The following is a 230,686-nucleotide window of genomic DNA, read 5'->3' on the forward strand; positions in this document are numbered from 1 at the left end:
GCGATTGACAAAGGCGGCATCCCGGCAAATGGCCCCAATCGTCCAGTTGGGATAGTTCACCAAAATTTGATCAACCAGCTCTTGCAGTTCCTTCAGCGGCAGATAGTTGAAGGTGAAGATGGGAATGCGGGCAGCTTGCCCCGATTCAAAAAAGGTTTCCAGAATCCGCGAAGCTACATCAATGCTGTTGCCGACGGCTGGACGCAGGTGCATGTAAACCCCCGGCGCGGCGTTGATCTCGATGATGCCGAAGTTGCCCTCTTTCCAGGAGCGTGAAATGTCGGACGTAAGCACATCAATGCCGAGACAGACGAGGCGAAAATGCTGAGCAATATCCTGGGCAAGCACAATATTGTCGGGGTGAACCTGCTCGGTTGCGTCGATGCTGACCCCGCCAGACGATAGGTTCGCCACCTTTCGCAAGTAGATGACTTCATCTGGATCGAGGATACTGTCGAGGTCAAGCCGCTGCTCCAACAGGTAGCGTTCCAGCGACTCGTCCACGATGATCTTGCCCAAGGGCGAGGTGGGCGTGTCGAGCCGCTCTGGTTTGCGGTTTTCCAGCGCAATTAGCTCGGCAATGGTGGAGCGCCCGTCGCCTGTGACCGAGGCGGGGCGGCGCTGGGTGGCGGCGACAAACTTGCCATCCACGCACAGCAGCCGATGATCCAGCCCGGAGATGCTCTGTTCAACGATGACCGCAATGGATTGGCCGTCCTCATGGGCCTCCACCGCTCGGTCAAAGGCAAACTCCAGTTCGCTGTCGTCCTGCACGTCGGCTGTCACCCCAATGCCCTTGTGCCCGACCACAGGCTTGACCGCGACCGGGTAACCGATCGACTGCACTGCCTTCAGCGCTTCCTTCAGCGTGGAAACGATTGCCCCCTGGGGCACTGGAAATCCCAGCGTGCTGAGAAAGGCCTTGCAGTCGTCTTTGCGGGTCGTAAAGTCAGAATCCACATGGCTATCGCAATCGAAAGTCGTAGCGACCCCGCGCACCAGCTTTTTGCCGTAGCCATACTGCATTAGCCCCTCATCGGGCAGATAAAAGGCGGGAATGCCCTGGTTATGAGCCGCCCGCAGCAGGGCGTAGATCGTAGGGCCGCCGTAGACCGATCGGCGAAAGCGGGTTTGCAGCAGCGCAATCTGGTCTTCAAGCTGAAAGGGCTGTCCATTGGAAATTGCCTCGAACCAGTCCCAAACTGCGTAGACCGTGCCATAGCTGGTGGACTCGTGGATCGACTCGACCGCGATCGTCGTCGGCTCGGTGGGCTGGAGGCTCCACAGTTCACAGTGCAAATCCATGTCCAGTTTGCCGACCTCGACCACGGTTTGCACAAACAGATCGGCGTAGGACTTGTACTCGGTGAGCGCCATTTTGGGATACCGCTGGGCGATCGCCTCTACATAGTCATCCAGCGGCAGTGGGTCGCGATATCCCGTCAGCGCCAGCCGAAACACCAATGCCCCTCGCCCCAGGTAGGGATTTGGCCCAATGTAATGCTTAAAGCCAAACACATCAAAAATGTCGGTTTTCCGAGCATTGACCGGACTCGACTGTCCACTCGATTCTTCAATCACCATAATTCTTCAGCCAACCTCGTCTTCAGCCGAGCTGCCAGAACCTTGCAGGGGCGAGGTCAATATACCCTGTTCTGAAACATTCAGCGGTTATATTTGTAATGCTTTTGGGCGGATTTTTTGAGGCAAGCCCAAGTGCAACGGAGAGTAACCTCAGATTTCGCAGATCAGCATCTAAAATTACGACCGCTTAGCAATTGGGGGCATCTAGCGCTACAAAGGTGAAAATTTAAGACAAAACCTTCGGAATATACGGAGTTCATGTCACTCTAAAGGTATGCTTCTTGAGATAAAAATTTACCAATCTCAGTATGTTTCTCGGTCTACCCGGTGCGATTAAAGATGCGGTGAAATATGGGGCCAACCCAGAGACATGGGCGAAATTCTACGACTAGCGTGGGTAGCATAAGTAGGTGCATATCGAGCGTTCCTCGACAAGCACGGCGAGGTTCAGAATGTTACCTCTCTATTCTCTGTGCATCGCAACTCGACCTCTCAACCGCAAAAACTACTGGTAACAGCAAATGATGAACATCAAACGTATTCTTACCTGGGCTGGGCTGACCGCTGGTACTGCTCTGGCGCTGTTTGCCTCACCCGCTGGAGCAGCCGGAATTTCTTTCGCGCCTTTCAGCTTCAGCACCAGTTTCACCGGAACCCCCCCTCGTGGCAACATCATGCTGAATTCGGTGACCACCACTGACAGCCTGACCGCCGCCTTGGGATCGACCTATAGCTCTTTCAGCCTGGTATCGCGTGCCAATATTATCCACAACGATCTGTGGACAGGTGGAAACACGGGCGCTGCTAGCTCTGACATGGGGGATGAAGCCAGCATTGGTACCGTCCTAGAAGCTGCAACCAACGAAAGTATCGTTACAAGCCTGGGCAACCTCAACCTGAACAGCATTATCGACACTGAAGACCGGGGTAGCTTTATCATCGATTTGTTCTTTGATCAGGCGACCGATCGCTTCTTTTTCTGGGAGCGCGGCATGAACAGCAAGATGCTGGTGCAGGCACTGGATGCTGCAGGCAATCTGCTGGCTGAGTATTTGCTGGACAGCAGCACCTCTAACCCCGCAGGCTTTCAGATTGACACGGTTGAGATTGGGGGCCCTCAGCAGGTGGGCGCTCAGGGCCTCTGGCTGAACGGTGCTTCGACCAATCGCCTGCGCGTGATTGCTAACGGTGCGGCGTTCAACGGGCCCGACTTCAAGGTGGTTGCTGCTGCGGTGCCTGAGCCTGCCACGATTGCGGGTACGGTGCTGGCTGCCAGCGCTGCGATCGCCGCTCGTCGCAAGCGCAAGGCTCAGGCCGAAGCCTAGGGGTTCGGTCATCTTCTCTCAGGGCGTTGCACTCTTGTGACCTCTGGGAATACCTAATCTTCAACTAGGGACTGGCTAGTTAGTCCATCACTCAAAGGCGCTCTTCCTGATTTCAGGAGAGCGTTTTTTTGATCTAGGGACCATGCGGACGCTGCGGCGATCGAGGATGAGCATGAAAACTGCTCGACTCTAAACCCAAATCCTTCACCTCAATCAGGTGGCTCCCAACAGCAGCGCCATCAGGGCTTTCTGAGCGTGGAGTCGGTTTTCTGCCTGATCCCACACGCGAGACTGGGGACCTTCCATCACTGCGTCGGTAATTTCCTCCCCCCGGTGGGCGGGCAGACAGTGCAACACGATTGCTGACCCATCTGCCTTACTCAGTAGCGCTTCATTGACCTGATAGGGCTGGAAAATGGGGACGCGGCTTTCGGCCAGGTCTTCTTGCCCCATGCTGGCCCACACATCGGTATAAACAACATGGGCCCCCTGAACCGCCTGAACGGGGTCGAGGGTGACTAGAACTTCGGTGCGATCGCCCGCAATGGCCGCCGCCCGCGCCACGATATCTGGATGGGGCCGATAATCGGCGGGACTGGCCACGCGCACGTTCATGCCCACCAGTGCTGCTCCTAGCATCAGCGAGTGGGCCATGTTGTTGCCGTCGCCGACATAGGCCAGCGTCACCCCTTCCAGCACTCCAAATTCTTCTTGCACCGTCTGCAAATCCGCCAACACCTGGCAGGGATGCTCCCAGTCTGTGAGCGCGTTGATGACCGGAATCTGGGCGTAGTGGGCAAAGGTTTCCAATTCCTTTTGGTCGAAGGTGCGAATGGCCACGATGTCGAGGTAGCGATCTAGCACGCGGGCCGTATCAATAACGGGTTCGCCCCGGCTGACCTGAGTGACGCTGGCGTTGAGATCCAGCACTTGCCCACCAAGCTGAAAAATGCCGACCGAGAAGCTGACCCGCGTTCGCGTCGAGGCTTTTTGAAACAGCAGCCCCAGCGTTTTTTCGCAGCGGGGTCTGGCACGACCGGCCTTCATGTCTGCTGCAAGCTCTAGAATGGCGTTCACTTCGGCAGTGTTCAAATCTGCCATGCTCAGTAAATCTCGCCCCTTTAACGTAACCATGCGCCCAACCCCGATGCCTGAGTGAAAATAAAACCCTACCAGATTTCGGCGGCGGCGTTTAGTTGCCCTCTGACAATCCGGCCGGGTCATCTCTGCGTACAATGATGGGGAAGATTTGGACGACGCTGGACGCATCTCATGACACAACGCCCCTACAGACGCTCTCGGATGGTTAAGCTGGCGATCGCCAGCTTTGGTGCCCTGCTGTTTGCTGCGGCGTGCGATCGCGCTCCAGAAGCGGGCATTGGCGAAGTGACTGAATCCCCAGTGGCTTCTCCGGCTGCCCCCGCAGACGCTCCAGCCGCTGGCGACGCTCCGGCTGCTGCAACCAGCCCAGCGCCTGCTACTGCAACGGCGATCGCCCCTGGTTCGGTTCGCTGCAACACGCCCAACCACCTCGCAGAAGTAGCACAGCAAAATGGGCAGAGCGTTTTGCAAATCGTGAAAAAGCCGAGCGAAGTCATCGCCACCAGCCAACCCGGCGGCCTGGCGACCTTGGCCAACCCTGACGGCAGCACCACCTACGGCATTGTCAGCGGCTCCACTTTCTATGTGCGCGTGTTTCCCAACGGCACCTGCTTTATTCAGGTTCTCGATACCAACGGCGCAGTCTCTCTGGAAGAGAACGGCGTTAGCTAGGCGCTGGGGGTCAGAAGCCAGGGATCAGGGGTCAGGAACTGAACCTTGGGGCGCGTCATCAATTAGGCTCAGAAACCTAAGCTCAGAAACCTTAAGGGATCAGCAGTATCGCGCCCGCCCAAGCAAACTAGGCTAGGGGCCGCACCTCTTAAGCAGCCTGATGTTGAGCAGACGATTGATGACAGCCCCTAGATTTTTGCTTGGGTTCTGACCCCTGACACCCCTGAAACCCGACCCCTGAAACTTGACTCCCCAACCCCCTCACCCCTTATGAAAGCATTTGTCACTGGCGCAACGGGCTTTACTGGATCGCACCTCGTCAAGGCGCTGACGCAGCGGGGCGATACGGTCGTGGCGCTGGTGCGAAAGAGCAGCGATCTGTCTCGGCTGGCAGGCTGCGAGGTGGAGTATGTCTACGGCGACGTGGGCGATCGCGCTGCTTTGGCAACGGGAATGCAAGGCGCAGACGTGGTGTTTCACACGGCAGCCTATGTGGAACTGGGCATCGTAGACGCGGCGCGGATGGAGCGCGTGAACGTGGAAGGCACGCGGGCAGTGCTGGACACAGCGCGATCGCTGAACGTGCCCAAGATGGTCTATTGCAGCACCATCGGCATCTACGGCGACACCCAGGGGCGCGTGATCGACGAAACCTTTCAGCGCACCCAAAAAGACTTTTCCTCGGCCTACGATCGCACGAAGTATCTGGCGCAGCAGTTGGTGGATCAGGCAGCGAGTGAAGGCTTTCACGTCGTTAGCGTGATGCCGTCGGGCATTTTTGGGCCCGATGATCCACACTTTGGGCCCGTGGTAAAAACATTCCTCAAAGGCAAGCTGAAGGTGTGGGCGGGGGGCGATCGCATCACGGGCATCGTCCATGTGGATGATCTGGTGGCGGCGATGCTGCTGGCGGCAGAAAAAGCGCCACGCGGCGAACACTACATCATTTCCACAGGCGAAATGACCACCCGCGAAATGTTCGCCCTGCTCAGCGAGACGGCTGGCTTGCCCGCCCCTGCCGAAATTCCGCCGCCCGTGGTGCGCGTCGTCGGCACCTTGCTCGACCCCATCGGTCGCCTGCTCAACTGGCAACCCCCGATTAGCCGCGAACGGGTTCACTACCTCTACGACCGCTGCGTCCGGGTAGACGGCTCCAAAGCCCGCCGCGACCTCGGCTGGAACCCGCGCCCCATCGAAGCGGTCATCCGAGAACTAGCAACCCCCTAACCCCCAACCCTAGCCCCTGACCTCTGATCCCCAACCCCTGACCCCATGCAACTGATCGACTGGCTGATTGTCCTGCTCTACCTCGTTGCCTCACTGGGGCTGGGACTGTACCTGACGCGCAAGGGATCAGGCAGTTTGGTGGATTTCTTTGTGTCGGGGCGATCGCTCCCCTGGTGGCTGGCGGGCACCAGCATGGCGGCGACGACGTTTTCCATCGACACGCCGCTGTATGTGGCGGGCGTGGTGGGCACTCGCGGCATCGTCGGCAACTGGGAATGGTGGAGCTTTGGCGTTTCCCACCTGATTATGATTTACGTGTTTGCGCGGCTGTGGCGGCGATCGGAAATCGTGACCGATGCCCAACTCACGGAGATGCGCTACGGCGGTCGTCCGGCGGCTCTGCTACGGGGCATCAAAGCGTTTCTTTTTGCCGTGCCCATCAACTGCATCGGCATCGGCTACGCCATGCTGGCGATGGTAAAAGTCGTAGACGCACTACAACTCTGGCAAAGCCTGGGCATCACGCCAGGCGACGGAGCCAAGCTCTGGAGCGTGACGGGCGTAAGCCTGCTGGTGCTGCTGTATGCGGGGTTTTCAGGTCTCTGGGGCGTAGTAGCAACAGACTTTTTCCAGTTCATCCTGGCGCTGATCGGCGCATTTATCGTGGCGGCCTATGCGATTGGCGAAATGGGCGGCATGGCTCCGCTGTTGGAACAGGCCCAGCAGGTCACTGATATTGACGTGCTGGCGTTTTTGCCGTTCGGCTTTGTAGACGGTGGCTTTCGCTGGAGCGATGCCGCCGGGATTAGCCTGACGACGTTTGCCGCCTACGCAGCCGTTCAGTGGTGGTCGTTTCGGCGCAGCGACGGCGGCGGCGAGTTTATCCAACGGCTGGCTGCCTCAAAAGATGAAGCCGAGGCCGAAAAAGCCGCCTGGTTTTTCAACATCCTGCATTATGTGGTGCGAACATGGCCGTGGGTGGTGGTGGCGCTGGCGGCGATCGCCCTCTATCCCGCGCTGGAAGACCGGGAGCTGGGCTATCCCCGGCTGATGCTCGACTTTTTGCCGCCTGTGCTGCTGGGGCTGGTGGTAGCCTCGCTGCTGGCAGCATTTATGAGTACCGTCTCTACCCTGATCAACTGGGGCGCGTCGTATCTCACCAACGACCTGTATCTGCGGTTCATCAAGCCCACAGCATCCCAGACGGAACTGGTGCTGGTGGGGCGGTTAGCATCCGTGCTGGTGACGGTGCTGGGGGCGGGTGCAGCGTTTTTTGCCGAAGATGTGACGACCGTTTTTCGCTGGTCATTGCAATTGGGACGGGGCCGGGGGCTGGTGCTGATGCTGCGCTGGTTCTGGTGGCGGATTAACGCGGCAGCGGAGCTGTCGGCTATGCTGACGGGCTTTGTGATTGGGCTGCTGACCAGCGTCGTGCCCGTACTGCGGATCGAGGATTTTGGGCTGCGGCTGATGGTGACTTCGGCAATTTCAGTGCTGGTGTGGGTCAGCGTTATGTATCTCACACCGCCCGAATCAGACGAAACGCTGGATGCCTTTTATGCCAAGATTCGCCCTGGCGGCCCGGGCTGGGCCCGGCAGCGATCGCGCACCGGGCTGGCCCCCGCTCAAGATTTGCGAAAAGACCTGCTGCGGACGCTGTCGGCCAGTTTTCTGCTGTTTGGCGGGATGTTTGCCATCGGCGGCTTTTTGCTGCTGAAATCAATCACGGGTTGGGTATCGCTGATGGTTGCTGTGCTAGGCTGGGCAGGCTTAAGAAAGCTGAGGGGCGATCGCCCGTCGCTCGACGCTTCCCGCATAGCTCCATAGCTCTATAGACGTTCACAATCCTAGGGAGTGTCATCAATTAGATAAGCTGTAATCAGCAGTGATTCAGCTATCTGACGATTATGACAACCCGACGCTACGCCCTGCGCGATGACCAATGGGAACGGCTCCAAGATTTGCTCCCTGGACGAGCGGGGCGGTAGGAGTCACAGCAAAGGATAATCGTCTGTTTGTCGAGGCAGTGCTATATCGATATCGAGCCGGCATTCTCCTGGCGAGACTTGCCAGAAGCGGTTTGGTCATTTTCGCAAGGTTCACACCCGCTTTCGGCGCTGGGCAAAGACGGGCGTATGGCAACGGGTGTTTCAGGTGCTGTCTGAAGATGCAGACAACGAATACGCCATGATCGACACCACGATTGTGCGTGCTCATCAGCATAGTGCTGGGGCAAAGGGGGGGATGCCAATGCCCAAGCCATTGGTCGTAGTAAAGGGGATTGAGCACCAAGATTCATGCGACTGTCGATGCACTGGGCAATCCGACAGGCTTTCACCTCACACCCGGGCAGACCTGTGACCTTGATGGGGCTGATGTGCTGCTAGAGAATATTCAAGCTGATACAGTCCTGGCTGAACAAAGGATATGACGCAGACCAACGGGTGATTGAGCGACTCCAACAACAGGGCAAGACGGCTGTGATTCCGCCCAAGCGAAACCGCAAGACACCGCGTGATTACGACAAGGAGCTATACAAAGCGCGGCATCTGATTGAGAACTTCTTTGCCAAACTCAAGCAGTATCGAGCGATTGCGACACGCTATGACAAGTTAGCCGAGACGTTTCTGAGTGCAATTTACATGGCGGCTGCCCTTATTTGGCTTAATTGATGACACGCCCTAGAAATCAGATCTCTCCACTGTTGTTGTAGTTGCCAAACGCCATGTTCAGACTGACCCGTCGATTCATCCAGTTTTGTCTGCTTGCAATCGTCACCTTCGGGCTGCTGGTCGCTTGCAATCCCCAGCAGTCTGCCACCGATTCGACCACGCCTGCTGCCTCTGCCCCCTCTGGCAAACCGCTGGTCGTGGGTTCCTCGCCCTGGCCAGGCTTTGCGGGGCACTATGCCGCCGTTGCCAAAGACTTTTTCAAAGAAGAAGGCATCACCGTCAACGACACCTATTTTCAGATAGCCACCGATGTCAACACGGCGCTACTGGCCGATCGCCTCGATCTCGCCTGGACGGGCGGCCCCGATGCCGTTGTCATGGCGGCCCAAGACCCGTCGCTCAAGATCATCATGATCTCGGACTATTCCGACGGGGCAGACGGCATCCTGGCCCGCGGCGTAAGCAGCCCCGCCGACCTGAAGGGCAAGACCGTCGCCTGGGAAACCCTGCCCCTGCAAGCGCTGCTGCTGCGGAAATATCTGGAGCAGGGCGGCTTGACCGAGAAGGACATTCAGCTTCAGGTGATTCCCGCTGCCGAAGCTGCCGCCGCCTTTGCTGCAAACAAAATCGACGTAGCGGTGACCTACGAACCCTGGCTGACCACCGCTGCCAAGGAAGGCAACGGTCAGGTGATTTTTTCTTCAAAGGGAACCAACATTATTCCCGTCGCGCTGGTGGCAAAAGAGTCGGTGATTCAGGAGCGCAAGGCCGACATTCAAGCCTTTATGCGGGCCATCGACAGAGGCGTGAAGCTGGTGCGCGAGAATCCCGATGAAGCCAACGCCATTGTCGCTGCCAAGCTGGGCGTAAAACCGGAGGAAGTGCCCGAACAGCTTGCTACAGTCCGCATGTTCGACGTAGCCGAAAATAAGGAAATTATCTTCAATCCCGGTCACCCGCTCAATGTAATGGACAGCCTCGCCTTCGCTGCCAAAACCAGCCAGGAAATCGGGCTGATCTCTGCTCCGCTGGATGCGTCAAAACTGTACGACGATTCGCTGATTAAAAACCTGTAGTAGTGCCTTTTAGTAAGGAGCAGAGAAAAATTTGAGCCTGCCCTGTTCTGCGAGCTTCTCTCTGACACGGCGATTATAGTTGTGGATGAACGTCCAGATCGCACCAATATCGCACCAATGTGGTTCTCTAGCTTCTTGGAAAAGGACAACGTCTTCCTCACCAACCGAGAAATCCGCTGCCTCAGGGTGATGTTCAGGTGTTCGATGTAGCTCGTCAATCCACTCTCTTTGCCAACAGCCCCATGCCGTTTGCTTGGGATAACGGTGACATAGGCCTCCCAGTCATCGGTGTAGACTTTGGCACACTGTCGATAGACCGCTAGGATGGATTGCCAGAGGGCGATCGCCGATTCCCGAGAGCGCTCACCGATGTGGCAGCCGATGATTTCTCGGGTATCGGCATCAATCGCCACCCAGACCCCCTGCTTGTTGCCTTTGTGGTCGACAAAAGACCAGAGTCGGAATTTTCTCCAACAGCAGTAGATTGACGAAAGCCCGAGTATTCTTGTCTTTCGGCTTCCACTGGGGATCTTCTACGAATTGACGGTTGCAGTCTCGACACTTGTAGTTTTGCTTGCCACGCCGGGTGGTGCCGTTCTTGGAGATGTCGTGAGACCCACAGGTTGGACAGCTCCTCTCGATGGTCATGGAGCCTACTCCCCCAAAATCTGCGAATCCGACAGCGTTACCTTTTTCTTTATCCTTTACGATAATCTACTGCCCCTCACTAATCCTCAAAGACCGCACCCTTTGATCCTTTACGATAATCTACTGCCCCTCACTAATCCTCAAAGACCGCACCCTTTTGAATGAGCTGTCGCCGCGTTTCCTTTGGAATGCCCTGGTTTTGACGGAAGCGGGCTTTTTCGACCTCTACACCGTCCAGGTTCGCATCGTTGAAGTTGACGTAATACAGATTAGACCCGCAAAGATTAGCGCTGTAGAGGTTTGCGCCCCGCAGGTCAGCACTCATCAAGTTAGCGCGGCGCAGATTAATCCCCAGCAGCATCGCCTCTCCCAGCTTTGCACGGCAGAGAGCGGCTCCTGTCAGATTGGCGTAGCGCATGTCCGAGGCAAACAGGTTTGCATCTGACAAATCTGCACCAATCAGGTTTGCCCGCATCACCGTAGCGCTGGTCAGGTTTGCGCCGGATAGCGTTGCACTGGTGAGGCTAGCATCATTGAGCTTTGCACTGATCAGCACCGCGTTATTGAGCATGGCGCTGGTCAGGTTTGCGCCGCAGAGATCAGCGCTACTGAAGTTCGCGCCCCGCAAATCCGCACCAATGAGGACGACCCCTTTGAGATCCGCCCCCATAAACATTTTTCCGCTCAGCCCCAGCTTGGGTTGAGCGGAACCTAAAACATTTCCTGTGTAGCCTAGCCCGGCAGCCTTAAGAAGTTCAGCGGGATCGTCAGTCTCAGCGTTCTGAACCCGGTTGATTGCCTGTAGAAGCCCTTGAAGCGAGTCTTGTAGCTCTCGACTTTCTAGACCTCTATCACCCCGTGCAAATTCTTGTAAAAATCTCTTAAGGGCTTGATCGTCGTCACTCACGTCTCAACCCGTTTGCTGAAGGTATACCCTTGGGTTTGCTTCCCATAGTTTGATGAGGGTTTCAATCACTGCCCGCTTGCTGGGGCTGACCTCTTTGGCTAAAAGCTCTTGCAGGGCCGCTGCAGAACTACACTCTTGAAGCTGCGTTTCGGTCTTGGAAGAAACATCAGAACCAGAAACAACGTACAGATGCCTGGGCAGGGTGCCCTCGAAACGATCAGCGTGCAGCATAACAGCTTACCGGAGATGGGGTGGGATTCTAGAGAAGGGAATGACTGGGTAGAGGAACTCGGTCAATCGAACTGCTCAATCGAATATAACTTCAAACTAAACCCAAAACTTCAGTTAACACATCATCCAACGGGCATCATTCGACAGCAGGATTGCCTCAAGAGATACCAAAGAGATAACGCTAAACTGCATCAAGGCCCTGAGTATAACTACAGAACTCTCTAAGAGAAACTAACCTGACCTCTCAAAGGTACAAGCTTCTGACGCTACAGATACTCTAGCACCAAAGTTATAGGTATACTCCCTACACTATAACAGCAAACTCTTGCCAATGCCTAATAATTTGTTGTCAATAGATTTCTGTTGACCCGCTGAGCGCCTGATGGGCTAATCCCTTACGCAGCACGGGGTTGGCGCTTCATTACCAGCGCAACGAGCAACGCCGCTGTGCCGCAGGTTAGCCCCAGAAATAGCCAAAGTCCGAGGTTTCGCCCTTTGTAATAGGCAACCGCAGTTGCAGCCAGCCCAATGACGCAATGCAGCGCCAGGAGGAGGTAAAGGGTCTGATCGGCAGGCATGAGGGGGGCGATCGCCGTAATATCGGGCGTTTCCAAGGTCGTGTCCATTGAGAAGGGATGGAGGGGTTGGGGGGCAGGGGTCGGGAATGGCAACTCGGTGAGGATTGTAGCATTCTAGGTTGAGCTACCCTGGTATCGGGGCGTGACCTTTGCGCTGGAGCGTGATCAGCGTGACGGGGTTGAGCGGGGCAAAGCGGGTGAGGGCGGCGACGGGCACCGTGCGGGCAAGGTTGACCTGGAGGGCTTGCTGTTGCCAGGTGGACGAGTTTGCCTGGAGCCAGGTTTGGGCGATCGCCAGATGGTCGAGAGTGGCGATCGCCAGCACGATGCGCCCCGATGGCTTTAGCACGGCCGCGCAGTAATCCAGAATTTCGCCCAACTGCCCGCCGCTTCCGCCAATGAAGACGCGATCGGGCGCGGGCAGCGCAGACAGCGCATCGGGCGCTCTGCCCTGCATGGGCTTGAGGTTTTTGATCTGAAAGCGCTCGGCGTTTTGCTGGATCAGGGAGAATCCGGCGGCGGTTTTCTCTAGGGCATATACGGTGGACGTGGGACAGAGGCGGGCTGCTTCGATGGAAACCGACCCCGTGCCCGCGCCGATATCCCACACCACTTGCCCCGGTTGCAGCGCCAGTTCTGCCAGCGCCAGCACGCGGACATCGCGCTTGGTCATCAGGCCGGGGCGATCGCCAAAGCTGAGAAACGCCGAATCGGGAATCCCCAAAATCGGCAGCGTCGCCAGATCGGGCACGTCTGTCTCTGCATCGCGCAGCAGGATCACCACATTCAGCGGCGCAAACTGAGTGTCTTCTTGCGCCGCCAAATCCGCTGGTGAAAACTGCTGGACTCGCTCCTCTGCGCCGCCCAAATTTTCGCAGACCCAGAGGTGATACTGACCCGGCAAATCCAGATCGCAAACCAGACGGGCGATCGCCGGGGGCGTGTTGTGTCCGTCGGTGAGGGCGGCGATTTTGGCTGCGCCCTGCTGCAAGGCTTGAATCAGCGTGTCGGGCGATCGCCCGTGGGCGCTGACCAGCCGCGCATCCTGCCAGGGCACTTTGACCCGGCTGAAGGCAAGCTGGATGGCGCTGAGGTGGGGATGAAAGGTAAGCCAGTCGGCAGGAAACTCGGACAATAGCAGTCGCCCCAGCCCAAAAAACAGCGGGTCGCCCGACGTGAGAACGGCGATCGCAGGCTGTGGGCGGTCTGAATCTACCGCAGCGCTGACGTAGGCGTGAATTTGCCGCAGGGTGTCGTGAAAATCTGCCAGGGGAATTTTTGGGGCGGCGTGGTGGGGGAAATAGGCCAGATGGCGATCGCTCCCCACCAGCAGCGTGGCGCAGTTCACCGCCTGCTGTGCTGCCGCCGTTAACCCTGCTGCACCGTCCAGCCCAATGCCAATGACGTGAATTGAAACCATCGCAGGCTGCACCCGGCGCACTAGCGCATATTCTGCTTTTTCTCTTTTTTGGGATCGCGCTTAGCCGCAGCGGCGATCTCGGCATCCAGGATGGTTTTTCCGGTAGCGGCAAGATAGACATCATCCAGGCTGGGGCGCGACTGCGACACGCCGAAGATGGGTAGCCCGTTGTCCTTTAGCACCTGCTGAATCGTTAGCAGCGCGTCGCTCTGGGTGTCTACGACCAAGTTCAGCGAGTTGCCCTGGGCTTCGTTGACAATTACTTCTTGCACAAAGGGGAGTGTTTTCAGCAAATTTGTAGCTCGCTGGGCTTCGTCTGCGGGGGTAAACTCGCGCAGGCGCAACGTGATGCGATCGCCCCCCAAGCCATCCTTCAGTTCCGAGGGCGTACCCGATGCAATCACCTTGCCCTGGTCGATAATGGCGACCCGATCCGCCAGCGCGTCTACTTCTTCCAGGTAATGGCTGGTCAGCAAGACCGTCGTGCCGCCCTCCCGCAGCTTCCGCAAAAAGTCCCAAACCGCCGTGCGGCTCTCGATATCCAGCCCCACGGTCGGCTCGTCTAGCACCAGCACGTCTGGCTGGTGCAGCAGCCCCGCCGCTAGGTCTAGGCGCTTGCGGATGCCGCCGGAGTAGGTGCCCGTTTTCAGGTCGGCGTAGTCGGTCAGTCCCAACAGCGTAATGACCTGATTGATGCGATCGCCAATGGTTGCCTTCGGCAGGTGATACAGCGCCGCCTGCAACTCCAGCAGTTCCCGACCCGTCAGCACTTTGTCTAGCGCCACTTCTTGCGCCACATAGCCGAGCCGCTGCCGCGCCAGTCGGGGATTCTCCAGCACGGAGTCGCCCGAAACCTCAATGCGCCCCGCATCCGGCGTAGACAGCGTGCAGAGGCAGCGAATCGTCGTGGTTTTGCCCGCGCCGTTTGGCCCCAGCAGCCCAAAGATTTCCCCTGACTCAATTTGGAGCGATACGTCCTTGACCGCTTCTACGCTGCCGTAGCGCTTCTGTAGGTTTTCGATTAGAACTGCGGGAGCCATGCCAGTTTTAGTGAGCAAGTCACTTGAGTTGACGACACTTCATATTCTACAGAGTGCCGACTAGGGAAGGGGAGGCGATGGGCGATCGCCCGCTGTTTGTCCTCTAACCCTTTCATCCCACAAACCATTCGTCCGCACCCATGCGCCCGCGCAGCAAACTCCGTACAATGTAGTGTTGAGATAGAATGCTGAGATTTTCAATGTGAGCCGGGAGCGCCAGTATGCCAGCAGCCGTGGGAGTGATTCAGACCGTCGGGTTTCCAGGGGTTTTGGCGGCGGCGGATGCGATGGTGAAGGCGGGCCGGGTGACGCTGGTATATTATGGACTGGCGGAGCGGGCAGAGTTTCTGGTGGCGATTCGCGGCAGCACGTCGGAGGTGAAACCGGCGATCGAGGCTGGGGTCGAGGCCGTGAGCCATGTCTATGGCGCAGAACTGGTGGACTACTACATCATCCCCAACCCGCCCGAAAACCTGGAAGCCGTGCTACCGATTAAGTACACTACCAAAGTGCAACAGTTCATGTGATGGGGTTATGGGCTGGATGTAGGGGCGATCGCCCGTCGGCTTGCCTACCTGCCAGTTCTCACCTCCCTTACAAAAACGCAATCATACTGGTAACAAGGGCTTATCAATCGCGCTAGTGAGCGGCTATTTCCGTGCATTAAGCGTTTTTGTAGATATGACTCGAAGCGTGGGGAAAGCCATCGACTTTTTTCGATAGGGCATCCCTTGACCGTACAATGTGGGTTGGATTGAGTTCGATTTTTACCCGCGATTTTGAGTATCGGGCGAGCGATCGCCTCTGGAGAGAATCATGCCGGTTGCAGTTGGCGCACTAGAAACGAAAGGTTTTCCTGCCGTGTTGGCAGCAGCAGATGCGATGGTGAAAGCGGGTCGCGTGACCCTGGTAGGCTACATTCGCGCCGGAAGCGCCCGCTTCACGATCATGATTCGCGGCGACGTGTCGGAAGTGAAGCAAGCGATGGACGCGGGCATCGAGGCCGCGCAAAACACCCCCGGCGGCACGCTGGAAACCTGGGTGATTATCCCTCGCCCCCACGAAAACGTGGAAGTGGTACTGCCCATCGCCTTTACGCCCGAAGTCGAGCAGTTCCAAGATTCGGCTGGCATTCCTCGGCTACCCGCCCGTGGCAACGGCGCAGGTCAGTAAATCCGCGTTATGCCCCTACCCGACCACGTTACGGTTTCTGTGCCCGCTACAACTACGAACATCGGGCCAGGTTTTGACTGCTTGGGCGCGGCGCTGTCGCTGAGAAACCACTTCACCTTTACGCGACTGGAAAGCAGCATCGAGCCTGTCCAAATTTTGGTTAGCGGGCTGGAGGCAGAGCGCGTCAAAACCAACGAAACCAACCTGGCCTATCAGGCCTTTTCCAAGCTGTTTCATTATCTAAAGCAGCCGCCTCCGCTGATTCGGCTGGATATTCGCCTGGGTGTGCCGCTGGCGCGGGGTTTGGGCAGTTCTGCGACGGCAATTGTGGGCGGTCTAGTGGGGGCGAATGTGCTGGCCGGGTCGCCCTTGAGCGAAGCAGAACTGGTGGCGATCGCCGTGGAGATGGAAGGACATCCCGACAACGTGGTGCCCGCCATGCTGGGCGGCTGTCGGCTGGCGGCAACAGATCTGAACGGAGAATGGGCGATCGCCCCAGTTACCTGGCATTCTGACATTGTGCCCGTTGTCGCCATTCCCGATTTTGAACTCTCCACTGCCGAGGCCCGCCGCGTCCTGCCTACGGAATACAGCCGTGCCGATGCGGTGTTTAACATGGGGCATCTGGGGCTGCTGCTGCGCGGACTGGAAACCGCCAACCCCGAATGGCTCCGGGCCGCGCTGCAAGACCGTATTCACCAACCCTATCGGCGATCGCTCATCCCTGGCTATGAGCAGGTCGAAGCGGCGGCCAGTTCTGCTGGAGCCTATGGATTGGTGATCAGCGGCGCAGGCCCAACCTTGCTGGCTCTGGCTCATCCCGACGTTGCGCCAATCGTCACCGAGGCAATGAAATCCGCCTGGGAAGATCAGGGCTTCTCGGTTCACGCTCAGGCGCTCCACCTCGACCCCACGGGCGTTTCCCTTCATCACTAAACCCAGTGCTTAGGAAAGCCCTGCCGCGCCAAACGTAGCGTTGAATTGCCGACACCACACCGCAGTCGAATTAAAGTCGTCTAGATTCACCCCATCAGGAATCAAGTAGCGCTGCGTTCCTTGGGTTTGTTGCAGTTCTGCCAGCACCACATAATCGCCCTCGCGAATTGCATACGCAGGCGGTGTGGTGGAGCCAATCACATCTGCGCTGCGATGCAAAATCACGGTCAGATCCGGGCCGCTGTCGGTGCGGAAGTCGCTGCCAAATTCGAGAAACCGCTGCCCATTTTCCATCACGATGCGGGCTGTACCTTGCGTCGGATGTTCGCCGCTGACAAAGGTTCCAGACTTCAAAACGCTTGGATTCGCCGCCACGGTAGTTGGGGATTCTGCCAGAGAGGCCCCGGGCGAAGGGGCAACTGCCTCCGGGGTCGCAGCCGCAGTCGGTTCAGCAGGCGACGGTTCTACCGAAACTTGCGAGGCACAGCCAATGACAGCCAGCGCAACCAGCCCCAAAGAAGCTCGGTACAGGTTCATCCACGTTCCTCCTAGAATTGCTCAGCAAACCTCTCTTAACGAGGTTTCGCTTCTATACTGACAGGCAATTCCGGTTGAAATCTGATAACCAGATGAGAATTACCAAAGTAAAGCGAACCAGCAGCCATACTTTGCGCGAGGAAACATCGAAAATTCTTACAACTGCACCGGGCGATCGGCTCGAAACTTTTGGTTCTTTATGTAGTCCAAAGTTCTATGTTTTGGACGCGGCGGCGTATTTGGATGCGGCGGCGTAACAGAGCAAGAAGTCAAAAAATTACGGCAAAAAAAAGAGACCATAACGGTCTCGTTTACCTCAGTGGAGTCTTTAACTCGGAAACCAAAAGTCTGATGTGCTGGCGGGCAATGGGGTTAAAACCAAGTCAATAGCCTCACTGCCATAGCGATTTCCATAGCCAAAATCAAGAAGCTAGCCCAGAAGGGCGATCGCCTCTAGGCTAGCCCAGTATTTGAGCCAGGCTTACCCGTTGCCAGCTCAACCTTCACAATCTTGCCGCCCATTTTTTGAATGCGCTGCTGCTCCCGAAACCAGCTATCGTAGGGAACCAGCTTGGTGAAATAGGTATTTTGCAGTTCGCGCTGGGTGCGAATTCGGGTCTGGCTGGGAACGCAAGCCGTAATCTTGAACATCCGCATGGGGTTACATCTCCTAACCGGAAAGAAGCAACGAAGTAATTTAGTCGCGCTAATCTTAGAGCGCCCGTCCTGCGTGAGTAGAACGTTATCGAGAAAAACGTTGATTGATATCAATCAAAAAATTCTTAAATGCTGGGAGCCTAGTGTCAACTTCAAACCCTCGCAGCCGCTTTCTTCAAAAGAGCCTTCGATCGCCTGAAACCAACACCAGAACTCCCAGCCAAAAGTTACCAAGTTCAAAAGCGTAAACCGTGAAGCTCGAACCCTTTCAATTCAGACTTCCCGTTTCCACTTTCATCCTTTGGGACTAGCTCAAGCCAGAGCAGATGTAGTCGAAGTACACGCCCATTTCCTTGCCAGCGTCAGCGCCCACCAGGCTGGCGGTCACTTCTTTCATGGCTTGGATTGCTTGCACCGTCGCAGCCACAGGCACACCCAGCGAATTGTAGGTTTCCTTCAGACCGTTGAGCACGCGCTCATCCAGGATGGAAGGATCGCCCGCCAGCATGGCATAGGTAGCATAGCGGAGGTAGTAGTCGAGGTCGCGGATGCAAGCTGCATAGCGACGGGTGGTGTACATGTTTCCGCCGGGACGGGTAATGTCCGAGTACAGCAGAGACTTGGCGACCGCTTCCTTCACGATGGCAGCAGCATTGGCGCTGATGGGTGGTGCGGCACGAACGCGCAGTTCACCCGTGGAGAAGTAGCCTTTCAGCTTTTCCAAAGCAGCAGTATCCAGGTATTTGCCCTGAACGTCAGAAGAATTGATAACAGAAGTAATTGCGTCTTGCATGGTCTCGCTTCCTTAAAAAGTGAATCTTGATGCATTCAGGCAACAGTTGAGGGAAGACCCCTACTGCATTGCGCCGATAACGTAGTCGAAGTAAGCGCCAGCTTCAGCCGCATCTTCGCCAGACATCATGGACGTTGCCACGTTCTTCATTGCGCGAACGCCTTCTGCCACTGCTTCGATAGGGGTGCCCAGAGACTTGTACATCTCACGCACGCCCACGATGCCGATTTCTTCGATGGGGGTAACGTCGCCTGCAACCACGCCGTAGGTCACCAAACGCAGGTAGTAGTCGAGGTCACGCAGGCAGGTAGCCGTCATTTCTTCACCGTAGGCATTGCCACCCGGAGAAACAACGTCGGGACGCTTTTGGAACAGTTGGTCACCCGCTTGCTTCACAATCCGCTCGCGAGAGTCGGTCAGCACTTGGGCAATCCGCAGACGCTTTTCACCAGAGGTGACAAAGCCTTTGATCCGGTCTAGTTCACCCGGGCTGAGATAGCGAGCCTCAGCATCGGCATTCACGATTGACTTCGTGACAATACTCATTGATGGATTCCTCCGAAAAGCAAAATGTAACCAGATGTGTCTAAACTGGCGTTCATGTCTGAACGACTGAGCCGCTAGCCAGGTAACCTCCAGAGCGTTTCACAGGAGAACCCATGAGAGAAACTCTGAGAAGGCTCGCTAAACAAACTCAACTGAACTCATCAAATTCATACAGTTGAGCCTTTTGCGGACTGGCATAGTAACTTTCCATACTCTACCCCTAGTGCTACCCCTCCACACGAGTGTGACCAGAAGTATATAAGGGTTGAGGCTCAGCTACCTTCCGCAAACATTTTGCGGCATCAGGTTGTCATTCTTAGTTTTGTCGCAACATTTTGTAATCTTCTTCCTCAGGATTGACAGAAGTGCTGCCATTCTGCTGTTTAGGTCTTGCGTCATCGTTTGGTTAAATAGGCAACAGATCACGCCCAATTTTTGGTAGTCTAGTTCTTTATTGGGTTGAGAAAAGTAGCTTGCATTCTAGGTCGTGAGTGAATTCTTGCTTGCGTGACTTGGGATTGTAGTGCCTACCAATTTCAGCCTTGATGTTGGGTCAAGCAGAGGGTGAATAGTGGACATCCAAATTGGTAAGGGTAAATCTGCCCGCAGAGCCTACGGTATCGATGAAATTGCGCTGGTTCCAGGTTCGCGCACGCTCGACCCATCTCTGGCCGATACCCGCTGGACGATTGGCGGCATTGAGCGAGAAATTCCGATTATTGCCAGCGCAATGGACGGCGTGGTGGATGTGCGGATGGCGGTGGCGCTTAGCGAACTGGGCGCATTGGGCGTACTGAACCTGGAGGGTGTACAGACGCGCTACGACGATCCAAACGCCGTCTTAGATCGAATTGCATCGGTGGAAAAGCACGAGTTTGTGCCGCTGATGCAGGAGCTGTATGCCGAGCCAATAAAACCGGAGCTAATTGAGCGACGGATTCAGGAAATTAAGCAGCAGGGTGGGATTGCGGCGGTAAGTGCAACTCCGGCGGGTGCGTCCAAGTTTGGGCAGACGGTGGCCAGGGCGGGCGCAGACCTGTTTTTTGTACAGGCAACGGTGGTGTCTACGGCGCATTTGTCGCCGGAGTCGGTCACGCCGCTGGATCTATCTGATTTTTGTCAGGAAATGCCGATTCCGGTGATTTTGGGGAACTGCGTGACCTATGACGTGGCGCTGAACCTGATGAAGGCGGGCGCGTCGGGCGTGCTGGTCGGGATTGGGCCTGGCGCGGCTTGCACCTCTCGCGGTGTGCTGGGGGTGGGTGTGCCTCAGGCAACGGCGATCGCCGACTGTGCGGCTGCTCGCGACGATTATCATCATGAAACCGGAAACTATGTGCCAATCATTGCCGATGGCGGACTGATTACAGGCGGTGACATCTGCAAATGCATTGCCTGCGGGGCCGATGGCGTGATGATTGGTTCGCCCTTTGCTCGTGCTGCCGAAGCGCCCGGACGCGGCTATCACTGGGGCATGGCAACGCCTAGTCCGGTGCTGCCTCGTGGCACTCGGATTCGCGTGGGGACGACGGGGACGCTGCGGGAGATCTTGCGCGGGCCGGCCAAGCTGGATGACGGCACGCATAATTTCTTGGGTGCGCTGCAAACCAGTATGGGCACGCTGGGTGCAAAAGATATTCGGGAGATGCAGCAGGTCGAGGTAATCATTGCGCCGTCGCTGCTCACAGAGGGCAAGGTCTATCAGAAGGCTCAACAGCTAGGTATGGGTAAATAAGCCGGGATGGGTAGATAAACCTATTCGTCAAGTAACAATCTGATAAATTTTTCGCCTGGATGGGGCGATCGCCCCATAACCTCAAGTCTAGTCCTTTACAATAAGTGTAGCGGAGACGCATGTTTCCGTTCACTCCTCACACCACACTCCGCCTGAGCATCCGTGTTCAGGCGGTTCTTATTGCGGGTTTTTCCCTATTTTGAGAGGACTTTGGGCGATTTTTAAGACTATTTGAACTTGTTGAACTTGCACTGAGGGCGATCGCCCTCTTTCAGAAACGTTCAGAGATATTACTTTCAGAGACATTACTGAGAGCAACCTGTTCCATACTCCATCAAAACTTAAAATCTCTGCCTGAGTCAAATTAAATCAAGCAGAGATTTTTGCAGGATGGCAGGGTTTTAGTTCCCAATCTCAGGATTGTTACCTTCTACATCATGCCCATACCGCCCATACCGCCCATGCCGCCCATGTCGCCGCCGGGAGCAGGAGCCGCAGGTTCAGGCTTTTCAACCACCAGTGCTTCCGTCGTCAGCACCATCGCCGCTACCGAGGCCGCGTCCTGCAAGCCAGAGCGCACGACCTTGGCTGGGTCAAGAATACCCGCCGCGATCAGATCTTCGTAGGTATCGGTGAGCGCGTTGTAACCCTTGCCAAACTCCATCGCCCGCACTCGCTCCACCACGACCGAGCCTTCTACCCCAGCATTGTCGGCAATCTGGCGCAGCGGGGCTTCCAGCGCTTTCATAATGATGTTGGCTCCGATTTGCTCCTCTGCCGAGAGCGTGTTTTTGAGATCCACCAGCTTTTTGCTCAGGTGCAGCAGCGTGGAACCGCCACCGGGCACAATGCCTTCCGCCAGCGCGGCTTTCGTCGCGTTCAGCGCGTCTTCGATCCGCAGCTTTTTGTCCTTCAGTTCCGTTTCGGTGGCTGCGCCGACCTTAATTACGGCCACACCGCCCGTCAGCTTGGCCAGGCGCTCTTGCAGTTTCTCGGAGTCGTATTCTGAATCCGTTTCGCTCAGCTCCTTGCGGATTTGAGCGATGCGCTTGTCCAGAGCCACCTTATCGGGGGCTTCGGCGACCAGGGTAGTGGTGTCTTTCGTAATGGTGATCTTGCGGGCGTTGCCTAGCATTTCCAGCGTGGCGGTGTCCAGGCTGAGGCCAATTTCCTCGGCGATCATCTGGCCACCCGTCAGCACGGCGATGTCTTGCAGCACAGCTTTGCGGCGATCGCCAAAGCTCGGAGCCTTGACGGCAACCACATTCAGCACGCCGCGCAGACGGTTCACCACCAGCGTTGCCAGAGCTTCGCCTTCGATGTCTTCGGCAATGATTAGCAGCGGCTGTCCGGCCCGGGCAATCTTTTCTAGAATGGGCACCAGGTCAGCAATCGAGCCGATTTTCTGCGTGGTGATCAAAATGGCGACGTTCTCCATCTCGCAAATCATCCGCTCTGCGTCGGTGACAAAGTAGGGCGAGATGTAGCCGCGATCGAACTGCATCCCTTCCACAACTTCCAGTTCTGTGGTCAGAGACTTAGATTCCTCCACGGTGATCACGCCATCGCGTCCGACTTTTTCAACGGCTTCGGCAATAATCGCGCCAACCTCTTCATCGCTGCCTGCGGACACGGTGGCCACCTGGGCGATCGCATTTCCCTCAATCGGCTTGGCGACTGCTTCAATCTCGTCTACCAGCTTGGCCACGGCTTTTTCAATCCCGCGACGCAGGCTGATGGGATTTGTCCCAGCGGCGACGTTCTTCAGCCCTTCATGAATAATCGCCTGAGCCAGCACCGTTGCGGTGGTGGTGCCATCACCCGCCAGGTCTTTCGTCTTGGAGGCAACTTCGCGGATCAACTGCGCTCCGGTATTTTCTAGCGGATCTTCTAGCTCGATCTCTTTTGCAATCGTGATGCCGTCGTTGACAATCTGCGGCGCACCAAACTTTTTCTCTAGCAGCACGTTGCGTCCTTTAGGGCCGAGCGTCACGCGCACCGCATTGGCGATCGCATTCACGCCGCGCTCTAGCGCCTGGCGGGACTCTTCCTCAAACACAATGATCTTAGACATACCTTTGTTTTCGTTAAGCGCTCCTTCCAGAATTTAGCACTCTAATGGAGGAGATTGCTAAATCTCGGCGGCGATCGCCCCTTGTAATCCTTCTCTGGCCAGACGGTAACCGACAACCCGCTTTGCTATGCTAGATAGCTTGCCGTTTGCATTCATGCACCTTCGGATTGATTGGGAGGAGATTGCCTGTGAACCGTCGCGCCATCCGCCCTACTGCCCTCACCCCCAGACTGCTGACCCTAGTGCTGGTGGCGCTGATGCTGGGGCTTCTCTTCCGCGTCATCAACATTGACAAAAAGGTGTATTGGCACGACGAAGTGTATACCTCAATGGAAATGACCGCCCAGCGGCGCTCGGAGGTCGTCGAGCAGCTCTTCACCGGGCGCATCGTCAGCCGCGATGAGCTGCAAGCTTTTCAGCGGTTTCGCCCAGAGCGCAGCTTGGGGCAACTATTAACTTCCCTGGGACAGGAAGACCCCCAGCACCCGCCCTTGTATTACATCCTTGGGCGGTTTTGGGTGCAGTTATTTGGCGATTCGGTGCTAGCGCTGCGGGGTCTGGCGGTTGTCTTTGGGCTGCTGATGCTGGTCTGCGCCTACTGGCTATGCATTGAGCTATTTCAGGCTCCGGCGATCGCCCTGATGACGGTCGGACTGCTGGCCATCTCGCCCTACCATGTCCTCTATGCCCAAGAATCGCGAGAATACAGCCTTTGGGCGGCGCTAATCCTGACCTCCAGTGCGCTGCTGCTGCGGGCGCTGCGGTTGGGCACCTGGCCCCACTGGGCGCTCTATGCGCTGAGCCTCACCGCCGGACTCTACACGTTTTTGTTCACAGGTTTGGTGGGCATTGCCCACGGCGTATACGTGCTGCTGAATGGGGGCATCTCGCGCAAGTGGGAAAAATGGCGCATGACTCGTGCTGGCATTGCCTATTTAGGATGGTCGTTTGTGGCGATCGCCGCCTTTGCGCCCTGGCTGTATTTCCTAGTGAAATATCGTGACGTTTTAAGCAACACCACGGGATGGGCAAGAGAGTCGCTGCCGCTGTGGGTGATGGTGAAAGCATCGGCGCTCAACTTCAGCCGCATCTTTATGGACTTTGACTGGAACCCGGACACCTTTTCGCTCTGGTGGCTCAGTATTCCGCTGCTGGTTTTGGAAATATTTGCGCTGATATTTATCCAGCGAAATGCGCCGCGCCATGTTTGGATCTTTGTGTGGACACTGGCTCTGATTCCTGTGTTCATTTTGGCGCTGCCGGATCTGATTTTGGGTGGACAGCGATCGATTGTCGGACGATATCTTGTGCCCAGTTTTCTGGGGCTGCACCTCGCAGTGGGCTATCTTCTAACAATGAAAATCGAGTCTTTTGGGGCAAAAAATCGCAAATTCTGGCAGACGATTGCCCTTTCCCTGTTCTTCCTTGGCTTTCTGTCAAATGTCGTCAGTTCCCAGGCAGAAACCTGGTGGAACAAGGGCATTAGTTATCATATTCCGGCGATCGCCCGCACGCTGAACGAAGCCAATCAACCAATTGTGATTAGCGATGATTTTGGGATCAATATCGGCAACCTGATCGCCCTCAGCTACCGCACCAATGATGACGTTCGATTTTATCTGTTTCCCCATCAAGGAATCGTCAACATTTCCCCCAACCAGCTTCCGAATAGCCCCGACATTTTTGTGTTTTCCCTGCCAGAAGAAGATCGAAATCAAATTCAAGTATCCCTCGGCAAACCCTTAGAAGAAGTCGGGTGGTATCTCTGGAAGATGTCATCTTCTAATTGACATAAACTTCAACAGAAGCTATCTAATAGAAGTCAATTGATATCTGATGGTAATTAATTTTAATTATTAATGGAGATATTAATAGAAATTAAAGGCAAAATTAGCAAGGGCAAAATTAGACAAAGCCCATATTGATAAAAAACGCCCGACCCTTGATCAGCAGAGCTTTCAAACACTCAGCAATTCAGGATCAGGCGTTAATCAAGTGCTGGCTAGTCGTAGCTCAAATTCGCGCTATGAAATCATCTTCATCCTTCGGAATAGCAGCGTCTACCCAGCAGCATTGTCCAACATTATCCAACATTGACAAATGAATGAGCACAGAAGCTGTTGGCATCAACCCCATTAACCACTGCCAAAATTTCTTCATCCAGCGCAATCAGGGTTGCAGATCCGCTTTGGGCGATGAACAAGTCTGAGAAGCTCAGCCCTCCGGCTAGCCCGATCTTGTCGCGCCCAATATGGAAGTCCAAAATTGTGTCAGTGCCCTGGCCCGCCGCCAACACAAAGGTGTTGATGCCGCTGCCGCCAGAGAAGTTATCGCCGATGAGCGTGTCGTTGCCGAGTCCGCCCCACAGCAGGTCGTCGCCATCGTCGCCAATCAGCAGGTCATCGCCCGCTTCGCCATAGAGCATATCATTGCCCGCCTTACCAAGGAGGCGATCGTTCCCAGCGCCGCCGTAGAGGATGTCGTCCCCGCCTGGCTCACCATTTTGGGCATCACTGACGTTGCGATCGCCCCGCATCAGGTCGTCTCCTGCCCCACCGTACAGGATATCGTTGCCCAGACCCCCTGCTACAGTGTCGTCGCCGCCAAAGGCCACAATCACATCGCGCCCATCGCCGCCGACCAGCTCATCCGCATTGTTGGTGCCGTCTTGATAGTCGGGTAAAGAATCCATGCCAAACAGCGTTTTGTACATGATCTGGTAAATCTCGGTGTTGTCCACCGTCGAATTCAGCAGATCAGCATTCATACCGTAGGTTTTCGCTACCACACTGCCCGAAAAGTCAGTCAAGCCTGCCCAAGCGGTCACAAAGTTCCCCATCTCACCGTCCAGGCTGGGCTTAGCCTTGAACGTAGTCAGTGGGGTCACGCGTCCTTCGCTGCCATCCACTGGGTTCTGGAAGGTGCGGCTGTCGGTGGGGTTGGTGGGCAGGGTCAGGGCTGTATTAATGGTGTCGGGTAGGGCCGGCGCAAAGGGAGTCGGCTGCCACACCTGAATACCACCCGCTTCGCTGTCGGCGGCCGTAATCAGCAGCGTGTTGGGGTCTGTATTGCGGATAAACTCCATCGCTACGCCGAGGGCGGCATCAGCTCGCAGGGTTGCATCCAGCACGCCCCGCGAGTTGTTGTTGTTGCCAAGGTTGTCGGTGCCCTCTTCCTCGGCCACCACCATAAATCCGTTGGGGTTTGCTGCCAAAATGGGCAATGCTGCCGCCAGCATTTCGGCAATTGTGGGTGGATCGGTCGGCGTGCCGTCGGGCAAAAACTGGCCGTAGTTATCCAGCCCAAGGGATTTATTGAGTTCTTCGGGGCGATCGTTGTAGGTATCCTCGGCAGCGAAAATGCCCAAAACCTTGCTAGGGAGTGTCATCAATTAGATAAGCTGTAATCAGCAGTGATTCAGCTATCTGACGATTATGACAACCCGACGCTACGCCCTGCGCGATGACCAATGGGAACGGCTCCAAGATTTGCTCCCTGGACGAGCGGGGGCGGTAGGAGTCACAGCAAAGGATAATCGTCTGTTTGTCGAGGCAGTGCTATATCGATATCGAGCCGGCATTCCCTGGCGAGACTTGCCAGAGCGGTTTGGTCATTTTCGCAAGGTTCACACCCGCTTTCGGCGCTGGGCAAAGACGGGCGTATGGCAACGGGTGTTTCAGGTGCTGTCTGAAGATGCAGACAACGAATACGCCATGATCGACACCACGATTGTGCGTGCTCATCAGCATAGTGCTGGGGCAAAGGGGGGGATGCCAATGCCCAAGCCATTGGTCGTAGTAAAGGGGGATTGAGCACCAAGATTCATGCGACTGTCGATGCACTGGGCAATCCGACAGGCTTTCACCTCACACCCGGGCAGGTCTGTGACCTTGATGGGGCTGATGTGCTGCTAGAGAATATTCAAGCTGATACAGTCCTGGCTGACAAAGGATATGACGCAGACCAACGGGTGATTGAGCGACTCCAACAACAGGGCAAGACGGCTGTGATTCCGCCCAAGCGAAACCGCAAGACACCGCGTGATTACGACAAGGAGCTATACAAAGCGCGGCATCTGATTGAGAACTTCTTTGCCAAACTCAAGCAGTATCGAGCGATTGCGACACGCTATGACAAGTTAGCCGAGACGTTTCTGAGTGCAATTTACATGGCGGCTGCCCTTATTTGGCTTAATTGATGACACGCCCTAGTGCCTGCGGGCAGGTTTTGCAACTCGGCTTTGGTATAAATCACCGTATAGCCCGCTGCCTTGGCCTCTTCGATGAGGTTGCGGCCATCGGTGCGAATGCCTGCTTCCCCAAAGCGGCCCACAGTGCCTGCTGGCAAATAGTGGATTTCGCCGCCACCCAGGATGATGTCTACGCCCGACTCTAGCACCTGTGCCGTAATGGTGGTTACGTCTCCCCGGTTTTGCACTTCTGCCAGGAATGCACCTGTCCCTGGCTCGGCAATAAAGCCAGAGTTGATGACAGCGGTGGACTTCCCTGCGGCGATCGCCTCTTCCAGAATCGTTACACCGCGCTTGCCCGACCGCGACACCACTGGCTCCCCAAACTCATCCAGGCCAAAAGAACCCGCCTGCGCCTTCACCCCAGTGGCATGGGTGACTGCGCCCGCATTGGATGTGCCCACAATCTGATCCCTCATGTGCCCCAGGTAGACCCCAGAGTTTGACATCAGGTCATAGTTCAGCCGACCATCTGGCCCCTGAGACACAAAGCGAGCAAATCCATACATCGACGGACTCGTGCCATCAGGATGGAAGAAAATAACGTTGCCCGTCTCTTTGGTGGGGGCAGGGGCTGGAATCGCCTGCGGCACTGGGCGATCGGGCAAATCTTCGCCAAACAGCGTCTCATACATGACCCGATAGATGTCGGTATTGTCGATCGTTGCTGGCAGCTTATCGGCGTTTAGCCCATGCGCCTTGGTGACAATCGCCCCTGCAAAGTCGGGCGTACCTGCCCAAGCTGCACCAAAGGTGTAGGAGTTGCCGCTGGCAGACGGTTTAGCCACAAATGCCGCCGTCCCCACGCCCCGCTGACCGTCGCCCGGATTCTGGAAGTCGGGGAAGTCGGGCAAGTTCAGCCCCGTCGGGTTGGTGCGGAAGTTGCCCACCGTTGCCCCTGTGTCGTCAATCTGCAAACCGCCTGCATCGCTGTCCGCAGCCGTAATAATCAGCGTATTGGGGTATTTTGCATAAAACTCCTTAGCCACCCCGATTGCTTCATCAGTGCGGATCAGGGCCTCTAGGGTACCTGCGGCGTTGTTGATATTGCCAAAGTTATCGGTTCCTTCCTCTTCTAGAACCGTAAACGACCCATTGGCAAACTTCGGGTTGCGCTCCAAAATCGTCTGGGCAGCCTTGAGCATCTCGCCTACGGTGGGAGCCGTTGGCACATAGGCCGGCGTATTGGTTGCGATCAGATTTTCCTCAACACCGCGCAGGTTTGCCTGGGGCGTGGGAATGTTGTCGTTGAAGGTATCTTCGTTGGCAAAAATTCCCAGTACCTTAAGGACGCTAGGATCTGCGGCAGCGGCTTTGAGCTGCTCCTCGGTATAAACGACGGTATAGCCTAAGCTTTCGGCCAATTCGATCAGGTTGATGCTGGGGCGGATGTTAGAGGCCGTCGAGATAGCATCAAGCTGGGCGGCGGACTGGGCATAGACCGCACCCGCAGGGGGTTCAGTGCCCGCAGGCAAATAATTGACCAAACCGCCACCCAAAATTACATCAATCCCCGACTCCACAACCTGCCGGGTAATCTCTGCAAACTGTCCTCTAGGAAACGCCGCAAACCCTTGCGCTCCGTCAGGAACATCCCCTTGCCCCACCTTGGCGGCAAAGGCTCCTGAACCGGGTTCTGCAATCACGCCAGAGTTAATCAGTGCAGTGGCTTTGTTGGCGGCCACTGCCTCCTGCATGATGGTCTGATTTTTGCCAGACAGGGCAGTGAGGTCGATTTCAACAGGGCGGCCGGTGGCTTCGTCAATTACGGGATTGCCGTTTTCGTCGCGCACCAGTTCAAACCCGAAAGATTCGGCATAGACTTTTACCCCTGTGGCGTGGGTCACTGCGCCGCCATTGGAGGTACCCGTGAGCTGGTCTTCCATGTGGCCCAGGTAAATACGGGCCTCGGAGAGGTTGTCCCAGTTGAGGCGGCTGTCGGGGCCGCCTGTGACCAGGCGAGCCATCGTGAAGTGTGCCGGACTCGTGCCATCTGGGTGGATGAAGATAACGTGGTTGCTTGCCATGATTAGCTTAAGAGAGCGGTAGATTGCATGAACAAAACGGACATATCGAAAACTTGGTTGCAGCCTTGTTGCAGTCCTGTTGCAGCCTTTTGTCGAAGCTTCCGGTTCTGCTTTTGCTTTCAGCCTCATGGAAGCCAAATTATTGCAGTCGAAAGTGGCCAGGCTTTTGATAAAAACCTAGTCAAACTATGCGCTCAATTTCTATGGGCTCAGCTTTGATGAGATCAAGCGACCTCCCATTAGAGGGCGATCGCCCCTCACTCAGACAAACCCTCACTCAGACAAAACGTATCAGCCTAGTCAAAAAAGCCCAGGCAAAAGGTATCCAAAAACTCCCGGCTTTCCAGATTCAGCAGAATGCTGAGTATAGTGTTGCAAACGCAAAACCTGACCCAAGAGTAAGCCAGAAGCATTGTGCGTCAAAGGATCTGCAAGAATAAAGGCTTTGCTAGAAATCTCTGACAAGATCAAAGACTCCAGCAAAGATGAAGCAAGATTGCTGAAAACCTGAGAACTAAGGGAGCAGAAAGTATAAATACCTTGCAACTGTTTCGGCAGCAGCCTGGTGCAACAAGTTGACTACAACAAACTGTCACCAACTATCACCAACCACAGAATCCCATCGCAAGGTAAAGGTAGGATTTCAGGAACTTTAAGATTGGTTTTACGGAAGATTAAGCAAACATAACTCGTTGAAAAATTTCAGATAAAATACCGACACCTAAAATACTTGCAGACTTCAAGTAACCGATGAAACAGAGTTGAAAAAGGCACTGAAGGAAAGAGTCAAAGCAGCAAGTCAGTAAAGCGCAAATGGAGCGTTTCTAATGCTCAATATCTAATGCTCACTAATGCTCAACTAATGCTCACTAATGCTCAACTAATGCTCAACTAATGCTCAACAGTGTAAATAGGTTGACCGTTCATAGTGGTGACTTCAGTCGCCCTATCCACCGTTCGTAGTGGTGACTTCGGTATGGTGACTTCAGTCGCTCTATCCACGGCTAGCCCCTTGGAGGCAGACTAAAGGAGCATACTAAAGTCTGCACTACAAAATAGGGGCAGAACTGCCGCCTCAGAGTATTAGAAATATCTTGACTACGGTTATTTCCTAAAGCCATCGGGAGACGCGAGTAGCTGCAAAACTCTAATCTTGCGAGGAGAGTTCTTTAAATTACATCAGCTTTGCTTATAGCAAAAGTTAAAAAGCCTAATTAATTTTTGTTTGCATTTATGAGGAGTAATTACTCTGATTAGTGCTAACCAACGTAAACAAATGTCTCGTCTTGTTTATCAATTTGTATCGCTTGGGGCGTGAAACCTCCATTTGGCAAGCGTTTTCTGGTAAAACGATGGATGTAACGCTTTTTAAGCAGCAACAGTTAAGCGCTCCCAGCGCTGCGAAGCAGTCTAGTGGTGCTGCTGATTCTGTCGTTCTGGATCAAAGCTTTGGAGCCTAGTGCTATGTCACAGCTAGAACTTGGGTTGGTAGTCAGCGCTTTAGCGCTGAAGCGCTGACTACGAGCCGAGGCATCACCCTGAGACTAAACCGTGACACTGCACTAGCTTTTTCTGCGCTTCTAGCTGCGCTTCTAGTACTGCTGTTGCCCTGTTGCCAACATTCAAAGCTGATTGCAAAACCTGTTTGAGAGGAGCCGACCTGCATGTTCACTCACGTCAAGCCCACAGTCAGACACATCGTTCCCGACAACCTCAACGGGCGTGCGCTGATCAAGGTGGTCTATGTCGTGCTAGAGCCGCAATATCAAAGCGCCCTGTCTGCGGCGGTGCGTTCGATTAATGAGAGCAATCCCGACGTGGCAATCGAGATTAGCGGCTACTTGCTAGAAGAGTTACGTAGCACTGAGAACTACGAAGCCCTGCAAAAAGACGTTTCAGAAGCGAATATCTTTATCGGCTCGCTGATCTTCATCGAAGAGCTAGCGGAGAAAGTGGTGGCGGCGGTGCAGCCTGTGCGCGATCGCCTCGATGCTGCGATTGTGTTTCCCTCCATGCCCCAGGTGATGCGGCTGAACAAGCTGGGCAGCTTCTCGATGGCGCAACTGGGGCAGTCCAAAAGCGTCATTGGCGAATTCATGAAAAAGCGTCGCCAGAAGCAGGGCGCAGGCTTTGAAGACGCGATGCTGAAGTTGCTCAACACCCTGCCCAAGGTGCTGAAGTATCTGCCGATGGACAAGGCGCAGGATGCCCGGAACTTTATGCTCAGCTTCCAGTATTGGCTGGGCGGCTCGTCCGAAAACCTGGAAAACTTTCTGCTGATGCTGATCGACCGCTATTGTGACGTGCAGGCGCTAAAGTCTGCCACGCTGCAATATCGCGATCCGGTCACCTATCCCGATATGGGCATCTGGCACCCGCTCGCGCCCCAGATGTTTGAGGATTTGAAAGAATACCTCAACTGGCATAGCTCTCGACGAGACATTGGCGCAGATATGAAAGATCCCCTCGCGCCGACGGTGGGGCTGGTGCTGCAACGGACGCACCTAGTGACAGGCGATGACGCGCACTATGTGGCAATGGTGCAGGAACTTGAAAGCATGGGCGCACGAGTGATTTCCGTGTTCGCAGGCGGACTGGATTTCTCGAAGCCGGTCGATAGCTACTTCTACGACCCGCTGACGAAGCAGCCGATGGTGGACGTGGTGGTATCGCTGACGGGCTTTGCGCTGGTGGGCGGCCCGGCGCGGCAGGATCATCCCAAGGCGATCGAGTCGCTGAAGCGGCTGAATCGTCCCTATATGGTGGCGCTGCCGCTGGTGTTCCAAACGACCGAAGAATGGCAGGATAGCGACTTGGGTCTGCACCCGATTCAGGTGGCGCTGCAAATTGCGATTCCTGAACTGGATGGCGCGATCGAGCCGATTATTGTGTCGGGTCGCGATGGCGCAACGGGCAAGGCGATCGCCCTGCAAGACCGGGTAGAGGCGATCGCCCAGCGGGCTATGAAGTGGGCAAATCTCCGCCGCAAGCCCCGTCTGCAAAAGCGGGTCGCCATCACCGTCTTCAGTTTCCCGCCGGATAAGGGCAATGTGGGTACGGCAGCTTATCTGGATGTATTCGGCTCCATTTACGAAGTGATGAAGGCGCTGAAGACCAATGGCTATGAGGTCGAAGACCTGCCAGAGTCGGCCGAAGCGCTGATGCAGGCAGTGATTCACGATGCCCAGGCGCAGTATGCCAGCCCCGAACTGAACATTGCCTACCGCATGTCGGTTCAGGAATACGAGCAGCTCACGCCCTATTCCACCCGCCTAGAAGCAAGCTGGGGCCCGCCGCCCGGCCACCTAAACACCGACGGTCAAAACCTGCTGGTGTTTGGCAAGTCCTTTGGCAATGTGTTTATCGGCGTGCAGCCCACCTTTGGCTATGAGGGCGACCCCATGCGGCTGCTGTTCTCGCGTTCCGCCAGCCCGCACCACGGCTTTGCCGCCTACTACACCTACCTAGAAAAAATCTGGAAGGCGGACGCGGTGCTGCACTTTGGCACCCACGGATCGCTGGAATTTATGCCAGGTAAGCAGATGGGCATGTCTAGCGAGTGCTATCCCGATAGCCTGATTGGCACGATTCCCAACCTCTACTACTACGCGGCGAATAATCCGTCGGAGGCAACAATCGCCAAGCGGCGCGGCTATGCTGAAACCATCAGCTACCTGACTCCGCCAGCGGAAAATGCGGGGCTATATAAAGGACTGAAGGAACTCAGCGAACTGATCGCGTCTTACCAAACCTTAAAGGATTCGGGACGCGGCGCATCCATCGTCAACGCAGTGGTGGAAAAGTGCCGCCAAGTCAATTTAGATAAGGACATCGTGTTGCCAGATGGCGACGCGGGCGACCTGTCGGCAGAAGACCGCGACACGCTGATTGGCAAGGTCTACATCAAACTGATGGAGATTGAGTCGCGCCTGCTGCCCTGCGGTCTGCACGTCATCGGCAAGCCCCCGACGGCGGAGGAGGCGATCGCCACCCTAGTCAACATTGCCGGACTCGATCGCCCCGAAGACGGCATCAAGAGCCTCCAGCGGATCATTGCCGAAAGCATCGGCCGCGACATGGATGAGGTCTACAAAGGGAGCGATCGCGGTGTCCTCACCGACGTGCAGTTGCTCTACGACATCACCCAGGCAGTTCGCAAAGCCGTCGCCGCAATGGTGCAAGAGCAGATCGACGCAGACGGGCGCGTGTCGCTGGTCACCAAGCTCAACTTCTTCAACCTGGGTAAAAAAGAACCGTGGATCGAAGCGCTGGCAGAAGCGGGCTATCCCAAGGTCAACGCCGAGGATATCAAGCCGCTGTTTGAATATCTGGAGTTCTGCCTGAAACAGATTGTGGCAGACAACGAACTGGGCGCCCTGCTGCAAGCGCTGGAAGGTGAGTATGTCTTGCCTGGCCCCGGCGGCGACCCGATTCGCAATCCCGATGTGCTGCCCACGGGCAAGAACATTCACGCCCTCGATCCACAGTCAATTCCCACGCTGGCAGCAGTGCAGTCGGCCCAGATCGTGGTCGATCGCCTGCTGGCTCGCCAAAAGGCAGATACCGGAGCCTATCCCGAAACCATTGCCTTTGTCCTCTGGGGCACGGACAACATCAAAACCTACGGCGAATCCCTGGCGCAAGTCATGCTACTGGTGGGGGTGCGCCCGGTTCCCGATGCGCTGGGCCGCGTCAATAAGCTAGAGCTAATCCCGCTGGAAGAACTGGGTCGCCCCCGCATTGATGTGGTGGTGAACTGCTCTGGCGTGTTCCGCGATTTGTTCATTAACCAGATGAATCTGCTGGATCGCGCGATTAAAATGGCGGCCGAAGCGGATGAACCCATCGAGATGAACTACGTTCGCAAACATGCGATCGAGCAGGCGAAGGAGTTGGGTGTAGAGTTGCGTCAGGCTGCAACTCGCGTGTTCTCCAACGCATCCGGTTCCTATTCCTCCAACGTGAACCTCGCAGTGGAAAATAGCACCTGGGAAAGCGAGGCCGAGCTTCAGGATATGTACCTGTCGCGCAAGGGCTTCTCGTTCAATTCCGACAATCCGGGCGTAATGGACGATTCGCGTCAGATTTTTGAAACCGCGCTGAAGACGGTGGATGTCACATTCCAAAATCTGGATTCCTCGGAAATCTCGCTGACGGACGTGTCCCACTACTTCGACTCTGACCCGACGAAGGTGGTGTCTCGCCTGCGGAAAGACGGCAAGCAGCCCGCCGCCTATATTGCCGACACGACTACGGCCAACGCTCAGGTGCGAACCCTGTCGGAAACCGTCCGGCTGGATGCCCGCACCAAGCTGCTGAATCCTAAGTGGTATGAGGGAATGCTGTCCCACGGCTATGAGGGCGTGAGGGAACTGTCGAAGCGACTGGTGAACACGATGGGCTGGTCGGCAACGGCGGGCGCGGTGGATAACTGGGTCTACGAAGACGTGAACACCACGTTTATCGAAGACGAGGAAATGCAGAAGCGCCTGCTAAATCTGAACCCCAACTCCTTCCGCAAGATTGTCAGCACGCTGCTGGAGGTCAACGGTCGCGGCTATTGGGAAACGAGTGAGGAAAACCTGGAGCGCCTGCGCCAGCTTTACCAGGAAGTAGAAGACCGCATCGAAGGGATTGAGTAGTCCGTTCTCCGGCGCTACGCCTGCGGTGTGACATAAAATCCCCCCTGCTTCTGGCACAATGCCAACGAGAGGCAGGGGGGTTCCTTAAGAGGTGCGAAAGAGGTGCGATCGCCCGGTTTAAGTCAGATCAACCAAGCGCGATCGCCCTTAGTCCTGGTTAACGCTATCGCCTAACGACGGCGACCGGGTCGGCGGCCACCCTCATCATTGCTGCCACCGCGAGGACGCGAGTTGCCAGGGTCGCAGCCTTCTGGCCCATTGCCAATGCCCTGATTGCAATTACTGCGGCGGCCTCGATGATCATCGTCATCGTCATCATCGTCCCAGTCATAACCCCAATCATCGTCATCCCAGTCATCATCGTCTTCGCAGGCAGCACTACAGTAGCTATAGTTGCCATCGGAACCAATCAGGACGATAGAGCCACTCGACGTGCCGATGCGCTCATATTCCCGAATCAGTTGGGCTACTTCGTATACGGTTGTAGTGCTGACGTTGATAACACTAAAGCTGCTGCCTGGATAAGATAAGAAAGCAGGAGCTAGCGCCGAGCGAAATACGGAAATCGTGCGGCTGACCAGGGAGAAATCGCCCGTCTGGAAGGAGTTGGTATAGGTGCAGGTTATGGGCGGATTGGGCAGATCGCGCACCGCGAACAGGCGCGTGTCGATTCCTTGAGTGCTGGGCAAGAAGGTGACGCGGCTATCCTCATAGCGGCTGCTGCTGATGCGTGTAAAGTAGTCATACACCGTTGCGCCCTGGTCGATAGACCCGTTGCGATCGCTGTCTAGCCCATAGACCGTCCGGACAATCTGCACGTCCGACCGCTGGCTTGGCAGCACCAAGCTTACGGCTGTAAAGTCTGACAACAGTTCAAACTCGCTGTAGCCAATGAACTGGTTTTGCGGCGTGTAGAGGCGCACCACAACGCGATCGCCCCGTCGCAGCCCGCGCACAAACTGCGCCCGCTGGTTCATGCGATAGCGGAAATCTCCCAGCAGTCGCTCCTCTCGATAACCCCGCCGCGTTCTCGACTTCACCGACAGCCGCGCAATCACCTCTGGATACGTGACCTGAGATTGCAAAATCGCCAGACTGAAGCTGCCATGCTCATGATGGCGGCCGTGGCGAGGTTCTGGCCGGGGGCGCGGGCCTCTGGCTTCTCGTGGATCTGGGCGGCGGCTCGGCGGCGTGGGGCGGGGGCGGCCCGGGCCGCGGTCGTTAACGGTTTCGGTAATCACCGTCTCGCGGACAATCACGACCTGACCATTTTCTACCTGTGTAACGGTCGTTTGGGGCAGTGAGGCGTAGGTCTGCGTCGATTCCCAGGAAACTTGCTGGTTGCGACGACCCTGCACGTCGTAGCTGACTCGCGCAATGGAGCGGAATTCCAGCGTGTTCAGGTTGACCGATCGCCCAATCTGAGTCTGCAAATCGCTCCAGCGGATAAATTCTGGCGGCAGCGTGAGCCGACCGCTGGGGCTGGAAATCAGTCGTGCGCCTCGCGTGGTGTAGACTTGCTGCCAGCGGCCGTTGACTCGCGCAAAGATTTGATACACCACGTTGGCATAGGTGGTCACGGGCTTGTCCAATACGTCTAGCTGCAAGACAAGCCCTGCCAGATCCTGGCGACTGTCCAGCACGCGAGCAACGGTGAGTGCCGCATCCCATCCCTGCTGGCGCTGGCTCACGCGCACTGGCGCATCGGAACGGGTTTGAGCTTGCAGCAAGGGGGCGTGCCCGCTTACCATCAGCGTGGCCGACAGTAGGGCGATCGCCAGCCTGCGGGCAGATCCGCGCGTCAGCGCCAGCGCAGGTAGCGAGAGATGAGGCTTGACTGGTTTCGTCATTGTGAAATTCCTTGAGAATTTAGTAAGGTGAACGAACGAAATCGGCCCGGCGATCGCCATCTTGCAATCGATAAACCGACTGGCAAGACAACGGGCGATCGCGAGCGTTAGCAGACTCCCTGTTGAGCGCGGCCATGCTCGACCAGCCTGTTGGCTCAAGGCTGGGAGGCAACCAAACACGCTGCTAAAATCCTCAACGGCTGAAATAGCGGATGCACCAGCAGGCAGCAACCCAGGACAGCACAGAGTCAGGCTTCCCAAAAATCGCTGGAACCACTCATGTCTGCCACCGGGTGCATACGGCCGTCGCCGCTATTTGTTTGCCATGACCACAAACTTTTTTCAAATGTTCCTGACGGATATATGAAGACTGCGTAAACCTCTAGGGGCAAATCTCAAACTTTGGCAAAGCAGTGCTTTTGGGGCTATCGTTTTCTGAGAGTTTTTTTGGAAATCTGCCCATACTAGGGACGGAGTGTTGTCCAGATTGACCCGCCCACATCACCCCGTCACGCCCCGTACAGAAGGCTTGAGAGCGAGTGCCGCCGTGTTGCCGCCAGTCATTGATGAAGGAAATTTTTTTCCGTTCAAGTTTTGGTTTAAGAACAGCATTCAAGACGGGATGTACTATCGCAGCGAGTTGTACTACCGTCTGCAAACGGTCGATGCTCAGCAGCGATCGCGCCTTTATCATTTTGCCTGCCGTCTTGCCCAGCGCGAGGCGGTGGTTGTGACGGCAAGCCAGCGGTCGTGCAGCCTGTGGATCAATCTCCGCAGCAGCCTAGCCCGCGATGATCGGGCGATCGCCCAACTGCTCGATGAATTGGCAGAAGCCTTGGTGCGCACAAACTACATACCACCATCGTTTAATGGGCAATCGCCCTTCGAGCTAGAGTAAGCAATCCCAACTCTGGGGATACCCCAGCTGACTGACAGGACTCGAATCGCTCACCGCTCCAAAGTTGCAAAGAAGCAAAGCTGCAAAGAAGCAGGCTATGCCCCAACCCCGTCCCCTAGAGCAGGAGAGGTTTCGCAGAAAGCTTTCTCTTAGCAAAATATCAGCCCTGCTTCAGCCATTCATGCCAAAATACAAAAAGATTGAGAATTGTTAAGTTTGCTGAGTTTTCTTAGCCCTCTCAACTTTCTTGGCCCTCTCAACGTAAGTCTTCTCAACGTAAGTCTTCTCAACGTAAGTCTATGGCGTTCCTGCATGTGCCTCCCGCATGGCGGCTTTCCGAAAATGCTGTGACCTCCGAAGCGGTATTTCTAAACCGGAGACGGTTTCTAAAAACGATGATTGGCGGCGGCATTGCAATGGCCACGCTGCCGCTGGCAGGTTGTCAAACGGCTCAAGCGCCCATCGCTGAGGAATTGACGGGCACAAAGGTGCTAAGGGCGATCGCCAATCCCACCTTTCAAGATGCTGGCCGTCCCCTCACGGGTGAAGTGCTAGCCGCCACCTACAACAACTTTTACGAGTTCGGCAGCTCCAAAAACATCTGGCAAGCCGCCCAAGCACTGCCCACCGACAACTGGACGTTAGAGGTCACTGGACTCGTCAACAACCCCAAAACTTATGACCAAGACGACCTGCTCACCCGCTTTCCCCTGGAAGAACGAATCTACCGCTTCCGCTGCGTCGAAGCCTGGGCGATGGTCGTGCCGTGGCTTGGTTTTCCCATGAACGCCCTGCTGCAAGACGTAGACCCCAAATCTTCGGCAAAATTCGTCCGCTTCACGTCCTACTTTGACCCCGCTATTACCAAAGGGCCCAGCTTCCCGCCTGCCCGCTTCCTGCCCTTCCCCTACACCGAGGGCCTGCGGATCGAGGAAATGGCCAACGACCTCGCCTTCTTTGCCGTCGGCATCTACGGACACACGCTACCCAAGCAACACGGCGCACCGATCCGCATGGTCGTCCCGTGGAAATATGGCTTCAAGGGCGCAAAATCCCTCGTCAAAATCGAGTTTCTGGACACACAGCCCGCGACTTACTGGAACACCCTCAGCCCCAATGAATACAAGTTTGAGGCAAATGTAGAGCCAGACGTGCCCCATCCCCGCTGGTCGCAGGCCAAAGAGCGGCTGATCGGGCCTGGCAATCAGTATTCCTGGGAAGAAGTGCCGACGCTACCCTACAACGGCTACGGCGAGTTTGTGGCTAGCCTTTACACCTGAGCCGAGCCGCATGAGCCGAGCCGCAGGATCAGGATTGCATAAGCAGAGGTGGCTAGAGGCTGGCTTATCAAACACTGGCAGGGCGGAGCGATCGCAGTTCAGTCTCTAGGCTGGCAATCCGGGCTTCGAGCTGCTGGTTGGTTTCCAACAATTTCTGCGACTGGCTGCTGAGGAACGGATCGCTCTCCCACCAGTTGATGCCAATTTCCTTTGCTTTGTCCACTGAGGAAATCAGCAGGCGAATGCGAATGCTAAGCAGTTCCGTAGAACCTACGGAAACTGAAATGTCACCTGCAATCACGATTCCTTTATCCAGCACGCGCTCCAGCACATCTGCCAGCGTCGAACCTTGGGTGACGGTGGGAACAGTACGGGTTGGTTGAGCAGTTGAATACGGCATAGTGGGGGTAAGGGTTAAAGGGGCAAGAGCCGTTGAGGGCGGGGTTTCGGGTTTCAGGAATCTGGCTTGTTTGTTCTCAGGTTGGTTCGTGTCAGTGTTGCAAAGCCCTACTCGCAAAGCCCTATACTTGAAACCTCATCTCTAGAGTTAAGTGAATTAAGCATTGAATTAAGCATTCAGCAAATTAAGCGCGTTCTCCCTCGCAGACGCGATAAGTATTGGCTCGACCAGATCCGCCTCGATTAGTGACCAACCCCTTGTCTCGCAGAGCGTTGAGGGCGTTGATCGTCTGGAATCGCGTGATGCCGAGGGCAGTTTCGATTTCTGAGGGGCGCACATCGGGATGGCGCTGAAGATACTCGAAGATCTCGCGTTCGTAGGGGACAGCAGAGGATTCAGACTCCGCTGCGGGTTCGGCTGCGGGTTTGGCTGCGGGTTTGGCTGCGGGGTCGTCTGCGGGTGCGGCTGCCGCAGCGTCAGTGGGAGAGAGGGGGAGGGGGTTGAGCGGCAGGCGGACTTGGGTTTCGGACTGGGGGGCGATCGCCGTTTGCGAGTCTGGCTCTACTTCGGTAACGCGGAGATCCACAGAAGAGCGGGCGGCATCTGTATTCAGCCGAATCATCTCATTGAAGGTGTCCCACAAAATTTGGGTGGCTTCGGAGAGCGATCGCCCCCCTGCGCGAGACAGCAGCACGTCTTGGCAAATATCGCGGAATTCCGCGTTTTCCGGTGTGGCGATGATCTCATGCTCCTGGCAGATCTTCGCCAGGATTAGGCAAGACCGCAGTCCCGACGAGGTTTCTGCACCCGTCTTGGTGCGAAACATCCGCACCAGTTGCACAATAATGCTGGCGCTCTCGCGGTCGATGCCCGTTTTTTGCACTGCGATTTCCTGCTGCGTCAGCTCATCCGGTTCCGGCATGTTAATCGTCACCAGGCGATCGAGCAGTGCGTCTTGCGTTGCATGAACGCCGCAATACTCCTCTGGGTTTGAGGTGAAAATAGCGCGAAACTGGGGATGCACACGGATATACTCCGTGCGGCTGTGGCTGGGCGGCAGCACCAGCAGCTTTTCCTCCAGCGCCGACAGCAGTACGTTGTTCACCTCTGGGCGCGATCGGTTGAACTCGTCATAGACCAGCGTGAACCCTTCGCGGCAGGCCAGCGTCAGGCGGGCATCCACCCAGTTCTGCCGCAGTTCGTCTTCTACCTTCACTACGCTGTGGATGAAGTTGTCTACAACTTTTTTGCGGGTATAGCCCGCCTGATTGCCGATCAGGTCAGAGGTCTTGAACTCATCATCGCCAAACAGCAGCATGATCGGCCGCGCAATCATGTCTGCCAAGTGTAGCGCCAGGGTCGTCTTGCCCGTGCCCGCCGGGCCGCGCAGATGGACAGAAAAGCCCGATTGTAAATAGCGCAGGGCGCGAGTGGCAATCCGTTCGACAGCAGGCGTGCTGACAAATCGGCGGGGGCTGGCGCGAAGAACGGTAGTCACGGGTGGTTATCCTCTTTCTGTGAAATGGGTTATGAAATGGGCTTGCTTAGGGGTTGAGGTTAGGAATCAGACTTGCTCTTGAGCGAGGTAGAGGCGATCGCGCTGCACGATCAGCCCTTTCTTGATCAGCGATCGCAGCGTATCGACAGCCTGGAATCGGTTCATGCCGAGGGCAGATTCAATGTCCGTCAGCTTGGCCCCGTTGGACGACTTCACATAGTCATAGGTGGCCTGTTCCAGAGAAACTGCATCTTTAGCGGCGGGCTGGCTACCGTTGCGGGTGGGCGCAGCGGGCGCAACCGTTACCCCTGGCACGGGCGCTGGCACGGGCACGGCAGGCTGACTGTCAAGCGCGACGGCGGCGACGGCTACGGGGGCTGCCGAGGGCTTGAAACCACGGGCGGGCGGTCTACTCGCGGGTGGTTTAGCTGACTTGGCAGGCGACAATCTGAGGCGGGCCACCGTGCGCGGGCGGGCGGCAGATGCGTTTGCAGTCGGGGACGGCGCGGGCGTTTCCGCAGCAGGCGTTACCGAGGGAATCGCTTTGGCAGCGGGCTTTGCTGAGGTGGCCGATGCGGCTGGGGCTGGGGGAGTTGCGGCGGCGGATTTGCCCCAGACTTGCTGCTGCAACTGGGCCCGAAACTGGCGAAGCTCAGCCCGAAATACGCCCAACCGCTGCATCAGGTCTGCGGATTCGGATCGACGCTTGGCGCGGCTTTCGTTCAGCAAAGCTTGCACGTTCTGGGCCCGCTCCTGACGCGCCTGCGCCAGATCACCCAAATATTGCTGCACATCCGCTTGCAGGGTTTCGACAAATTCGGTCAATGTTGCTACCCGCTCAGCGTGCATTGACTGCAAGTCTGCCCGCGCTTCGGCCCGCAGCATGGCCACATCTGTCGCCAGTGCGCCCAGGTCTTGCTGATGGCTGGCCCGCAGCGCAGCAACCGATTCGCGGAGTTCGTGATGAAACTGGTCTAGCTCTTGGAAAATCTGTTGCGACAAGAGCGATCGCTCTGCGGCGGTAATGTCGAGAAATTGAGCGGTTTGCGTCTGCAACTGTTGTCGAAACGCAGCCAACTGCGCCATTTGCTCCGCAGCCTGAAGCTGGCGCTGCTGAGCGAGGTCGGCGAGCTGGGCCTGAGTCACCTGCTGAAGCTGGTTACAAAACTCAGCGCGATCGCGACGAAGCTGGGCGGAAACAGCCTGACGCATCTGGCGAAAGGTTTCCAGTAAAATTTCAACCGCTTGCTGTCGCTGCTGCCTCTCGGCCTCCCATTGGTCTTTCAGAGCAACCACAAGATAACCTCCGAATGATGCGGAAAGAGAAGCGGGGAGCCACAAGACTCCCCCAAAGAACTCCTGCTAGGTGGTGGTGCAAGCCTGCGAAGACCTGACTGCCACAGGAGTTGGAATGGACGCACCCAGCCAGGATAAAGCTCAGCCTCTAGGCAGCGGGGACAGCGGCTTGGGTGGTCAGACCCACGGCTTCGGCGTACTTCAGGTAGGTTTCGACGGAGGCGATCACCACGCGGGCTTCGACGGCCAGCAGCTCGATACCCACCAAAGACACGCGAACCCAAGCATCAACCACGATCCCTTTGTCCAGGATGCGATCGACCACTTCAGCCAAGCTAGAGGAAGAATTCACTTTTTCAACTGCCATGATTAGTCACCTACAGATACTTGAGTGGATGAGAATTGAATCTGCCTGTTTTCCCCAAATGCGGGACAGAGGCATCGGTTTCTTCGTACAGCATAGAGAGTGAAAATTGAAACGCTCCCAGCAAAATTGCGGAAAGTGCTTAAAATTTTCAGTCCGCGTTTGTGATGCGGCAAAGTTCTGCTCCAGCCCAATCGAAGTGACTCCGGAAGACCCTTCATCAGACAGAATTTCCAACCCAGCGCAGGAGCTGAATAGCTTGCAGCCTTGCACTAGGTCAAGATGTTTCTATCGTTCCCAGCCAATGTTCATGACTAACAAGCGATCGCAAAATATCAGGAAAGGGCGATCGCCAAAGTGACTCAATTTCCTTCAGAAGCTCGATTCCAACACTTCTGTGGACTGCTCGTCAAATATGAAGCTTTGCTTTAAAGGTTCCTCTCTGGACTGAAATATCGATTCTTTTCAATGGTTGGCTTAGTCAGGATTAACGCCCTAAATGCAGCATTGGAATGATCCTGAAAAAGAGCTTAAATAAGCAAAAATACAATCGCTTTTCATTGAGAAATACAATACTTGGATATTCTTTTTCGGCTGGCTATTTCTGTCTAAAAGACTCTGAAATGATTCCGTGTGATTACGGAATCAAGGGTTTATAAAACGTCATTTTCACCAGACTTAATAACAAAAACTGTGATTGAAATTCGATCAGCCGCATGACCAGATTGAGCCAGTTCCAGATTCTTGCATCTTTTTAGGCTGGCCACGCCCCCATCTTAGGAGACAGGTTGCTGACAAACGATGTAATTCCGCTAGGGGCAAGCCTTTATGGGTATCGCCCACCTGCAATCTGCAAGGGGATCGGTTAGGCTGGAATAGGGGCATCTCATGCGTTATTACCGTTTGTTTTGATCTACTTCCATCAAGTCCTGGAAGAAACCATGAGCAACTCTGCCCAGGACGGCTTTTCCAGACGGCTTTTACAAATGCGTTGCCCCTAAGCATTGAAGTCTATGGCGGATTTCTCCTCATCTGTCTCCCCTTCTGATAGTCTGCTGGCCCGCCTTATTCAACCTGACCTGACGCGCCATGTCGAATCTCTGTCGGACGACCAGTTTACCCAACTGCTCCAGCAGCTAACGCAAGAGTTTCAGCACTATCTGCGGGCGATCGCCCTGATTAACAACGATGCCCTCGAAACGCTGCTGGAGCAAGTCCTAGAAGCGATCACCTTGAAGGTGGGGCAGGTGTTGCAGGCGGAGCGCACCACAATTTTTCTGGTGGACGTGGAGAAGGCGCAACTCTGGTCCAAGGTCGCCCAGGGCGACTGTTTCCAGGCGAACTCAGAGGGCGATCGCACGATCGAAATCCGCCTGCCGCTCAATGAAGGCATTGCGGGCTATGTTGCCACGACAGGCAAAAGCCTAAATATTTCTGATGCTTACCAGCATCCGCTGTTTAACCCCAGCATCGATCGGCAGACGGGCTACCGCACACGCAATATCTTGTGTATGCCGATTTTCGACACGCAGGATCAGGTGGTGGCGATCGCCCAACTGCTGAATAAGCGCGGGGTTCAGCCCTTCGACCCACAGGACGAAGCCCATTTTCGCAACTTTGCTCACTCCATTGGGGTGATTTTGGAAAGCTGCAATTCGTTTTACATGGCAGCACGAAACCAGCGCGGCGCGGCGGCTCTACTCAATGCCACCACGCTGCTAGCCAAGAGCTTGGATCTAGAAAAAACCCTCCAGGCGGTAATGGACGAAGCCCGCAAGCTGATGCAGGCCGACCGCAGCACGCTGTTTTTGCTGGATCGCGATCGCCAAGATCTCTGGTCCAAAGTGCCCACCGCCGACCGCAAACAACTGCTCGAAATTCGCATTCCCATGAACCGGGGCATCGTCGGCTTTGTTGCCAGCACCGGGCAGGTCGTTAATGTTGAGAACGCCTACGAAGACCCCCGCTTTGACCCCACCACCGATCGCCAGACGGGCTACAAAACCCGCACCATCCTCTCCATGCCCGTGTTCAACTCGGAGGGCAAGCTGATCGGTGTCACGCAGCTCATCAATAAATATCAGGGCAGCTTTACCCGTTCCGACGAAGAGTTTATGCAGGCATTCAATATTCAGGCGGGCATCGCGCTGGAAAACGCCCAACTGTTTGAGCGGGTGCTGCTGGAAAAGCAATACCAAAAAGACATCCTGCAAAGCCTGTCCGACGCGGTGATTTCCACGGACTTGCAGGGCAATGTTGTGACCATTAACGACGCGGCACTGGCGCTGTTGGGATGCCCAATTGGCGATGCCAGTGCTGAGGCAGATCTATGGCGCGAGCATCTGCTGCATCGCCCCGTGTGGGAGGTAATTCCCATCGACAATCTGCGATTGCGCCTGCAAGACAGCCTGAAATGTGGCGCTCGCCACTATGTTCCCGAACAAAGCCTAGAGGTGGGGCTATTGGAACTCCCTGAGGATGCGCCGCTTGACCCGACGGTTTCTCCCGCTCTCTCGCTGCCGCCGGGCCTTACCCATGCCCTGGTGGTGGGCGATCGCCAAATCCCAGACCAATATCTGCTGTGGAACAATCCCGCCACGCCGCTCACACCCACGGCCGCAGGACTTGGCGTGGTGCCCTCGATCCGCCCCATCGAACATAGCGTCAACCTGACGGTGAACCCGCTCACCAATCCCGACGGCAAAGTGCTGGGTGGATTGGTGGTGCTAGAAGACATTAGCCAGGAAAAGCGGATGAAGGCCACTATGTATCGCTATATGACACCGCGCGTGGCGGAACGAGTCATGGCGCTGGGCGACGATGCGCTGATGGTGGGCGAACGCAAGGACGTGACGATTCTGTTTTCCGATATTCGCGGCTACACCTCGCTGACGGAAAAGATGGAGGCGGCGGACGTGGTGACGCTGCTCAACGACTATTTTGAGACGATGGTGGAGGCGGTATTTACCTTTGAGGGCACGTTGGACAAGTTCATCGGTGACGCGCTGATGGCTGTGTTTGGTGCGCCCCTGCCCCTGCCCAATCATCCCTGGATGGCGGTGCAATCGGCGCTCGACATGCGACGGCGGCTGAAGGAATTTAACGAACACCGCCGTCTGGCAAACCAGCCCATCATCCGCATTGGCATCGGCATTAGCTCTGGCGAAGTGGTTTCCGGCAACATCGGCTCCCAAAAGCGGATGGACTATACCGTGATTGGCGATGGCGTGGACATTAGCGCCCGACTGGAAGGCGTGACCAAAGAATACGGCTGCGACATTATCCTCAGCGAGTATACCTACAAGCTCTGCCGCGATCAGGTGTGGGTGCGGGAACTCGACCGTATTCGCGTCAAGGGCAAGACGATCCCAATCAATATCTACGAGCTAATTGGCGATCGCACGCAACCCCTCCCGCCAGAGACCGCCGCGTTTCTAGAACACTACGCCGCCGGCCGCGTTGCCTACAACCATTTGCGGTTTTACGAGGCATTGCAGCACTTTGAACAGGCACAGGAGATAAAACCGGGCGATCGCGCGGTTCAGGTTCACCTAGAAAGGGCCCGCGAGTTTCTGCTCACCCCACCCGCCGATAGCTGGGATGGCGTTCACACCATGACCACAAAGTGAGGGGTGAAGTATCCAAAGAGCAGAAAAAATCTAAAAGGCAGAAAAAATAAAAGCGCCGCATAACTCCATTGGTTACACAGCGCTTTCGTGACTCAAAACATCAGGAACAGTCAGGGTGCAACTTCACAAAACCGCAAGCTGCTTCTAATATTGGCTCCTATTGGCTCCTATTGGCTCCTATTGGCTCCTATTGGCTCCTATTGGCTCCTATTGGCTCCTATTGGCTCCCATTAGCTCCTGTTCTCTGAACTCCGACCCTAGCAATCGTAGTAGAGCGAGAACTCGTAGGGGTGCGGACGCAGACGCATCGGGTTCACTTCGTTATCCAGCTTGTACTGAATCCAGGTATTGATCAGGTCTTCCGTAAAGACACCGCCCGTGGTCAGAAACTCATGATCCTTCTCCAGGCATTCCAGCGCATCTTCTAGAGAACCGGGGGTTGAAGGAATCTTCGCCAGTTCTTCCGGGCTGAGGTCATAGATGTCCACATCCAGCGGTTCGCCAGGGTCGATCTGGTTCTTGATGCCGTCGATGCCCGCACAGAGCATGGCTGCAAAGGCGAGGTAGGGGTTAGACGTTGCGTCGGGGCAGCGGAACTCCAGACGCTTTGCCTTAGGATTGGAACCCGACAGCGGAATCCGCACCGAGGCAGAGCGGTTGCCCTGTGAATAAGCCAGGTTTACCGGAGCCTCAAAACCAGGCACCAGACGCTTGTAGGAGTTCGTCGTCGGGTTGGTGAAGGCCAACAGCGCCGGGGCATGCTTTAGAATTCCGCCGATATACCACAGCGCCATCTGGCTCAGCCCTGCATAGCCGTCGCCTGCAAACAAGGGCTGTCCGTCCTTCCAGATAGACTGGTGAGTGTGCATCCCGGAGCCATTGTCGTTAAACACAGGCTTGGGCATAAAGGTAACGGTCTTGCCATACTTCCGGGCAACGTTCTTGATGACGTACTTGTAAATCATCAGGTTGTCGGCAGACTGAACCAGCGTGTCAAAGCGAATGCCCAACTCGCACTGGCCGCCTGTGGCCACCTCGTGGTGATGCTTTTCGATGGGTACGCCGCACTTGGCCATGGTTAGCAGCATTTCGCTCCGCATGTCCTGCGAAGTGTCGGTCGGCGCAACGGGGAAGTAGCCTTCTTTATAGCGGGGCTTGTAGCCCAGGTTGCCGCCCTCTTCTTTGCGGCCAGAGTTCCAGCGACCTTCGATCGAGTCTACGTAGTAGTAGCCTTCGTGCTGGTTTTGGTCGAAGCGCACATCGTCGAAGATGAAGAACTCGGCCTCTGGGCCAAAGAAGGCAGTGTCGCCAATGCCTGTGGCAGTGAGATAGTCGATCGCCTTTTGAGCGATGACGCGGGGGCAGCGAGAGTAAGGTTCACCCGTGCGGGGTTCTTTGATGCTGCAAATGACGCTCAGCGTCGGTTCTGCCATGAAGGGGTCGATCCAAGCGGTGTTGGGATCGAGCACCATGCTCATGTCCGACTCGTTGATCGCCTTCCAACCCCGGATGCTGGAACCGTCGAAGGCGACCCCATCGGTAAAGCTGCTTTCGTCGATCTGGTTCTCGTATACAGTCAAGTGCTGCCAGATGCCGGGCAGGTCGATAAACTTAAGGTCAATCAGCTTAATGCCTTGGTCTTTGATTCGGCTTAAGACTTCTTGGGGGGTCGTCATGAACTACTCCTTCAGTGATTTGAGCCATCTCGACTCGGATGTTGTTTAGCAGTGAGACTGGTGTGCGATCGCCAAGTGCCTGACACCTACTTGCCTGGGCATAAGGGAGAGGCATCCCCTAGCGGCCCGGTTCTCCAGCCCGTTCTAGCTAGAAGTGCCGCCTAGACTACACTCAACACTCAGAGCAGCGTCATACAAAATGCAGTCTTCAATAAATGGAGTTGTACAAATGGAGTTGTACATCTCCGATGCTCATCAACAACAGAAGTTGATCAGTCGTCAGAGGTGTTAGAGTCCAGGCCTTAATTACACCTGAATCATCCTAAGGAGAGGCGTAGGCGGTTTTTGTATAATGGGCAACAAAAGCGGGCTTAACCCTGGAAATCAGCTTTGTACGATTTGGAACAGATTGGAACGGATTTGAACAGCTTGCCACTGCGATAAAGTCCTGAATAGGAGTCTTCTTAGACCCGAAGCTTGAGACAGCGGATACTCCGAAGGGTGATACAAAATAGTGATACAAAACTTAATCATAAACCCAGACTATCCAGAGCAGTGGGGCGAAATAGGGCCCAATCTTGCGTGATAGACTTTAACATAGGCAATTTAATAAGCACGTTTTGAAACGCCATAGCCAAAGCGCGTTTCAGCCTGAGCAGGGGCATCTTGAGTGCTGTTTTAGCGCTCGTTTCAGGCTCCTAAGTCATGACTGTGTTGCAGCTTTGGCCTATTTCAAAGCGTTGCATTCTGTGTTGGCAAAAACCTGGATTTTGGTCGTGTTGGGAGATTTTGTTTCATGCGGGACGCTGTCACAAGCCTGATTGAAAACTACGATCTGAAAGGCCGCTACCTCGATCGCGATGCGCTAGACACGCTGAAGTCCTACTTCAGCACTGGGGTTTCCCGAGTGCAAGCGGCGGCTGTGATTAATTCAAATGCTGCGGGTATCGTCAGGCAGGCTGGGTCGCGCTTGTTTGAAGAGGTGCCTGAACTGATTCGCCCCGGCGGCAACGCCTACACCACGCGGCGCTATGCGGCTTGCTTGCGCGATATGGACTATTACCTGCGTTACGCCAGCTATGCGCTGGTGGCCGGCAATACGAACGTGCTAGATGAGCGGGTGCTGGAAGGTCTGCGGGAAACCTACAACTCGCTGGGTGTGCCCATTGGGCCGACGGTGCGTGGAATTCAACTCCTGAAAGAGATCGTGGCGGCCCAGGTTGCTGAGGCCGGCATCACCAACACAGGCTTTCTAGATCAGCCCTTTGACTACATGATTCGCGAACTCAGCGACAAGAGCCTTTAGCCTCTGGGGGTTTGTTTTTGGGATGTTGTTTGTAGTTTGTAGGGCTTTTTGTAGGGCTTCGTCTGTGGGCAGGTTTGTAGATTCTGTTTGCGGCGAGATTGATAAGCTATCGACCATTGCGATTGACCATTATTGACCATTAACGATCTCTAGGCGGAGTGAGGCAATGCTTCGTTCCGCCTTCCTGCTTTTTTGCCGCTTTTTATGGCGGGCGATCGCCCCTACCGCCTACTGTTCGCAAAAAGCTAGTTCACAGAACAGGCAACGGGTTCACGATGGTCAATCCATCCGGGCATCGGGTTCCAACACCCACAGGCTGTAGCCCCTGGCGTTTTTGGTAATAATCGTTTCGCTGCCCCGATAGTTGAGCTTTTTCACAATTTGAACCGCCTGCTGCACGTCTTCAAGAGTCTTGAACAGACTGTAAAACAACCCATCCACGCAAATGGCCATGAGCCGCTTGTCTAAATCGGGGACGCGAATGTTGCAGAATTTTTTTACTTAGGGGTGTTCCAGGTGTCTCCGTTGCAACTTCCTCTGAAGAACCGCCGGGTAAAGAATTTAGGGGCGAGTGCTGGGGCGAATTTGCGGGGAGGCGATTGGCAGCATTAGCGGATCTGAGTGAGGTGGCAGGAGGCGCAATCTGGGCATTGGGTTCCAGCGTCCACACGGCAAATCCTTTGGGGACTCGCGTGATGACGGGGCGGTGTCCTCGCTGTATGAGTTTGGCGCAAATCGACTGGGCGCGGGCTTCAGACTTTTCGACGCGAAAGAAGCTGTAGTATTCTCCAGCGAGGGCGATCGCCGCTGTGCGTTCGTTCGAGTCGGGTAGAACAATGTGGCAGGAACGATAATCAGTCCGAAGTTCCAGGATTTTAACTGTCGGCAACCTGGAGGAGGACACGTTGGGCAAGCCAGATGGGGACGTTGGATTAAGAGATTGCATAGCGGTAAAGGAGGGCAGCACCAGTCGGTACTACAATTCTTGGTTTATCGGCAGAGTTCTGCCATCCGGCAAAGTACGGGAGTAGGAAGGTTGCAGGGGCTGCTAAAAAGCTAATTTTTCGGGTAGGTCGCGCCCGAAAAACAGCCTTTGAAACCTACTCGTTCATGTTGCGGTAGGTTGCCACCGCCGAGGGCGAGATGCGGTTGAGATAGCGGAAAATCCAGTATTTGAAGATAGTGTCGAGGATCACGGGAAAGGTCGCGATGAAGAGGAATATAAAGTCGCGGCTTTCAGGAATGCCAAAATGCCGGGAAACGCCCTCTAGCAAAACTTCCCACCCGTGAGGCGAGTGGAATCCCACAAAGATATCCGTCAGCAGGATGATAATGAATGCTTTGGCGCTGTCGCTCAGCCCGTAGACGATTTCATCCATAAAGGATTTCAGTACCTCGATTTCGCGGCGGCTACTTAGCAAGATTGCGCCAAAGACCAACGCCGAAAAGATGTCTGCAAAGACGTTTTTGACGGCGTTGTTGCTCTTGGCCATAGCCTCAAGCTGTAGCTCCCTGGCTTTTTCCTGGAGGCGGGCGTTGATCTCGGGTTCTGATAGGGACGGTGCAACACCAACCAGATTAGAAAACCGCAGCCGTTCTTCAAACCGCCGCAGTTCGTCAAAGGCTTCGTCTTCGATATCTACGTTGAGAAATGCGCCGGTAGTTTCGGGCGTGCGGTAGTGATCGACAATGGGGCTGATCAGAAAGTTTTTCGTTACCTGCTGGGTCAGCAGCGGCAGGATGATTAGCAACAGCACCAGCCGCACCGAGATAAATGTGCGCCGTTTGGAGATGTAGAAATCCTCCATCACCTCTTGCTCGGCGTTGGGGTCTAGCTCGCGCTTGATGCGGTCGGCCGTGCGGAGGATCGAGCGGGGCAGCACTCCCGTTTTGTCGGCAATGGATTCGAGATCGGCTGGGCGCTTGGGCGATCGCCCTGCCCCTCGATCAAAGGGCTGCATTCCGTTGCGCCCCGGCTCGACTTCTGGGCGGGCGGCAAGCGCAGATACGGGCACAATGCCATCGGCGTAGCGGGCCAGCATACTGTCTACGAAGGCCAGCTTTTTAGGAATCAGCGATGCGCGATCGAGGATGTTGATTTCGGAAGATCCTGGCGCTTGTTCGTCAATGCGGACTTCGGTGGGCGGGCGATCGCCCTGCAAAATGGAGCTACTGGTGCGAAACTCGGCCAGCCGCAGTTTGGCAATGTTGAGATATTTCCGCAGCTCGGTCTGAAAATAGGCACGGGCGCTGCTGCTGTAGTTGCCCTGCTGAAACGAGATGCGATCGCCCCCAAAGTACGTGTCCTCTAGCGCCTTGATGCGGAGGGCAGCCTCGTAAGCATCATCCAGGGCACGCTCTGGGGTGCCCATCAGCCATCGCCGACTAAAGCGAAGATACGCCTGGACACCAGAAATAATCGGGTTTGTCATTGCCTATGCACACAGATTAGGGTGTGTTTTAAAAGTTTAAAAGTGTCTAGAAGGTTGTTTTTTCGAGCGCGACACGCCCAAAAAACAACTTTTAAAACAAAACCTAGCCTCCGCAGCGCATATGAGGGGGGGCTGCGAAGCAGGATGTAATGTGTTGTGTCGAACGAGCCAGCCGCCTCTCTAACTCAGCGACAGCCTGAAGACGAACTGTAACCAGAAGTCTGTAGTATCGTACCAAATTCCACTTTTTTCAACGGGGGGCTTTTCCATGCAGCCGTCGATCTGGATTGTGGGCACGTCACGCAGCGGCAAGACGGGGCGGCTGGTGCAGCGCTTTGGCGAATGGGTGAGTGCGCTTGAAGCCATCTCAGAAACTCCGGCGCTGGCCTTTGCGGCGATCGGCGACAATCGGCTGGATCTGTCGGATCGGCTGGTCGCCCAGCAGGCGCAATATCCCGTGGAAACCGCCACGCCGGCCGGATTTTTCCTCAGCGAGGTGGTGCTGTTTTATCCGCTGCTAGTCGAGCGGGGCGTGGTGGGCACTCAGTTTCCCCTGCGGCTGCGGCCCGAAACCGAGCAAGCCCTTGCCACGCGCCTCTGGCAGCCCCGATTAGACGAGGGAACGCTGACGCTACCCGGTGTATCAGACTATTTCCTCGTGCGGCGAATGCTGGATCTGCTGCAACTGGCGGCGCTGGCAGAGGTTCCCCCAGAAGACATTGCGCCGCTGCTCCAGCAAGGGCTGGCTCCGCCCGAAACGCAGCCCAATTTGTGGCTACACATTGGCGAGGCGATCGCCCAGTGGCGTGACTGGTGCCTGGAGCGGGGGCTGCTGACCTACGGCATCGCGGCGGATCTATACAGCCGCTATCTGCTGCCGGATGGAACCTACCAAGCCCGATTGCGCGATCGCTTCAGTGCGCTATTAGCAGACGACGTAGATGAATATCCGGCGATCGCCCACACGCTGTTTGCTCACTTGCTCGATGCAGGGCTGCCCGGATTTTTCACCTACAATCCCCAAGGGGCGGTGCGCTGGGGGCTGGGAGCCGATCCGTCCCGGCTGGGAACGCTGGCGGAACGCTGCCAGGTGGAAACGCTCGACCCGCCTGGAGAAACCCTGGGCACCGACTGGGCCGATGCGCTGGCGGGCTGGGTGCGGGAACCCGTGCTGTTGCCAGAACTGCCGGAGGCAATGCAGTCGATTCAGACTGTCTCGCGGGCGCAACTGCTGCGAGAAACGGCAGAGCAAGTGGCTCAGGCGATTCACAGCGGGCAGGTGCGTCCCGATGAGGTGGCGATCATTGGGCCGGGGCTGGATGCGATCGCCCGCTACACCCTGCGCGAAATCCTCACCCGCCGGGGCATTGCCGTAGAAGCGCTGAACGACCAGCAGCCCCTCGCCGCCTCGCCCATGATTCGCGCCCTGCTGAGCTTGCTGGCGCTGGTTTATCCGGGGCTGGGACGGCTAATCAACCGAGAGGCGATCGCCGAACTCCTGATTGTTCTCAGCCAGACCCCCGTCCAAAATCCCCCCTCCCCCATCCAAAATCTTGCCGTCCCTGAGCCTTCCCCCATGATCGATCCCGTCCGGGCTGGGCTGATTGTCGATCACTGCTTTGTGCCCGACCCCAATCGTCCGCATCTGCTGCCTGCGACGGCTTTCCCTCGGTGGGATCGGCTGGGCTATCGCGCCTCTCAGGCTTACGAGTCGATTCGCCTGTGGATCGAGACGCAGCAAGCCCAACAGCAGCAGCGGCTAATTCCCAGCCCTGCCACGCTGCTCGACCGCGCCATTCAGCAGTTTCTCTATGGTGGCAGCACGTTGCCCTACGATCGGCTGGCGGCACTGCGAGAGCTGATGGAAACGGCACAGCACTTTTGGGAGGTGGAGTCTCGCCTGCGGCAAATGGATGCGCTACGAAACGCCGCACCGCCATCGGAAAGCGTGCAGGACTTTATCGAGCTATTGCGCGGCGGCACGATTACTGCCGATCCCTATCCCGTGCGTCCGCTCATCACCCGCCCCGCCGTGACGCTGGCTACCATCTTTCAATACCGGGCTAATCGCTGCGCCCACCGCTGGCAGTTTTGGCTAGATGCGGGTTCTCCCCTATGGCTGATAGGGGGCGGTGGACTGTTTGCCGCGCCGCTGTTTCTCAGCAATTGGTCGGGGCAGCGGTGGACGGCGGCCGACGCGCTAGAGGCAGACCAAAATCGCCTGGAACGCCAGCTCCGCGACCTGCTCTATCGGGCCGATGAGCGCGTCTTTCTCTGCCACAGCGACCTGTCTACGAGCGGGCAAGAGCAAAGTGGGCCGCTGCTCACGCTAGTGAATGCGGCGCGGGCGATCGCCCCTCAAGTTGCCTCCCAAGAAGAGGCGATCGCCGCCGAACGATAGTGCAACCGCCAATGCAAACTAACTGCCAATGCAAACCGCGCTAGAGGACTGATCCAGCCAATCAATCTACGCCTTCAGCCGCAAAATGCTGGTCGTCATCGCCAGACTTTCTTCATACAGCACGTCGCGGCCCCAGCGCTGAAGCTGCTGGCTCACTAGAAACTCCGCCTTCTGGTCGTTGATCGCCGTCACCTGCTCCGTCCGACAGTTTTGAGCGCTGCCGCCAGCCTCCATTCGCATACAGCCCGTCGTTTCCGAGCAGAGAATCGTGCAGCAGTTGGCGTTGGCGTTGCTCGAACTCAGGCGAAGCCCAATCAGGTCGCCAATGATCTCACCTGCATCGGCAATCGGCACCCCTGCAAGTTCCGCATGGATATCCTGATCCTCCGATCCCTTAAACATCACTGTCGTAATGTCATAGTCGCCGGGTGTTTCGGTAATAGACACAGGTTTCCAGCCCAGACGGCTAGCAAACCAGCCCAGATACATATATGCCTGGGCCGGATTACCCTTTTCATAATCAATCGTGATCTTGTCTACTTCCACCAGGGCAATGCGTCGCTCCGGCGGATCAAACGCTGCCGCAGCTAGCTCCTGCCACACCGACAACCGATGCCAGTTAAGGTCAGCAATGTAGGTATCTGACTCGATCAATTCCTGCATTTTCAGGAATTCCGTCGCTGGATCAGTGAAATAGGAAGAATCAAGAATCAGACAGTTGCAAGTTTCAGCCAGTTTTTGAAATAGCTCATGCTCTGGGTTGGGCGTTGCCTTCCACCACACGAACTTGGGCAAGTTGGGAATCATCAGCGTTGCCACCAGATCGCCCACGCGGTTGAGCGCCTCCTTGGTGCCCTTCATTGTGATGTATTCCCCACAGATCGACGCTGCATTACCGCCCTTTTGAATCGGGCAATAGGCCGACACCTGCGCCGTCACGCCCGTATCTTCGCCCAGTGTGGGAGCCAGGGTGATCACACGGCAGGGATTTTGAACGGCGATCGCATCGCTAATCGTCGAACCGCGATCGTCTCGGTTTTGAAACACTCGCTTCTCTGGCGGCAGCTTAGCCACCTCTTCCCGCAGTCGCGCCAGCGTCTCCGGATCAAAGCGCCCCGTCATTCGCAGCCCCAGCGCCTTTTGCGCCGCCAGCACTGCCTGCTTTGTGCGCGGGCCAAAAAAGCTATCGATCTCGTCAGTATAGAACCCCAGAATCGCCAGCAGTTGTTGAAACTCTTCTGGCGCATACACCACGATGCTGAAGGTTGCCGCACGAGTCGGTGCAGGCATTCCCTTTGAGCCACTCTGCATCCGCCAAATCTGACTCAACTCCGCCTCAATCTCGCTGAGGGAAATATCCTTCGGTTGCTGTAAGGTAACAAGCGGTGTAGTAGTCATGAGTAATGTCGTGGGAAATTATGGGAAAAACTAAGAGGGAAAAATTAAGATTCACGCCAATTCGAGTCTCAATCCTGATCTTCGAGTTCGTATGCGACACCCAAGCCTTTTCTACAGCCTCCGCCAGCGTCGCCCGTCCCGGTTGAGCAACAGTTCTGCCTCGATCGGGCCCCAAGTGCCTGCTTCATAAAGCGGAATTGCGTCAGGGTCGGCCGGTGCATCCCAGACCCGCAGCAGCGGCGTGAGAATGCGCCAGGAGGCTTCTACCTCGTCGCCCCGGGTAAACAGGGTTTGATCGCCCAACATACAGTCAACCAAAAGTCGGCTGTAAGCGTCGGTGTTGGCGCTACCAAAGGCCGTGTCGTAACGAAAATCCATGTCTACCGAGCGGGTTCGCAGCGACGTTCCTGGTGTCTTCACCTCAAACTTTAGCGAAATGCCTTCATCTGGCTGAATCCGCATTGCCAGCACGTTGGGATTGGCCTGGCGCGAGGCAGACTGGAACATCAGGTACGGCACCTCCTTGAACTGGATGGCGATTTCCGATACCTTTTTGGGCATCCGCTTACCGGTTCGGAGATAGAATGGCACCCCCTTCCAGCGCCAGTTATCGATGTTGAGCTTGATAGCGGCGTAGGTCGGGGTTGTCGAAGTCGGGCTGGCCCCTTCTTCTTCACGATAGCCAGGAATTGCCTTTCCGTCTTGCCAGCCTGCGGAGTATTGTCCCCGAATCGCACCCTTGCCGATTTCAATCTCTTCAGCCAAGTGAGTCGCTTGCAGCACCTTCACTTTTTCGTTGCGGATGTTGTCAGCATCGAGCGAGTTGGGCGGCTCCATCGCCGTTAGACAAAAGAGCTGCATGAGATGGTTCTGCACCATATCCCGCAAAGCTCCAGACGTTTCGTAGTAGCCTGCTCGTCCCTCCAGCCCGACGCGCTCTGCCACCGTGATTTGCACATGGTCTACGTATTGACGGTTCCACAGCGGCTCAAAGATGGCATTAGCAAAGCGAAACACCATCAGGTTTTGGACTGTTTCTTTGCCGAGGTAGTGGTCAATGCGGTAGACCTGATTTTCGCTGCACACATGCTGCACGACCTGATTGAGCGCCTGAGCAGAGATCAGGTCTTTGCCAAAGGGTTTTTCAATCACTAGGCGATGCTTTTCGGGATCGGGCAGCATTCCGGCTGCGCCCAGTTGCTCGATCGCTCCGGAGAAGAAGCGGGGTGCCACTGCCAGGTAGAACACCCGGTTGCCGCGAGTGCCGCGGGTATCATCCAGGTTTGCCAGGAAGTTCTTCAAGCCCTGATAGCTCACTGGATCGTCCATGTCGGCGGGAAAATAGTACAGCCCGCGAGCAAAGTCGTCCCAGACTTCTTGTTTGCCTAGCCCGCCGCCAAACTCTTCGACCCCAATCCGCATCTGCTCTCGGAAATAGTCGTTGCTCCAATCCCGTCGGGCTACGCCAACGATGGTGAGTTCGGGCGGCAGACGACGCTCCAGTTTCATTTGGTAAATGGCGGGGATCAGCTTGCGCTGGGTGAGGTCACCGCTGGCACCAAAGATGACTAGGATCTGGGGTTCGGGAATGCGGTCTTGCTGAAGACCAACGCGGAGGGGGTTTTCTAGAAGCGTGACCATAGACAAGGTTGGGGGTGCGTAGAGTGTGCGTAGATTGGGTTGGATGGGAGGTTGAGGACGGGTGGAAGAAGCTTTGAGGGGCGATCGCCCAGAGTTCACGTCCAGAGTTCATGCCCAGAGTTCATGCTTAGAAGTTTTGTCTGGATGCCACCTAGCAGAACGCTCTATCCTTGACTTTTGATCCTGACGGGTGTTGCTGAATCTGCCCTGCGCCCTGGATAAGATTTCGCAAATTCCATCAGCAGGCCCTCAGCAGGCTCTAGTGTGCAAACCTGGCAAAAGCGTAAAAGCCATTCCTTATCACACCACTTTCTTCCGGTTCAACTTGGTTTTCTGTTTGACAACCCAGAAAACCTTAATGCGGGCTTTAGGAATGGACGATCGCCACCCACTAAGACCGTACAGAAATGACAGGATTTTGCTGTTCGCGCTGACGCTCGCGGATGAAGGACTCCACCAGCGCCACATCTTCTGTGCTGCCGATGATCAGCGGCGTGCGGGTATGAACCTGATTGGGCACCACGTCCAGAATGTCTTGAGTGCCGTTGCTGGCGCGGCCGCCGGCCTGCTCAATCAGAAATGCTAGCGGGGCAGATTCGTAGAGCAATCGCAGCTTGCCTTCGGGCTTTTTCACCGTGCCAGGATAGAGGAACACCCCCCCCTGAAACAGAATGCGGTGAAAGTCGCCCACTAGCGCCCCACCGTAGCGGGCGGTGTAGCCTTCGTGGCGATGCACATAGCGAATGTAGTCGCGGATGGATTCATCCCATTGCCAGAAGTTGCCTTCATTGACGCTGTAGATGGGGCCATGCTCCGGCACACGAATATTTTCGTTTGACAGGACGAACTCGCCCAGGGTCGGGTCGAGCGTAAAGGCGTGAACGCCTGTGCCGATGGAGTAAATTAGCATGGTGCTGGGGCCGTACAGCACATAGCCTGCGGCAATTTGCCCGCGTCCATTTTGCAGCAGGTCTTGCCCGGTTTCGTCTAGGTCTGGGTTGCTCTGTCGCCGGATTGCGAAAATCGACCCGACGTTGATATTCACATCCAGATTGGAGGAGCCATCGATTGGGTCGTAGAGCAGCGTGTAGCGACCGATGGGGCAGTTTTCGGGGATGTGGTAGGGCTTCTCCATTTCCTCAGACGCAAGGCGGCAGACCAGCCCGCTCTGCTCGAATACGGAGATAAACACCTGATTGGCGTATACGTCCATTTTTTTGACGGCCTCGCCCTGCACGTTGGTTTGCCCGGTAAAGCCGAGGGCATCGTCCATCAGTCCAGCTCGCGTGAGGCGACGGGCGATCAGCTTGGCGGCCAGGGCGATGCGGCTCATCAAGGCGCTGAGGTCTTGGGCTTCGGGCGAAAAGTCTTGAAACTGCTTGAGGACGTGCCGCGATAGGGTCATGCAGTCGCGGTCGAGGGCCAGCTTGTGGCTTAAATCCAGCATGGGATCGCCTTCAGACATGGGATTCTCCTGCAAAACGCTCCCGGTGATGTGGCGATCGCCCATGTCTTCGCCAACTCAACAGGGCGATCGCCTCCGGATTTCACCCTCTATCTTAGGGAGGTCTGTTCGGAACTGACTCGAACTTTAGACGAACTATAGAAAGCCGCGATGGAAAACTGCAACGAAAAAGGCAGATACGCCGTACCTGCCTTTTCATCGAGTTTTACCAGCGCACGCCGCGCCTACTTGTTGGGCTGGGGGGTCATCCGCAGGTAGGGGCGAATTTCGTTTACGCCTTTGGGGAACTTCTGCTTTGCCTCTTCAGTAGGGATCGAGGGCACGACCACTACGTCATCGCCGTCCTTCCAGTCGGCGGGCGTAGCCACACCGTAGTTGTCGGTCAGTTGCAGCGAGTCGATCACGCGCAAAATTTCGTCAAAGTTGCGGCCGGTGCTGGGGGGATAGGTCAACGACAACCGCAGCTTCTTGGCAGGGTCGATAATGAATACCGTCCGCACCGTCAGCATGGCGTTGGCGTTGGGGTGGATCATGTCATACAGATCAGACACGACGTGATCGGGGTCAGCCAGGATGGGATAGTTTAGCTTGGTGTTCTGGGTTTCTTCGATGTCGCCTACCCAGCCTGCGTGGGAATCGACATCATCAACGCTGAGGGCGATGACCTTCACGTTGCGCTTGTCAAATTCGGGCTTGAGTTGTGCCACGCGGCCCAGTTCAGTGGTGCAAACCGGAGTAAAGTCCTTGGGGTGAGAAAACAGAACTACCCAGCTATCGCCCGCCCATTCGTAGAAGTTGATATCGCCTTCGGTGGACTTTTGGGTAAAGTTGGGAACGGTGTCACCAAGTCGGAGTGCCATAGAAAGAATTCCTGTAGTAAGAGTAACAGTTTGAGGGTAATTTACATCATCTCACAAAGCACAGTATTCCGAGCGGGATTAGCTGCTTTCACTATTTTATCTTGGGAATTTCAGCAGGAATCTTAAAAAGGAATTAGGAATCGGAGGAACGCGGGAGAGGCGATCGCCCCTACGTCCCCAAACCAATGCCGATAGATACCGAATAGAGACCAATAGATTCTGACCAATAGATCTCTGAATAGAGACCAATAGACTTCTGCTACAGATAAAGCTTTGCCTCCTGGGCTACAGCACTATTGTCATCATTCACCATGCTCTCCAGCACCGTGCGGGCTTCCGGAGTTTGAAAATGACCCAACGCCTGCACCACGCGATGGCGAATTTGCCAGTCTGGGTGCGTCGCGTAGGCCGTCAGCAGGGGAATGGCGCGGGGATCGCCCAATTCACCCAGTGAACCGATTGCCGCTGTCCGCACCAGTTCATTAGTAGAGCCGAGCGCCTCTTGCAGCAGGTCAAAGCTCGACGGATCGCCCAGTTCGCCCAGCGCGGCGATAATGCTGAACTGCACCAACCATTCCGTGCTTTTGTGATAGAGCGCCTTCAGGTCTTCATAGGCCGCCGTCAGCTTTAGCGCCCCAATCGAGTCGGCTGCGGCCGCCTGCACGTCGGATTCAGGGTCTCGCAGGCTGGCTCGCAATAAATCCAGCGCCAAGTCGGGGTTTTGGCTGCCCAGGCTGGCAAGCTGGCTGACGGCGGCATAGCGCACCCGCACGCTGGCATCCGTGGCGGCAATCTGGATGAGATCGAAAGCAATCGCCGGATCAAGCTGGCGCATTTGGTTTACTGCCCGGAGGCGATCGCCAAAATCCCCAGACTCCAGCAGGGCTTTCACAGATTCAGGAGTAATCGTCATCTTCTTAAACTTGGGATTCCTAAAAGACTGGAATTGATTCAGCCGAACGCTATTCCACCGCCAAATGCCGCACGATATCGCCGCGTGTCAAAATGCCAATCACCTTGCCGCTGTCGTCGAGGACGGGCAGGCGCGTCGTGTCTCGGTCGTGCATTAACTTGGCGGCGCTTTGCAGCGTTTGGCTCGGTTTTGTGGTGACGATTTCCTTTTTGCCCGTCATGACTTCGCCAACGGTCTGTCCTAGAGCCTTGTGCAGCTCTCGCTCATGCTTGCCGGGGTTTTCCAGATAAATTACGCTGTCCAAAATCATGATGTAGGGCGGCGGCGTGGGCCCTGTTTCGCGCCACATCAGGTCGGCCTCTGAGAGAACCCCCACCAGCTTGCCATCGGCATCGACCACAGGCAGCCCGCTAATCCGCCGCTCGGCAATCAGCTTGATGGCCTCATTTAGCGGCGTTTCGGGATGCACCACAATCGGGTCGGGAGTCATCACATCGGCAACGGTTACAGTCATATCGGCAAATTAAAAGAATGGTTTGAGGAATGGCTGAAAGCAGGCTCTAGGCTCATTGTAGAGAATGGTGTGATCCAACCCAGAGGCGATTTACAGGTTGTTACATCGGTTTGGGGGCGATGTGCGAAACAGCCGGAGGTCGAGTGACTTCCGGCTGTCAGTAGACGCAAAGCTGTAGAGGCAATCGAGCAGAATCGCTAGATGCCCGCGCCGTTCAGGAATTCTTCAATCACGCGATCGCTCAACCGACACTTTGCCCCCGACTCGGCTGCTGATGCTTCCTGTCGCTCGGCCACTGCATCAAACGACGGAACAACGGCAGCAACTAGCGAACGCTGCTCTGCTGTGGAGCCACTCAGATGCGGCGTTTGCGCCCGCTCCCGTTTCAGGCTTTCCATCTGCTGCTCTAGTCCTTCGATGCGGTCGAGCAGCGCCCGAATCACCTCAGCTTCCGAGTCGGGCAGGCGGTTGTGTTCCAGTGGATCGACCCGTTCGCCACCGCGATACACCACTCGTCCAGGCACACCAACCACCGTGCAATCGGCGGGCACGTCGCGCAGCACCACAGACCCCGCCCCAATTCGCACGTTATCGCCAATGTTCAGGTTGCCCAACACCTTTGCGCCCGCGCCGACAACCACGTTTTCGCCCAGCGTCGGGTGGCGCTTGCCGCTTTCTTTGCCCGTGCCGCCCAGGGTCACGCCCTGGTAAATTAGCGCGTAGTTGCCCACGATCGCCGTTTCGCCAATGACCACCCCCATGCCGTGGTCGATAAACACGCCGCTGCCAATCTGTGCGCCGGGGTGAATCTCGATGCCCGTCAAAAAGCGAGCCAGGTGAGAAATCAAACGCGGCAGGAAAGGAAGCCGCATCTGATATAAACGATGGGCAAAGCGGTGCATCAACAGGGCTTGTAGACCGGGATAGCAAAAGAGAACTTCTAACCAGTTTCGAGCGGCTGGATCTCGCTCAAAGATGACGCGAAAGTCGGCGATGAGTGTCTCTAGCACTAGAAATTAACTCCGATCTTTTCGGAAAGTTCATCCCTTATCTTAACGTTCTGGGGTAAGGCTTTGATAAGCCCCAGACGGGGGATTCTTGGGAAGGATTTTGAGCCGATAAAAGGGGGGCGATCGCCCGTCCAGGGTCTTGCTTAGCTGCTTCGCAATGCCTGCTGCTGAAGCTTGAGCAATTCGCCAATGCCCGTTTCGGCAATATCCAAAAGCTGGTTAAGCTGAGTCCGGCTAAAGCTGCCCTCTTCGGCCGTGCCCTGTAGCTCGATCAGCGCCAATTCTTCCGTCATCACAACATTGAAATCAATCTCCGCCGCCACATCTTCGGGATAGTCCAGATCCAGAAAAGCTTCGCCATGCAGCAGCCCCACAGACACCGCCGCGATCTGATGCCGCAGGGGTGAGGCCTCCAGTTCACCCGTGGACAGGAGATGGGCGATCGCATCACATAGGGCCACATATCCTCCGGTAATCGCCGTGGTGCGGGTTCCCGCATCCGCTTGCAGCACGTCTGCATCCACCGTCAGCGTCCGTTCTCCCAGCGCCTTCATGTCTAGGGCTGCCCGCAGACTGCGCCCGATCAGCCGCTGAATCTCCTGCGTCCGCCCCGACAGCTTCATAAACTCTCGCGCCTGTCGCTGGGGCGTGGCGCTGGGCAGCATTCGATATTCCGCCGTCAGCCAGCCCTGGCCGCTGCCTTCCAAAAACTTCGGCACACCTGGCTGCACCGTTACCGTACACAACACCTGGGTTTCGCCACAGTGCGTCAGCACCGACCCCGCTGCAAATCGGGTGAATCGCCGCTCAAATTGAACCGGACGCAGCTCATCCGCCTGCCGCCCGCTGGGCCGTGTCCACGCCATAAAACCATTCGCCTCTAAGAACCTTCATCAGAATATCAGCCTGGTTTGTCCGGGTCAGGTTAGACAGGGTCAGTGGTTTGAGAGTCCCAACAGGTAGGACGGGAAGCCACACCGTTGAGCCGAATAACCACCTCACAACGTAGCGCATGATGGAAAGGCTTGAATTTCGGGCAATCTAACGATGGTTTGCCAATTTCAGTTTTAGGATTGCTTAATGATTGGTAGACTACTGCTGAACGAGTCCTGTAACGAGTCCCGTACTAACAAGTGTCCTGAAGGATTTTCAAATCGTCCATGCGTCCTGGTTAGGATGGAGATCGGCGGCGCAATGTCCGCTCAACAGGTTTCCCAAACCGCTAGTTTAGTCCAGAGCATTTAGACAAATTCATACCTACTCATAATCCTTTCGACCTGATTTAACAGACAGATTTAAATTTGCTTAGATTTGACTGATTTAGACCTCTGCATCACGGCGGAAGCCGTCAAAGGGTGAACCTATGCCGCAGCAGTCCTGGTATGACGATGAATTCGATGAGCTAGAGCCGATTCACGCCATCGTGTCTGACTTGTCAGATGCAGACGATCCGCAGTCGCAGTTTTATCGCGGGCTAGCAGGGCGCAGGGGCAAGGCCGCCCTGGCGATGACGATTGTGTGGAGTAGCACGATCGCCCTCCATCTCGTTTCCTGGGGGGCGTGGGTGGTGTATGGTCTAACGGCGCTGATGGGGGTTCACATTTTGCGGTTGATGGCAGCGCGTCCCCGTCCCCTGCCCCACCCGCTGACCAGCGAGAATCCGGCGGATCTGCCTTTTGTATCGCTGATGGTAGCGGCCAAAAACGAGGAGGGCGTAATTGGGCCCTTAGTGCGGGCGCTCTGTGGAATCGACTATCCGGCCAGTCGCTACGAACTCTGGGTGGTGGACGACCACAGCACCGATCGCACACCCCAAGTGCTGGACAAGTTGAAAAGTGAGTATCCCCAACTGAAAGTGCTGCGGCGCGGAGCCGAGGCCAGCGGTGGCAAGTCGGGCGCATTGAACCAGGTTTGTGCGCTGGCAAAGGGTGAAATCTTTGGCGTGTTTGATGCCGACGCGGAAGTGCCTGCGGACTTGCTGCGGCGGGTGCTGCCCTTGTTTCAGTCGGCGCGGGTGGGAGCAGTGCAGGTGCGAAAGGCGATCGCCCAGGCCACCAACCATCCCGATTCGGGGAATTTCTGGATTCAGGGCCAGGTTGCTGAAATGGCGCTAGATGCGTATTACCAGCAGCAGCGGATTGCCGTGGGCGGCCTTGGCGAACTGCGCGGCAATGGTCAGTTTGTGCGGCGGGCGGCGCTAGAGCGCTGTGGCGCGTGGAACGAAGAAACCATTACCGACGACCTGGACTTGACCATTCGCCTGCACCTAGACGGATGGGACATTGACTTTTTGCCAATGCCTGCGGTGCAAGAGCAAGGCGTAACGCGCCTGGGCGGGCTGTGGCATCAGCGCAACCGCTGGGCGGAGGGCGGCTATCAGCGCTATCTCGACTATTGGCGCTGGATTGTCCGCAACCGCATGGGCACTCGCAAAACGATGGATCTGCTGACGTTCTTCATGTTTCAGTACGTTATGCCGACGGCAGCGCTGCCAGATTTGCTGATGGCGATCGCCCGCAGTCGTCTTCCCATCTTTGGCCCGCTCACCGGATTCACGCTGGTCATGTCGATGGTGGGCATGATGATCGGTCTGCGTCGCTTCCAGACCCGCACCGAGGCCAAAGCAGAACTGGAAGACGTGCGCCGCGGCCGCGCCTACCCCGGTTTCTCACTCCTGCTGCAAACCCTGCGCGGCGCGATTTACATGCTCCACTGGCTGGCGATCGTGGCCAGCACCACCCTCCGTATGTCTATTCGTCCCAAGCGCCTGAAGTGGGTAAAAACGGTGCATCATGCCAGCGACGAGCTTTGGTTGGAAGAAGGATAACGAGGCGTTTCAGGCAGCAAGTCCGTGTTTTAGCGCCACTGCCCCATCCCCCATATTCGCAGCCAAAACGCTAGTATCTTTACAGAACGTTACGACTGTCCAGCGGCTTTTCTACCAGCGGCTTTTCTATGAAATGCATCATCAATCGTCGGGCTGAGTTTTCGGCTAGCCATCGCTATTGGCTACCGGAGCTAAGCGAAGACGAGAATCGACAACAGTTTGGGCTGTGCGCCCAGGCCCCAGGACACGGGCACAACTACGTGCTGTACGTAGCAATGGAGGGCGAGCTAGATGACTATGGCATGGTGCTAAACCTGTCGGATGTGAAGCAGGTGATTAAGCGAGAAGTGACGAGCCAGCTTAACTTTGCCTATCTCAACGACGTATGGGACGAGTTTCAGCAGACCTTGCCCACGACAGAAAATATCGCACGGGTCATCTGGCATCGCCTCGCGCCCCACTTGCCCATCCTCAACATCCAGCTTTTTGAACATCCCGAACTCTGGGCCCGACTACACAGGAAAACGACATGGAAGCCTACCTCACGATCAGCACCCACTTCAGCGCGGCACACCGGCTAGCACTGCCGCACCTCACGCTAGAGCAGAACTCAGAAATCTACGGCAAGTGCGCCCGGATTCACGGTCACGGCCACAACTATCACCTAGAGGTAACGATCAGGGGCGAGATCGACCCGCGCACGGGCATGATCGCCGATTTGGTTGCCTTTCAGAACGCGGTCGATGAACATGTTGTGGAACCGTTTGATCACACATTTTTGAATCACGACATTCCCTATTTTGCCAAGGTGGTGCCTACGGCGGAGAATATCGCGGTTCACATCCGCGACCTGCTGGAAGACCCGATTCGGGCAATCGGCGCAAAGCTGCACAAAGTCAAGCTAATCGAAAGCCCGAATAATTCAGCCGAGGTCTACGGGCTGCCTGTGCCGGAGAGTAGCGCGTCGCAGGCAAAAGAGCCAGCGCTGGCAAAGGCGTAGCCTTCCTTTGGCGCTATTTCCTAGTCTGCTGCGCCGCTGCCAATGGCGGGCTGGGTCAGCACAGGCTGCGGGCGGGTTTCGGCTTCGACCGTGTTGCCAGGAGGATTCGTTGCGACCCAGAGGAGGGCACTCGTGAGGATGCCGCTGACGCTGATCAGGGCGATCGCCAGATAGTTCACGCGCGATCGCAGTCGGGCAATCTCCTGACGATAGTCCTCCATCACCGCCAGCGCCGCCGTGCGGGGCATCATGTCAGACTCTTGCAGCGAAATGGAAGAGGCTGTGGGCACGGGTGCAATGGACGCAACGACCGTAGACTGCTCGACCGGGCGGGTAACCGAAGGCGCAGCAGTTGCCAGGTGCAGCCTGCCATTTTGAGGGAGCGACTGGGCAGGTTGGGCGATCGCCGTCTTGCCATTCGTCTGGTTCGTCTGCAACTCTTTTGGCTGCAACTCCAGCGCCACGGGGCTGTAGGTCGCTTCGTCAGGCGAGATGGGCTGAAGCAGCGGCGCAGACCCTTCCGATAGCAGAGCCGTTTGATCGGGAGCCACCGCTGCGGGCTGTACCAGTTCGGCATTGGCTGCGGTTGCAGTCTCTTCCAGTTGTTCTGCCTGAACCGCCTTGGCAGCAGGTTCGGGTTCAAACTGGACTTTGCTGTGGAGCCATTTGGTCAAAAGCTGGGGGACATTTTTGTGAAACCAGCGGATGGCGATCGCCGTAAAGAGCGGCTTCGACAATCGTGCCGTGCCTTTACCCAAGCGATTCAGCGGGCGAAAGGTCAGCTTCTGGTTGATTAGATTCACTGCGCCCACGTCATACAGACAGCCCAAAACCAGCTTGACGGTCGCCTCTTCCCGATGAAACAACTGCTCCAGCAGAAACAGCACGTCATACATCCGCTGCTTTTCGCGCTGAATTTCTTCGGGCGACTTGGGCACCTCAGCCAATTTTGCGGAAGCGTTAGAGTTTGTCATCAGAAGGGTCTGTTGGGCGATCGCTCATGATTCCAAAATTTTGGGCAGACTTGCGAACCAGCCTGTCTAGCACAATATAGCCCTACGGTCTTGCTCATGCGCCAGCGCTACTCACCAGTATGCCTAATTTCAGTATGCTTGGGGGACTCTGATTTTTCCTCGACCTGACGATACAGCTAGGGGTTGACCACCCTCTCACAAAAGGTAGAGAGGCAGCAAATGAGAATTGCCCGTTGGTCAGCGGTTCGCCCAAACACTTAGCGGGCACGGGCGATGACTGTGCGATGGCGCGGCGTGTTGCAGGTGATAGTGGGTAGCTCAAAACCTGCTTCGACCAGGGCTTGCTCCAAATCGAGCGAAAAGTATTGATCTAAATATGGCTCCGTGCTTTTGAGCAAGGTCAGAATGTAGGGCGGCATCTTGGCATAAATCTCTGAGCGGGGATTCATGTCCATCAGGGCGAACGTGCCGCCGGGCCGCAGTACGCGCCGCGCCTCCTGCAAAATCTGCACTGCTGCCGACTGGGGCAGTTCATGAAAAATCAAAAACGCAGACACCAGATCGAAGGAGGCATCAGGCAGACCCGTCTCTTCGGCTGCGGCGTGCAGCCAACGGGGCGCAGGCGCGTCGGGTGTTGGCCCCATGACTTGCAGGGTGTGCAGGCTGTTGGGCTGGCGGCCCGTGCGAGCGCGGTGACGGGCGATCGCCAAAAAGTAGGGCGACAAGTCCACGCCCGTCAGCGCTGCCTGAGGATAGAGCGATTGCAGCGCAAAGGTGCTCATGCCCACGCTGCATCCCAAATCGAGAATATCTTGGGGATTTTCGGGGCCTTGCTCCTTTAAGATGTCCAAAAAGCTCTGACGCAACCGCGTATCGCCCTCTGCGCCGCCATCGGGCCAGATGCGGGCATGAACCGCGTGGGCGGCGACTTCCACCTCCATTGCAGGCTCCCAGCCCAGGTTGCCCTCTTCATAGGCGTGAAAGGAACAGCAATAGTAGTCGGGATAAACCAGGTCGGGATTTTGCACCGCCGCCAAGTCTTCTTCCCAGGCGGGCGAAAAGGCCGCGTCTTCGCCCCGCGCCCGCAGCGCTTGCACCTCTTGCCGCCAGTACACGCCGATCGCCTCTGCCCGCTTGATCATCATGTTGCGGGCATTGTGCTTGGCCAACAGCGCCAGGGGCTTGATGGACAAGATCACATTGACTAGCCGTGAAGTCAGCGGCAGCGGGGCAGATTGTGAAGAAAGAGCAGCAGTCATGGACTAAACCTGTGATGTGACCAACGAGATTATTAAGCTGGATTGCTAAACCGTGGATACTAAGCCCCAGATCAACACTGGCTAACACCATCCCAAGTAAAATTTTAGTCTCAAATGCACTGCAAATACAGAATGGCTCCGCACCGCAAATTGGCGCTTCACGGGCGATCGCCCCAATGCCAAAACCATGCTTTAGCGAACTATCCCAGAGGGCAAGTTTCCATTAAACTCTTATCAGGATTTGCATGGTAGCACTCGACACCAACGGCAACACCACATCAGCAGGGACATCTGCCCACTATGCCCTCTTCTGTCTCAGTCTGCATTCCCACCTATCGCCGCCCCGATCTGGTGCAAGAAGCGGTGAGGTCGGTGCTAGAGCAAGCGTACCCCAACCTGGAAGTGTGGGTGAGTGATGATTCTCCTGATGACCTGACTGAAAAAGCCCTGGCAACCTGGATTGCTGGCCAGCAGATTCGCTATGTCCACAACAAGCCCGCTCTCTACCAGGCTGGAAACGTCAACCAGCTCTTTCACCTGGCAGAGGGCGACCTATTGATTTTGCTCCATGACGATGATCTGCTTGTGCCGGGGGCGATCGCCAGCCTCGCCGCCTGCTTCGATGCCGATCCGTCTATCAGCGCGGCTTTTGGTAAACAGTATTGGATGGATCACAAGGGTCGTGTAGACCTTGCAGCCTCCGTTGCCCTAAACGCGAAATACCGACGAGTCGCGGCGCGGGCGGGGCGACAATCTTGCCCGATGGAGTCGGCGCTGGTGGCGCAGTTTCCCAACGACGGATTTATGGTGAAAACGGCGATCGCCCGTCAGGTCGGCTATCGCGATCGGGCCGAGGTGGGCAGCGCTTGCGACCTCGACTTTGGGCTGCGGCTGGCGGCTGTATCCGAAGCTTTCTATTTTCTAGATGAATATACAGCCAGCTACCGCGCCACAGACGCATCCATCACCGCCACCCAAAACTATACGCACCTCACCTACGACCTGCTGCGGCGAGTGAAGTTGCCGATCGACCTAGAGCCAGTCCGCCTGGTGCAGTTGCAAAAATACGCCACCCCAGCGGTCAACTGCTGGCTCTCCCTGGGCGATCGCCTCTCTGCTTTTCAGGTCTATTGCTCGGCGGGCTACGGCTGGCGAAACCGCCTCTCGCTCAAGGGGCTAGCACAGGGAGCGCTACTGCTCTGCCCGCCAGCCCTAAGCCAGCGACTCGTGGCACGTCTACGGGGACTACGAGACTTGCTTACCCACAGCCAGCCCTCTCCCTCTCTAGCCCGGAAGAGCTAGAGCATCAGTGAGATGCCTGAATCAACCATCCATCTGGACTGCTGCCATTCGCAGCGTCAATCTTTAACCAGAATCTTCAAGTCCTCAATCATCAGCGCCAGCAAATTCACGCTGTCGATCTCTGTCGCCACCCAGGCGTTTGCACCCGGTTTGACCTTGTGGCGATTGTCCAGCAGCGTCTTGCCCCGCGTCCATTGGCCCAGAATCTCAATTTCCACCTGCCCCCGGCGAAAGCGCAGCGTTTCAGGATAGAACAAATACGCCAGCGTCGAGGCATCGTGTACCAAAAAGCCCTGCTGCCCTTCGGTTTCGCGAAACGCCAGCGCCGTGCCCACCATGAATTTGCACAAGCCCACCACAAATTTAGAAATCGGGCTGGTTGGCGCGACCTCCATCACCTGCTCTGCCATCGCTGGCGTAAACACTACATGGCGCGTCACGTCCAGCGGCAGCACGATCAGATTGTCGCAGGTCCCAAAGACCAACTGCGCCGCCTCTGGGTCGTAGGCAATGTTGAATTCGGCTTCCGGCGTGATGTTACCTGGTGCCACAAACGCGCCGCCCATGATCACAATTTCCTTCGCCAGCTTCAGCACACCGGGCGACTTTTTTTCGGCGGCAGCTAGATTGGTGAGCGGGCCAATGGCGATGATCGTGATTTCTCCTGGAGCCTGCTTCAGCTTTTCGATTAGCACCTCGTCCGAATAGCGGGCGGATTCGTAGCTCTGGGCGGGTTCCGGCAGCGTATGCGACAGGTTGCCCATGCCGTCTGCGCCGTGGATATCGCCCGCATCTTCGGCATCACCCTCCGAGCCGCCAATCACGCCCCGCGCCACCTCGATCGACTCATAGCCGCACAGCGCCAGCAGCTTTGCCGCCGCCGCAAAGGTCAGCCGTGCGTGGACGTTGCCATCCACTGCGGTCACGGCTACAAGTTCTGCGAGTCCCTGTTTAACCAAGCTCAGCAGCCAGAGAAATGCGAGGCTGTCGTCGCCGCCGGGGTCGGTGTCTAGAATCAGCTTGGGGGTGGAGGTTGCCATAGGGGTTCAGAAGGGTTCCAAAACTTATGTGAGACCGTATGCCCGTGGGATAGTTTCGACTGCGTTGCATCGATGCAACGCCAAGTTTGACTCCAAACCTATCAGAATTGCTCTGAGAGTTTTGTTGATCCACGGAAGTTTTTTAGGTTTTGGATTTTGGGTTTTGGATTTTGGATTTCGGCTGTTGACGAGTGTTGACGATAGTCATGGGAAAGTTTGAACTATTCATCTCCAATCCCTGGGTTAAGTTTTGCGATCGCCCATAGTCATTCAGCAAAACCCTGGCATAACGTGTGGACAGCCTGGATTCAAGCCTGGATTCAAGCCTGGATTCAGCAGTTCACCCAGCATTCACCCAGCATTTGAGGCAATTGCCCTATGCCCTGCCCCTCTGTGGTTTTGCCTTGCGATGACGGCGATCGCCATTTAACCAGGGCGATCGCCCCGGTGCGTCAGCTAGCCGCCCCCGATTTTGAAGGGCTGGTGCGAGATGACCGATCGACGGGCAGTTCGCTGGAGCGCGACGAGGGTTGTGCTGCACAGGCTCGACAGGGGCGTAGGACGACGGTCTACGGCGGCGCGGCGGCAGCTAGAACCGCAGCGGCAACGCTGGCCACGCTCTTGCTGCTGGGGTCAGGTTTCAACCAGTCCGCGCTGGCCCAATCGGCCTCCCAGACCGTGCAGCCTGGCCGCAACACCCGCGTCACGCGCCAGGGCAATCGGCTGGATATCTCCGGCGGGCGGCGATCGCGCGACGGTCGCAACCTGTTTCACACCTTCCGCCAGTTTGGGCTGAGCCAGGGCGAAATTGCCAATTTTCTATCCACGCGGGAGGTTCGCAACATCCTCGCCCGCGTCAATGGCGGCAGTGCCTCACTGATCGACGGCATTCTGCGCGTATCGGGCAGCAATGCCAATCTGTACTTGATGAATCCGGCAGGCGTGATTTTTGGGCGCAATGCACGGCTGGATCTAGCAGGTTCCTTTACCGCCACCACTGCCAGCGGCATTGGCTTTGCCAACGGCTGGTTTAGCGCTGTGGGCGATGCAGACTATGACACGCTAATCGGCAATCCGCAAAATTTTGCCTTTGCGATCGCCCAGCCAGGAGCCGTTGTGAATGCGGGCGATTTAGCCGTTGCGCCAGGCAACCACCTGACCCTGCTGGGCGGCACCGTGGCTAATACTGGCACCCTTTCTGCGCCAGAGGGAACCGTCACGCTGGCCAGCGTGCCCGGCCAAAACCGCGTGCGGATCAGCCAGACGGGCAGCCTGCTCAGCCTAGAGATTCAGCCCAGCGCCTTTCGCAATGGTCCCAACCCGCTGCCGTTCACCCCTGCCAGCCTGCCCGCGCTGCTGACGGGCGGCAACGTGACCCACGCCACTGGGCTAACGGTCAACCCCGACGGCTCGGTATCCCTGACGGGTTCGGGGCTGCCGCTGCCTGCCGATCCGGGCACCACGATCGCCAGCGGGCGGCTGGATGCCAGTTCCCCCAGCGGCACCGGCGGCGCAGTAAATGTGCTGGGCGATCGCCTCGCAGTCGTCAATGCCGAAATCAATACCAGCGGCGCGACGGGCGGCGGGCCGATCCAGGTGGGCGGCGGCTATCAGGGACGCGGTTCTGTGCCCAACGCCCGCCGCACCTACGTCAGCGCCGACTCCAGTCTGAATGCCAGTGCGATCGCTACAGGCCACGGCGGCCCAGTCGTCATCTGGTCAGACGAGGCCACCGCCTTTTCGGGAACCGTAAGCAGCAGAGGCGGCAGCCAAGGCGGTAATGGCGGTCTGGTGGAAATTTCGGGTAAGCTCAGCCTGGGATTTGACGGAACGGTGGATGCCAATGCGCCCAATGGCCAGGCGGGGACGCTGCTGCTCGATCCGTTCAACATCACCATCAGCGACTTGCCCAACTCTCCGGGTGTGGGCGCGGCGCTGCCCGACATTTTTGCCGACGAGTTTCCGAACCAAAATATCAACGTTTCAGTCGATTCGCTGCTCGATTTTGGCGGCGATATTATCCTGCAAGCTGCTAATAACATCACCGTCATCGACGGGCTGGATTTGTTCCTTAGCGATACGGGGGGCGATGGCACGATTCAGTTCGTTGCCGATGCAGATAACAACGGCGCAGGCAGCTTTAGCATGGGCACAAACAATACCCTGACAACGGGGGGACGCAATTTACTGATTTCTGGTGCATCGATTCGAGCCGGGAATCTCGACACAGGCGGATTTCTCTTTGAGACTACGGGCCAAATCAGCCTGCGGGCACCAGGCGACATTACCGCAGCACGGCTGAGTACGCAGAACTCGCTTGGCTTTGGCGCGGGCCCGGTAAACGTCATCAGCGAGCTAGGCAATGTCTCCGTCGAGTCAATCGATACTCGCAGCATCCCAGGGCCCGAAATTCCGTCTGCTGAGGGCGCGGGTGGCAATGTCACGCTGAGGGGCGATCGCATCCAGGTGACGGGCATTATTGCCGATGCGAACCTCCCGGCACCAACCAGCATTGCCACCCAGGGTAGCAACCCCCTCAATAATGGCACCATTACCATTACCCACGCAGGCGGCCCCGATAATTTCGATTTTGTCGTGGGTGCAGCGGGAACCCCCAACGGCACTCGTGGCAGCCTCTCGACTGGGATCAGCAGCATCAGCAACGACCAGTTCCCGGTCGAGTTCAACGGCAGCATCAACACAGCCACTCCTGGAATCACGATTAGTTCTGTCAACAGTGCCCCGACGCTCGACATTCTCAATTTCGACCAGGGATCGGGACAGCAGGGGCAAACGATTCGGATTTTGGTTAACAATCTAGGATTGTCAGCGAATGATGCTGACAGAGATACAATCGGTTTTCAAATTGCGGCGATCGCCCCCGGAGTCAGCATCACCCGCGACGGATCGCCCGTCGGGGTGGGAACCGTGATCAGCCCCAGCGACAGTCTAGACGTGACGCTGCCCAACACAGGCAATGACCTGACTTTTCTGCTAGACGTGTTTAGCGTCGTTGCAACCGACCCCAATGGCCAGGGCGGTGTCCTCAGTCGCTCCCCCGCTCGCCCGGTGCAGGTTAGTGTCCAACCCAGGTCGAATAATGGCGGTGGTAACGGCGGCGGCAATGGTGGCGGTAATGGCGGCAATGGCGGTGGTAACGGCGGCGGTACGGTACGTCCGCCTCAGCGCAACAGCACTGACAATGAATTCAACGAGGGCGAGGACGACTTTGGGGACGACTTTGAGGATATTGGTGTAATTGGTGACCCCTGGTTTCCCTCCATTGAACCCGATATCTACTACTTTGAAGATGAATTTAGCAGTGAGTTCATTGAGTTCTTGGGGCTAGAGGCAACGCGGCCGTTGTCGCTGGCAGATGGACGGGCGATCGCCTACGCCATTGAACAAGTCACCGGAGTCCGCCCTGGTTTCGTCTATATCAGCTTTGTGCCGCCCCAGTCGGGCCTACTGCGCGAAAGCGTGCCGCCTCAAGACACCGATCAGCTTGAGCTAGTGGTCGTCACGTCGCAAAACACCCTGATTCGCAAGCGCGTCGAAGGCGCAACTCGGGCCCAGGTGATGGCGATCGCCCAGGAATTTCGCAACGAAGTCACCAATCCCGCAAATGTGCTGAACACCCGCTACCTGCGGTCGTCCCAGCAGTTATATCAATGGTTTGTCGCGCCCATCAAAGCCGAGCTAGACGAGCGCGAAGTCGAAAACCTGGTATTCTTGCCGCCCGCCGGGCTGAGAGCCTTGCCCTACGCCGCACTCCACGACGGTAAGCAGTTCCTAGTAGAGCAATACAGCGTCGGCCTCATGCCCAGCCTCAGCCTTACCGATACGCGCTACGTCGATATTCGCAATACTCAAATGCTGGCAATGGGCGTGTCCAAAAGCACACAGGGTCAATCCCCCCTGCCATCGGTGCCCATCGAGCTAAACGCGCTGGTGCTAAAGCTCTGGCGCGGGCAGATTTTTCTAGACGAGCGCAGCACCCTGGCGAACCTCCGCGCCGCCCGTCAGCAGCAGCCCTTCGGCATCATTCACCTCGCTACCCACGCCGACTTTGTGGCGGGCAACATCGGCGCGTCCTACATCCAGTTCTGGGATGAGCGGCTGGGGCTGGATCAGGTGAAACAACTCGGCTGGAACGACCCACCTGTGGAAATGCTGGTGCTGAGTGCCTGCCGCACCGCGTTGGGCAATGAACAAGCCGAACTGGGCTTTGCCGGACTGGCCGTGCAAACGGGCGTGAAAACCGTCGTCGCCAGCCTGTGGTACGTCAGCGATGCTGCCACCACTGCCCTGATGACCCGCTTTTATGAAAACCTGGCCACCTCTCCGATCAAAGCCGAGGCACTGCGTCAGGCTCAAGTCGCGATGGCGCGGGGCGAAGTGGGCATCGACGAAGCGGGTCGCCTGCGCGGGTTGGGCAGAGTCGGCGACCTAATCTTACCTGCTAGCAGCAGTAGCGAACTGCGCGGGGCAAGCCCTGTCTCATCCTACTATTGGGCTGCCTTTACGATGATTGGCAACCCTTGGTAGACGCAGGAGTAAAAGCAGGATTTGCAGCAGCATGATTGCGCTAGTTTTGCTTCAGGCTGCGCGGCAAAGTTGGCGTCGGTTTACTATTACGGCGAATCACTGTAAATTGCTGCAACGGGGCTAGCTCGATACCGCGCTCATAGCACTTGCCCTGAATATTTCGCCGTAGCTCGGACTCGATCATCTCGTCATCGCGGAAGTTATTCGTAAACACATTGATTTCGTAAATCACACCCTGATCTGCAAACTCAATGTTCCGCACAAACGGCTCTGGTTCGGGCAATACGTCCTTCGTTTCTTTGGCCGCCTCAACCAAAATTTCGTAGGCTATTTGCCAGGGCACGTCATATCGGAAACCAACTTCTACAAACACCATTGGCGGCTCGTCTTCTTCGTCTCTCATTGACCCGCCCTGACGAAAATTAGTCACCGTCGTACCCAGCACTTCTGCATTGGGAATGCTGGCGTAATAGTTTTTGTCAGTGAGAAATTCGAGTCACCAATAGCCCTTTTTCAACTACTGTCCCCCGCCACATCACCAATTTCCACTTCGTCACCGAGCTTAAACGCGCGAGTATAGGTCAACAAGATGCCCGCGATGATGTTAGCAATGGCGGAACTAGAACCCAGCGAAATCAGAATCCCCAAGAAGATTGAAATGCCCTGAAAGGCATCGCTGCCCGCTCCTGGCAAGTAGGGAAATGCAATGACTGCGAACAGCGCTAGGATGAGAATCTGGGCAATGCGCTCGGTGGGAACCGCCCAATCTCGATCGAAGCCTGGAATGCTGAGATCTCCCTTGTCTATTTCAGAGAAGACAAACCTGGAGAATCGCATTAAATAGATGGCTGCGTATCCTAAGATGACCAGGAAAATCAGCTTGGGTAGGTATCCCAGAAAGCCAAAAAATAGCTGGCTAAAAACCGAAAAAATAGACGAGAAGATGCCGATTGAAACGGATTGGGTTGCCGGAAAAAACGAAAGAACTGTGTTGATAAAAATTGAGATCAGCGTCAGCAGCGCCACGATTCTGAGCAGCCCAGAAAACCGAATTAGATAGTTGGTTGCTTGCTGTGCTGACAGAAGCTCACGGCTACCCAAGCGCAGGGTGCGAATGCGAAATCGGTCGGAAGATTCTATTTTTTGATCAATCCCCTTGAATAGACGATTAATCAGAGAGAACAGCAGCGCAAAAATGAGCGTGGCGATCGCCGCTTTGCCGAGTCCTGCCAGCAGCTTTTGGGGCGATCGCGTATTGCGATACTCAATCACACCGTCTTTAATTTCTTCGAGATGTCGTCGGGCCAGGGCTTCTCGCGGTATCTCGGCAACATTTGCATCTGCCTGGGTAACCGCCAGCAGCAGCTCTTCCCCTGCCAGAATTTGAGTCACCCCATTGTTGGGCAGGTCATTTAGCCGAAAGTCTTCTAGCGGAATCTGGGAGTTTGTTGCCGCCGCCCGGATTGCTCTGGAGGCTTCGGTGGCTCGTTCGGCGCGGGATTTTGTGCCAATTGAGGCTTCCACGTTAAACAGAGGTTTGCCACCTAGGGTGACGGCTGCACCCTGAGTCGTTCTAGCTGCATCCTGCGGCTCAGGCTGCGGCTCGTCCGCAGGTTCCTCTGCTCTCGGCTCTGATCGGGGCGCAAAGATTTCTAGACCATCAATCTCTAGCGCGTGGCTCGGTGCATCAATCAGATGAACAGGTGCAACCTGGCTACCAGTCAGCAAACCACTAGCCAACAAACTGGGGACAGCAACCCAAAGCAGCGTTAGAAACACAATGCCCAAGGCTTGCAGCCCAGATCTAATCCAGGGAGATCGGGCGTGCGATCGCCCATTCCATGAACCTATTTTCCTAGAAGCTTTCCAGGGTTTCTTCCTTAAAGTCAATTTTTGAAACAAACTCAAATTTCGCATCTGAATCGCATTTTGATGAAACAACCAGGCTGTAAATTCAAAAAAGTATTCTAAAAAGCCAGGGATAAAAACAACTTCAATACGGACTAGAACAATACAGACTAAAACTTTGACAAAATATCCTCTTTAGCCGCATCTTATGCAAGATAATTCTATGCAACATCTGCAACATCAAGTTAACCTTCAGAACCTTCCAAATCGCCCTGAAGTGTTACCTGGATTACATCAATCGCTCACAGATTGCGCGTTTAGGGATGCCCTGAGTCACGTCTGGGTTCAGTTTTTGTAGTGTATCAAGTTATTATGCCGCGCGATCGCCTTCTGCCAATTTTACTAACCGCGCTGACCAGTCTTTTGTTTGCAGGCAGCTTCATTGCTGGAAAATTTACAACGGTCGAACTCAGCCCCATTTTGACTACCTTACTGCGTTACCTGATTGCCCTAGTCTTTCTCTCCAGCCTTTTGATTCACCACAAACAATTATCACTGCTTGTGCAAACAAAGGATGTTTTTCTACTCGTATAGCTGGGCTTATTCGGCGTGGTCGGCTATCACTTTTTCTTCTTTCTCAGCCTGCGATATACGGCGATCGCCAACACTGCCATCATCCACGCCTTCAATCCCATAATCACGGGCATCGCGGCGGCGCTGTTTATTCGAGAAAGGCTGACGTTGCAAAACTACTTTGGCGAGGCGATATTGCTCCGCAACGCTGGCGCGATCGCCCTAGTGGGTGTGCTGGCGCTGCGGCTCAAAGGCAACCTCGGCAACTTGGTCGGGCTGCAAATCAACCGGGGCAATAGGCCGGGGCAATAGGCTCTCGCCCTGAAATTTCGATCAGGCGGCTGACTGGCGAAACTGCCCCGTGCCCCGCAGCGCATCCAGAAACACAAACACGGCGGGCGGATGCAGCACGTTTGCCAAGACCGCAGCGCCGATCACCCGCTCTAGCGGCACCGGGAGCGATCGCACCTGTACGCCATCTGGAATCGGCAGCGCCGCCAAGCGGGGCAAAATCGCCGCCCCCAAGCCCTGCGCCACCATGCTGACAATGGTGGAGTCTTCTTTGACCTCATAGGCCACCCGCAGCGTCTGACCCCAGCGCTCCCAGTGATCGCGCACGGCGGAGGTACATTCGGCGTAGTTGTAGAGAATAAACGACATGCGCGACAGCGCCTCCCAAGTGAGTGGATCTGGCACAGGTCGGCAACCCGGCGGCAGCAGCACCACAAACTCATCCCGCCCGATTTCCCAGGTGTCAAACTCTTCAGCGCGAGGCAGGGGCACTAGCCCGATATCCACAGCGCCCTCTCGGAGGGCTTGCTCCACCGCCAGCGGGTCGTCTTCCGTCAGCGTTACCTCGATCTGGGGAAAGCGCTGGCAAAACTGGGCGATTCGCGGTGGCAGCAGGTGGGTTGCCGCACTGCGGAAGGAAGCCAGTCGCACCCGCCCGCCCTGCAACCCCCGCGCCAAGTTCACTTCATAGTCAATCCGTTCTCGCGCCTGCAAAATCTGCTGCGCCTGCACCAGCACCCGCTCGCCCAGTTGTGTCGGGTGCGCTCCAAACCGGCCGCGAGTGAGCAGCGATACGCCCAATTCCTCCTCCAGCGCGGCGATCGCCCGACTCACAGAAGATTGCGACACATCCAGACGAAGCGCTGCGGTCGAAAAGCTGCCCAGTTCGGCCACTGCTACAAACACGCGCAACTGGTCAATGTTCATAAAAACTGCCCACTGAGCTACCCCTAATCTGACACACGGCGAAACGGTATAGCACGGAAAATCTGACACATCTATCCACTTTTTACATAGATGCAACCCGCCTTAAGTTTTGTATCTGGCAAAAGCCCCGCGCTAGGGTAGCCAAAAAGCAGCATTGCACAGCCATACACCTTTCCCGCCAATCCACCATGTTTGATCTGATTTCCTACCGCAAATTCCGCGACACACCCAGCGTTCGGTTTTTCGACATCACCATTGCCAATTCCAACGCCCGCGACCTCGTGTTTCATGAGGGCCCCGCCGTCAGTCCCAACAACAGCGACGACGGACACTGGCAGTTTTATATGCACCCCAACCAGGAAGACAACCTGCTGGCGCTGTCGGGGGGTCGCACGTTCTATCTGGTGAACTTTTCCTGGGATTACCCATTCCATATCGTGCGGCTAGAGGCCAACGGCGAGATTTTGCGGATTCCGCCGGGGACGTTTCACCGCTCCGTGTCCGATCCCAACGGTTCCCTGGTGCTAAACCAGGCCGTGCGAACCGCCGCCGCGACAGTGGAAAGCGAGTTTCGCGTGTATAACAGTGGCGACATTCCCCGGCTGCTGCGCGTCACGTCGCAGTCTGCGCCACCCCCCAAAATGCACGGCTTTGACCGGGTACAACTGCGGGTTGCCTAGTCTGAAGAACACAATCTCTTCTGAACCACCAGGTTTGGGCGGCACGGTTCGAGAGTTGTGACTAAGGGCGATCGCGGCTGATGTGCTGCCCGTGGATATTGACCATGTAGGGCACGATGTAGGTGAACAAAACTGCAGCCCAGCGATCGCCACTCATCCTCCGGTTTACAATCGCTGCGCCGTGGTTGATGATCAGCAAAATGGAGCCGACCGTGAGCGCGACTTTAATCGCCGTCGGCGCAAGCTGTGGGTCGAGCAGGCTCCGCCCGTAGGCTTTGAGCGATCGCACTAGCGAAGGAGAGGCAGGTTTCACAAATCAGGTGCGTCGGCATTGACGCTTAAAACACGTTGACTTTGATTGAACCAGCCTCAGGTCATCAGTTCGCTATGCACCGATACCAAATGCTCAGCCAGTTTGCTGAGGCGCGATTCCAGGTCATTTTTGCGGGTCACGAGTTGGCGCACCTTCTGGCAGCGGGCGATCGCCAGACTCACCTGGGGCACGCGCTCCGGCGGGCACTCCCGCGACCACACCTTACCGTCTGCATCCAGCCCGCAGAGCCGATAGCCTGCTCGCGGCGACTTGTGAATCATGCCATCGGGTGCAGCGTCGCAAATCGCTTCCACATAGCCCATCAGCGCGTCGATTTCTGCATGGCGGATGAACTCGGCCTCTGGCGGCGGCGGGGTCGTGGGCTGCGACTCTAGCCAGCCGTCGATAATCGGCCCTTCCATGTGCAATTCTTGAATTTCAAGCTGGAGCCGCTGGAGTTCTCGCTGCCAGCTTAGCAGCGTACCCTCAATCTCCCGCAAAATGCCCAGCGCCAGAGCAGGATCCGTGGCATGGCGCGGCGCGGCCAGGGGCGCAAAAGGAAAGCCCGGCAGGTCAGGCGTAGCAGGCGCGGCGGGTGATGAACTGGTTTGAGCGAGGGTCGGGGAAATGGGCGCAGACCCGCTTGAGGAGGCGTTTGGGGACACAGCGGGCGCAAGTCCCCTGGGAAAGGCGGGGGAGAAATGGTGTGAGAAACCGTCGGCGCAACAGCTTGGGGGCTGGGGGCTACGGCGGAGCGATATGGCTCCGCAACGCTAGCGTGCCCCCCCTGTGATGCAGGCGGGAGTTTGCCGCCAAACGGCAGTTCTAGCAGCACGGGCGCGGCGGGCTGGGTTGCAGGTTGCGCCACCGATTGCACGACAGACTGCGCCACCGATTGCGTTTCTGGGGAAACCGTGGACTGTGCCCCTGGCCGATCCGCTCGTGGTTCTGCCTCTGGCAGCGTGTCGAGATGATTCAGCGTGGCTTCGATCCGTTGCAGTCCTTTCATGATGGGCGGGGGGAAAGCGGCTGTCGCCATTCTATCGAGGAATTTTGGCAACGGAATATGCTAAAAAGATTCTTCGCAACGTTTGCGCCCTTTTTCTCGCGTTTTTCCCGTCCTCTTACCGCAGAGAATATGCCCATTACGCTGATCACGGGCCCTTCTCGCTCCGGCAAGAGCGAATGGGCAGAGCATTTAGCGCGATCGCGCTCCGGTTCCGTGATCTATGTTGCCACTGCCCAACGCCGCGCCGACGATGCCGAGTGGCAGGCCCGCATCGATCAGCATCAGCAGCGTCGCCCCGCCGACTGGACATGCCTTGAGGAACCCGTAAACCTCGCTGCCCTGCTGGCGACTGCCGCTGCTGGCGAGTGCTGGCTGGTGGATGCCCTGGGAACCTGGCTGGCAAATGTGCTAGAGCAAGACGAAGACACCTGGCAGAGTACGGTTGCCACGCTGCTGGCTGTGCTGCGATCTAGCCCTGCGGATCTGATCTTGGTGGCGGAAGAGACGGGCTGGGGCGTGGTGCCGGCCTATCCGCTGGGGCGTATCTTCCGCGATCGCCTCGGTTCCCTAACCCGCCGTATCGGGGCGATCGCCCAGTCGGTCTATCTGGTAACCGGCGGCTACGCGCTGGATCTGACGCAGCTTGGGGTGCGGCTGCCGGAGCCTGACGGGGCGACCGAGTGATCGTGAGCCAGAGTATCAGCAGGAGCATCCCAAAAACCTTAAGAAACGCTTCGGTTTTACGCACCCTGTCGCCTGATGGATGCCGATAGGATGGACATATACAGCATTTTCTTGCGGGGTGAGGCACATGCTGCCCTCACGAGGCAAGGGCCTATTGACCATCCGTGTGCCTCACTAGCTTCAAAAACGCTGTAGAAACAATGCAATTAAGGCAATTTGAGTCGCAGGCTACTTCATCCAGTCGGGGCGATCGCAGTTTCAAGGACTTTGCCCCAGGAGGGCGGTATGGCTTCTCTCGATCAGGTTAGAGATTACTTGGGTTCCTGGTTTCAGCTTGGCAAGCGGGTGATTCTGCCGGGCAACGCAGAGCCGCTGCTGCCCAAAACCGTGTTGCAGGGCGATCGCTACAGCTACGACTTTGCCCTCGCTTGGAACATCCTCATGCAGCACGACCTGTCGCAGTGCTACCTGGAAGGCACGACGCAGAGCATTGCCGACCTGCTCTCGCCCGCCTGGGTGATTGAGTCCTGCGCCCGCTGCAATATGCCCGTGCCGATGCTGGATCTGGGACAGCGCAAGGAGCTTTCCTGCCCCTGCTCCGATCTAGAACTGTGGCCCAATATGGATCTGCCCGCGCCGCGATCGCCCGTCAGCAGCCAGGAACAGCTTGAGCAAATTCGCGATCGCCTGCGGCAAAACACCCCAAAATCCCGCCATTAGCGTTTCTTTGCTCTCGATCGATTGAGAGATGCAGGAAAAATCCGATAGGGTTGCCCGAAACCAATGTCTTCCCCTGCGGCTCCTCCCCCTGCCACTTATTTTCCGTTTGCCGATGGACGCTGGCAGATGCGGCTGGGGTTGCAATATTGCTCCGCAACGCTGGCGCGAACGCTCTCTCTCGACCACTGGATAGAAATCGACGACCAGTACGAACGCTATTTGCAACAGAAGCGCGAACTGCTGAGTGAACGCCATGCAGAGGTCTTTGCAGCACTCCCCGGCAGCGAAGCAGCCCAGCAAGAAGTCTTGAATTTACTGGCTGATCATTTGCCCCGGCGATTTCCCCAAGGGTTTACCCGGATGGGCGATCGCCTAATTAATCATCTCACAGGCGAAACCTGGACGGTAGGTGAGTGGAGCGATTGCCTGCTGGATCTGGCGGGGCGCTGGGTACAGGAAGATCTCCTGGTGCTGCTGCCGTCGGCGGAGGGAACCTATCGTCTGGTGGCAGGATCGCTCTGCTTTCCGCTCTACTGGCGCTTGGCCGATAAGCTGGGGCAACCGCTGGGGCAGATTCATGCGCCCGTTCCTGGCTATGACAAGACGCTGGAGCGGCCGATGGATAACTTCTTTGCGCGGCTCCAGCCCGATCATCCCGGCTATCGGTTTAACTGGAGCATCGTTGATACGCCGGAGCTATTTCTGGGGGTTCAGCGGAGCCATCCAGTTCCGACCGACATTACACCGGCCAACGCGGGCGATCGCCTGTGGATTCGGGTGGAGCGACAGACGGTGCGGCGCTTGCCCCAGAGCGGCGGCGTGCTGTTCACGGTACGCACCTATACCTATCCACTGGCGAGGTTGCAGCAATATCCAGAAGCGGCGGCGGGGCTGGTCAGGGCGATCGCCCAGATTCCGCCCGATATGCAGCGCTACAAGAGCCTCGCGCCGATCCGTCCAGCCATCGAGGGCTATCTACAGGGCAATCGTTGGGGATGGCAGATTCGTCCAGCGCAAGCAGCAGATATCGAGGCCTTGTTTGATATCCGCACCAGCGTTGTGGAAAACCACCAGTCCCGTGAGGAAATTGCCGCGTTGGGCATTACGCCAGCCTCTGTCGCGCACATGCTAGACACCGACTGCTGCGCTTGGGTTGCCGAAACGAATGCTGAGGTGAATCCAGGCAGCCTAGACTTGCCCGCGCACGGTTTAGTCGGATTTGCCATTGCCAATGCCACTGAGAAAACCATCTTTGGGCTGTTTGTGCTGCCAGCCTATGAAGGGCGGGGCATTGGGCGATCGCTCTTGCAGGCAGCCGAAGCCTGGCTCTGGTTGGCAGGATGCAAGGAAATCTGGCTGGTGACGGGCAACGACCCAACCCTGCGGGCCTACGGATTTTACCTGCACCTGGGCTGGACGGCGGTGGGGGTTGAAACGGCGGGCGAGTTTCAGGGCGAAATGCGATTTATCAAGCGTTCTCCTGCTCAGGCTGCGCTACCGGAGCGAGATCTCTCGTCGGAAGCGCTTTCGTCATAAAGGCGCTGTTGGGATCATCGGCATAGTCGGCAAACGGGCCGCATGGCTCGAACCCGTAGCGGGCATAGAGCGATCGCGCCGCAGCAAATTCCGCCAGTGCCCCCGTTTCCAAATACAGACGGCCATAGCCCCGCCGCTCTGCTTCCGCGAGAATATGCTCCAGCAGTTTTGAGGCAACGCCCTTACGACGATATGCCTGAACCGTCCGCATGGACTTGATTTCACCGCTGGTGGCATCCAAGTGCCTGAGTGCGCCACAGCCTACCAGTTCGTCTCCCTGCCACGCGCTCCAGAAAGTGATGTCGGGCGATTGCAGCCGTTCCAGATCCAGCGCATGGATACTCCCTGGCGGCGTAATTTCATGCATATTCGCCAGATGCTCCTGCAACAGCGCTGCAATTGCTTCCCCCGTTAGATCATCTTCCCGAATTTGCACCGATTTCATTGGCCCGCTGGATGACGATTGTTTCTGAGTGTAGTCATCGGTAGCCGTAAATGCAAAACGCAAACCCCTCACCCGTCTGTCGTTTCCGTGGAGTCGTTTCCGTGAATCAGCGAGCGTTTTACCATGTTCCTAACCCCTAGCGCCTCCAAGCCCTCCCATGCGGCACACCCAGATTCAGCAGTTTGTCGTTTCGGCCAGCCAGATGGCAGCCATCGAGTCGCGGGTGTTTGCAGCGGGGATGCCCGTGGCGGCGCTGATGGAAAAGGTGGCGGGGCTAATTACCCGGCGCGTGTGTGAGCTGTATCCCGACGCGCGAACGACATTTGGCATCCTGGTCGGGCCGGGGCACAACGGGGGCGACGCGCTGGTGGTAGCGCGGGAGCTGCATTTTCGCGGCTATGATGTGAAACTTTTTGCGCCGTTTGCCAGTCTCAAGGAGCTAACGGCTTGCCATGCCCACTATGCCGCCAGTTTGGGCATTCCCCAGGTGGCGCTAAACGAGCTGGCAGATTGCGATGTGCTGATCGACGGATTGTTTGGCTTTGGGCTGACGCGGCCGCTCTCTGGCGACATCGCCGCCGCGGTTGACCAGATCAACACCTGGCAGAAACCCGTGCTGAGCATTGACCTGCCCTCTGGACTGCACACCAACACTGGCGCGGTGCTGGGAACGGCCGTGCGAGCGACGCGCACTTTCTGCCTGGGGCTGTGGAAGCAGGCGTTTTTGCAAGACCAGGGGCAAGACTGGATTGGGCAGGCGGAACTGCTTGATTTTGACCTGCCCTTGGCGGATATTGTCGAGGTGCTGGGAACCCCGCCTGATCTTTGCCGGATCACGCCACAGCGGGCGATCGCCGCTCTCCCGCTGCCCCGATCTGCCACGACGCACAAGTACCGCGAGGGACACTTGCTGCTGGTGTGCGGATCGCGGCAATATGCCGGGGCAGCGCTGTTGGCGGCGCAGGCGGCGCGGGCCAGCGGCGTGGGGATGCTGTCGGTGGCCGTGCCGGAATCTTTGCGGCTGATGGTGGTGGCGCAGGTGCCGGATGCACTGGTGTGGGGCTGCGAAGAAACAGAAGGGGGGGCGATCGCCCACTTGCCTGAAGACCTGAACCTGTCAGACTACACGGCGATCGCCTGCGGTTGTGGGCTGACCCGCAAGCCAGTGAGCCTGGTCAAGCAACTCCTGGAAACACCCACGCCGCTGCTGCTAGATGCCGACGGGCTGAATATTTTGGCGACGCTCGACCCAGTTCCCACGCTGCGGAACCGACCTGCTCCAACCGTCCTCACGCCGCATCCGGGCGAGTTTCGCCGTCTGTTTCCCGATCTGGGGGCAGCGTCGGGAAGGAAGGAACAGGGCGATTCGCAAAACGATCCCTGCGGGAATCGCATCGAAACGGTGCGCCGTGCCGCGCAGCAGTCTGGGGCGATCGTGCTGCTAAAGGGGGCAAAAGTGGCGATCGGCACAACCCAGCATCCGGCTGTGTGGCTGAATCCAGACAGCACGCCTGCCCTGGCACGAGGCGGCAGTGGCGATGTGTTGACGGGGCTGCTGGGCGGGCTGCTGGCTCAGGCGGCGCGTCGCAATCTACCCCTGGAGCCAGTCGTGGCCGCGGCCACCTGGTGGCACGCCGCCGCCGGACGACTCGCCGCCGCCGCCCACAGCGAACTGGGCGCAGATGCCAGCACGCAGATCCGCTATTTGCCGCGGGTATTGCAATCGAACGATTTTGACGATTCTAGCGATTTTGGATTTTAGATTGGCGGTTTTGGATTTTTGGCAAGCTTTTCAGTCCACATGTCTCACGCCCGGCCGTCGGATACCTGCTGCGTACCCTGCAATCGCCCGTTCCGTTTAGATTCCTCAAGCGCCGTTCTGTCAAATGCTACACCCTCAAACTGGTTTGCTTCAGCTGTTCCAAAATGCGATGAGGCGGACGCGATTCGCAAAGCGATCCCTGCGGAAATCGCCGCACCCAACCCCACGACATCGGGCGATTCGCGAAGCGTTCGCGCAAGCGGTGCAGCGCACTTTCCCGACGGGAATTGCCCTGACGCTGGCCCTCTTGGGCGGGCTGGCGATGCCGCTGAAGGGTTCGGCAACCCGTCTCCATGCAATGAGTCTCTATGCCCAGCCAGTGGCGGAACCCAGTGCCCGCCCAGCGCCCATCGAACTGGCACAGCGAATCATCATCCGGCGGCGGGGCGATCGCCACGAGCGAGATCCCGACGACTGGCGCGACGATCCCGACTGGTGGGATGACTATCGGCGCGATTCGCGAGGCAATCCCTACAGGAATCGACTGCCCCGCTGCTATCCCGGTTACGATTGCTATCCCCGCTACGACTATCGCCCGCGCCGCCGACCAGAACCGCCCAATCCCCTGCCGCTGGTGTCTACGCAAGACTGCACCGATCTGACCGTGATGGCGCGGCTTTCCTATATGTGGGATGCGGGCAGTTCCCTCAGCGATGCCGTCACCGGAGCGCAACTGGCGGTATGCAGCAGTGGCGGTGTAGCCACTAGCCTGAGCCGCTGGGGAAATGGACAGGTTGCCCGCTTTGGCAACGGCTGGAACTATCCCAATGGGGTCGCAGGGCGCTTTGGATCGTCCTGGCAATATCCCAATGGGCAACTGCTCACCGCTGGCTCGTCCTGGTTTTATCCCAACGGGCGATCGGCTCGGTTCGGCGCAAACTGGTTCACGCCCAGCGGCCGCCCGGTGTCGCAGCAGGAGTTGCTGAGCTTGGCCTGCGGTCAGTTGGGGGCGCGGCAGTGTGGCGATCGCCTCCAGCAGGTTCCGGCAAGCTCCGGCTTTTGGTACGACCTGACAGTGGTTGAGCTAGCGTGGCTGTCGGGTCGATAATCTGGCTTGCCACACCAGCGCAAAAGCTTCTAGAGTAAGTTACGAAACGGGTGCGGAGTGCGCCAATTTTCTGGATTCCCAACTTCTCACCCGAACTTCTCACCCAAACTTCTCACCCCAACTTCTCACCCCAACTTCTAACCCCTTGGATCTCACCGCTGGTTCCCAAGCTGACCGTGATCAGGAAAAGGCCATTCGACGGCGATCGCTGCTCAAGGCCCGTCAGACGATGCATCCTGACCTGTGGCGCGAAAAGAGCGATCGCCTCTGTGCCCGGTTGCAAAGCTGGGAGGGATTTGCTCAGGCGCGGACGGTTCTCGCCTACTTCAGCGTGCGCCAAGAGCCTGACCTCAGCCCATTGTTTCATTTGCCCAAGCGTTGGGGCTTTCCCCGCTGTGTTGAAAAGGAAATGGTCTGGCATCGCTGGTCGCCCGATGGAGCCGGGATGCCCCGCGCCTACCCGCTGCAAACGGGGGCGTTTGGTATCCCGGAACCCCATCCCCTGTCGCTCCAGCTCAGCCCCGCAGAGGTAGACCTGATCCTGGTTCCGGCGCTGGCGTGTGACGTGCAGGGCTATCGGCTGGGCTACGGCGGCGGATTTTATGACCGGATGCTGAGTGCGCCCCAGTGGCGGGGCAAACCCACAATTGGCATTGTGTTTGAGTATGCCCGTGTGCCCCGGCTGCCAAGAGATCCCTGGGATCGCCCGCTACAGGGCATCTGCACTGAAACAGGGCTATTCCTGGCAGACGGCTAATGGGGCATTCGTTGCGTAGGCAAGCTAAATCCCCTGGGCAGCAAGCTGCTGTTCGGGTAACTCCACCGACTCGGCTACAATCTTGCGGAACTGTTCCCCATCAATGGTTTCCTGCTCCAGCAAAATCTCTACCAGCTTGTCTACCAGGGCACGGTTCTCGCGGATGATGCGGCGGGCTTCGCGGTGGCACCGGGTGGCAATATCGCGAACCTGATGATCGATCTTGACGGCAATTTCCTCGGAATATTCCGACCGCGACATTAGATCCCGCCCCAGGAATACTTCATTGTTGCCACTTTCGAGCGCAAAGGGGCCCAAATCAGACATGCCGTAACGGGTCACCATTTCACGGGCCAGATCGGCGACCACGCGAATATCGCCGCTGGCTCCAACGGTCACTTCCGAGTCACCAAACACCTCTTCCTCAGCGGCGCGACCGCCCAGCGCGATTGTAATGCGGTCGAGCAGCCAAGCGCGGGTGTACAGTCCGCTATCGATCATCTCTTCGTTGAAGGTCTGCTGCGCGAAGCCGCCCACGCCGCCGGAGCGGGGGATGATGGTCACTTTGTTCAACGGATCGGAGTTTTTCAGCAGGGTCATCAGCAGCGCATGGCCGACCTCGTGATACGCAATCAGTCGCTTTTTCTTGCTGTCGAGCAGCGGCGTTAGCGTCATGCCCGTGGTGATGCGGTCGATGGCATCGTCGATTTCCAGCGGGGTGATTTCTTCTTTGCGACGGCGGGCCGTGAGGATGGCAGCTTCGTTCAGCAGGTTTGCCAAGTCAGCCCCAGAGAACCCGGGCGTGCGGCGGGCGATCGCCTCCAGCGACACCTCTTTTGCCAGCTTCTTGTCGCGGGCGTGGACTTCCAAAATGCCCAGACGACCGTTGTAACCGGGTAAATCGACCTGCACCTGACGGTCGAACCGGCCGGGACGCAGCAGCGCCGAATCTAGTACGTCGGGCCGGTTGGTAGCCGCGATGATGATGATGCCCGTGTTGCCCTCAAAGCCGTCCATCTCGGTCAGCAACTGGTTCAGCGTTTGCTCCCGCTCGTCGTTGCCGCCGCCGATGCCCGCGCCGCGCTGCCGTCCTACCGCATCAATCTCATCGATAAAGATAATGCAGGGCGCATTTTCCTTGGCTTTTTTGAACAGGTCGCGGACGCGGGATGCGCCCACGCCGACGAACATTTCCACAAATTCTGAACCGGAAATGCTGAAGAAGGGAACGCCTGCCTCTCCGGCGATCGCCTTGGCCATCAGCGTTTTCCCAGTTCCTGGCGGCCCCACCAGCAGCACGCCTTTGGGAATCTTAGCCCCGACGGCGGTGAAGCGTTCCGGCTTCTTCAGGAACGTCACCACCTCTTGCAGTTCCTCTTTTGCTTCTTCAATCCCTGCCACGTTGTCGAACGTCACGCCCGTCTTAGCTTCCATCATGAAGCGGGCGCGAGACTTGCCAAAGTTCATTGCCTGCCCAGAGGCATTGCTAGAGCGGCGCAAGATCATCAGCAGCCCTGCAATCAGCAGAAACGCCAGCAGCGCATTGGTAATAAACCAGGAAACCGCGCTGCTATCTGCCGAAGACTGAGCCGCGACATCGACGTTATTATCCCGTGCCGTTTCAAATAGCGCCTGGTTATCGTCTGAATTGCTGAAGAGAATGACTTCCTGCGGCGTATTGCTGCGATCCTTCAGGTAGACCTGCGCCACACCCCGCGCAGAATCGACCTCGATCCTGGACACCTGCCCTGCTTCAATTTTTTCGATCAGCCCCGTGTAGCTGAGGCGCTCTTGAGACCGGGCTGTGCTGGTTTGCGACAGCGCGGGCGGGGCGGCCAGCACGGCTTGCAACGCCAGCCAGACCGCTGCCACTGCACCTGTCGCCGCAGCGCGGGCAGTTCGAGTAGAGCGGGTGCGGGGCAGAGGAGTTTTTGGGGTCAGCGGGCGGGGTCGAAAATCACGCATACCTTACAGCTTTCAGTCGTGCCAGGGCACAGGATTCAGTTGGATAGCACTAGTGTAACTTGCTGACTCAGCAGCGGGTGCGGTTTCAGCCTGCGGCCTTACAATTCGGAGCAGGCTGGGCTGAAACTTTACGTCCAGTTCACAGGCTGCTAAACGCTTGCTCTGTCTGGCTAAACGAGGAGGAAACCCAGGTGAAAGCCGTCCTAATGACTGCGCCAGGTGCGCCGGAAGTGCTGCAACTGCACAACGTTCCTGAACCCCGCCTGACGAGCGATACTGCGCTGCTGGTACGCCTGAAGGCGGCAGGCGTGAACCCGATTGACACGAAGCTGCGGAAGCGCGGCACGTTTTACCCGGATCAGATGCCCGCAATTTTGGGCTGCGACGGAGCGGGCGTGGTCGAGGCGGTTGGAGCCAGGGTGAAACAGTTTCATATTGGTGAGGCAGTGTACTTTTGCCAGGGCGGGCTGGGCGGAACGCCGGGAACCTACGCAGAATTTGCCGTGGTAGAAGAACGCTGCGTTGCGCCCAAGCCCGCCACGCTGAGTTTTGCCGAAGCGGCTGCTGCGCCGTTGGTCTTGATTACTGCTTGGGAAGCCTTGTGCGATCGCGCTCGGCTCCAGTCGGGGCAGACGGTGATGGTGCAGGCGGGCGCGGGCGGTGTGGGGCATGTGGCGATTCAACTGGCGCGGCTGATGGGGGCGCGGGTTTACACCACCGTTAGCACTGAGGAAAAGTCGGCACTGGCGCGAGATCTGGGGGCCGCCGCCACGATCGATTATCGAACCACCAATCCTGTGGCTGAAGTGATGGCGCTGACCCAGGGCGCTGGGGTGGATGTCAGCTTTGATACGGTGGGCGGCAGCGTGCTGTCGCAGTGCTTCGCGATGACGCGGGTGTATGGCGATGTGGTATCGATCCTTGCGCCCGACCCGCAGACGGATTGGAAGACGGCCCGCGATCGCAACTTGCGGGTTAGCTTTGAACTCATGCTTACTCCCATGCTCCAGGGACTAGAATCTGCCCAGACCCACCAGGCAGAAATTCTCCAGCGCTGCGCCCAGTGGATCGACCAGGGCAAGCTTCGTATTGTTCTCAGCCATGTCTTTCCGCTGGCCGAGGCAGCAGCGGCGCATCGGCTACTGGAAGCAGGTTCCTGCCTTGGAAAGATCGCGCTGGCGATCGCCGATTGAGGATACTGCCAGAACCCCATGCTAACGATTTCAACCCTGCCTCCAAAATCCAAAATCCTTCTACTGGGCGATCGCCCAATCCAGAAACCGCTCCACATGATACAGCGCGATCTGGTTGCCGATGCCGCGAAAGATCGCGTCGAAGGCGTGTTCTGCCCAGGGCAGGCGGATTAGGGCGGCGGTGTTGCCATTGGCACGGAGTGCTTGGTAAAGCTGCTGGCCGAATTCCGGCTTGACCACATGGTCGCGATCGCCATAGATCAGCAGCACAGGCGGCAGACCGGGGCGCACATAAGTAATCGGCGAGGCGGCGCGATATTCGGCGGGTTCGGTGTCTGGCGTGCCGCTCAGGAAGTCTTCTAGCAAAGCGCGGGTGTTGATGGGGTCAGGGCGCGGCGGATTGCGATAACCCTCCGCTAGGTCTACCGGGCCGTAGTAGCCGACGATTCCCCGCACGGGCACGGCATCGGGCTGGAAGGCGACCAAGGTGGCCAGGTGTGCGCCTGCCGACCAGCCAAGCAGGGCAAGGCGATCGCCCTCCACGCCCCATTCCGCCGCCCGCTGGCGAATCAGTTGTAGCCCCTGCTGCACATCCTGAAGCTGCGCCGGGAAGGGATGCTCTGGCGCGTGGCGATAGTCCAGCGCGATCACCGTATAGCCCCGCGCCGCCAGATATCGGTTAAAGTGCGCGTTTTCGTCGGCATCGCCCGATCGCCACGCACCGCCATAGATTGCGGCGATCGCCCCCATCGGCTCCGACGGACGCACCACGGGCTGATACTTCACCAGGCGGAGCGGCGTGCCGTCGGCTGCGGCGTACTCGATCGACTCTGCGGTGACTTCGGCAGCAACAGGAATGCCGCGAATTAGGTCGGAAAAGACAAATGGGCGCGATCGCCCGTTCTGGGTTGAATTTCCTGGCAAATCGTAAGTGTCGCCTAGCGTCGTCTGCATCGCCTGTGCTGCCCGCTGGATGGCTCCCGGCAGTTGAACCAGCGGAATGCTGCTGAGCAAAAGGGCGGCCAGGCTGAGGGCGATCGCGCTGCGGGCCATGCGCCGAGCCGCAGGACGACGGCTGGCGGAAAACAGGACGACTGCATCCAGCCCCACCTGCCCATTCACCAACATCAAAAGTGGGCTGATTTCCGGCGCACCCACGCCCAGCGGCAGCAGCGCAAGGGTCGGCGCAGGCACAACCGTCCACAGGCTGAGAAACAGCCCCACCCCGCTGAGCAACAAGATCACCAAGCCTGCGACCCGACTCATGGCGCAACGGGTTCTGGCGTAGAGACGGGAGCAGAACTGGCAGCAGACTCCAGCCAACGCCTAGCCTGCTGCGGCTGTCCCCAAATCACCCGCTCCTGTTTGTAAATCACTGTGCCGGGTCGTGCGCCCTTAGGTTTATACACATGACGCGGTTCCGTGTAGACGACGGGAACCTGATCACTTTGGGCAGCGCGGCTGTAGTAGGCAGCGAGGTCAGCCGTGAATTGTAGGTCGGCATCCTCTGGCACTGCACCCGCTGGCAGCCGCAGCAGGGCATGGCTCCCCGGAATTTCCTGACTGTGAAACCAGAGGTCGTAGTCGGTCGCAGTGCGCGAGATGAGCTGGTCGTTCTGGTGGTTGTTGCGCCCGATGAGAACCTCAAAGCCACTGGGCGTGGTGTAGCGGCGGAAGTTTGTGTTCGTCGCCGCAGTTCCTCGATAGCGCTGGTCGGGGTCGTCGAGATAGCGCTGCTGGATTAGTTCGTCGCGAATTTCTTCGAGTGCTTCTAAGTCTTCTGGCATGGTGTAGGTGTCTACTTGCAGGACGGCAACCTGCACCTGTTCCAGGTAGGCGATCTCGGCCTGCACGTCGGCCAGCAGCGGTTCAAGGGCCTGGCGCGATCGCCGCAATTTTTGGTGTCGCTTGTAAAGCGCCTGGGCATTCTGCACGGCGTTCTTTTCAGGATCAAGGGCAATGTTGACGGGTTCGCCGGTCTCAAAGTCTGCTAGCTCAATGGATTTTAGCCCTGGCTGCCACTCGTGCAGGTGCGCCATGAGCAAATCGGCCTGCGCTCGATAGCGGTCGGCTTCGTCAGACTGCACCAGCCGCGCCTGGAAGTCTGCCGCTTTGACGTAGAGCTTGTTGAGCAGGTTCGTCAGCCGCTGATTCAGCTGATGGCGGAGTTGCGAGAAAACCTGGCGGTTTAGCTCGTCGGTGTAATAGCGGCTGAGCAGCGCTTGTACTGACTCAGCCGGAAGCGCATCGTCCCAGCCCAGCACGGTGTAGCCATCGGACAACCAGCCGGGGGAAAACTGCTCGGTTTGCAGCGCCGTCAGCCAGGCCCGCCAGCGATCGCCCAGCCGGGCCCACTCTGCCTCGCTCAGCGAATCTGTCTGACGCTCCGGATCGAGACCTGCCGCTGCGATCAGCCGCCGCACCAGTGCCGAACTCAGCCCGCGATAAGCTTTTAGCAAGTTGCGCTTGAGCGGGCCGGGAATCAGCGCCACTCGTTCCTGCCAGCGCTCTAGCGGCTCCTCCAGGCTGGGCACGGATTCAGTCAAGCTAGGGGGAAACTCGTAGGGCTGCCCCGTCAGCACCGGACGCACACTCGACTGCTGATCGTTAACCTGATGCGCCACAGTAACGATTTGATTGTCAGCAGTTGTTAACACTACGTTGCTGTATTTGCCCATGATCTCCACATAGAGATGCCATAGGGCAGGGTCGCCGGGTCGTCGAGCAAACTGAAAATCCAGCACCCGCTCCCAGGGGGCGATCGCCTCTATCGCCACCAGCGCCAATCCGTTAAGCTGATGCCGCAGTTGTTGGCTAAAGGTAAACGTGTCGGGCCCTTTGGGCGGTGGCGGGTCGATGCACACTCTGGCGGCTTGCGGATGCCAGGAAAGCGTAAGCCAGCCGCGCTGATCCAGCGTGCGGAGGCAGAGGGCGATCGTGTGGCGATCGCGCTGCACAACCTGCTCCAGCCGAGCCGGGAGCCAGGTTGCTCGCAGTTCAGCGCAGGCAGCCATCAGAGTCGTGTAGTCAACGGGTTGCACAGATTTTCTGGAGATCTACTTTCTATGAAGATTTCTATGAAGATCCGCATTCACTCTTGCTGAAATCTATTTCTTTGTATGGAGATCTATGGAGAAATAGCGGATTTTCTTAGCGTGAATAGCGGGTTTTTCTCTAACATTCACACTTTTGCTAAAAACCTCACCCAATCGGGTGAAGCAGGATGAGTCAAGATTCGTGGTACACAAAATTCATAGGCAGATTCCTGATTGCAAAATTGCGAAAAACAGCATCAGATTTGGCTTTAACAAGTTGAAAATATGTGCGTAAAACATCTTATTATTGGTCAGAATGATTACTATCAATTTTGAGTTAGGGATATATGTCTGTGACTTCTCGCACTGAAGCAGTTGAGGATGTTCCCTGAGTGCATCGCTCCCCTTAGAACTATTGCAACTAATTGCAAGTATTTGAAAGGCATAGACGTATTGTTCTCTGTGAGGCGGCCAGTGTGCCGCTTTCTTTAGGGCAATCCCTCGATTTCACACATCAGTTTCGCTCAATCTCTAATTCCGCATGGATTCGTATGGACATCCGGCTCATTAATATCGGCTTCGGGAATATCGTGTCTGCAAATCGGGTGATTGCCATTGTCAGCCCCGAGTCCGCCCCTATCAAGCGTATCATCAGCGATGCCCGCGATCGCGGACAGTTAATTGATGCTACTTATGGTCGTCGCACTCGTGCGGTCATTGTGACTGATTCTGGACATGTGGTGTTGTCAGCGATTCAGCCTGAAACAGTCGCCAACCGCTTCATGGTGAGCAAAGACAACAGTGATGACTAGCCCCAGTCCCGAACAGCCGCAGCGCAAGAGGCGGCTGATATGAAGACTGAATCAGATCTTCAACTGCATGTAGAATGAAGATCCTAAAGATTTTGGTTGCAGTTGTTACATGCAAGAGCGTTGGTCAAGTGGCAGGCTAATTGTCCTAACTGGGCCGAGCGGGGTTGGCAAGGGCACGCTCTTGAAAGCCTTGATGACACGGCATCCTGAGCTTTATCTCTCGATCTCAGCGACGACTCGTGCGCCGCGTCCTGGAGAGGTCGATGGTCAGCACTATTTTTTTCTGAGTCGTGCCGAGTTTCAGGCGCTGGTTGACCAAGGGGAACTGCTGGAGTGGGCTGAGTTTGCAGGCAACTGCTACGGCACGCCCCGCCGCCCTGTGGAGACAGCAGTTCAGGAGGGGAAGTGGGTCATTTTAGAAATTGAGCTAGAAGGGGCACGGCAAATTCGAGACACCTTCCCAGAAGCGCTGCGAATTTTTGTGCTGCCGCCTTCGCTGCACGAGCTAGAACATCGTTTGAGGGGGCGGGGGCAAGATTCGGAAGAAGCGATCGCCCGTCGGCTGGAGCGGGCCCGCGCTGAAATCAATGCGGCTGACGAGTTTGATGTGCAGGTCGTCAACGATGATCTGGGTCTAGCCCTAGACCGCATTGAGCGAATTCTATTCCCAACCGCAGATACCCTGCCAGACCCAGCGATCGCCCTCAGCGAAAAGGTCAAAACGTCTTGAGGACTGGCGACCAGTGGCTCCGTCTTCTAAAGCAAGCCAGGAACTCTAGACAGGCTGCGATTCTTCTGAAGGGCTTTGCACTGGAGCATCTTTGCCCGCGCTGTGGTTGTGGTTCACAGGAGCAGCCGCAATGGTTTCTTCAGCATGAGAGCCTGCGCTAGCCACCGTAATGCCCTGCTCCGCTGGCTCCTCCATCGAAGCCGCAATGATTTCTTCAGCATGAGAGCCTGCGCTAGGGTCTGCATTGAGGCGTAGCGCGTTTGCCATCATCTCAATCTGCTTTTTTTCGCGCTTTAGATTTTCCTCCAACTCCTGGATCTGATCCCGCCAGGCCTCAACCTCTAGCGCCCGTCGTCCAATCTCTTGCTCTTTCATGGTGTAAGATTGCCGCCACTGCTCGGCCCTCTGCGCTTCTTCGTGGAGCAGCGCGGGTGAAACCCCGGCGGTCAGATAATCCTGCACAATTTCCAACACCCAATCTTTCGCATCCTGCACCTGCTTGATCTTCATCGAGCTGCTTAGCTCCACGAGAACCAACATGCCTGTTGCATAACGTTCGGATGCTTCGGCCCACACAATATCTCCGGACTCACAAACTGCCCATACGTAGTCAGCACGCTTTTGGGCAAGCAACTTTAGTCCCGCCTTCCCTTCAGAATCTCGTGTTGTCACCTGAGCCAGGTAGAGCATCAGAATCGAGCTGTGACTGAGAAGATTTGTGAATCCTTAAGAGTTAAGTATACCGCTGGCCCTGCTCAGAGTCTAAGGCGATCGCAGCCGAATTGCATGAAGATTCTGAACTGTCACAGTAGATAGTATCAAAGGCTACAAAAACTATCAACGGGTATGGGGCAGTGGATAGCACATGCAGTAAGTTGCGATAGCAAAATCAACATCACCTCCAGATGCAAAGCCACAGGCAGCCTGTCAGGATTCTAGTCTAAAGTCGGGAGAGGCGATCGCGCAGGATAGCAGCCTGTGTTTCCGCCTCTGCCAAAGCATCCCGTACCCCCTGAACCACCGCTGCCGGAGCGCGATCGACAAAGTTGGCATTGCTCAAGCGCGATCGCAAGCTTTCGGCTTCTGCGGTTGCCTTTGCCAGGTCTTTCTCAATCTTAGCCCGTAGCGCGGCTACGTCCACTACGCCCGCCAGGGGTACTGAAACCTGCACCGTCCGCACCACGCCCACCATTGCCTGGGGTGTGCCGCCCGGAGGAGCCGGAATTGACTGTAGCTCAGGCACCGGAACGGGTTTTGCTGTTTGAGGGGGCGGCGTGATTTGAGGCTTCGGTGTAGCGTCGACAGAAGATGTCTCGCCCACGATATCTTGCAAAACCCGATTGACCAATTCGCTGAACTCACGACGTTTTTGAGCAGTCGAGAGATAGCGAATCGCAAACCAGACCGTATAGCCAAAGCCCAGTAGCTTCAGCAGCGGCGTGACCAGCAGCAGCCCGTTCAGCGAATGCACCGTCGCCAGCACTGCCCGCGACACCAGCAGCAGGGCCACCACCAGTCCCAGCGTCACGATCAGTTTGCGATAGCGCTCCAGGGAGCCAAAGTTCACGCCTTCCACGGCCTTGTAAGCGGCTTCGGCAGCCCCTTGCGCCAGATGCAGCGCTTCAGATTCAAACTCGTTGGGTGCAGGCAGCGAGTCGCTGGGCGGAGTCGGCACAGACACGGGTTCTGGAATAGACAGGCTCTCAATCTTTGCCAGATCTTTAATATAGGTCTGCCCCGCAGTGAGAATGGCTCGTTCCTGGGCGTTGTCCGTTTGCAAGACGGTGCGAATCTTCACGCCCGGTTTGATGTCTGCCTCGGCCCGCAGGTTTCGTACCGTGCGAATCGTGTCGAAGATCAGCCCGAACTGGTCTTCCAGGCTGGAATTAATTCGCTGCGGGTCGGCGACGGGGTAGGACTGGAGCGCCAGGGTCGCTTCTTCGCCTGTTTGCGTCAGCGTGTGCCAGATTTCTTCGGTGACGTGGGGCATGAAGGGATGCAGCAGGCGCAGCGTGCCTTCTAGCACGGTTGCCAGGGTTTGCTGGGCAGAACGGCGGCGATCGCCCCCATTGGTATCTTGAAGCCGCGACTTCACCAGCTCGATGTACCAATCGCAGAAGTCGCCCCAGATGAATTCGTACAGCCCCTTCGCCGCTTCGCCCAACCCGAAATTATCGATCTGGTGGCGGGTTTGCTGAATCGTCTGGTGATAGCGTGACAAAATCCAGCGATCGCTCATCTCCAGCCCTTCCGAGCCGGGTTCGCCGAGTTGTGCGGGCGTTTGTCCATCCAGGTTCATCATCACGAATCGAGAGGCATTCCACAGCTTGTTGGTAAAGTTGCGCGAGGCCTCCACTGAGGGCGATTCGTCGGTCTTGCGGTTATATTCCAGGCGAATGTCTTGCCCTGCGCCGACGACCTCTTTGACCAGCGTGTAGCGCAGTGCGTCGGTGCCGTACTTGTTGATCAGCAATAACGGATCGATGCCGTTGTTGGCCGACTTCGACATTTTCTTGTTGTTTTCGTCCCGCACCAGCCCGTGAATGTAAACGTACTGGAACGGCATTTTGCCCGTAAAGTGCTGCCCCATCATGGTCATGCGGGCGACCCAGAAAAAGATAATGTCGAACCCTGTGACGAGCGTTGTGGTGGGGTAGTAGGTCGCAAGGTCGGTCGTTTGGTCTGGCCAGCCCATTGTGGAAAAGGGCCAGAGGCCCGAAGAGAACCAGGTGTCGAGTACGTCGGGATCTTGCTGAATCTGCACGCTGTCGCCGTAGCGGGCCAACAGATGCGATCGCGCTTCATCTTCCGACATCGCCACCACAAAGGGCGTATCGTCCGTAATCTCGCCGCCCGTCTCGCTAACAGCGTAGTAAGCAGGAATCTGATGACCCCACCAGAGCTGCCGCGAAATGCACCAGTCGCGCAGGCTCACCAGCCAGTCGCGATAGACCTTCTTCCAGCGTTCGGGGATAAATTCCGGTTCGTTGTAGTTATCCAAACGATCCAGCGCCGCATCGGCCAGGGGGCGAATTTTCACAAACCACTGGGTCGAGAGCAGCGGCTCGATAGGCACTTTGCCGCGATCGCTATAGGGCACAGTGGTCTTGTAGTCCTCAACCTTGACCAGGAAACCCTCATCCTGGAGCCGCTGCACCACCTGCTTGCGGGCCTCGAAGCGATCGAGTCCCTGGAACGGCCCGGCAACTTCGTTCATCGTGCCGTCTTTGTTCATCACGTTGATGAACGGCAGGTTGTGGCGCTTGCCCATTTCAAAGTCGTTGGGGTCGTGGGCGGGCGTAATCTTCACTGCACCTGTGCCAAAGCTGGCATCCACGTAGTCGTCGGCAATGATGGGAATTTCGCGTCCGGTAATGGGCAGGCGAATCGTCTTGCCAAGGAGATGCTGATAGCGCGTGTCTCCTGGATTCACCGCCACCGCCGTATCGCCCAGCATCGTCTCCGGGCGGGTCGTGGCGACTTCGATAAAGCCGGAACCGTCGGTCAGCGGATAGCGGAAGTGCCAGAGGTGGCCGTTCACCTCCTGGTTTTCCACCTCCAGATCCGACACCGCAGACTGGCTGGCGGGGCACCAGTTCACCATATACTGCCCGCGATAGATCAAGCCCTCGTCATAAAGCTGCTTGAAGGAATACAGCACCGCCCTAGACAGCCCCTCATCCATCGTGAAGCGCTCGCGGCTCCAGTCTACCGACAGCCCCAAGCGGCGAAGCTGACCGACGATGGTGCCGCCGGATTCTTCTTTCCATTCCCAGGCGCGTTTGAGGAATGCCTCGCGCCCCACATCGTAGCGGGTTTTGCCCTGCTGCCGCAGTTCCTTTTCCAAAAGCGTTTGCACGGCGATGCTGGCGTGGTCGGTGCCAGGGAGCCACAGCGTGTTGCGGCCGATCATGCGGTGATAGCGCACCAGCACGTCGATCAGCGCATGTTCAAACGCATGGCCCATATGTAGGCTGCCCGTCACGTTGGGCGGCGGAATCACGATGCAATACGGCTCGCCCGGAGCGTTGGGGTCTGCTTTGAAAACTTGCCGCTCTTCCCAATATCGTTGCCATTTGGGTTCGGCGATCGCAGCGTCGTATTGGCTGGGCAAGTTGGGGATAGTCGCAGTCATGACTGGCGCAGAATTTGGCTGGATTACTCCTTACCACGTTACAAGAATTTTGCAGTTAGATGTCAGAGTTTGGGGATGGGCAGTTAAGGGTTAGACACGTCCCCAACCCTGCGGGAGGCTGGATGCAAATCAAGCCTACGTGTACACTGCATACAGGGCACCTGATTTAGACGACCCTGAGGTCTATTGTCGGTGCAATCCTAAAGGTTGCCTAGCCTTGCAATCTTTAAGCTTCTTCTTCCTCTGTCCTTGCTCAATCAGGGTAGTTTTGAGTAGAGCTGCTGTCAGCTGCATCTGGGCGAAGTAGCCTAAACTCTGAACTTATTCAACATTCGACTATTTACTGGGCTGACGCGAAGGATCTTCTTGTTTTGACCCTCTCTTCCCTTTCGGTGCAACGCAGTAAATCCCTTTACGAGCAGACCTACGAAGCGCTGCGGGCCAGCATTTTGTCTGGAGATCTGGCTCCTGGGCAGCGGCTAGTAGAAACGCAGCTTGCCGAACGGCTCCAAGTCAGCCGCACGCCGATTCGCGAGGCGATGCGTCAGCTTCAGCGGGATACGCTGGTGACAGCCGACAGCAGCGGCGGGCTGCGGGTGGCCTCGCTGTCGGTGGAAGACGTGATTCAGCTTTATGATTGTCGGCTGGCGCTGGAGCAATTTGCCGTGCAGGGAGCCTGCCAACATGCCACTCCAGAACAAGTGCGATCGCTCGAACAGCTCGTTGCCCAATCCGAAACCCTGAGCAAGTCCCAGACCGAATACAGCCCCAAAATGCTGGATTTGGACTATCGATTTCACCGACTCATTGCCGAAAGCTCTGGCAATCGCTGGCTGGTGTCGCTGCTGGATCAAGTGTTTGACAAGATGGCGCTGCTGCGGGTGCAAACCACGCGCCGCAATCCCCGTGTGCTAGAGATTCGCCAAGAGCATCGACAGATCTTTGAGGCAATTCAGACCGGGTGGCGATCGCGCTCTGAGGCCGACATCACCGCCGCCGTTGCTGCCGTTCGGACTCACCTAATCGCCAGCCAAGCCCGCGTGACACAAGAAGTAGAGAACTTGCAGCACGGCGTAGACGGATGACGTGATAAGGGATAGCACGATAATGCCATGATGAAATGATGTGAGATTTTGTTCTATCCATCCATTGTTCCATCCACGTTCTATCCAACTGCTATGACCGAAGCCACGACTCGCTACGTCTTTATCTGCGGCTCTGCCCTGCGCGGCCAGCCCGACCACGGCAACCTGCAATCCGCTACGTTTGTGCGGGAAGCCAGAACCAAACCCATGTATCGTCTGCACTCGGTACAAAACGGCTGGCATCCCGGCATTTACCCGGTCGAAGAGGGCGGCATCTCGATTCCGGGCGAAGTATATGAGATGACGGTCGAACAGTTTGACTACCTGGCCAGCAACGAGCCGCCCAATATGCACCCCAAAGACGTGTACCTGGAAGACGGCAGCGTCGTGACTGCCTTCCTCTATCCCAGGGAGCTGGTAGAACAGTACGGATGGGAAGATGTATCGCACTATGGCGGCTGGGTTGCCTACAAAATGGCGACGGCACCTGCCAGCAGCTAGTGCAAAGCTGCGTAACTAGGCTGGATGTTCGTAGTAGCGACTTCAGTCGCTCCAGTCACAACCTCTCGGAAGCAGGCTGAAGTCTGCGCTACAAACCAGAGGCAGAGCTTCCGCCGCGTAGCGTATTAGTCCATCCACCGAAGCCGAACAGACACAGATCTAGTCTGGGTGCATGGACTGTTTGAGCAGGCTGCTTGAGCAGGTGCGCGATTTTAGGCATGTGTCTTACACTTGAATAGTCTTCATTGCCTCACGGCTGGAGTCTGGGCAGTGTTGACCAGCGTCTACTACAAGCGTCCACGCAAACGCCCATCGGAGAGTTCCATCTCATCGGAGAGTTCAACCTATGTCTTGGCGCACGTCCTCTGCTGGCCCACTCGATCGCCTGTTTGCCTGCTTGCCCTACATTCTGCCAATGCTGGAGGCGTTGCCCTTTGGGACGGGGCTGCTGAGCGAGTTTCCAATGCTGCAACCGCTGCTGCTGCCGTTGGCCCCCTTTGCCTTTGTCTATGGCTTGGTGACGGGCATCTTTTCGTTTGGCGGGTTTGGCATTGGGGGATTCTTAGTGTTTCTGGCGTTGTATTTCCTGGTTGTCCGCAATGAAAGTATTTCTCATTTCATCCGGTTCAACACGATGCAATCCATTCTGATTGGCATCGCGCTGAGCCTGTTTGCGCTGGTGATCAGTCCGATCTCTGAGGTGCTGCCGCCGCTGTTTGTGCAGAGCCTCTTTACGGCGCTGTTTTTGGGAACGTTTATTCTCTGCATTTACTCGATCGTCCAGTCGGCAATGGGTCGCTACGCTGAGATTCCGACGATCTCTGATGCGGCAAAAATGCATGTGTACTGATTTCGTGTGCTAATTGATCGCTGCTGAGTTTGCCGTTCTAAATTTGCCGTTCTAATATTTGCCGTTCCAGAGTTCATCTGGACAGTGCGTTTGCCTGCACAGACGCTGAACACTTGAAGGTGAAAACCTGAAGGCGGCTGAGCAAGCGGGGGTCAGGCGATCGCCACTGGTTCCGTATTTTTCATAGCGATGCTGTTTTCCAGTGCGCCAATGCCCTCAATTTCTACCCGAATGCGATCGCCCACTTGCACTGGCCCAACCCCTTCTGGTGTGCCCGTCAGCACCACGTCCCCTGGCAGCAGCGTCATCACCTGGCTGATGTAGGACACCAGCACCTCTGGCGCAAAGGTCATTTCGCTGATCAGCGCCGACTGCACCGGCTTAGGACTATCGTTCAAAAAAGTTTGCAGGCGGGCGCTGGGGTTCAGTTCCCGCACGATCCACGGGCCCAGCGGACAAAAGGTATCAAAGCCTTTGGCGCGAGTCCACTGGCCGTCTTTTTTTTGCAAGTCGCGGGCGGTGACATCATTGGCAATGGTGTAGCCCCAGATCTTGCTCTGGGCGGCTTCGGGAGAGCAGTCGCAGCAGCGATCGCCAATCACCAGCGCCAGTTCGCCTTCATAATCCACCCGCTCCGACTGGGGTGGATAGAAAATTGGGTCGCCCATTGCAATCAGCGTCGTCGAGGGCTTGAGAAACAGCAGCGGCTCTTTGGGGGCTTCGGTGCCCATTTCGGCGGCGTGCTTGGCGTAGTTTTTGCCCACGGCGATGATTTTTGACGGCACGCAGGGAGCCAGTAGGCGATAGCTATCCGGCTCGATCAGCAGTTCGGTCAACTGTCCGCCTAGCCACGGCGGCGCGTCCAGCACCTGCACCTGGCGATTGAGCTGCAAAATGCCGTAATAAAGCTGACCAGAAGTGGTTTGAACTCGAACGTAGCGCTGCGCCATAGCGAAAACTGAAATTCAGGGAATGAATGATAGAATTGTATTTCCTTGCTTCTAAGTCAGAATGCCTGATTAAACAAGCGACCGCAAGGCGTAGACCTACCCATTGTCTGGCAAGAGTTGCCTGGGAAACCAGGGCGATCGCCGAGGGCAGCGGCTTGATAAGGTTTACTGCCTGTTCCTTAGCTTGCTCAGCGCATCTGCCTACAGAGGCCGCCTGTCCACAAGGAGACTCCTTAACCCTATGAATTACGAAACCATGTACATCCTCCGGCCTGACCTGGGGGATGAGCAAACTGATGCGGCGATCGCCAAGTATCAGACCATCCTCAAAGACCAGGGCGCAACTGACATCGACACCCAGCATCGGGGCAAGCGCCGCCTCGCCTACGACATCGGCAAGCACCGCGAAGGCGTATATATCCAGATGAACTACGTCGCCAGCGGCAATGCAGTCGCCACGATGGAGCGGGCGATGCGCCTCAGCGAAGACGTGATTCGCTATCTGACGATTCGCGTCGAAGAGCCTGCCGCAAAAGAGCCTGCCTAGCAGTTCTGATAGTCTGAATTGACGAACGGATTTTGCCAACTCTGCCCCTGTGAAGTCATCCGCTTTGCAGGGGCTTATGCTTGGGGGCTTGCTCCAGCCCAACCTATAGAAATTCCAGGCTTCTCATTTCAACCTCAGATTTCCCTGCTAGCCTTAAAGAGACTATGAGCTAGCTAAGAATCTTGATTCGATCCATCCGCTTTTGGATCGCTTGTCGCTTTATCTGGGTTGTTCCTGGCTGAATTAACCCTGCATTTCTTACACGCCGCCTCCCACTGCGTCATGAAGCTGAGTAAAAAGAATCTGGGCGATCGCCTCAATCATGTCTACGATGTCATCATCGTCGGCGGCGGCGCGGGGGGGCTTTCCGCAGCTATCTATCTTCAGCGCTATCGCCTCTCGTGTCTAGTCGTCGAAAAAGGTAGGGGCCGCTCCTTCTGGATGCAGGATTTGCGGAATTATCTGGGGCTACCACCCGACACACCCGGCCGCGACCTGCTGCAACAGGGGCAAGATCACGCACTATCGCTCGGTGCAGACTATCTGCGCGGCTATGTGGAATCGGTCGAAGACGAGGGCGACACCTTTGCGGTGAAAGTGAAAGTCGGCAAGACCGACAGCGTGTATCCCGTATTTCGGAGCAAGTATGTCATTGCCGCCAGCGGCATCATCGACCATTTGCCCCATCTAGAAAATATGCAAAACGTGTACGATTACGCAGGCTATAACCTGCACGTTTGCATGATTTGCGACGGCTATGAAATGGCCGACAAGCGCTGCGGGCTGTTCGTCAACTCTGAAGGCAACATCAACACCGCCTTTGTGCTGAACTGGTTTACGCCCTACATCACCGTGTTCACACAGGGTTTGTTTGAAGTGAGTGCAGAAATGCGTAAAAAGTTGCGCGATCATGGCTATCCTTTAGTAGAATTGCCCATTAAGCGCTTCCTGGGGCGTGACCATGAGATGACCGGCGTTGAGTTAGCCGACGGCTCTATAATTCCGCTGGAAACGGGACTGGTGGCGATGGGTTCCCACTACTTTAACGAGTACCTGCAAGGGTTGGACTTGGAGTGGAAGGGCAACAACTTGGTGACTGACGGGATGTGCCGCACGTCTCACCCCCGCATTTTTGCGCTGGGAGATCTAAAAGAGGGAATCAACCAGGTGGCGATCGCCGTTGCCGATGGAGCGCTAGCTGCAACTGCCATCTGGCGCGAGATCCGACGAGCCTCACCACCCCGCCTCTGGGAAGCGCATTTAGACAACTCCCATTCCGAACCCCCATTCCCCACAACCTACCCCCCTGAGTCCCTTCCCCCCAACCTGTCGAAGCCTCCTCCTAATCGAGTCTCCAGCCATTTCACCAAAATCCAAAATCCAAAATTCCCTTCTACCACTCACTCACCCTTAGCCCTTTTCCCGTTCCTGCTAGAACCACCGAACCGCCAGTCGGAGTGATATGACCCATTCTCTAACGATCCCAGAACTCCAGGCAGAAGTCGCGCACCTGCGTGAAGAACTCCAAATGCGCGACCAGCTCGTGCAACAGTTGTCGCAAGAGCTATTTCGACTGGTCAAAGGCCAGTCCAATCAGGCTCCTTCGGCGGCGCTGTCGGAGCGGCATCAAAACGAGATGCGCGTGCTGCGAGAGCAACTTCAAGCCGTTGAGCAGCAGGTCGGGTTCTATCAAGAGCAGATCGCCAGCCGCGATGCAGAGGCTTATCAACTGCGCCAGTCGGTGCAGGAGTTGACCGATCGCTCTCGGATGCTGGAACAAGTCGTTCAGGAATTGCCTCATATCTACCGCCAGAAATATCTGGAGCGCTTGCAGCCAGTGAAAGAGAAAGTGGCGCAGATTCAGCAGGAAAATCGCCGCCTCCATGCGGAATTGCAGAGTGTCAGCTATCGCCTTGCCGTTCGCACGCGCCGCGTCACGCAAATCGACCTGCCCAGCTTCCCGCGTGCTGGTGCGCCAGTGCCCGTATCGGTTTCGTCCTACGGCGGTGCCTAAGTGGCTCAGGTTTGGATTATTGCAGAGCCGGATGCGGTTGCAGACGTGGCGGTTGCAGCACTGAAGCGGGCCGTCGCCCAGTGCCCCACAGGTTTCACATCCGATATGGTTCGAGTTGTCGCGCCCGCCGACCTGCCGCCCATCGTAGCCCCGGAGGACATCCTCTGTCCGCTGACGCTAGCGCTGCCAGACGCTCTAGAGTTTCCTGGCGCGTCGGTGTTTCGCGCCTGCGCCGACGTTGACGGTCTGCGCCAGGCGGTAGCAGACTGCTTCGGCACAAAAACTGGCGACGGTTCGCTCTGGCTGCCGATCGCCCTCACCGTCAAAGGCCCACTCTACGGCGAGGCGATCGCCCTCGACGCTGATTCCCCCACGCAATACCGCCAGCCCTACCACCTGAGCGATCGCCAACGCCAGCCCCTCTATGCCCTGTCCTTTCGCCTGCTCGATAGGCTACAAGCCCCACCCGCCGTCTACCTATTGCAGTTTGCGCTGAGCGATGAAGGCGTAGTGTTCGATCGCCTCTGGCCCTACCCAGCCGCAGGGGCGATCGCCAGTCTGTCTATCCAAACACCAGATCTGTTTACCGCCCACTGGCTCTGCCTCAGCCATCAGGCTCTACTCGACCTCAGCATCCCCGGCCTCCAGACAGAAATTTTATAGAACTTATAAGTTTCGCCAGTTTCGCCCTTGCAAAGGGTAAGTATAAATGCCTATACTGAATGTCGTCAGAACAATTCTCTGACGCAGATCAGCTTGAGAGTTTTCGATCCCCGATGCCTTACCGCTCACGCTGATTTCCTTGAGTGGTGAACTCTTAAAAGTGTATGATCTGTTTCAACATTGGCGAATTTTTAGTGTAAAGAGGGCAAGACGCAGTGATTAGAGTAGCAATTAACGGCTTCGGGCGCATTGGGCGAAACTTCATGCGCTGCTGGCTGGGCCGATCCCACAGCGATTTTGAAATTGTTGCTATCAACGATACCTCCGACCCCCGCACAAACGCGCACCTGCTGACCTACGACTCGATGCTCGGCAAGCTCGATGCCGACATCAGCGCCGATGAAAACACCATTACTGCTAACGGTAAGGTCGTTAAGTGTGTCTCCGATCGCAACCCCCTCAACTTGCCCTGGGGTGAATGGGGTATCGATCTTGTAATTGAATCAACGGGTGTGTTCACCAGCCGCGAAGGAGCCTCCAAGCACCTAGAAGCTGGAGCCAAAAAAGTTCTGATCACTGCGCCCGGTAAGAATGACGACGGCACTTTTGTGGTCGGTGTCAACGAAAAGGACTACGACCACAGCAAGCATACGATCATCAGCAACGCAAGCTGCACCACCAACTGTCTTGCGCCGATTGTGAAGGTGATCAACGACAACTTTGGCATCATCAAAGGCACGATGACCACCACCCACAGCTACACGGGTGACCAGCGCTTGCTAGATGCCAGCCACCGCGATGTGCGCCGGGCCCGCGCCGCTGCCCTAAATATCGTCCCCACTAGCACGGGTGCAGCTAAGGCCGTTGCCCTAGTAATTCCTGAAGTGGCTGGCAAGCTGAATGGGATTGCGCTGCGAGTTCCTACGCCCAATGTCTCCGTGGTGGACTTTGTGGTGCAGGTTGAAAAGCAAGTGATTACGGAACAAGTCAACGAAGCCCTCAAGAGCGCCTCTGAAGGGGATCTAAAGGGAATCCTGGGCTATAGCGAGTTGGAACTGGTGTCTTGCGACTATCGCGGCACCGACTTCTCTTCTGTGATTGACTCGAAGCTGACGATGGTGCTAGGCGGCGACATGGTGAAGATCATCGCCTGGTATGACAACGAGTGGGGCTATAGCCAGCGTGTGGTTGACCTGGCTGAGGTGGTGGCGCAAAAGTGGATTGCCTGAGTTTTGCCTGAGCCATGCACGCTGAACCCCTCAGCCCCTTGACTCGACGTTTCCCCCCTCTAGACAAGTGCTGTAATTGGGTTGCAGCCTTATGCTAGAGGGGGTTTTTAATGTTGTAAGAGATCAGAAAGTCCAGAGCATGATATGGCCGAAAAGCAAGACCAGCAGCATCCTCAGTGGAGCAGCGATCGCCAAATTGCCAACGCGCTCCTCTCCGGCGACCCAACGGACTATAACCTCAGCGAACTGGCGCGGCTACGGATTCGCTACAACGGGTTTCCGGGTGCGCGAGACATTCAGGCCGACTTGGACAAGGTGCTAGAACAATGGGGTCTGACGGAGGAGGAACTGTTTGAAAAAACGCGCCAGATTCACCAGACCAGCCAGATTTATCAAGGGCGCAATAATCAGCGAGAAGACTGGAGCTAGCAAGCGTGGAGATTAACCGACCGGATGTGGTGGCGGAAGTGACTGCCGCCTTTAAGCGCTATGAGCGGGCGCTGGTGAGCAATGACCTGGCGACGCTAGACGAACTGTTTTGGCAGAGTCCGCACACGATTCGCTATGGCGCGACAGAAAATTTATATGGCTATGGGGCGATCGCCGCCTTTCGCGCTAGCCGTCCCACGGCCGACCTCAGCCGCACCCTGAGCAATACCGTCATCACCACCTACGGCAGCGACTTTGCCACCGCCAACACCGAATTTCGTCGCACGAGTTCTGGCAAAACGGGCCGCCAGAGCCAGACCTGGCTACGAACGCCAGCGGGTTGGCGGGTGGTCTGCGCTCATGTGTCCCTGTTAGGGGGTTAAAATATGTAAAGAAATTCTTAAAGCAAGTCTGAAGGGATTGGCAGAATGCGCGTTGCAATCGTTGGGGCAGGGTTGGCAGGGCTGGCAGCGGCGGTAGAGCTGGCGGATGCGGGTCATGAGGTATCGCTCTACGAAGCCCGGACGTTTGTGGGTGGCAAGGTGGGCAGCTGGATTGATGCCGACGGCAACCACATCGAAATGGGGCTGCATGTCTTTTTCAACAATTACAACAACCTGTTTGCGCTGATGCGAAAGGTGGGCGCGTATGAAGCGCTGCTGCCCAAGGAGCATGTGCATACCTTTGTGAATCGCGGCGGCGAGATTGGCAAGCTGGATTTTCGCTTTTTGCTGGGCGCACCCTTTCACGGGCTGAAGGCGTTTTTCACCACGGGCCAGCTAACGCTGCTCGACAAGCTGCAAAATGCGATCGCCCTCGGCACTAGCCCCATCGTCCCCGGTTTGGTGAACTACGATCTGGCGATGAAGCTGATTCGTGATCTGGATTCCGTCAGCTTTGCCGACTGGTTTCGCAGCCACGGCGGTTCGCAGCACAGCCTGGAGCGCATGTGGGACCCAATCGCCCTCGCCCTCGGCTTCATCAACACCGAGGAAATTTCCGCCCGCTGTATGCTCACCATCTTTATGATGTTTGCGGCGAAGACGGAAGCCTCGCGGCTGAATATGCTGGCAGGTTCCCCCGATGAATATTTGCACAAGCCGATTCTGAAATACATCCAGGAGCGCGGCGCACGGGTGTATACCCGGCGGCAGACGCGACGGATCTTGTTTGAAGAGAAAGACGGCGAAACGGTGGTAACGGGGCTGGCGATCGCCAATGGCGACACCGAAGAAACCGTAACTGCCGATGTCTACCTGGCCGCCTGCGACGTGCCCGGAATTCAGCGCCTCTTGCCCGCCGAATGGCGCAAATATCCCGAATTTGACAATCTCTACAAGCTGGAAGCCGTGCCCGTGGTGACGGTGCAGCTCCGCTTCGACGGATGGGTGACAGAACTGCAAGATGCAGAGCAACGCAAACAGCTTGACCACGCCGCCGGACTCGACAACTTGCTCTACAGCGCCGATGCGGATTTCTCCTGCTTTGCCGACCTGGCCCTCACCAGCCCCAAGGACTATTACCGCGAGGGCCAGGGTTCGCTGATGCAGGTCGTGCTGACCCCCGGCGACCCGTTTATCAAAATGAGCAACGAAGACATTGCCCAGCACGCGCTGAAGCAGCTCCACGACCTGTTCCCGTCTTCCCGCGAGCTGAACATGACCTGGTTTAGCGTGGTGAAGCTGGCGCAGTCGCTCTATCGCGAAAATCCGGGCATGGACCCCTACCGTCCACCCCAAAAGACCCCCGTGCCGAACTTCTTCCTGGCGGGCAGCTACACGCAGCAGGACTATATCGACAGCATGGAAGGCGCAACGATTTCCGGCAAACAGGCCGCCGCCGCCATCCTGGAGCCGACGGGCTACAAGGTTCAGGGTACGGGATTGTTTAAGTATTGATGAGATTGATGAGCCTAGAGGGCAGACTCAGGACTGTGTAGCCTTTGGAAGCAACAGCGGAAGCTTCCATCAAGGCTGTATAAAGTTTTCTCTAGAGTTTTCATGCCTGTTTTTCGATGTCTTTAGAATGAGTATAAATTGCGACAAAACTTACGCATTTCGATGAGTTTTGCCAAGTTTTGAATCTCCCTTCGGGGAAATTCGTAAGATCTCTCCAACTGCGTAGTTTTCACACGATCTCTTCTAACTTTGATTTGAAAGATAGGGTAAAGAATGACGCTTATTTCTGCTAGCAATGGTCAGTGGGGATTTCTCAAGGGAAACACGCTTCAAGTGCGGGGTACAGGACGGACATTTCTGGATATTGCCCAGTCCAAGGACGGCAAAATTTTCGCGGTGACTGGCTCCAGTCTCTATCGATTAAACCGTTCTGGACAGTCCAGTTTTGTTGGGTCTTTGGGTATTGGCTCAATGAACGCGCTGGGTTTTGATGCCAAAGGTAACTTATTTGGCGCTGCGGGTCAGGGATTTTATCGGATTAATCAAGGCACGGGCCAAGCAACCCTCATCAGACAAATTCCGGGATTTTCGAGCAGTGGGGATATTGCTTTTGATGCATCCCGGAAACAGTTTTTTGCCACCAGTCGATCGCCCGGATCATCTTTTGATGTGCTAGTTTCTATCACACCCAAAGGCAAAGCGAGACGGGTGGGCAATATTGGGTTTGGCGATGTGTATGGGTTGAGGTTCGATCGGGGGACTCTGGTTGGCTATACACTACGCAATCAGGAAATCTCGATTAATTTGGTTACAGGAGCCGGTCGCTTCCGGCGCGTGATTCGTGTTGGAAGTTCTGTAACATATGGTGCAGCGTAGTATTCGATGTTGTCGCTGCGTGCCTAATCTGGGCTGATCGCTCGTTATCTTATTTTGTACCTTACTTGGTTTCCGAATGAGATCTCTGGCTGCGATCGCCCTTCGGTTCCTTCTGTGGCAGCCAATCGCCAGATTGTAAAAACCACATCTCAATAACCCTGCGTGCCTCTTTCCCCAGTTCTAAATCCTAGAACCTGCTTCCGGCGCGATAGAATTCCAGTACCAGGGCAGGCGAAGACTGAAGGAGCGCGTGATTATCACGGTTGCCAGTTTCAAAGGAGGGGTGGGGAAAACGACCGCGGCGATTCACCTGGCGGCGTTTTTGCAGACGCAGGGCGAAACGCTGCTGATCGATGCCGATCCGAATCGCTCGGCCACGGGCTGGGCCAAGCGCGGAAGTTTGCCTTATGAGGTGATCGATGAGTGGCGATCGCCCGCCCTAACCTTTTTATGAGACTAACTTGGAATACTGAATAGATAGAATAGATGGAGATGCGTCCCCAGACCTCGTGAGCTGTTTAGTCAATATGAGAATTCTTTTTGCGGGAGGACGATCAAGACCCTTGAGCCACTAGTAGTTGCCCTATCTCAGGTTGGGCACTTGGTGGATGCTGTGTCAGATGGAGACACAGCCCACTACCTGATGAACGATAAAGAGTATGATCTGCTGATTTTGGACTGGATGTTGCCTAGGGTCAGCGGGATTGACCTATGCAAGCTGTACCGTCATTCTGGGAAAGGTGTGCCTGTGCTAGTCTTGACTGCACGCGATACCACTGCGGATAAGGTAGCAGGTCTGGATGCTGGGGCAGATGACTATGCGGTGAAACCAGTTGATGTAATAGAACTATTGGCACGAGTGCGGGCACTAGGACGGCGATCGCCCTTATGGATTGGCGATCGGCTAACTCTAGGCAATCTCGTTCTTGATTTATCCACAATGACTGCCTACTGGGGCGAGGCAAAAGCTGTCCTCACAGTTCGCGAGTTTCAGTTTTTAGAGTATTTTTTGCGTCACCCTAATCAAGTTTGTACTCGTGACCAGCTTGAGTTAAACCTCTGGGAATGGGACAAGCAGCCTGAAAGTAATGCCGTGAGTAGCCAAGTCCGACGACTGCGACAGCGCCTCAAGTCTTTAGGCATCGAAGACTGGATTGAGACCATTTACGGAGTAGGGTATCGGATGCGTATTCCTGAGACACAATCTCGATGAGTAATTCTTCTATACCGACCACATCTCAGGGAATGCGCCCTGCAAGCTATCAAGGTGTAATCATCATGTCTATTCCCATCGTGTGCTTGCTGAGCTGCGTTGGGGTACAAGCATGGCTAGATCATGAGATTGCCCAACATGAATCGCAGGTGCAGCACACTCAGAAAGTGCGCCTAGAAACTCAGTCCTTGCTGAATCACCTAATCGATGCCGAAACTGGAGTACGCGGTTTTGGATTAACCTATCGCTCAGAGTTTTTGCAACCTTACAATCTTGCTCGCCTTGAAATTCCTGAATCCCTACAAAATCTAGAAGCCCTGGTTAGCGATAATCCTCAGCAAACTCGGCAACTAGCTACGATTAAGGAGCTGGTGAGGGAGAGCATCATTCTGTTAGACAACAAGCTGCGCCTAAAGCGTCAGCTTCATGAAACAGATTTGCATCAGCTAAGCCCTGCCCCACAAGAGGATTTCTACGCATGGCTTGAAGAGGGGCGAGAAATTATGGACACCACGCGCCATGCGATTTATACCTTCACACGGCAAGAAGAAATACTCCTACACAATCGCCAGCAACAGCTAGACCGCTATCGTCAAATTAATACATTCGCGCTACTAATCTCTGTCTTGATTGGTGTTAGCAGTGGTGGCTTCGCAATTCATTTATTCCTCCAACTCAACCGCGAATTGACAGCGCGGGAGAGTTTTCTACAAGCTACCAACCTTAAGCTTGAGCAAGCGTGCGATCGCCTTGAACAATTTACGGCCAACGCCTCTCACGAACTCCGCGCTCCAATTGCGGCTATTCTTAGTAATGCCCAAGTCGGCTTGATGGCCCCAGCCCACGATTCAGTTCAACCACGTCAACGACTGGATAAGATTGTGTGCTTGGCTCATTCAATGAAGACCTTGGTAAATGATTTGCTGTTTTTGGCACGGCACGAAGGAAAGCCAGATGAGCAATCTCTCCAGACCTTTGATGTGCGATCGCTCCTGGCTGCACATCTTAAAGAACCTCAGTACTTGCAACTTCAGGACACCCTCAACTTCCAGATCATTGGCGACTTGCCCGATCATCCGGTTACCTTGCGAGGTGACCCTGACCTGATTAAGCAGGTGATTGCAAACTTACTCAACAATGCCTGCCGCTATACACCTACAGGCGGCTTGATTACAGTTCGTCTGCGGGCAGCAGAGGCAGCAATCATTCTGGAAGTTATCGACACAGGAATTGGCATTGCTCCCGATGCTTTGCCCTATATTTTTGAGCGATTTTATCGTGAAGATCGGGCCCGCGCCAGAGAGACCGGAGGGTTCGGGCTAGGACTGGCGATCGCTCGGCAAATTGTGCAAGCTCACCAAGGCACAATTACAGCAACAAGTAAGGTAGGTGAGGGATCGACCTTTACAGTCACGCTGCCACGCAATCTTTTACCTGACCGAGCATAGCAGAATTCACCATAGTGGGTGGATTTAGTGTTGCCGTCTTAGCGCTACCGTCATAGTTCTGTCATAATTTCCTGCTACATTGCAATCGTGTTACCTAAGCATGTCACCCAAGAGATTCATTAAAGCAATACAAATGTATCGGCTACATTAGCCAAGCACATTATGACTCAAGCGCATTATTCAAGCATTGAGAATTCCAGTATTGAGAGTCCTGTGGGTAGCATGCTTAGAACCTCATACTAGGAGTCGAACTTAGGAGTCGCCACTTATGAAGTATCTAGCTTCAGGGATTGCTTCACTTCTTATCGCTGGAACAAGTCTGCTCGGCATTAGTCCACAGGCTAATGCTCAAAGTGTTCCCATTGGGAATTTACGTGGTTATCAGGGTATTACGATTACGGGAACTGTGCGGAGCATTGTCGGCAACGAGTTCCTGCTTTCGGATGGCACAGGCGAGATTATTGTGGACGCTGGGCCGCGCTGGTATCACCAGATCAACCTATCGCAAGGGGAGCGCGTGACGGTTGTAGGTGAGTACGATGATTACGATTTTGATGCCTTCCGCATTACTCGACAAAATGGCGAAGTCATTGTGATTCGCAACGGCCCTGGTCGTCCACCGTGGGCAGGCGGACGGGGTCGAGGAAGATAGCCATCCCGGTGTCGCAAAGTAAGCTTCCAGCGTCCCGTCCTCTCTGCCTTTGCCATCGGATCTGCCATCGAGCCTGCCCTCAGCGCGATAGAATTTCAGTGCCAGGGCAGGCGAAGACTGAAGGAGCGCGTGATTATCACGGTTGCCAGTTTCAAAGGAGGGGTGGGGAAAACGACCGCGGCGATTCACCTGGCGGCGTTTTTGCAGACGCAGGGCGAAACGCTGCTGATCGATGCCGATCCGAATCGCTCGGCCACGGGCTGGGCCAAGCGCGGAAGTTTGCCTTATGAGGTGATCGATGAGTGGCGATCGCCCCAGCGAGTCCGCAACTTTAGCCATGTGGTGATCGACACGCAGGCGCGACCCGTGCAGCGCGATTTGGAACTGCTAACCGACAGCTGCGACCTGCTCATTTTGCCAACCACGCCCGATATGCTGGCGATGGATGCGCTGGTGTTGACGCTGGAATGCCTGCACACCATCGGCGCGAACCGCTACCGGATCATGCTCAACATCATTCCGCCCAAGCCGAGCCGCGATGGTGAAACCGTGCGATCGCTCTTGCAAGAATCGGGAATGCCTGTGTTTGCGGCGGGCGTGCGGCGGCTAGCGGCGTTTCAAAAGGCAGCGCGGGCAGGAGTCCTGGTATACGAGGTGAAAGATCCGCGTGCAGCGGACGGCTGGCAAGATTACGTATCCGTGGGTCAGGAAATGCTGGAGGGCTTTGGCGGATGACAAACGACAGGAGCAACGCAGACGCTGAAGATCCTGACTCTCTCAGCATAAAAAGTCAGCTTTGGGCACATTTGCAGGAGATTGCACGAGAGCGCGATCCCTATCTTGCCAGCGAGGGGCATTTCTACGTCCAGCAATATATCCAAGGACACCTGGCGCAATTTGGCTCGGTGGAGATGCAGCCGTTCACGATTCGCGGCCAGACGCATCACAATATTTTGCTGAAGTTACCAGGACAGCAAGCAAATCGCCCGCCGATTGTGATTGGCGCACACTACGACGCAGTACCCGGTTCGCCCGGAGCCGACGACAATGCATCGGGGGTGGCGGTGCTGCTGGAACTGGGGCGATCGCTCTCTACTCAACCCGCCCGTCATCCCGTCTGGCTGGTCGCCTTTGACCTGGAGGAATTTGGGCTATTGGGCAGTCGCCATTGTGCCGAACAGTTGCACGCCCAGGGTCAACTGCTGCGGCTGATGCTGTCGCTGGAAATGCTGGGCTATTGCACCCCGCAGCCCGGTTCACAGCAGTATCCCGCCGAGTTTTTCTATCGGCTCTATCCCAGCCAGGGCAATTTCTTGGGACTGGTGGGCAGTCCAGCGACCCTCCTGGATATGCAGCGCCTCAGCCGCAGCCTGCACCAGGTTGGCCAAGTGCCTGCTCACTGGTTTCCTGCACCGAATCGCGCCAAGTCCCTCCCCGACCTGCGCCGCAGCGACCACGCCCCCTTTTGGGATTTGGGCTATCCCGCGGTGATGCTCACCGATACGGCCGACCAGCGCAATCCCCACTATCACCAGGCCAGCGATCGCCCCGAAACCCTCGATCTGGATTTCCTCACGGGCGTGTGTCGGGGCTTGCGGCATGGCATTCAGAGCTTGTGATTTTAGATTTTAGATTTTAGGTTTTAGATTTCAGACTTTAGATTGGTGATTTTGGCTCGCAAGTCTAGAGTTTGTAGTGCGTCTGGCGATTCAGCGGATGCCTAGCTGCCTAACTCCCGCGATCGCCCAGCCGCCGCTTTGACGGCTTCGATCAGGGCGGAGCGGAGTCCCGCCTTCTCCAGCGCCGCGATGCCTGCAATCGTCGTACCGCCGGGACTGGTGACGCGATCCTTCAGTTCGCCGGGGTGGAGTCCCGTTTCTGCCAGCAGTTGAGCCGTGCCGCGCACCGTTTGGATGGCAAGCTGGGTGGCGATCGCCCTCGGCAAACCCGCTGCCACGCCGCCATCGCTCAGCGCTTCGATCATCAGCGCCACATAGCCCGGGCCAGAACCGGAAAGTCCCGTCACTGCATCCATCAGCGATTCGGGCACTTCTACCACTTCGCCCACCGCCGCGAAAATTTGCCGCGCCAGCGCCAGATGGCTGGGCTGGGTGTGCCGACCTGGGGCGATCGCCGTCATGCCCGCGCCCACCGTCGCCGGAGTATTGGGCATCGCCCGCACAACCGGATGATCGGGAAAACTAGCCTCGAGCTTTTGTAAGGGAACGCCCGCCAAAATCGACAGCACCAGCATCGCGGGGGCGGTCGGTGGCAGCGCCTGAATCACCGTATCAAACACCTGGGGCTTGATGGCCAGCAGCAACACTTCGGCGTGCTGCACTGCGTCGGCGTTCTCTGCCGTCACCTGCACACCATATTCCTCCGCTAGATAATCGCGCCGAGTCGCCGCAGGTTCCCCAACCGTCACCTCATCCGACGCGCAAACACCCTGATCGAGCAGGCGAGACAGCAGCGCCTCTGCCATCACGCCGCCGCCAATAATTCCCAGCTTCACGGCTGCCTCCTTTCTTGTTCTGGTCTTGCTCTGGGTGTTCTTGCTCTGGGTGTTCTTGCTCTGGGTGTGTTGCTTTAGTCCAAACAGCACAAAATCTAGACAGCACAAAATCCCCTTAGGCCAGGCTCTAGAACTGCGAATGAGCAGCCGTTGACCAGCAGCCAGAAGGGGGAGATTGCGAGTGCGACCTCTGGAAAATTAAGCCATGCGAGCTTGCGGATCTGCGCCCCAGGTGGGAGCAGGAGAAGTCATGGGGCGACCGGGACGCATCGGCTGCTGGAGCGGAATGTCCGCAGGGGGGTTGAGTTGGGTGCTGACCTGGACGCAGTTGGGCGTGAACAGAAAGATGCTTTCGCCGATGCGCTCTTGATGCCCGTCGATCGCATAGGTGCCGCCCGCCAAAAAATCCACTGCCCGCTGAGCCTGGTCAGGGTCCATAATGGTCAGGTTTAGCACAACCGACTTGCGCTCCCGCAGGGCGCGAATCGCCTGGGGCATTTCTTCAAAGGTGCGGGGTTCCATGACCACGACTTCAGACATGCCGTTCACACCGGGCATTCCGATGACATTGCCCATACCGGAGCCAGCGTCGGTGGTCATCAAGGGGCGATCGCGCAGCCGGCGGCGGCGCGGCTCCTCTTCGACGACTGGCTGGACGTTTTCTTCTTGATAAAGATTCTGATATTCCTGTCCGTCCATTTCGTCGTACTCATATTCATAATCGGCCGGGTCATTCAGGCCCACAAAGTCACGCAGCTTAGAAAAAATGCTCACAGGTCACGCTCCATCACATAACGTTAATTGGGTTAATTTTTGACAATCCCATCTGACAAATCTGACAATCATGCCAGGGCAAACTCTAACATGGAGTGGAAATTTCAAATCGAGACTTCATACACTCAGGCAAGAGTACCCCTATTAACCCGACCGCGATAAGGCTTAAGCATAAATTAATAATCTAAGCGCTTACCCAACGGGTCTGAAATTCCGCTCAAGTTACTTGTTTTGAGTTATCAGTATATAACAGATTTAGAAAATCAATCCCTAATTTGGAATTGATTAAAAAAATTGCCAATCGCACAAGACGCGATCGCCTTCACAGCTTATCTAACCAATCCAGAATTCTCAAGTCATGGCAGCCTGGTTTAATTTGGCATTTGATCTTATCCCCAGGTTGCACCGATCAGGTTTGTTAATCAATCGAGCAGCCTAGCCGATCGGTCTCCTCAAGAATGCTGCGATCGCCCGCTTGAACATCGGTCTTTAAACTCAGAAGCGATCGCCCAAGCGGTAATTCAGCCTGAATCCTAGACTGAGATTAATGCACTTAGGTCAGCTTTGATCAGGAAAACCTATTAATGGCGATCGCGCTTCCCAGTTTGCTGATCAATCCTCTGCAAGATGGGCAACCATCCTGGAAGCAGATGAGACGATTTCTCTACCAGCTCGGACACAGATCAAGCCTGCTCCACTCAGCGATTTTTTTCGATTGAATGGTAGAAAGCAGAGGTTTACAAAGCCTGATCGCAAAATATCGGGATGCTGAATTGCAAAACCCCATTGCCATTTCTAGAGTGGGGCCTTTGAGCAGCCCCCAGTGCGAACGAACCCAATGATGAATCAGTCGTTGCACCTCCAATATTCGCTGTCATCCCTAGACACACTTGGCGCAGAGGTTCTGTCGTCTACTTATGATGAGGGGCGCGTTGCCGAACTGATTGAAGCCGCAGGCTGCCGGTTCATCTATCTGACACCCGCCTGGATACCGTGAGAACCGACGCTCAGGAGTCCCACTTAATCTCAATTAATCTCAATTAATCTCAATTCCGACTCGCTTCAGATTCGATTTTCTGGGGATGGCGGAGGGCTGTTTTAACCCGAAATAGAGTTGGCCCAGTCCTTGGCCCAGTGCAAGTTTTGCTGCACGCGCTCTGGGGTGGCGGCTTCGGAGTAGAGGCGCAGCACGGGTTCTGTGCCGCTGAAACGGATCAGCAGCCAGCTTTGGTCGGCCAGGCGGAACTTATAGCCGTCAATATCTAGCACGCTCAGCACCGACTGTCCGGCGATTTCCTGGGGGGGCTGGGTCTTGAGCTGGTTCAACAAGCGCGATCGCACGTCCATGCTAGCCAGCGGGAGATCGATGCGGTCGTAGGCAGCGGTAAAGCCCGTCTGAGCTTGCAGGGCAGCGTATTGGTCGCTCAAATCCATGCCGCTGTCTACCACGGCTTCCAGCACGTACAGCGCCGACAGCAGCGCGTCGCGTTCAGGGATATGGTTGCCGTAGCCGATGCCGCCGGATTCTTCGCCACCGAGGAAAACCTGACTTTCCAACATGCGGTCGGCGATGTATTTGTAGCCAATCGCCGTTTCGTGGACGGGCAGGTTGTGCAGCTTGGCGACTAGCGGCATCAGGTCAGAGCCGCTGATGGTTTTGACGATTTCGCCTGTAAAGCCGCGATGGGTAGCGAGATGCTGAATCAGCACGGGAATCAGCACTTGGGAACTGAGGAAGTTGCCTGCGCCATCGACGGCGGCAATGCGATCGCTGTCTCCGTCAAACACCAGCCCCACCACTAGCTCATCGGGCGATCGCCGTTCATAGGTTCGGATCTGGTGCAGCAGATCGGGCAAATAGCGGGGCAGGGGTTCCGGTGCGCCGCCGCCAAACAGTGGGTCTGCGTTGCCGTTTAGCTCGTGGATCGGCGTGCCTAAAAGCTGCTCCAAACCGCCCGACGCTGCCCCGTGCATCACATCGGCAAACACAGTGAGCTTGCCCGTGGCGATCGCCCGCCGCAGCTTTTCCACATCCACCTTGGCCCGCAGCCCTTCGCAATAGCTCGTCCACGGGTTAAAGGTTTGCAGCGTCCCCGGCTGCTCTACGGAAGGAAGCTCCTGTCCCAGCAGCGCCTCAATCTTGGCTGTCACCTCCGGCGGAATCGACCCGCCAAAGCCTGCCTTCACCTTCAGTCCCGAATAGGCCGCAGGATTATGGCTGGCAGTAATCACCACGGCTCCCAAGGCGTTTTGCTGCTTTGCCGCCCAGCTAAAGGCCGGCGTTGGCGCAAAGGATTCCGACAGCAATACGTCATAGCCTGCCTGTTGTAGCGCCTCGGCGGCGACCTGAGCAAACTCCGGCGACAAAAAGCGACGATCGTAACCCACAATCACTAGGCGATTTTGGGTTTGTTCACCATACGTCTGCTCTAGGGCGATCGCCGCCCGTGGCGCAACCTGCATTACCCGCTCAAAGGTAAAGTCTGCTGCGATCATGCCGCGCCAGCCGTCCGTGCCAAAGGAAATCGGTCGCTGGACAAATGCGGAGGGGGAGAGTTGACCTGCCATAGAATGCCTGGGAATTGGGGGACTGCAAGAAACAGGAAAAAACTGAGCGCATTGCGCCAATCTGCACGCTGCCGTTCCAGCAGCACATTGAAAACTGCCACTCAGAGCAATTCTATGCAGGAAATCCCGCATCCGCCAGACTGTTCCCCAGCATTCACGCCAATTTTACGAAGATTTTCAGAGCAATTTCACCCCATCTCGGCAATGAGCAATCCTTTTGTCAATTCGCCTGAGCAACCCTATGAATGCAATGGCTGACAACTCCGCAACTGCCCAACCCACCCTCCAAAATCGCCAATCCACAATCCAAAATCAATATGATTTCCTCGATCAGCGCAATAGCCCCGTCCATACTGCCTGGGTTGGGGGGCTGAAATCCAGGTCAGTTCAGGATCGGAGCTATTGCGGTTTGGGGGCTTGAGTATTGTTTCAGCCCTTGCCCTAGAAATTACGCAAACCCAACCCAAAAACTACACAAAGTGATAAGGCGGCAGCGCCTCGCTCAGTGCCATCTGCCAGCCAGGACAGCGCGATCGCCATTCTTCTAGCGATTCATGCAGCAGCGCTTCGTCTGTCCGCTTGACTAGCAGGTGCAGCCGCTCGATGCCGTCGCGGGGTGCGTCGATCTGGAGCGCGGGATAGTCCTGGGCGATCGCCTCCTTTAGCTTCAGCAATTCTGCTTGCTGCTGCTGCTGGCGATCCAACTGCTGCTGAAATTGCTGTTTTTTTGCCAGGAAATAGTCGCGCCCGGTTCCAGCAGTTGCCAACGGGCTTGGGGCAGAGGATTCGGGCGATCGCGGCGATAGTTTCAACGTATACTCCGCCTGCCCGACCAGCCGCGTCAGGGTTGCCTCGTAGCCAGCCGCATTGACGTGCAAATGCTCCAGCAGCTTTTCCTGCGACACAAACTGCGTACCAAACCGCAGCGGCAACACAGGAACCTGCTCAAACACCTCTCGAATCACCTGGTCATGGTGCAAGACTGCCCGCATCAGGCGTTCATCACTCTGCTCCAGCATGGCCAAATCTAGACCCGGCTCCACGACCGCGCCGACCCCCCGTTCATACAGCAGCATCAACTCACCGCTGATGCCTGCGGGTAACACAATCGACTCGGCTGACTGAAGGACAAACGCATAGGTATACATCAAAACCTTATTGCCCCGATGGAGAGACGCTGCTTAGTACTCCATTAATACTCCATTCTATAAGGGCTGGGACGGATGCCATTCCATTAGTTTTCGTGAACGCAACTTGAAAGCGGCAAGCGGCATTGATGGCGTTAATATTGTGGGTGAGCATTTTCATCAAGAGCCACCTAGCAAGCGTTATCGAGAATCACAATGACGACTCGCTCAATGAAGCCGATTGCGAAAGAGGAAGTTCTGGCTCAGTTGAAAGCGCTCAAGCCCGAACTAGCTCAACGCTATGGGGTAGCTCAGATTGGGGTCTTTGGCTCTGTCGCCAGAAATGAAGCCCATGAGGAAAGCGATATTGATGTCGTGGTGCAAATGCTGCCCGATATTCTGAAACGCGCCAGCCTAAAGGCAGAGTTGGAAGAAAAATTTGGCAGAGATGTAGACGTGATTCGCTATTGGCATGGCATGAATCAATTCCTCAAAGCCAGGATCGATCAAGAGGCGGTGTATGCGTGATCGATCGATACTCTTGGAGCTATTTCTTGAAATTGAAGAAGCAATCAGAAGAATCGAGCGGCGCTTTATAGGAATCGATTCTCCGGGGGACTTTTTGCGCGATGATGCGGGTTTGGATCGGCTAGATGCAATTGCCATGATGCTCATTGCAATTGGCGAGAATGTTCAGAGAATTGATAAGCGTGCAGATAGAGATTTCTTTAAACGACAACCGAGCATCGATTGGGAAGGAGTCAAAGGAATTCGGAATCTACTGGCGCACAACTACTTCAATATTGATGCAGAAGAAATTTACAAAATCTGCTCTCAAGATATTGAGCCGTTGAAGCGGGCAATTCAAAAAATTCGCAGTGAGATTTTCTAATTCAGATGGAACCTACGCGCTTTCGATGAATTTTTCGGATTTTGGATGATTTCTCACAGAAAAAGCCCACCAGAAATCATCCAACTGCGTCAATCTTGCCGGAATCAGTTTTGCCAAGGGTTGTCTCAGATGCGGGCTAGATCAGGACAAGCGCCCTACACGTTTGCCTCTTCCTTGACCAGCTTGTCCCAGCCCAGATCCTTCAGCGAGGTGTTTCGGCGCAGCGGACGGGTCGCCAGTTCCAGGATGTCGCGGGCGTTGGCAAAGCCGTGAATCTGGGCAAAGGTAAACTCCACCGACCACTTGGTATTGATGCCGCGAGCCTCTAGCGGGTTGGCATGGGCCATGCCCGTGATGACCAAATCCGGATTCAGGTCATAAATCCGCTGAATCTGGTTATAGTTATCGGGCTTTTCCACAATGCGGGGCAGCGGCACGCCCATTTCGGCACAGGTTTTTTCCAGCAGCGCCAGTTCCGCCGCCTGGTAGCGCTTGTCCATATAGGGAATGCCGATTTCGGGAACGGTCATGCCGCAGCGAATCAGGAAGCGGGCCAGGGAAATTTCCAGCAGGTTATCCCCCATGAAAAAGACCGATTTGCCGCGCAATAGCGCAAGATAATCTTCCAGCCCTTCCCAGATTTTGGCTTCGCGCTCCTCCAGCCCCTTTGGCTCAATGCCAAACACAGAGCAGATTTTTTCCACCCAGGCGCGAGTTCCGTCTGGGCCGATGGGGAAGGGTGCGCCGATTAGCTTGCACTTGCGGCGACGCATCAACGTGGTGGCCGTGCGCGACAGGAACGGGTTCACGCCGCAAACGTAGTAGCCTTCTTCGATCACGGGCAGTTCCGTAAACCGCTTGGCGGGCAGCCAGCCAGACACCTTGATGCCCTGCTTCTTCAGTTCCAGCGTCAGTTGCGTGACGACCGGGTCGGGCAGGGAGCCGAACAGCACTAACGGCGGATGGTCTGCATATTCCGACTCTTCCGCCTTCACGTCTTCCTGCTTGCGGCCAAAGTTCAATAGCCGCTGCACAGCATTGCGCTCGGCTTTTTCAGACTCCAGCACGGGCGCTTTGTCGGGGCAGCGGGCCGCCATTGCCGCCAGCACGGTGTCTTCGCCCTGGGTAAAGGCGTAGTCCAGTCCGTTGGCGCGGGCGACCACAATGGGAATGCCGATTTCAGCTTCCAGTTTGGGCGCGAGGCCTTCCAGATCCATTTTGATGATTTCGGTGGTGCAAGTGCCGATCCACACAATGACGGAGGGATTGCGATCGCGCTTAATCTGTTCACACAGCCGCTTTAGCTCTTCGTAATCGTTTAGCTGGGCAGAAATGTCGCCCTCTTCCAGTTCTGCCATCGCATAGCGCGGCTCGGCGAAAATCATTACGCCCATTGCGTTTTGCAAGAAATAGCCGCAGGTCTTGGTGCCGATGACCAGGAAGAAGCTGTCCTCAATTTTTTGATAGAGCCACGCGACGCAGCTAATTGGGCAGAAGGTATGATAATTGCCCGTTTCACAGTCAAAGGTGAGCGCTTGGGGTTGAGTATCGGCGAGGGTCATGGCGAGTATTGGGGTGTTGGGATTATTGAAGAAGGAAAGAGAAGAATTGGGGATTGGGGGCTGGCGTAACGTGGAGGTAGGCTAGTCGTAACTCCAGGCACTCCGTTAATCCCGCTCTCCTACGCCCGTACAGGCTTCGTCAATTTTGGAAGACAGGCGGACGGCGGGGACTTTGCTGGCGGGCTTGGTTTCGGGAAGGTCGAGGGGCGTTTCGGAGGCGAGAGTGCGGCTGGGGAGCATTTTGGGAGCGTCGTCGTCTAGTTCGTCGAGTTCGTCGTCGGGATTGAAGTTGAGTCCTAGTGCCAGGATGATGCGGTCGGGGTCGTTGCTGAGGTCTACGATCAGCGGCAGCAGGCTCGTCAACTGTGGCTCTAGGGTCGAGAGCGTTCCCAAAATGAATCCAGAGGAGGGTCGCCGCTGTCCGGCACAGTCTACCCAAACGCCTAGCCGTGCAATCCACTCTCGATTTTCGCGATAGTAGGTGAGCCAGGCGATTTTCAGGGACTTGCGGAGGTATTGAACGTTCATGTAAGGGTCAGGGTTCAGAGAGTCAGGTCAGGGAGGCAGGGTTGAGGGATTCAAACTACAGAGTTTAGAGTACCGGGGGGCGATCGCCCCGCTTCCCATCTTCCGCAAAGCTAAAGAATTGTAGGCTTTTTCCTGACCGCTGACTCCTGACCGCTGACTCCTGCCCCCACTACACCATCATCAAGTCCAGTTCCTCTTCGGCCCGCTTCGGCGCTTCCTTGGGATTCAGGTAAAAATCAGACAGCAGGCTGAACAGATCACGGTCGGGCGCATCATTGGGCACGACCCCTTCGGGACGAGCCAGGATTTGATCAGCAATGTTGAGGTAGTAATCGCAGACATAGTTCAGCGAGGGGTCTTTTTCTGCCATCTCGAACAGCGTTTTGCCTTTGACGCGAGACACCCGGATGTCTTCGATCAGCGGCAGCACCTCCAGGACGGGCATGGGCACCGCTTCGATGTATTTATCGATCAGGTCGCGCTTGGCGGTGCGGTTGCCGATCAGCCCAGCGAGGCGCAGCGGGTGGGTGCGGGCTTTTTCGCGGACGGAGGCGGCGATGCGGTTGGCGGCAAACAGCGCGTCGAAGCCGTTGTCGGTGACGATCATGCAATAGTCGGCGTAGTTTAGCGGGGCAGCAAACCCGCCACACACCACGTCCCCCAGCACGTCGAATAAGATCACATCGTACTCATCAAAGGCATTGAGCTCCTTGAGCAGCTTCACGGTTTCGCCGACGACGTAGCCACCGCAGCCCGCCCCTGCTGGGGGACCGCCTGCCTCTACGCAATCCACGCCGCCGTAGCCCTTGTAGATCACGTCTTCGGGCCACACGTCTTCGTAGTGATAGTTCTTTTCTTGCAGCGTGTCGATGATGGTGGGAATGAGGAAGCCAGTGAGGGTAAAGGTGCTGTCATGCTTGGGGTCGCAGCCGATTTGCAGCACCTTTTTGCCGCGTCGGGCAAGGGCAACCGAGATATTGCAACTGGTGGTGGACTTACCAATGCCACCTTTTCCATAGACCGCAAGTTTCACGGGCAAGCTCCTGGTGAAGGGATGAAAACTGGAGAGAGGAGAGAAGTAGCAGCGGCAATCGCGACTACTGTGTGAATTATGAAGAGCCAGATGCCCAAAGGAAAGGGTCTGATAAATCAGTTCACGTCTCTAAATGGTTCTACACAGTCTAAAAAGCATCATGTATTTTCTTTCAGAACCAGGTTGCCTTTGATGTCTTCAAAAACCTTCTCAAAGACTTTTGAAAACTCTTTTTTATAAAAAGGAGAACAAAATACAAAAAATGCCTGAACCACTGGACGGGATTGCTTTTGGCGATCGCCCGCTTCCCCCAATCCTCCCAGCCGCCCGCCAAAACCGCACCCTGTCGCCCTCCTAAGGCGATCGCCCCCGCTCAACCCCTTGCCCCTGCTGGCGCAGATTCCTCCGAAAATAGAGGAAGCCGCTGGATTGATAATTATCGTGAATTTTTTGGAAAACCCCGCCCTGCCCCTGGCGATCGCCGCTCTTCTGGACTTTTTGATGGGCGATCCGTGGAACTGGCTGCATCCCGTGCAGGTCATGGGCTGGGTCATCGGTCGCTATAGCCGCTGGGTGCAAGACGGGCTGCATCTGACGACGGAGCCAGCGTCGGTGCAGCGAAACTTGGCATTACAGCGGGTTGCGGGGGGCGTGCTGACGGTTGCCCTCGTCCTCGGCAGCGGCTTTGTTGGCTGGCTTCTTGTGCATCTCAGCCGCACGATTCATCCATTGCTCGGACTCGCCATAGAATCCATCTTGCTGGCCAGTTGCTTTGCCGGACGCAGCCTGCGCGATGCGGCGGCGGACGTGCTGCGTCCCCTGGCGGCGGGGGATTTGGTGCAAGCGCGATCGCACCTCAGCCGCTACGTGGGGCGCGATACGGAGAGCTTGCCAGAATCCGAAATTCTCCGCGCTGTGCTAGAAACCGTGACGGAAAACGCCACCGACGGCGTAACGGCTCCGCTGTTTTGGGCGATCGCCGGATCGGTGACCCCGCTCGGCCCCGTGCCGCCAGCCTTGGGCTACAAAGCCGCCAGCACCCTCGACTCGATGGTGGGCTATAGGGCCGCCCCCTATACCTACCTGGGCTGGGCCAGCGCTCGCCTGGATGACCTGCTGACCTGGCTACCCTGTCGCCTTACGGTGGTCACGATTGCGCTGCTCTCTGGCAGGCCCCGCCATGTGCTGAAGCTGTGCCGCCGCGACGCGCCCCAAGACCCCAGCCCCAATGCCGGATGGAGCGAGTGCGCCTACGCTGCGGCGCTGGATGTCCAGGTCGGCGGACAAAACACCTATCGTGGCAACGTCACCCACAAGCCGCTGTTGGCAGATCCCGTGCGTCCCATCACGCCTGAACGCATCCAGCAAGCCCTGAGCCTGACCCGCCGCGTTTTCTTACTCTGGCTGGCGGGGGCGATCGCCCTCCACCACGTATCCTCTTTGCGCCCGCTGCTATCCTGAAGAGCAGACCGCTAACAGAACGCAGGAAGACAACGCAGGACATTTCGATATGGCAGAGCAATTGCAAAACTACATCAATGGGCAGTGGTGCGCGTCGGCGGCGACCGAATATTTAGATGTGGTGAATCCTGCCACCTGCGAAGTGCTGGCGAAAGTGCCGCTCTCGCCTGCCCATGAGGTGGATGACGCGGCTCAGGCAGCAGCAGCGGCATTTCAAACCTGGCGGCGCGTGCCAGCGGGCGATCGCATTCAATATTTATTCAAGCTCAAGACTCTGCTGGAAGAAAACCTGGACGACCTCTCGCGGACGATTACGCTGGAGTGCGGCAAAATCTACGCCGAAGCCAAAGCCGAAATGCAGCGGGCGATCGAAAACGTGGAGGTGGCCTGCGGGATTCCCATGCTGATGCAGGGCGATGTGTCAGAAGACATTGCGCGGGGCATTGATGAATTCATGATTCGCCAGCCGCTGGGCGTGTGTGCGGCGATTGCCCCGTTCAATTTTCCTGGCATGATTCCCTTCTGGTTTCTGCCCTATGCGATCGCCTGCGGCAACACGTATATCCTGAAGCCGTCGGAAAAAGTGCCCCTGACGCTGCAAAAGGTAATGCGGCTGATCGAGCAAACGGGCCTGCCGCCGGGTGTGGTCAATCTGGTCAATGGCGCGAAGGAAGCCGTCGATGCAATTTTGGATCACCCCACGATTCGCGGCATCAGCTTTGTCGGCTCGTCGCCCGTGGCAAAGTATGTCTACAGTCGGGCAGCGGCAAACGGCAAGCGCGTGCAGTGTCAGGGCGGCGCAAAGAACCCAATCATCGTGCTGCCGGATGCCGACCTGGATTCCACCATTCGGATTGCAGCAGACAGCGCCTTTGGCTGTGCGGGGCAGCGCTGCCTCGCCGCGTCGCTGATGGTGACGGTGGGGCGGGCGCGGGAACCCTTTACCGAAGCGATGACTGAGGCGGCCAAGTCTCGCGTGGTGGGCTTTGGGCTAGATCAGGGCGTGCAGATGGGCCCGGTGATTAATTTGCAGAGCCGCGATCGCATCGCTGACTTGATTCAGCAGGGCATCGAGGAAGGCGCAAAACCGCTGATCGACGGGCGCAATCCCAAAATTTCTGGCTACGAAAACGGCAGTTTCGTCCGCCCCACGCTGCTGCAAGACGTGCGCCCCGACAGCCGCATTGCCCAGACGGAGATTTTTGGCCCGGTGCTGGGGCTGCTGCATGTAGAGACGATTGATGAGGCGATCGCCCTGGTCAACAGCGGCCACTGGGGCAATATGGCGTGCCTGTTCACCAGCAGCGGCGCGGCCGCCCGCAAGTTTCGCTACGAAGCCGAAGCAGGCAACATCGGCATCAATATTGGCGTGGCCGCACCAATGGCGTTTTTTCCCTTCAGCGGCTGGAAAGAGAGCTTCTTTGGCGATTTGCACGGCCAGGGCAAACACGCAGTAGAATTTTTCACCCAAACCAAGGTCGTCGTCGAGCGCTGGTTTCAAGATTGGACGCGCCAGTTTTAGCGATTCTACAAAAGTCGCCCAGGTTCTTTTTCCTTAATTTTTGTCCTGAAGCTTTCCTGCATACGCTGGAAATGTTTGCGAGCTGAGCTTTACAAAGAGCGCGATCGCCCTAAACAATTGGTGAAAAGGGTCAGATTTTGCCGTGGATTTCGCGTAAAAACCTGAATACTTTGGGTCTCTCTTTGATATGCAGATCAACGTAAATCACCCAGATGTAGCTAAATCACTTGGATTTAAAGATTTAACAGGGTTTCCTGAGCCAAAATTGCAGACTCCATGTTTGCAGGTTTGATCCGCATACGTCCCGCCTATTTCCCGCATACGTCCCGTATTGGCTCCAATTTTGTTATTTTCGCGCTTTTTTGAGGATTTGACTGAATGAACCGTTCACTCACCCCCGGTATTGCGAAATTTTTGACTTCGACCGCCCTGACGCTGGCATTCATGGCCCTCTCCCCGCTGGCGGCTCTGGCAGAAATGGCCACGCTGACCGCCAGCCCCGGCAGCCGCATCAACGTGCGCGAGCAGCCCTCGACCAGTTCTCCCGCTCGGCACTACGGCGTTCCGGGCGATCGCGTCGAAATTATCACCTCCGTCAACTCCAGCTTTGACGGTCGCCTCTGGTATCAGGTGCTATTCCCTCGAACTGGTGCGCGGGGCTGGGTGCGAGGTGACCTGCTGCGTCTCGATTCGGCCGCGCCGCCCTCCTCCTTTGAGCCACAGCGGGTTTCCTTCGCCCCTGGCTCCTCGGCAGCCACCGTCGGCGGTCGCGTACAGGGGGGGCAGGTGCGCGACTATATCCTCAACGCCCGCGCCGGACAAACCATGTCCACCAGCATCACGGGCACTTCGCCGTTTCTGCAAGTCATCGTGATGCAGCCCAATAGCCGCACGCTCTATATCGGCAGCGGCAACTGGTCGGGCGTGCTGCCTGCCAGCGGCGACTACTACGTGCGCGTGCGGATTGTGCCCGAAGAACAGGCCAATGCCTCCGGCGAATATAGCCTGACCATCAGCATTCGATAACGGGCCTTACCAGGGTAAGAATAAGGATAGAGGACACGGGCGATCGCCTCCCATTTCCCAAGGAGCGTCGCCCTTCACACTCCGTAGCAAAATTTTGCTTGCGTCGATTAGGGGTATCCACTACAATCGTCCATCAAGCTGTAATTTTTCCAAGACGCAGCTTATCTTCACTCCCCGAAAATTTGGCCGGTTCGTCGTTTACGGCATTGGTAGATGTTGGCAGCACCTACCAACGCCTGACCCCAGGACAGTCCGAGCTGTCTCAGGGCTTTGCCTATTGTATGGCCGCCTTGAAACCTGCTTTGCGTCGTTTGGGCGGCCATCTTTTCGGGGTTTCCCTACCTCGTTTCCAAGGAGGAAACCCCAAATGCTGACAGTTCAATACACCTGGTCGTCCCCGCGCTCGGAGGCGACCCAGTTTTCGCTGCCGCCGCTCACCTGCGAACTGCCGCGCCGTCGCCGCCTGCGCCACTGCATCATCGGCCTGCCCGAAGACGCGCAACTGGCCATCGACCGGCTGCACCTGCTCCGCTATGCCGAACGCTTCGAGTGGACGCACGCCCTCGAATTCCGCCCAACGGCATCGTCCTCAACGCCGAGCAACCCGGCGAAGTGCTGCGCTGCCTGCACCGTGAAATGCGGAACAACCCTGGCGCGAATGAGTAAGACGAGTAAGAACAGATAAGGGCGATTTTGGGTTTTGGATTTTGGCGGCCGAGTCTGTCAATCCAAAATCCAAACTCCCCAATCGAAAATTTCAAACAGGGCAACTGCGCCTAACGCTGCATCGCGCCTAATCATTAGCCCCACTTATCTGATGCCTTTGTAAAGCCATCTGCCTAATTCCCAGAATCAGGGGTATTATACAGACAATCGTCTGCCTATCTACCCAGTTTGGGATCTTAGACAGATCTGAATCAGCCTATCTACCCAATTTGGGATCTTAGACAGACGGATTTCAGCCTAATTGCCCTCTGCGGGGTAGATAGGCAGACGGGATCAGTCTAATTACTAGTTAGACCGCTCATTCCTGGGTTGTAGCGGTTTTGATCACTCTCGGTTGGGTGTCAAAGTTAGGAGCTTGTTTTTTAAGGGGTTTAGTTACAGTGCGATCACAAGCGTGATTTAGGAAAGCACTACAAATTTGCAAGTCATAGGACGATTTGAATAACAATTGACCATCCTTCTGAGGAAGCAGAAAGGCATCCGGTGGTCGTTAGGGATACCAAGTTATAATCAAACAGCATTATCATTTAGCTCCTAAATTAAAAGCGGAGAACTCAAAATGGCAGAATTGGTTTCTCAGCCAACGTCGGTTCAGTCAGTCTATACATGGTATGTAGAAGATAAGCTTTACGTGAATCGTCGTTATCAGAGAAAATTAGTTTGGACTCTTGAGGAAAAGCAGAAGCTAATCGAATCAATTCTTAAAAAATATCCAGTGCCAGCAATTCTGATTGCAGAGAGGGATAATGCACCAGGAACCTACGAAATAATTGATGGGTTGCAAAGATTACAAGCTATCATGTCGTTCGTTGAAACGGCATTTTCCGCACCAGACGGAAAGTATTTTGATCTTCAGCACTTTCCAACAGCGAAAAGCCGTGCAGATGAAGGCTTGTTCGTGCCGAATTCAGCACAAGAATATCTTTCACAACGAGAAGTTAGCACGATATTGGACTATACTCTTGCTCTCTCAGTAATGCGTAATGCAACAGAAACAGAAATAAATGATGTTTTTGATCGGATTAATACATTTGGACGGCGCTTGAGCGACCAAGAAAGACGGCAGGCGGGTGTGCAAAACGATTTCTCTAATATGGTTAGGAAAATCGCTTGTACTCTACGGGGAGATAACACCGCTGACATTCTTTTACTTAGGTCAATGCCATCTATTAGCATTGACCTACCAATGACAAAACATGGATATGCGATTCCTGCCAATGAGGTCTTTTGGGTAAATCAAGGCATTCTGCGATCAACTGACTTGCGAGACAGTATGGATGAGCAGTGTATTGCAGACATAGCAGTGTGTATTACGAGCGGACAGATGATTGAAAGATCAAAAGATGCTCTTGATGCAATTTACAGACTTGGATCTCCTGAATCTGAGCGAGTATCAAATGCGCTTGAAGTCTATGGCTCTGAGAAATTCACTGAAGAATTCAAGTTCTGTATTGACGAAATCATTAAGGTTTGTAATGAGGGCAAGCCTGAAAAGCTTAGAGATATTGTCTTTAAAAAGAGGACAACTAATGCATTTCCATCTGTTTTCGCAAGCATTCTAATCGCATTTCACGAACTTATTATTAAGGAGGGCAAAAAGATTACTGATTATGCAGGAATCAGGAAAGATATTGTTGACTTAGCTGGGAAACGGTTAGAAACAAGGGCTACATCATCTAGCGAACGGCGCAAGAACATAGATCAGATAAAAGGACTGATTGGCAAGTATTTCGTTGAGGCTGATATTCGGTCACAAATTTATGGAAATCACGCGACAACTGATATTGAGGAAGCTATCAGAAGATCAGAGATCGAACTGGCTGATTATGAGCTGAAGCAAGGACTTCTTTCACTTTCTGATCAACGTGGTATTGATCCTCAACTCATTGATAAGGTCATCAGAACTATCGCTGCAATTGCTAACAACGGAACAAACAGAGTAGGTAAGGTTATTATTGGCGTTACTGATAAAGATGCTGATGCAGAGCGAATCAAAAATTTAGATGGTATAGAACCCAAAAAAATTGGAAAGCGATTTGTTGTTGGAGTTATTCGAGAAGCTAAAGTCCTGGGACTATCGGTAGAGAACTATTTCTCAAAATGGAAGGAGGCAATAAAGAATTCTGAGATGTCTCTATCGCTAAAGAACTCGATTTTGTCGAACATGGATTTTAACTCATTCTACGGCTTAGGTATTATTGTTATTACCATTCCGCCTCAAAAGGAACTCTCATATGTTGGAGAAGAAATCTACTGGCGTAATAGTGATTCGACTGAGCTAGCAGAAACTCCAAAGCAGATTGCTATGCTAGCACAGCGATTCTAAAAATCGGATTAGGTAGAGCTAGGATGTGCTGCCATAAACGAAGATGAAAGGTTTGCGATAAAATTTGGTTTGGGTATGCGGAGAGGTGAGACTATGGTGCGGTTGGAGTTCGCTGCTCTTGCGCGGTCTAACAACACAGTGGAGCGGGCGGTATAGAGTCTTTACGCTACCGTTCTAGGTTACTCGCCGCCGCTCACTTTAGCCGTTAGCCCTCAGCGTTCTGGTTCAGTCAGCTTACGGGTGGGTGGGCGATTCGCCCCCCAGTTGCGAAGATTTAGTTCTTCCAGCGCTCGGTCAACCCGAACACTCCCAACAGCGTTCGGGTAAGATGCCAACGTTGAGCGGTGATAGGTTTGGGTCAGCAGTTTGAGGTTCCGAGAGGTATCGGGGGGCGATCGCCGAAAGGTGTGGGTGCTGAGAGATGAGGGCGATCGCCCAGAGGTGTTGGTGTTGGGAGATGAAGGGCGATCGCGAAGGCTAACACCTCGCTGCAACGGACGGAACAGAGATCCTGGCTGAAACCGAGAGCCACTGACCGCCGTTGAGCTTCACCGTTAGCCTGCTTCGTTTTTGGGGTAGGACGTACAGTGAGGTTATCTGTGGGTGTTAGCTGTTAAGTTATGGCAGAATACTTTTCCAATTGCTAGTGTCGGCTTGTGTAGACTCATGAGAAAATTGCACTAGACATGATATTCTGTGTATCCTATGCCTTATGGTTTTTGTGAAGGATTAGATGGCTATAAATCCGTACTTCGCAGATATGCCTTGTGGTATTAACGATCCTTATGAAAGTGGTGAAGTAGGTAAATTTGCAGAATTGCAAAGGGGATTAGTTCCAATATCCAATTCATCCCCCTCTATTGCTCTGATTCAAGCATTCCTTGACTCTTATCGACTTCTATATTGTGGGTTACCAGAAATACAGCGCATTGACTACCCACCCAACCTAACGATGGGCGCACTTTTTGATTTAGTCGTAAGTGCCAAATATGCAGAACGTTTGATTGCAGATGCAGGATGGACATACTGTGAAGGAAGTGAAACCTCTGATGGATCATCCCTTTATTTTTGCTATCTACAAACTTGCCCTCGTTGTAGCGTTAACCGATCTGTAAAGCCTAAAGTAGTATCAAATAAGCCAGGCTCCGACACAATTGGTGAAATTTGTGGCGATACAACTTGTGAAATTTTATCTGAAATCATTAAGGTAACTTCTCCCGGAATAAAAATTGGTAAAAATCGGGATAGGCAGGCAGACGTAGATTTTGTAATTTATCAACCAGATATGTTGGCTCTTGGTGAAACAAAATCTTCACCACTTGTAATTTATCCGTTAGAAGTTAAACTCAATCACCCGCTCACTGAGATCAGAGAAGGGCAGAGGACGCTAAAGCGAGATCATACGCAAGCAACGGTTGATGTTGTTGAAGCAGACATCTTTATGTACATTCCACATAGGAATCTACGAATCAGCTTGGGCAAAGCCTCTAGTCAGCAATTTCCTTATCATGCCCTAATTCAACATATTCAATCGCCTCAAAATTTAGCAGAAATAATTTTGGCATGGAAGGAATTATACAGAGTATACGAAGCGAACTTACTGCGAGATTTAGCTGACCCTCGAAAATGGATTACGTGTGGTTGTGGCGGCGGTGTAGATGATTCTAAAAACAAGCCAGGAATAGATCGTACAGACGATATAAAAAAAGGAACCTATCAATCTCTAAAATTTGGCACTTATTATAAAGAGCGAGATTCACGCCGAATTATTCGTTCTGTCTTAGCTTCAAACTTCTTCCCTCTGCGAACATTCAATCGCTATCTCTCTGAGATGGTTGATGTGATTTGGACGAAGGAAAAATATTCTCGAACTTTCTACTTGAAAACTCAAAGAAATCCTACGCCTAGGAAATACTCTCTTTTCGCCCAGGCTGATCTTTTTTATCTTTATGATGCAATTATCTGCTTTACAGAATCAGTCTATATGGATGAAAGATTAAAAGAAGTGACAAGTCTTGATACCTATATAAATAGGATTTGTCAATGAATTATCAGATGGCTCAATTTGTATTTAAATTACGCCACAATATCTCTTTGGAAGATGATGCAAAGCTAGCAGAGAAGGAGATTCAAGCATTTCTTCCGAATGCATCTTTGGAATCTATCGCTAACCTTGAAAGCTTATCAAGCGAAGAGTCTTTTCTGTCTAAGTTTGAAGGGTTAGCGGCTCACACTTCATATACTAGGAAAGTAGGAGTACAAGGCTATAAAGCCTTTGCAAGTCTTGATTCATTATTAACTCTAGTTCGCAGGCTTTCCTTTGTTCAAACTATCTATTGCATTGTTGAATATGAGGATCAACTATGTTCTTTCCTCAAAAATTGCAAATCTGTTTTAGGTGATGTGCTTCACCATGAAGTTGTAGGAGAGAATTTACTTATCTGTGCCATTCCTCATTTTGCCTTAATAGAGTTATCAGATGTGGTAGCTCGTCGAGCAAAAAATGCAATAGATACAACAGAGAAGCTTCAATTAATGCTACATGGCTTACTTGACAGAAGTAAAAATGCTAAGGATCTAAAAATTGCGGAAGAAGCACTTAAGGCTCAAAATACAACTTCTCATTTATCACATGATATTCATTACTACAAAGCAAAGTTTTTTCCCCGGCTCGTTCGCTCTACCTTAAATATTTGCAGTCAAAAATTAGGTGGTTCTAATCACCAAGTAATTGATTGTTTCTCAGGTAGCGGAACCACTTTATTAGAGGCAGCAATACTAGGTATGCCTAGCGTTGGTGTAGATATTGATCCTTTGTCTGTGCTAATAGCAAAAAGTAAAATTGAAATCCTTCAAATTCCAAGTTCACTGTTGAGTGAAGAAGTATCGCTTATCTTGGAGACTCTACAAAATAAAAAAACACAGCAACTAGATCTGTTTGCTAAAAATAAAAACGCATTAAATGTAGATCCTATAATTTTCCCAAAATGGTTGATGAAGAATCGAAAGATGTCACAAGAAATAGCCGATGAGCTAATTTCTGAGATTCAGCAAGTAAGATCTTCTATAGCCATTGCCAACCGAGAATTCAAAGATTTTTTTCAAGTTCTCTTGTCCGATGCGATCGCAAGAAAAATTAAAATGCGATTTCTTGGTACTGGTGTGGGGAGATTTTCTCTCTCTTTCACTCAAAAGAGCATTCCTGATAGCTTCAAAGATTCTGCTCGAAAATATATTTGTTCTTTAGCTGCTGTTGAATGGCTTAAACAAACAATTAACCTCACTTTTTCTAAAGCTCACGTCGTCAATGGAGATGCACGAAAACTTGACCCTGAATTAGGTTTGTTTGATATTCTTCTAACTTCACCTCCCTATCTACCTGCTGCTAGTGGGCGCGAAAGCTACGCCAAAGCACGTACGCCATCACTAATTGCTCTCGGTATGAAAACTCATGAAGATATTGATATGCTTGTTGATGATTCTATCGGCTCAATGATCGATAGTTCTATTGATACGGATATATTACTTGAAAGTGAAAAAAATGTAGTTGAGTGGCTGAAGCAAGATGAGCTGAGAACAATCAAAGCTTGTCCAACTGCTCGTTACTTCTTAGATATGCGTGAGGCTTTTAAGCAAATGCTCTGTCATCTTAAACCAGGAGCTTTTGCTGTTATTGTAAGTGGTAAGCAAAGCACGTTTTATCAGTTCTCAACAAGGCAACAACTTTATGTGGTTCAGTCAGCCGAGATTTTAGCTGAAGAAGCAGAAAAAGCAGGTTTCCTAGTTGACAGTATGTATGATGTGCAGTTGCAAAAAGCTAATAAGAATGCGCGTCCTAGATCGCTAGATGATTATTATGAGACCCTAATATACCTTCGGAGACCCTAAACTTGCAGTAGCAACGCAGGCTAACAAGTCGCTGCACCGGAACGCCGCAAATTGGTCGGCTTAGTGTTCAAGGTTATCTGCGTCCGGTGAGCTTGGTCGTTAGCCCTCAGCGTTCTGGTTCTGTCAGCTTTCGGGTGGGTAGGCGATTCGCCCCCACTTGCAGAGGCTCGGTTCTTCGAGATCCGGGTCAAGCCGCACACTCCCAGCCGCTTTCGGGTCAGCCGCAGAGGTTGAGCAGCGACAGACTTGGGTCAGTGTGCAACGCCCCAAAAGGTATCCGGGGGGGCGATCGCCCAGAGGTGCGGGTGCTGAGAGATGAGGGCGATCGCCGAGAGGTGTGGGTGTTGGGAGATAAGGGGCGATCGCGAAGGCTAACACCTCGCTACAACGGACAGAACAGAGATCCTGGCTGAAACCAAGAGCCACTGACCGCTGTTGAGCTACACCGTTAGCCTGCTATCTTGTCTTTGGAGGCATAACTCTGGAGCATGATTAGGAATAGCTTGCTTCTCCGTTCCTGTACGTAGTACAAACAACCACTTTCTATGTCTGGTCAATTTTCTGATGAATATGCATTTACATTAGATAGCCTGTCGGTGGCGCTACAGAACTCTTACGACAACCTGAAGGAAGTAACTCTTTCCAAAGAAGACTTGGATTACTCCAGAGTGGTTGTTAATCGGTTACGAGCTTTTTACTGCGCTCAAGACAGCATCAAGAAGTTCCTTGATAAGCGAGTTGCACAAGCTGGCGCAGACTTTTTTGTGGAAGCAATCCTTTTCTCCTTGAAACTTTTTAATGAGGTTGAAAGACTAAATTTGGAAATTGCCTCAGAACGTGCGATACAGCGCAAGCGCAAGGCAATCCGGCCTGATATCAGTATTTGGAGAGGAGATGATCTACTTGCTGCTGTTGAATGCAAGACTCAGCTTGGCTGGAGGCGAAATGGCTGGGCTGACCATTTTGACGACCGTGAACAAAAGCTGCAAGAAATTTTTCCGGGTGCAAAAATGTTTCTGCTAATCATGACAAATTGTAACTGGTCAGGTTTCGGGAACGACCCAAGATCAGGTCAACAGCTACTCTGCCTTCTCAAAGACTGCTGGCCGACACAGATTTCCCAAAGCTTCGACCCGACGATACTAGAGCACCCGATTGAACGCCTCCTTGAGCAAGTTAAATGTCTGTAAGCCAATATTTGTAATGGTTCTAAGCGAACATGCTTAGGCACTGGCAACTGTGCTAGGGTTTAATATAGATTTCGAGATAATCTTATGACTGCTTTAGCTCAAGAAATTCTCGACAACTTTGATCGGTTGCCTAATACAGAGCAGATGGAGATTGCGCTAGAAATCTTGCGGCGAATTATTAATTTTGATTTTCCACCTTTGACAGACGAAGATCTAACCTTGAGTGCAGAGGAGTTATTCTTAGCCTTAGATCAGCAAGAACCAGATTATGAGTAGCCCTGTTCGTGGTGAAGTGTGGTTGGTGGATCTGGGCTATGTTGCAAAGGTTAGGCCATGTCTAGTGGTTAGCATTCCAGTTCTGATGCAAGATCGAGCTTTGGCAACACTGGTTCCTCACACGACAAGTCCAAGAGGTTCCCGCTTCGAGGTTGATGTGAAAGTAAGGTTTTTGAAACCGGGAGCCTTTGATGTTCAGAATCTCGTTACCATCCCCCATGCCAAACTGTTGAGGAAATTGGGTGAATTGGACTCAGAGCAGTTATCCCAGGTTGAAGATGTCTTGCTTTTCTGGCTGGGGTTCGAGGATATAGACTTTGATGAAGAGTCGTAACAATCTGGTCTCTGCTGCCGCAGGCTAACACTGCGTTGGTGCGGACGGAATAGAGGTTATCGGTGGGAGTTCAAGATTGTTTAGAGTGAGCCACCCCTTTGATTCTATGGGGGCGACGGAATAGAGGTTATCGGTGGGAGTTCAAGATTGTCTGCCGCCGCACAACTTCACCGTTAGCCCTCAGCGTTCTGGTTCTGTCAGCTTACAAGTGAGTAGGCGATTCGCCCCCAATTGCGAAGATTTAGTTCTTCAAGAACTCGGTCAACCCGAACACTCCCAACAGCTTTCGGGTAAGATGCCAACGTTGAGCGGTGATAGGTTTGGGTCAGCAGTTTGAGGTTCCGAGAGGTGTCGGGGGGCGATCGCCGAAAGGCTTGGGTTCTGGGAGATGAGGGCGATCGCCGAAAGGTTCGGGTGTTGCCAGATGAGGGCGATCGCCCAAAGGTGCGGGTTCTGGGAGATGAGGGCGATCGCCCGTTGGGTGAAGCTGCAAAAACTTAAGCGAACCCAGTGGTAGCACAAGCTAGACCACTATTCTTGCAGCGTAAAACACAGCCTGATCAGGTGGTTTACTCGCTGATTCGGACACAGGATGCCGACCTGGCCAACGAGCTATATTTTCGTCTGCTCGAGGGGGAGCAAACCTTTTCAGACCTGGCCGCGCAACATTCCCAGGGATCAGAGGCGGCAAAGGGCGGATTGGTAGGCCCGGTAGAAATCGGTGCTTATCATCCCAGCCTTGCCTATGTCTTGGCGACCCGCGCACCGGGTGAATTGGTTGCGCCGCTATCGCTCGAAGATTGTGTGGTGATCATTCGCATTGAGCAAAAGATTCCCGCCCGATTTGACGAAGCGACTCAGCAACGCCTGCTGGATGAACTGTTTGCTGCGTGGCTCGATGCAGAACTGCGGGCCAGCTAGGAACTCTACCGGATCGCTCTGGGAGCGCTTTTGGAACGGAATGGGATCGCCTGCTTCGATAACTTAGAGGCAGAGCAGGGGAGATACCCGACTCAACTCAAACTTAAGTAAGCCATATCATACCTTGTCAAAGGAAGCGCCATGCTGATCAAACTCTCATACTTTTTGCAAAGCGTGCTGCTGACGGGCGCACTGATGACCACGGCGATCGCCCCGCCCAGCCTAAGCCTAACAACCGCAATTCAGATTGCTCAAGATTGCGTGGCATCCGGCGGCATTTATCATACTCTGGCTGCCGGGCACTGGATTTGTTTGTATCCGACTCCCGATCAGACTGGAACGCTGGGACTGTATTGCAATGTCGTGCAGACATGCGATCGCCTGATGCAGACTCGCCGCCCAGACCACACCGCCAGCCTGTTGTGGGAACCGATGATTCCAACTGAACGCATTGATGACTGAACGATGACTGAACGATTTCACGATTCAATCTCGTCATTAACTTATCTGATCTGCTGTAACGAGTGAGAGGCGCTCCACAGAGTTGCCACCCCTCGGCTCGTCAAAACAGACCCCTGCAAACCCTGAGGATATTTCTATGACAACGCTACAACCGATTGAGCAATCCCGATTTGACCTAGCTAGAGCTGAAGCCTTTGCCGAAACCCTGGTAGGCACGTTGAACAGCGGCGCACTGGCGCTAATGGTTTCCATTGGACATCGCACCGAACTGTTTGACACACTTGCAGAACTGCCGCCCGCCACCAGCCAGCAAATTGCTGACACAGCGGGGCTGAACGAGCGCTATGTGCGGGAGTGGCTGGGCGCAATGGTGACGGGTCGCGTGGTGGACTATGACTCGTCCACTAAGACCTATAGCCTGCCTGCGGAACACGCTGCATTTCTGACGCGGGCCGCTGGATCAGACAATATTGCCGTTTTCGCGCAATATATTCCCCTGCTGGGCGCTGTTGAGGATGCGGTGCTGGAATGCTTCTATAAAGGCGGCGGCGTTCCCTATTCTGCTTACAAGCGCTTTCATGCCGTGATGGCCGAAGACAGCGGGCAGAGCGTGGTGTCGGCGCTGTTTGACCATGTGCTGCCGCTAGTGCCGGGGCTGATGGAGGATTTGGAGCGCGGCATCGACGTGCTGGATGTGGGCTGTGGCAGCGGTCGCGCTCTGATCCGCATGGCGCAGGCTTATCCCAATAGCCGCTTTACTGGATATGACTTTTCCGCAGAGGCGATCGCCATTGCGAATGCATCTGCACAGCGATCTCTCCTGTCGAACGTCCAGTTTCAGGTACAGGATGCTGCACAGATCGATGAGGGCGATCGCTACGACTTCATTACCACCTTCGACGCAGTTCACGACCAAGCCCATCCTGATCGAGTTCTCCGCAATATTCACCGTGCGCTTCGTTCGACGGGCACGTATCTGATGCAGGATATTCACGCCGCTACGGACGTGGGTGGGAATCTAGAGCATCCAGTGGGAACACTGCTGTATACCATCTCTTGTCTACACTGCATGTCCGTCTCTCTTGCCTACGGCGGCATGGGTCTAGGTGCAATGTGGGGAAAGGAAAAAGCCTTGCAAATGCTGGCAGAAGCCGGATTTGAAACAGTGGAAATCAAGCGGCTGGCGCACGACTTTCAGAACGATTACTACATCGTTCGCAAGTAAGCTAATCCTTAACCCCTTATGTGTACCCTTTGCTCACTGGCGGCACGGTTTCAGCGTGCTGATGGAGAAGCTTTGTCTCGGTTCAACGTGGCTCAGTTTTCAGCAGCATTGCAATCTTCGCAAAACGAGCGCAGTGCTGCTGAAGCCCTCCCTCAATCGGAAGCATCTCCCAACCGTGCAAACGCAGCATTCCCCATGTCAGTTTACTCATCCAAAACCATCCTTCTTTCCCGTCTGAAAACCCAATCTGGAGGCAGGTAATCATGAAGCTTTACATGCTAAATATTCAGTCTTGTCATCATCTGCTGAATGCTGCCAGAAACGCTAAGCGGAAACCAAAAGCGTATAGCTGGCTGAATGCTTTTTGGAGGGCGATCGCCCAACGCTTGACCAACAGAAATGAGCCTCGGATTCACACCATTGAAACGCCTATAGGGCAGACGATTTGGCAGATCTATGACCCAATCACGGGCCACAAAACCTGGTTCAGTACTGAAGCAGAGGTGCGAATTTGGTTGGATCAGCGCTTCCAAAATTAGCCCTTGTCCAAAATTAGCCCTTGAACGAGACGGTGTTCGCACGAAGCGCGATCGCACTGCCCTGCGCCACAGCTTGGAAAAATGTTAGGACTGGGCAAAGGATTGCAAAGAGCAAAAGATTGCAAAGAATTGACTACCATCAATTCTAGCCACTTTAAGAACAACCAAATCTCTACACGGGTTGCGTAGCTGTCTACATCAGACTGCATCATTTTAGGTCAAATCATCTCTTCAAGTCTTTAGAACTTCGGAGGCAAAATCGATGAACCGAATCAAACTCTTTCGCGCAATGCTGTTTGTCGCAACGCTCATTCTTTCACTGGGATTTCCTATCCACGGAACGGATGCGGGAACGGCGATCGCCCATCCAGAACACGCCACCCAGGAACAGCTCGCAGTCGCCACTCCGTCCCTCACGGCTCCCCTGTTTGACAACCTGGGCGATCACCATCACCCCATTTCCACCCGCAATCCCCTCGCGCAACGCTATTTCGACCAGGGACTCATTCTGTCCTACGGGTTCAACCATGCCGAGGCGCTGCGATCCTTTCAGCAGGCTGCCGAACTCGACCCCACCTGCGCCCTCTGCTACTGGGGCATGGCCTACGTGCTGGGGCCCAATATCAACGCCGCGATGGAAGATAGCGACGTGCCGACGGCGTGGGCCGCGATTCAAAGAGCCGTGCAACTGGGCAGCAATGCGAGCGATCGCGAACGCGCCTATATCCACGCCCTCGCCACTCGCTATGCGCCGCAACCCGTAGAGGACCGTACCGAACTCAATCTCGCCTATGCCAACGCCATGCGCGATGTGGCGCAGCGCTATCCCGATGACCCAGACGCGGGCACGCTGTTTGCCGAAGCGCTGATGGACACAACTCCCTGGGACTATTGGGACGAGTCGGGCAATCCCACCGACGCAGGCGCAGAAATTATCGCCACGCTGGAATCGGTGCTGAAGCGGTTCCCCAACCACGTCGGCGCATTGCACCTCTACATTCACGCAGTGGAGGCGCAGCGGCCAGAACTGGCGGCCGACGTGGCGGATCGCCTGCGGGATTTGAATATCCAAACCAGCCACCTGCTCCACATGCCTGCTCACATTTACCTGCGGGTGGGGCGCTATCACGATGCGGTGGTGGCCAATCAGCGGGCTGCTGCTGCCGACCGGGAATATGCCCAGGCGCATCACCCCGACGGCATTTTCCGAATTGCCTACATGCCCCACAATCACCATTTCCTCTGGTATGCGGCGATGATGGCTGGGCAGCGGCGGGTGGCGCTGGAGGCTGCCCGCAACACGGCGGATTTGGTCGAGCGATCGCTCTGGAAAGAACCGGGCTACGGCACGCTGCAACACTACGCTGTGATTCCGCTCTATACCTACGTCAAGTTTGGCCTGTGGGATGATATCTTGGCGGAACCCAAGCCGGAGGCAGATCTGGTCTATCCGACGGGCGTGTGGCACTTTGCACGGGGCATGGCGCTGGCGGCTAAGGGCGAGGGGCAAGCAGCCGCGCAAGAACTGAAGGCCCTAAAGGCGATCGCCGCTGATCCAGCCCTAGAAGGGGTGACCATTTGGGACATCAACTCGACAGCAGATTTGCTGAAGATCGGCGTGGAGGTGCTGTCGGGCGAACTGGCCGCCAAGCGGGGCGATGTTTACGGGGCGATCGCCCATCTAGAAGCAGGCGTGGCGCTGCAAGACCAGCTTAACTATGACGAACCCGCGCCCTGGTATTCGCCCGTGCGCCAAAACCTGGGAGCGATGCTGCTGCAAGCCGGCCGCCCTGCGGAGGCAGAGCAGGTGTTCCGCGATGACCTGGCAATTTATCCCCACAACGGCTGGTCGCTCTACGGCCTGGCGCAAAGCCTGGAGGCTCAGGGCAAAACAGACGAAGCCCGACAGACCCGCGCCCAGTTTCGCTCGGCATGGCAACACGCTGATGTGATGCTGACCGCTGCCCGGTTCTAGCTGGATTTGCGATTTTGGATGCTGGGTCAAGCCTCTGCAAGGCTCCTAGCCCTAGCACTTGCAGCGCCCCTTCAGAAAATTGACATCTGGAAACTGACATCTGGAGGAAGTGCAAGGGCGGCTTTGGGAATCGCTAACGGGTCGCCCCAATCAGGTTAGCGGACTTGATTTCTCTGGCGGGAATGCCCACCACCGTTGCACCAGGGCGCACGTCTTTCGTGACTACGGCATTGGCTCCGATGCGAGCGCGATCGCCAATTGTCACCGGCCGGATAATCTTTGCGCCCGCGCCAATATCCACCCCGTTGCCCACCTTCACCCCTGCCACCAATGTCACCTGCTGCAAAATCAGGCAGTTTGCGCCCACCTCCGCATCGGGATGGATAATCACGCCGTTGGGGTGCGTCAGCAGCAGCCCGCCGCCCAGCTTGCAGGTGAGGTGAATTTCCGAAGCAGACACCACGCTCCAAAAGCGGTAGTGCAGCACGGCGACCTTGCTGCCCAATAGCCCCAACAGCCCGCCGCGCCGCTTCCATTTTTGATAGCGACGAATCGACCGCAAAAGCTGACGACCAGGGTCCCACCAGCGTTTTAGCTGCTCTCGACTCCAGTCGGGCTGGGCAATGGTCGATTCGATATTCCTAATTTTGTCCTTGAATTCGTCCATGAATGGAACGGTTCCCCGTGACGCACTGGTAGTGGCTGTCGAGCGATCGCCCATCGGAGGCATATCTCCGCAGCATCAGTTGACGCTCTGTTATCGCGTAGAAACACTGAGACGCAAAGATACTACCACAGTTCAATCGGGGGAATCGTTTTCACTGAGACATTGCCGTCGAGTAAGCCTCAGCGACAGCGCAAGGACTCAAAGACCTGCTGCGCGGTTTCTCTTGCATCCTGCCCAATCGCCATCAAGATGATCGAGTGGTTTTGCCCGTCTAGCTCAATGGTGGCTTCATAGCGAATAGCAGGAACAGGGCGAGGCGAGTCTATCAGCAGCGCCCGGCCCGATTCGATATTGATTACAGTGGGCACCTCGCAGAGAAATCCGGGCTGGTTGCGGCTGGTGGTGGGCTGAAATTCGCCCTGGATTTCGTAGGAAATAGAGACACCAGGCAGCGACAGCAAGCTAAAGTCTGACTCACCGTTTGCGTGGTTCATGCGAGAGCGGGCGCTGAGGGGGGCACGGGCGATCAGCAGTTCAACCCGCGTGCGATCGCCCGGACGGGTTGGCGATGCCTCTGCTAATCCCATTGGAACGCTGGAAGATCGGTTAGAAGACCCATCCGGTGGCACAGAAGGGTTCACGCTCGATGACATAGTAGGCTGAACGCTGGATAGCCCGTTAGACGATTCAGTGGGCGGCGCATTAGTCACCACGCCCATCTTGACGCTACCGATGTTAATGCCAAACAGCCCATGTACCTGTCCGGGAATGCGATAGTCCATCATGCTGCGGGCGATCGCCTCGGCCCGCGCCGGGTCAGTCGCATTGCGAATCGCCTTATCGCCCAGCCCCACGATGCCCCCCACGATTACCAGCAGTCCGCCCAGGGCGATCGCCCCACCTTCGCGCAGGCTCATCCGGTAGTCTGTTGGGGGAGTGGGTTCGTTCATCGGGTCACAGGCGGTCGAGCAGTCGTTGCAGAGCGGGATAATCCACCTTGGCGTTGTGACGCTTGTCTACCGGAATCTGGCAGGGGTGGAACTGGTGAATTTGGGCCCAAGCCAGTGCGGTTTGCAAGTCCTGTAGCGCGGGCGATCGCGCTGCTTTGGGAAAATGCTCTGCCCATTCTATCAGCAGCACCCGCCGACCCTGATGCGCCACCAGCGCCGATCGACGAATGCCCGGTTGTGCCTGGGCTGCCGCCTCTACTGCAAAGGGATAAATCGTGCCCCAGGTGTCCGTCAGCTTGGCGCTGCATCGCCCCAACAGCCATAGCCGACCCTGCTCGTCCAGATAGCCCGCATCGCCCGTGCGGTGCCAGGGAACGCCGTCTACTCGAAACTTGGTTTCTGCGTCGCCCTGGCCGTGCAAATATCCAGGCAGCACATGGTCGCCACTGACGACAATTTCGCCAACTGCGCCCGCTGGCAGGGTTTGCGCGTGCAGTTCGGCAGTGGTCATGGTCGGTATAGGCTGACCCCAGCGATCGCCCAAAATTCGCAGCGCAATCTCTGGCACCGGATATCCTGCCAATAGCCCCTTTCCCTGGGTCATGCGGGCCAGGTCGTCGGGCTGAATTTCGTGATACGCAACGTGGGCAATGGGTTCCGCTTCGGTGGAGCCATAGACGGCCGTAACTTCCGCCAAGGGGGCGATCGCCGCCAGCCGTTGCAGCAGCCCCGGAAACACTGGCGCACCGCCCGTAAAAATACGGCGGAATTCGGGCAGCGTCTGCCCCGTCGCCTCGCATTCCGTCACCAGTCGCCCCAGCAGCGCCGGAGACGCAGCCGTACTTGTTGGTCGGTAGCGTCGGATATCTCGCAGCAGCCGTCTGGCGTTGACCTTGCCGGGATAGCGCAAGTCTACATTGGGCAGCAGGCTGGTGACACCCGACGCGAGGTTTGCCAGCACGAAAATGGGCAGCGTTGATAGATCAATCTCGCCCAGAGTCAGGTGCAGGCTGTGGACCAGGGCACGGTGCTGGGCTAGGAGAAAGCCGTGGGTGCGGAGGGCGGCTTTGGGCTGGCCCGTGCTGCCGCTGGTGAAGGTGAGCAGGGCGGGGGTGGCGAGGGGAAGCGCAGGCGGGGTATCGGGGTCGAGTGGGGCTGTGGCAGAAAGGAGGCGGTGAGTTGAGAACTTGAGAGGAATGCGGCGGAGGGCAGCAGATTTTAGCTGGAGCAGGTGGGCTTTGGGGGTAGCGATCAGGGCACGGGGCGGGTGCAGAGCGCAGCAGCGCTCCAGATGGTTGAGGCCGGCAGCAGGGTCGATGAACTGGGCGATCGCCCCCAGCCGAAACAGCGCCAGCAACACCGCATACAGCCGCGCCGACACAGGCACCAGAACCAGCGCCGCCTCGCCCGCCTGCAACCCCGCCTGCTGCAACCGCTCCGCAAGCTGCACCGACTGTCGCTCCAGCGCCACAAAGGACACCGTTTCTCCCGCCTTCCCATCGATAATCGCAGGCGCATCAGGGCGTTCAGTAGCTTGTTGATGGAGCAAGGGGGCGATCGCCATTTGGAAAGTGTTGGAGCGTCAGAGCCTAGAGCTAGGTATCAGATCCTTTGAAATAAAGCTACACCTTGAGCAGTCCCTTTCATCAAGGGAACCTCCTGAACGCCAACAAAAAAGCTCAGATTCAAGCCCATGCACGAGCGATCGCCCGGAGGTGTCGGTAATGTTGATGGCGATCGCCCGGTTTCTCAGCCTGCGTTCGGCAAAACAGCAGCCCCTAATTCCCTAAAAATCAACCCCGCGCTTCAGGTCGATGCCCTTTTCGGCGTAGTGCTTGTGGCAAAAGACCTCGGAGTGGATGCTGGCTAAGTCGAAATAGGCCGGAGGATTTTTGCAGCGGCCGGTAATGATCACTTCCGTATCGCGGGGCTTTCGCAGGAGCGCCTGGATAATCGGCTGCTGGGGCAATAGCTCTAGATCTACTGTAGGGTTTAGCTCGTCGAGAATGATGGTTTTGTAAAGCCCAGAGGCGATCGCCGCCCGCGCAATTTCCCAGCCGCGTTCGGCTTCCACGTAGTCTAACTCCTGCTGCTGTCCGCGCCAGACGATGGCATCGCGGCCGCAGCGCTGGTGATCGACCAAGTTAGGATAGCTCTGATGCAGCGCAGCGATCGCCGCATCTTCGGTATAGCCCGCGCCGCCTTTAAGCCACTGCATGATTAGCACGCGGTGCGACTTGTCTTGGCTGATGCCGCGTCCGATCGCTTGGAGCGCCTTGCCCAGGGCGCTGGTGGACTTGCCCTTGCCCGCCCCTGTGTAAATTTCGATACCCTCGATGCCGTGAGTGGCGGCGTTGGGATGAAAGTGGGGCTTCATTTCTGAGTGCAGGTCGGCAATGTCCAGGAGGGGTTGGGGTGCGCCGCGCCCGGTGGCGATGATTTCCAGATCTTCGGGCTTGTTTTTCAGCGTGCGAACCACGTCATCAATCGACAGCAGCCCCAGATCCAGCACGGGGTTAAGCTCGTCCAGCACAACGACGGAATACAGCCCAGAGGCGATCGCCCCTTTGGCCACATCCCAGCCGCGCTGCGCCTCTTGCTTGTCGAATCGGGTGATGTTGTCGGGGCCAAAGAACTCTGCCCGCCCTGTCCGCACCTGATCAATCAGATGGGGAAAGCCACGCTGGAGCGCTTCGATGGCGGCATCTTCGTCGTAGGTGCGCCCCGGCCCTTTGAGGAACCGCAGCAGCAGCACCCGGGTTTGCGCCGATGTGCGAATGCCCAGCCCAATCGAGCGCAACACCACGCCCAGCGCGGCCTGCGACTTGCCTTTGCCCGCGCCGTCGTAAACATGAATTTGCCCCAGGATGCGCTCGCTGCGCTGCTGCGCCGTCCGAATGCCAACACCCGCTCTTGTCATGGCTCTAAGATAGTTTTGAACGCGAAATCACCGAACGCAGAAGCTCTGGAAGTCATCATCCTACCAAACGTGACACGCATCCCTTGAGATTGCAGGCTTTTTCCTCAGAATTTTCCTTAGAGGGTTCTGGGAGTGAGCATCATCTGGGTAGGCACGCTACCAGTAGTGCATCAGGAAAACTTCTTACTCTATATAAGCAGGTAATGTTCGCATCTGTCTTGCCCTTGCGGGCGATCGCCTTTCAAATTTTGTTTTTGCTGATGGCGATCGCCATTGAATCCCATGTCTTTGCTGTGCAGCTCACCCTGCCGCCCAAGCAGACCAATGGCATTTCGCCGCAGCAGTCGGTGCAAATTGCCGCCACGCTGAACCTTTTGACGGCGATCGCGGGATGGGTTGTGTTTTTCAGCGTCCAACCCCTGCTGTCGCCGCTGCTCAAGCAGCAGTTGCTGGGCTTTATTTTTTTTGACCAGTGGTCTGCCGATGCGGCGTTTCCTGCTATCCTGGCAGGTTTTCTGACGTTCTTTGCCAGCTTTGCGGTCAAGCTGCTAGGGCTGTCGGCGCTGGAATGGCTCCTGCTCTCCCCTGCCGAATGGGCTGCCCGCCAAGCAGCCTCCAGTCCCCGCTACCGTTCGGGGCAGGGGTTGCTACGAGACAAAGACCGCGACAAAAAGCCCCCCACCAACCTGTCCAATACCCTCCTAGCGGCAAACGCCTTTAGCTACACAGCAATTTTGGCAGTGCTGTTTGCTCGCAGAATTGTAGATGAGGTCATTCTACGAGTTGGCTGATCCGAGCCAGCTATCGGTAGATCTCAACGGCGGCAAACAACCTTTTGCGCTGGGAGACCCGTTTGGCAAACCAAGCCAGCCAATGGTCTGCCCCCACCCCCGATCAGTCCGACCTCACGGTAGAAGGCGATGAAGTCTGCACTCGTGTTGGCAAGAACGCCCTCCCCCCAGTGAGTCTGAAGGATGGACGATTCAAAAGACCAGTGCCTGACATCCAATCAGCAAGATAAATTGGACTAACTACCGCTTCATTGCTCGCTGCATCTCGCGCTTGGCCTGCTTTTGCTTCAGGTCTTCGCGCTTATCGTGCAGTTTTTTGCCACGCGCCAGCGCCAGGGAAATTTTGACCCAGCCGCGTTTGAGATACATCTTTAGTGGCACTAGGGTCAGACCTTGCTGTTCGACTTTGCCGATCAGCTTGCGAATTTCTTGGCGATGCATCAGCAGCTTGCGGGTGCGGCGAGGGTCGTGGTTGAAATATTGGCTGGCGGTGTCATGGGGTGAAATGTGGACATTGTGCAGCCACACTTCGCCGTTGCGGATTAGCGCAAAGCCGTCGCGCAGGTTGGCTTTTCCTGCCCGTACGGATTTGACCTCTGTACCGACTAGCTCAATGCCGGCCTCGAAGGTTTCCAAAATCTCGTATTCAAACCGAGCTTGTCGGTTTTCTGCTACCACTTTGTAGCCGTCGCCGTTGTCTACCATGCGCTCTCGCTCAAAATTACCCAATACCCGCCCTTACTCGACTACGATTTTCCACTCGTGTAGCTCGTAGCTGACACAGCCATTTTGCACTAGTGGGTCTTGCGCCACGATCGCCCTGGCTTCTTCCATCGAGTCTGCCTGAAACAGCAGCATTCCCCCGCCCCGCTCAGCCCAGTACCCGGTTTTAGCCTGATGCCCTTTGGTGATCAGGTCGCGAACAAACTGCTTGTGGGCTGGCACAAATTGATCAAACGTTGCCTTGTCCACAAGCCCTTTTTCGATCTTGACGAACCAGGGCATGGTGAAGCTGCGAAGAAACAGAGGAAATTAGGATAGCGCGAGACAAAGCGAAGCGCGATCGCCCCATAGGTTAACCATTTCAGCCCAGCATCGGCTCAGGGGTGTCGCCGCTCCACACCAGATGTCGAGCAAATTGAATCGCCCGAACCTCCAGGATATCGCGATCGCCCACCGTCTGGGGTTATGCGCTGGACTTAAGAAAATGGAGAGAAGGGCGATCGCCCAGGGTTCACATCCTGTGACTGGGGCGACACCTCTACTTCGGGTGCGGGGGGCGGCTCTGGCTGCGTCAATTCTGTCCAGAGCGATCGCCCAACCAGCGCCAAGATCCACGCCAGCAGCGCCAGCAGCACTCCATACAGCAAATTGGTGGCGCGTCCGCCAGACGCTTCAGCCCGTTCCCCGGCTTCTGACTCATCGACTGTGGTCGAGCCTGGCACTTGGGGAGCGCTCGCGGGGTAGACAAAGGTATCCTCTGGCGGAGGCGGCGCAGGCGGAATGCCATAGCTCCAGCCTTCCTCAGCAGAACTGAGCGGCGAAACGGGCGGATTTGCGGAGGCAGCGACCTCACTAGCCAGCCAATCCAATTCCTCGCGGTTGAGGTCTGGTGACTGGGGCACAGTGCCAAACGAAGTTCCCGGATCGGTGCTGGGGTCTAGCAAGATGGTCGCTTCATCATCGTCCTCCAGACCAAACGTGGTTTCGGGCAGCGGGTCTGGCTCGTTCTGCCAATCGGCTGCGGGCGCACCCAAGTCAAACTCGTCTAGCCCATCTAGCCCAAAGTCATCGCCGCCAGCAGCTTCTGCTTCAGAGGGCTGGAACTCTTCACTCCCCAAGCTTTCCAGCCCCAGCCCCAGATTATCCATCTCGAAGCCACCGGACTCATCCAGGTCATCAACCAGCAGTTCCGACGGCAGCGTTTCTTCGCCAGGAGGCATCAGTTCTGTGGGAGCGGTTTCATCTTCGAGGGTGAACTCGTTGGCTGGGGCACTGTCGTAGATGTTGTCAAAGGCAATCTCATCAAACTCAACGCCAGAAAGGGGTACGTCGAGAAAGTCAGGCGCGTCTAGCTCATCATCCCGAATTTCAGACGAGGGAATCTCGGTGGGCAGCTGCGAGAGGGGAATGTCTGAGGTTTCCTCAAAGGTTTCCTCAAACAAATCGGTATCCAGCAGGTTGTCCGAGCCATCGGCAGGGTCGAGAGCATCCACACTGTCCACACTGTCCAAGTTATCTAGGCTATCCAGGTTGTCCAAATTCTCCAGATCAAAGCCAACATCACCCGCGGCAGCAGGCGGAGAGGATTCTGGAGCAATGCTATCTGCTGCCGACTCAAAGTACAGGTCTTGGGCCTCTAGATCGAGATCCTGCGCCAGTTCTAGAGACTCTGGGGCGATCGCCCTGGCCCCCTCACCCTCCAACAGCCCCACCCCAGCAGCATCCAGCAGAGAGCCATTCAGTGTGACATCAATCACAAATTCGGGCGGTAGCTCACTCAGCCAGGGCGCAGAGTCTCCCGCAGGCGCAAAAATCGGCGCAGCAGGAGACTCTGTAAAATCCGCCAGGAAGGGCGCAGGAGCAGACTCGCGCCCAGAGGTTTCGTCAAATCCGCTGGGTTCCGCCATCGGCAGATCAGTTTCCCAGTCGCCGCTGGTCAATTCGTCGGTAGCAAACTCGCTGCTGACAAACTCATTGTCCAACTCTAGTGCGTCTGATTCAGATTCTGCCGCTGTCTCGAACGTTGTTTCCGCAGGCTCCGCTGGGTCAGCCGTAAAGTCTGACAAGTCTTCCCCGGTCAAATTGCCAAACTCTAGATCAGCATCCCAATCATCCCCGCCTTCGGTCGTCACGGGTGGCAGTTGGATGTCGTCCAGATCCAGCTCAAGGGACATTTCTTCGGCCACGTAGGGCGGTGGAGTTGGGGCTGGCTCGTCAAAGCCCGTAGAACTGCCCCCTTCGTCAAACGAGGATTCTGGTAGCAGATCGTCAAACTGAGCTTCGGTTTCAAATCCAGCGGCGATCGCCCCCAAATCCTCCTCTTGCCAACCGTTCGCGGCTGGCTCGCCCATCGCCTCCAGTCCTGCAAAATCCCTTTCCAAATCACCAGAATCACCAGACACAGAGGATTCGCTAAATAGCTCTGAACCGCTCGCGTCAAAGTCAAAATCGGCATCGCTCAGCGAAGCATCGTCAAAGTTCGGGCTGCCAAACTCGGTATTGCCGAATTCTGTACTGCCAAACTCGGTATTGCCGAATTCTGTGCTGCCAAACTCGGTATTGCCAAACTCGGTATTGCCCAGTTCCATATCACCAAACCCTGCATCCTCGGGGGTTGATGGGGCTGAGTCCCCAAAGTCCAGGTCTTCCAGACCCGACAATGGCTCACTGGCGCTTGACGGGGTGCTGAGTTCGTCAAAGTCCGTCAGCGGGAAATCGACTTGTTCGGGAGTCAGGTCGAAACTGCTGTCCAACGTCGAACTGGATGGCTCCACATCGGGCAAGCCAAGGTCAAACTCGTCCGCGTTATCCAATGGCTCCATCGAAAAATCGGATGAGAAATCGGACGACAAATCGGCAGATAGGTCAAACTCGTCTGGCTCCAACCCCATACCAGGATTCGATTCTCCAGTCACCGCGTCGATTCCCGAAAACTTGTCGTCCATTCGGGCCAGGTCACCTTCCAGCGAGCCGAGATCGCTGAGCATCTCATCTGGCGCGTCGAGCGACCAATCTTGTGTCGATTCCAGCGCATCCAAATCCGAAAGCAGTGCGTCGCTTGATGGTTCATGCATTCCCGCATCCAGAGGGGCGCTGGTGTCACTGGTATCAAAGGTGCTGCCAGAGAAACCGCTATCCACAAAGGCGCTGTCAAAAGAACCCGTGTTCTGGTCAAATTCTGAAAAATCACTGTCCAGGTTTAAATCGGACAAGCTGCTTTCTATAGCATCCAGTCCGCCCAATCCCAGGTCATCTGGCTGGAAATCTGCCATCGGGTCTGGTTCCAGATCGGCTCCCAAATCCAGATCCGCCAGTAGGTCATCGGGCAGATCTGCTGAGCTGGTGTCATCGGTGGCGATCGCCTCCAGCGAAAAATCCCCCGAAAAATCGTCGTCCAGAGCAGGCAAATCGCCCGATACAAACTCATCCTCAAAATCCAGCGCAGGTGCTTCTGACGACGGTCTCTCTGGCTCAAAGGTGAGATCAGGTGGCGGCGCGGTCAGTTCTGAGAGAATATCGCCGACAGGGTTGGGGGCGGGCGCAATGTCGTCCAGCCCGTCGAGAGAGGTGCCTACATCGTAGGGCGGGGTGGATTCTGGGTCGCCCAGTCCCAAATCGTCCAGATCTGCCAGATCTGGTAGATCAATCTGTAAGTCCTGCGTCCAGGCAGGTTCGGCCATGCCAAACTGCTGCCCAGCAATCTTGACCAACTGGATGGAAGACACGCCCAGGTTGCTGATGCCGTTCTGCACAAACGCAGTAAGCACCTGGCGATTGGGCACCTGCTCTGCTTGCAGCGTGACATACAGGCAGGTTCCCTGGCGATCGACCGATGCAGTCATGCCGCGCGGCTGAAGGGAGCGATTCATGAGCGTGGCGATCGCCTGTGGGTCACCTTGCTTCGCGAGTTCAAGCAGGTTCGTTTGTGCCATATCTCATCCAGGTTGATCCGTCGCGTGATAACTTTTGCTCTACGATACTTGGAGATAGCCCAGCCGGATCGATTTTTTATTGAACCCACTCTAGCCCACAGTCTAAAGTTGCTGCCTGCGATACCGTTTGGTGTCCTGGCTACCAGTGATTCTGTTAAGAAGTTCAAGGAATACTTAATTAATCGTTATACATGCGCCGCTCTAAAACTGCCATTATCCGGCTCTTTGCCTGACTTGCCCACTCGCCCATCCAACTGCCAATCCCATGAGCATCGGATACCTTGCCTTCGTCCTCCACGCCCATTTGCCCTTTGTGCGCCACCCAGAGAGCGACTATGTACTCGAAGAAGAGTGGCTCTTTGAGGCGATTACGGAAACGTATATCCCCCTGCTTCAGGTGTTTGAGGGGCTGAAGCGCGATGGCGTTGATTTCAAGCTGACGATGAGCATGACACCGCCGCTGGTGTCGATGTTGCGCGATCCGCTGCTGCAAGAGCGATACGACATCCACCTCGCCAAGCTTGAAGAACTGGCGGAGATGGAAATCGAACGCAATGCCCACACCGGCCACATGAAATACCTGGCCGAACACTACGCCGCCGAGTTTAACAGCGTGCGCCAGGTGTGGGAGCGCTGCAATCATGACTTGGTGGGCGCGTTCCGGGGTTTTCTAGAGTCCAACAACCTCGACATCATTACCTGCGGGGCAACCCACGGCTATCTGCCGCTGATGAAGATGTATCCGCAGGCGGTGTGGGCGCAAATTCAGGTCGCCTGCGAAAGCTATGAGGAGCATTTTGGGCGATCGCCCAACGGTATCTGGCTACCGGAATGCGCCTACTACGAAGGCGTAGAGCGGATGGTCGCCGATGCAGGCGTGCGCTACTTCATCACCGACGGCCACGGCATTCTCTACGCCCGCCCGCGCCCCCGCTTTGGAACCTACGCGCCAATTTTTACCGAAACAGGCGTCGCCGCCTTTGGGCGCGATCACGAATCGTCGCAGCAGGTCTGGTCATCGGAAGTGGGCTATCCCGGTGCGCCAGAATACCGCGAGTTTTACCGCGATTTGGGCTGGGATGCCGAATATGAATACATCAAGCCCTACATCATGCCCAACGGTCAGCGCAAAAATGTGGGCATCAAATATCACAAAATTACCGGGCGCGGGCTGGGGCTGAGCGACAAAGATCTCTACGATCCCTACTGGGCCAGAGAAAAAGCGGCAGAACACGCAGGCAACTTCGTCTATAACCGCGAACGCCAGGTCGAACACCTGCACGGCATTATGCAGCGCCCGCCGATCATCGTGTCGCCTTACGATGCCGAGCTATTCGGCCACTGGTGGTACGAAGGCCCCTGGTTCCTGGACTATCTCTTCCGCAAGTCCTGGTTCGACCAAAACACCTTCGAGATGACTCACCTTTCCGACTATCTCAAGGCGCACCCGACCCAGCAGGTCTGCCGCCCGTCCCAGTCAAGCTGGGGCTTTAAGGGCTTTCATGAATATTGGCTGAACGACACCAACGCCTGGATCTATCCCCATCTGCATAAAGCCGCTGAGCGGATGATCGACCTGGCCAAGCGCGAACCCGCCGATGACCTGGAATGGCGGGCGCTGAACCAGGCGGCGCGGGAACTGCTGCTGGCGCAATCGTCTGACTGGGCGTTCATCATGCGGACGGGAACGATGGTGCCCTATGCGGTGCGCCGGACGCGATCGCACCTGATGCGGTTTAACAAGCTGCGCGAAGACATCCTAGCGGGCAAAATCGACAGCGGCTGGCTGGAAAAAGTCGAGGCGATCGACAATATCTTCCCCAAGCTGAACTATCGCGTCTACCGCCCGCTCTAGTCCACCCCTTACCATGCAAACGCTTCCGCCGACGCAGGATCAGCGAATCGTTCAATCTGGGCGCACCTGGGAGCAGTTCAAGCTGATCCAGGAAGGCTTCAGCAACGCGCCAGGTGTTCGGCTGTTTTACTTTGATGGAACGATTGAGGTGCTTATGCCTGGGCGAGAGCATGAGCTGTTTAGCGCAGTCATTGCCCTGCTCTTAGGACTCTTTTTTCTAGAGCGTGAGATTGAGTTTGAACCCACCGGCTCAATGGATCAGGAAAAATTGGGGGAAGCGTTTGTACAAGCCGATCAGTCCTATTGCTTCGGCGAGTCCCAGTCTGGCGAGTCCAAGGCCATTCCCGATTTGTCGATCGAAGTCGTCGTCAGCAGCGGCGGCATAAACAAACTGGCGCGATATCGGGCGCTAGGTGTGCCGGAGGTCTGGTTTTGGGAAGACGGAGCCTTCAGGCTGTTTCATCTGCGAGAAACGGGCTATGAACCAGTCAGCCGAAGCGAGTTGCCTCAATTAGAAACCCTGGATATCGCCTTGTTGACTCAGTGTGTTCTGATGGGTAAGACTTCCCGCTTGGATGCTGCCAGAGCGTTTCAGCAGGGCATCCGCCGCGCTTCGTTCCAATGAGCTTAGTATGAGCTTTGTTTCACAAATCTGCCCTAACTCAAGCAGCCAGATCAAGCTGCCAGATCAAGCGGCTAGTTGCAGCGTGCGGGAGGGCTGGCTATCGGCGTGCAGCACGGCCATGGGAGACAACAGCATATTCACGATTGCATCGCTCGACGCTAGCGTGCCCTCTTGGGTAATGTGGCAGGTCTTCCACCAATCGGCCTTGTGGCAGTGCAGCGCCGTAATAGCATCGCTAGTACCACAAGTGATGCAGAATGGTCTTTCACCAATCGGCCTTGTGGCAGTGCAGCGCCGCCAGCATTTAGGAATAGCGGCCGCCGCGCTCATCTACCACGCGGCACGACATCCGCAGATAGGACACGACTCTCAGTTGCAGGGGCACATCGGTTTGCTGAAGCTTTTGGCGGATGGTTTGCAACTTTGCGTCTAGGCGAGTCATGGCAGTGTCCTCTTGTTGATTTTGATTCAGTTGAATTAGGCTGGGAGACTAGTTGAAACTGGAAGCTTAGTTGAAAGCGGTATGCGTGTCTTGGAGTGATGATTCTTTTATAGGATTTTCCTTGGGAGACATCGATATGGAAAAGTTAGGGACTTTGAGGAGTTGACCGGGGGCGATCGCCCTGCTGGAATCGGAAACGTTAAGGTCGCTGAATTAAACAAACCGCCAAGACGAAGCACGACTTGTGCAACCTCTCAGCGGCTTGAATGGGTTTGGTTCAGGGATAGTGGGTGATGGAATTCTGATGGAATTCTCTAGGCAGACGGACGCATGTCGCGAGCCAGTTCCCGGTAGTCGGCAGGGTCGCCCCCAGCTGCGGGCAAACTGTCATCTTCTGAAGAAATGTTCACGTCTTCCGGCTGAGCCACCTCATGCTGAGGGGCAACCTGCTTCGCTGCTTCGTCAGGGCTGAGCGTACCCTGGCTCATGGCTTGCGCCGCTGCATAGTCTTTGTCCAGATCTAGGTTCTCTTCGGGCGACTTTTCTTCACCCTCGGCGATCGCCGCCCTGGTTTCCCGCGCATCAAAGCTTTCGGTCTTGTCTGACACCGTGTTGGCGGGAACAATCGGTGTGGAATCCGTAGAGTCGGTGGTCATGATTAAACGCCTCATTTTGCAATGCTAGTACGCTATCAAGCTGCACTCAACATCTCGAGTTCCCGGAGGCAGATTCCTGGCCTGTTTCTATAGGCAGAAAAATGGGCAGAAAAATAAGCCCTTGGCTCTCCTCATTCCTCCAGAATCCAATTAAGCCGCTTGCTCTGGCTGGAGGCTGCGCTTGAGGATAATCATGCGATCGCCCACCACAGGACTGCGGGCCAGCAGCGTACCGTCTGGCGAAACCAGTTCCAGCTTGGTAAAATCCAGCCTCGTTGCCCGTTTCAGCAACTCTGCCGCGAGTTTATCCTGACTGGCGGGCGACAGGGCATACCAGCCATCGCCCAGGCTCACCCTCAGGCGGCCGCTGCGAAAGCTCGCCTGAATGGTCTGGATCAGGTTTTCGCTGTAGGCATCGGTGACGCTGGTGATCTGCTCCTGGATCGCTGCCACTAGGGGCTGATCGGGCAAGGCGGGACGGGCGGGCGCAGGGGGTGTGGGCAAGGGCGATGGCTGCGGCGGGGGCGGGGGCTGCGGCTTGGCAGTCGGACGAGACGGGCGCGGGCTGTCGTCTGGGCTGGGGGCAGGCGCGGGCGCGGGCGGCAGGTCATCGGGCACCACTTCAGGAATTGTGGTGACCCGGGGTAGGGGCTGCTCGACGCGGCGACCGTCTACTGGCGCTTCGCTGATCAGGGGCGGTTCGGTAATGCGGGTTGGCTCCTGGGACGGCAGCAGGTTGGGCACGACGAAGACCAGAAGAGCGGCAATTCCGGCGATCGCCCCACTCAGCGCCCGATCCGTTAACGTCTCCCGAATCGACGCTGGCAGGATGGCTCGAATCTTCGGCAACGCATTGGCTGTCCACCAAGCCCAGCCCTTCTCCCAGTAGGGCTTTGCCACAGCCCAGGCCTGCCGAGCGGCGGGCTGCACAGTCGCCCACACCTGCTGAATCGCTGTCCGCAGGCGACGACCCAGCGACGGCGCAACCGGAACAGGCGGCGCACCAGGCTCTGTGCGGACGAGGGCACTGCTGTCGGCGGCGGCGGTCAGTTCTCCCGGTGAGCGATCGCCCAGGGAGGTCTGGGCCCGTCTGGGCGGTGCTTCTAGGGCAGCAATCCAACCCTCTAACAGCCGCACATTTGCCCGCAGCAGCCCAATCAGCAGCCGCTTGCCCAACCCCACATATTCTGCCCGCAAATCTTGCAGCGAGGGCGGCCCATAGCCGGGTTCAACGTTCGTGGGGGGTTTCTCTGGCGGTTCCGGCGGGTTATTGGGTGAGTTAGACGATGGGGGCGGCTCCTGAGTCATGGCGCTGGGCGTAACCTTTGCAATGGGTTCACGGCGTTGGGCGTAGCGGTGGGTTGTGGGCAGTTTCGCAGTCCACTGGGCAGGTGACACAGCCGCAAGGAAACGCGATAGAGTTTTACAGGCGGCGTGCGCGATCCCAGAAGACACTATACCGCCTGGGTGAATGGCAACCGGGTAGATCACCAAAGAACTTCACGGACTGACGCTGTTTTCCCGTGTATCTCTCTGTGGACTGTTTCTGTACTTCCTGGAAATCTATCATGAGGCGATCGCTCCCCGCTCTGCTGGGTTTTCCGTTGATTCCGATGCTGATCGCGGGCTGTGCCCCGTCGCTGGCGGGGGCCCCCATTCCCGTCGATCAAGTGGTCAGCCAACTGCGTCCCCAAACGCCAATTCCGATTTTTCTGCCGGACGCAGTGCCGGGGATGGCGGAGGTGTATGTCCACGCCTATGGCGACGAAGACAGCTACGGCGTAGATTTTGACTATGTAGCCGATTGCAACGGCGCGACGGCCTGTAGCTATGGCGGCACTTGGGCGCAACGCTATGAGGGCGCGATGACTCCGGCGGAGATCCTTGGCATGTCGGAAACGGTGGAAACTGTGACCCTGACCAACGGCGTGAGCGGGCAATATGCCAACACCTGCGGAGCCTATTGCGTGGCGACGGTGATGTGGCAGGCAGATGGTATTCTCTACGGCGTGAGCATCAAAAACGGCGAAAAAGAGGCGACCATTGCGCTGGCCAACGGGGCGATCGCTGCTGGACCTCGATAACCCCCCCATCCGGGCCCTGCGCCAGACAAAAACTCTCCATCTCCAACCGCCACCGCTCCCCTTAACCGCCAACCTCAACCTCGGAGTTTCTGAATCATGGGCGTGACCACCCAACAGCTCAGCCGATTCAAACGCGACGGTCGCCCGATTGTGGTGCTGACGGCGTGGGATTTTCTGATGGCGCAAGTGCTGGATCGAGCAGGCGTGGACGTGATTTTGGTGGGCGATTCGCTGGCGATGGTGGCACTGGGTCACGAAACCACGCTGCCGCTGACGCTGGAAGACATGTTGCATCACACCAAGGCCGTCCGGCGCGGCGTGCAAAATGCGCTGGTGGTCTGCGATTTGCCGTTTATGACCTATCAGGAGAGCGTGGCGCAGGCGATGCACTCGGCCGGGCGCGTGCTAAAGGAAACCGGAGCGCAGGCTGTGAAGCTAGAAGGTGGCCATCCCGCCATGCTAGAGACGGTAGAACGGCTGACGCAGGCAGGCATTCCCGTGATGGCCCATGTGGGGCTAACGCCGCAGTCAGTGCATCAGTTGGGCGGCTTTCGCAAGCAGGGCACGACGACCGAGGCGGCTGAGCGGATTTTGCAAGAGGCGATCGCCCTAGAATCGGCCGGCGCGTTTTCCATCGTGCTGGAACATATCCCGGCTGACTTGGGGCTGCAAATTTCCCAAAAGCTAACCATCCCCACCATCGGCATCGGCGCAGGCCCCCACTGCGACGGTCAGGTACTTGTCACGTCCGACCTGCTGGGCCTGTCAGAATGGCAGCCCCCCTTCGCCAAACCCTACACCAACCTGCGGGACATTATTACCCAGGCGGTGCAGACCTACGCGACGGAGGTGCGAGAGCAGCGGTTTGGCGATTCCCCCAGCGTATAAAAATCGCTAGAGCATAAAGATTTTTCTAGTTTCATTACAGCCGGGGTTGCGATTTGCCGAATCTGTGCCGATGGATCGCAGAATGAGGGGAAAGAGCAACACAAACAAGGGACTCATGATCATTGCAGCCACAGCGCCCGATTTGACGGCAGAAGATTATCTAGTGGTGGGTCTAGCGACCTGTTTTCTGAAGGCGGATGGGGAGGTGCATCCGGTAACGGTTGCAGAACCGATTCCCTCGGCCGCGCTGGAGGCGATCGCCCGTGGCATCCCCACTTCCTACACACAGGCCGTGGCGACGACGCTGGGGGCGGTGCTGTCGGGCGAGGAACCGCAACTCCCTGCGGGCTTTCCGGCAGACACGCAGTTTTGCGATGAGTTCGCCGCGAGGGCGATCGCCGCAGCCCGCACCTACAAAGCGCGTCCTGTAGCCCAATCCCTAATTCCCCTGGGCACGGTTCACACCGATTTCAACCATTCCACCGAGCGCAAGCGCGTGCTGAACTCCGATCGCCTGGTCAAGCCCGAAGATAATGTAAAGCAGCACGCCTATACACATCAGGTGCTTTAGGAATTGCGGCTCTGGCAGTTCCAAAGAAATCGGTGGCTCCCATTAATTTTCCCAAGCGGATTTGCCAGGGAAGTTGCGGGAAGCCCACCGAAGCTTGACGAGCAATCCAAAATCGCAAATCCAAAATCGCAAATCCAAAATCGAGAATCAACCCTACGCCTCGATGACCACGCGCAGGTTGCCGCGCTTTTTCACCACGCGGCAAGCGGTGGCGCTGCCCACCCGCTCAAATTCCAGATCTAGCAGCGTTTGACCAATCCGCAGGTTGTGCAGCGACAGGCGATGCATCGTGTCGGGCAGGGCCGGATCGAGAATTCGCAGGCAGTTGTTGGGTGCATCGGGCACCAGGTTTGCCATCGTTAGCAAGAGCTGGAAGATGGCTCCAGTGGCCCAGGCCTGGGGCGAACAGGCGACGGGATATTGCACGGGGTTGTTGTCTGCGGTGCGCTCATAGCCACAAAAGAGTTCGGGTGGTCGCTGGTAGGGCTGGCGCAGGGTCATGTCGAAAATGCCCTGGGTGACTTCGAGTGCCTGGTCAATCCGGCCGAGCGATCGCAGCCCCAGCACCGTCATGCTGTTGTCGTGGGGCCAGACAGAGCCGATGTGATAGCCCATTGGGTTGTAGGCAGGCGACAGGCTGCTGAGGGTGCGGATGCCCCAGCCGTTAAACATGTCGGGTGCTTGCAGCCGCTCGGCCACGCTCAGGGCTTTGTCCTGGTCGAGAATGCCCAAATTCAAACAGTGGCCAGGGTTAGACGTAATGCTATCGACCGGGTTGCCCTTGCCATCCAGGGCCAGGGCGCAAAAGTCCAGATCATCCATCCAAAAGTCGCGGTTAAACCGTCGCTTCAGGTCTTGTGCTTCTTCAATCCAGCGATCGGCCAGGTCGATGCGCTTTTTCAGGCGGGCAATTTCTGCCAGCCGCACCTTTGCGGCATAGACGTAGGCCTGCACTTCGCAGAGGGCGATCGCCCCTTCTGCCAGTTCGCCCCGGCGGTTCACAATGCAGTTGCCAGAGTCTTTCCAGCCCTGGTTTTGCAGCCCGCGAGAGGAGCGCCGCGCATAGGCCAGATAGCCCGTCTCCTTAAGGTTTTCGTCAATCCACTCCATGGCCGCCAGCGCGTTGGGCCAGAGTCGCTCTAGGGTTTCCTGGTCATGAGTCCAGGCGTAGTATTCGGCGTAGAGCATGAGCCACAGCGGCGTTGCGTCCACTGTGCCGTAGTAGGGCGTGTGGGGAATTTCCTGGCAGCGGGCCATTTCGCCCAGGCGCAGCTCGTGCAGAATCTTGCCGGGCTGTTCGTCGCGCCAGTCGTCATGCTGCTTGCCCTGATAGTGGGCCAGGATGCTGAGGGTGTCGCGGGCAATGATGGGGTCGAGGATCAGCGTTTGCGAGGCGGCGATGAGGGAGTCGCGCCCAAACAGCGTTGAAAACCAGGGCACCCCCGCTGACAGAACCTTGCCCTTGCCAAAGGTTTGCCGCAAGAGGTACACGTCTTGCTGCGCCCGCTCGATGATTTGATTCATGGCTTTGTTGTCGCAGCGGATGCGCGTCACTTGTTCGCCCCACTGGGTCTGCTCCAGCAGTTCCGCTGCCTTGGCTTGCATCAGCGTCATGGGCGTGTTAACGGCGGAGGGCGATCGCCCATTCAGCAGCGGTTGCAGCCGATAGCCCAGGGTCAGCGTTTCATGCGGCTCTAGCGACACCTGCCACAGGGCGGTGTAGCCCTTGAGGAAGTTAGGCGGCTGGTGCAAAAACTGGATGCGCGACTCCATCAGCCCGCCATCTAGGCCCTGATAGGCCAGCGTAATTTCTAGAGGCATCGAGGCGGGCAGCGGATCGGCTGCATCGTCTGTCGTGGCTTCCATTACGTCCAGCCGGTGATCCTGCGCTACCGCAGGCACCAGCCGCAGCCGCCGTCCTGGGCGATCGCGCTGAAAGCCCCGAATTTCAAACAAATCCAGGAAATCGGCATCAAAGCTGAGGCTGAGTTCAAACTGCACGGGTTCGGTGCTGAAGTTGGTCAGGCTGATTTCTTCAAACAACCCGCCGTTTAGCACCAGTTCTCGCTGGATGCCAATGGTTTCCGGCGGAATGGTGCCTAGCTGGGGGTTGGCGCACAGCACTGACAGGACGAATCCCTTGTCGGCATTGCTGCTAAGGAGGACGGGCGATCGCCCCTCAATCTGCAATTCCAGACGATTTAAGAAGCGCGTATCCTGACAAAACAGTCCCAAACTGCCGATGGAGTCTCCCTCCAGGCAAGCGGAAATATTGCCTAGCGTGTCGGTAATCAAAAACAGGTCGTCGTCTTTGAGCGTCAGCGTCGGCTGCGGGCGTTCGCTAATGACGCAAGGCCACTCCGGCTGCGGCAGTTGATCCGCAGGCAAAAATTTCCGTCCATCCAGTTCCACAAAGTCAGGCATCGCGCTGGGTTGAACTCAACTGTGAAAGAACATTTGCGAAAAAACGCTCCCGGTTAAGTTCGATTTTAGTCGCAGCGCCAGCCAGAAGTCGTCTGCCGACTCGAAGATTTGCGAGAATAAGGGCAATCGTGCCTACCCCTCTCGGCGATCGCCCTTGTTCCAACTTCTGGGATAGGGTTTAGGCGAGCACGGGCACTGGATTGGCTTCCCAGCGGTTGACCGCATTGCCAATAATCGATAGCTCCTGCATCAGTCGGTCAAAGCGCTCCGGCGTGAGCGATTGCGGGCCATCAGACAGCGCCTTCGATGGGTTGGGGTGAACCTCAATCATCAGGGAGTCCGTTCCGGCGGCGATCGCAGCCATTGCCATCGAGGGCACATATTCCGACTTGCCCGTGCCGTGGCTGGGGTCGATCATGATGGGCAGGTGAGTGAGCGATCGCAGCACCGGAATCACCGCCAGATCCAGCGTGTTGCGGGCATACTGATTGTCGAACGTGCGGATGCCGCGCTCGCAGAGAATGACGTTGGGATTGCCCGCCGCCAGGATATACTCCGCCGCCATCAGCCATTCGTCAATCGTGGCAGACATGCCCCGCTTTAGCAGCACAGGCTTATCCTGAGCGCCTACCTTCTTGAGCAGCGAGAAGTTCTGCATGTTGCGTGCGCCCACCTGCACGATGTCGGTCACTTCGCAGATTTTTTCCAGGTCTGCTGCGTCCATGACTTCGGTAATAATGCCCAGTCCGGTCGCATCTTTCGCCGCTTGCAGCAGTTCTAGCGCACTCTCGCCATGTCCCTGAAAAGCGTAGGGTGAGGTGCGCGGCTTGAATGCACCGCCCCGCAAAAACTTCGCGCCTGCGGCTTTTACGCGGCGAGCCGTTTCCACGATCATGGTTTCGTTTTCAACAGAGCAAGGCCCCGCCACCACCACAATCGGCGCAAAGACGCTGAAGGTCACTGGGCCATTGGGCGTGGGCACGACGACTTCGCTGGGTTCGCCGTGGCGATATTCCTTGCTGACGCGCTTATAGGGCTTTTCGACCCGCAGCACTTGCTCAATCCAGGGACTCAGGTCTTGGAGTTGGAGCGCGTCCATCTCGGCAGTGTCACCCACCAGACCGACCACGGTTTTGTGTTTGCCGACGATTTTTTCCGGCGTCAGGCCCATCTCGCGAAATTCGGCACTCAGGCGGTCGATTTCTTCGGCGGGCGCTTCGGGCTTCATCACCACAATCATGGGAAAATCCTGCTTACTTTGAATAATTCAAGAGAGGTTAAAAGTCCTTCAGCTCTGGGGTTTAGGCAGAGCGTTTGGGTTGCGTTTAGATCCAGGGCAGGGGAACGTCCGTGGAGCAGACATCGCCCAAAAACATGACTAGTTTAGAGTATTGAATGCTACGGAAACGGCAGACTGGCAGGTTAACTTCAGTTAAGAGTTCTAAACGCCACACGCCAAAATCCAAAGGTTTAATGCTGGGCTAACGCTAGCGCTTATTTTAGGCAGCCCAAAAGACAAAAACCACCCTCCGGTCGGGTGGTTTCTGCGATGAGGCGTTTAGGACTGAGGGCGCTGCGATCGCCACGCGGCAATGGTGCGTCCCAGGTTAGTGCGAAACTCCGACGTGCCCAACAAGCTGCCCGGTTCATCTTCCCAAGAGGCCGAAAACAGCCCATAGCTCAGCCCCAGCACGCCCAGCCCAAAAAAGCCCAAACTAACCAGCAGCACAGCGGACGTGGGTAAATCCATGAGGTGCTGGCTGACGATGTAGTAGCTGACGACAAAGGTGGCGATCGCCAAAAACGACGGCACGCCGCAGAAAATTGCCATCCGCCTAGCCATGCGCTTGCTCACTGCATCAGGAATCGCCATCGATGCGCGGGTGGCCGCAGATTTCTTGAGAGCAGCATCAGAAGCGCTCCCCGAGGGTTTTGCCTTCGGAGGTGCTGGCTTGGAGGGGGCTTTTACGGCTGGTTTTGAGGCAGATTTGGGCGCTTTTTTGGGGTTCGCGCCAGTCTCTGACTGTTTACCCGCAGCGCCAGACTCTTCAGACTTCTTCAAGCGCTTTTTCGGCTCAAAAGGTAAAGCCTTACGAGCCGAAGCGTCTGAACTAGAGGAGTTGGGGTCTGGTGGAGTAGAAGATGCCATGTAAAAACCTGTTCTGACCGCAAGGGTTCAGCTAGCTACACCATCTAGCCAAGCAAATCGAGTTCGTTGAACCCTAACCACGAATGCCCAGCTTGCCGATTAGAGCGCGGTAGCGATCTGGATCGTGTTTTTGGATGTAGGCCAGCAGGCGCTTGCGCTGACCGATCATCTTCAGCAAGCCCCGACGAGAAGCGTGGTCTTTTTTGTTTTCTTTGAGATGGGTGCTGAGGCGGTTAATGCGCTCAGTCAGCATGGCCACCTGAACATCTGCCGATCCAGTGTCCGTTTCGTGAATTTGATAATCAGAAATAATCTGCTGCTTGCGCTCTTGCAGGAGTGCCATTGGGGTCGTCCGGTGAGTATCAATACAATCAACGATTGTATCACAGGGTTCAGGATCATTGGCTCAGCCAGGCGATCGCCTCTCGAATCCACTGCTCTGCATCGGCATTTTTCGCCAGCGCCGTTTTTTGCCCCACGGCCCGCAGCGCTTGCATGATTTCGCCACTGGAATAGCCCAGCGCCAGCAGCGTTAGTTCTACATCTTCTTGGACACTGCCCACGGGCGCAGCATCTGGTGTCGTGGAAAGTCCCGACTGGGTGCGCCAGTCTGCCAGCTTAGTCTTTAACTCCAGCGCCAGCCGCTCTGCCGTTTTTGCGCCCACGCCTGGTGTCCGCGATAGTAGCCGCGTGTTGCCCGACACGATCGCCTGCACCAGATCTTGCAGCCCCATGCCATCCAGCAGCGCCATCCCCAACTGCGGCCCCACGCCGCTGACGCTAATCAACTGACGAAACAGATCTCGCTCTGCCAGCGACCCAAAGCCATACAGCACAATCTGATCTTCCTTCACCTGCTGATGGGTAAACACCTGCACCAGCTCACCCGCCCCCGGCAGCGTTTGCAGCATTCGCGGTGTGATTTGCAGGTCATAGCCAACCTGGTTCACTTCCAGTGTCAGGATGACGCGATTGCTCGACAGCTTTTGTACAGCGGCGATCGCGCCCTTGAGGTAGCTAATCATGGGTGAAAGAGTCGGTTTAGGGTCAGCAGAATGAGGAGATGATGCGATGAGGAGATGATGCGATGAGGAGATGATGCGATGAGGAGATGATGCGATGAGGAGATGATGCGATGAGGAGATGATGCGATGAGGAGATGATGCGATGAGGAGATGATGCGATGAGGAGATGATGCGATGAGGAGATGATGCGATGAGGAGATGATGCGATGAGGAGATGATGCGATGAGGAGATATTGACAACTCTCATCATCCCATCATCACCCCCTCTCTCCCTCTCTCCCTCTCCACCCCTGCGATACACTTTAAGAAAAATCCCCAAAACACCCCCCACCATGCCGATTCTCGTTAGCGATCTTGCCAACCAGGTTCAGGAGTCTGCTCGCCACCTGGGAATTCAGAAGTACGACATCTACGGCGCGTCGGTGGATGAAACCAGCGTCCAGGTCGATCAGGGCGAACCCAAGCAAGTGAAGGCATCGCAGCGATCGAGTGTAACGGTGCGCGTATGGAACCCGGAAGGCACGCTGGGCATCACCTCGACAACGGACGTAGATCCGACGGGACTGGAACTGGCGCTGAAGACAGCTTATGATGCCAGCTTTTTTGGCATGAAGGAGAATGTGCCCGACTTTAGCCCGGAGGCGACGGCTCCGCTAGCGGGACAGGAAGATGATCGCGTGTCGCCTGCGTCGGTGTCTGACCTGATCGCGGCGTTAGTCGAAGCTGAGAAAGAACTGCTGGCAGCGCATCCGGCGATCGCCTCTGTGCCTTATAACGGTCTGTCGCAGCGGGATATGGAACGGTTTTATCTGAACAGCGAAGGCGCAGTGCGGCGGCAGGGGCAATCTATTGCGTCGATCTACCTCTACAGCAAGACAGAGCAGGAGGGCAAAAAGCCCCGCAGCGCCGGGTCTTTTGAGGTGAGTCGGGGGCTAGCGCAGTTGGATATTCAGAAGTGTATTCAGGAAACGGCCGAGAAGACGATCAGCCACCTGGATTACGAGAAGATTCCTACTGGCAAATATCAAGTTGTGCTGTCGCCCGATGCCTTCTTGAGCCTGATTGGAGCGTTTTCTAATCTGTTTAACGCGCAGAATATTCTCGATCGGCAAAGCTTGTCTACGCCAGAGTCACTGGGGAGTGCGATCGCCTCTCCACTGCTCTCGCTCTGCGACGACGCGCTGCATCCCGAAAACATCGGCGGCGAACTATTTGATGGCGAGGGCACGCCCACCCGCCGCGTCTCGCTGATTGATCAGGGCATATTGACCAGCTTTTTACACAGCGCTGGCACGGCCAAGCGCCTGAACGCGCAGCCCACCGGCCACGCCAACATGGGCGCAAAGGTGACAGTTGGCAGCCATTTCTACCATGTCTTGCCGGGAACCGCCGACCCCGCCTTTGACCTCAATACGGCTAATAATGTGGTGTTTATCGACGACCTGCACGCGCTTCATGCTGGGGTACAAGCCCTCCAGGGTTCCTTCTCGCTGCCTTTCGACGGTTGGCTGATCCGCGATGGGCAGCGCACCAGCATCGAATCCGCGACGGTCGCAGGCGATTTTCGCCAACTGCTCAAGTCCATCATCCACATCGAACCAGAGCTGGAACGGGTCGGCGCTGGCCTCAGCCCCCGCGTGTGGATTGAGGAACTGTCGATTACCGGTGAATAGGGTTTCGGGAGTTCTACTCGCTACCCCTATAACCCCCGATTCCGAATTTCTCCTCACATTTAACCCTTGATTTCAGGGAATCTCGCTCATTTGCACCAGACCTGGATAAGATTGAGAGCAACTGCTAGGGGATGAGCAAACCGCGTGATGCGGAGCCATCGCGCCATATTCCAGTCTTTGCGCCCTGATTTGGGGAATGTGGCCCGGTCTAGGCGAGGCGTTTAGAAGCATGAGGTCTGCACCAGCGCTTGGATTGGGCGTTGGTGCTTGATTTCAGGCTGCATCTCGGGCTGTGTCTTAGGCTGTGCTTTGGGCGATGTTGCAGACCGTGTGAGTGAGGAGCGAAACGAGGAGCGACACCATGAATGGTTGGGTTGTGCGGGGGCTTTCCCTGCTCTTGCCCTTGGGGAGCATAGCGGTCGTTGGCAATGATTTTCTTTTGGGGCAGCAAAGGGCGATCGCCCAGCCTGCACCAGCCATCGATTCGCCAGAGTTACCGGAGTCGTCATCCATAGCGCGGCCGCCTGGGCCCTACGTGCTTCAGCTTTCGGACGTGGCGACCGAGTTCCCATTATCCCTGGAGCAGGTGCGGTTTGAACCAGGGCCGCTGACGGACTCGGTGCAGGGGCAGCGGCGGCCCTATCGCCCCGATCAGCCGCCCTATCTCAACGGCGAGCCATCCCATCTGGTCTATCAATTTCAAGTGCCCAGCCCAGCAGCGGGAATCGCAGTGCCGCCGGGAACGCTCAAGATTTATTCGGTGAATGGGCTGCGGGCGATGTATGCGGGCTATCGCCAGGAGCTACAGGCGATGAACCAGGTGATTAACGGGCTGCGAACCATTCTGACCCAGCGCCCGTTTTACATTAATCGTCCAATCGGTGTGCTGCCGCCTGTTTCGGGGGATGAAGTGCTGCGATCGCAGATGGAATATCTCCGCTTTGGGGAGGGCAGTGGGCTGCGTTTCGTGGGGGTTTACAAGTACGACGTTAGCCCGATTCTCAGCAACGAACTGGTCTATATCTTTCAGGGATTGACCACCGACGGGCGCTATTATGTCTCTTTGTCGCAGCCGCTGCTAACGTCCGTATTGCCCGCCACAGCACCGCTCACGGCGGATCAGTACGATGCCTTTGTGGCAGATTACGAAACCTACCTGCGGCGGGTGGCTCAGCAGCTCAACATGCAAGATAGCAGCGGCTTTTTCCCAAATCTGACGCTGCTGGATAGTCTGGTGCGATCGCTCCGTATCCAGCCTCAGTAAGATCACGCTTGCGATCGCCCCATACACGTCTGCTGCATCAGCGTCCTGTTTTTGAATTCAGGCAAACCGGAGGCAGCTTCCGTACACTAGAAGTAGGTGAAAGTCAGCCCAAAAGGTTTGCAGGAAATGGCATCCAGCCTCCTCCCGCAAGCGTCTGGCTAAACACTCACGTTACAATAGAGAACACCCTAAGCAGCTATTCAAGGATTTATTTTTAACATGCAGCCAACCGACCCCAGTAAATTTACGGAAAAAGCGTGGGAAGCGATCGTCAAGTCGCAGGATGTGGCCCGCAGCTACCGTCAACAAAATCTGGAAGTCGAGCATGTGGCGATCGCCCTGCTGGATCAGGAAGGTTTGGCCAATACCATTCTCGACAAGGCCGGTATGGAATCGGCCCGCCTGCGGCAGCAGCTAGACTCCTTCGCCGCCCGCCAGCCCAAGGTCAACACCAACGACCTCAGCCAGCTTTTCTTGGGGCGCGGCCTAGATACGTTTTTGGACAGGGCCGAAGATGCCCGCAAGGTGTTCCAGGATGACTACATCTCGGTCGAACACTTGGTTTTGGCGCTTTGCGAAGATGACCGCGTGGGTCGCCGCCTGTTCAAAGCCGCGGGCATCGAGGCGAAGCAGTTGGAAACGACGATCAAGAGCGTGCGGGGCAGTCAGCGCGTCACCAGCCAGTCGCCAGAGTCGCAATACAAGGCGCTGGAGAAGTACGGGCGCGACCTGACGGAGCTGGCCAAGTCGGGCAAGCTGGACCCGGTGATCGGGCGGGATGAGGAAATTCGCCGTGTCGTGCAAGTGCTGTCGCGACGTAGCAAAAATAACCCCGTGCTGATCGGTGAGCCGGGTGTGGGCAAAACGGCGATCGCCGAGGCCCTGGCCCAGCGCATCATCAACGGCGACGTGCCCGAATCGCTGAAAAATCGCCAGCTCATCAGCCTCGATATGGGTTCGCTGATTGCCGGAGCCAAGTATCGCGGCGAGTTTGAGGAGCGGCTGCGGGCGGTGCTGCGTGAGGTGACGAACTCCGAAGGGCAAGTCGTCCTGTTCATCGACGAACTGCATACCGTCGTGGGCGCAGGCTCCTCCTCTGGCACTACGGATGCCAGCAATTTACTCAAACCGATGCTGGCGCGGGGCGAACTGCGCTGCATTGGCGCGACAACGCTAGACGAATATCGCAAGCACATTGAAAAAGATGCCGCCCTGGAACGCCGCTTCCAGCAGGTCTACATTGGTCAGCCGACGGTAGAAGACACCATCTCCATCCTGCGTGGCCTGAAGGATCGCTACCAGGTGCATCACAACGTCACCATTACCGACTCGGCGCTGGTGGCGGCGGCCATGCTGAGCGATCGCTACATTACCGACCGCTTCCTGCCTGACAAGGCGATCGACCTGGTGGACGAGGCGGCTGCAAAGCTCAAGATGGAGGCGACTTCAAAACCCGTCGAGCTAGAAACCATCGAGCGCCGTATCCGCCAACTTGAGATCGAAAAGCGCTCTCTCGAAAACGAAGGCACGCGCCTGGGCGTGACCAACGTCGCGTTTCGACCCTCAAAAGAGAAACTGGAACGCATCGAAGCCGACATCGCCCAGCTAACCCCCGAAAAAGAGCGCCTCACTAAGCAGTGGGAAACTGAGAAGAAAATTCAGGCAGAAATTAAGCTCCTGCGCGAAGAAGAAGAAAAGCTCCAGCGCCAAATCGAAAAAGCCGAGCGCGACTATGACCTCAACACCGCCGCCCAGTTGAAGTACGGCCGCCTAGAAGCAGTGCATCGAGAACTGGAAGAAAAAGAAGCCAGCCTGACGGATGTGCATACTGGAGCGGGCAAGGCGCTGCTGCGGCAAGAGGTGACCGATTCGGACATTGCCGAAATCGTCGCCAAGTGGACGGGCATCCCGGTGAATCGCCTGCTGGAAACCGAGCGCCAAAAGCTGCTGAATTTGGAATCTTTCCTGCATCAGCGGGTGATTGGGCAGCATGAGGCTGTGGCCGCTGTGGCTGCCGCGATTCGTCGTGCCCGCGCTGGGATGAAAGACCCCGGTCGTCCCATTGGCTCCTTCATGTTCCTCGGCCCCACGGGGGTCGGCAAAACAGAGTTGGCCCGCGCCCTGGCCGAGTGCATGTTCGACTCGGAAGATGCGCTGGTGCGGCTGGACATGTCGGAATACATGGAGAAGCATTCTGTGTCGCGGTTGGTGGGTGCGCCGCCGGGCTATGTCGGCTATGAGGAAGGCGGGCAACTGACCGAGGCGATCCGCCGCCGCCCCTACTCCGTCGTGCTGCTGGACGAGGTGGAAAAGGCCCATCCTGACGTGTTCAACATTCTGCTGCAAGTGCTAGACGACGGGCGCATCACCGATTCGCAGGGGCGCACGGTGGATTTTCGCAATGCGATTGTAGTGATGACGAGCAACATCGGTAGCGAGCATATCCTCGACGTGTCCGGTGACGATTCCAAATACGAGGAGATGCGAAAGCGGGTGATGGACGCACTGCGAAACCACTTCCGCCCGGAGTTCCTCAACCGGGTAGACGACATCATCCTGTTCCACGCCCTCAGCCTCAAGGAACTGCGGCAAATTGTCGGTATCCAGCTTCAGCGCATCCATCGCCTGCTGGCGGATCAAAAGCTGCGGATGGAACTCACGCCGGACGCGCAAAACTACATTGCCGATGCGGGCTTTGACCCGGTGTATGGCGCACGGCCGCTGAAGCGGGCGATCCAGCGCGAAATCGAGAATCCACTGGCGACCAAGCTGCTGGAAAACGCCTTTGCCGAAGGCGACACGATTTTGGTAACGGTGGGCGAACATGGGCTGGTGTTTAGCACGAAGACTGCCGCTCCTGCACCGTCGCCTGTTACAGTTTCGCAGCCAGTGGGAATCGATAGCTAGCGGGTTCCAGCCATGAAAATTGCGATCGCCCAGCTAAATCCCACCATCGGCGACCTCACGGGCAATGCCCAGCAAATTCTGGATGCGGCACAAGCGGCGATCGCTCAAGGGGCACGACTGCTTCTGACGACGGAGCTTTCGCTCTGCGGCTATCCACCCCGCGACCTGCTGATGCAGCCCAGCTTTTTGGCGACAATGGCAGAGACCCTGGCGCAGCTAGCGCGAGACTTGCCTGCGGATCTGGCGGTGCTGGTGGGAACGGTGCTGCCCAATCCCGATGCGGTTCACGATGGCGAAAAGCCCCTGTTTAATACGACCGCGCTGCTGCTGGAGGGCGCGGTGCAGCGCTACTTTCACAAGCGGCTGCTGCCCACCTACGACGTATTCGACGAAGACCGTTACTTTGAACCCGGCGACGACAGCAGCGCCTTTGAGCTGGATGGCGTGTGGATTGGGGTCACCATTTGCGAAGACCTGTGGAACGACGAGAGCTTTTGGGGCAAGCGCCATTATGAGGTGAACCCGATCGCCGAACTCGATCGCCAGGGGGTTGATCTGGTGCTGAACCTGTCGGCGTCGCCCTACAGCGTCGGCAAGCAGCAACTTCGGGAAAACATGCTGCGCCACAGCGCCACCCGCTACGGCCAGCCAATTCTCTATGCCAATCAGGTCGGCGGCAATGACGATTTGCTGTTTGACGGGTGCAGCTTTGGGCTGAATCGGGCGGGAGAAGTCGTGCTGCGGGCCAAGCCGTTCGAGAGTGACCTGGTGTTTGCCGAATTTGACCCGGCGGTAGACGAGCTGATGCCCATGCCTGATGCGATCGCCCCGTTGCCCGACAGTGCCGATGCAGAAATCTGGATGGCGCTGGTGATGGGCGTGCGCGACTATGTGCGCAAGTGCGGATTCCAAAAGGCGGTGCTGGGACTCAGCGGCGGCATCGACTCGGCCCTGGTGGCGGCGATCGCCAGTGCTGCCCTCGGCCCCGAAAACGTCCTCGGCGTGCTGATGCCCTCGCCCTACAGCTCCGACCACTCCATCACCGACGCGCTGGATCTGGCGAAAAACCTTGGCATCCAGACCCAGACCATCCCCATTACCCCTATGATGCAGGGCTATGATCAGGCGTTAGCCGAGCTATTTGCAGGCACTGAGTTTGGCATCGCCGAAGAGAATTTGCAATCGCGCATTCGCGGCACGCTGCTGATGGCGATCTCCAACAAATTCGGACACCTGCTGATTTCCACGGGCAACAAGTCGGAAGTGGCAGTCGGCTACTGCACGCTTTATGGCGACATGAACGGCGGACTGGCGGCGATCGCCGACGTCCCCAAAACCCGCGTTTACTCGATTTGCAAGTGGCTCAATGAAGGGATGAGGGATGAATTCGGAAGGATGAATGGGGCGTTTGATTCCTCCCTCTTAATTCATCCCTCCTCCTTCCCTGTCATTCCTCCCCACATCATCACCAAGCCGCCCAGCGCCGAACTCAAGCCGGGCCAGGTCGATCAGGACTCGCTGCCGCCGTATGAGGTGCTGGACGATATTTTGGAGCGGTTTGTGGAGCGGCATCAGGCACCGGACGAAATTGTCGCCGCAGGGCATGACGCGGCCGTGGTGAATCAGGTGATTCGGCTCGTAACCCGCGCTGAGTTCAAGCGCAAGCAGGCTGCACCGGGGCTAAAGATTACTGATCGCGCCTTTGGCACGGGCTGGCGAATGCCGATCGCCAGTCGATGGCTGCCCAGCGCACAGCCCAAAGCACCCCAGCCCATCGTTTAAGTTCTAATAAATCCTGCGGCCGATTTCCCAGTTCCGAGAGAATGGCAAAATAATCCGGACGGGCGATCGCGCTATGAGCGTGATCAGGTATGGCGTTTTAGCAAGCGCAGAGTTTTACGCAGCAGGCGTTGCTCCAGCGCTTTAAGATTCCTGATTAATCGAAGTAACGGGTAAAGGGCGATCGATGAAAAAGCAACTGATTTGGCTGGTGGGCATTGCGGCGGGCGTAGCGATCGGGGCGCTGGCGGCGACGGCGCTATCGGTGCGACAGGTGTCGCAGGTGCCCGACTGGTACGCCACGGAGCCGCCTGCCATTGCCACCACGCCCGACCCAATGCCGATATCGCCCGAAGCCGTTGAGCGCCTGGTAACGAGCGGTGCGCCGGTGGCGCTGGACGGTCAGCAGGTCAATCAGATTGTGACAGCGGCGATCGCCCAATCTCCCGAAGGTCAGACGCTATTGCAAAACGGCTTTAGCACCACCATCGAGGATGGCAAGATCAAAGGCGGCGTGGTGGTGAACCTGTCGGAACTGCCGACCGACGGGCTGACCGATCAGGAGCGGGCTGCGCTAGATCGGGTGCTGGCGTTCGTTCCGGCGCTGGGGCGGCGCGGCGTGTATCTCGGCATCGAGGGCAGCCCGACGGTGCGAAACGGGAAGCTGAAACTTGACGAAAACATGACCGTGAAGGTCGGCAATCTGAGCCTGCCTGCGTCGGTCGTGGCGAGTCAGCTTGGGCTATCGCTGGCAGAGTTAGAAGCTCGCATTAATGCTGAAGTCGAGATGCGGGGTATAGAATTGCGAGATGTGCGCGTGGAGGGCGATCGCCTAATCATCAACGGTCAATAACATTGGTTAGTAGCATTCAGGTCGATTGTCGCCAACTTTCAACTTGCAGTCCCGAAATGCGCTCAAATTCTCACAAGTTTGCAGTAATCATAACCAGGCTATGCTGAAGCGCTGTAGCCGCTATCAAGACATCGTAAGCCCCAATTGGCTTCCCTTGAGATTGAAGGAGCGCACGAATTTCAGCCACTTGTTCTGCTTTTAGGGTGCTAAAAGGGAGAATTCTTACAGAAGACAGAAAGCTGGCGATCGCCGGTTCAACCTTCTGGGCGCGTTGAGGATTGAGGGCCAATCCGTAGCATAACTCCATGACCGTAATCGCCGAGACCGCAATATCAACAGGCGGGGTTTGCTTGAGCCTGACTTTAGTGCTAGGTTCACCCTTGATGAAGTCGCTTGATGAAGTCGCGGATGACGCAAGTATCCAGCAGATATTGCATCAGAATAGCTCCGGCTCAGGGGGTGGAAGGAGTTCGTCACGATAGGACTCAAACGGAGGGAAGCCAGGAATGCCTTCATAGGACAAGATAAATTCCGACCACTGAGACGTGGAAACAGAGGGTGGCTGAATTACCTGACGTAAGGCTTGTAGAATCAAAGTCTGCAATGGAACATTAGATTGCTCTGCTTGACGGAGCAGGTCTTGCTCAAGATCTGGCGGTAAATTGATCGTGATTTGCATAGTCCATTCTCCTAGTAGTTAACTTATTCACTTTTGGATACGGAGTGCTGTTCAACTTTGGAAGAGAAAATGCGGTTGAGCCATTCCTTGAAACGCTTCTTTAGCTTCTTTAAATGCGCCTGCGATCGCTCGGTTAAGCCCCTCCACCCTAGAATAGCGCTGTAAAATCGAGGCATTCCTTCCCTAAGCGCCTTGCCATGTCGCAGTTTCCGATCTTCTATTCCCGACGTGTTTTTTGCAGCATGACACGGGTTCCTACCATCCCGAAAACGCCGGACGGCTGCGGGCAGTGGTGACGGCGCTGCGGCAGGTGCCGTGGGCCGATCGGCTCGATTGGCGATCACCCACGCCTGTGGATGCTCAGGGCGATCGCCTGATGGCGGCGCTCTACACCGTGCATCCCCCGGATTATGTAGCGGCGGTGGAATATGTCGCCACCCACGGCGGCGGGCAGGTCGATCCGGATACGGTCGTGTCGCCGGATAGCTACGAGGCGGCGCTGCTAGCGGTGAGCGCCTGGCTGGATGCAGTGGACACGGTGCTGCAAACGGGGCGGCCAGCGTTTGCCCTGGTGCGCCCGCCGGGGCATCATGCGCTGCCCAAGCGGGGTATGGGGTTTTGCCTGTTTTCCAATGTGGCGATCGCCGCTCAGTATGCGCTCCAGCAGCCGGGGCATAGAGCGCGTCGGCATCTTGGACTGGGACGTGCATCATGGCAATGGGCACCGAGGCAATTGTGGAATCTGACCCCGCGCATTGCGTTTTGCTCGCTGCATGAATATCCGCAGTATCCGGGCACGGGCGCAGCGGGCGATCGCGGACAGCATGACACTGTGCGAAATTTCCCCATGCAGGCTGGCAGCACCTTGGCAGACTATGAGCCGCTGTTTGCGCGAGAAATTGTGCCTTTTTTCCAGGCGTTTTGCCCCAGTTTGCTGCTCGTCAGCGCGGGCTACGATGCCAACCGGGCCGACCCACTGGCGCGAATCTGCCTGAACCCTTCCGATTACGGGGTTTTCACGCGCTACTGTCTGCAAATCACCCCAAAAATCGCCTTTGGGCTGGAGGGTGGCTATGACTACACTGCCCTAGCGGAGTCCGTCATTGCCACGATTGAACCCTGCCTGGAGCCTGCAAGCGTCAGGGGTTAGCCGAAAAACCATCATTTGGATACACACGCCCCTGGTGTCTTTTTCCTATGATGTAAGACGGCTTAACCAGCCTACCCCTGATCCTGCATCCCGAACTTTTATGCTGCTTGAACCCGCCTTATCCAATGCCTCAGAACAGCCAGGAGAGTCCCTGGTGATTCAGTCCAACGCAACGACGCTGCACCGCACGGTGCGTCCCGTGGGGGTGTATATGATGCGGGGGCTGGCGCTGCATGAGGGCAGGCTGCTGACGCTGGACGCAGTGCGGGGGTATCTGGTTGCGATCGCCCCCGACAGCGACAGCACGACGATTCTCAACTCCAAACACACCGAGCAATTTCTGGATGGCAGCGGACTGGCGATCGCCGGAGACACGCTCTGGTTCACGCGGGAAAATAGGGTCTATCGCTGCCCCCTCACTGATCTGTCCGGCGATACGCTCACTCCAGACGAGTTTGCAACGCTGCCCTACCCGGCAGATGGCGTGGCGGTCTACGGCAGTGCAGTTTACATCACCTGCCAAAAAGCGGGTGCAATTTTGATCTACGACGCGGAAACTCAGCGCGAGATTACTCGCTTTGCTGCGCCCGGTGTGGGGATTGAAAATCTCACCTTTCGGGGGGAAGAACTGTGGCTGTGCGATCGCCTAGAGCGCACGGTCTACTGTATGGATCGGGCAACAGGGGAATTGCGATTCAGCCTGCTGACCCCCTTCGATAGCCCCAGCGGGCTGGCGTTTTATCCCGATCCCGCAACAGGCGATGAGGTGCTGTACGTCGTCTATTCCTTTGAGGAAGCCTACATTCGAGACGACCCCAATAATCCGGAACTGCCCTATGAGCTAACCTTCCGCGATCGCACCTTTCTCCATCCGCTCTATTTCCGCTACGACCCGCAGCAGCACTACACGCTCTCCAACGGGTTTCTGGTAGAAATGATCTATGCCGAGGAGATTTCCCCACTGGATGCGGTGCAGCTAAACGGTCTAGAGTGGCGGATTGCTCTGCCTGCGGAAACGGCCCGCCAAAAGCTGCGACAGGTGGAGCCGATCGGCATCCCGTTTACCGAAGAACTGCAAGACGGACAGCGGGTTGCGGTGTTCAAGTTTGACCAACTCCGGCCCCACGAAAGCCACATCTTTGGCTGGAAGGCGCTGCTGGAAGTACGCGGCATCAAGTATCAGTTCACCTACGACGACGTGGAGAAAATTCCGCCGCTGTCGCTGGAGTTTCAGTCGCGCTATCTGGTCGATGACGACGATCTGGCGATGGAAACGCCTGTGATTCGGGCCGCCGCCCGCGAGTCCATTGGCACAGAAACCAATCTGCTCCGCAAAATTCTGAAAATTCGCAACTATGTCTACGATCGCCTGTCCTACAGCATCAAGCCCCATATCGACACGCCCGATGTGGCGCTGGAGCGGGGCACAGGCTCCTGCGGCGAGTATGTCGGCATTTTGCTGGCGCTGGCCCGGCTGAATGGTATTGCCTGCCGCACAGTCGGTCGCTACAAGTGTCCGCCCTACGCCGATCGCCAGCGGTATCCTCTGGAGCCAGAATTTAACCATGTCTGGATTGAGTTTTACATTCCGGGCTTTGGCTGGCTGCCGATGGAGTCGAATGTAGATGACGTAGTGGATGGTGGCCCCTATCCCACCCGCTTTTTCATGGGCCTGCCCTGGTTCCATGCTGAAATGGCTAAGGGCATTTCCTTTGAAACGATCAAAACGCCAAATAGTGACGTAGACGTGTCAATTGGGGATTTAGCAATCAACCACGTCCGGTTCACCATTTTGGAGGAGCTACCGCCGCTTTAGGTGGCATCACTGCTTCCCAAAATACGTCTTAAATACCTCATGAGCTACAGGCAGCGCCGCAACGCCGCCATAGCCTCCGTTTTCAATGACGACGGCGATCGCAATCTGCGGATCGCTCACCGGGCCGTAGCCCACGTACATGGCGTTGGGCTTGCGGCCGGGGCCCACTTCCGAGGTGCCCGTTTTACCTGCCGTCAGGGGGATGGAGCCATCGGCCAGGCGGCGAGCTGTACCCTTTTGCACTGTGGCCACCAGTCCTTCCTGAATGGCTTTGATAGTTTCGGGCTTGAGGCCCGCTGACACGGGCTGCACGTCGGGTCGGTTGGTCTGCGAGGCGAGGAGATGAGGCTGGACGCGCTTGCCGCCGTTGGCGATCGCCGCCGTCATCACGGCCAGTTCCAGCGGGGTCGCCTGCACCAGCCCTTGACCAATGGACATGCTAATCGTGTCGCCCAGATACCAGGGTTCGTTGTATAGCGCTTCTTTCTCATCGGGCGTGGGCATCATGCCAATGCTGGCCCCCTCCAGCCCCAGGTGCGGCGTTTCGATGCCAATGCCCAGCGCCTTGCCCCAGCGGGCGATCGCCTCTGGCCCCACCGACATACCCACCCGAAAGAAAAAGGTGTTGCTGCTGTAGGCCAGGGCATCGCGGAAGCCAATCGCCCCAAACCCGCGGCGGCTGCTTTCCCAAAACTGGTGCCCGCCCACGCTGAGAAACGCCGACGTGCCCACCCGCGCCTGGGGGTGAAAACTTGCCCGTCTCCATGCCCGCAGCGCCGTCACAATCTTAAACGTGCTGCCCGGTGGATAACCCTGAAGCGCCCGGTTGAGAAACGGCTGGTCACCTTTTTGAAGCTGCTGCCATTCCGCCTCCGTGACGCTGCGGGTAAACATATTGGGGTCAAACGTCGGCGAACTCGCCAACGCCAACACCTCGCCCGTTTTCACATTCAGCACTACCGCTGCGCCGCGCCGCCCCCCCAGCGCCTTTTCTGCCGTGCGCTGCAATGCCAAATCCAGCGTCAGTTGAACGGGTTCACCGCTGATTGGCGGCTGTTCGCCCAGCAAGCGAGATTCCTGACCACGTGCGTCCACTTCTACCAGTCGTCCGCCCCACTTGCCTTCCAGTTGTTTGTTAGCCAGGCGCTCGATGCCCATCTTGCCGACGATCATGCCGCTGGGATAATCGGGATTGCGGGCCATGTCCTCTTCAGTTGCTTCGCCGATGTAGCCCAATACATGGGATGCAAGCGACCCGTTGGGATACTTGCGGCTTGATCCGGTAAGAATTTCCACCCCTGGCCAGCGCGGCAACAGTTCGGCCACGGCCACAAACATGGTTGGTGAAAGCTGGTTGCCAACGCGCACGGGCAGCAGAGAGGTATAGCCTGCCTTTTCCAGACGACCCAGAATGTCTTTCGGGCTAACGCCGATAATCGGCGACAGGTGAACGGCAATTTCCTGCCATTCTCTGGGCGAGTGCTGTCTTGGCCAGAGGTAGACGTAGCGGGAAATCTGGCTGGTGGCCAGGAGCTTGCCGTGGCGATCGCTCACGGTTCCTCGGTCGGCCACCAGCGGAATGCGGCGCACCCGATTTTGCTCTGCCAGTTCCCGATTGCGAGCCCCTTCAAAGATTTGCAGTTCCGAGAGGCGATAGACAAACGCCCCCATCGCACCCGTGATTAGCAACATCAGCACGATGGCGCGATGAACCAGCGGATTGTTCCCGCTCGTGGGATGCACCAGGGACGTGCGGGCGGGAGAGGTGCGATAGAAAGTGTAGGTTTTGCCAGCCATAGAGCAGCTTTATCTACAAAACGGGGTTCACGAGCAGGGTTCACGAGTCCGCATTCCCACCTTAGCGAACTCTTTCTGTCTGGGGGAAAGAGGTCAGGATAAACTGCCTGGCAGGAAAATAGCGGGGTTGATTAATTTAAGATTGACCAATATTGTTGATCAGCTTTGTTGACTAGCATTACCAGCAGTCGCTGAATCAGCATGAACTGAATCAGCATTTAACTGAATCAGCATTTACTGGGGCAGCGGGAAACCAGCGGAAAACCAGCCGCCCTTTCTCGTTTCTACAGGATTTTTACAGCGCCCTCCCGTGTAATTCTCGTGTAATTCTAAGATTGCTACACTGCTTTCAGCCTGCACCGTCCAGATAGTTTCTGAACGCTTTTGAATTATTTTCTTGAAACGCCTGGATAAATCGTTGCATCGGCAACAACGACCCGCATTCTTGAGGCAATCTGTCGCTAAATCCTTAGAATTTTTCGATGCAGACCATAGAGTGACCCCTGGGGCTGCGCGGCACTTGAGAGCGCAGGATGCAGTCTATGATGAGGACGGCACTCAGTGCAGGAAACCGCAGGAAACCAATGCAGAAGCTTTCGGGACGATCAGATTGAGGCGATTAGTCGGCTAGTGGTGGACTGTGGCAGGCGATCGCTCGATCTGGCGGCAGGGTCGTTCAAGGTCTACGAAAAAAGGGCTAGACGACTACGTGACCGATGTGGATCGGGCACTGGATGCTCAGCTTGCGGGTGGGCTGACGGCGCTATTTCCCGCCGATAGCGTAATTTCTGAGGAAAACGCCGCCTCGCGTCAGCAATTCTCGCAGCACGCTGGCCGCCTGTGGCTGGTCGATCCGCTGGATGGCACAGAAGACTTTATCCACGGCAAGCCGCATTATTCCGTCATGGTGGGAGCGCTGGAGCAGGGGCGGCCGACGGCGGGCTGGGTCTATGCGCCTGTGTTTGATCAACTGTATTTTGGGGGCGAGGAACTGGGGCTATTTGGGCGGGCGGGCGCAGCAGAGGCGGCTCCGCTGGTGCCGACTAAGCCAAACCTGCCGAGGCCAGACCTGACGGGCGATCGCTTCTCAGTTCTAATCGGCACCAAAGATGCCCGTCGCTACGGTGAGTCCATTCTGCGCCATATCCCCCAGGCTCAGTTTGGCTTTATCGGCAGCTTTGGGCTAAAGGTGCTGGAGGTGATTCAGGGTCGCGCTGCACTTTATATTTACCTCAACCGCCGAGTTAAACTCTGGGATACGGTCGGGCCGCTGGCATTGGCCCGGGCAGCCGGGCTGGTGTGTTGCGATCTGGACGGCAAGCCCATCAGGTTTGATGCAGCCGCCCTCGACCCCGACACGCTGACCCATCAGCAGCCGATTCTAGTGGGCTGGCCGCCTTTCCTCAATTTGCTGTTGCCACTGCTGCAACGGGCGATCGCCGACGTGGACTGAGTGCCATAACAGCGCCATAACAACGCCATGATACGCTAGACTTAACCATCTGGCTCTACTTAATGACGTTCACCTGCACTTTCGCAAGGCTTCCAGACTCCGCAGTCGGCTGCTAATTTTGCAGATCGCCTGGGTATTCTAACCTTGGCAAGTGGCTCCCCGTGCTTGACTACTATGCGTCTCGCCAGACTGTTTCTCTTCGCGCCAATAACTTGCGCGCAAAGCAGCCCCTGGAGGGACTCTCGACTTCTTATCCAGGGCGTTCTTCATGAAAACCACCGCCTTTAGTGAATTGTTCCCTCTCTTCAGTTCCGCCAGTCCAGAAACCCTGGAGTGGCTCTTGTCGATCGCGGTTGAGCATGAGTATCCTGCTGGCCGTGCTGTGCTGATGGAAGATGCCTGGGGAAATGCGGTCTATTTTGTCGAGTCGGGTTGGGTAAAAGTGCGCCGTCACTCTGGCGAAGAAGTGGTCACGCTGGCGATTTTAGGGCGCGGCGATTTCTTTGGGGAGATGGCGATTTTGGACGAGTCTCCCCGCTCGACGGATGTGGTGGCGCTGTCGCCTGTAAAGCTGCTCAGCATTTCCGCCCAGCGCTTTATCCAGACGCTGTTCAAAGATTCGCAACTGCACCACAAGATGCTGCAACTGATGGTGCGGCGGTTGCGGCAGACCAATTTTCGCTTCCAGATTCAGCACCGCGCCCCAGCTATTAAGCTAGCCAATACGCTGGTGCTGCTGGGTGAAAACTACGGGAAATCAACGCCCCACGGCACAGAGATTTTCAACGTGCCGATTAAGGATTTGGCAGATGTCACCGATATTAATCCAGACGATGCCGCCAAAATTATGGAAAAGCTGGACAGCAAGGGCTGGATCAAGATTGACACCGCCGGGCAAACGATGCGTCTGCTGAATATGCGCCAGCTTGCTCATCTGGCTGGCAAGATTTAGCGATACGTCGATTCTCAGAATGGATCTTCTAACCCGGCTGCCTTGAGCTGCTGCGATTTCAGGCTATTTCGGGGCTGGGGGGTGAGGGCTGGGTTTTCCTGTCGATGGCACGTAATACTGCTTTGCCACGTAGTTAAAAAACTCGTAGTATTGCGAGAACTGATCGCTGGGGCGATCGCCCCTGCCAAAATACACCACGCCCTCTTCCGTTAGCGTCAGCGTCATCAGGCTGACCGTGCTTCCGATTTCTACGCGCAGCTGTCCGCGCAATCCCTGGCGCGTCGTAAAGTTGGGCGCAGCTAGCACGCTCCGCCGCACCTGCTCAGACGAATCCCCCGGCGTAGACAAGATATGGCTCGCCCAGCCGAGAATTTCCACATCCGGGCTGTAGGGGTTGCGAAATCGCCGCCCATTCTGGCTGTCTGGCAGGGGCGCAGGCACCCAGTTGTCGGGATAGGGAAACTCAAACCCGTAGTTGGGATTCTGATAAACCTTCCAGGTTCGCCGTTCGCTAACTGCTGGCTGAGAGCAACTGCTGACCAGTCCGACGCTCAGACTGAGCAACAGGCTAGCTGCTATTCGACGCGAAGACGACCCAACCCCGGTTGCAGAAGGCTGAGGGCGATCGCCCCATCCCCAGTTGATGAATCGAGATGTAACGCCATTTGTAAACCTGTGTAACAATACTGCCGTCATAGCGGTCTTCCGTCTTGACAGCACTTGAACCAAGCCTCTATTCTTAAACGACATACCCGGGTATCAATCGCGAAATCAATATGCAAGACAAGAGTAAACTCACCCTGTATGTTCCACGAGAGCTTCACCGCAAGCTGAAAATCAAAGCGGCGGTAGATGACGAAGCGATGTCAAGCATTGTGGAACGTGCGATTGTCTTCTACTTAACTCATCCGCACGTCGTAGATGAGGTAGAAGCGTCTCTCGGATCTGTCTCTCATGGGCAGACTCATCGAGTATACAACTGTCCTGGGTGTGAGAGTTCCTATGTGATCCACGAGGGTGAGCTAGTTTCTTTGGCGAGTCACGCTGGAGTCGTGCAGGATGATGGCGAGTTGGTCGATCGCGTTTCTATGACTCCGTCTCCTGAGCCTGTTGCTGAGGGGTTTGATCGACCGGGTGAAGAGAGTTTGGTTCCTTGCTAGTTGGGTTATGTTGTCTGACGGGTTCGTAGTCAGTTGAGAACGGGCTTCGAGAGCAGTTTCTGGAAGCTTACAGGTTTGCATCCACTGGGGTCGGGCATCTATCGGGTTGTCAGGTTACGTAAGGGCTGCTGAACTGCGGTTCGGCGATCGCATCACAATCGGTTTGCGGGTGTCCTCCACTGTCCATAGCAGGTTGACGACATGAGAGAAGAGCTAAACGTCTTAGTTCAAGCACAGTATCCTCTAATCTATCTCGTGACCTCTGAGGAAGAGCGGGCAGAGCAGACCATCGCGGCGATCGCCCAGATGAAGCCCCTGCGACGAGTCTTTATCTGGACAGTCACCCACGGCATTGTGGAGTTTGGCCAGCCGCGCAACATCACCCAGCACAATACCGTTTCTCCCGAAGCCGCAATCGAGTGGGTCATTCGTCAGCGAGAGCCAGGGATCTTTGTGTTCAAGGATCTGCACCCCTTCATCGACTCGCCTGCGGTAACCCGGTGGCTGAGAGATGCGATCGCCAGCTTCAAGGATACGCAGAAGACCATCTTGCTGATGTCTCCGGTTCAAAATATCCCCATAGAGCTGGAAAAAGAAGTCGCTGTTCTAGACTTCCCACTGCCCGACATGGGAGAGCTAAATCAGGTCTTGACGCACCAGCTCGACCAGTCCCGCCCCGTTCGTCGCATCACGACCGAGACTCGCGAAAAGCTGCTGAAGGCAGCGCTGGGGCTGACTCGCGACGAAGCCGAGAAGGTCTATCGCAAGGCTCAGGTTGCCGCTGGCAAGCTGACGGAATCTGAAGTTGAAGTTGTTCTCTCAGAGAAGAAGCAGCTTATTCGCCGCAACGGCATCCTGGAATATCTGGAAGAAGACAGCACCATCGACTCAGTAGGCGGTCTAGAAGAACTCAAGTCCTGGTTGCGTCAGCGTTCCAACGCTTTTACAGAACGGGCGCGGGAGTATGGCTTGCCCCAGCCCAAGGGGATGCTGATTCTGGGTGTGCCGGGTTGCGGCAAGTCTTTGATTGCCAAGACGACCTCTCGCCTCTGGGGGCTACCGCTGCTCCGGTTGGATATGGGTCGCGTGTATGACGGCTCTATGGTAGGGCGATCGGAAGCAAATCTCCGCAGCGCCTTAAAAACTGCTGAATCGATTTCTCCAGCGATCCTATTTATCGATGAGTTAGACAAGTCCTTTGCAGGCAGCGCGGGTTCTGCTGATTCCGACGGCGGAACCTCTAGCCGAATCTTTGGAACGTTTCTGACCTGGATGCAGGAAAAGACCTCGCCGGTGTTCGTCATGGCCACTGCAAACCGGGTCGATCGCCTGCCGGGTGAGTTTCTCCGCAAAGGGCGCTTTGACGAAATCTTCTTTGTAGATCTGCCTACGGCTGAGGAGCGCAAAGATATCTTCCGCATTCATCTCTCCAAGCGGCGGAATGACATTTCCCGGTTTGACCTGGAGCAACTGGCGAAGATTTCTGAGGCTGAGGCAAACGTCTCGATTGTCGATCCCAACACGGGCGCGAGTCGTTCGGTTAACGTGATTTGTGGATTCTCCGGTGCAGAGATTGAGCAAGCAGTCGTGGCTGCGATGTATGAAGCCTTTGCTCAAGACCGCGAGTTCACTCAGCTAGATATTATTGCTGCCGTCAAATCGACGCTTCCGCTGTCGAAGACGATGGCCGAGCAGGTAGTCGCCCTACGGGAATGGGCGAGGCAGCGCGCGCGACCTGCTGCCACTTCCATCGCTGAAGAGCGAAGCCGCGAAGAAGAATACAAGCGGCTGGAGTGGAGTTAAACGGGCTTTCTCTCCTGCTCCCAACAGGAGGAAAGGCTAGCACATCGCTAGCAGTCTAATCGCTATAGCCGCTTCTGTTTGCCCTCCAAAGGCTGAGCCGGGCGGTACCTACCTACCAAAAAACGTTGTCTCTCTCAGTTTTCCCTACAGGAGGAAATCCGAAATGTCTCACTTTAGCACTCTGCGTACCAAAATCACCGATGCCGAAATCCTGAAGGCTTCTCTGCGGGATCTGGGTATTTCTGTGAAGACCGAAGCTGATGTGCGCGGCTACAACGGTCAGCGCGTCCGCTCTGACATCGTTGCCGTTCTGGAAGGCGAGTATGATCTGGGCTGGTCTCGCAATGCCGATGGTTCCTTCGACCTGATCGCTGACCTCTGGGGCGTTGCCAAGAAGCACAACCAGACCGAGCTGATCAACTCCATCAACCAGAAGTATGCCGTCAACAAGACGCTGGCAGAAGTGAAGCGCCCCGGTCTGCAAAACGCCAACGTGAAGCTGGTGGTGCAAAAGTAGTTTCTTCGAGCGTTCCCAATTGACGGGTTAACCTGGAACGGGTTAGCCCGTTTTTTTGTCTTTGCGCTTTTTTGTTCACGCTGGGCGTATAGGGATTGCCCACGAGGGTCTATGCACAGTGGTCTATGCACAGTGGTCTATGCCCAGTGGTCTATGCTTCGTATAGCTCTAGCAGCAGTCCGTCTGGGTCTTGAAAAAAGGTGAACGGTCTATGCTTCATATAGCTCTAGCGGCAGTCCGTCTGGATCTTGAAAGAAGGTGAACCGCTTTTGGGTTAGCTCATCCACTCGGATTGGCTCGACGGAAATGCCTTGAGACTCCAGGTAGAGAACGGAACGGTCGAGATCAGGGGTCGCAAAGGCCAGATGGCGCAGTCCGCAGGCCTCCGGGCGCGAGGGGCGAGGCGGCGGTGCAGGAAAGGAAAATAGCTCAATGCGATAGGCAGAAATTCCAGACTTAGCGGGGAGCGCCAAATCCAGCTTGTAGGACTGCCTTGCCGCACGGTAGGTTTCTTGCAAAACCTGGAAGCCCAGAATCTCGGTGTAGAAGCGTTTCGAGCGCTCGTAATCGGAGCAGATCAGGGCGATGTGGTGAAAGCCGGAAAGTTGCATCGGGAGTTACACAGGGAGTTGGCTGTATTAAGGAGCTATATCCAAATTTTCAGGGATGCTGTAGGGTATTTTGAAGCATGAATCTTGAGGGCAAAGTTTTGAACCGAATTTTGAGTGTTTTTGAGTCTTGCTGACGTTTTTTTAGCTCAAGCTGTTTAGCTCAAGCTGTTTAGCTCACGTTGTTTAGCTCAAGCTGATTTCAGGATAGCTATGACAGAACGTATTCCTCGCTCCGTGCATTACACGACGCTGAATCTGTTGAAAGTTTTGGCGGCAAAGGGCGATCCAGATGCGATCGCCGCTCTCCAGCTTTCAGATGAAACCGACGTTGAAATTGTGGATGACGATAGTGAAGGGGAAATTCTGATCCAGATGCAGGATGAGAGTTCTACATACCTGATTACTGAGCATGGTGTCAGCAAGCTAGATAGCACAGGCGACCTGCTGGAAGCCTGGGGGATTAAGCCAGAGGATTTGGAAAATCTTCGGGATGAAGATATAGATCTGGACGAATCGGATGAGGCGTAGTGCTTTGCCGGGTCTGGAGGCATGAATTACTGCTGAAACCAAGCTGCGAGGGCGATCGCCAGCGCGTCGGCTGCGTCGTCGGGCTTTGGGATAGTTGCGAGCGACAGTTCGCGGGCCACAGCTTCCTGAACGGCCAGCTTGTCGGCGTTGCCATATCCAGTTAGCGCCTGCTTGACTTGAGCTGGCGTGAACTCCACAACGGGCAGCTTATGCTGTGCTAACACCAGCGCAATCACGCCCCGTGCTTGAGCTACAGCAATTGTGTTGCCCATGCGGTAGAAAAATAGTTTTTCCAGAGCGATAAGATCGGGTTTGACCGTGTTTAGCAGGTCGTGCAGGTCGTCGAAGATGGTGCAAAGGCGATCGCCCATCTCGGTTCCTGCCAGGGTGCGAATCACGCCAAAATCTAGCACCTCAATCCGATCGGCTGATCGAACGCCGGAACCAGCTTCACAGCACAGTGCCCCAAAGCCGAGGGTCGCCAGTCCGGGGTCTAGCCCAAGGATACGGGGCATCAGGGGTTAGGGGTTGGGGGTTAGGGGTTGGTTTCAGGCAATCTGTGAGGACTTTCTACGAGCAATCAAGGCTCAAAAGGGGCTTCAGACCGTCTTGAAGCCTTTTCTGAGGGGTGGGTTTTCCGGGTGCGATGTGCAGGAAAAACCCACCTTACAATAGAGCGCCTAACAATACAGCGCCTAGCGGGCGACAGCGGCACCGTTTTGGATGGCTTCCTCAGCCAGACCAAAAACCTGGCTGAATACCTTATCCACCTTATAGCCGGAGTCGATGGATTCTAGCGGGTCTTTCCGGAGGCGGTGGCGCAGGCAGAGGCCGATGACGCGGCGGATGTCTTGTTCGGTGACTTCGGTGCGGCCTTCAAAGGCGGCGATCGCCTTCGAGGCACGGTTGGTCACGATGTCGCCCCGCAACCCGTCTACATCTAGCTCAGCGCACACCTGAGAGATTTTTACCTTTAGCTCTCGGTCAATAGTCACCGACGACAGCCGCGCCTGGGCATCGACGATTTGCTTTTGCAGCGCGTCTTGCTGGGCTTGATGCTTTGCCAAAAACGCCTTCGGATTTTGGTCAAACTCGGAGCGCTGCTCAACAATATCCACCCGCAGCGAGGGATCTTTAACCGTGCGGATTTCTGCGTGCATTCCAAAGCGGTCGAGCAGTTGAGGCCGCAACTCGCCCTCTTCTGGGTTGCCCGACCCCACCAGCACAAACCGCGCCGGATGACGAATCGAAATGCCCTCGCGCTCTACCGTGTTCCAGCCGGAGGCGGCCGAGTCGAGCAGCACGTCCACCAGGTGGTCGTCCAGCAGGTTTACCTCGTCTACGTATAAAATGCCGCGATTGGCCTTGGCCAGCAGCCCCGGTTCAAACGCCTTCACGCCCTCAGACAGTGCCTTTTCGATGTCGATGGTGCCGCAAACGCGATCCTCCGTTGCCCCCAGCGGCAAATCGACCATGATCACTTTGCGATGGGATACAGGCAAGGTTTCACCCGCGCTGAGCCGCCGCCGCACGTCGTCGCTCATCAGGTCGGGGTCGGTGGGGGAACTGCCGAAGGGGTCATCGGCAACAACCTCGATTTCGGGCAGCAGGTCGGCCAGGGCCCGAATGGTGGTGGTTTTGCCTGTGCCGCGATCGCCCATGATCATCACCCCGCCAATTTTGGGGTCGATCACGTTCAGCAGCAGGGCCAGCTTCATTTCTTCTTGCCCCACGATCGCCGTAAAGGGAAACACCGCCCGTTGGGGCATGGCTTGTGTTGCAGAAGTCATTTCAGAAAAACTCACGGAACCCCCTAACGGGTATTAACAGCAGTATTCTCCATTGTCTCATAGGCCGCGAAGGTAGACCCCAGCGGCATTGCACGTTTTTTCGGGGGGCTTTCCAGACGGCCCAGCGAGGTGGAACTATCGGGTCGGTGGCTCTTCGGCGGACGAGATCTGCTGCTTGCGGTGGCGGGAGCGGCGGAGTTCGCGCAGGGTTACGACAGCAATTGTCAAAACCGTGATTGGCAGCACAAACCAGAACATGGCCTGGCTAAAGAGCGGCAGGATGGCGTGCTGGGTGGAGTGGAGAATGAGATACAGCGTGTAGGCGGCGTAGTATCCGATAAAAACTGCACCTTCCCAGCGGGTAATCAGGTTGCCTGTGAAAAAGATGGGTAGACAGGCGATCGCCACGGCCAGCATAACCAGCCCATCAAAGCGCAGCACCGCATCAGACACGGCCAGACCCGCTGGGGAAACGGCTGCCGAAAGCCCCAGCACGGCAAGAATATTGAAAATATTGCTGCCGACGACGTTGCCCACAGCAATGTCGCGTTCGCCCTTGAAGCTGGCGACGACGGAGGTGGCCAGTTCGGGCAAAGACGTTCCCGCAGCCACAATCGTCAGGCCAATGACCAACTCGCTGACCCCAATCAAGCGGGCAATACTAACCGAGCTATCCACCAGCCAGCGAGAACCCAAGACTAGCAGCACCAGCCCACCCACAATGTAAGCCAGGTTAATCAGCCAGATTAGGGCGGCGGGGCGATCGCCCGGCTCTCCCGCGCCATACTGCTCGTATTCCTGCTGCACATCCAGGTTTTGCTCCTTGCGGCTCTGATAAATCAGAAACAGCGTGTAGGCGATCGCCCCAGCAAACAGCACCACGCCATCCGAGCGCCCAATTCGCCCATCTAGTCCAAACAGCAGCATCAGAAACGATACGCCAATCATGATCGGCACATCCAGCCGAATCAACTGCTGAGCGACCACCAGCGGAGCCACCAGCGCCGACACACCCAAGATCAGCAGCACGTTGAAAATATTGCTGCCGACCACGTTGCCCACTGCAATGTCAGCCTGTCCTGCGTAGCTCGATAGGATACTGACCGCCATCTCTGGAGCGCTAGTCCCATAGGCAACAATGGTTAGCCCAATAACAAGTGGCGAAATTCCGGCGATCGCCGCCAGCTTGGATGCGCCGCGAACCAGGATCTCCGCTCCAATCACCAGCAGGACAAGGCCTGCTACCAGCATTGCAATGACCATTCGTTTTCGTTAAGCCGGGAAAATTTTCAGAAACCTTTATTTTATCTCGGTATCTCTTTGTCCGTCACACGGGCAATCTGGAAGAAGACGGACTCAGGCGGTGGATCGAACCCATCAAACTCAGGCATCAAACCTGCATTGCGGGGCATCCTTTACCTAACCGAGCTTCGACATTCACCTTTCCCAACCTTACTAAACCTATCATGACGATTCCTCCTCAGCAGTTTCATCCGACTCGGCTCCTAGGAGTAGCCCTGATTTCACGAGCGAGGGCGATCGCCCTGGTTGCAGCTATTGGCGTATTTGGGACAATCGGCGCAACGGTCGGGGTTCGTCCGGCGATCGCCTGTGAGTATGGTGCTTGGGTGGAACCCTCTAGAGAAACCCGGCGCTACGAAAACACCCAGCTTGGGCTAGCCTTCCAAATTCCTGCTAACTATCGCGCAATGGGACGGCAGGGCGGTCAGGCCAGCATTATGAATCCCACAAACTACGACTATATCCAGTGCATTACGCGGGCGGGCTATGGCGAAGGCGGCTGGTTCTCCAGCCTAGATCTGAGCGTTGATCCAGTTCCGACTGGTAGCCGGGGGCTAGAGCAAGCCATTCGAGCAAATCACACCTGGCTAGAGTCGCGGATTCGCCTGGTGAATGAGGGCGGCAAGGAATTTGCGGTCTATACCTATACCGATCATCATGACGACATTGAAGTCGTGAACGTCGCGTTTTTTACAGCCGATCGGCGGCGCATTGTCACGCTGAGCGGGCCGCAGGACGACCCCGTGTTTCAGCGGGCGATCGCCACTTTGGAACTGCGATAGCCCTGCGATCGCGTAGGCATTTCCAGCAATAGCATGGCTCAGTCCGCCCGGGGCACGTTCTCTGGGCGGGCATCGTAGCGCTCGCGGGCGGCGGCGATTTCGGGGTGATGCGTTTCGGCCCAGGCGATGAGCTGCTGCACAGGGACTAAGAGCGATCGCCCCAAGTCGCTCAGTTCATATTCCACCCGCGGCGGCACCGTGGGATAGACCCTGCGCGTAATGTAGCCATCGCGCTCTAGATGCCGCAGGGTTTGGGTCAGCATCCGCTGCGACACGTCGCCAATCGCCCGCTTGATGTCCATAAACCGCAGCTTGCCATCCGCCAGCGTACAGAGAATCAGCAGGCTCCACTTGTCGCCGATGCGATCCAGCACGTCGCGCACCGGGCAAGACTCTGCCTCTTGGGGCGTGGTCGCCGTTACCCGCAGCATACTAACTTACCTCAAAGTGCTGTCTTGTTTCAGTGGGTATATCTGTTATAGGCTAAAACCGGACTCAGTTACGGAATGAGACTAAGTATCGCCTAGTAATTAAATCTTGCAGGCCCTTGTCTCACTTCCAACCTCATTCAACAGTTATTTCATGACTCAAAACTATTCCATCACTCAAAACCACTGAACAGACATTCCAAAGGACACAGTTATGCCGACAGTTGCAGTTGTCTATTTTTCGGGTACGGGCCATACGAAGCTCATGGCAGAAGCAGTGGCGGCAGGGGCAAGTCAGGTTCCTGGCACCGAGGTCAAGCTGCTGCAAATTACAGGCGAGCAGATTGTCAACGGCCGCTGGCAAGATCCAGGCATTTTGGAGGAATTGAATCGCGCTGACGGTATTGTCTTTGGATCGCCGACCTACATGGGCGGCGTGGCGGCCCAGTTCAAGGCATTCGTGGATGCGGCCAGCGCCGTGTGGGCGCAGCAGGGCTGGAAGGACAAAATCGCAGGCGGCTTTACCCACTCTGGCTCTCCCAGCGGCGACAAGCAAGGCACACTGCTCTACCTCGCCATCAATGCCTCCCAGCACAGCATGATCTGGGTTGGCAATTCGGAAATGGGCTACAACGACCAGGGCGTGAACCGCTTGGGGTCATTCTTGGGCGTAATGGGCTTCACCGTTCCCGACTTTTCGGGGCAGACCCCAGCGACCCTCGATGAGGGCGATCGCCTCACCTCCGAGCGCTACGGCCGCCGCATTGCCGAAGCTGTTCAGCGCTGGAAGTGTTAGCATTGGCGGATGACCGCGCCGTTTCCTAAGACCCCTTCTGCGCGGGCAGGCTATACCCTGCCCGTGTTTGCCTGTGCGGGGGCGATCGCCGCGCTGCGCCACCTGCACGACGACCCGCCTTCGCCCCAGAGCGTCACCCTCGACCTGATTAACCCTGCCCAAGTCGTTGAAATTCCCATCGAGCAAGTGGCCCGCCTCGGCCCCACCACCGCCCTCGCCATCACCCGCAGCGACCCCGGCGACAATCTCGACCTAACCCGCAACACGCCCATCTGGAGCATCGTTGAAATCAGGCAGCGGGGATCAGGAGTCGGCAAGCAAGACTCTCCCCTCCCCGACATCACCCTGGACGGGGGCGAAGGCCTTGGCCGACAGGTGAATGCCGACCATCAGCCCGCCATCTACGCCTATGCCCGCACCCTGCTGCTATCCAACCTGGAGCCGCTGCTGCATCCAGGGGAGGCAATTGGCGTGACGATTGTGCTGCCGGAGGGGCGATCGCTCGCAGGGCGCACCTCCAATGCCGCCTTTGGGGTGGTCGAGGGGTTGTCGCTGCTGGGCACGTCGGGCATTTCCCAGCCCCTCAGCGCACCGGGGCAACTGGAAAACTTTCGAGCGGCGCTGCGGCAAAAGTCGGCGACGCATTCGGCGCTGGTATTTTGCCTGGGGGAAAACGGGCTGGATTTGGCAAGTAATCTGGGGATCGATCCCGGCTGCGTGGTAAAAACGGCAAACTGGCTGGGGCCGCTGCTGGTGGAGGCGGGAATGCAGGGGGTAGAATCCATCCTGCTGTTTGGCTATCACGGCAAGCTGATGAAGCTGGCAGGCGGCATTTTCCATACGCACCACCACGTCGCCGACGGGCGACAGGAAATTTTTGCGGCGCACTGCGCGATCGCCGGCCTGCCGACCTCAGACGTGCAGCAGATCTTTGCCTGCGACACGGCGGAGGCAGCGCTGAAGTATTTGCAGGCGCTCGACGCAAACACCGGAAGCAACTGGGTGGGGCAGGTGTATGGGGCGATCGCCCAAACCATCGACCAGCGCTCAGCAGAGTACATTCGCGCCCACAGCGATCGCTCGGTGCAGGTGGGGTCGGTTTTGTTTGGGCGCGATCGCCAAATCATTGTGAAAAGCGAATTAGGGTCTGCAATTTTGTCGCAGGTTTTGTTAAGCTAGCTGAAATATTAAAGTCAACTTTTGTCCATCCCGATACATTCTCTCGTCGGGTGAGTCGCGTGTATTGTCTGCTGAGCAGCCCAGAGTCTGGATCAATGCTGGATCTGGATCAATGCTGGATCTGGATCAATGCTGGATAGAAACGGCGGCTGGTTGCAGGCTACGGCGATTCTATCCGACTTTCAGAATCTATTTATCTACATTTTTGCTGGTCTGTGCGACGATGCTGGGAATCCCTAACGCATTTCGTTGCTTTTACAGCTCATCTGGCAAGCGGCCTGTCTAACCCAGCGATCGCGCTCGATCGAAGACTAGAACTCGCTGTGCTAGATCGCCGTGCTAGACAGATTGTGGCTTGTGTAGCTTTAAGTGGTGTGATTTTATTGCCAGCTTTGTTACCAGCTTTGCCGCCGCAGGTCTCGTCTCTCTGGCATTTCGAGTCCGGCGAGGCAGACTGTTTGTCTGCCCTTTTGTGCGTTGTTTCCCTGCGTTGACTCCGCTGCTTTGTCCCGCTGCGTTGACCCTGCTGCTTTACCCTTTCGGTTTCTGCTTCCCATCCCCCTCATTTCTCCAGGATCTACCGTGACTCCCCAAGTTGATTCCCTCTCCCCCACTGCCGAACCGTCCGCCCATCTCACTCGCCAGATGATCGTCATTCTGGATTTTGGTTCTCAATATTCCGAGCTAATCGCCCGCCGCATTCGCGAAACCCAGGTTTATTCCGAGGTGCTGAGCTATCGCACCACGCCAGAGCAGATCCGCCAACTCAGCCCCAGGGGCATCATCCTGTCAGGCGGGCCTAACTCGGTCTACGACGAGCGGGCCCCCCACTGCGACCCCGAAATTTGGAACCTGGGCATTCCTATCCTAGGGGTGTGCTACGGAATGCAGCTCATGGTGCAGCAACTTGGCGGCGGCGTGGAACGGGCTGAGCGCGGCGAATACGGCAAAGCAGCCCTGTTTATCGATGATCCCACGGATCTGCTGACCAACGTGGAAGACGGCACGACCATGTGGATGAGCCACGGCGATTCGGTGACGGCCATGCCGGAAGGGTTTGAACTGTTGGCCCATACCGAAAATACGCCCTGCGCGGCGATCGCCCACCACGAGCGCAAACTCTACGGCGTACAGTTTCACCCCGAAGTCGTCCATTCCCTCGGCGGACAGGCCCTCATCCGCAATTTCGTCTACCACATTTGCGAGTGCCAGCCCACTTGGACAACGGCGGCCTTCGTCGAAGAAACCATTCGAGAAATCCGCGCTAAGGTGGGCGACAAGCGGGTGCTGCTGGCACTGTCGGGCGGGGTCGATTCCTCGACGCTGGCGTTTTTGCTGCATCGGGCAATTGGCGACCAACTCACCTGCATGTTCATCGACCAAGGCTTCATGCGGAAACATGAGCCAGAGCGCCTGCTGAAGCTGTTTCAGGAGCAGTTCCACATTCCAGTGGAATACATCAACGCACGGGAGCGATTTCTGGAACGCATCAAGGGCGTGACCGATCCCGAAGAAAAACGAAAGCGGATCGGGCACGAGTTCATTCGCGTGTTTGAAGAAGAATCCAAGCGGCTGGGGCCGTTTGACTATCTGGCCCAGGGCACGCTCTATCCCGATGTGATTGAGTCGGCAGATACGAACGTTGACCCGCAAACAGGCGAGCGTGTTGCAGTAAAAATCAAGAGCCACCACAATGTGGGCGGCTTGCCCAAGGATCTGCGATTCAAGCTGGTAGAGCCGCTGCGGAAGCTGTTCAAAGACGAAGTGCGGAAGGTGGGCCGCTCCATTGGGCTGCCCGAAGAAATCGTCAACCGTCACCCCTTCCCTGGCCCGGGTCTGGCAATCCGCATCCTGGGCGAAGTCACGGCTGAAAAGCTGGAAATTTTGCGGGATGCTGACCTAATCGTGCGCCAAGAGGTGAACCGCAGCGGCACCTATGGCATGTTCTGGCAAGCCTTTGCGGTGCTGCTGCCGATCCGTAGTGTGGGTGTCATGGGCGACCAGCGGACGTATGCTTACCCCATTGTGCTGCGGTTTGTTTCCAGTGAAGATGGCATGACTGCTGACTGGTCACGTGCCCCTTATGACCTGCTGGAAACCATTTCCAATCGCATCGTCAACGAGGTGCGGGGCGTGAATCGGGTCGTGTATGACATTACCTCTAAGCCGCCTGGAACTATTGAGTGGGAATAGGCAGGTCTTGGTGCGGCGTATGAAGAGTTGGGTGCAAACGCACGACTTGTTGGAGGACTAGCCAGAGACGACCAGGGTTGGGGGAGTGCCCCAGCATTCAATCGGTCAAAGCGATGAACTAGAAGGGCGATCGCCCTCAGACCGAGACTTTGGTCGGCCGTGCCTGCGAGCGGCTGTTTACTGAGTCATACAACCGTAGCTACCCGGGAATCATCATTTTGAACAGGGGTATTAGTTTCCCACACAAGCCTGTGGAAAACCTGTGTTTATCTGTGGAAAACTTCCCTTTTATGTGGAAAAAGGGGGAGGCTTTTGGTATGTTCAATTATATTTTTAAGATGGAAAAATTGTTTTGTAGGGGCGATCGCCCCTCTTTTTCCCCGCGTCTGCAACCGAATCTCCCCCTGATCTCAACAGGTTGCCCCACTGATCCTAACCGACACAACCAGAGAACAGCGGTAGAGTGGAAGCAGAGCATCTGCCATTAGCTTCCAGTTTTGTTGTCCGGTTTATTCTGTATTCTCTCGGTTTATCCCGTTTTCTTTGAGCTGGCTATGGATGCTGGAGCCTCCCCACAACCGAGTCCCTCTAATTCGGGCCAGCGGGCCATGGCGGTCGTGCTGGTCACAGACGCGGTGGGCTACAACTCGCGCATGGCCGACGACCAAGAGCATACCCTCAGCCTGATCCGGCGCGACTTGCAAAAAATGCGCCAGCTTTGCCAGCAGTTTGAAGGAATCGTGCTGAAATCGCTAGACGATGGGCTGGTGATGTACTTCGTCAGCACCGATCGGGCAGTAAATTGCGCGATCGAAATTCAAAAATCAATGGCACAGCTTCTGCAAGAACTGCCTGAAGACGATGTGCTGAGCCATCGCATCGGCATTCACCTGGGCGAAGTTGTCGTGCAGGCGAACGACGTGACCGGGCAGGCAGTGACCGTGGCCACGCGGCTCCAGGAAGAAGCGGCTCCACGCGGCATCTGCATGTCGCAGGCAGTCTACGACGCGGTAAAGTCGAGGATTTCCCTGAGTGCGTCCTATGTGGGGTCACTGAAGCTCAAGAACCTGCAAGAAGCGATTCAGGCATACCAGATCACCCCCGCTGTGCCGGCCAACGTCACCCCCGGCGGCAGTTCCATCGAAGAATCAGAACTAACCCTGGGCACGCTGATCAACAATCGCTACCGGATTCAGCGAGTGCTGGGGCAGGGCGGCTTTGGGCGGACGTACTTAGCGTCTGACGAACACTGCTTTGGCGATGCCTGCGTGCTAAAGGAGTTTGTGCCCGCCAGCCGCACGGAATATGTGGTGCAAAAGTCGCGGGAACTGTTTGAGCGCGAGGCGCGGGTGCTATATCAGATTAACCACCCCCAGATTCCCCGCTTTCTGGCGTGGCTGACCGACCGGGGGCGGCTGTTTCTCGTGCAGGAATATATCAACGGCAAGACCTACGGCCAGCTTTTGCAAGAGCGGCAGCGGCGAGGAGAGCCGCCCTTTTCCGAAGCGGAAATTGTGCAGTGGCTCTGCGACCTGCTGCCCGTGCTGGAGTATCTGCACGGCTTGAACATCCTGCACCGCGACATTTCTCCCGAAAACATCATGCTGCCCAACGGCCAGACCCATCCAGTGCTGATCGACTTTGGGCTGGTCAAGCAGACCGTTAGTCAAATCCTCGCGGCGGCGGGCAGCAGTCCTGGCAGTGCCCAGGCATCGGTGGTGGGCAAGTTTGGCTATTCGCCGCCGGAGCAGATTCGCATGGGGCAATGCTATCCGTGCAGCGATCTATATGCGCTGGGCGTGAGTGCGGTGGTGCTGCTGACGGGGCAAGACCTGAGTGTGCTGATGGAGCATACGTCGCTGGAGTGGCGCTGGCGGGAGTATGCCGATGTGAGCGATCGCCTCGTGCGGATTCTTGATCGGCTGCTGTCAGAAAAGCCGAAGGATCGCTACCAAACGGCGCGGGAAGTGCTAGCCGATCTGCGGGCGCTGTCGCTGCCGGAGGTCAACGAAGACCGCCTGATCGAGGTGCAAATCGACTTAGACCAGAGCAAGCGGCAGCGGCAGGTGGATGAAATCGTGCAGTCAGCCTTTTTTCAAGACCTGATGCAAAACCTCGATCGGTTTCGTGGCAGCTTTGACTCACTAGTTGCAGAACCAGATGAGCCGAACCCGTCCCCAGAAGCGGTGTCCTTCGAGGGTTTTAACAATCCACCCGCAGGTTCATCTCCCGATTCACCGCCTGTCCCGCAGGTGCTATTCGGCATTTCTGCGATTCAGCCTGGTGTTGCAGAAGATGCAGTTTGGAGAACATCGTTTCCTTCGCTGGATGCCGACGCGGAGGACTTTCCTGAATATGCAGGGGATGAGTCCATTCACTTGTCTCCAGCCGCGCCAGACGGCGATCTATTGGACAATCGGTTGACCGAGCCGCCCGCCGCAACGGAATCGCCCTTTACCGAACCGCCGCCCGCCACACTCCAGCACACGATTGAAATGCCATTGGCAGACACGAGCATCCCGCTGCACCAGCCCCGCGTGCCTGCGCTCTGGCTGGAGGCGTGCCGTCGGGAACTGGCGGAGTGTATTGGCCCGATGGCAAAGCTACTGCTGGACTCGGTTTTGGCGAAGCAAACGGGGCTATCGGCAGAGGCGCTGGTGGAGGCGATCGCCATCAAAATTCCCAACTCCGGCCAGGCAAACCAGTTTCGCAGCCGGATGCAAAGTCGGGCGATCGCCGCTCTGTTGGAATCCCCCGACCCCGTGCCGCCGCCCGTTTCCATCAGCGAATCTGCGCCCGAAATGCGGCTTCAGCCTCAGGAGCCTGCACCGGGCGCAGCGGTTGATAAGGCAGTTGACCAGACAGTTGACCAGACAGTTGACCAGACATTTGTGGCGCAGTGCCGTCAGGCGCTCTCTGAGGCAATTGGCCCAATGGCTGGACTCGTTTTGCGGGACGTGGTGGCTCGGCATCCAAACGCGAACCCAGCAGAACTAGTGGAGGCGATCGCCACGAAAATCCCCAATCCCCAAGCGGCAGCAGCATTTCGGCAACGCCTGAAGCCTTTGATGTAAAAACTAGTGGCTATCGTTTTGCAAGTAAAGCTGGATAAACATCTTGGCCGCTGCTGGGTCAATCTTTTGCAGCGCGTCGCGAATGTCCAGAATAGCGTCGCCTGCTGGGTCGGCCTGCTCGTTGATCCAGCGATGAATATTAGAGCGGGAAATGCCCATTTCTAGAGAAATTCTGTACTGCGTGATGCCATAGCTTTTGAGAACCTGCTTGAGCGCTAATCCCGCCTTACTCATGCGAATCGTGTCAGAAAAACATAACTGATAGATCCTCTTGTGGAACGCTTCTGATATGATGTAATCGATCCAGATATGGATCGATTGCTGTCCCACACAAAAGCGAAGAGCCAATGCGTTGCAGCGACTAACTTCTCCGCACTGGCTCTTGGCTCCAATTTGCAATGGAGTAGTCTTATTATGACCTATCAAGAACGGCTAAATTCCTGGCTAGTGGTGCATTTGCGTCCAGATTATCGCTGGGCGATCGCCGCTCGGTTTCATCGTCGCTCAGATGCCGACGGCTATGCTCAGTTGTTGCGGCAAAGGAGTCCAGGAGCCTTGTTCTGGGTCGTCTTTGACTCCACAAGTAGACAAAAAATTGGACAAACAGACCCACTCTCCAGCCCGCCAGCGCTCCGTCGCCTCAATCCTGACTTGCTAAAACCCTAGTTCTACAGACCAGGTTCCACAAACCCTACGGCACAATTAGCACCGGACAGGGCGACAGGTTAATCACGCGGTTGGTCACGCTGTCGGCGGCTCCCTCGTCCGTCAGTCCTAGCCCCCGACAGCCCATGATGATCAGATTTGCGCCGATCTCGTCGGCTACATCGCAAATGGTAAAGGCAGGTTTGCCCGCCCGTTCCATAACCTCCGCATCGAGGCCTTGCTCAGTGAAAAGGGCTTTGGCATTTTGGAGCAATTCGGCGATCGCCTCTGGAGAAGTCATCTCCAAATCGGCGGCCGTAGGAGCTTTTTCTTCATCTAGCGATTCCACGACCGACAAAATCACCAGGCGACTGCCGTAGGTTTTGACGACATTGGCTACCACGTCGGCGGCTTCGCGAGACTCGCGGCTTTGATCGACCGGAAACAAAACGGTTTTAAACATAACACGCCTCACAGGGACGCAGAGTTCGGTAGAGTGATGGGTGGTGTGGAGAAACGTCAGCGAGCTGACAGAGCAAGGGCGATCGCGCCAGTGGATGTTGCCTAGATGAGGCTATAAGTAAAACCTATAGACTCTCGCAGCAGTGAAAAGTTTTTGTAGAGAAAAAGTCGCGCCTAGCCCCGTTCTGTTAGCAAGCCCTGACGTTTTACAATAGGCAATAGGTAAAAAGACTTACTTGAGGGGGTATATAGCGGTGTCCAAAAAAACTCTAGCAAATTTGACTGCCGACGACCTACAGGGCAAGCGCGTCCTGGTGCGGGCTGATTTTAACGTACCGCTCGACGACCAGGGCAACATTTCTGACGATACGCGCATCCGCGCCGCCCTGCCCACCATCAACGACCTGATTGGCAAGGGTGCAAAGGTCATCCTCACCAGCCACTTTGGCCGTCCCAAGGGCGACGACTTCGCGGCTCGCGCTACGGACAAGAACCGCCTTACGCCCGTTGCTGCCCGCCTGTCGGAACTGCTGGGGCAAACCGTCGCCAAGCCGAGCGACTGCATTGGTCCAGAGGTAGAAGCCGCCGTTGCCGCCATGCAGCCCGGCCAGGTGATTTTGCTAGAGAACGTCCGCTTTCACCCCGAAGAAGAGAAAAACGACCCCGAATTTGCCAAACAGCTTGCGTCGGTGGCGGATCTGTATGTGAACGATGCCTTTGGCACGGCGCACCGGGCCCACGCTTCGACGGAAGGCGTGACCCACTATCTAAAGCCCTCCGTTGCGGGCTACCTGATTGAAAAAGAACTGCAATATCTGCAAAGCGCCATCGAGGAGCCGAAGCGTCCCCTAGCGGCGATTATCGGCGGCTCCAAGGTGTCGAGCAAAATCACCGTGATCGAGGCGCTGCTAGAGAAAGTGGACAAGCTGCTGATCGGCGGCGGCATGATCTTCACCTTCTACAAGGCGCGGGGGCTGAGCGTCGGCAAGTCGCTGGTGGAAGATGACTTTATCGAACTGGCGAAGTCGCTGGAAGCCAAGGCCAAAGAGAAGGGCGTGGCGCTGCTGCTGCCAACCGACGTGGTGGTGGCCGACAACTTCGCCCCCGATGCCAACGCCCAGACTGTTAGTGTAGAAGCCATTCCCGACGGCTGGATGGGGCTAGACATTGGCCCCGACTCGGTGAAAGTGTTCCAGGAGGCGCTGGCCGACTGCAAGACGGTGGTGTGGAACGGGCCGATGGGGGTGTTCGAGTTCGACAAGTTTGCAGCAGGGACGGAGGCGATCGCCCGCACCCTGGCCGACATCACCAAAACTGGCGCAACCACCATCATCGGCGGCGGCGACTCTGTGGCAGCGGTAGAAAAGGTGGGCGTGGCCGACCAAATGAGCCACATTTCCACAGGCGGTGGGGCCAGCCTGGAACTGCTAGAAGGCAAAGTGCTGCCAGGAATTGCGGCACTCGACGAAGCCTAGGAGCGGGGGGTGGGGGCCTGGGTCGCAAGGGGTATCGCTGCATCCTAACCCCCATCTCCCAACCCTGAATCCTAAACATCCCGGCGAGTTGCATCCGATGGAGGGCGATCGCCGGGATGTTGCTTAGGATGCGAGTGACTGGGAACGCTCGGGCCGCTAAACGCCAGCCAGCAGCGCCCCGCCCAGCCCTGCGTGGACTTCTTCTGGCGTGATTTTGCCGTCTTTGTTTTCGTCCAGTGCGTCGAACACCGCGTCGGTGCCCAGCCACTCTTCGCGGGTGATGAAGCCGTCGCCGTCTAGATCGTAGGCTTTGAACAGGTCTTCAGCGGCATGGTTTACCAGCGCTCCGCCTTCGATTTGTGCCAGCCGCTTAGCCAGCAGGGCTTCCAGGGTTTCCAGTGCTTTGGTAAAACCCTTGATGCCCTCGTCTAGCTTTTCGGAGGCCATGCGGTCTTCGGCGTGCATTTTGTCAAAGGTGGCTTTGTCGATGGTGATCTTCTCGATATCCATCGTGGCCGCCTTGGCTGGGTCGAGCTTGCGAACTAATTGCCCTTCTGTGGCTTGCAACTCAGCAAGGAGGGAAGGGGAGATTGTCAGCAAGTCACAGCCTGCCAGCTCGATGATTTCACCAATGTTGCGGAAGCTTGCGCCCATGACCTCAGTCGGATAGCCAAACTTCTTGTAGTAGTTGTAGATTTTGGTGACGGAGAGAACGCCCGGATCTTCGGCGGGTGCGTAATCCCGTCCGGTTTCTTTTTTGTACCAGTCGAGAATCCGGCCGACGAACGGCGAAATCAATGTCACGCCTGATTCGGCGCAGGCGATCGCCTGATGCAGCCCAAACAGCAGCGTCAGGTTGCAGTGGATGCCTTCTTTTTCCAGCACTTCGGCAGCTTTGATGCCTTCCCAGGTGGAGGCGATTTTGATCAAAATGCGATCGCGCGAAATGCCCGCTGCTTCATATTGGGCAATCAGTTCGCGCCCCTTGGCAATGGTGGCTTCGGTGTCGTAGGACAGGCGAGCATCCACCTCGGTCGAGACGCGCTGCGGCACAATCGCCAAAATCCGCTTGCCAAACTCCACGGCCAGCCGGTCAAACGCCAGCGTGGCCACCTGCGAGTCCGTCGCGCCAGACCCCGCATCTGCCTTAGCCTGCTTCAGCGTTTCATCCACAATTTCTTGATATTGCGGCATTTGCGCGGCCGCCGTAATCAGCGAAGGATTGGTCGTGGCATCGCGGGGTGTGAACTTTTCAATAGCCTGAATGTCGCCCGTATCCGCGACGACGACCGTCATCTCGCGCAGTTGATCGAGTAAAGTTGCCATCCGTTTCTCCCGGCAAGTTCAAAAGGGTCAGGTTGGATTTTCAAGGAATCCGTCGGTTTATCCGTCGGTTTGTGAATAGCGTCTGGTGTTGCGTCTTAGGCCGATCCTACTCCGAGATTTCTGATGGGGATTGTAGAGTACGGAAAGCCTTAATCTGCGTGTCGGAGAATTCATGCCTGAGCAGCCGCATAAACTCGGGTGAAACCCGGCGATCGCCCGTCCCCAGACCCCCGGATGCTTCCAATTCATCGCGTCGGCACTCGCCGACTTCAAGAATCGCCGCCTGATTCGCCCCGCAGCCACCGCCACAGGTTTGCCAGGCGGGTTTCCAGCCAGACGATGCTCCGATCAATCCAGTCCAACACTGCCTCCAGGGGGTGCTTTTCGTAGCGCACAAGGGTGGCGGGGGTGTCGATGTAGGGCGGGTTGGGAGAATCAGCGTCGAGGGCTGGAGGGTCGAGGGGGTGGAGGATCGGGTGGGGGATCGGGTGGGGGGGGTGAGCGGGTTAGGAACTTGGCGACTGATGGTGAGGATGACACTGTGCCCGTCGGGCATCAGGTCTGCGGTGGAGCGGGGAGGGGCGATCGCCGCTGGGTCTACAATCCGCTCCGCAGGGATGAACTCGGTCGGCAGGTCGGCATTTCGCTCATTGGCATTTCGTTCATGAGCATTTCGCTCAGCAGTTTGCCTGGCAGATTGCTCAGCATTTTGTTCATCCAGCAGGTGCAGCAAAACCTCACCAGGGGGAGCGGGGCGCAGATCGGGCGACAGGACGGGCGAGAGGGGCGTGGTTCCCGACGGGGTGGGCGCGGGATGCGGCAAGTTGGCGGGAGGGGTGAGCCGGGCGGCGGGCTGGGGAGCGGGTTCAAGTGGCGGGAAATAGACGGCTAAAGCTGCTTCCTGAAACAGATTAGCGGCGATCGCCACGGGCCCCGTCTGCACCCACGCCATGAGCTGATAAAACGCTTTCACCGGCAGCGCGGCGGTTTCTCGCGGCATCGGCACGGGCAGCATCCGCGCCAACCGGGTGCCTTGCAATGGGGCGATGCTGCGCGACGACTGGGATGATAGGGCGGCGATCGCCCCATCGGTGGACGAACTGCCCAATTCTCCAGCCACGCGGCCACTCGCCAGCCCTTGCCCCGACCGCTTGAGCCAGCGCCGCCTGGCCCGCCCGTAGTCCGCCAGTTCCCAAATGATTTGCTGTTGCAGCCAGCGCTGCTGCTGGGGCGACAGGTCGATGAGGGCGTTCGTCGTCGTCACCAGCACCAAAAGGCGACTGTCTAGCCGCGAGGCGATGCCGCCAATCTCTGCTGAAAGAGTGCCAGCGAGTGTCTGTGCAGAGGGCGATCGCAACTGAGCCGCGTCCGAGGCAGCCAGCGCCAACTCTTGGCGGAGGGTCAGCGAAACGCAGTCGTCTTCGGTCGGATCAAATGGAATCAGGTCAGCCGGAGAACGAAGGGCGATCGCCCGCGAATCTGGCGACTCTGGCGCAGCGCCCTGCTTTGTGGCAAAACCCGCCGAGCGAATGGCCCTCAGCGTTTTATGAATGGGCGCATCGACGAGCGGCGGCGAGGCGGGCAGCGCGGGCTTACCCTGGACGCTACGCTTAACATTTTCCAAAAACAGCCCCACACGCTGCGCTGCGGGCCCCATCTGCCGCCCCGCCAGCCGCATTGACTGAAACGCCACATACACCGGATACAGCACCACCTGCGCCCCCAGCGCCACGGCATTGACCGCCTGCCGCAGCCAGCGCGACGTGCGATCGCCCAAACGCAGCCGCTGCCGAGACAAATAGCTCAGCAAGCGACTTTGGAAGCGACCAGAAGCGGGCATTTGAGGGGTTAAGGGGTTGAGGATCTGAAGCTAGATGGGAAGGATTTTGCCGCGCAGATTGGCAGGGGGCTGGAGGCCGTAGCGGTGTAGCAAAGTGGGCAGGATATCGTAAAGCGTCGCGCCCTCTAGAACCTGGCCGCCCTTAGGCTGGCGCGGGTCATGGAAAATCATCAGCCCAAAGGGGGCATGATTGGCATCGTCTGGCCCGGTGTCATTATTTGTAGTGTAAAGCGAGCCGTCACCGACTGTACCCACCGAGCGCCAGGCGAGTTCGTCGAAATAGGCAATCAGGTCGGGAGCCACGCCGCGCACCTTTTGGTAAATCTGCTGGGGTTTCATGACGCGGTTGGGCATGGGCTGCCCGTCGGGAGTGGGGATGCTGGCGAGGAGATCTGCGAGGTGCGATCGCGCTTGCTCATATTCCGCCAGGGGAATCACGCCCTGCGGTTCGCGCCCCTGCACATTCATAAAAATGCGCCCATAGTAGCCGCCCGCGCCCCAGGCTTTCGTTCGGCTCCAGTCCACCTCGACCTGATCCAGCGGCAGCGGTTCCGAAGGGGGTTGCTTTAGCGTCAGATACCCCCACTTGATCAGCCACTCGTTGACGCAGATGCCGCCCATCAGCGGCCGCGCCCCGTGATCGGACACCACCAGCACGGCGGTCTCCGCGTCGCACTTGTCCAAAATTTCGCCCACGCGCCGATCGACGTGGCAGTAGTAGTCGTGGATGGCGTTGGCAAAGGGCGACCCCGGCTCGTGCTGTGGGTGGGTGGGGTCCATCGGCTTCCAGAAGGAGTGGTGGATGCGATCAACGCCCATGTCTACCAGCATTAGGAAATCGGGCTGGTCACGTTCGATCAGCTTTTCTGCCAGGTCAAACCGCTGGTTGCAGAGGTCGTAGATGTTTTGGAGGATTCGCGCCTTCTCCTCAGAGCGAAATTCCGGCACGTCTAGCAAAAAGTCGGGCATCCACTCATTGATCTGCGCGGCCAGCTCCGGCGGGTGCGTGTAGGGCACGTCGCGGCTGGGCGTGAGGAAGCAGGACACGAGGGAGCCATTCACCGGGTAGGGCGGCGAGGTGCCGGGAACGCTGAGCGCGGCGACTGTCCAGCCTGCGTCGCCGAGCAAGTCCCACAGGCGCGGAACCTTGACCGCTCGACCATCGGCGATCGCCATCTTGCCATAGCTCCGATCCGCCCGGTTGCGAAATCCATAGATCCCCAGTTCTCCCGGATCGCGCCCGCTCATCATGCAGCTCCAGGCGGGAACGGTGATGGCAGGAATGCTGCTCTCCATGCGTCCATAGCTGCCCGCCGCCATCAGCCGCGACAGGTTGGGCAAATCTGCTCGCCAGCGGTCAAACACCAGCGATGGCTCCATGCAGTCGAGGCCGATGATCAGAAGGCGGGGTTTGGGGGTAGGCATGGGCAGCAGGGAAACGAGAGAACGGGTTGGGGGAACGGGATGTGCGCCAATCGTCGTCACCCCGAAATACCTTTTCACTCTATCGCCTCAGCGCATGGATGACCCTCTCGAAAAAGATCCTCTGCAACACTGCCATCACGCTCGGCAATAGCGCATTCCGGGCAGTTGCGAGACGACACCCAGCATTTCTAGCTCCAGCAGGGCGGCGAGGAGGCTGCTGGTGTCGAGTTGGGTGGTTTGTACCAGGGTGTCGAGGGCGATCGCCTCTGGTGGCATGGGTGGAATCGCCTGAAAAATCGGCACTAGGCGGGGCGGTAGGTCTGGTGTGGGAGGTGCAGCCAGAGATGGCGTTGGTGCGGCCCGGCCCGGCATCGCATCCAATGGCGGAATTGCGCCAAGAGCTTCTAGCAGCGGAGTTTCGCCGAAAATGATCTGTGCGCCACCTGCAATTAGCTCCAAGCAGCCGCGAGACTGGGGATTGTCGAGAGAGCCAGGGAGGGCGTAGACCTCGCGGCCATAGTCGTTGGCGACGCGGGCGGTGATCAGCGCTCCCGATTTGGAGCCTGCTTCGATCACTAGGGTGGCGCGGCAGAGTCCGGCGATGATGCGGTTGCGGCTGGGGAAGTGGGTGCGGTCGGGGCCGGTGCCCCGGGGATATTCGCTGAGGATCAGCCCTTTGCGGTCGATCTGTTGGGCGAGGGCGCGGTTGCTGGTGGGATAGACGCGGTTGACCCCGGTGCCCAGGACGGCGATCGTGCGGCCGCCTGCGTCGAGGCAGGCCTGATGGGCGATCGCATCGATGCCTTCCGCCAGCCCGGAGACGATGGTGAATCCGGCCTGCACTAGCGCTTCTACCAAGCGGTATGTCCACTGTTTGCCATAGCTGGAAGGGTTGCGGGTTCCCACGATCGCCACTAGACCGACTTCACCGCGATTTTCTGCCAGCGCTACTTGCCCGCGATAGTAGAGCAGTGGCGGCGGGTCGGGGATTTCTGCCAGCAGGCGCGGATAGTCGGCATCGGCGGGTGTCCAAATGTCGGGATTGTCGCGCTGATGTTCTGCAAATAGGGTTTCAGGGTTGAGGGAAGAACGGGCTGCGGCGATCGCCCGCGCCGTCGCTTGGCCAATGCCCTCTACGGCTTCCAGGTCTGAAATGTTAGCCTCCCAGGCCGCAGACAGCAACCCAAAGTGCCGATAGATCCGCATCAGCAGCGTCGGGCCCACGCCCGTAATCTGGCTCCATGCCAGCCAGTAGGCTTGTTCGTCAGTCAAGGTTGGGGATTGGGGGTTGGGAGTTAAGGGGTTCGAGACAGAGCTGGACGCAGCGCCAACGCCTGCTCCCTGAAATTTGTTCCTTCACTCCCAGTATTCCCCCTCAGATGCATGAGGACTCAGGTTCAAGCGCAGGCCGCCAGAATTTCATCGTCCAGGGAGAAGTCGATCTCGGCTTTGTCGCGGCCGCTGACGAGGTAGTCGTTTTGGAACGAGTCGGCAAGACCGGAAACTAAGTCAAACTGAGGCTGCCAGCCTAGCTCGGTTTTGGCTTTGTGGATGTCGGTGAAAAAGTGCTGCACGCGCATGGGAAAGGCTTTGCGCTTGCCAAAGTCGAATTTTTTGGGGTCGTAATGGACGATGCTGAGGCTGCTGGGGTCTTTGCCAGCGGCGGCAGCGCAGGCGCGGGCCAGCCCGTCGAAGGTGACGGCGCGATCGCCCGACACGTTATAAATCTGCCCAATCGCCCGGTCGTTTCCTAACACAGCCGCCATCGCCGCTGCCAAATCCTGGCAATGTCCAAACTGGGTCAGGGCCATGCCGTTGCCGGGAATGGGAACGGGGCGATCGCGCACAATACGGTCAAAGAACCAGGCTTCTAAGTCGTTGTAGTTTTGCGGGCCATAGATGTAGACCGGGCGGATGGAGGTGAAGGGAACGCCGGACTCGGCCAGGTAAGCTTCGGTTTCAAACTTGCCTTTGTGACGGCTGTTGGGATCGACCGCATCGCCTTCGACGTGGGGCATCTGGTCAGATTTGAGATAAACTCCGGCCGAGCTAACGTAGACAAAATGCTGGATTCGCCCGTTGAAAATATCCACCAGGGGCTGGGTGTCGCTGAGTTCGCGGCCGTTGTTGTCGAACACGGCGTCGAAGGATTCGCCGGAGAGGCTGGTTTTGAGCTGGAGCGGGTCGGTGCGATCGCCCGTGATCTGCCGGATGCCCGGGACGGGTGTGGGTTTGTTGCCCCGGTTAAACAGCACGACTTCGTGGCCCTGCGCCACGAGCAGTTTCGTCAGGTACACGCCAATAAACCGGGTTCCGCCCATCACCAACACGCGCATGTGTCGCCCTCTCAACCTGCGATTGCAAACTGTGCTTTTCGATCCTATGACGGAATGAGGACAGTAAACCTCGATCCGAGCCAACAGCCTTGGGGGATATCCCCCAAACCCCCTTTTGCAGGGGACGAAGCGTCCCCCACACCCCCTCCTAAGGGGTTGCTGGTGGGTCTGAAAGGTTTTGGTGCGTGCGACTGGCTGGTTGGCTTGACGTGGCTCAGTTTGTGGGTCTGTATTCTTATTGGTTTCAGGGTTGTTTCAGGGTTGTCTGAGGGTTGTCTGGATCGGCAGGCTGTTGCTTAGAAGCTTGTGAACTGGGCAGCGATCGCCAATTTCTTTCATTCGCTGGCGCTGTTCGTCGGTGAGGTCGCCTTCGAGGGTCAGCAGCGCGTGAACCCGGTTGCCGTCGGGCGTTTTCTCTAGCGTGATATCGACAGAGATTTTCTCGACGGGCCAGCCTTTGCGCTCGGCGTACATCTGGATGGTCATGGTTTTGCACGCGCCTAGCCCTGCCAGGACGTATTCGGTCGGGGTGGGGCCGGTGTCTGCGCCACCGACTTCGATGGGTTCATCGGCGGCAAACTGGAACTGGCGAATGCCGATCTGCTGCTGATAGTGAGATCCGGTGGAAGACACCCGAATGGGCAGCATGGGGAGGCTCCTGGGGGGCGATTTTGGATTTTAGATTGGGGATTTTTGGGATTTTGGAGGACTCATTCGGGGGCTTGCAAGGCTCACAGTTGGAGAAACTGGAGCGGGTTGCTCATGGTTTCGGCGAAGCCCAAAATGGCGCGATCGCGATGTTCGTAGAGTAGTTCGCCCTGAGCGTCGAACAAAAACGTTGCGCCGCGCTGGGTGAGATAGGCGGCATCGGGCACGTAGGTCTTCCAGTGGCGCAGCACTTCGCCCATGTTTCGCAGGCGCAGGGTGGCTAGCTCGAACGGGCGCTGGAAGCCGCGACCGCCTGCCCAGCGAAAGAAGGAACCTTTGAGGGGTGGTAAGGGAAACGCCTGAATTTCTTCGTCGTCGGCAATGAGCTGGGGCGCAGTGCGATCGCCCCGATAGCCGCGAAACACCTCCGCCAGCGTGCCTGGACTGCCGATCCCCGCGCACATCAGCATCAGGTTGAGCCAGCTATTTTGCCCTGGCGAGAGTCCGGGCAGCTTGAGAGACAGTCCACGATACAATCCCAGCGCTTGGTGTAGCGATGCGTTGGGATCGACAAAGAGATGCTCCGACGGAAAGCCCGTGTAGTCGCAGAACTTTTGCCCTGATGGGCGATCGCCAATGCCGACGGCCCGTACCGCGATTCCCGCCGCCTGAAGCTGCGCCGCCTGCCGCTGAATCCACCAGGCATATTCCAGACTGTCAAAGTCGCCCAGTTGCGACCAGATTAGCACTAGGACTTGCGAGGCAGCGTCACAACCTGCCAGGAGCGGGGCGATCGCCCCATCGCTGACTCGCTCGCGGGTCGTTTGAGCCAGCAGGGAGTAGGGATTCATCAAGCGTCAGAATTTGGCTTCAGAATTTGGCAATTTAACTCTAGCAGCGCATTTCTGCTGAATCTGTCAGAGTCAATCCGCTGCCAATCTCTGAAACCACTCTCCGATCTGAAAACTAAGCAGAACGCTGAGAGATAGGGTCAGGATGCGCGTCGGTCAGACTGTGCGAAGCTGAATGCGCCTAAGGTCAATTGTCCATCAAAGGTGTAGAAGGTGACGCGGGAAATCCGGCGGGCCGTCAGCGTCATCTCCAAATTCGGCGTTTGGCTGGAGTCGGAGCCTGCCAGGTTGGCGGCTGGGGTCTGGGCTTGGGCAACGGGACGGTTGTGTTCGTCAAACGCTGCCATCACGGTCGGGCGAGAGCTGGTAATGTGTCCGCTGACGCGCTGCACGGGCTGGTCAAAGGTCGCCTCTAGCCAGCCCCCCTTAGGACAACCCATCAGCACGAGCTGCCCACTGTGGGACGGAAAGGCTGGATTGGAGGGCACAAGGGCGATCGCATTGGCAAACGTCACCCCCAAATGGCGAAACTGGGTATCCACCGTCTCAAAGGTTTGCAGTTCGTCGAAATCTAGCTCAACGTCCAGGGCTTCGTGAACGGCGGGCGATCGCGCAGCAGCTAGCTCCGAACCAGCAGCTACGCCTAGCGAACGAGCCTCAAACGTAGCACAGGGCACAGGCTCAGAAAAGCTCGTTTCGATTAGCTCAGTTTCTGGTCTAGCGTCCATTTCACCTTCGGCTTCCAATGCAGCAAGCGCAGCCTGCAAGGAAGGTGAGGGGGCAACCGGAACATCAGGATACTCTGCCATAGACTTCTTCCCTGAAGAATTTTCTCGTTTACTCGGTCGAAAATGCTGCCGAAGCAAAGGGGCAATGAAATCAGGTCGCTCAAGCAGACTCACGAACACTCAACGAACAGGAAGCTATCCCCACACCCAGTTACGAGGCTTAGATACAAGGCTTAGACAGAAGTCGTGAACGTTTAACCAACACTCCCAAAAACGCTGCTAGGTTTATAGCTAACACGTTACAAAGCTCAGAATAGATTTTCTTTTCTCAGTCACTTCATAAACTCAGGTTTAGAATCCTGCCTAGTATGAAGCCAGCATAAACTCCGACTATGAGCAAAATCTAAACTTTAGGTTCAAACAATTCTGGACAAGCAAAATCTAACCCACCCTTACCTAGCCATCCTGAAAAACCGTTAAGTATCCGCAAGTAAATCAGCAACTTCATAAAGGCTTTAAATTTGGTAAAGCTAGTTCATGATTTCTTTACACATACCATCGGATACTCGGCGGGATTTCGTCAACAGGGGTCGCAGCCATCTTAGCAGTCACCTAGGTTCTCGCCCCCTTCCGTGATTTCTCTAGCCTCAGCATCTTCTTCAATTCTCAAACATTCGTCACCGAGATTACGTATCTTAGGGATCTTTAGGTCTATTTGTTCCTGTCCTCAGCCATTCATCTAGTCATTCCGCCACATCTCCTAGTCAATTTTCCCAAGCTCATGCCAAGCTTTTTTTACATTGCTGCGATCGCCTCCACCTTGCTCCTGCTGGAGGGCTGTTGCTGGGATAGTGCTTCTCGTTCTCGCAGTCCTGAAAATCTTGTTCAGAATCTTGCTCTGACCCCTGTTTTGTCTTCTGACACTGCCATGACCGATTCCCAAACCCTGGCCCAATCTGACGCGGAGCTTTCCTTTGACCAGGCTTCCGATTTTTCCGAAGGGCTGGCGATGGTGCGCCAGGGCGATCGCCTGTTGTTTATCGACCTGACGGGTAACGTGGCGATCGCCGTCGATCCCAACATGGACGGGGCCGCCGACTTTTCCGAAGACCTGGCGCTGGTCAAGGCAAACGGGGTCTATGGCTATATGAACCGGGCTGGCGAAGTCATTATTCCGCCGCAATATCTGGGTGCAGCTTCTTTTTCAGGCGGGCTGGCGGCGATTCGCTCTGGCACTCGCTACGGCTATATCAATCCTGCTGGAGAATTAGCAATCGAGCCACAATTTAGCCTGGCAGGGAGCTTTGCCGAAGGGCTGGCAGCGGTCAAGCTGGGCGAGCGCTATGGATTTATCGCGCCGACGGGAAAACTGGTCATCGATCCCCAGTTTGAAGATGCGTGGCGACTGTCTCAAGGGCGGGCAGCAGTGCGGCAGGGCGGTCGCTGGGGCTATATTGACCCCGCAGGAACAGTCGTCATCGAGCCACAGTTTGACGGGGCGTTTCGATTTATGGACGGGCGGGCGCGGGTTCGGCAGGGTGGCGACTGGGGCTTTATCGACTTGCAAGGAAATCGGGCGATCGCCCCCCAGTTTAGCTTTGCATCAGATTTTGCCGAAGGGCGGGCGGCGGTGCTGGTGGGCGCGAAGTGGGGCTACATCGACCGCCAAGGACAAATGGCGATCGCCCCTCAGTTTGACTATGCCGCCGACTTTTCGGAAGGGCTGGCCGCCGTCAAACAGGGCGATCGCTACGGCTACATCGACCCCTCCGGAGCCTGGATCATCGACCCCCAATTCGACGATGCTGCTGCCTTTTCGGAAGGCTGGGCCCGCGTCAAGCTCGGCAACCAGTGGCGCTACGTCAACCGCCAGGGACAGTTCCTCAAAGCCTTAAGGCTGATACCTTAGAGATTTTGCAGAGGTTTTGCCGCACTCGTTCCAGACGTGACAATCCATTGCAAACTCTTTTCAAGACTTGGGCCAGCCTGCCAGTCTATTAGTCACACTTTTGTCTCAACATTTGGTAAACCCCTGCTATGAATCCCACGGTGATTAAGTTCTCCTCCGAAGACTGCGGACTTTGCCACAAAATGTCGTTCTATGACCAGAAGGTGGCAACGGAACTGGGGCTGGCATTTGTCGATGTGAAAATGCAAGACACTGCCACCTACCGCAAATACCGCAAGATCCTCCTGGCACAATATCCCGATAAGGAAGGCATGGGCTGGCCAACCTACATTATTTGCCAGGAGCCTGAAGGCGAGTTCAAAATCTTGGGCGAAGTCAAAGGCGCACATCCCAAGGGCGAATTTCGAGAACGGCTCCAGGAGATTGTGGCGGCGGCAGCGACCTGAACCGGCCAAACCGCGACCGGCTGGACAATCCGCAGCAGGATGGTCGAACCCAACCGAATCATCCCCTAGATGGGAATACTTGAGGTAACTTAGATAAGGGCTTTCACGCCCTCTATCGCGCCCTCCATATCGAGCGTTTTCAGCAAGCGCTTCCAGCGACTTCTACCCCTGCACCTCCGGATTTAATGAACATTCTCACCGACCTCCTCCCGCAAGCCATCAACTCGCCCCGCGTCCGCAAGCAAAGCCGCAGCGTCGAAATCAAGTCCGCCCGTGAAATCGAAATCATGCGGCAGGCGGCGCGGATTGTGGCGACGGTGCTGAAGGAAATTTCGGAAATGGTGCAGCCGGGGATGACAACGGCCGACCTGGATGCCTATGCCGAAAAGCGCATTCGGGAAATGGGCGCAACGCCTAGCTTCAAGGGCTATCACGGGTTTCCAGGATCGATTTGTGCCTGCATTAACAACGAAGTTGTGCATGGCATTCCCAGCCGCCGCAAGACGATCCGCCAGGGCGACGTGCTGAAGGTGGATACGGGCGCATATTTTGAAGGCTATCACGGCGATTCTTGCATCACGATTGGGGTGGGCAAGGTGTCGCCTGCCGCCGAAAAGCTGATCCGCGTGGCTGAAGAAGCCCTCTACAAAGGCATTGAGCAAGTCAAAGCTGGGGCCTTTTTGCTCGACATGGCGGGCGCGATTGAAGATCATGTCAAGGCCAATGGCTTTAGCGTGGTGGAAGATTACACGGGGCACGGCGTGGGGCGAAACCTACACGAAGAGCCATCAGTGTTTAATTTCCGCACGCACCAGATGCCGAATGTGAAGCTGCGGGCCGGCATGACGCTGGCAATCGAGCCGATTGTGAACGCGGGGTCGAAGCTGACGCGGGTGCTGGGCGATCGCTGGACGGTGGTAACGTGCGATCGCGCTCTGTCTGCTCAGTTTGAGCATACGGTGCTGGTGACGGAAACAGGCTACGAAATCCTGACCGACCGCAATTTAGTGTAGCGCCGCAGTTGACTGGACGGCAGCGCTTGCCGCGCCTAAGACAAACAATCAAGACAAACAATCAGCTAAACATGGAAAAAAAGCCCTGGCATGACCGGGGCTTTCTCATAATCGAGCGTGATCTTAAAACTAGCCGCCAAGACTGCGCCAGTCTACGTTCACATCTTCTAAAATCAGCGAGGAGTTGTAAATCTGCAAAATAATCAGCAGAAATACGAGAAACAGCACCATGAAAACTCCCATCAGCGGGGTTGTGCCCCAACCGGGAGCCACCTTACCGTATTCGGAATTCAAGGGGCGAAGGATATCTCCCAAGCGAGTGCGTTGTGCCATGGGTTACCTGCAAGCAATCGTTAAATTTAACTTTATGTAATATTCTAGGGGAATGTGACTCATAAATTAGATCGACTCATGGACTCTGCAACAGTTCTTAGTATTTCCGTTACCGCGATCCTGATCGGCATCACCGGAGCCGCGATCTATACCTCCTTTGGCCCGCCGTCTAAGCAGTTAGACGACCCCTTTGAAGACCATGAAGATTAGGGCTTGGGCGCAGGCTGGAGCGTCAGACGGAGGGTAAGAACCTGCCACGGCTGGAGGGCGATCGCCCCCTCGGCATTTTTTACAGTGTCCGCAGTTTCGAGCAAGTTTCCGAGTGAAACGCGGGCAACCTGGGCGATCGCTCTACTCTCAGAAACGCCCTCCTCAGCAAAGCGAATTTCTCCCGCCTTTCCCTGCGACTCGTAGCACCGCAAAATCCACTCACCAGAGCCGTCCTCTGCTGGCTTGAAAGCGCTGACTATGGCAGAGCCTGTATCCAGGTGGATCAATGAGGCACGCGGCGGCAAGACAGGTAGCGACGACGCAGCAGCCGGGTCAACCACGCGCACCCGCAGCGGCTGGTTTTGCTCGTAGCCCCGCCGAACGGTTCCGGCAGTTTGCCAGTCGCCTGCGTGGACATACAGCGCGTAGGTAAATTCATGATGCCCTACATCGGCGGCGGGGTTTGGCCAGGCTGCCCCGCGCAGCAGCGTCAGGCGAATCTGGCTGGGGCGGCTGTCGTAGCCGTGCTTGCCGTTGCTGAGTAGACTCACACCATAAACTGAGTCGTTCAACGGATCTGAATTTGTCAGGTCGGCCCAGCGTAGAGCGGGCACTTCCCACTGCGCCGCCTCGACGGGATTTTGGGGCTGAGTGGGCCGCCGAATTGCACCGCCAGGAATTTCACAAGTCAGGAAATCAGCCGTCAGGTTGAGCGGAAACGCTGCTTTCACTAAGACATGGCGCTCTTGCCAATCGACCGATGTATGAACTTGCAGCAGGGGCGACCCAGCCTGTAACTCGTAGCGCTGGCGAAATGTAGACCGACCGAGCGATCGCACGACTTCCACCATCTGGGCGATCGCCCCATTGTTCACCCAGCGAATCGCCTCAAGCTGCGGCGGCGGCAAGGGATAGCTTTCGTAAGCCGGGTCGATATTCCAGGCATCCCAATATTGCCCACCATCTTGAAACGCCTGAAGCTGATTGCCCGGCCCCGCCAGCACCTCCCGCTGCTGCGCCTTATCGAACACGCTAGCCAGATTGCCCGTAGCCGGGTCAACTGTCACCCGCAGCCGCTCATTTTCCAGCACAAACGGCTCTGGCGGCTGCGGCAGCACCTCTGGTAAAGATTCCGGCTCAGCGGGCAACAGCCAAAAGCAGGCATAGCCCAGCGCCGGAATGCTTTCGGCTCGAAATGCGATGTCCCAATCAATCGTTCCGTCCCGTTCAGTCGGCACAAGCTGGGTGGCGATTGCCCGTCCATCCAGCCCATAAACTTTCCAGCCGATTTTAGATTTTCGATCTTGCCCAAAATCCAAAATCCCAAAATCTAAAATCCCAGACACTCTCACCACTTCCGAGCGCATCCAGCTCAGCGGATTAAACACCAGCACCGCCTTTGCCTGGGGATGGGGCGGGGGCGGCAGAGCGACGCGATGGGCAATCGCCCCCAACGCTTTGTCAATCAAACCCCCAGCGCAACTCGCCGCCGCCGCCCACTCCCGATCGGCATCCATGTACACTTCAGGAATCGCCGACCCCGGCAAAATGTCGTGAAACTGGTTGAACAACACCTTTTTCCAGGCAGCTTCCAGATCTGCCGCCGGATACGGCATTCCCAGCGCCAACGTCGCCATCGAAGCCCACAGCTCCGCCTCATACAGCGCCTCCTCGCAGCGGCGATTCCACCATTTCTGGTCGGCATGAGTGGTGTAGCAGCCCCGGTGGAATTCGAGGTAGAGGTCGGTTTGCCAGAGGGGGTGTTGGGGTGACGGGGTGACGGGGTGACGGGGTGACGGGGTGTTGGGAAGCTCGTCCCCTAATCTAATCATCTCCTCATCACTCCAATACTCCATCACTCCAACACTCCCTGACCCCTGACCCCTGACCCCTTCCAAATAGGCCTGCGCGGTGGAGAACTGGAGCCGGGGGAAGACGGGCGATCGCCCCCAGCGCCGGGCCAGGTGCAGCATATCGCGGGTGGGGCCGCCGCCGTGGTCGCCCACGCCGATGAGCCAGAGGGCGTGGGGATAGCCCGTTTTTTGCTCAAACTGGGTGGCGTAGCGGGCCATTTTGAGGGGGTCGATGCCTTCGCCGATGGGCGCAGAGTGCAGACTAAAAATGCGGCTGCCGTCAGGCGCTTCCCACCAAAAGGCTTCGTGGGGAAACTCGTTGGTGTCGTTCCAGCGCAGCTTTTGGGTGACGAAAAATTCCACGTCGCCCTGGCGCAAAAACTGCGGCAACTGCCAGCAAAAGCCAAAAGTGTCGGGTAGCCAGGCGATCGCACTGACGCGCCCAAATTTCTCTTTCACATAGCGCTGGCCGTAGAGAATCTGGCGGGCGATCGACTCGGCGCTGATCAGATTGAGTTCCGGTTCTACCCATAGCCCGGCGGCCACTTCCCAGCGCCCCGCCGCCACCTGCGCCCGAATCGCGTCGAACAGTGCCGGACGATGTGCTTCGATCCAGGCATAGAGCGCGGGCGACGAGTGCGTAAAGATCAGCTCTGGAAACTCTGCCTGGAGCTGCAACACGGATTTGAAGGTGCGCTCGGCTGCGTCCCAAGTGTCTGCGACAGGCCATAGCCAGGCCAGATCCAGGTGCGCGTGTCCCAGCAGCGAAATCTGTCGCTGCCGAATCCCTTCGCCAAAGGGCAACAGCCGCTGTCGCAGGTCGCAGAGCGCCTGGTCAAAGGCGGCTCTATCGGCAAGCTGGCTCCAGTCGAACGGGGCAATTGCCTGCGCCAGGTCTGCCCATCGCTCTGGCGCAAAGGTTGTGACGTAATGCTGCACCACGTCCAGCTCATCGGCGACGAAACCTGGCTCTGGGCACGGCTCCATGCCGTAATCAGGGCGTTCGTACAGACAGCGCGATCGCACCAGCGCCCCGTCATCATGCCCCGGACTGACCAGCCGCAGCGCCACCGGAATCCGCTCTCCTGGCTGCACCTGCTCCCGCAGCACAATCCGCGCCATGCAATCAAACAGATCGCCCGCCTGCACCCACTGCCCATCTACAAAAATCTGCGCGTCCTCCGCCCACCAGGTTAGCGCCAGCCGCAGTGTCAGCCCTGCCAGCGGATATGCCTCTAGCGCATCGGGCACGACGATTTCCTGCGCCAGCCACAACACCTGCCGTCCTTTCGTCCAGGGAATATGTCCCTTGGCATTCAGCGGAATCTTGCCCCAGGTCTTCCAGGTTGCAGGGTCGAGGGCATGGCTGGGGTCGCCTGCTGTGGCACACCAATCCACCAGGCAGTTGCGCTGGGTTTGCCGACGCAGGTGATGCGCGAAGCGATCCCTACGGGAATCGCCCACCAACGACGGAGTGTAATCGGGAACATTCATAGTGGCTTGAATTCAATAAAAACCAGTCGATTAGGTTTATAAATAAAACTTTTGGGCGATTCCCTGATAGGGGATTTACTGGTAAATAGACTGGTAGACCGTATCAAAACCCGTCAAATTCAGAAGCATTTAGATTGGGGCAGGCATGGTAATCCCTACAAGAAAGCAAAAGAAAGAAAAAGAATAGTAAAACATCGCACGACAAATAGAACAATGGGCGGAACCCCTCAGTGAGTGATCCAGGTTAAACTCTGTAAAGAGTATGCAAAGCTCTATCATTTTTGCCTGATTCCCTCTATCGTCCAGTATTAGCCCCCTTGGGACGCTCGCTATAATTGGAGCCTTGCATGACCTTCAGCCATTGCAAGGCTCTCTGCAAAATTCTCCCAGACTATTAATGCTGTCTCTATTAATGCTGTCTCTATGGGCTGTCTGGCGTGTGACCAGAACAGTTCAACTGTGAAGCATCAGGGAAAAAGAGGAAGCGTTGTATCAGGGTATCAGAGAGGCTTTGCATGGAGGATCACTGCATGGAGGGTCACTGCATGGAGGGTCACTGCATGGAGGGTCACTGCATGGAGGGTCACTGCATGGAGGGGAGCGCTGCATAGGAAGACGCTAGCTGCCAATAAATTCTGGCAATTCTGGCAACCTGTGGCTGGTGAATGGGGAGTGACCCTAGTAACCGAGACGACTGGCGATCGCCCTCCTGAATCGCCCGCTTGAGAGGAGCTATCCCTCAGTTCAGACAGCGCCACATAGGCACATTAGCGATCGCTCTACTCACCTGAATGGCTGACCACGGCGGGTGACTCTTGTGCCACTGTTCGTAAACTGCACACTTTCTCTTGTATTCCCCCCATGAAGTAGACAACTTGCCAGCCCGTTCGCCAAGCCGCGCCTAGCCCATCAGGGCGATCGCCACTCGATTTTGAAGAACCAGACCCGCCGACCGCAGTTTCTAGTTTCAACTGAGCATTTTAGATGGTTGTGGAAAAACTGAACGAGGGCTATCAACCGCAGCCACGAGGACGAGCCAATCGTTTTCAGCGGAACATTCCAAAAGCGCAGGAAGTAATTTACAACTACCTGCTAGAAATTGTGAAGGAGTGGTCGCCGGAAGAAGTTCTGGCAGAGTTTCGGCATCTCTTCATTCACCACGTCAACACGATTAGCTCCCATACGCTGCCCTCGCTCTACGAGATTGTCTTTGCCAATCAGGAAACCGAGTTTCGCAACACGCTCAAGCGCTCCTGCTACATTCTGATTAATAACTGGGATCTCAGCCGCAACCACGACTCAATTCGGGGGCTGGTGCAGCTTTTCTATGACCCCATTCTCGACAAGCCCACCATGTCGCCCACGCTGCGGCGGCTGCGCGGCTGGCTGAAGAATTTTGTAGACAGCGAAGATTTTCAGGAGCTAAAGCTATTTGCCTCGCGCTACGACGATCAGCGGAAGCACTGGTCAGACCGCTACACCTCCTATCTGCTGGTGCCGCAGTACATCGACCTGAACAACCCCATCGAACAGCGCAACGCCGCCCGCACCCTGTCCAAACAGCTTAAGGAACGATTTAAGTTTGAGCTGGCCATGTACACAGCGCGATCGCAGAGCAATACCATTCCTGCGCTGAAGCCCAAAAACCCCACCATCATGGGCGACGACGTGCTGCGCCTGGTGAAAATGATCGTGGCGAAGCGGGGCAACTTTAGCTACGCTAACTTAGCGCATATTTTCTTAAATCAGACAAGGGGACTCTGCTATCGAGAGTTCAAAGAAAGTCTGAAGAAGTATCTGGTGTTTTCATCGGCATCACGGGAACAAGCGCGATCGCTCAACGCACAGGTGGCAGAAAAGCTAGATGCCTTGTATGTCATTCATCACGACAAGCCGATTGACGATGCCCTGCTGCTCCGCACTGCCAATCGCGTCATCAGCTACCTCACCACCGAAAACCAGCAAGACCCATCCCCGCTGTTCGTGCAACTGCTGATGGACGGCAACCCGCTGACGCTGGTCGTGGTGCTGCTCAAGATTGTGCTGATCTGTCCCTATGCCCGCACCCATCTAGAAGCCCGCATCGCCGATCTGGTGCAGTTTTATAAAGCCTATCCAGAGGACGAGTGCCGCTGGGTCATCAACTTTTTCGAGATTTTCGATATTACGATGGCGATCTACGCTGAAAATATCGAATTTAACCTGGTAGACATGAGCAGTCAGGGCAGCGGGCGACAGAAAGAGATTAACCCTGCCACCCTTGACGCTTATCGCGTGTTTTCCCAGATCAAGCACAGCATGGATGCAACAGAAGACCTGGAGCAGATGGAACAGGTGCTTTCAGACCTAATGGCAGACGATGACTCGCTGACCCCAGAGGAAATTACAGAACTGTCGGAAGCAGCGCTGGCTGAGTTGGACGAGCTATAGGCGCGAACCTTCGGCTTCGCAACCCGTTTCAAGCCTATGGCGCGGCCTGCTCGACAAGTGCCCGACAGCCCGCTAATCCGAGTTGGGGCTGCTGTCGATAGGCTTCATCGGCCACCCAAATGTGAAGGGTGCGATCGCCCCGAATTTCGTATAAATATTCCACCGTCGGGTCAAACTCGGTGCTGGCTTTCAGGTTCGAGAAATCATCTTCACAAAACTCAAACCCTAACCGCACAATCACTTGCGCGACCAGGCAAGCAGGCGTGTCACTCTGTTCGCCCACCAGACCCCGCTCCTGCCAAAAGGTTTCTAAAAAGGGCCTCAAGATCGGCAGGAGTCGCTCAGGTGTGCCATTCCGGCTGGCGTAGATGACAATCGGGCTGCCCTCGATCAGGATATGACAGGGTGTAGCAGACATAGCAGCACTTGGAGATGACTTAGATAGGGTACTCCTTTGGGGAGTTAGATTCAACGGTAATCCGTGATGCAGTCCGCAGGATTTGCCCTGCCAGCACCGCTGCCCCAAAGCCATTGTCGATGTTCACCACGCCGATGCCTGCCGCACAGGAATTGAGCATGGTCAGCAAGGCCGCCAGCCCGTCGAAGCTGGCTCCATAGCCAACGCTGGTGGGCACGGCGATCACAGGACAATCCGCCAGCCCCGCCACCACGCTGGGCAGCGCCCCTTCCATGCCCGCCACCACAATCAGCACGTCCGCCGTTTGCACAAAATGGCGATTGTTCAGCAGCCGATGGATGCCCGCTACGCCCACGTCCCACAGCCGCTGTACCCGAAACCCAGAAAGTTCTGCCGTAATGGCTGCTTCCTCGGCCACAGGGAGATCTGCTGTACCCGCCGACAGGAGCGTGATCGTGCCGGGATGGACAGGTGTGAGCGTGAGGGGGGCGATCGCACAAATTCGCGCCATTGGGTAATACACTGCGTCCGGCACGAGCGATCGCACTTGGTCATACACCGCTGGCTCGATGCGCGTCGCCATCACCACGCGGCTGCGCTGGCGCATGGTTTGCATAATCTGGGCGATTTGCTCCGGCGTTTTGCCAGGGCCCCAGATAGCTTCGGGAAAGCCTGTCCGCAGCGCCCGATGGTGGTCAATTTTGGCGAAATCTTCAACGGGTTCAAAGTCGAAATATTTCAGCTTTTCGAGCGCCGTATCGGGGCTGACCTGGCCCTGGGCAACGGCGTTGAGCAGATGGCGGAGCGCTTCGGGAGTAGACACAGAGAAGGGGTTAGGGGTTAGGGGTTGGGGGTTAGGGGTTGGGGGTTAGGCTCTGTTTTATAAAGTTGATTTTTTTATGCGCGACACACATGAAAAATCGACCTTTTTGGACACTTTGAAAACACACCCTAGAAGGAGAGAGGGGGTGGTGGGGTGATGGAGTGATGGGGTGGCGGGCTAAATGGGCGGCGCAGACTCATCATCGCCTCATCCCATCATCGCCTCATCCCATCATCACCTCATCCCATCATCGCCTTATCGCAAAACGCCTTCCTCACCTAAGGCTAGCGGCTTACTGGTGGATTTGGGGCGATCGCCCTGCCCTCGATCTGCTCTGCGAACCTTCTTCGCTAGACTAAGACAAAACGCATTGGAAAGATTAATTCCCATGTCTGTCCCAGCGACTCCTGCCACCCAACCTGCACCCGAAGCGGCCTCGGCTTTGGATGCTGAGGCTTCTTTCGAGGCTTCTTTCTATGAGCAGGCGCAGGCGGATGGTGTGACCTTTCCACCGGGCGACCTCTACAGCGACGAGCCTCCTTTGGAAACCGATTTTCATTTGCAGCAAATGCTGCTGCTGATCAAGTGTCTGGACTGGTTTTGGCGCGATCGCCAGGATTTTTACGCTTCTGGCAATCTCACGATCTATTACAGCCCAAATCAGACCAAATCGAAGGATTTTCGCGGCCCCAGATTTCTTTGTGGGTGCTGGGTGCAGAAAAACGTCCCCGCAAAAGCTGGGTGGTGTGGGGAAGAGGACGGCAAGTATCCCAACGTGATTATCGAGCTATTGTCGCCGTCCACCGCCAGCACCGACCGGAGCTTAAAGAAGCAAATTTATCAAGACACCTTCCGCACGCCAGACTATTTCTGGTTTGACCCAAACACGCAGGAATTTCAGGGCTTCCATTTGGTGGATGGGGCGTATCAAGACTTGCCGCCCAATGCACAGGGACACCTGTGGAGCCAGCAGTTGCAGCTCTGGCTAGGCGTAGTGGCGGGGCAACTCCGGTTTTTTACACCAGAGGGCGAACTCGTGCCTACGCCAGAGGAATCGGCCCTGGCAGAGCAGCAGCAGCGACTGGCGGAACAGCAGCGGCGAGAGGCGGCTGAGGCGCTGCTAGCTCAGTACCGCGATCGCTTTGGCGATTTGCCTCCTGAATAACTTCCCAAATTCCCGAAGTTGGGCGCAGCCGTTCAGCCCAATCGCTCAGCACGGGCGACAGCGCGAGAGTGTATCGCAGTTCCTAGACAGGCAGCGGAATATGCTCTAGGAAAAAAGCATCCAAACTGTTTGCTTTCCTAAATCTTGTGCTGCATTTTTTATTCGCCGCGCTGCCGATTCTGACGGTGTTTGTGCTGCTGTTGGGGGCACGGCTGTCTGCGGGACGGGCCATGCCGATCGCCTACCTGGTAACGGTGGCGATCGCCCTCTGGATCTGGGCGCGTTCCACCGGGTTTGGGTGTGGCGGGCTTCTAGTATCCAGGGCTTGTTTATTGCGCTGGAAATTCTCTACATCGTGTTTGGGGCGGTGCTGCTGCTGAATACGTTGCAGGCATCGGGCGCGATTCAGGCGATTCGGCGGAGCCTGCTGTCAATTTCGGGCGATCGCCGGGTGCAGGTGATCATCATTGCGTGGCTCTTTGGCAGCTTTATCGAAGGGGCATCGGGCTTTGGCACGCCAGCGGTGATCTGCGTACCGCTGCTGGTGGCCATTGGCTTTCCGGCGATGGCGGCGGTGCTGGCAGCGCTGATTATCCAGAGTACGCCGTCTACCTTTGGCGCGGTGGGTACGCCCGTGCTGATCGGCATCGACGCGGGGCTGGCAGGGGTAGAAGCGGTGCAGGCGCAGGCCGCCGCGCTGGGGCTGAGCTATCCGCAATATCTCAAGGCGATCGGAACCGTTGCGGGCACACTGCATGGCATCGTCGGCACATTGATTCCGCTGATTCTTTGCATTATGCTGACGGTCTTTTTTGGCGATCGCCCCTCGATTCGTCAGGGGTTGGCGGCGTGGAAGTTTGCGCTGTTTGCGGGGCTGGCCTTCACCGTGCCCTACGCGCTGACAGCGCGGGTGCTGGGGCCAGAGTTTCCCACGATCATCGGCGGGCTGCTGGGGCTGGCGATCGTCGTTCCTATGGCGCGGGCGGGCTGGCTATTGCCGCCAGAGTCCTGGGACTTTCCACCGAGGGAGCAATGGGACGATTCGTGGCAGGGCAGCACCACGCCGCAGCTAACGGGCGATCGCCCCCTGATGAATCGCACCAAAGCTTGGTTGCCCTACGTGCTGGTGGGGCTGCTGCTGGTAATTTCGCGGGTAGTGCCGCCTGTGCAATCTGCCCTCCGCGCCGTGCAGATTCGCTGGCCAGAAATTTTGGGTACTCCGCTGACGGCGACGATTTTGCCGCTCTATCTGCCGCCGACGATTTTGCTGGCGGTGGTGGGCATCACCTACTTCCTGCACCAGATGAAGCCCGTAGACTTGCGGGGGGCGATCGCCGAGGCGCTGCCCGTCATTCGCAAGGTGACGCTGGCGCTGGGCGCAGCCGTGCTGATGGCGCGGGTATTCATCAACTCTGGTACAAACGACAGTGGGCTAGCCAGTATGCCCCTCACCCTGGCGGACACCATGTCGGCGATCGCCGGACAAAGCTGGCCCCTGTTTGCTCCGCTGGTGGGGCTGATCGGCGCGTTTGTCGCAGGCAGCGTTACCGTCAGCAATATGATGTTTTCGCTATTCCAGTTTGGCGTAGCGGATCAGCTCAGCCTTTCCACCACGCTGGTTCTGGCGCTTCAGTGCGTTGGCGCGTCGGCCGGCAACATGATCTGCGTGTCCAATATTGTCGCCGCTGCTGCCACCGTTGGGCTGCTGGGGCGCGAAGGCTCGATTATCCGCAAGCTGCTGCTGCCTTCACTCTATTACATCGGGCTAGGCGGGCTGCTGGGGCTGGCGTGGCAGGTTTGGGGGGGTGGGTGAAGAAGGAAGAACGAAGAGGGAAGAAGGAAGAACGAAGAGGGAAAATTTGGATTGGGAGGTTGGTGCAAAATCCAAAATCGCAAATCCAAAATCCAAAATCGCAAATCTAAAGTCGAGACTTGGATATCAGAGGAGCTGGGCGAGCAGGTCGCGGTGGATGGCGGCGCGATCGCCAATGGCAGCGAGTTGGTCGGCAGAAAGTCCGTCTCCGTTGGCGTAGAGATCGATCCAGGTGTGGCTGATGGCCGCAGCATCGTCGGGAATTTGATCCAGTTCCCAGCCCGGAAGCTGATATTCGTCCATCAGGCGGCTGACTTTGGGGTCGTAGCTAATGGCAAAGCAGCGGCACTGATGGGCGGCGGCCATGATCAGACCGTGCAGACGCATGGCGATCGCCAGTTCCACGCCTTGAAACAGCCCGGCAAGCTGGAGCGGGTCAGTGAGCGTCAGAACGGTGCTGTGGTCGGGCAGATAAGTATGCAGCGTTTGGGCGATCGCCCCATCTTGCACGGGTTGGAACGGAACCAGCAGTACGTGGGTCTGGGTTGCCTGCTGAAACATCGCCAGGGCCCGGCCCAGCCTGTGCAATCGGGCCTCGGTCAACGCCACATGGGGGCGCAGGGCAACGGCCACTCGCGGCGCGGGCAAATCCCACAGCCCCGGCACCGGGCGACCCTGCAACACCCACACCGGGTCGGGAGCCAATGTTACAGGTATATCCCAGGCGGTGAGCAGTTCCGCAGAGGGGCGATCGCGCACACTCACGCCCTGACATCCAGTAAACGCTCGCCGGGCCAGCCACCGACTGGGCGCACGATGCAGCGGCCCCACGCCCTGGGCCCAGGCAATGGTTTTTAGCCCCAGGCGCTGGGCAGTCAGCATTAGCCCGCCATAATACCAGGGATTCACGGCGCTGGTCGCATCTTGCATGAGACTGCCGCCGCCCCAGATAAAGGCATCCGACCGACGGAGTGCTTGCAGAACTTGTGCGGCATTCATGCGATCGCACGCCTCCACCCCAAACCGAGTTGCCGTCTCCGCCGGATCGCCCGACAGCACCAGCGGCGTTACCTGGGGCGGCAGCATTTGCAACAGCGTCGCCAGCAGCGCCTCGTCGCCGCCATTCCCCTTGCCATAGTAGCCACACAAAACCGCCCGCATGGATTGTTTATACTGAACCTTAGACTTTCGCTCTTCCCTCTTCCCTCTTCGTTCTTCCCTCTTCGTTCTTCCCTCTTCCCTTCTGTTCCCCCAAAAATCATGCCACGAGTTGTCCCCGGTTCTGCCTATGCACGCCCTCTCAATTCCCACCTGGATCATTCATATTTCAAGCGTGGTGGAGTGGATCGCCGCCATCTGGCTGGTGTGGGTCTATGCTGACGTGTCGCAGCAGCCCGCCTGGCGATCGCTCTCCTGGGGAATGCTGCCTGTGCTGATCAGCGCCATGTGTGCCTGCACCTGGCACTTTTTCGACAATGCGCCCCAGTTGGAGTGGCTGGTGACGGTGCAGGCGGCGACGACCGTTCTGGGCAATGTTACGCTTTGCATCGCGGGCTGGTGGATCTGGCGAGCCACTCGACCTGCAAACGAATAGGGCAAAAAATTGAGGGCAAAGAGATTGGGGCAAAAAAAATAAGGGCAAGGGGCGATCGCCCAACTTAACCCTCCAGTTCTTTCACCAAACTCCCAAAATCCAAAATCCAAAATCCTGAGAGCCTGGGCTATCCCTCACAACTACCCCTCACTACTTTTAGACTGCCCCCGCTGCGTGAAATCCTCTGGGCGCAGGTTCGAGAGAAAGTCGCGGAAGGCCTGGCGCTCTGCTTCGTCGGCATCCGTGTCCACTGGGTAAGACGCATCGGCAACGACCTCCTCCATCACCCAGATCGGGCTGCGCGTGCGGATGGCAATCACGATCGCATCACTGGGACGAGCGTCGATTTCTTTGCGGACTTCGCCCTGGCGAATCGTCAGGATGGCGTAAAACGTGTTGTCTTGAAGCGAATGAATGACAACCCGCTCAACCGTCAAGTCGCATTCATCCAGAATATTGACCAGCAAATCGTGGGTGAGGGGACGGGGCGGAGTCTGGTTCTCGATCGCGCTCATGATAGCGCGAGCCTGATCGTGGGCGATATAGATCGGAAGCTGCCGTCGTTCGGATGCGTCTCGCAGCAGCACCAAAGGGCTACGGGAGGCTGCCTCTAGGGCAATTCCAGCGACTTTCATCTCAATCATTCATCTAGCCTCTAGAATCCGTTCAGCAAAGGGATGGAAAGGCGGGGACTGGATCTGTGAAACCCTTGAGCTTGATATAGCCTAGCACCAAGCCCAATGGATCAGGCGGGTCGTTGAGACACGAAACTAGAAGCCAAAACCCAGTCAAAACCAGATCAAAACCTCTAATATTTGAGATGCCTCCGAGTGTTACAGGAGAATGGTGTGACGCATCTTGAGACTTAAGCTTTTGAGGCTTAATCACTCAATTTGCGATCGCCAGCATCGAAGCAACTTCCTAGATCCTAGCCTCAGTCCAGTATGACAAGATCAGCTAATGAGTTCAATTCGCTTTTGGGGCTATCCGGTCAGCCTTAGAGTTGGGTCTAAGTCGGGTTGAAGTTGCGGGGTTTATAACGTTAGAACCAAAGTTTTCAGCGCTCAGCGCAAGTTTGAGGGAGTCACAGGTCGCTGAACGGTAGATTGCAGGGTTGTTTTAGTTCAAATGTATCAGTTTTTCCTGAAAAAATCATCTCCTCAACGGTTCGATTGAACTCCAGTATGCCCTGAAGCACCGACGAATCGACAGCCCCAATGCTGAAGGTTTTCCAAAAAATGTAAGGTTAAGACCGTGTAGATAAAGGAAGGCAGATCAGACGGCACAACCCTTGACAAGGGTGACCCGTTGGTTAAACCTGTCCCGATCCTCCAGTCCCTTTTCTAAGGAGATGTTGCTGTGTTCACTGGACTGATTCAAACGCTCGGAACCCTGTCTACTCTCAGCGAAACGGAGGTGCAAGTGACCTGCAAGGATGCTCGCCTGCTCCGCGATTTGGAACTAGGGGACAGCGTGGCGGTAGACGGCGTTTGCTTGACGGTGATGCGCTGTTTGGCGGATGGCTTTGTGGCGGCCGTGTCGCCCGAAACGCTGGATCGCACAGCGCTGGGACGGCGGAATGTCGAAATGCCTGTAAACCTGGAAGCCTCTCTGCGGGTGGGCAGCAAGCTGGGCGGGCATTTTGTGACGGGGCACGTAGACGGGGCGGGCTACTTAGAATCCGCTGTCCCTACGGAAACCTCCTGGGAGATGCGGTTTTCGGTGCGCGATCGCCGCGTGGCTCGCTACATTGTGCCCAAGGGCAGCATTGCGGTCAACGGCATCAGCCTGACGGTGGCCGATTGCGACGCGGCAGGCAGTTGGTTCACCGTGGCAGTGATCCCGCTGACCTATGCTGAAACGAACTTGCAGCACCTTAAGCCGGGCGATCGCGTCAACCTAGAAGGCGACATCCTGGGCAAGTACGTCGAAAAGTTTCTCCGGTTGGGAGATGCCACCCCATTCGAGGCTCAGGGATTCGAGGCTCAGGGAACAGAAGATGCGTTACCTGATTCGCTCACGCCTGCTTTTTTGGCAGAACACGGCTACTTATAGCTGGTAGCTGGGTGTTTGTGGATAGGGTGTTTGTGGATCGCCAGCTTGTTCCCAGTTTGAGATGGAGGGGATTGAGCTAATTACTCAGCACCAGGTTGTCGCGATGCACCACGGTTTCTGCGCCTGCATAACCCAGGATTTTGGGAATGTCGTCGGAGTGGCGACCGCGAATTTGCTGGAGTTCCGCGCTGCTGTAGTTGACGATGCCACGGGCGATTTCCTGACCGCTCTGGTCGCAGAGCTGCACTGCGTCCTGGGGCTGAAATTCGCCCTCCACTTCGGCGATGCCCGCCGCCAACAGCGATTTGCCTGCCTGTCGAATGGCGTTGACTGCGCCTTTGTCTAGATAGAGCTTGCCCGCAGGAACCAGCCCGTGGGCAATCCAGCGCTTGCGGGCATTAAAGGGCTGGTTTTCTGGCTCAAACTGAGTGCCGAGGGCGGCTCCGGCGAGGATTTGGGCAATATTGTCGGGCGATCGCCCTTCGGTAATCACCGTCCGCACGCCCGCCGCCGTCGCAATCTTCGCCGCCGAGATCTTCGTCACCATGCCGCCCGTGCCCCAACTGGTGCCGCGATCGCCCACCTCTACCTGTTCTGCCAGCGCGGCAATGTCGTCCACCAGGCTGATGGGCTGCGCCTCTGGGTGATAGCGTGGATCAGCGGAATAGAGCCGATCCACATCCGTCAGCAAAAACAGCCAGTCTGCTTCTACCAAACTCGCCACCAGCGCCGACAGCGTATCGTTGTCGCCGAACTTGAGTTCCTCGACGGCCAGCGTGTCGTTTTCGTTCACGATCGGGATTACGCCTAGCTTCAGCAATTGCCGAAAGGTGCGATAGGCATTGACATAGCGGCTGCGCTGCACCAAGTCGCTGCGGGTCAGCAACACCTGGGCAATGGGCTGATCCAGCGAAGAAAAAAAGTCATCATACACCCGCATTAGCCGCCCCTGCCCCACGGCTGCCACGGCCTGCTTCATGGCAATGGTGCGAGGGCGTTCTGTCATTCCCAGTCGCGCACAGCCCACGCCCACCGCTCCAGAGGAGACGAGGATCACCTGATGCCCCTGTCGCCGCAGTTGACACAGCGCCTCAACCAGCTTGGCAATGGTGGCGATCGCCAGGTATCCGGTTTCGGGCTGCGTCAGACTGGAGGTGCCAATTTTCACCACGATTGTCTGCATTGCAGACTGGGAAACTGGCTGGGAACCGGGCTGGGAACCGGGCTGGGAAACCGTTTGAGTCATGGTTTGAGAACTGCGGGAATAAGAAAAGCTCTATGGAGGAAGGCTGGAAGCGCGATCGCGGGAATTCCATGCCTGAACTCTCCCACAACATTATTCCGTAATCTCAATTCCGTTATGACCTACGCCCTTGCGATTAAATTTTCTGGGTGTTGGACGATTTCTCGTGGTCGCAGCCTACGAGAAATCGTCCAACTGCGTAAGTCCTATCCGTAATTCGCAGATCTGGCTCCCCTTCTCCCGACCTAGAAGAAGGGGCTGGGGAATGAGGGCAGATTGAAAGCCGTACACCGCGTTCAATAAAGGTCAATAAAGTCAATAAAGTCAATAAAAGAGAGCGCCAACTCCCGCATAACCCGGAAACTGACGCTCTGGCTTTAACAACTAGATTTATCGTCCAGGGACTTTATTACGCTGTCCCCGTCTGCTTACTTATAGATTCACAGGCTTTCTCAGAATTTCCACGATTTCTAATATTTTCTTTATATTTCAGATGATGGAGCCAGGTTTCAAGATGTAACAGCTTCGTTACATCGATCTGGCAAACTTTTTGTAGTGGAGCCGCTAGAGTTCGCTACCATCTACGCAATGCTCTCTACGGAATGCTCCCTGGCAACTGCGTCCGACCGCCTGGGCGATCGCCCCATTTTGAGTCGCTGGCTGTCCCGTCTCTTGAATACCGCTGTAGATATTGCTCATGAAGCGAGACTCCTTACCACCGCGTGATTCTGCCCATCGAGACGCTTTTTACATCAACAGCTTTCGCTCGACTGTTCGCCAGCCGCTTCAGGGCAGGGCTGAGTCGCGGATGCTGCCCACTGGGCGCGTGGAGGAGCGGATAGGGGGCGATCGCCTGCTGCCAGGTGCGCCCAACATTCCAGCGGGTCGGTTTACGCCCCCACAGCGTGCCCGCCGCGCCCGCAAAGCTGCGTTGGCAACGGCTGCTTCCCGCCCCACTTCTCGCCCCACTTCTCGTTCTGCAATGTCGCCTACGACCAAAACTCGCCCTAGGGTTCTGGTGTCGCCCGGTCTGCCCCGCCAGCGTCGTCCCCGACGAGGGCGATCGCCTTCCTCTCTTCACCGCGTTTGGCAATGGCTGAATCGTCCTATGGCGTGGCAGCGCTATCGGCAATTGGGGCGATCGCTCGCGTGGTCGCTGCTGTGGGTGCTAACGTTTTTTGGGCTAGTGGGGCTGGGGATTAAGTCGCTGGAGTGGCTGACGCGCCTGCCAGAGCCGCCCAACTGCGCCAAAATCACCTTTGCAGCGGCCGATGCCGAGCGGCTCTTTTGTGCGCGGGAGGCGGCAAAGTCGGGGCATCTCGCCGACCTGACGGCAGCCGTGAATCTGGTGGCTGCCTGGCCGGCCGATCATCCGCTCTATCGGGAAGGGCAGTCGCTATTGGCGGAGTGGTCGGCGCAGATCTTGGACGCGGCCGAGGCGCGACTGGAGAGCAGCGGTGTGCAGGAGGCGCTGTCGGTCGTGCGACACATTCCCCCTAATAGTCCGATCTATGCCGAAGCGCAGGCGGCGATCGCCCAGTGGCAAGCGCAGTGGCAGCAGGGCGAACAGATTTGGAACAAAGCACAGGATGCGCTGCGAAACCAGGACTGGAACCTGGCGGCGGAGCAAGTCACGGCGCTGGGGCAGGTCGAAAGCGAATACTGGCGGACGCACCGCATGGAAGCGCTGACCCGGCAGATTCTGCAAGAGCAGACAGCGCACAAGCTGCTGACCCAGGCGCGGCAGGTGGTGGGCCACCAAACTCTTACCAGCCTCCAGGCGGCGATCGCCCTGGTGCAGCAGATCGATCCGCAAACCCTGGCGTGGGAAACGGCTCAGGCTGATTTGCAAGCTTGGAGTGGGGCGCTGCTGGATCTGGCGCTGCGGCAATGGCAAGCGGGCGATCGTAGCGGGGCCCTGGCGCTGGCGCAGCAAGTGCCGCCCGATCTGGTCAATCACCTCACGGGAGAGGGGCAAAACCTGCTGCGGCTAGCCCACGCCCAGCGGCTGATTGCGGAACCAGCGACCCAATGGCTGCCGTCGTTGCGCCAGGTTTGGAGCGTGCGCGAGGCGATCGCCGCCCTCAGTGAGATTCCCACCAGCAGCGCCTTTTATACCATTGCCCAGACCGAGCTAAACACCCAGCACGCCGCCCTCGACGACCTACGCCAGTTGCAAACAGCCGGACTGTTGGCCAGCCTGGGTCAGCGCACGACGTTGGACTGGGCCAGCCGCCTCGCTCAGCAGATCGCGCCCGATCGCCCGCGTCGCCTCCAGGCGCAAACTCTAGCCGCCCACTGGCAGCAGGAGACCCAGCGGATTCAGGACATGCCGCAGTTTTTGCAGGCGCAGGCGCTGGCCGAACCGGGGCAAGTTGCTGACCTGCAAGCGGCGATCGCCGCCGCCCGCCAAATTCCTCGCAACCGCGCCCTGTGGGCCGAGGCTGAGCAGGCGATCGCCACCTGGAACCGCCAGATCCAAACCCTGGAAGATCGCCCTATTCTAGAAGAAGCCACCCGCACTGCCCAGAGCGGCAATCTTTCTCGCGCTATCCGCATGGCGGAGCAAATTGGGCGCGATCGC

Annotated in this window: 205 protein-coding genes and 4 pseudogenes (2 of these 209 cut by a window edge); 109 read left to right on the plus strand and 100 right to left on the minus strand. The window is 56.5% G+C overall.

The genetic code is table 11. The features are described from left to right. Positions 1-1,584 carry the 5' portion of a cyanophycin synthetase gene (locus O77CONTIG1_RS11955; protein ID WP_172799675.1) on the minus strand. Its footprint begins 336 nt before the window's first position, so the window shows 1,584 of its 1,920 coding nt (coding positions 1-1,584); the start codon lies at positions 1,582-1,584; its stop codon lies beyond the left edge, outside the window. Between the two features lie 521 nt (positions 1,585-2,105). Between O77CONTIG1_RS11955 and O77CONTIG1_RS11960 the strand changes: the two genes are divergently transcribed. Continuing rightward, positions 2,106-2,909, plus strand: coding sequence for an exosortase-dependent surface protein XDP2 (locus tag O77CONTIG1_RS11960; RefSeq protein ID WP_197673176.1), 804 nt, complete (start codon positions 2,106-2,108; stop codon positions 2,907-2,909). A 213-nt stretch (positions 2,910-3,122) separates the two neighbouring features. Here the strand turns inward: O77CONTIG1_RS11960 and argF are convergent, their stop codons facing one another. Continuing rightward, positions 3,123-4,043 carry an ornithine carbamoyltransferase gene (gene argF, locus O77CONTIG1_RS11965; RefSeq protein ID WP_068510856.1) on the minus strand — a complete coding sequence of 307 codons (921 nt, stop codon included), beginning with the start codon at positions 4,041-4,043 and terminating at the stop codon, positions 3,123-3,125. Between the two features lie 138 nt (positions 4,044-4,181). Here argF and O77CONTIG1_RS11970 point away from each other — a divergent pair, with 138 nt between their 5' ends. The 5 genes and pseudogenes from O77CONTIG1_RS11970 (at position 4,182) to O77CONTIG1_RS11990 (ending at position 9,657) form a co-directional block, all read left to right on the plus strand. Then, positions 4,182-4,682 (plus strand): hypothetical protein, encoded by a 501-nt coding sequence (locus tag O77CONTIG1_RS11970; protein ID WP_156435194.1) that lies wholly within the window; start codon positions 4,182-4,184, stop codon positions 4,680-4,682. Positions 4,683-4,952: 270 nt separating this feature from the next. Further along, on the plus strand, positions 4,953-5,909 hold the full coding sequence (locus O77CONTIG1_RS11975; RefSeq protein ID WP_068510860.1) for an NAD-dependent epimerase/dehydratase family protein: 957 nt from the start codon (positions 4,953-4,955) through the stop codon (positions 5,907-5,909). Between the two features lie 45 nt (positions 5,910-5,954). Next, positions 5,955-7,736 (plus strand): sodium:solute symporter family protein, encoded by a 1,782-nt coding sequence (locus O77CONTIG1_RS11980; RefSeq protein WP_068510862.1) that lies wholly within the window; start codon positions 5,955-5,957, stop codon positions 7,734-7,736. An 80-nt stretch (positions 7,737-7,816) separates the two neighbouring features. Then, positions 7,817-8,581: pseudogene (locus O77CONTIG1_RS23520) on the plus strand (IS5 family transposase). A 53-nt stretch (positions 8,582-8,634) separates the two neighbouring features. Further along, positions 8,635-9,657 (plus strand): ABC transporter substrate-binding protein, encoded by a 1,023-nt coding sequence (locus tag O77CONTIG1_RS11990; protein WP_068510866.1) that lies wholly within the window; start codon positions 8,635-8,637, stop codon positions 9,655-9,657. Positions 9,658-9,764: 107 nt separating this feature from the next. Here O77CONTIG1_RS11990 and O77CONTIG1_RS28375 read toward each other — a convergent pair. The 6 genes and pseudogenes from O77CONTIG1_RS28375 to O77CONTIG1_RS12015 all read right to left on the minus strand — a co-directional run. Next, positions 9,765-10,070 (minus strand): annotated as a pseudogene (locus O77CONTIG1_RS28375) (IS1 family transposase); the annotation flags it as partial. A gap of 368 nt (positions 10,071-10,438) precedes the next feature. Next, complete coding sequence (locus tag O77CONTIG1_RS11995; protein ID WP_172799676.1) at positions 10,439-10,975, minus strand: pentapeptide repeat-containing protein; 537 nt, start codon at positions 10,973-10,975, stop codon at positions 10,439-10,441. A gap of 240 nt (positions 10,976-11,215) precedes the next feature. Beyond that, positions 11,216-11,443, minus strand: coding sequence for a hypothetical protein (locus O77CONTIG1_RS12000; RefSeq protein WP_068510869.1), 228 nt, complete (start codon positions 11,441-11,443; stop codon positions 11,216-11,218). 395 nt (positions 11,444-11,838) lie between these two features. Continuing rightward, a complete protein-coding gene (locus O77CONTIG1_RS12005) occupies positions 11,839-12,069 on the minus strand; it encodes a hypothetical protein (protein WP_197673177.1) in 231 nt (76 codons plus the stop codon). Between the two features lie 76 nt (positions 12,070-12,145). Further along, on the minus strand, positions 12,146-13,441 hold the full coding sequence (locus O77CONTIG1_RS12010; protein ID WP_068516477.1) for a bifunctional cobalt-precorrin-7 (C(5))-methyltransferase/cobalt-precorrin-6B (C(15))-methyltransferase: 1,296 nt from the start codon (positions 13,439-13,441) through the stop codon (positions 12,146-12,148). Between the two features lie 20 nt (positions 13,442-13,461). Beyond that, entirely contained in the window at positions 13,462-14,481 is a 1,020-nt protein-coding gene (locus O77CONTIG1_RS12015; protein ID WP_068510871.1) for an ATP-binding cassette domain-containing protein, read from the minus strand. A gap of 221 nt (positions 14,482-14,702) precedes the next feature. Here O77CONTIG1_RS12015 and O77CONTIG1_RS12020 point away from each other — a divergent pair, with 221 nt between their 5' ends. The 3 genes from O77CONTIG1_RS12020 (at position 14,703) to thrB (ending at position 16,590) form a co-directional block, all read left to right on the plus strand. Then, positions 14,703-15,008: a carbon dioxide-concentrating mechanism protein CcmK gene (locus O77CONTIG1_RS12020; RefSeq protein ID WP_068510873.1), complete on the plus strand. Its 306-nt coding sequence runs from the start codon at positions 14,703-14,705 to the stop codon at positions 15,006-15,008. A gap of 289 nt (positions 15,009-15,297) precedes the next feature. Further along, a complete protein-coding gene (locus O77CONTIG1_RS12025) occupies positions 15,298-15,654 on the plus strand; it encodes a carbon dioxide-concentrating mechanism protein CcmK (protein ID WP_068510875.1) in 357 nt (118 codons plus the stop codon). A gap of 9 nt (positions 15,655-15,663) precedes the next feature. Continuing rightward, entirely contained in the window at positions 15,664-16,590 is a 927-nt protein-coding gene (gene thrB, locus O77CONTIG1_RS12030) for a homoserine kinase (protein WP_068510877.1), read from the plus strand. A gap of 9 nt (positions 16,591-16,599) precedes the next feature. On the opposite strand, the gene O77CONTIG1_RS12035 is transcribed toward thrB, so the two are convergent. From O77CONTIG1_RS12035 to apcA, 4 genes are all read right to left on the minus strand, one after another. Further along, a complete protein-coding gene (locus tag O77CONTIG1_RS12035) occupies positions 16,600-17,127 on the minus strand; it encodes a DM13 domain-containing protein (RefSeq protein WP_068510879.1) in 528 nt (175 codons plus the stop codon). A gap of 453 nt (positions 17,128-17,580) precedes the next feature. Then, on the minus strand, positions 17,581-17,784 hold the full coding sequence (locus O77CONTIG1_RS12040; RefSeq protein ID WP_068510880.1) for a phycobilisome linker polypeptide: 204 nt from the start codon (positions 17,782-17,784) through the stop codon (positions 17,581-17,583). 307 nt (positions 17,785-18,091) lie between these two features. Further along, positions 18,092-18,577: an allophycocyanin subunit beta gene (gene apcB, locus O77CONTIG1_RS12045; RefSeq protein WP_068510883.1), complete on the minus strand. Its 486-nt coding sequence runs from the start codon at positions 18,575-18,577 to the stop codon at positions 18,092-18,094. A gap of 60 nt (positions 18,578-18,637) precedes the next feature. Further along, entirely contained in the window at positions 18,638-19,123 is a 486-nt protein-coding gene (gene apcA, locus O77CONTIG1_RS12050; protein ID WP_068510885.1) for an allophycocyanin subunit alpha, read from the minus strand. Between the two features lie 571 nt (positions 19,124-19,694). On the opposite strand from apcA, the gene O77CONTIG1_RS12055 reads away from it, so the two are divergent. After that, on the plus strand, positions 19,695-20,858 hold the full coding sequence (locus O77CONTIG1_RS12055) for a GuaB3 family IMP dehydrogenase-related protein (RefSeq protein ID WP_068510887.1): 1,164 nt from the start codon (positions 19,695-19,697) through the stop codon (positions 20,856-20,858). A 430-nt stretch (positions 20,859-21,288) separates the two neighbouring features. Here O77CONTIG1_RS12055 and groL read toward each other — a convergent pair whose 3' ends face one another. Then, the gene (gene groL, locus O77CONTIG1_RS12060) at positions 21,289-22,932 is read right to left on the minus strand and encodes a chaperonin GroEL (RefSeq protein ID WP_068510889.1); all 1,644 of its coding nucleotides are present in this window, start codon (positions 22,930-22,932) and stop codon (positions 21,289-21,291) included. Between the two features lie 188 nt (positions 22,933-23,120). Here groL and O77CONTIG1_RS12065 point away from each other — a divergent pair, with 188 nt between their 5' ends. Continuing rightward, positions 23,121-24,722 (plus strand): glycosyltransferase family 39 protein, encoded by a 1,602-nt coding sequence (locus tag O77CONTIG1_RS12065; RefSeq protein WP_156435198.1) that lies wholly within the window; start codon positions 23,121-23,123, stop codon positions 24,720-24,722. Between the two features lie 293 nt (positions 24,723-25,015). Here the strand turns inward: O77CONTIG1_RS12065 and O77CONTIG1_RS12070 are convergent, their stop codons facing one another. Beyond that, positions 25,016-26,320, minus strand: coding sequence for an alkaline phosphatase (locus O77CONTIG1_RS12070; protein ID WP_197673178.1), 1,305 nt, complete (start codon positions 26,318-26,320; stop codon positions 25,016-25,018). A 46-nt stretch (positions 26,321-26,366) separates the two neighbouring features. Between O77CONTIG1_RS12070 and O77CONTIG1_RS23530 the strand changes: the two genes are divergently transcribed. Next, positions 26,367-27,130 (plus strand): IS5 family transposase gene (locus tag O77CONTIG1_RS23530; protein ID WP_410503463.1). Its coding sequence is split into 2 segments (ribosomal slippage): positions 26,367-26,697 and positions 26,697-27,130, totalling 765 coding nucleotides; the frame shifts between segments, so codons are not numbered across the junction. On the opposite strand, the gene O77CONTIG1_RS12085 is transcribed toward O77CONTIG1_RS23530, so the two are convergent. After that, positions 27,097-29,208, minus strand: coding sequence for an alkaline phosphatase (locus O77CONTIG1_RS12085; RefSeq protein WP_197673180.1), 2,112 nt, complete (start codon positions 29,206-29,208; stop codon positions 27,097-27,099). The genes O77CONTIG1_RS23530 and O77CONTIG1_RS12085 overlap by 34 nt on opposite strands. Before the next feature lie 1,664 nt (positions 29,209-30,872). Here O77CONTIG1_RS12085 and O77CONTIG1_RS12100 point away from each other — a divergent pair. Next, entirely contained in the window at positions 30,873-34,850 is a 3,978-nt protein-coding gene (locus O77CONTIG1_RS12100; protein WP_068510900.1) for a magnesium chelatase subunit H, read from the plus strand. A gap of 170 nt (positions 34,851-35,020) precedes the next feature. On the opposite strand, the gene O77CONTIG1_RS12105 is transcribed toward O77CONTIG1_RS12100, so the two are convergent. Both O77CONTIG1_RS12105 and O77CONTIG1_RS25195 read right to left on the minus strand, forming a co-directional pair. Beyond that, the gene (locus tag O77CONTIG1_RS12105) at positions 35,021-36,700 is read right to left on the minus strand and encodes a hypothetical protein (RefSeq protein WP_068510903.1); all 1,680 of its coding nucleotides are present in this window, start codon (positions 36,698-36,700) and stop codon (positions 35,021-35,023) included. Between the two features lie 19 nt (positions 36,701-36,719). Next, positions 36,720-36,872 carry a hypothetical protein gene (locus O77CONTIG1_RS25195; protein ID WP_172799677.1) on the minus strand — a complete coding sequence of 51 codons (153 nt, stop codon included), beginning with the start codon at positions 36,870-36,872 and terminating at the stop codon, positions 36,720-36,722. A gap of 315 nt (positions 36,873-37,187) precedes the next feature. Between O77CONTIG1_RS25195 and O77CONTIG1_RS12110 the strand changes: the two genes are divergently transcribed. Then, entirely contained in the window at positions 37,188-37,598 is a 411-nt protein-coding gene (locus tag O77CONTIG1_RS12110; RefSeq protein WP_156435200.1) for a hypothetical protein, read from the plus strand. Positions 37,599-37,897: 299 nt separating this feature from the next. Then, a complete protein-coding gene (gene msrP, locus O77CONTIG1_RS12115; protein ID WP_068510907.1) occupies positions 37,898-38,878 on the plus strand; it encodes a protein-methionine-sulfoxide reductase catalytic subunit MsrP in 981 nt (326 codons plus the stop codon). Positions 38,879-38,945: 67 nt separating this feature from the next. Here msrP and O77CONTIG1_RS12120 read toward each other — a convergent pair whose 3' ends face one another. The 4 genes from O77CONTIG1_RS12120 to gvpA form a co-directional block, all read right to left on the minus strand. Beyond that, entirely contained in the window at positions 38,946-39,278 is a 333-nt protein-coding gene (locus O77CONTIG1_RS12120) for a gas vesicle protein (protein ID WP_068510909.1), read from the minus strand. Positions 39,279-39,462: 184 nt separating this feature from the next. After that, positions 39,463-40,776 (minus strand): gas vesicle protein GvpN, encoded by a 1,314-nt coding sequence (gvpN, locus tag O77CONTIG1_RS12125; RefSeq protein ID WP_068510912.1) that lies wholly within the window; start codon positions 40,774-40,776, stop codon positions 39,463-39,465. 66 nt (positions 40,777-40,842) lie between these two features. After that, positions 40,843-42,072, minus strand: a complete 1,230-nt coding sequence (locus tag O77CONTIG1_RS12130; RefSeq protein WP_156435202.1) for a hypothetical protein — start codon at positions 42,070-42,072, stop codon at positions 40,843-40,845. A gap of 148 nt (positions 42,073-42,220) precedes the next feature. Continuing rightward, complete coding sequence (gene gvpA / locus O77CONTIG1_RS12135) at positions 42,221-42,439, minus strand: gas vesicle structural protein GvpA (RefSeq protein ID WP_068510916.1); 219 nt, start codon at positions 42,437-42,439, stop codon at positions 42,221-42,223. A gap of 1,010 nt (positions 42,440-43,449) precedes the next feature. Between gvpA and O77CONTIG1_RS12140 the strand changes: the two genes are divergently transcribed. Next, positions 43,450-46,065 (plus strand): adenylate/guanylate cyclase domain-containing protein, encoded by a 2,616-nt coding sequence (locus tag O77CONTIG1_RS12140; RefSeq protein WP_084782563.1) that lies wholly within the window; start codon positions 43,450-43,452, stop codon positions 46,063-46,065. Between the two features lie 257 nt (positions 46,066-46,322). Here the strand turns inward: O77CONTIG1_RS12140 and glnA are convergent, their stop codons facing one another. Continuing rightward, positions 46,323-47,741, minus strand: coding sequence for a type I glutamate--ammonia ligase (gene glnA, locus O77CONTIG1_RS12145; protein ID WP_068510918.1), 1,419 nt, complete (start codon positions 47,739-47,741; stop codon positions 46,323-46,325). A gap of 796 nt (positions 47,742-48,537) precedes the next feature. Here glnA and apcB (O77CONTIG1_RS12150) point away from each other — a divergent pair. Continuing rightward, the gene (gene apcB / locus O77CONTIG1_RS12150) at positions 48,538-49,047 is read left to right on the plus strand and encodes an allophycocyanin subunit beta (RefSeq protein ID WP_068510919.1); all 510 of its coding nucleotides are present in this window, start codon (positions 48,538-48,540) and stop codon (positions 49,045-49,047) included. A 403-nt stretch (positions 49,048-49,450) separates the two neighbouring features. On the opposite strand, the gene O77CONTIG1_RS24500 is transcribed toward apcB (O77CONTIG1_RS12150), so the two are convergent. After that, positions 49,451-49,993 carry a hypothetical protein gene (locus O77CONTIG1_RS24500; protein ID WP_156435204.1) on the minus strand — a complete coding sequence of 181 codons (543 nt, stop codon included), beginning with the start codon at positions 49,991-49,993 and terminating at the stop codon, positions 49,451-49,453. Positions 49,994-50,147: 154 nt separating this feature from the next. Further along, positions 50,148-51,479 (minus strand): proton extrusion protein PcxA, encoded by a 1,332-nt coding sequence (locus O77CONTIG1_RS12155; RefSeq protein WP_068510920.1) that lies wholly within the window; start codon positions 51,477-51,479, stop codon positions 50,148-50,150. Between the two features lie 268 nt (positions 51,480-51,747). On the opposite strand from O77CONTIG1_RS12155, the gene O77CONTIG1_RS12160 reads away from it, so the two are divergent. Continuing rightward, on the plus strand, positions 51,748-53,880 hold the full coding sequence (locus O77CONTIG1_RS12160; protein ID WP_068510922.1) for a hypothetical protein: 2,133 nt from the start codon (positions 51,748-51,750) through the stop codon (positions 53,878-53,880). Positions 53,881-53,946: 66 nt separating this feature from the next. Here O77CONTIG1_RS12160 and opcA read toward each other — a convergent pair whose 3' ends face one another. The 8 genes from opcA to rph all read right to left on the minus strand — a co-directional run bounded on the left by opcA (position 53,947) and on the right by rph (position 62,547). Next, entirely contained in the window at positions 53,947-55,278 is a 1,332-nt protein-coding gene (gene opcA, locus O77CONTIG1_RS12165) for a glucose-6-phosphate dehydrogenase assembly protein OpcA (RefSeq protein ID WP_068510924.1), read from the minus strand. A 111-nt stretch (positions 55,279-55,389) separates the two neighbouring features. Next, complete coding sequence (gene zwf / locus O77CONTIG1_RS12170; protein WP_068510927.1) at positions 55,390-56,919, minus strand: glucose-6-phosphate dehydrogenase; 1,530 nt, start codon at positions 56,917-56,919, stop codon at positions 55,390-55,392. 391 nt (positions 56,920-57,310) lie between these two features. Further along, entirely contained in the window at positions 57,311-58,384 is a 1,074-nt protein-coding gene (fbp, locus tag O77CONTIG1_RS12175) for a class 1 fructose-bisphosphatase (protein WP_068516479.1), read from the minus strand. Between the two features lie 224 nt (positions 58,385-58,608). Then, positions 58,609-59,244: a peroxiredoxin gene (locus O77CONTIG1_RS12180; RefSeq protein WP_068510929.1), complete on the minus strand. Its 636-nt coding sequence runs from the start codon at positions 59,242-59,244 to the stop codon at positions 58,609-58,611. Positions 59,245-59,503: 259 nt separating this feature from the next. Beyond that, a complete protein-coding gene (gene nblB / locus O77CONTIG1_RS12185; RefSeq protein ID WP_068510931.1) occupies positions 59,504-60,157 on the minus strand; it encodes a phycobilisome degradation protein NblB in 654 nt (217 codons plus the stop codon). A gap of 49 nt (positions 60,158-60,206) precedes the next feature. Next, positions 60,207-60,671: a CBS domain-containing protein gene (locus O77CONTIG1_RS12190; RefSeq protein ID WP_068510933.1), complete on the minus strand. Its 465-nt coding sequence runs from the start codon at positions 60,669-60,671 to the stop codon at positions 60,207-60,209. 197 nt (positions 60,672-60,868) lie between these two features. After that, entirely contained in the window at positions 60,869-61,681 is an 813-nt protein-coding gene (gene cysE, locus O77CONTIG1_RS12195; protein ID WP_068510935.1) for a serine O-acetyltransferase, read from the minus strand. 143 nt (positions 61,682-61,824) lie between these two features. After that, a complete protein-coding gene (rph, locus tag O77CONTIG1_RS12200; protein ID WP_068510937.1) occupies positions 61,825-62,547 on the minus strand; it encodes a ribonuclease PH in 723 nt (240 codons plus the stop codon). Positions 62,548-63,044: 497 nt separating this feature from the next. Here rph and O77CONTIG1_RS12205 point away from each other — a divergent pair, with 497 nt between their 5' ends. From O77CONTIG1_RS12205 to O77CONTIG1_RS27925, 3 genes are all read left to right on the plus strand, one after another. Beyond that, positions 63,045-64,508, plus strand: coding sequence for a glycosyltransferase (locus O77CONTIG1_RS12205; protein WP_068510939.1), 1,464 nt, complete (start codon positions 63,045-63,047; stop codon positions 64,506-64,508). Between the two features lie 128 nt (positions 64,509-64,636). Continuing rightward, a complete protein-coding gene (locus tag O77CONTIG1_RS27920; protein WP_317134094.1) occupies positions 64,637-65,089 on the plus strand; it encodes a 6-pyruvoyl trahydropterin synthase family protein in 453 nt (150 codons plus the stop codon). Beyond that, positions 65,038-65,508, plus strand: coding sequence for a 6-pyruvoyl trahydropterin synthase family protein (locus O77CONTIG1_RS27925; RefSeq protein ID WP_317134095.1), 471 nt, complete (start codon positions 65,038-65,040; stop codon positions 65,506-65,508). Before O77CONTIG1_RS27920 ends, O77CONTIG1_RS27925 begins: the two co-directional genes overlap by 52 nt. A 20-nt stretch (positions 65,509-65,528) precedes the next feature. Here O77CONTIG1_RS27925 and O77CONTIG1_RS26840 read toward each other — a convergent pair whose 3' ends face one another. Further along, positions 65,529-66,482, minus strand: coding sequence for a hypothetical protein (locus O77CONTIG1_RS26840; protein WP_197673181.1), 954 nt, complete (start codon positions 66,480-66,482; stop codon positions 65,529-65,531). Between the two features lie 257 nt (positions 66,483-66,739). Then, the gene (locus tag O77CONTIG1_RS12220) at positions 66,740-67,741 is read right to left on the minus strand and encodes a class I SAM-dependent methyltransferase (RefSeq protein ID WP_068510942.1); all 1,002 of its coding nucleotides are present in this window, start codon (positions 67,739-67,741) and stop codon (positions 66,740-66,742) included. A gap of 300 nt (positions 67,742-68,041) precedes the next feature. On the opposite strand from O77CONTIG1_RS12220, the gene O77CONTIG1_RS12225 reads away from it, so the two are divergent. After that, positions 68,042-69,043, plus strand: a complete 1,002-nt coding sequence (locus O77CONTIG1_RS12225; protein ID WP_068510944.1) for a glycosyltransferase family 2 protein — start codon at positions 68,042-68,044, stop codon at positions 69,041-69,043. A gap of 56 nt (positions 69,044-69,099) precedes the next feature. On the opposite strand, the gene O77CONTIG1_RS12230 is transcribed toward O77CONTIG1_RS12225, so the two are convergent. Beyond that, positions 69,100-70,083, minus strand: coding sequence for a nucleoside hydrolase (locus O77CONTIG1_RS12230; protein ID WP_068510946.1), 984 nt, complete (start codon positions 70,081-70,083; stop codon positions 69,100-69,102). Positions 70,084-70,461: 378 nt separating this feature from the next. Between O77CONTIG1_RS12230 and O77CONTIG1_RS12235 the strand changes: the two genes are divergently transcribed. Continuing rightward, positions 70,462-74,631 carry a CHAT domain-containing protein gene (locus tag O77CONTIG1_RS12235; protein WP_068510947.1) on the plus strand — a complete coding sequence of 1,390 codons (4,170 nt, stop codon included), beginning with the start codon at positions 70,462-70,464 and terminating at the stop codon, positions 74,629-74,631. Positions 74,632-74,671: 40 nt separating this feature from the next. Here O77CONTIG1_RS12235 and O77CONTIG1_RS26845 read toward each other — a convergent pair whose 3' ends face one another. Then, positions 74,672-75,061, minus strand: coding sequence for a mechanosensitive ion channel domain-containing protein (locus O77CONTIG1_RS26845; RefSeq protein WP_286132287.1), 390 nt, complete (start codon positions 75,059-75,061; stop codon positions 74,672-74,674). Positions 75,062-75,144: 83 nt separating this feature from the next. Next, positions 75,145-76,410: a mechanosensitive ion channel domain-containing protein gene (locus O77CONTIG1_RS26850; protein WP_286132698.1), complete on the minus strand. Its 1,266-nt coding sequence runs from the start codon at positions 76,408-76,410 to the stop codon at positions 75,145-75,147. A 441-nt stretch (positions 76,411-76,851) separates the two neighbouring features. Here O77CONTIG1_RS26850 and O77CONTIG1_RS12250 point away from each other — a divergent pair, with 441 nt between their 5' ends. Then, positions 76,852-77,073, plus strand: a complete 222-nt coding sequence (locus O77CONTIG1_RS12250) for a hypothetical protein (protein WP_068510953.1) — start codon at positions 76,852-76,854, stop codon at positions 77,071-77,073. Positions 77,074-77,088: 15 nt separating this feature from the next. Next, on the plus strand, positions 77,089-77,364 hold the full coding sequence (locus tag O77CONTIG1_RS12255; RefSeq protein WP_068510954.1) for an EamA family transporter: 276 nt from the start codon (positions 77,089-77,091) through the stop codon (positions 77,362-77,364). A gap of 21 nt (positions 77,365-77,385) precedes the next feature. On the opposite strand, the gene O77CONTIG1_RS12260 is transcribed toward O77CONTIG1_RS12255, so the two are convergent. Further along, positions 77,386-78,270, minus strand: coding sequence for a LysR family transcriptional regulator (locus tag O77CONTIG1_RS12260; protein ID WP_068510956.1), 885 nt, complete (start codon positions 78,268-78,270; stop codon positions 77,386-77,388). Positions 78,271-78,458: 188 nt separating this feature from the next. Between O77CONTIG1_RS12260 and O77CONTIG1_RS12265 the strand changes: the two genes are divergently transcribed. Then, on the plus strand, positions 78,459-78,950 hold the full coding sequence (locus O77CONTIG1_RS12265; protein ID WP_068510958.1) for a redox protein: 492 nt from the start codon (positions 78,459-78,461) through the stop codon (positions 78,948-78,950). A gap of 61 nt (positions 78,951-79,011) precedes the next feature. On the opposite strand, the gene nrtS is transcribed toward O77CONTIG1_RS12265, so the two are convergent. Genes nrtS through O77CONTIG1_RS24505 form a run of 3 tightly spaced genes read right to left on the minus strand, consistent with a single transcriptional unit; the run spans position 79,012 to position 80,272 of the window. Then, positions 79,012-79,263, minus strand: a complete 252-nt coding sequence (gene nrtS, locus O77CONTIG1_RS12270; RefSeq protein WP_286132288.1) for a nitrate/nitrite transporter NrtS — start codon at positions 79,261-79,263, stop codon at positions 79,012-79,014. 56 nt (positions 79,264-79,319) lie between these two features. After that, positions 79,320-79,763 (minus strand): hypothetical protein, encoded by a 444-nt coding sequence (locus tag O77CONTIG1_RS12275; RefSeq protein ID WP_156435209.1) that lies wholly within the window; start codon positions 79,761-79,763, stop codon positions 79,320-79,322. Then, the gene (locus O77CONTIG1_RS24505; RefSeq protein ID WP_156435211.1) at positions 79,736-80,272 is read right to left on the minus strand and encodes a hypothetical protein; all 537 of its coding nucleotides are present in this window, start codon (positions 80,270-80,272) and stop codon (positions 79,736-79,738) included. The genes O77CONTIG1_RS12275 and O77CONTIG1_RS24505 overlap by 28 nt, the downstream gene beginning before the upstream one ends. A gap of 129 nt (positions 80,273-80,401) precedes the next feature. On the opposite strand from O77CONTIG1_RS24505, the gene cobU reads away from it, so the two are divergent. The 3 genes from cobU (at position 80,402) to O77CONTIG1_RS27930 (ending at position 83,212) form a co-directional block, all read left to right on the plus strand. After that, positions 80,402-80,956 (plus strand): bifunctional adenosylcobinamide kinase/adenosylcobinamide-phosphate guanylyltransferase, encoded by a 555-nt coding sequence (gene cobU / locus O77CONTIG1_RS12280; protein ID WP_068516484.1) that lies wholly within the window; start codon positions 80,402-80,404, stop codon positions 80,954-80,956. A 285-nt stretch (positions 80,957-81,241) separates the two neighbouring features. After that, positions 81,242-81,676 carry a hypothetical protein gene (locus O77CONTIG1_RS12285; protein ID WP_068510961.1) on the plus strand — a complete coding sequence of 145 codons (435 nt, stop codon included), beginning with the start codon at positions 81,242-81,244 and terminating at the stop codon, positions 81,674-81,676. A 63-nt stretch (positions 81,677-81,739) separates the two neighbouring features. Next, entirely contained in the window at positions 81,740-83,212 is a 1,473-nt protein-coding gene (locus tag O77CONTIG1_RS27930; RefSeq protein WP_286132289.1) for a GNAT family N-acetyltransferase, read from the plus strand. Here O77CONTIG1_RS27930 and O77CONTIG1_RS12300 read toward each other — a convergent pair. Further along, a complete protein-coding gene (locus O77CONTIG1_RS12300) occupies positions 83,145-83,720 on the minus strand; it encodes a GNAT family N-acetyltransferase (RefSeq protein ID WP_286132290.1) in 576 nt (191 codons plus the stop codon). The genes O77CONTIG1_RS27930 and O77CONTIG1_RS12300 overlap by 68 nt on opposite strands. A gap of 94 nt (positions 83,721-83,814) precedes the next feature. Between O77CONTIG1_RS12300 and O77CONTIG1_RS12305 the strand changes: the two genes are divergently transcribed. The 3 genes from O77CONTIG1_RS12305 to O77CONTIG1_RS12315 all read left to right on the plus strand — a co-directional run bounded on the left by O77CONTIG1_RS12305 (position 83,815) and on the right by O77CONTIG1_RS12315 (position 87,284). Next, positions 83,815-85,419, plus strand: a complete 1,605-nt coding sequence (locus O77CONTIG1_RS12305) for a bifunctional ADP-dependent NAD(P)H-hydrate dehydratase/NAD(P)H-hydrate epimerase (protein ID WP_068510963.1) — start codon at positions 83,815-83,817, stop codon at positions 85,417-85,419. 169 nt (positions 85,420-85,588) lie between these two features. Next, positions 85,589-86,527: a hypothetical protein gene (locus O77CONTIG1_RS12310; RefSeq protein ID WP_156435212.1), complete on the plus strand. Its 939-nt coding sequence runs from the start codon at positions 85,589-85,591 to the stop codon at positions 86,525-86,527. Between the two features lie 145 nt (positions 86,528-86,672). Continuing rightward, positions 86,673-87,284 carry a 5-formyltetrahydrofolate cyclo-ligase gene (locus tag O77CONTIG1_RS12315; RefSeq protein ID WP_156435214.1) on the plus strand — a complete coding sequence of 204 codons (612 nt, stop codon included), beginning with the start codon at positions 86,673-86,675 and terminating at the stop codon, positions 87,282-87,284. Between the two features lie 24 nt (positions 87,285-87,308). Here the strand turns inward: O77CONTIG1_RS12315 and ftsH are convergent, their stop codons facing one another. After that, entirely contained in the window at positions 87,309-89,249 is a 1,941-nt protein-coding gene (ftsH, locus tag O77CONTIG1_RS12320; protein WP_084782571.1) for an ATP-dependent zinc metalloprotease FtsH, read from the minus strand. A 191-nt stretch (positions 89,250-89,440) separates the two neighbouring features. On the opposite strand from ftsH, the gene O77CONTIG1_RS12325 reads away from it, so the two are divergent. Further along, positions 89,441-90,442 carry a zinc-dependent alcohol dehydrogenase family protein gene (locus O77CONTIG1_RS12325; protein ID WP_068516495.1) on the plus strand — a complete coding sequence of 334 codons (1,002 nt, stop codon included), beginning with the start codon at positions 89,441-89,443 and terminating at the stop codon, positions 90,440-90,442. Between the two features lie 60 nt (positions 90,443-90,502). Here the strand turns inward: O77CONTIG1_RS12325 and O77CONTIG1_RS12330 are convergent, their stop codons facing one another. Both O77CONTIG1_RS12330 and O77CONTIG1_RS12335 read right to left on the minus strand, forming a co-directional pair. Then, the gene (locus O77CONTIG1_RS12330; protein ID WP_068510967.1) at positions 90,503-91,708 is read right to left on the minus strand and encodes an alpha/beta hydrolase; all 1,206 of its coding nucleotides are present in this window, start codon (positions 91,706-91,708) and stop codon (positions 90,503-90,505) included. Next, positions 91,705-93,483 (minus strand): NFACT family protein, encoded by a 1,779-nt coding sequence (locus O77CONTIG1_RS12335; protein ID WP_068510969.1) that lies wholly within the window; start codon positions 93,481-93,483, stop codon positions 91,705-91,707. Before O77CONTIG1_RS12335 ends, O77CONTIG1_RS12330 begins: the two co-directional genes overlap by 4 nt. Positions 93,484-94,028: 545 nt before the next feature. Between O77CONTIG1_RS12335 and remA the strand changes: the two genes are divergently transcribed. Both remA and gmk read left to right on the plus strand, forming a co-directional pair. Then, positions 94,029-94,289 carry an extracellular matrix/biofilm regulator RemA gene (gene remA, locus O77CONTIG1_RS12340; RefSeq protein WP_068510970.1) on the plus strand — a complete coding sequence of 87 codons (261 nt, stop codon included), beginning with the start codon at positions 94,029-94,031 and terminating at the stop codon, positions 94,287-94,289. A gap of 109 nt (positions 94,290-94,398) precedes the next feature. Continuing rightward, on the plus strand, positions 94,399-95,019 hold the full coding sequence (gene gmk, locus O77CONTIG1_RS12345) for a guanylate kinase (RefSeq protein ID WP_068510973.1): 621 nt from the start codon (positions 94,399-94,401) through the stop codon (positions 95,017-95,019). A gap of 45 nt (positions 95,020-95,064) precedes the next feature. Here the strand turns inward: gmk and O77CONTIG1_RS25525 are convergent, their stop codons facing one another. Further along, the gene (locus O77CONTIG1_RS25525; RefSeq protein ID WP_197673182.1) at positions 95,065-95,559 is read right to left on the minus strand and encodes a hypothetical protein; all 495 of its coding nucleotides are present in this window, start codon (positions 95,557-95,559) and stop codon (positions 95,065-95,067) included. A gap of 400 nt (positions 95,560-95,959) precedes the next feature. Next, a complete protein-coding gene (locus tag O77CONTIG1_RS12355) occupies positions 95,960-99,154 on the minus strand; it encodes a valine--tRNA ligase (RefSeq protein ID WP_068510976.1) in 3,195 nt (1,064 codons plus the stop codon). A 371-nt stretch (positions 99,155-99,525) separates the two neighbouring features. On the opposite strand from O77CONTIG1_RS12355, the gene O77CONTIG1_RS12360 reads away from it, so the two are divergent. The 3 genes from O77CONTIG1_RS12360 to O77CONTIG1_RS12370 all read left to right on the plus strand — a co-directional run bounded on the left by O77CONTIG1_RS12360 (position 99,526) and on the right by O77CONTIG1_RS12370 (position 101,590). Further along, positions 99,526-100,239: a GntR family transcriptional regulator gene (locus O77CONTIG1_RS12360; protein WP_084782572.1), complete on the plus strand. Its 714-nt coding sequence runs from the start codon at positions 99,526-99,528 to the stop codon at positions 100,237-100,239. Positions 100,240-100,332: 93 nt separating this feature from the next. Further along, on the plus strand, positions 100,333-100,740 hold the full coding sequence (locus O77CONTIG1_RS12365; RefSeq protein WP_068510978.1) for a gamma-glutamylcyclotransferase: 408 nt from the start codon (positions 100,333-100,335) through the stop codon (positions 100,738-100,740). Positions 100,741-101,086: 346 nt separating this feature from the next. Next, positions 101,087-101,590 (plus strand): Tic20 family protein, encoded by a 504-nt coding sequence (locus O77CONTIG1_RS12370; RefSeq protein ID WP_068510980.1) that lies wholly within the window; start codon positions 101,087-101,089, stop codon positions 101,588-101,590. 152 nt (positions 101,591-101,742) lie between these two features. Here the strand turns inward: O77CONTIG1_RS12370 and O77CONTIG1_RS12375 are convergent, their stop codons facing one another. Then, positions 101,743-102,540: a fumarylacetoacetate hydrolase family protein gene (locus tag O77CONTIG1_RS12375; RefSeq protein ID WP_068510981.1), complete on the minus strand. Its 798-nt coding sequence runs from the start codon at positions 102,538-102,540 to the stop codon at positions 101,743-101,745. A gap of 241 nt (positions 102,541-102,781) precedes the next feature. Here O77CONTIG1_RS12375 and rpsF point away from each other — a divergent pair, with 241 nt between their 5' ends. From rpsF to O77CONTIG1_RS12450, 15 genes and pseudogenes are all read left to right on the plus strand, one after another. Further along, on the plus strand, positions 102,782-103,087 hold the full coding sequence (gene rpsF / locus O77CONTIG1_RS12380) for a 30S ribosomal protein S6 (protein WP_068510983.1): 306 nt from the start codon (positions 102,782-102,784) through the stop codon (positions 103,085-103,087). A gap of 282 nt (positions 103,088-103,369) precedes the next feature. Next, positions 103,370-104,548: an NAD(P)/FAD-dependent oxidoreductase gene (locus O77CONTIG1_RS12385; RefSeq protein ID WP_317134096.1), complete on the plus strand. Its 1,179-nt coding sequence runs from the start codon at positions 103,370-103,372 to the stop codon at positions 104,546-104,548. A gap of 1 nt (position 104,549) precedes the next feature. Beyond that, positions 104,550-105,101 (plus strand): Npun_F5560 family protein, encoded by a 552-nt coding sequence (locus O77CONTIG1_RS12390; protein ID WP_068510985.1) that lies wholly within the window; start codon positions 104,550-104,552, stop codon positions 105,099-105,101. After that, the gene (locus O77CONTIG1_RS12395; protein WP_068510986.1) at positions 105,102-105,764 is read left to right on the plus strand and encodes a hypothetical protein; all 663 of its coding nucleotides are present in this window, start codon (positions 105,102-105,104) and stop codon (positions 105,762-105,764) included. A gap of 263 nt (positions 105,765-106,027) precedes the next feature. Then, a complete protein-coding gene (locus O77CONTIG1_RS12400) occupies positions 106,028-106,993 on the plus strand; it encodes a type I glyceraldehyde-3-phosphate dehydrogenase (RefSeq protein ID WP_410503506.1) in 966 nt (321 codons plus the stop codon). A gap of 144 nt (positions 106,994-107,137) precedes the next feature. Beyond that, entirely contained in the window at positions 107,138-107,422 is a 285-nt protein-coding gene (locus tag O77CONTIG1_RS12405; RefSeq protein ID WP_068510991.1) for a DUF3288 family protein, read from the plus strand. A gap of 5 nt (positions 107,423-107,427) precedes the next feature. Further along, positions 107,428-107,805, plus strand: coding sequence for an oxalurate catabolism protein HpxZ (gene hpxZ, locus O77CONTIG1_RS12410; protein ID WP_068510994.1), 378 nt, complete (start codon positions 107,428-107,430; stop codon positions 107,803-107,805). A gap of 45 nt (positions 107,806-107,850) precedes the next feature. Next, entirely contained in the window at positions 107,851-109,320 is a 1,470-nt protein-coding gene (gene zds, locus O77CONTIG1_RS12415; RefSeq protein WP_068510996.1) for a 9,9'-di-cis-zeta-carotene desaturase, read from the plus strand. A gap of 273 nt (positions 109,321-109,593) precedes the next feature. Continuing rightward, positions 109,594-110,196, plus strand: coding sequence for a hypothetical protein (locus O77CONTIG1_RS12420; protein WP_068510998.1), 603 nt, complete (start codon positions 109,594-109,596; stop codon positions 110,194-110,196). Between the two features lie 250 nt (positions 110,197-110,446). Next, positions 110,447-110,584, plus strand: a pseudogene (locus O77CONTIG1_RS28380) (ParA family protein); the annotation flags it as partial. Between the two features lie 216 nt (positions 110,585-110,800). Continuing rightward, entirely contained in the window at positions 110,801-111,409 is a 609-nt protein-coding gene (locus O77CONTIG1_RS12430) for a response regulator transcription factor (RefSeq protein ID WP_286132699.1), read from the plus strand. Further along, on the plus strand, positions 111,406-112,857 hold the full coding sequence (locus O77CONTIG1_RS12435) for a sensor histidine kinase (protein WP_084782574.1): 1,452 nt from the start codon (positions 111,406-111,408) through the stop codon (positions 112,855-112,857). Before O77CONTIG1_RS12430 ends, O77CONTIG1_RS12435 begins: the two co-directional genes overlap by 4 nt. Positions 112,858-113,263: 406 nt before the next feature. Further along, a complete protein-coding gene (locus O77CONTIG1_RS27935; protein WP_286132292.1) occupies positions 113,264-113,509 on the plus strand; it encodes a hypothetical protein in 246 nt (81 codons plus the stop codon). 162 nt (positions 113,510-113,671) lie between these two features. Next, positions 113,672-114,244 carry a ParA family protein gene (locus O77CONTIG1_RS12445; protein ID WP_286132293.1) on the plus strand — a complete coding sequence of 191 codons (573 nt, stop codon included), beginning with the start codon at positions 113,672-113,674 and terminating at the stop codon, positions 114,242-114,244. Then, positions 114,241-115,128: a M28 family peptidase gene (locus tag O77CONTIG1_RS12450; protein ID WP_068511009.1), complete on the plus strand. Its 888-nt coding sequence runs from the start codon at positions 114,241-114,243 to the stop codon at positions 115,126-115,128. Before O77CONTIG1_RS12445 ends, O77CONTIG1_RS12450 begins: the two co-directional genes overlap by 4 nt. 101 nt (positions 115,129-115,229) lie before the next feature. Here the strand turns inward: O77CONTIG1_RS12450 and proC are convergent, their stop codons facing one another. Then, positions 115,230-116,024, minus strand: coding sequence for a pyrroline-5-carboxylate reductase (gene proC, locus O77CONTIG1_RS12455; RefSeq protein ID WP_225894569.1), 795 nt, complete (start codon positions 116,022-116,024; stop codon positions 115,230-115,232). 198 nt (positions 116,025-116,222) lie between these two features. Next, positions 116,223-116,798, minus strand: a complete 576-nt coding sequence (locus tag O77CONTIG1_RS12460; protein WP_068511011.1) for a cell division protein SepF — start codon at positions 116,796-116,798, stop codon at positions 116,223-116,225. Positions 116,799-117,621: 823 nt separating this feature from the next. On the opposite strand from O77CONTIG1_RS12460, the gene O77CONTIG1_RS28385 reads away from it, so the two are divergent. Continuing rightward, the gene (locus tag O77CONTIG1_RS28385; protein WP_172799679.1) at positions 117,622-117,795 is read left to right on the plus strand and encodes a hypothetical protein; all 174 of its coding nucleotides are present in this window, start codon (positions 117,622-117,624) and stop codon (positions 117,793-117,795) included. Positions 117,796-117,896: 101 nt separating this feature from the next. Here the strand turns inward: O77CONTIG1_RS28385 and O77CONTIG1_RS12465 are convergent, their stop codons facing one another. After that, positions 117,897-119,366 (minus strand): phosphoglucomutase/phosphomannomutase family protein, encoded by a 1,470-nt coding sequence (locus O77CONTIG1_RS12465; RefSeq protein ID WP_068511013.1) that lies wholly within the window; start codon positions 119,364-119,366, stop codon positions 117,897-117,899. Between the two features lie 470 nt (positions 119,367-119,836). Continuing rightward, positions 119,837-120,514 (minus strand): GvpL/GvpF family gas vesicle protein, encoded by a 678-nt coding sequence (locus O77CONTIG1_RS12475; RefSeq protein WP_068511017.1) that lies wholly within the window; start codon positions 120,512-120,514, stop codon positions 119,837-119,839. Between the two features lie 195 nt (positions 120,515-120,709). Between O77CONTIG1_RS12475 and O77CONTIG1_RS12480 the strand changes: the two genes are divergently transcribed. Further along, positions 120,710-121,021: a nucleotidyltransferase family protein gene (locus O77CONTIG1_RS12480; RefSeq protein ID WP_084782576.1), complete on the plus strand. Its 312-nt coding sequence runs from the start codon at positions 120,710-120,712 to the stop codon at positions 121,019-121,021. After that, positions 121,014-121,385, plus strand: a complete 372-nt coding sequence (locus tag O77CONTIG1_RS12485) for a DUF86 domain-containing protein (RefSeq protein ID WP_068511021.1) — start codon at positions 121,014-121,016, stop codon at positions 121,383-121,385. The genes O77CONTIG1_RS12480 and O77CONTIG1_RS12485 overlap by 8 nt, the downstream gene beginning before the upstream one ends. Before the next feature lie 155 nt (positions 121,386-121,540). Here O77CONTIG1_RS12485 and O77CONTIG1_RS12490 read toward each other — a convergent pair whose 3' ends face one another. The 3 genes from O77CONTIG1_RS12490 to bchL form a co-directional block, all read right to left on the minus strand. Beyond that, entirely contained in the window at positions 121,541-122,947 is a 1,407-nt protein-coding gene (locus O77CONTIG1_RS12490) for a ferredoxin:protochlorophyllide reductase (ATP-dependent) subunit N (RefSeq protein ID WP_068511023.1), read from the minus strand. A 105-nt stretch (positions 122,948-123,052) separates the two neighbouring features. After that, positions 123,053-123,475 (minus strand): DUF5331 domain-containing protein, encoded by a 423-nt coding sequence (locus O77CONTIG1_RS12495; protein ID WP_068511025.1) that lies wholly within the window; start codon positions 123,473-123,475, stop codon positions 123,053-123,055. 169 nt (positions 123,476-123,644) lie between these two features. Beyond that, a complete protein-coding gene (bchL, locus tag O77CONTIG1_RS12500) occupies positions 123,645-124,508 on the minus strand; it encodes a ferredoxin:protochlorophyllide reductase (ATP-dependent) iron-sulfur ATP-binding protein (RefSeq protein ID WP_068516501.1) in 864 nt (287 codons plus the stop codon). Between the two features lie 441 nt (positions 124,509-124,949). On the opposite strand from bchL, the gene cbiB reads away from it, so the two are divergent. The 5 genes from cbiB (at position 124,950) to O77CONTIG1_RS12525 (ending at position 131,569) form a co-directional block, all read left to right on the plus strand. Further along, entirely contained in the window at positions 124,950-125,969 is a 1,020-nt protein-coding gene (gene cbiB, locus O77CONTIG1_RS12505; protein WP_225894570.1) for an adenosylcobinamide-phosphate synthase CbiB, read from the plus strand. Between the two features lie 49 nt (positions 125,970-126,018). Next, a complete protein-coding gene (locus O77CONTIG1_RS12510) occupies positions 126,019-127,491 on the plus strand; it encodes a CoA-acylating methylmalonate-semialdehyde dehydrogenase (protein WP_068511026.1) in 1,473 nt (490 codons plus the stop codon). 378 nt (positions 127,492-127,869) lie between these two features. Continuing rightward, positions 127,870-128,517, plus strand: a complete 648-nt coding sequence (locus O77CONTIG1_RS23535) for an SH3 domain-containing protein (RefSeq protein ID WP_084782578.1) — start codon at positions 127,870-127,872, stop codon at positions 128,515-128,517. 367 nt (positions 128,518-128,884) lie between these two features. Next, positions 128,885-129,202: a hypothetical protein gene (locus tag O77CONTIG1_RS12520; RefSeq protein ID WP_068511028.1), complete on the plus strand. Its 318-nt coding sequence runs from the start codon at positions 128,885-128,887 to the stop codon at positions 129,200-129,202. 600 nt (positions 129,203-129,802) lie between these two features. Next, on the plus strand, positions 129,803-131,569 hold the full coding sequence (locus O77CONTIG1_RS12525) for a DUF262 domain-containing protein (RefSeq protein ID WP_068511031.1): 1,767 nt from the start codon (positions 129,803-129,805) through the stop codon (positions 131,567-131,569). A 212-nt stretch (positions 131,570-131,781) separates the two neighbouring features. On the opposite strand, the gene O77CONTIG1_RS24515 is transcribed toward O77CONTIG1_RS12525, so the two are convergent. Beyond that, positions 131,782-132,063, minus strand: coding sequence for a hypothetical protein (locus O77CONTIG1_RS24515; protein ID WP_156435218.1), 282 nt, complete (start codon positions 132,061-132,063; stop codon positions 131,782-131,784). A 239-nt stretch (positions 132,064-132,302) separates the two neighbouring features. On the opposite strand from O77CONTIG1_RS24515, the gene O77CONTIG1_RS24520 reads away from it, so the two are divergent. Together O77CONTIG1_RS24520 and O77CONTIG1_RS12530 are read left to right on the plus strand one after the other, a co-directional pair. After that, entirely contained in the window at positions 132,303-133,616 is a 1,314-nt protein-coding gene (locus tag O77CONTIG1_RS24520; RefSeq protein ID WP_156435220.1) for a hypothetical protein, read from the plus strand. Between the two features lie 8 nt (positions 133,617-133,624). Continuing rightward, entirely contained in the window at positions 133,625-135,457 is a 1,833-nt protein-coding gene (locus tag O77CONTIG1_RS12530) for a DNA methyltransferase (RefSeq protein ID WP_172799680.1), read from the plus strand. Positions 135,458-135,580: 123 nt separating this feature from the next. On the opposite strand, the gene O77CONTIG1_RS24525 is transcribed toward O77CONTIG1_RS12530, so the two are convergent. Beyond that, the gene (locus O77CONTIG1_RS24525; RefSeq protein WP_156435222.1) at positions 135,581-135,835 is read right to left on the minus strand and encodes a hypothetical protein; all 255 of its coding nucleotides are present in this window, start codon (positions 135,833-135,835) and stop codon (positions 135,581-135,583) included. Between the two features lie 167 nt (positions 135,836-136,002). Between O77CONTIG1_RS24525 and O77CONTIG1_RS12535 the strand changes: the two genes are divergently transcribed. From O77CONTIG1_RS12535 to O77CONTIG1_RS12580, 9 genes are all read left to right on the plus strand, one after another. Next, positions 136,003-136,647 carry a hypothetical protein gene (locus O77CONTIG1_RS12535; RefSeq protein ID WP_068511035.1) on the plus strand — a complete coding sequence of 215 codons (645 nt, stop codon included), beginning with the start codon at positions 136,003-136,005 and terminating at the stop codon, positions 136,645-136,647. Between the two features lie 84 nt (positions 136,648-136,731). Continuing rightward, positions 136,732-136,923, plus strand: a complete 192-nt coding sequence (locus O77CONTIG1_RS12540) for a hypothetical protein (RefSeq protein ID WP_068511037.1) — start codon at positions 136,732-136,734, stop codon at positions 136,921-136,923. Continuing rightward, the gene (locus tag O77CONTIG1_RS12545) at positions 136,916-137,257 is read left to right on the plus strand and encodes a type II toxin-antitoxin system PemK/MazF family toxin (RefSeq protein ID WP_068511039.1); all 342 of its coding nucleotides are present in this window, start codon (positions 136,916-136,918) and stop codon (positions 137,255-137,257) included. Before O77CONTIG1_RS12540 ends, O77CONTIG1_RS12545 begins: the two co-directional genes overlap by 8 nt. A gap of 333 nt (positions 137,258-137,590) precedes the next feature. Beyond that, a complete protein-coding gene (locus O77CONTIG1_RS24530; protein WP_156435224.1) occupies positions 137,591-137,758 on the plus strand; it encodes a hypothetical protein in 168 nt (55 codons plus the stop codon). A gap of 36 nt (positions 137,759-137,794) precedes the next feature. Continuing rightward, positions 137,795-138,178, plus strand: a complete 384-nt coding sequence (locus tag O77CONTIG1_RS12550; protein ID WP_172799681.1) for a peptidylprolyl isomerase — start codon at positions 137,795-137,797, stop codon at positions 138,176-138,178. Positions 138,179-138,319: 141 nt separating this feature from the next. Beyond that, the gene (locus O77CONTIG1_RS12555; RefSeq protein ID WP_068511043.1) at positions 138,320-138,640 is read left to right on the plus strand and encodes a hypothetical protein; all 321 of its coding nucleotides are present in this window, start codon (positions 138,320-138,322) and stop codon (positions 138,638-138,640) included. Positions 138,641-138,776: 136 nt separating this feature from the next. Beyond that, positions 138,777-139,865, plus strand: a complete 1,089-nt coding sequence (locus tag O77CONTIG1_RS12560; RefSeq protein ID WP_068511045.1) for a class I SAM-dependent methyltransferase — start codon at positions 138,777-138,779, stop codon at positions 139,863-139,865. Positions 139,866-140,128: 263 nt separating this feature from the next. Next, a complete protein-coding gene (locus O77CONTIG1_RS12570; protein ID WP_068511049.1) occupies positions 140,129-140,404 on the plus strand; it encodes a hypothetical protein in 276 nt (91 codons plus the stop codon). Positions 140,405-140,666: 262 nt separating this feature from the next. Continuing rightward, a complete protein-coding gene (locus O77CONTIG1_RS12580; RefSeq protein ID WP_068511053.1) occupies positions 140,667-142,379 on the plus strand; it encodes a tetratricopeptide repeat protein in 1,713 nt (570 codons plus the stop codon). 133 nt (positions 142,380-142,512) lie between these two features. Here the strand turns inward: O77CONTIG1_RS12580 and O77CONTIG1_RS12585 are convergent, their stop codons facing one another. The 4 genes from O77CONTIG1_RS12585 to O77CONTIG1_RS12600 all read right to left on the minus strand — a co-directional run bounded on the left by O77CONTIG1_RS12585 (position 142,513) and on the right by O77CONTIG1_RS12600 (position 146,916). Next, the gene (locus O77CONTIG1_RS12585) at positions 142,513-143,109 is read right to left on the minus strand and encodes a serine O-acetyltransferase (protein WP_172799682.1); all 597 of its coding nucleotides are present in this window, start codon (positions 143,107-143,109) and stop codon (positions 142,513-142,515) included. 116 nt (positions 143,110-143,225) lie between these two features. Next, positions 143,226-143,996 (minus strand): hypothetical protein, encoded by a 771-nt coding sequence (locus O77CONTIG1_RS12590; RefSeq protein ID WP_068511056.1) that lies wholly within the window; start codon positions 143,994-143,996, stop codon positions 143,226-143,228. A gap of 4 nt (positions 143,997-144,000) precedes the next feature. Further along, on the minus strand, positions 144,001-145,560 hold the full coding sequence (locus O77CONTIG1_RS12595; protein ID WP_068511058.1) for an AMP-binding protein: 1,560 nt from the start codon (positions 145,558-145,560) through the stop codon (positions 144,001-144,003). Positions 145,561-145,782: 222 nt separating this feature from the next. Next, positions 145,783-146,916 (minus strand): cob(I)yrinic acid a,c-diamide adenosyltransferase, encoded by a 1,134-nt coding sequence (locus tag O77CONTIG1_RS12600; RefSeq protein ID WP_068511060.1) that lies wholly within the window; start codon positions 146,914-146,916, stop codon positions 145,783-145,785. Positions 146,917-147,119: 203 nt separating this feature from the next. Between O77CONTIG1_RS12600 and fraC the strand changes: the two genes are divergently transcribed. Next, complete coding sequence (gene fraC, locus O77CONTIG1_RS12605) at positions 147,120-147,707, plus strand: filament integrity protein FraC (RefSeq protein ID WP_068511062.1); 588 nt, start codon at positions 147,120-147,122, stop codon at positions 147,705-147,707. Between the two features lie 41 nt (positions 147,708-147,748). After that, positions 147,749-147,900: pseudogene (locus O77CONTIG1_RS26160) on the plus strand (IS1 family transposase); the annotation flags it as partial. A gap of 47 nt (positions 147,901-147,947) precedes the next feature. On the opposite strand, the gene smpB reads toward O77CONTIG1_RS26160, so the two are convergent. The 3 genes from smpB to O77CONTIG1_RS12620 all read right to left on the minus strand — a co-directional run bounded on the left by smpB (position 147,948) and on the right by O77CONTIG1_RS12620 (position 152,362). After that, positions 147,948-148,412 (minus strand): SsrA-binding protein SmpB, encoded by a 465-nt coding sequence (smpB, locus tag O77CONTIG1_RS12610; protein ID WP_068511064.1) that lies wholly within the window; start codon positions 148,410-148,412, stop codon positions 147,948-147,950. 33 nt (positions 148,413-148,445) lie between these two features. Beyond that, the gene (locus O77CONTIG1_RS12615; protein ID WP_068511065.1) at positions 148,446-148,712 is read right to left on the minus strand and encodes a YciI family protein; all 267 of its coding nucleotides are present in this window, start codon (positions 148,710-148,712) and stop codon (positions 148,446-148,448) included. Positions 148,713-148,906: 194 nt separating this feature from the next. After that, positions 148,907-152,362: a hypothetical protein gene (locus O77CONTIG1_RS12620; protein ID WP_068511067.1), complete on the minus strand. Its 3,456-nt coding sequence runs from the start codon at positions 152,360-152,362 to the stop codon at positions 148,907-148,909. Between the two features lie 265 nt (positions 152,363-152,627). On the opposite strand from O77CONTIG1_RS12620, the gene O77CONTIG1_RS12625 reads away from it, so the two are divergent. Then, complete coding sequence (locus O77CONTIG1_RS12625) at positions 152,628-154,217, plus strand: glycoside hydrolase family 57 protein (protein WP_068511070.1); 1,590 nt, start codon at positions 152,628-152,630, stop codon at positions 154,215-154,217. A gap of 13 nt (positions 154,218-154,230) precedes the next feature. Continuing rightward, positions 154,231-154,842, plus strand: coding sequence for a Uma2 family endonuclease (locus tag O77CONTIG1_RS12630; protein ID WP_068511071.1), 612 nt, complete (start codon positions 154,231-154,233; stop codon positions 154,840-154,842). A 63-nt stretch (positions 154,843-154,905) separates the two neighbouring features. On the opposite strand, the gene O77CONTIG1_RS24535 is transcribed toward O77CONTIG1_RS12630, so the two are convergent. The 4 genes from O77CONTIG1_RS24535 to O77CONTIG1_RS12640 all read right to left on the minus strand — a co-directional run bounded on the left by O77CONTIG1_RS24535 (position 154,906) and on the right by O77CONTIG1_RS12640 (position 157,338). Next, positions 154,906-155,172 (minus strand): hypothetical protein, encoded by a 267-nt coding sequence (locus O77CONTIG1_RS24535; RefSeq protein ID WP_156435226.1) that lies wholly within the window; start codon positions 155,170-155,172, stop codon positions 154,906-154,908. Next, positions 155,147-155,284: a hypothetical protein gene (locus O77CONTIG1_RS24540; protein WP_156435228.1), complete on the minus strand. Its 138-nt coding sequence runs from the start codon at positions 155,282-155,284 to the stop codon at positions 155,147-155,149. The genes O77CONTIG1_RS24535 and O77CONTIG1_RS24540 overlap by 26 nt, the downstream gene beginning before the upstream one ends. A 314-nt stretch (positions 155,285-155,598) precedes the next feature. Further along, positions 155,599-155,940 (minus strand): hypothetical protein, encoded by a 342-nt coding sequence (locus O77CONTIG1_RS12635; RefSeq protein ID WP_068511074.1) that lies wholly within the window; start codon positions 155,938-155,940, stop codon positions 155,599-155,601. Positions 155,941-156,090: 150 nt separating this feature from the next. Then, complete coding sequence (locus O77CONTIG1_RS12640) at positions 156,091-157,338, minus strand: hypothetical protein (RefSeq protein WP_156435230.1); 1,248 nt, start codon at positions 157,336-157,338, stop codon at positions 156,091-156,093. 170 nt (positions 157,339-157,508) lie between these two features. On the opposite strand from O77CONTIG1_RS12640, the gene O77CONTIG1_RS12645 reads away from it, so the two are divergent. From O77CONTIG1_RS12645 to O77CONTIG1_RS12655, 3 genes are all read left to right on the plus strand, one after another. Continuing rightward, positions 157,509-158,024, plus strand: coding sequence for a hypothetical protein (locus O77CONTIG1_RS12645; protein WP_068511078.1), 516 nt, complete (start codon positions 157,509-157,511; stop codon positions 158,022-158,024). A gap of 96 nt (positions 158,025-158,120) precedes the next feature. Continuing rightward, positions 158,121-158,912: a 3-methyl-2-oxobutanoate hydroxymethyltransferase gene (gene panB / locus O77CONTIG1_RS12650; RefSeq protein ID WP_068511080.1), complete on the plus strand. Its 792-nt coding sequence runs from the start codon at positions 158,121-158,123 to the stop codon at positions 158,910-158,912. Positions 158,913-159,027: 115 nt separating this feature from the next. Then, positions 159,028-159,483 carry a hypothetical protein gene (locus O77CONTIG1_RS12655; protein ID WP_068511081.1) on the plus strand — a complete coding sequence of 152 codons (456 nt, stop codon included), beginning with the start codon at positions 159,028-159,030 and terminating at the stop codon, positions 159,481-159,483. 153 nt (positions 159,484-159,636) lie between these two features. Here the strand turns inward: O77CONTIG1_RS12655 and O77CONTIG1_RS12660 are convergent, their stop codons facing one another. The 5 genes from O77CONTIG1_RS12660 to ruvA all read right to left on the minus strand — a co-directional run bounded on the left by O77CONTIG1_RS12660 (position 159,637) and on the right by ruvA (position 165,081). Further along, positions 159,637-161,907: an amylo-alpha-1,6-glucosidase gene (locus tag O77CONTIG1_RS12660; protein WP_068511083.1), complete on the minus strand. Its 2,271-nt coding sequence runs from the start codon at positions 161,905-161,907 to the stop codon at positions 159,637-159,639. A gap of 178 nt (positions 161,908-162,085) precedes the next feature. Beyond that, entirely contained in the window at positions 162,086-163,147 is a 1,062-nt protein-coding gene (gene aroF / locus O77CONTIG1_RS12665; RefSeq protein ID WP_068511085.1) for a 3-deoxy-7-phosphoheptulonate synthase, read from the minus strand. Positions 163,148-163,465: 318 nt separating this feature from the next. Beyond that, positions 163,466-164,056, minus strand: a complete 591-nt coding sequence (locus O77CONTIG1_RS12670; RefSeq protein WP_084782582.1) for a PAM68 family protein — start codon at positions 164,054-164,056, stop codon at positions 163,466-163,468. A gap of 73 nt (positions 164,057-164,129) precedes the next feature. Then, positions 164,130-164,399 carry a 30S ribosomal protein S15 gene (gene rpsO, locus O77CONTIG1_RS12675; RefSeq protein ID WP_068511088.1) on the minus strand — a complete coding sequence of 90 codons (270 nt, stop codon included), beginning with the start codon at positions 164,397-164,399 and terminating at the stop codon, positions 164,130-164,132. Positions 164,400-164,454: 55 nt separating this feature from the next. Continuing rightward, positions 164,455-165,081 carry a Holliday junction branch migration protein RuvA gene (gene ruvA / locus O77CONTIG1_RS12680; protein ID WP_068511089.1) on the minus strand — a complete coding sequence of 209 codons (627 nt, stop codon included), beginning with the start codon at positions 165,079-165,081 and terminating at the stop codon, positions 164,455-164,457. A 332-nt stretch (positions 165,082-165,413) separates the two neighbouring features. Between ruvA and O77CONTIG1_RS12685 the strand changes: the two genes are divergently transcribed. The 5 genes from O77CONTIG1_RS12685 (at position 165,414) to O77CONTIG1_RS12705 (ending at position 173,557) form a co-directional block, all read left to right on the plus strand. After that, complete coding sequence (locus O77CONTIG1_RS12685; protein ID WP_068511092.1) at positions 165,414-166,754, plus strand: TldD/PmbA family protein; 1,341 nt, start codon at positions 165,414-165,416, stop codon at positions 166,752-166,754. A gap of 361 nt (positions 166,755-167,115) precedes the next feature. Continuing rightward, complete coding sequence (locus tag O77CONTIG1_RS12690) at positions 167,116-168,018, plus strand: hypothetical protein (protein ID WP_068511094.1); 903 nt, start codon at positions 167,116-167,118, stop codon at positions 168,016-168,018. Between the two features lie 219 nt (positions 168,019-168,237). After that, complete coding sequence (gene clpB, locus O77CONTIG1_RS12695) at positions 168,238-170,925, plus strand: ATP-dependent chaperone ClpB (RefSeq protein WP_068511096.1); 2,688 nt, start codon at positions 168,238-168,240, stop codon at positions 170,923-170,925. 12 nt (positions 170,926-170,937) lie between these two features. Continuing rightward, entirely contained in the window at positions 170,938-172,707 is a 1,770-nt protein-coding gene (locus O77CONTIG1_RS12700) for an NAD+ synthase (RefSeq protein ID WP_068511098.1), read from the plus strand. Between the two features lie 184 nt (positions 172,708-172,891). Beyond that, entirely contained in the window at positions 172,892-173,557 is a 666-nt protein-coding gene (locus O77CONTIG1_RS12705; RefSeq protein WP_068511099.1) for a hypothetical protein, read from the plus strand. A gap of 70 nt (positions 173,558-173,627) precedes the next feature. Here O77CONTIG1_RS12705 and O77CONTIG1_RS28390 read toward each other — a convergent pair whose 3' ends face one another. Together O77CONTIG1_RS28390 and O77CONTIG1_RS23540 are read right to left on the minus strand one after the other, a co-directional pair. Next, positions 173,628-173,864, minus strand: coding sequence for a PIN domain-containing protein (locus O77CONTIG1_RS28390; protein WP_286132296.1), 237 nt, complete (start codon positions 173,862-173,864; stop codon positions 173,628-173,630). A 129-nt stretch (positions 173,865-173,993) separates the two neighbouring features. After that, positions 173,994-174,236, minus strand: a complete 243-nt coding sequence (locus tag O77CONTIG1_RS23540; RefSeq protein WP_084782584.1) for a hypothetical protein — start codon at positions 174,234-174,236, stop codon at positions 173,994-173,996. A 235-nt stretch (positions 174,237-174,471) separates the two neighbouring features. Here O77CONTIG1_RS23540 and O77CONTIG1_RS12715 point away from each other — a divergent pair, with 235 nt between their 5' ends. Both O77CONTIG1_RS12715 and O77CONTIG1_RS12720 read left to right on the plus strand, forming a co-directional pair. Beyond that, the gene (locus tag O77CONTIG1_RS12715) at positions 174,472-175,386 is read left to right on the plus strand and encodes a histone deacetylase (RefSeq protein WP_084782586.1); all 915 of its coding nucleotides are present in this window, start codon (positions 174,472-174,474) and stop codon (positions 175,384-175,386) included. A gap of 100 nt (positions 175,387-175,486) precedes the next feature. Continuing rightward, on the plus strand, positions 175,487-177,202 hold the full coding sequence (locus tag O77CONTIG1_RS12720) for a transglutaminase-like domain-containing protein (RefSeq protein ID WP_084782588.1): 1,716 nt from the start codon (positions 175,487-175,489) through the stop codon (positions 177,200-177,202). 6 nt (positions 177,203-177,208) lie between these two features. Here O77CONTIG1_RS12720 and mrdA read toward each other — a convergent pair whose 3' ends face one another. Then, positions 177,209-178,999, minus strand: coding sequence for a penicillin-binding protein 2 (mrdA, locus tag O77CONTIG1_RS12725; protein ID WP_068511101.1), 1,791 nt, complete (start codon positions 178,997-178,999; stop codon positions 177,209-177,211). Between the two features lie 640 nt (positions 179,000-179,639). On the opposite strand from mrdA, the gene O77CONTIG1_RS12730 reads away from it, so the two are divergent. Together O77CONTIG1_RS12730 and O77CONTIG1_RS12735 are read left to right on the plus strand one after the other, a co-directional pair. Then, positions 179,640-180,452 (plus strand): 3'(2'),5'-bisphosphate nucleotidase CysQ, encoded by an 813-nt coding sequence (locus tag O77CONTIG1_RS12730; RefSeq protein WP_225894571.1) that lies wholly within the window; start codon positions 179,640-179,642, stop codon positions 180,450-180,452. A 268-nt stretch (positions 180,453-180,720) separates the two neighbouring features. Further along, complete coding sequence (locus tag O77CONTIG1_RS12735) at positions 180,721-181,404, plus strand: Crp/Fnr family transcriptional regulator (RefSeq protein WP_068511103.1); 684 nt, start codon at positions 180,721-180,723, stop codon at positions 181,402-181,404. A gap of 63 nt (positions 181,405-181,467) precedes the next feature. Here O77CONTIG1_RS12735 and O77CONTIG1_RS12740 read toward each other — a convergent pair whose 3' ends face one another. Then, positions 181,468-182,100 carry a hypothetical protein gene (locus tag O77CONTIG1_RS12740; protein WP_156435232.1) on the minus strand — a complete coding sequence of 211 codons (633 nt, stop codon included), beginning with the start codon at positions 182,098-182,100 and terminating at the stop codon, positions 181,468-181,470. Positions 182,101-182,765: 665 nt separating this feature from the next. Here O77CONTIG1_RS12740 and O77CONTIG1_RS12750 point away from each other — a divergent pair. Further along, positions 182,766-184,367, plus strand: a complete 1,602-nt coding sequence (locus O77CONTIG1_RS12750) for an AAA family ATPase (RefSeq protein WP_068511110.1) — start codon at positions 182,766-182,768, stop codon at positions 184,365-184,367. A gap of 163 nt (positions 184,368-184,530) precedes the next feature. After that, positions 184,531-184,884, plus strand: coding sequence for a DUF1257 domain-containing protein (locus tag O77CONTIG1_RS12755; RefSeq protein ID WP_068511112.1), 354 nt, complete (start codon positions 184,531-184,533; stop codon positions 184,882-184,884). A gap of 209 nt (positions 184,885-185,093) precedes the next feature. On the opposite strand, the gene O77CONTIG1_RS12760 is transcribed toward O77CONTIG1_RS12755, so the two are convergent. After that, positions 185,094-185,495, minus strand: a complete 402-nt coding sequence (locus O77CONTIG1_RS12760; protein ID WP_068511114.1) for a VOC family protein — start codon at positions 185,493-185,495, stop codon at positions 185,094-185,096. 210 nt (positions 185,496-185,705) lie between these two features. Between O77CONTIG1_RS12760 and O77CONTIG1_RS12765 the strand changes: the two genes are divergently transcribed. Then, positions 185,706-186,023: a hypothetical protein gene (locus O77CONTIG1_RS12765; RefSeq protein ID WP_068511115.1), complete on the plus strand. Its 318-nt coding sequence runs from the start codon at positions 185,706-185,708 to the stop codon at positions 186,021-186,023. 26 nt (positions 186,024-186,049) lie between these two features. Here O77CONTIG1_RS12765 and ruvC read toward each other — a convergent pair whose 3' ends face one another. The 3 genes from ruvC to O77CONTIG1_RS12780 all read right to left on the minus strand — a co-directional run bounded on the left by ruvC (position 186,050) and on the right by O77CONTIG1_RS12780 (position 189,076). Beyond that, positions 186,050-186,538, minus strand: a complete 489-nt coding sequence (ruvC, locus tag O77CONTIG1_RS12770) for a crossover junction endodeoxyribonuclease RuvC (RefSeq protein ID WP_068511117.1) — start codon at positions 186,536-186,538, stop codon at positions 186,050-186,052. Between the two features lie 180 nt (positions 186,539-186,718). Next, entirely contained in the window at positions 186,719-187,813 is a 1,095-nt protein-coding gene (gene bchI, locus O77CONTIG1_RS12775; RefSeq protein ID WP_068511118.1) for a magnesium chelatase ATPase subunit I, read from the minus strand. A gap of 135 nt (positions 187,814-187,948) precedes the next feature. Further along, on the minus strand, positions 187,949-189,076 hold the full coding sequence (locus O77CONTIG1_RS12780) for a calcium/sodium antiporter (protein WP_068511121.1): 1,128 nt from the start codon (positions 189,074-189,076) through the stop codon (positions 187,949-187,951). Positions 189,077-189,279: 203 nt separating this feature from the next. On the opposite strand from O77CONTIG1_RS12780, the gene O77CONTIG1_RS12785 reads away from it, so the two are divergent. Further along, positions 189,280-189,897 carry a hypothetical protein gene (locus O77CONTIG1_RS12785; protein ID WP_068511123.1) on the plus strand — a complete coding sequence of 206 codons (618 nt, stop codon included), beginning with the start codon at positions 189,280-189,282 and terminating at the stop codon, positions 189,895-189,897. A 38-nt stretch (positions 189,898-189,935) separates the two neighbouring features. Here O77CONTIG1_RS12785 and O77CONTIG1_RS12790 read toward each other — a convergent pair whose 3' ends face one another. Beyond that, the gene (locus O77CONTIG1_RS12790; protein ID WP_068511124.1) at positions 189,936-190,328 is read right to left on the minus strand and encodes a winged helix-turn-helix transcriptional regulator; all 393 of its coding nucleotides are present in this window, start codon (positions 190,326-190,328) and stop codon (positions 189,936-189,938) included. A gap of 211 nt (positions 190,329-190,539) precedes the next feature. Between O77CONTIG1_RS12790 and O77CONTIG1_RS12795 the strand changes: the two genes are divergently transcribed. From O77CONTIG1_RS12795 to O77CONTIG1_RS12810, 4 genes are all read left to right on the plus strand, one after another. After that, on the plus strand, positions 190,540-191,121 hold the full coding sequence (locus O77CONTIG1_RS12795; RefSeq protein ID WP_068511127.1) for a flavodoxin family protein: 582 nt from the start codon (positions 190,540-190,542) through the stop codon (positions 191,119-191,121). A 9-nt stretch (positions 191,122-191,130) separates the two neighbouring features. Beyond that, a complete protein-coding gene (gene cbiD, locus O77CONTIG1_RS12800; RefSeq protein ID WP_068511129.1) occupies positions 191,131-192,300 on the plus strand; it encodes a cobalt-precorrin-5B (C(1))-methyltransferase CbiD in 1,170 nt (389 codons plus the stop codon). Between the two features lie 645 nt (positions 192,301-192,945). Then, on the plus strand, positions 192,946-194,493 hold the full coding sequence (guaA, locus tag O77CONTIG1_RS12805) for a glutamine-hydrolyzing GMP synthase (protein ID WP_156435708.1): 1,548 nt from the start codon (positions 192,946-192,948) through the stop codon (positions 194,491-194,493). Between the two features lie 554 nt (positions 194,494-195,047). Beyond that, positions 195,048-197,567 carry a protein kinase domain-containing protein gene (locus tag O77CONTIG1_RS12810; RefSeq protein WP_068511134.1) on the plus strand — a complete coding sequence of 840 codons (2,520 nt, stop codon included), beginning with the start codon at positions 195,048-195,050 and terminating at the stop codon, positions 197,565-197,567. A gap of 3 nt (positions 197,568-197,570) precedes the next feature. Here O77CONTIG1_RS12810 and O77CONTIG1_RS12815 read toward each other — a convergent pair whose 3' ends face one another. Then, complete coding sequence (locus tag O77CONTIG1_RS12815; RefSeq protein ID WP_068511136.1) at positions 197,571-197,801, minus strand: helix-turn-helix domain-containing protein; 231 nt, start codon at positions 197,799-197,801, stop codon at positions 197,571-197,573. Between the two features lie 180 nt (positions 197,802-197,981). Here O77CONTIG1_RS12815 and O77CONTIG1_RS12820 point away from each other — a divergent pair, with 180 nt between their 5' ends. Further along, positions 197,982-198,233: a hypothetical protein gene (locus O77CONTIG1_RS12820; RefSeq protein ID WP_068511139.1), complete on the plus strand. Its 252-nt coding sequence runs from the start codon at positions 197,982-197,984 to the stop codon at positions 198,231-198,233. 25 nt (positions 198,234-198,258) lie between these two features. Here the strand turns inward: O77CONTIG1_RS12820 and O77CONTIG1_RS12825 are convergent, their stop codons facing one another. Beyond that, positions 198,259-198,675 carry a universal stress protein gene (locus tag O77CONTIG1_RS12825; RefSeq protein ID WP_068511141.1) on the minus strand — a complete coding sequence of 139 codons (417 nt, stop codon included), beginning with the start codon at positions 198,673-198,675 and terminating at the stop codon, positions 198,259-198,261. A gap of 253 nt (positions 198,676-198,928) precedes the next feature. On the opposite strand from O77CONTIG1_RS12825, the gene O77CONTIG1_RS12830 reads away from it, so the two are divergent. Next, a complete protein-coding gene (locus tag O77CONTIG1_RS12830; protein ID WP_068511142.1) occupies positions 198,929-200,149 on the plus strand; it encodes a phosphoglycerate kinase in 1,221 nt (406 codons plus the stop codon). 156 nt (positions 200,150-200,305) lie between these two features. Here the strand turns inward: O77CONTIG1_RS12830 and O77CONTIG1_RS12835 are convergent, their stop codons facing one another. From O77CONTIG1_RS12835 to O77CONTIG1_RS12870, 8 genes are all read right to left on the minus strand, one after another. Next, positions 200,306-201,475 (minus strand): transaldolase, encoded by a 1,170-nt coding sequence (locus O77CONTIG1_RS12835; protein WP_068511144.1) that lies wholly within the window; start codon positions 201,473-201,475, stop codon positions 200,306-200,308. A 106-nt stretch (positions 201,476-201,581) separates the two neighbouring features. Continuing rightward, positions 201,582-203,315, minus strand: a complete 1,734-nt coding sequence (locus O77CONTIG1_RS12840; protein WP_068511146.1) for a hypothetical protein — start codon at positions 203,313-203,315, stop codon at positions 201,582-201,584. 30 nt (positions 203,316-203,345) lie between these two features. After that, positions 203,346-204,740, minus strand: a complete 1,395-nt coding sequence (locus O77CONTIG1_RS12845) for an alkaline phosphatase family protein (RefSeq protein ID WP_068511148.1) — start codon at positions 204,738-204,740, stop codon at positions 203,346-203,348. Positions 204,741-204,875: 135 nt separating this feature from the next. Beyond that, positions 204,876-206,012 carry a DNA-processing protein DprA gene (dprA, locus tag O77CONTIG1_RS12850; RefSeq protein WP_068511150.1) on the minus strand — a complete coding sequence of 379 codons (1,137 nt, stop codon included), beginning with the start codon at positions 206,010-206,012 and terminating at the stop codon, positions 204,876-204,878. A gap of 125 nt (positions 206,013-206,137) precedes the next feature. Next, positions 206,138-207,076 carry an NAD-dependent epimerase/dehydratase family protein gene (locus tag O77CONTIG1_RS12855; protein ID WP_068511152.1) on the minus strand — a complete coding sequence of 313 codons (939 nt, stop codon included), beginning with the start codon at positions 207,074-207,076 and terminating at the stop codon, positions 206,138-206,140. Between the two features lie 255 nt (positions 207,077-207,331). Continuing rightward, positions 207,332-207,724, minus strand: a complete 393-nt coding sequence (locus O77CONTIG1_RS12860; protein WP_068511154.1) for an OsmC family protein — start codon at positions 207,722-207,724, stop codon at positions 207,332-207,334. 83 nt (positions 207,725-207,807) lie between these two features. Beyond that, entirely contained in the window at positions 207,808-208,575 is a 768-nt protein-coding gene (locus O77CONTIG1_RS12865) for a peroxiredoxin-like family protein (RefSeq protein ID WP_068511155.1), read from the minus strand. 140 nt (positions 208,576-208,715) lie between these two features. Next, positions 208,716-209,384 (minus strand): hypothetical protein, encoded by a 669-nt coding sequence (locus O77CONTIG1_RS12870; protein ID WP_068511156.1) that lies wholly within the window; start codon positions 209,382-209,384, stop codon positions 208,716-208,718. An 847-nt stretch (positions 209,385-210,231) separates the two neighbouring features. Between O77CONTIG1_RS12870 and O77CONTIG1_RS12875 the strand changes: the two genes are divergently transcribed. From O77CONTIG1_RS12875 to map, 3 genes are all read left to right on the plus strand, one after another. Then, on the plus strand, positions 210,232-211,212 hold the full coding sequence (locus tag O77CONTIG1_RS12875; RefSeq protein WP_225894572.1) for a WG repeat-containing protein: 981 nt from the start codon (positions 210,232-210,234) through the stop codon (positions 211,210-211,212). A gap of 128 nt (positions 211,213-211,340) precedes the next feature. Beyond that, on the plus strand, positions 211,341-211,658 hold the full coding sequence (locus O77CONTIG1_RS12880) for a hypothetical protein (protein WP_068511159.1): 318 nt from the start codon (positions 211,341-211,343) through the stop codon (positions 211,656-211,658). 287 nt (positions 211,659-211,945) lie between these two features. Beyond that, the gene (gene map / locus O77CONTIG1_RS12885; RefSeq protein WP_410503507.1) at positions 211,946-212,671 is read left to right on the plus strand and encodes a type I methionyl aminopeptidase; all 726 of its coding nucleotides are present in this window, start codon (positions 211,946-211,948) and stop codon (positions 212,669-212,671) included. Positions 212,672-212,800: 129 nt separating this feature from the next. Here the strand turns inward: map and psbH are convergent, their stop codons facing one another. Then, positions 212,801-213,004 carry a photosystem II reaction center phosphoprotein PsbH gene (gene psbH, locus O77CONTIG1_RS12890; protein ID WP_068511163.1) on the minus strand — a complete coding sequence of 68 codons (204 nt, stop codon included), beginning with the start codon at positions 213,002-213,004 and terminating at the stop codon, positions 212,801-212,803. A gap of 78 nt (positions 213,005-213,082) precedes the next feature. On the opposite strand from psbH, the gene psbN reads away from it, so the two are divergent. Beyond that, on the plus strand, positions 213,083-213,214 hold the full coding sequence (psbN, locus tag O77CONTIG1_RS12895) for a photosystem II reaction center protein PsbN (protein WP_068511165.1): 132 nt from the start codon (positions 213,083-213,085) through the stop codon (positions 213,212-213,214). On the opposite strand, the gene O77CONTIG1_RS12900 is transcribed toward psbN, so the two are convergent. Next, entirely contained in the window at positions 213,211-216,561 is a 3,351-nt protein-coding gene (locus O77CONTIG1_RS12900) for an alpha-mannosidase (protein WP_084782590.1), read from the minus strand. The genes psbN and O77CONTIG1_RS12900 overlap by 4 nt on opposite strands. Before the next feature lie 984 nt (positions 216,562-217,545). On the opposite strand from O77CONTIG1_RS12900, the gene O77CONTIG1_RS12905 reads away from it, so the two are divergent. Next, a complete protein-coding gene (locus tag O77CONTIG1_RS12905) occupies positions 217,546-218,991 on the plus strand; it encodes a hypothetical protein (RefSeq protein WP_225894573.1) in 1,446 nt (481 codons plus the stop codon). A gap of 34 nt (positions 218,992-219,025) precedes the next feature. On the opposite strand, the gene O77CONTIG1_RS12910 is transcribed toward O77CONTIG1_RS12905, so the two are convergent. Beyond that, positions 219,026-219,409, minus strand: a complete 384-nt coding sequence (locus O77CONTIG1_RS12910; RefSeq protein ID WP_068511167.1) for a histidine kinase — start codon at positions 219,407-219,409, stop codon at positions 219,026-219,028. Between the two features lie 19 nt (positions 219,410-219,428). Beyond that, entirely contained in the window at positions 219,429-220,232 is an 804-nt protein-coding gene (gene larB / locus O77CONTIG1_RS12915) for a nickel pincer cofactor biosynthesis protein LarB (RefSeq protein WP_068511169.1), read from the minus strand. 388 nt (positions 220,233-220,620) lie between these two features. Here larB and O77CONTIG1_RS12920 point away from each other — a divergent pair, with 388 nt between their 5' ends. The 3 genes from O77CONTIG1_RS12920 (at position 220,621) to O77CONTIG1_RS12925 (ending at position 223,210) form a co-directional block, all read left to right on the plus strand. Continuing rightward, positions 220,621-221,397, plus strand: coding sequence for a Uma2 family endonuclease (locus tag O77CONTIG1_RS12920; RefSeq protein WP_172799684.1), 777 nt, complete (start codon positions 220,621-220,623; stop codon positions 221,395-221,397). 146 nt (positions 221,398-221,543) lie between these two features. Continuing rightward, on the plus strand, positions 221,544-221,777 hold the full coding sequence (locus O77CONTIG1_RS26870; RefSeq protein ID WP_286132298.1) for an L-lactate permease: 234 nt from the start codon (positions 221,544-221,546) through the stop codon (positions 221,775-221,777). Beyond that, positions 221,723-223,210: an L-lactate permease gene (locus O77CONTIG1_RS12925; protein ID WP_286132299.1), complete on the plus strand. Its 1,488-nt coding sequence runs from the start codon at positions 221,723-221,725 to the stop codon at positions 223,208-223,210. Before O77CONTIG1_RS26870 ends, O77CONTIG1_RS12925 begins: the two co-directional genes overlap by 55 nt. Positions 223,211-223,336: 126 nt before the next feature. Here O77CONTIG1_RS12925 and csaB read toward each other — a convergent pair whose 3' ends face one another. Then, positions 223,337-224,371, minus strand: a complete 1,035-nt coding sequence (gene csaB / locus O77CONTIG1_RS12930) for a polysaccharide pyruvyl transferase CsaB (protein WP_068511172.1) — start codon at positions 224,369-224,371, stop codon at positions 223,337-223,339. Positions 224,372-224,498: 127 nt separating this feature from the next. Between csaB and O77CONTIG1_RS12935 the strand changes: the two genes are divergently transcribed. After that, positions 224,499-224,804 carry a DUF2499 domain-containing protein gene (locus O77CONTIG1_RS12935; RefSeq protein ID WP_068511174.1) on the plus strand — a complete coding sequence of 102 codons (306 nt, stop codon included), beginning with the start codon at positions 224,499-224,501 and terminating at the stop codon, positions 224,802-224,804. A 140-nt stretch (positions 224,805-224,944) separates the two neighbouring features. Here O77CONTIG1_RS12935 and O77CONTIG1_RS12940 read toward each other — a convergent pair whose 3' ends face one another. Continuing rightward, complete coding sequence (locus O77CONTIG1_RS12940) at positions 224,945-225,448, minus strand: bifunctional nuclease family protein (RefSeq protein WP_068511177.1); 504 nt, start codon at positions 225,446-225,448, stop codon at positions 224,945-224,947. Positions 225,449-226,163: 715 nt separating this feature from the next. Here O77CONTIG1_RS12940 and O77CONTIG1_RS12945 point away from each other — a divergent pair. Further along, positions 226,164-226,859 (plus strand): riboflavin synthase, encoded by a 696-nt coding sequence (locus O77CONTIG1_RS12945; RefSeq protein WP_068511179.1) that lies wholly within the window; start codon positions 226,164-226,166, stop codon positions 226,857-226,859. A gap of 76 nt (positions 226,860-226,935) precedes the next feature. Here the strand turns inward: O77CONTIG1_RS12945 and proB are convergent, their stop codons facing one another. Further along, positions 226,936-228,105 carry a glutamate 5-kinase gene (gene proB / locus O77CONTIG1_RS12950; RefSeq protein WP_410503464.1) on the minus strand — a complete coding sequence of 390 codons (1,170 nt, stop codon included), beginning with the start codon at positions 228,103-228,105 and terminating at the stop codon, positions 226,936-226,938. Between the two features lie 561 nt (positions 228,106-228,666). Next, positions 228,667-228,801, minus strand: a complete 135-nt coding sequence (locus O77CONTIG1_RS26875) for a hypothetical protein (protein ID WP_286132300.1) — start codon at positions 228,799-228,801, stop codon at positions 228,667-228,669. Between O77CONTIG1_RS26875 and O77CONTIG1_RS12955 the strand changes: the two genes are divergently transcribed. Further along, on the plus strand, positions 228,800-230,686 hold the 5' portion of the coding sequence (locus O77CONTIG1_RS12955; protein WP_156435236.1) for a hypothetical protein. It continues 384 nt past the right edge of the window; the window shows 1,887 of its 2,271 coding nt (coding positions 1-1,887); the start codon lies at positions 228,800-228,802; the stop codon falls past the right edge of the window. The genes O77CONTIG1_RS26875 and O77CONTIG1_RS12955 overlap by 2 nt on opposite strands.

It is taken from the genome of Leptolyngbya sp. O-77 (assembly GCF_001548395.1).
Classification (GTDB): Bacteria; Cyanobacteriota; Cyanobacteriia; order Elainellales; family Elainellaceae; genus Thermoleptolyngbya.

Bases quoted from the DNA above. Each gene is read 5' to 3' on its own strand.
- O77CONTIG1_RS12525 (WP_068511031.1), top strand. From the start codon at position 129,803: ATGGCAGAATTGGTTTCTCAGCCAACGTCGGTTCAGTCAGTCTATACA.
- O77CONTIG1_RS12310 (WP_156435212.1), top strand. From the start codon at position 85,589: ATGAGGCGGACGCGATTCGCAAAGCGATCCCTGCGGAAATCGCCGCAC.
- O77CONTIG1_RS12540 (WP_068511037.1), top strand. From the start codon at position 136,732: ATGACTGCTTTAGCTCAAGAAATTCTCGACAACTTTGATCGGTTGCCT.
- O77CONTIG1_RS11960 (WP_197673176.1), top strand. From the start codon at position 2,106: ATGATGAACATCAAACGTATTCTTACCTGGGCTGGGCTGACCGCTGGT.
- O77CONTIG1_RS12190 (WP_068510933.1), bottom strand. From the start codon at position 60,671: ATGACTGTAACCGTTGCCGATGTGATGACTCCCGACCCGATTGTGGTG.
- O77CONTIG1_RS12855 (WP_068511152.1), bottom strand. From the start codon at position 207,076: ATGCGCGTGTTGGTGATGGGCGGAACCCGGTTTATTGGCGTGTACCTG.
- argF (WP_068510856.1), bottom strand. From the start codon at position 4,043: ATGGTTACGTTAAAGGGGCGAGATTTACTGAGCATGGCAGATTTGAAC.
- O77CONTIG1_RS12015 (WP_068510871.1), bottom strand. From the start codon at position 14,481: ATGGCTCCCGCAGTTCTAATCGAAAACCTACAGAAGCGCTACGGCAGC.
- O77CONTIG1_RS12570 (WP_068511049.1), top strand. From the start codon at position 140,129: ATGAAGCTTTACATGCTAAATATTCAGTCTTGTCATCATCTGCTGAAT.
- O77CONTIG1_RS12465 (WP_068511013.1), bottom strand. From the start codon at position 119,366: ATGGCAGGTCAACTCTCCCCCTCCGCATTTGTCCAGCGACCGATTTCC.
- O77CONTIG1_RS12920 (WP_172799684.1), top strand. From the start codon at position 220,621: ATGTCTGTCCCAGCGACTCCTGCCACCCAACCTGCACCCGAAGCGGCC.
- O77CONTIG1_RS12040 (WP_068510880.1), bottom strand. From the start codon at position 17,784: ATGCGGATGTTCAAGATTACGGCTTGCGTTCCCAGCCAGACCCGAATT.
- O77CONTIG1_RS12815 (WP_068511136.1), bottom strand. From the start codon at position 197,801: ATGAGTAAGGCGGGATTAGCGCTCAAGCAGGTTCTCAAAAGCTATGGC.
- O77CONTIG1_RS12555 (WP_068511043.1), top strand. From the start codon at position 138,320: ATGCTGATCAAACTCTCATACTTTTTGCAAAGCGTGCTGCTGACGGGC.
- panB (WP_068511080.1), top strand. From the start codon at position 158,121: ATGGGCGTGACCACCCAACAGCTCAGCCGATTCAAACGCGACGGTCGC.
- opcA (WP_068510924.1), bottom strand. From the start codon at position 55,278: ATGACTACTACACCGCTTGTTACCTTACAGCAACCGAAGGATATTTCC.
- O77CONTIG1_RS12590 (WP_068511056.1), bottom strand. From the start codon at position 143,996: ATGAACGAACCCACTCCCCCAACAGACTACCGGATGAGCCTGCGCGAA.
- O77CONTIG1_RS12785 (WP_068511123.1), top strand. From the start codon at position 189,280: ATGACGATTCCTCCTCAGCAGTTTCATCCGACTCGGCTCCTAGGAGTA.
- O77CONTIG1_RS11990 (WP_068510866.1), top strand. From the start codon at position 8,635: ATGTTCAGACTGACCCGTCGATTCATCCAGTTTTGTCTGCTTGCAATC.
- O77CONTIG1_RS12625 (WP_068511070.1), top strand. From the start codon at position 152,628: ATGAGCATCGGATACCTTGCCTTCGTCCTCCACGCCCATTTGCCCTTT.
- O77CONTIG1_RS12260 (WP_068510956.1), bottom strand. From the start codon at position 78,270: ATGAACATTGACCAGTTGCGCGTGTTTGTAGCAGTGGCCGAACTGGGC.
- O77CONTIG1_RS12010 (WP_068516477.1), bottom strand. From the start codon at position 13,441: ATGGTTTCAATTCACGTCATTGGCATTGGGCTGGACGGTGCAGCAGGG.
- O77CONTIG1_RS23540 (WP_084782584.1), bottom strand. From the start codon at position 174,236: ATGCAAATCACGATCAATTTACCGCCAGATCTTGAGCAAGACCTGCTC.
- O77CONTIG1_RS12685 (WP_068511092.1), top strand. From the start codon at position 165,414: ATGCCGATTCTCGTTAGCGATCTTGCCAACCAGGTTCAGGAGTCTGCT.
- O77CONTIG1_RS12845 (WP_068511148.1), bottom strand. From the start codon at position 204,740: ATGCCTACCCCCAAACCCCGCCTTCTGATCATCGGCCTCGACTGCATG.
- csaB (WP_068511172.1), bottom strand. From the start codon at position 224,371: ATGCGGGCGGTTTTGTGTGGCTACTATGGCAAGGGGAATGGCGGCGAC.
- rph (WP_068510937.1), bottom strand. From the start codon at position 62,547: ATGGCGTGGACACGGCCCAGCGGGCGGCAGGCGGATGAGCTGCGTCCG.
- O77CONTIG1_RS11975 (WP_068510860.1), top strand. From the start codon at position 4,953: ATGAAAGCATTTGTCACTGGCGCAACGGGCTTTACTGGATCGCACCTC.
- O77CONTIG1_RS12560 (WP_068511045.1), top strand. From the start codon at position 138,777: ATGACAACGCTACAACCGATTGAGCAATCCCGATTTGACCTAGCTAGA.
- O77CONTIG1_RS12365 (WP_068510978.1), top strand. From the start codon at position 100,333: ATGACCGAAGCCACGACTCGCTACGTCTTTATCTGCGGCTCTGCCCTG.
- O77CONTIG1_RS24535 (WP_156435226.1), bottom strand. From the start codon at position 155,172: ATGAGCGCGGCGGCCGCTATTCCTAAATGCTGGCGGCGCTGCACTGCC.
- O77CONTIG1_RS12780 (WP_068511121.1), bottom strand. From the start codon at position 189,076: ATGGTCATTGCAATGCTGGTAGCAGGCCTTGTCCTGCTGGTGATTGGA.
- O77CONTIG1_RS27920 (WP_317134094.1), top strand. From the start codon at position 64,637: ATGAAATGCATCATCAATCGTCGGGCTGAGTTTTCGGCTAGCCATCGC.
- O77CONTIG1_RS12495 (WP_068511025.1), bottom strand. From the start codon at position 123,475: ATGAACGTTCAATACCTCCGCAAGTCCCTGAAAATCGCCTGGCTCACC.
- thrB (WP_068510877.1), top strand. From the start codon at position 15,664: ATGCCCCTACCCGACCACGTTACGGTTTCTGTGCCCGCTACAACTACG.
- O77CONTIG1_RS12355 (WP_068510976.1), bottom strand. From the start codon at position 99,154: ATGACTGCGACTATCCCCAACTTGCCCAGCCAATACGACGCTGCGATC.
- O77CONTIG1_RS12435 (WP_084782574.1), top strand. From the start codon at position 111,406: ATGAGTAATTCTTCTATACCGACCACATCTCAGGGAATGCGCCCTGCA.
- cbiD (WP_068511129.1), top strand. From the start codon at position 191,131: ATGACCGCGCCGTTTCCTAAGACCCCTTCTGCGCGGGCAGGCTATACC.
- O77CONTIG1_RS12840 (WP_068511146.1), bottom strand. From the start codon at position 203,315: ATGCCCGCTTCTGGTCGCTTCCAAAGTCGCTTGCTGAGCTATTTGTCT.
- O77CONTIG1_RS26875 (WP_286132300.1), bottom strand. From the start codon at position 228,801: ATGAGCAATATCTACAGCGGTATTCAAGAGACGGGACAGCCAGCGACT.
- O77CONTIG1_RS12020 (WP_068510873.1), top strand. From the start codon at position 14,703: ATGCCAGCAGCCGTGGGAGTGATTCAGACCGTCGGGTTTCCAGGGGTT.
- O77CONTIG1_RS12690 (WP_068511094.1), top strand. From the start codon at position 167,116: ATGAATGGTTGGGTTGTGCGGGGGCTTTCCCTGCTCTTGCCCTTGGGG.
- psbN (WP_068511165.1), top strand. From the start codon at position 213,083: ATGGACTCTGCAACAGTTCTTAGTATTTCCGTTACCGCGATCCTGATC.
- O77CONTIG1_RS12880 (WP_068511159.1), top strand. From the start codon at position 211,341: ATGAATCCCACGGTGATTAAGTTCTCCTCCGAAGACTGCGGACTTTGC.
- O77CONTIG1_RS12580 (WP_068511053.1), top strand. From the start codon at position 140,667: ATGAACCGAATCAAACTCTTTCGCGCAATGCTGTTTGTCGCAACGCTC.
- O77CONTIG1_RS12230 (WP_068510946.1), bottom strand. From the start codon at position 70,083: ATGGCAACCTCCACCCCCAAGCTGATTCTAGACACCGACCCCGGCGGC.
- O77CONTIG1_RS12825 (WP_068511141.1), bottom strand. From the start codon at position 198,675: ATGTTTAAAACCGTTTTGTTTCCGGTCGATCAAAGCCGCGAGTCTCGC.
- O77CONTIG1_RS12070 (WP_197673178.1), bottom strand. From the start codon at position 26,320: ATGACACTCCCTAGCAAGGTTTTGGGCATTTTCGCTGCCGAGGATACC.
- psbH (WP_068511163.1), bottom strand. From the start codon at position 213,004: ATGGCACAACGCACTCGCTTGGGAGATATCCTTCGCCCCTTGAATTCC.
- O77CONTIG1_RS28390 (WP_286132296.1), bottom strand. From the start codon at position 173,864: ATGGAGTTATGCTACGGATTGGCCCTCAATCCTCAACGCGCCCAGAAG.
- O77CONTIG1_RS12140 (WP_084782563.1), top strand. From the start codon at position 43,450: ATGGCGGATTTCTCCTCATCTGTCTCCCCTTCTGATAGTCTGCTGGCC.
- ruvA (WP_068511089.1), bottom strand. From the start codon at position 165,081: ATGATTAGCTACCTCAAGGGCGCGATCGCCGCTGTACAAAAGCTGTCG.
- O77CONTIG1_RS12935 (WP_068511174.1), top strand. From the start codon at position 224,499: ATGCACGCCCTCTCAATTCCCACCTGGATCATTCATATTTCAAGCGTG.
- O77CONTIG1_RS12615 (WP_068511065.1), bottom strand. From the start codon at position 148,712: ATGCCCTGGTTCGTCAAGATCGAAAAAGGGCTTGTGGACAAGGCAACG.
- proB (WP_410503464.1), bottom strand. From the start codon at position 228,105: ATGACTCAAACGGTTTCCCAGCCCGGTTCCCAGCCCGGTTCCCAGCCA.
- O77CONTIG1_RS12400 (WP_410503506.1), top strand. From the start codon at position 106,028: ATGCGCTGCTGGCTGGGCCGATCCCACAGCGATTTTGAAATTGTTGCT.
- O77CONTIG1_RS12585 (WP_172799682.1), bottom strand. From the start codon at position 143,109: ATGCCTCCGATGGGCGATCGCTCGACAGCCACTACCAGTGCGTCACGG.
- O77CONTIG1_RS12905 (WP_225894573.1), top strand. From the start codon at position 217,546: ATGGTTGTGGAAAAACTGAACGAGGGCTATCAACCGCAGCCACGAGGA.
- guaA (WP_156435708.1), top strand. From the start codon at position 192,946: ATGATCGTCATTCTGGATTTTGGTTCTCAATATTCCGAGCTAATCGCC.
- O77CONTIG1_RS12635 (WP_068511074.1), bottom strand. From the start codon at position 155,940: ATGACCACCGACTCTACGGATTCCACACCGATTGTTCCCGCCAACACG.
- O77CONTIG1_RS12790 (WP_068511124.1), bottom strand. From the start codon at position 190,328: ATGCTGCGGGTAACGGCGACCACGCCCCAAGAGGCAGAGTCTTGCCCG.
- O77CONTIG1_RS12510 (WP_068511026.1), top strand. From the start codon at position 126,019: ATGGCAGAGCAATTGCAAAACTACATCAATGGGCAGTGGTGCGCGTCG.
- O77CONTIG1_RS12225 (WP_068510944.1), top strand. From the start codon at position 68,042: ATGCCCTCTTCTGTCTCAGTCTGCATTCCCACCTATCGCCGCCCCGAT.
- O77CONTIG1_RS12740 (WP_156435232.1), bottom strand. From the start codon at position 182,100: ATGACGGCAGTATTGTTACACAGGTTTACAAATGGCGTTACATCTCGA.
- O77CONTIG1_RS12595 (WP_068511058.1), bottom strand. From the start codon at position 145,560: ATGGCGATCGCCCCCTTGCTCCATCAACAAGCTACTGAACGCCCTGAT.
- O77CONTIG1_RS12645 (WP_068511078.1), top strand. From the start codon at position 157,509: ATGAGGCGATCGCTCCCCGCTCTGCTGGGTTTTCCGTTGATTCCGATG.
- O77CONTIG1_RS12405 (WP_068510991.1), top strand. From the start codon at position 107,138: ATGGCCGAAAAGCAAGACCAGCAGCATCCTCAGTGGAGCAGCGATCGC.
- fbp (WP_068516479.1), bottom strand. From the start codon at position 58,384: ATGTCTGAAGGCGATCCCATGCTGGATTTAAGCCACAAGCTGGCCCTC.
- remA (WP_068510970.1), top strand. From the start codon at position 94,029: ATGGACATCCGGCTCATTAATATCGGCTTCGGGAATATCGTGTCTGCA.
- O77CONTIG1_RS12475 (WP_068511017.1), bottom strand. From the start codon at position 120,514: ATGTATACCTATGCGTTTGTCCTTCAGTCAGCCGAGTCGATTGTGTTA.
- groL (WP_068510889.1), bottom strand. From the start codon at position 22,932: ATGTCTAAGATCATTGTGTTTGAGGAAGAGTCCCGCCAGGCGCTAGAG.
- O77CONTIG1_RS12265 (WP_068510958.1), top strand. From the start codon at position 78,459: ATGTTTGATCTGATTTCCTACCGCAAATTCCGCGACACACCCAGCGTT.
- O77CONTIG1_RS24505 (WP_156435211.1), bottom strand. From the start codon at position 80,272: ATGAAAGGACTGCAACGGATCGAAGCCACGCTGAATCATCTCGACACG.
- O77CONTIG1_RS12155 (WP_068510920.1), bottom strand. From the start codon at position 51,479: ATGACAAACCCGATTATTTCTGGTGTCCAGGCGTATCTTCGCTTTAGT.
- O77CONTIG1_RS27930 (WP_286132289.1), top strand. From the start codon at position 81,740: ATGTCTTCCCCTGCGGCTCCTCCCCCTGCCACTTATTTTCCGTTTGCC.
- O77CONTIG1_RS12720 (WP_084782588.1), top strand. From the start codon at position 175,487: ATGCTGCTTGAACCCGCCTTATCCAATGCCTCAGAACAGCCAGGAGAG.
- O77CONTIG1_RS12085 (WP_197673180.1), bottom strand. From the start codon at position 29,208: ATGGCAAGCAACCACGTTATCTTCATCCACCCAGATGGCACGAGTCCG.
- O77CONTIG1_RS12235 (WP_068510947.1), top strand. From the start codon at position 70,462: ATGCCCTGCCCCTCTGTGGTTTTGCCTTGCGATGACGGCGATCGCCAT.
- O77CONTIG1_RS12670 (WP_084782582.1), bottom strand. From the start codon at position 164,056: ATGGCATCTTCTACTCCACCAGACCCCAACTCCTCTAGTTCAGACGCT.
- O77CONTIG1_RS24520 (WP_156435220.1), top strand. From the start codon at position 132,303: ATGGCTATAAATCCGTACTTCGCAGATATGCCTTGTGGTATTAACGAT.
- O77CONTIG1_RS12385 (WP_317134096.1), top strand. From the start codon at position 103,370: ATGAAGCTGAGTAAAAAGAATCTGGGCGATCGCCTCAATCATGTCTAC.
- O77CONTIG1_RS12940 (WP_068511177.1), bottom strand. From the start codon at position 225,448: ATGATTGAGATGAAAGTCGCTGGAATTGCCCTAGAGGCAGCCTCCCGT.
- O77CONTIG1_RS12025 (WP_068510875.1), top strand. From the start codon at position 15,298: ATGCCGGTTGCAGTTGGCGCACTAGAAACGAAAGGTTTTCCTGCCGTG.
- O77CONTIG1_RS12545 (WP_068511039.1), top strand. From the start codon at position 136,916: ATGAGTAGCCCTGTTCGTGGTGAAGTGTGGTTGGTGGATCTGGGCTAT.
- O77CONTIG1_RS12285 (WP_068510961.1), top strand. From the start codon at position 81,242: ATGGCTTCTCTCGATCAGGTTAGAGATTACTTGGGTTCCTGGTTTCAG.
- nblB (WP_068510931.1), bottom strand. From the start codon at position 60,157: ATGACGATTACTCCTGAATCTGTGAAAGCCCTGCTGGAGTCTGGGGAT.
- O77CONTIG1_RS12795 (WP_068511127.1), top strand. From the start codon at position 190,540: ATGCCGACAGTTGCAGTTGTCTATTTTTCGGGTACGGGCCATACGAAG.
- clpB (WP_068511096.1), top strand. From the start codon at position 168,238: ATGCAGCCAACCGACCCCAGTAAATTTACGGAAAAAGCGTGGGAAGCG.
- fraC (WP_068511062.1), top strand. From the start codon at position 147,120: ATGTTCGCATCTGTCTTGCCCTTGCGGGCGATCGCCTTTCAAATTTTG.
- rpsF (WP_068510983.1), top strand. From the start codon at position 102,782: ATGAATTACGAAACCATGTACATCCTCCGGCCTGACCTGGGGGATGAG.
- O77CONTIG1_RS12910 (WP_068511167.1), bottom strand. From the start codon at position 219,409: ATGTCTGCTACACCCTGTCATATCCTGATCGAGGGCAGCCCGATTGTC.
- apcA (WP_068510885.1), bottom strand. From the start codon at position 19,123: ATGAGTATTGTCACGAAGTCAATCGTGAATGCCGATGCTGAGGCTCGC.
- O77CONTIG1_RS24540 (WP_156435228.1), bottom strand. From the start codon at position 155,284: ATGACTCGCCTAGACGCAAAGTTGCAAACCATCCGCCAAAAGCTTCAG.
- map (WP_410503507.1), top strand. From the start codon at position 211,946: ATGCGGCAGGCGGCGCGGATTGTGGCGACGGTGCTGAAGGAAATTTCG.
- O77CONTIG1_RS12535 (WP_068511035.1), top strand. From the start codon at position 136,003: ATGTCTGGTCAATTTTCTGATGAATATGCATTTACATTAGATAGCCTG.
- O77CONTIG1_RS12490 (WP_068511023.1), bottom strand. From the start codon at position 122,947: ATGACCCTCGCCGATACTCAACCCCAAGCGCTCACCTTTGACTGTGAA.
- O77CONTIG1_RS12035 (WP_068510879.1), bottom strand. From the start codon at position 17,127: ATGAACCTGTACCGAGCTTCTTTGGGGCTGGTTGCGCTGGCTGTCATT.
- O77CONTIG1_RS12735 (WP_068511103.1), top strand. From the start codon at position 180,721: ATGAAAACCACCGCCTTTAGTGAATTGTTCCCTCTCTTCAGTTCCGCC.
- O77CONTIG1_RS12305 (WP_068510963.1), top strand. From the start codon at position 83,815: ATGCGGCACACCCAGATTCAGCAGTTTGTCGTTTCGGCCAGCCAGATG.
- O77CONTIG1_RS12100 (WP_068510900.1), top strand. From the start codon at position 30,873: ATGTTCACTCACGTCAAGCCCACAGTCAGACACATCGTTCCCGACAAC.
- O77CONTIG1_RS24500 (WP_156435204.1), bottom strand. From the start codon at position 49,993: ATGCAATCTCTTAATCCAACGTCCCCATCTGGCTTGCCCAACGTGTCC.
- O77CONTIG1_RS12870 (WP_068511156.1), bottom strand. From the start codon at position 209,384: ATGGCAGAGTATCCTGATGTTCCGGTTGCCCCCTCACCTTCCTTGCAG.
- O77CONTIG1_RS11970 (WP_156435194.1), top strand. From the start codon at position 4,182: ATGACACAACGCCCCTACAGACGCTCTCGGATGGTTAAGCTGGCGATC.
- O77CONTIG1_RS11995 (WP_172799676.1), bottom strand. From the start codon at position 10,975: ATGGGGGCGGATCTCAAAGGGGTCGTCCTCATTGGTGCGGATTTGCGG.
- O77CONTIG1_RS12005 (WP_197673177.1), bottom strand. From the start codon at position 12,069: ATGGACACGACCTTGGAAACGCCCGATATTACGGCGATCGCCCCCCTC.
- O77CONTIG1_RS12630 (WP_068511071.1), top strand. From the start codon at position 154,231: ATGCAAACGCTTCCGCCGACGCAGGATCAGCGAATCGTTCAATCTGGG.
- O77CONTIG1_RS12875 (WP_225894572.1), top strand. From the start codon at position 210,232: ATGACCGATTCCCAAACCCTGGCCCAATCTGACGCGGAGCTTTCCTTT.
- O77CONTIG1_RS12375 (WP_068510981.1), bottom strand. From the start codon at position 102,540: ATGGCGCAGCGCTACGTTCGAGTTCAAACCACTTCTGGTCAGCTTTAT.
- O77CONTIG1_RS12620 (WP_068511067.1), bottom strand. From the start codon at position 152,362: ATGGCACAAACGAACCTGCTTGAACTCGCGAAGCAAGGTGACCCACAG.
- O77CONTIG1_RS12900 (WP_084782590.1), bottom strand. From the start codon at position 216,561: ATGAATGTTCCCGATTACACTCCGTCGTTGGTGGGCGATTCCCGTAGG.
- O77CONTIG1_RS12810 (WP_068511134.1), top strand. From the start codon at position 195,048: ATGGATGCTGGAGCCTCCCCACAACCGAGTCCCTCTAATTCGGGCCAG.
- aroF (WP_068511085.1), bottom strand. From the start codon at position 163,147: ATGATTGTGGTGATGAAGCCCGAAGCGCCCGCCGAAGAAATCGACCGC.
- O77CONTIG1_RS12530 (WP_172799680.1), top strand. From the start codon at position 133,625: ATGGCTCAATTTGTATTTAAATTACGCCACAATATCTCTTTGGAAGAT.
- glnA (WP_068510918.1), bottom strand. From the start codon at position 47,741: ATGACGACCCCCCAAGAAGTCTTAAGCCGAATCAAAGACCAAGGCATT.
- O77CONTIG1_RS12820 (WP_068511139.1), top strand. From the start codon at position 197,982: ATGACCTATCAAGAACGGCTAAATTCCTGGCTAGTGGTGCATTTGCGT.
- cobU (WP_068516484.1), top strand. From the start codon at position 80,402: ATGCCCATTACGCTGATCACGGGCCCTTCTCGCTCCGGCAAGAGCGAA.
- O77CONTIG1_RS12755 (WP_068511112.1), top strand. From the start codon at position 184,531: ATGTCTCACTTTAGCACTCTGCGTACCAAAATCACCGATGCCGAAATC.
- ruvC (WP_068511117.1), bottom strand. From the start codon at position 186,538: ATGCCCCGTATCCTTGGGCTAGACCCCGGACTGGCGACCCTCGGCTTT.
- O77CONTIG1_RS12765 (WP_068511115.1), top strand. From the start codon at position 185,706: ATGACAGAACGTATTCCTCGCTCCGTGCATTACACGACGCTGAATCTG.
- O77CONTIG1_RS12660 (WP_068511083.1), bottom strand. From the start codon at position 161,907: ATGCCTGACTTTGTGGAACTGGATGGACGGAAATTTTTGCCTGCGGAT.
- O77CONTIG1_RS12750 (WP_068511110.1), top strand. From the start codon at position 182,766: ATGAGAGAAGAGCTAAACGTCTTAGTTCAAGCACAGTATCCTCTAATC.
- O77CONTIG1_RS11980 (WP_068510862.1), top strand. From the start codon at position 5,955: ATGCAACTGATCGACTGGCTGATTGTCCTGCTCTACCTCGTTGCCTCA.
- rpsO (WP_068511088.1), bottom strand. From the start codon at position 164,399: ATGGCACTCCTGCAAGAGCGCAAGCAGCAGATTATTTCTGATTATCAA.
- O77CONTIG1_RS12000 (WP_068510869.1), bottom strand. From the start codon at position 11,443: ATGCTGCACGCTGATCGTTTCGAGGGCACCCTGCCCAGGCATCTGTAC.
- mrdA (WP_068511101.1), bottom strand. From the start codon at position 178,999: ATGGCTGGCAAAACCTACACTTTCTATCGCACCTCTCCCGCCCGCACG.
- O77CONTIG1_RS12420 (WP_068510998.1), top strand. From the start codon at position 109,594: ATGACGCTTATTTCTGCTAGCAATGGTCAGTGGGGATTTCTCAAGGGA.
- O77CONTIG1_RS12160 (WP_068510922.1), top strand. From the start codon at position 51,748: ATGCAGCCGTCGATCTGGATTGTGGGCACGTCACGCAGCGGCAAGACG.
- O77CONTIG1_RS12700 (WP_068511098.1), top strand. From the start codon at position 170,938: ATGAAAATTGCGATCGCCCAGCTAAATCCCACCATCGGCGACCTCACG.
- gvpA (WP_068510916.1), bottom strand. From the start codon at position 42,439: ATGGCAGTTGAAAAAGTGAATTCTTCCTCTAGCTTGGCTGAAGTGGTC.
- zds (WP_068510996.1), top strand. From the start codon at position 107,851: ATGCGCGTTGCAATCGTTGGGGCAGGGTTGGCAGGGCTGGCAGCGGCG.
- zwf (WP_068510927.1), bottom strand. From the start codon at position 56,919: ATGGTCACGCTTCTAGAAAACCCCCTCCGCGTTGGTCTTCAGCAAGAC.
- O77CONTIG1_RS12600 (WP_068511060.1), bottom strand. From the start codon at position 146,916: ATGACAAGAGCGGGTGTTGGCATTCGGACGGCGCAGCAGCGCAGCGAG.
- O77CONTIG1_RS12205 (WP_068510939.1), top strand. From the start codon at position 63,045: ATGCCGCAGCAGTCCTGGTATGACGATGAATTCGATGAGCTAGAGCCG.
- O77CONTIG1_RS27925 (WP_317134095.1), top strand. From the start codon at position 65,038: ATGGAAGCCTACCTCACGATCAGCACCCACTTCAGCGCGGCACACCGG.
- O77CONTIG1_RS12760 (WP_068511114.1), bottom strand. From the start codon at position 185,495: ATGCAACTTTCCGGCTTTCACCACATCGCCCTGATCTGCTCCGATTAC.
- O77CONTIG1_RS12520 (WP_068511028.1), top strand. From the start codon at position 128,885: ATGCTGACAGTTCAATACACCTGGTCGTCCCCGCGCTCGGAGGCGACC.
- apcB (WP_068510883.1), bottom strand. From the start codon at position 18,577: ATGCAAGACGCAATTACTTCTGTTATCAATTCTTCTGACGTTCAGGGC.
- O77CONTIG1_RS12390 (WP_068510985.1), top strand. From the start codon at position 104,550: ATGACCCATTCTCTAACGATCCCAGAACTCCAGGCAGAAGTCGCGCAC.
- O77CONTIG1_RS12105 (WP_068510903.1), bottom strand. From the start codon at position 36,700: ATGACGAAACCAGTCAAGCCTCATCTCTCGCTACCTGCGCTGGCGCTG.
- O77CONTIG1_RS12330 (WP_068510967.1), bottom strand. From the start codon at position 91,708: ATGAGTCGGGTCGCAGGCTTGGTGATCTTGTTGCTCAGCGGGGTGGGG.
- smpB (WP_068511064.1), bottom strand. From the start codon at position 148,412: ATGGTAGACAACGGCGACGGCTACAAAGTGGTAGCAGAAAACCGACAA.
- O77CONTIG1_RS12705 (WP_068511099.1), top strand. From the start codon at position 172,892: ATGAAAAAGCAACTGATTTGGCTGGTGGGCATTGCGGCGGGCGTAGCG.
- O77CONTIG1_RS12250 (WP_068510953.1), top strand. From the start codon at position 76,852: ATGCCGCGCGATCGCCTTCTGCCAATTTTACTAACCGCGCTGACCAGT.
- ftsH (WP_084782571.1), bottom strand. From the start codon at position 89,249: ATGCGTGATTTTCGACCCCGCCCGCTGACCCCAAAAACTCCTCTGCCC.
- gmk (WP_068510973.1), top strand. From the start codon at position 94,399: ATGCAAGAGCGTTGGTCAAGTGGCAGGCTAATTGTCCTAACTGGGCCG.
- O77CONTIG1_RS12370 (WP_068510980.1), top strand. From the start codon at position 101,087: ATGTCTTGGCGCACGTCCTCTGCTGGCCCACTCGATCGCCTGTTTGCC.
- O77CONTIG1_RS12485 (WP_068511021.1), top strand. From the start codon at position 121,014: ATGCGTGATCGATCGATACTCTTGGAGCTATTTCTTGAAATTGAAGAA.
- O77CONTIG1_RS12120 (WP_068510909.1), bottom strand. From the start codon at position 39,278: ATGCCGTATTCAACTGCTCAACCAACCCGTACTGTTCCCACCGTCACC.
- msrP (WP_068510907.1), top strand. From the start codon at position 37,898: ATGGCGTTCCTGCATGTGCCTCCCGCATGGCGGCTTTCCGAAAATGCT.
- O77CONTIG1_RS12480 (WP_084782576.1), top strand. From the start codon at position 120,710: ATGACGACTCGCTCAATGAAGCCGATTGCGAAAGAGGAAGTTCTGGCT.
- O77CONTIG1_RS12220 (WP_068510942.1), bottom strand. From the start codon at position 67,741: ATGACTGCTGCTCTTTCTTCACAATCTGCCCCGCTGCCGCTGACTTCA.
- O77CONTIG1_RS25525 (WP_197673182.1), bottom strand. From the start codon at position 95,559: ATGTTGGTTCTCGTGGAGCTAAGCAGCTCGATGAAGATCAAGCAGGTG.
- apcB (WP_068510919.1), top strand. From the start codon at position 48,538: ATGCGGGACGCTGTCACAAGCCTGATTGAAAACTACGATCTGAAAGGC.
- O77CONTIG1_RS26840 (WP_197673181.1), bottom strand. From the start codon at position 66,482: ATGACAAACTCTAACGCTTCCGCAAAATTGGCTGAGGTGCCCAAGTCG.
- O77CONTIG1_RS12180 (WP_068510929.1), bottom strand. From the start codon at position 59,244: ATGGCACTCCGACTTGGTGACACCGTTCCCAACTTTACCCAAAAGTCC.
- bchI (WP_068511118.1), bottom strand. From the start codon at position 187,813: ATGACTTCTGCAACACAAGCCATGCCCCAACGGGCGGTGTTTCCCTTT.
- O77CONTIG1_RS12450 (WP_068511009.1), top strand. From the start codon at position 114,241: ATGACAAACGACAGGAGCAACGCAGACGCTGAAGATCCTGACTCTCTC.
- O77CONTIG1_RS12860 (WP_068511154.1), bottom strand. From the start codon at position 207,724: ATGCTGCCCATTCGGGTGTCTTCCACCGGATCTCACTATCAGCAGCAG.
- O77CONTIG1_RS12865 (WP_068511155.1), bottom strand. From the start codon at position 208,575: ATGAATCCCTACTCCCTGCTGGCTCAAACGACCCGCGAGCGAGTCAGC.
- O77CONTIG1_RS12835 (WP_068511144.1), bottom strand. From the start codon at position 201,475: ATGGCAACTTTACTCGATCAACTGCGCGAGATGACGGTCGTCGTCGCG.
- O77CONTIG1_RS12655 (WP_068511081.1), top strand. From the start codon at position 159,028: ATGATCATTGCAGCCACAGCGCCCGATTTGACGGCAGAAGATTATCTA.
- O77CONTIG1_RS23535 (WP_084782578.1), top strand. From the start codon at position 127,870: ATGAACCGTTCACTCACCCCCGGTATTGCGAAATTTTTGACTTCGACC.